This window comes from Streptomyces sp. NBC_00322 (assembly GCF_036147535.1).
In the GTDB taxonomy this organism is placed as follows: Bacteria; Actinomycetota; Actinomycetes; order Streptomycetales; family Streptomycetaceae; genus Streptomyces.
The window spans coordinates 6,190,101-6,420,786 of sequence record NZ_CP108019.1 but is presented as its reverse complement, the minus strand read 5'-3'; the positions used below and the strand labels follow the sequence as shown (position 1 = coordinate 6,420,786).

The following is a 230,686-nucleotide window of genomic DNA, read 5'->3' as shown; positions in this document are numbered from 1 at the left end:
CGATTGCCGAGAACATCGGATACCGCCAGCTCACCGCGTGGTGGCGACTGCGCGGCATGGTGCAAGGGCTGCGCGGCTCTCCGCAGGCGTGGGGGTCCATACCACGCAGCGGATTCGCCGAGACCGGGCAGGCGGGCGCGGGCGGAGGTGATCGTGTATGAGCGGACGCAAGGGACGGGGCGGCTACTCCGTCACGCGGCGGCTCGGCACCGCGTTCGGGGTGATGACCGGCCTCATCCTGCTGGTCGCGGCCGGAGTGCTGACCGCCGCGTTCATCGGACACCGGGCGAGTGACGAGATCATCGACCGGACGCAGCCGACCCTCGCCGACAATCTACGGCTGCACGGCGAGGCTTCCGACATGCAGCGCTCCATGCGCGGCTATCTGCTCACCGGCGATCAGAAGCAGCTGGCTGCCTACCGGACGGCGCGCCACGCATACCCGGCCATACTCGCCTCCGCCCTCGAGCATGGCGATCCGCAGGACGATCGGAATCTGAGGACACAAGGACAGCAGCTCCAGGTATATGTGCGCACCGCCGACCAACAAGCGGTAGCCACACCGAGAAGCGAGCGGGCGGCGCGGCTCACCCGGGAGGGCTCGGTCCTGTTCAGCGCGTTCGAGGCCACCAACCACGAACTCGAAGACCAGTTGAGCGCGGAAGTCGTGCGGATGGACGAGCGCGCCGACAGGGTCGTCCGCGTCAGTACCGTATGGGTCGCCGCCCTGCTGCTCGCCGCGCTGGCCGCCGCCGTGTACACGTCGCTGCGAACCACCCGTGCCCTGGTCCGGCCCCTCAAGGGCGTGGAGTGGACACTCGGCCGTCTCACCGCCGGGGAGAACTCGGCACGGGCCAGGGAGCAGGGGCCCGCCGAGATCCGCGCGGTGGCCCGGTCGGTGAACATGCTCGCCGACGAGGGCGACCGGCTGCGCGAGATCGAGGGCGAGCGGCGCCGGCTGTCGGGTATTGCGCGTGACGTCGGCATCCGGATCCGGGAGCGCCTCGATGTGGATGAGGTCCTGGACGCGGCCTGCACGGGGATCGGCGAGGGGCTGGAAGCCGACCATGTGTTCATCCTGCTCATCCAAGAGGACAGCCCGGTGGTCCCGGTGGCGCGGGCATGGAACGCAGAGCAAGGTCTGCTCACGGCCGAGGGGTTGCAGGCGCTCCCTCCCATCCCCGCAGAAGTGGTCCGCGACCACTACAGACAAGGAACGACCTGGTCCATCGACAATCTCCCCGACTATCTCTCCGCCGGCGTGCCACTGCCGGACGCCCCCGGCTCCTTCGGCAGGACGGGCCTGCCGGAGGAGAATCGCGACGCCGCGAAGGCCCTGGGCCTGTATTCCGTCGTGCTCACGCCGATCGGAGTGGGGGATGAACCGCTCGGAGCCGTATGCCTCTCCCGCAGTGGGCCGGAGCACGCCTGGCGCACTGTGGAGATCGACATCGCGGAGTCGATGGCCTCCGGTGTCGGCCGGGCCATGCACAACTCGATGCTCTACGGGCAAGAAGCGGCCCTGGTGGAGAAGTTGCGCGCGCTGGACCAGGCCAAGAGCGACTTTCTGTCGACCGTCTCCCACGAGTTGCGGACTCCGCTGACCAGCATCGTGGGATATGTCGAGCTGCTGAGAGACGACGAAACGGGCCCGCTCTCGGAGCCGCAGCATCGCATGCTGGACATCGTCGACCGCAACGCCAACCGGCTGCGCGCGCTGATCGAGGATCTGCTCACCCTGTCCAGGATCGAGGCCGGCACCTTCAGTTCGCAGAAGGTGGAGGTCGACCTGCGCCAACTGGTGGGCTCGGCCGTGGACACCATCAGGCCCGCCGCCGAGGCGGCCTCCGTCCACCTGGAGACCGACTGCCCCGAAGAGCCGCTCGTGCTGGAGGCGGACAGCGACCAGCTCGACCGGGTCCTGATGAACCTGCTGTCCAACGCCGTGAAATTCACTCCCAGCGGCGGGCACGTACGCGTCCAGGCTGCCGCAGACGACGGCGAGGTGGTCCTCAGCGTCAGCGACACCGGTATCGGCATCCCTCAGAAGGAGTGCGAGCAGCTCTTCAGCCGGTTCTTCCGGGCCTCGAACGCCGTGGACCAAGCCATCCCGGGCACGGGACTCGGGCTGACCATCGTCCACACGATCGTGGCGAACCACGGAGGCACGACGGAAGTCCGCTCCGAGGAGGGTGAGGGCACCACGGTGACCGCACGGCTGCCGCGGGTGGCCGCGCCCGAGACCGTGAACGCCCCCTGAACTGCCCCGGCAGAGTTGGCTCTTCATGGCCAGGCCAGGAGGTGCAACCCGATGAAGCTGCCGCTACGGAGCCGCCGCCCGTGGTCGGCGGTGGCGTCCGCGCTCGCCGTCCTCGCCGTGGGCTTCGGCCCGTCGGTTGCGCGTGCCACCCCGCCGTCCGCCGACAGGTGGGCCGTCGAGTGGACCGATGACTTCGACGGCAGAGCCGCAACTGCGCCGGACACCAAGAACTGGATCACCGACGTCGGGAGCGGATATCCCGGCGGTCCGCCCCGGTGGGGAACCGGTGAGGTCCAGCGGTATACGGCCGACCCGGCCAACCTGAGCCAGGACGGCCGAGGCAACCTGCGCATCACTCCGCTGCGGGACAACGCCGGACGATGGACTTCCGGCCGCATCGAGACGCGCCGCAATGACTTTCGGCCACCGGACGGCAAGAAGCTCCGCATTGAGGCCCGCATCCAGCTCCCCGGAATCACCGGCCCCGCGGCCGCGGGTTACTGGCCGGCCTTCTGGACCCTGGGCGAGCCCTTCCGTACCGGCGAGGGAGTGTCACCCACCGTCGGCGAGTTCGACGTGCTGGAGAACGCCAACGGCGTCAACCGGGTCTGGGGCGCCATGCATTGCGGGACGAGCGAGGGCGGCCCCTGCGAGGAGAGCACGGGCCTCGCTGCCGATACCACCTGCCCCGACTCGGACTGCACCGGCCGCTTCCACACCTACGCCGTCGAGTGGGACCGCAGTGTCGAGCCGGAGCGAGTGAGCTGGTACGTGGACGGCAGGCGCTACCACTCCGTCAGCTCGGCACAGATGAACGAGGCCACGTGGGACGCCGCCACGGGCCACGGGCACTTCATCCTCCTCGACCTGGCCATCGGCGGCGGCTTCCCCAAAGCCATCGCCGGGCACAGCACGCCCACTCCGGAGACCCGCCCCGGCAGTCCCATGCTCGTCGACTACGTCACGGTGTTCACCACGGGCGCGTCAGAGTGATGCGGGCTGGTCGATCTCGGAAATGGCGTACAGCAGTCACGGTCGGGTGATTTCTTGATTCCCGTCACTCAGCGTGGCCGCTCGCACCTACTCTGAACAGTAATGAAGTCGGTACGCAGCGTAACTGTCCGGGTGGCGCCCGGGTGCGTCCGGACAGTGCGGACGGGTGGAGGTCGGCGACATGGACGACGGTACGGAGCAGCAGAGTTGGGACGACGAGGGCGGGGCGGTCCTCAGGATTGTCGGCCGTCAGCTGAAGGCATGGCGGGAGGCGGCGGGGCTCCGGCAGGCGGAGCTGGGGACTGCGATCGGGTACAGCGAGGACCTGGTCTCCTCGGTGGAGCGCGGTCGACGTGCTCCGAAGGATGTGTATCTGCAGAGGGCGGATGACGTCCTGGGCGCGGGCGGCAAGATCATCTCGATGCAGAGGGACGTGGCGGAGGCTCGGTATCCGAAGAAGGTCCGGGACTTGGCGAAGCTGGAGGCGGAGGCGGTCGAGCTCGGCGCGTACAACAACCACACGATCCACGCGCTGTTGCAGACAGAGGATTACACACGGGCGATGTTCGGCATGAGGCGTCCACTCCTCACGGAGGACGTCATCGAGCGGGAGGTGGGGGCTCGCATGGCGCGGCAGGAGATCGTCGACAGGACAAAGACCATGCCTGTTTTCAGCTTCGTACAGGATGAAGTGACGCTGCGCCGCCCGCTCGGAGGCAAAATGGTGCACCGACGACAGCTCGAACGACTGTTGGAGGTAGGGCAGTTCCGAAACGTCGAGATCCAGGTGTTGCCTACTAGCCTGGAGGACCACGCTGGCCTGGCGGGCGGATTCCGCCTGTTCAAACTCCGCGGCGGCGCCACTCTCGGGTACACCGAGGTGCAGCACATCACTCGCCTGATCTCCGAGCCGAGGGAGGTGCAGTTCCTGGAGATGCAATATGGAAGCATCCGAGCGCAGGCTCTCACGCCACGGGAGTCGCTGGCCCTCATCGAGAAAGTGCGGGGAGAAACATGAGCATTGAGCCCGAGCTGGAGTGGTTCAAGAGCAGCTACAGCAGCAACGAGCCCGGCTCCGACTGCGTGGAAGTGGCGTGGTTCAAGAGCAGCTACAGCACCGGCGAAGCCGGCTCCGACTGCGTCGAGGTCGCGACCACCACCCGCGCCGTCCACGTACGCGACTCGAAGAACACCACCGGCCCACAGCTCGCCATCGCCCCCCACGTATGGGCAGACTTCATCACATACGCAGCCGACCACTGACCTCGGAGGCCCCGCATGGACTGGACGCTCGAAGTGATCGTGGTCCCCGTCTCGGACGTGGACCGGGCCAGGGACTTCTACCGTGACAAGGTCGGCTTCAAGGTCGACCTCGACACCCGCGTCACCGACACCATGCGCATCGTCCAGCTCACGCCTCCCGGCTCCGGCTGCTCGATCGTCATCGGCGAGGGCATCGGGGGCCCCGACGGCAAAGGCCCCGAGCCCGGCTCGTACTCCGGGCTGCAGTTGGTCGTCGCGGACATCAAGGCGGCCCATGCCGAGCTCGTCGAGCGTGGTGTGGAGGTCTCCGACCCGGTCGAGATCGGACCGGGCGACGGCGGGACCTTCATGCACTTCGCGGACCCGGACGGCAACGCCTGGGCGGTGCAGGAGTACCGCGTACGGGCCACGAAGCCGCTGTACGAGGTGCTGCGCCCCAGCACGGCCGACAGCGACTGAGGGACCACGCCCACGCCTCAGTGACCGACGTCGTGGTCGCCCGCTTCCACGAGTCCGCTCTCGTAGGCGAAGATCACGATCTGGGTGCGGTCACGCAGACCGAGTTTGGTGAGGATGCTCGACACGTGCGATTTGACGGTGGCGGGCCCGATGAAGAGCTGGGCGGCGATCTCCGAGTTGCTCGCGCCCCGCGCGGCGGCGACCACGATCTCGAGTTCGCGCTCGGTGAGTCGCTCCAGGCGGCCCGCCACGGTGGTGTTGACGACACGTCGCTCCGCGAACTGGTCGATGAGGCGCCGGGTGATCGAAGGGGCCAGCAGCGCCCCGCCCTCGGCCACGGTGCGCACGGCGGTGGCGAGCTGCTCGGGGGGAATGTCCTTGAGCACGAAGGCGCTGGCACCGGCACGCAGCGCCTTGTAGACGTACTCGTCCGGATCGAACGTGGTCAGGATCAGGACCCGCACGTCCCAGTCCGCCTCCCGCAGAATCCGGGAGGTTGCCTCGATGCCGTCCATGCCCGGCATGCGGATGTCCATGAGGATCACGTCCGGACGATGCCTGCGTGCCGCGTCGACGGCCTCAAGTCCGGTCCCGGCCTCGGCCATGACCTCAATGTCGTCATGGACCCTCAGAATCATGACGAAGCCCCGGCGGACCAGCGCCTGGTCATCCACGACAACGACACGGATGCTCACGCGGGCTCTCCTGAAGTGGGCAGATGGGCGGCCAGCCGGAATCCGCCGCCGGGACGCGGCCCCGCATCGAGGCTGCCGCCGAGGAGGAGTGCTCTCTCCCGCATGCCGACGATCCCATGGCCGGGCACACCGCCGTGGGCGCCGGCCGACACGGACGGGACGGCGGCTCCACGACCGTCGTCGAGCACCTCGATGGTGAGGCCGCCACTCTCGCAGCTCAGGCGCACCTCGGTCTGGGTCCGCGGTCCGCTGTGCTTGAGCACGTTGGTCAGTGCCTCCTGGACGATGCGGTACGCCGACAGCTCCACGCGGGCCGGGAGAGCAGCCTCGACACCGCCGGTGACCGAGATGTCCAGACCCGCCTCGCGGACCTGCTCGACGAGCTGGTGAAGGTCGGCCAGCCGGGGCTGGGGACCCAGCCGGTCGCGGTCGGCGTCCGGCCGCAGTACTCCCAGCAGGTGGCGCAGTTCGTCCAGCGCCTGGCGCCCGGCTTGTTCCACCGCCGCCATAGCTGCCAGGGCCTCCTGGGGATCGTCGGCGGCCACCATCCGGGCCGCACCCGCCTGCACCGTCATCATGCTCACCCGGTGGGCGACCACGTCGTGCAGTTCGCGGGCGATGTGGGTGCGCTCCTCGGCGACGATCCGGCGCGTCTCGGCGGCCTGCTCCTGGCGGAGTCGGGCGGCGCGCTGCGCACGCAGCCGCAGACGGCGACCGATGTACCAGGCCCCGAACATGACCACGGCGCCGAAGCCGATGTCCCCCCAGGGGACGGAATTCAGCAGGCCGTCGATCACGACCGCGGCGACGGCGGCAGCGATGGCCGCGGCGGTGCAGAGTCGGCTCCGCCGGGTGTCCGCGGCGTATCGCCCGACGCTGTACAGCGCCACGATCACGATCCCGCCCGAGGTGGAGTAGCTGCTCCCCAGCGTCGGCCCCCAGGCGACGAGCGCCACGGACACGACCGCGACAGGTTCGCGGCCCCGCCAGTAGAGCGCCGCGCCGGCCACGGCGTACAGCAGCAGGACCGGGACGGGCACGTCGGTGATCGGACGGATGCGGAGCGCATCGCCGGGAGCTTCCTCCACGAACACCGCGGCCAGGAGCATGGCGGCAGCGAGGACGGCGTCCGCGGTCCGCGGCCACCGGGCGAAGGGCCCGCGGAACCTGCCCGGCACGCCGCGGACCAGCGTCTCTGAGGGCAGCGCCGTGCGGTTCATCATCGCTCCGTCAAAAGGCTTTTCCGGCTCGCTGGCGTTGGCCATCAGGGTGCACCGGGCACGCCATCGTAGGTCCAGGTCGCAGGCGCAGTCACCCACCTGCGGGCGGACACCGGGCTCCCCCGCCAGGGGGTGGTGGTGCCGCGTTCTCCCCGTCCCGCGCGGGAGCCGCGAGCCCGTCCGGTGGCGGGGGACAGCCCCGGCGCCGGAACCCACGATGGAACCGCTCACAACTCCTGCCTCCAGCGCGCCACCGGCCGGCGGCGGACGGCGGCCATCTCACAGGAGCCCACACAGCCATGAACCGATTCACCCGTCGCATCGGCAGCGCGAGCGCCCGCCGACCATGGGTCACCATCGCCACCTGGGCGGTTGCCCTCCTCCTCGTGCTGCCCCTGGCCGGAACCGTCGGCGGCTCGTTCGTCGACGACCTGGTCGCTCCCGGCAGCCAGAGCGAGGAGGCTATGAAGCTGCTCGAAGAGCGCTTCCCTGAAGCGTCCGGTGGCAGTGCCATGGCGGTCTTCGCCGCGCCGGAAGGGGAGCGGCTGGAGCGCCACCGGCCTGCCGTCGACGCCGCCGTCGCCCGGATCGCCGGCGTGGAGCACGTCGCCACCACGGCCGGCCCCTTCACCGCCGGCACGCTCTCGCCCGACGGACGTATCGGCTTCGCCCGGATCACGTTCGACGTGTCCGCGATGGACGTGGACCCCGAGGAGATCGAGGCCCTGACCGACGCGATCGAGCCCGCACGCGGGGACGGCGTCGTCGTCGAGCTGGGCGGTGACGCAGTCTTCATCAACGCCGAGACGGAGACCTCGGGTGCGGAGGCGGCGGGCCTGCTGACCGGACTCGTCATCCTGGTGGTGGCGTTCGGCACGATCCTGGCCGCACTGGTGCCGATCGTGCTCGCCCTGGTGGCCGTCGCCGCGGGCCTGGGCAGCGTCATGCTGCTGGCCAACGCGATGGACGTCTCCACCGCCGCCCCCACGATCGGCGCGATGATCGGCCTGGGCATAGGCATCGACTACGCCCTGTTCATCGTGGCCCGTCACCGCGAGAACCGCGCAGCCGGCCAGGACAACACCACCGCACTGTCGAACGCCATGGGGTCCTCGGGCGCGGCCGTCCTGTTCGCCGGCGGCACCGTCATCGTGGCGATGGCCGCTCTCGGACTGACCGGCCTGGGCTTCCTGACGTCGATCGGCCTGAGTACCGCCCTGGTCGTTCTCTTCGCCGTGGCGACCGCCCTGACGTTGCTGCCTGCCCTGCTGTCGCTCCTGGGTGACCGAGTCCACAAACGGAGCCGCCTGGGCCGGGGGCGTCCTGTGAAGAAACCCGAGGACACGGCATGGTGGCGCTTCGCCCACCGTGTGTCCGGGCGGCCGTGGCGCTACCTGCTCGCCGCATCCGCGGTCCTGCTGGCGCTGGCCGCCCCCGCGCTGCGCATGGAGACCGGCTTCCCCGACGCCGGCGACGACTCCACGAGCACCACCCACCGCCGCGCCTACGACCTGCTGGCCGAGGGCTTCGGCCCGGGCTTCAACGCCCCCCTGCTGATCGTCGCCGACCTGACCCGCCCCGGCGCCGAGGCCGAGGACGTCCCCGCACTGTCCCGCCGCATCGCCGCCGACCCCGGCATCGCCACGGTCGGCGAGCCACAGACCTCCGCCGCCGGGGACACCGTCGTGCTGCCCGTGCTCCCCACCACCGCCCCTGCCGACGCCGAGACCTCCCGGACCCTTGAGCGCGTCCGTGACCTCGTCCCCGACAATGTCGCCGTATCCGGCCTGACCGCCATGACCGACGACCTCACCGAGCAACTCGCCGACACCCTGCCGGTCTTCATCGCCGCGATCCTGGCAGCGTCGTTCCTGCTGCTGATGGTGGTGTTCCGCTCCGTCGCACTGCCGCTGAAGGCCGCCGTGGTCAACCTGTTGTCCATCGGCGGGGCATACGGCGTGGTGGTCGCCGTCTTCCAATGGGGCTGGCTCGGGGCCCTGTTCAACCTGCAGGACACCTTCCTGATCGCCTCGCCCATGCCGACGATCTTCTTCGCGGTCCTGTTCGGTCTGTCCATGGACTACGAGGTGTTCCTGCTCTCGCGCGTCCGTGAGGAGTACGCCGCCACGGGCGACACCACCGAGTCGGTGGCACGCGGCATGGCGGCCACGGGCCGTGTGATCACCTCTGCCGCACTGATCATGGCGGTGGTGTTCCTCAGCTTCGTCGCCAACCCGTCGCCGCTCGTGAAGATGATGGGCCTTGGTCTGGCGACCGCGATCGTGCTCGACGCGACGATCGTCCGCATGGTGCTCGTGCCCGCGGCCATGGCGCTGATGGGGCGCGCGACCTGGTGGCTGCCCCGCTGGCTCGACGATCGGCTGCCCCGCATCGGCGTCGAGGACGCCGACCGGCAGCCTCAGCCCGAGCTGGTGCCGGCTCCCGCGCCCGCGAGCCGCTGAAGTCTGCCAAGAGCGGTACTGCTCACCCGCAGAGAGGGCTGACGGTCACAGGCCGTCGGCCCTCTCTGCCGCTCACGCTCCGCTTACAGCACCGGGAGGTTCTTGCGCAGCTCGAAGGCCGTGACCTCGCTGCGGTACTCCTCCCACTCCTGCTTCTTGTTGCGCAGGAAGAAGTCGAAGACATGCTCGCCCAGCGTCTCGGCGACCAGCTCGCTCCGCTCCATCAGCGCGATCGCCTCGCCCAGGTTCTGCGGCAGCGGCTCGATCCCCATCGCCCTGCGCTCCGCGTCCGACAGAGCCCACACGTCGTCGTCCGCCCCGGCCGGGAGTTCGTAGCCCTCCTCGATGCCCTTGAGGCCCGCGGCGAGCAGCACCGCGTACGTCAGATACGGGTTCGCGCCGGAGTCGATGGAGCGGACCTCCACGCGGGCCGAGCCCGTCTTGCCCGGCTTGTACATCGGGACGCGGATCAGCGCCGAGCGGTTGTTGTGGCCCCAGCAGATGTACGAGGGAGCCTCGCCGCCCGCGCCCGCGCTGCGGGCCGAGCCGCCCCAGATGCGCTTGTAGGAGTTGACCCACTGGTTCGTGACTGCCGAGATCTCCGCCGCGTGCTTGAGCAGGCCCGCGATGAAGGAGCGGCCGACCTTGGAGAGCTGGTATTCGGAGCCGGACTCGTAGAAGGCGTTCCGGTCTCCCTCGAAGAGGGAGAGGTGGGTGTGCATCCCGGAGCCGGGGAACTCACTGAACGGCTTCGGCATAAAGGTCGCCTGGACGCCCTGCTCCAGCGCGACCTGCTTCATGACCAGGCGGAAGGTCATGATGTTGTCGGCCGTGGAGAGCGCGTCCGCGTACCGCAGGTCGATCTCCTGCTGGCCCGGCGCGCCCTCGTGGTGGCTGAACTCCACCGAGATGCCCATGGATTCGAGCATGGTGATCGCCTGACGGCGGAAGTCCATGCCGACGTTCTGCGGGGTGTGGTCGAAATAGCCGGAGTTGTCGGCAGGGGTGGGCCGGGTGCCGTCCAGCGGCTTGCTCTTCAGCAGGAAGAACTCGATCTCCGGGTGGGTGTAGAAGGTGAAGCCCAGGTCGGAGGTCTTGGCGAGGATGCGCTTCAGCACATACCGCGGGTCCGCGAAGGACGGCGAGCCGTCCGGCATCAGGATGTCGCAGAACATCCGCGCCGTGCCCGGGGCCTCGGCCCGCCACGGCAGAATCTGGAAGGTGCTGGGATCCGGCTTGGCGATCATGTCGGACTCGTAGACCCGCGCGAAGCCCTCGATCGCGGAGCCGTCGAAGCCGATGCCCTCGTCGAAGGCCTGCTCCAGCTCGGCGGGGGCCACCGCGACCGACTTCAGAAAGCCGAGCACATCGGTGAACCACAGGCGCACGAAGCGGATGTCGCGCTCCTCGAGGGTACGGAGCACAAACTCCTGCTGCTTATCCATTTCCACCCATCCTTGCTGGTCAAGCCGCCTGCTCCGCACGAGCATGCCATCCGTGGGTTTCAGGCGCGTTGCGCGCCTCGCCCACGGCCATCTGTACCGGCTGAGCCCATTGTGGGTCAGAGCCCGCGGCGAGACGACCCTGAGGCCCCTCCCAACCCGTCCGGTACTGCGGGCGATGGCTGTTTGGCGGCCCCGTATGAGGTGCCGGAGGCTCCCGCACACTACGATCTGCGCCCATGGGGGGTCCGCGGCTCAGCCACATCGCGCGCACCGCGCGTCCCACGGCACTGCTCAGTGCCGTGGCGACGCTCCTCGGCGCGCTCTTCATCTGCCTGAGCCCGCCCGCCGAGCATCACGCCGCCGCCTCCGCGTCCGGCTCCACGTCCGCGTCCGGGGATGCGTCGGCCGAGTACACCTGTCCGTACGACAGGGGCGCCTGCGGCCTGATGCCGCTCGTCAAACCGGCCGTACTCACCGCGCCCCCGCTGGACACGCCGGCCGAGGCCGGGGCTCAGCCCCCGCACCTCGGCGCACCGCCCGCCGGGGCCTCGCTGCCCCGCTCGGGAGCGCAGCCGCGGGCTCCCAGCCTCCACGTCCTTCAAGTGCTGCGGACCTGAGCGGTCCCGCCTCCCCCACAGCCCCTTGATCACTTCATTGACGAAGGACGACACACCATGGCTACCCGCACCAACGACCGCAAGGCCCGAATAGAGCAGATGCGCCGCGCCGAGCAGGCCCGCGAGCGCCGCAGCCGCATCATCACGATCGCCGTCAGCGGTGTCGTCGTGGCCGGTCTCGTCGGCTTCGGCGTCTACGCGCTCAACAAGGAGTCGGACAAGAAGGACCAGGAGATCGCCGACGCCAAGGCTCCTGTCACCGGCGAGAAGAGCTGGGACGCGAAGAAGCTCGGCCGCACACACGTCACCAAGACGGTCACCTACCCGATGAAGCCGCCGGTCGGCGGCGACCACAACCAGGTGTGGATGAACTGCAACGGCGACGTCTACAAGGAGCCGATCCCCGACATGAACGCCGTGCATTCCCTGGAGCACGGCGCGGTCTGGGTCACGTACACCGACAAGGCTTCGGCGGGCGATGTGAGCAAGCTGAGCGAGAAGGTCAAGAAGACCCCGTACACGCTGATGAGCCCGTTCAAGAGCCAGGCCGGGACGATCATGCTGAGCGCGTGGGGCAAGCAGCTGACGGTCGACAGCGCGAGCGACCCGCGGGTGAGCCAGTTCTTCACCAAGTACGTGCAGGGCCCGCAGACTCCCGAGCCGGGCGCCGCGTGCACCAACGGACTGGGCGGCAAGTGATCGGCATGACGCGTACGCACTGGGGCGCGATCACGGCGGTCGTGCTCGCGCTGCTCTTCGCCGGGGCCGCGACGGTGGCCTCGGCGGGGGGCAGCGACGACACCAAGTCGCGTACGCCGTCCGCGGATTCGGCCGATGCGGGCTTCGCGCGGGACATGTCGGTCCATCACCAGCAGGCGGTGGAGATGTCCTTCATCGTCCGGGACCGTACGCAGGACGACGAGGTGCGCCGGCTCGCGTACGACATCGCCAACACCCAGGCCAACCAGCGGGGCATGATGCTGGGCTGGCTGGATCTGTGGGGGCTGCCGAAGCTGGCGGCGGACAGCGAGCCGATGGCCTGGATGGGCAAGGAGGGCGCGCACGGCGGGTCCGGACACGCCGGGCATGGCGGGCACGGCGGGCACGGCGGGTCGTCTCAGGCCGGGGACGGTGCGCTGATGCCGGGCATGGCGACCAGGGCGGACCTGGACCGGCTGGGCAAGGCCAGTGGCAAGCAGGCCGAGATCGAGTACCTCCAGCTGATGATCATCCACCACAACGGCGGGATCTCGATGGCGGAGGGCTGCGCGAAGCTCTGCACGGTCGGCCCTGAGAAGGCGCTGGCGGAGGGCATGGTGGCGGCGCAGCGCTCGGAGGTCGAGCTGATGGTGGACCTGCTGCACAAGCGGGGCGCGGAGGTTCGTACGTCGTAGGCCGCTGCCTTGACCGGGCTCTGCCCCGGACCCCGCGCCTCAATCGCCGGAGGGGCTGAATGTTCAGCCCGTCCGGCGTTTGAGGACATGCGGCCGAAGGTCGCATGTGGGGGTCTGGGGGCTTGCCCCCAGTTCGGGATGGGGGTACCTCCCACGGCCGCCAGGCCGTAGGGGGAGGGCGGGTCGGGGAACAAGCCCGCCGCAGGCGCCACCCCGCCTAGCTTCCGGCCCGCCACACGATCCGCGGCGGGCGGACCGCCGCGCACAACGGCATGCCCGCACCGTCCGTCAACCCCAGCCCCGCCTCGGCCGCGCCGCCCGAGACCGCCTCCTCCGGCACGTCCGCGAGAAAGAGCTTCGCCCGCCGGAACATCGCGAACGATCCGCCCGGCGGCAGCTCGCCCCACGTCAGGTAGACGAAGCGCTCACCGCGCCGCCCCTGGACGTACGGCCCGCGGAAGTCGGCCGTGCCGTCGGGCGCCGTGACGGTCTCGACGGGGATCTCGAAGACCGCCTCGGCCGCGTCGGCCGGCACCAGCTGGTCGGGCTCGCTGCCGCGCTGCGTACCGACGTGGACGTGGCGGTACTCGCCGCACGAGCTGCCGGGCAGTTCGCGGCCCGTGATCCGCAGGGTCAGCCGTGCCATGTCCGAGGGCTCCTTCCGCCCGCTCCACCTGCTGCGGTCGCGTACTCCGAACGGCCCAATGACAATGGGTTCGCTCGGGCCGTCAAGGCATGCCAGGAGGTACGAAGCCATGACCACAGCCAGAGACATCATGCACCCCGGAGCCCAGTGGATCCCCGCGCACGAGACCCTCGACCGGGCCGCGCAGTTGATGCGGCAGCTCAATGTGGGTGCGCTGCCGATAGCCGACTCCGACGAACGGCTCTGCGGCATCCTCACCGACCGTGACATCGTCGTCGGCTGTGTGGCCATGGGCCACGACCCCTCGCAGGTCACCGCGGGCGACATGGCCAAGGGCACCCCGCGCTGGATCGACGCGGGCTCCGACGTGGACGAGGTGCTGCAGGAGATGCAGGGCCACCAGATCCGCCGGCTGCCGGTGATCGAGAACAAGCGGCTCGTGGGGATGATCAGCGAGGCGGATCTGGCCCAGCATCTGTCGGACGAGCAGATCCACGCCTTTGTGGAGCGGGTCTACGCGAACGGCTGAGGCCATGTCGTGCGTACGGCCCGTCCGCCGCTCGCCACGGCCGGTCCGTCGAGGACCGCCCTGGCCACCGCGTCCGGGCGGTCCAGCATCACCAGATGCCCCGCCGGTGCGACCGTCTCGAAGCGGGCGCCGAGCAGCTGGGCGAGGGCGTGCTGGCGCTCCAGCCAGCGCTCGCCCGCGGCGTTCGCGGCGAGCACGGTGACCGGGACGTCGGGCAGGGCGTACCGCTCGCGCAGGCCGAGGAGTTCGGCGGCGACCGCGCGGTAGTGGGTGTTTTCCAGGAGGCCGCCCTGCAGGACACGTGAGGTGGCGTAGCAGCGGCGTACGAGCGCGGCCGGGGCCGGGTCGCCGCCGCCGGTGCGGGAGAGGCGGACCACGGCGCGGCGGGTGAGCGGGCCGAGGGCGGCGGGGACTCCGGCGGCGGACAGTGCCGTGCCGAGTGCCCGGGCCGCGGCGGTGCGCACCGCGGGCGCGGCGGGCACGCGCGCGTGCTCCTCGACGGACGAGTCGAGGAGCACGACGGAGGCGGTGTGGGCGGGGTGCAGCCGGGCGAAGGCCTCGGCGTGGAACCCGGCGATCGAGTGCCCGACGACGGTGGCGGGCCCGTCCAGACCGAGTGCGTCCAGTACGCCCGCGATGCGGTGAGCTTCTCCCGCCGCGGACGGCGGCACGGTGGCGGGGCCGCTCAGTCCGTGCCCGGGCCGGTCGAAGCGGACGACGGTGCGGTGCGGGGCGAGCAGCGGGACGACGAGGTCCCAGTCGAACCAGCTCATCGCGAGCCCGGCGCTCAGGACGCAGACCGGTCCGCTGCCCTCGACGACCACATGGTGCGGCACGTCTCCCACTCGTACGAACGTCAACGTCGCTCCTCCTCTCGCGCCAGGGACGGCGCGAGCACCCGGGGCAAGCCTGCCACGAACAGGAGGTGCCGGCGCCAACGGCTGCCCTGGCCCACCCGGCGGGGGGCGGGCCAGGGCAGCCGTTGGGCCCTGCCCCTCCGGGTGGGCCGCGGCCGGGCAGCTGTGCCGGGCCCCGGGGTGCGCCGCCCGGCCGGGTCACGGCAGCAGGATGATCTTTCCGTCATTGCGGCGGGCTTCGATGTCGGCGTGGGCCTGGACCGCCTCCGACAGCGGGTAGGTCCGCCAGATCGGCACGGTGAGCTTGCCGGAGGCGGCCAGCTCGGCCAGCTCGGGCAGGGACTCCGGGAAGCGGTCGGCCGGGTCCATGCCGGTGAAGCGCACCCCGTGCTGCGCGAACGACGGGTCGGCGATAGTGATGACACGGGCCGCGTCTCCGACCAGGGTGACGGAGTCGGCGAGCACCCCGGCACCGGAAGCGTCGAAGACGAAGTCCACCCCGCCCGGGGCGGCGGCCTTGACCCGCTCGACCCAGCCGTCGCCGTAGCGGACGGCCGTGGCACCGAGCGCGGTGACGCGCTCCAAGTCGTCCTCGGTGACTGTGCCGACGACAGTGACTCCCTGGGCGGAGGCCAGCTGTACGGCGATCGTGCCGACGCTGCCGCCGGCACCGTGGACGAGCAGCGTCCGGCCCGCCTGGACACCGAGGTGCTTCAGCGCGCGGAACGCGGCCTCGCCGACGGTGACCAGTGCGGCTGTGGTTTCCCACGACAGTGCCTCGGGCTTGGCCACCGGCCGGTCCAGCAGCGCGTACTCGCTGTAGCCGCCGACGGAGGCGACCCCGAAGACCTCGTCCCCCACGGCCACGCTCGCTCCGTCGCCGACGGAGTCGACGACGCCGGCCACGTCCCAGCCCGGGAGCATCGGGAACCGGACGGGAAAGACGCCGTCCATCGCACCGGCACGGATCCGCACGTCGATCGGGTTGACGCCTGCGGCCCGCACCCGGATCCGGACCTGCCCCGGCCCCGGCTGGGGGGTCTCGACCTGCGAGACGGTGAGCACGTCCGGGGCGCCGTAGGCCGAGAAGGTGATCGCTGTAGACATCGGGAACTCCCTGACGATAGAGACAGCACACGACCTGATTCATCCAGTCCGTATGATTGCCATTCCTGTGTATCACACATGGCGTATGATTACGAGAGTGTGGCGCATCACACGTCGCGTATGATTTACGTGGAATGATGAGCACATGCCCGAAGAAACGACGCCTGCCTGGGCGCGCCGCCCGTCGATCAGCAACCCCCGGGTCCAGCGCACCCGCGCCCGCATCCTGACCGTGGCCCGTGAGCTGCTGCCGGAGGTCGGGCCCACCGGGCTGACGTATGCGCTGCTGGCCGAACGGGCCTCCGTAACCCGGCAGACCCTCTACCGCCACTGGCCCACCCGCGCCGCCCTGCTCTTCGACCTGATCCTGGAAGGCCCCGACGTGGGCTACCCCGAGCCCGGCGACGACCTGCGCACGGTCGCCACCGCGTGGCTGACCAGCCTTCGGGCGGGCTTGACCGACCCGGCCACCCGCCCCGCGGTGCTGGCCGTCACCGCCCAGGCCGACTACGACGCCGACAGTGCCCAAGCCCTCGCACGCATCGGGACCGATCGACTCGGGGCCCTCAACAAGCTCCTGGAACCGTCAGGCCGCCAGATCACCGCCGACGAATACACCTTGCTCTTCGGACCGGTCATGTCCCGCCTCTTCTTCGACCGACGGGACGTCACCGACGAGTTCATCGACGCCGTCGTCACCCAATGGCTCACCACCATCGACCGCACACCCCCGCCCGGCCATGACACGGAGAAGACTCCGTCGTGACCACCATGGGCTGACCGCGACCCGACTTCGGCGGCTACGGACGCCGTTTCAAGCCTGCGCCGAATGCGGCTCATCGGGCGTGTGTGGCCCCGCGCCGACGCATACCGGGTGGGGGTAAGCTGCGGACCATGATGATCGGTCGGCCCGCGCGGTTCGGACAGCTGCTGCTGTTCATGGCGCTGCTGCTCGGCATCGCCACGATGCACACGCTCGGCCACCCGGTCGCGGATCACGGCGGGGACACGGCGAGGCACGTGGCCGCACCCTCGCACGAGGTCGACATGACGGGCGCCGTGAACCCCGTCGCCATGGCGAATCCCGGACTCCACCACGCCGCCGACCCGGCCGAGGCCCAACCGCCGTACGCCGGGCCGAAGGTGCCCGGCATGGGCATGGATCCGATGAGCGTCTGCCTCGCCGTGCTGCTGGACACCTTCACGTTCGTCCTGCTCGTCGCCGGACTGCTGCGCACCGACATCCGCGCCCTGCTCGCGGGCTGTCACGCCCGGATACTCCGCGCCCTGCGGCCCAACCCGCCTCCCCGTAAGACGCTCCTCGCCAGGCTGTCCGTGCTGCGGATCTAGAGGTGGGCCCGCTGCCTGGAAACCGCCGCGCCGCGAGCGGTGTACCAGAAGCAGCAGACGCGCCCATCCGCACGCATCACCACACACCACGAGGTGCTCAAAGTCATGCGCACTCACCCCACCGACCTCACCCGCCGCAGCGTCCTGGGAGCGGCAATCGCCGCCGCCGGCACGGGAGTTCTGGCCGCCTGTTCCGGATCGCCGGGCACGGACCATGGATCGATGAACCACGGCGCCGCCGGGGAGGAGAGCCCGAGGGGCTATGTCAGCCCCAACGGCCCCGAGGTCGCAGCCGCCGAGGCGAAGCGGGGCTCCGGCCCCGTACGCGCCGTGAAGCTGACGGCCACGCCCACCCCGCTGGACCTCGGGGGCGGGCTCACGGTCAAGTCCTGGGCGTACGGCGACCGGCTGCCCGGCCAGGAGGTCCGCGTCACGGCGGGCGACACCCTCGCGCTCACCCTCGCCAACCATCTGCCGCAGCCCACCTCACTGCACTGGCACGGCATCGCCCTGCGCAATGACATGGACGGCGTCCCCGGCCTCACCCAGGGCGCCGTCAGGCCGGGCGGCACCTTCGCCTACCGCTTCACGGTCCCGGACCCGGGGACGTACTGGATCCATCCGCACTCGGGCCTCCAGCAGGACCGCGGGCTGTACGCCCCGCTGATCGTGGAGGATCCGAGGGAACCCCTGGCGTACGACAAGGAGTGGGTCGTCGTCCTGGACGACTGGGTCGACGGCGTCGACGGCTCCACGCCCGAGGCGGTGCTGGCCGAACTGAGGCACGGGATGGCCGGACACTCCGGCGCGGACATGCCGATGGACACGCCGATGGACACGCCGTCCCCGACCGCGAGGGCAAAGAGCCCGTCCCGGATGATGATGGGCGCGACCAGCAGACTGCTCGGCGGCGACGCGGGCGATGTCGCGTATCCGTACTACCTGGTCAACGGGCGCACGGCCGAGGCTCCCTCGGTCTTCAGCGCCAAGCCGGGCGACCGGATCCGGCTGCGCATCATCAACGCCGGCGGGGACACCCCGTTCCGGGTGGCGCTCGGCGGCCATGAGCTCACGATCACGCACACCGACGGCTTCCCCGTCCAGCACGCCAAGGCCGACGCCCTGATCCTGGGCATGGGCGAGCGGTACGACGTGCTGGTGACCGCGGGCGACGGCGTCTTCCCGCTCACGGCGGTCGCGGAGGGCAAGGACGCACCGGGCAGGGAGGCGGCCGCGATGGCGCTGCTCCGCACCGGCAGCGGCAGCGCACCCACCGCCTCCGTACGCCCCGAGGAGCTGGCCGGCAGGCTGCTGACCCCCAACCGGCTCAGGGCGGCCGAGTCCGTCGCCCTTTCCGCGCAGGAGCCGGACCGCACGATCCGGCTGCGCCTGACGGGCGACATGACGAGGTACAACTGGGCCTTCAACGGCAAGCCGTACACCTCGGGCCGGCGCCATCCGGTCCGGGCGGGCGAGCGGGTCCGGCTGGTCTTCACCAACAGCACGAGGATGTGGCACCCGATCCACCTCCACGGCCACACCTTCGCCCTGGCGAGGGTCCCGGGCGGCCCCCGCAAGGACACCGCGGGCCTCCTGCCGAACAGAACGGTGGTGGTGGACTTCGACGCCGACAACCCGGGCCTGTGGATGACCCACTGCCACAACGTCTACCACTCGGAGTCGGGGATGATGACGGTGCTCGGTTACCGGAAGTAGCACCCGGGGCGCCCCGCGCAGCGGTACGTGGGGCGCCGCTCGGGTCGGAACGTAGGGGCGCGCGGCTCGGGTCGGTACGTGGGGCGTCCCACATCTCCCCGCCGGGACATCGCGTCAGAAAGACGATTACACTGAGCCGCGTGCCTCAACTACGCCTCGCTCTGAATCAGATCGACTCGACCGTCGGCGATCTCGCCGGCAACGCCGAGGCGATCGTGCACTGGACCCGGCACTCCGCCGAGCAGGGGGCGCATCTCGTCGCCTTCCCCGAGATGGTGCTGACCGGCTATCCCGTCGAGGATCTGGCCCTGCGGTCGTCCTTCGTGGAAGCGTCCCGGGCCGCCCTGCGCGCGCTCGCCGTGCGCCTCGACGAGGAGGGCTTCGGCGAGCTGCCGGTCATCGTCGGCTACCTCGACCGCTCCGAGCGCGCCCAGCCCCGCTACGGGCAGCCCGCGGGCGCACCCCAGAACGCCGGGGCCGTGCTGCACCGCGGCGAGGTGGTGCTGACCTTCGCCAAGCACCATCTGCCCAACTACGGCGTCTTCGACGAGTTCCGCTACTTCGTGCCGGGCGACACCATGCCGGTGATCCGCGTGCACGGGGTCGATGTGGCGCTCGCGATCTGCGAGGACCTCTGGCAGGACGGCGGCCGCGTCCCGGCCACCCGTTCCGCCGGGGCGGGGCTGCTGATCTCGATCAACGCCTCGCCGTACGAGCAGAACAAGGACGACACCCGCCTGGAGCTGGTGCGCAAACGCGCCCAGGAGGCGGGCTGCACCACCGCCTATCTGGCCATGATCGGCGGACAGGACGAGCTGGTCTTCGACGGCGACTCGATCGTCGTCGACGCGGCCGGCGAAGTCGTCGCGCGGGCCCCGCAGTTCGCCGAGGGCAGCGTCGTGCTGGATCTGGACCTGCCCGCGGCATCCGCCGAACCGCCCTCGGGCGTGGTCGACGACGGGCTGCGCATCGAGCGCGTCGTCCTCTCCGAGGAGCCCCTCGATGCGTACGAGGCCGAGCTGACCGGCGGCTACGCCGAGCGGCTCGACGACGACGAGGAGGTGTACTCCGCGCTGGTCGTGGGCCTGCGCGCGTACGCCGCCAAGAACGGCTTCCGTTCGGTGCTGATCGGGCTCTCCGGCGGCATCGACTCCGCGCTGGTCGCGGCGATCGCCTGCGACGCAGTCGGCGCGCAGAACGTGTACGGCATCTCGATGCCGTCGAAGTACTCCTCGGACCACTCCAAGGGCGACGCGGCCGAGCTGGCGCGCCGTACGGGGCTCAACTTCCGCACCGTGCCGATCGAGCCGATGTTCGACGCGTACATGGGCTCGCTCTCCCTGACCGGTCTGGCCGAGGAGAACCTCCAGTCACGGCTGCGCGGCACGATGCTGATGGCGGTCTCCAACCAGGAGGGCCACATCGTGCTCGCGCCGGGCAACAAGTCCGAGCTGGCGGTGGGCTATTCGACGCTCTACGGCGACTCGGTGGGCGCGTACGGACCGATCAAGGACGTCTACAAGACCTCGATCTTCCGGCTCGCGAAATGGCGCAACCGCGCCGCCGAGGAGCGCGGGCAGGTCCCGCCGATCCCCGAGGCCTCGATCACCAAGCCGCCGAGCGCGGAGCTGCGCCCGGGACAGGTCGACACCGACTCACTGCCCGACTACGACGTACTGGACCGGATCCTGGAGCTGTACGTCGACCGGGACCAGGGCAAGGACGCGATCGTGGCAGCCGGTTTCGATGAGGAGCTGGTGGCCAAGACGCTGCGGATGGTGGACACGGCGGAGTACAAGCGGCGCCAGTACCCGCCGGGCACCAAGATCTCGGCGAAGGGCTTCGGCAAGGACCGGCGGCTGCCGATCACGAACCGCTGGCGGGAGACGACGCACTGACCTGCTGGTCCGGGGTATGGGGGCTTCCCGCGGCGATGACGCGGGAGGCCCCCTTCGCCGGTTCCTTCGTCGTACGGTCCATCAGCCCGGCGGCCGCCGCGATCGCCAGGCCGATGACCGTGAGGACCGCGCCGACCAGCGTCGGGGAGGTCCAGCCCCAGCCCGCCGCGATCGCCGCGCCGCCGAGCCAGGCGCCGCCGGCGTTGGCGAGGTTGAAGGCCGAGTGGTTGGAGGCGGAGGCCAGGGTGGGGGCGTCCTTGGCCTTCTGCATGACCAGCATCTGCAGTGGTGTGGTGGTCATGAAGCCGACCGCGCCGAGCACGACGACGGTTGCCAGTGCCGCCCACTGGATGTGCACGGTGAAGCGGAAGGCCACCAGCACCAGCGCGAGGGCGGTGAGCGATCCGTACAGCGTGGGGCGCAGCGCCCGGTCGGTCAGCGGGCCCGCGGCGAGTGCGCCGAGCGTCATCCCGATGCCGAAGAGGGCGAGGACCAGGGTGACCGAGGATTCGCTGAAGCCCATCACCTCGGTGGTCATGGACGCCAGGTACGAGTAGACGGCGAAGACGCCCGCGAAGCCGAAGACCGCGGTGAGCAGGCCGAGCAGCACCTGGCGGCTGCCCAGCGCGCGCAGCTCGCGGCCGACGCTCTGGTGCGCGTCGAGAGGCACGTACGGAACGAGCCGGGCGAGCGCGGCCATCGCGATCAGGCCGATCACCGTGACGACGAGGAACGTGGCCCGCCAGCCGAGATGCTGGCCGAGCAGTGTCGCGGCCGGTACCCCCACGATGTTGGCGACGGTGAGCCCGAGGAACATCGTGGCCACGGCGCGCGCCTGCCGCCCGTCCGCGACGAGCCGCGCGGCGACGACCGCGCCGACCCCGAAGAACGCGCCGTGCGGCAGCCCGGCGAGCACCCGGCCCGCGACCAGCCACCCGAAGCCGGGCGCGAGGGCGGAGGCGAGGTTGCCGACGACGAACAGCGCCATCAGCAGCAGGAGCATCCGCTTGCGGGGGATGCGGGAGCCGAGGGCGGTGAGCAGCGGGGCACCGATGACGACGCCGATCGCGTAGGCGGAGACGAGGTGGCCGGCGGTGGGGACGGAGGTGTGCAGGTCGCCTGCGACATTGGGCAGGAGGCCCATCATCACGAACTCGGTGGTGCCGATACCGAAGGCGGAGACGGCGAGCGCGAGGAGCGCGAGCGGCATGGAGTGCCTTTCCGAAGTTAGTTCTCCTTCGAAACAAATCCTCGCACGCGGATTGCTCCGCCCGGTGAACAGGTGGTTGCCGTCACATAACCGGGGGCTCCGCCCCCTGGACCCCCGTATGCGACCTTCGGCCGCATGTCCTCGAACGCCGGACGGGCTGAAGAATTCAGCCCCGTGGGGGTCCCCCCGGACGAAGTCTGGGGGAGTTTGAGGCGCGGGGGTCCGGGGGCAGCGCCCCCGGTTACGGAAGCGCGCGGGGTGGGGGAAAGCTCAAAGCCTGATGCGCGCCGCGATCGGCAAATGGTCGCTGTCCGTCTGCGGCAGGGTCCAGGAGGACACCGGCTCCACGCCCTTCACCATGATCTGGTCGATCCGCGCCATCGGGAACGACGCCGGCCAGCTGAAGCCGAAGCCGTCGCCCGCCGCCCCCTGCGTGGAGCGCAGCTGGGAGGTGATGGACCTCAACGAGCGGTCGTTCATGGTGCCGTTGAGGTCACCGAGCAGCACGATCTTGCCCGTACGGTCGTGCGCGATCGCCTCGCCCAGCGCGTCCGCGCTGTTGTCGCGCTGGTTCGCGGTGAAGCCGGCGTTGAGCTTGACCCGTACCGACGGCATGTGCGCGACGTACACCGCGACCGCGCCCTCGGGCGTCCGCACCGTGGAGCGCATCGCGCGCGTCCAGCCCAGCCGGATGTCCACGGGCGCCGTGTCGGTCATCGGGTACTTGCTCCACAACCCCACCGTGCCCTGCACGGAGTGGTACTTGTACGTCCCGGCCAGCGCCTGTTCGTACGCGGTGACCTGACCCACCGGCAGTTCCTGCAGCGCGAGCAGGTCCGCGCCCGAGGCGGCGACCTTCTTGGCCGTGCCCTCGGGGTCGGGGTTGCCCGCGTTGACGTTGTGCGTGGCGACGGTCAGATCGCCGGTGCCGCCCGACTTGTCGGCGATCAGGCCGCCGAAGAGATTGAGCCAGACGATCGTCGGCAGCAACAGGGCGATCAACGCGGTGGCCGAACGCCGCACCACCGCGACGACCAGGATCACCGGGATGAACACGGCGAACCATGGCAGAAAGGTCTCGCTCAGGCTGCCCAGGTTGCCGATGCGGTTGGGGACTTGCGCATGCAGGATCATCAACAGGGCGATCAGTACGGCGAGTGCGGCGAGCACGAGGCCGCGCCGCCAGATGCCGGGGTCGCCGCGCCAGCCGTCGAGCAGGCTCCGGAACCGGGCTCCGGTGCGCCCGTTCTGGGGGCTGCCGTTACCGGTCTCCGTCTTGTACGCCTGCGCCATGGAGCTTTCCTCACTGCCTTGCCGTCACACCAACCTCGCCGTCGACACTAGGCGATGACGGGCGTTTCGCCGCCGTCGCCGGACGGCCGTTCTGCCTCGATGACGACAGGACGGCGTACCGGGTTCCTCGTATCGGGCCAGGTGAGGGCGCTGTGACAGAACCCGCACACTTCGGGCAGTGGCCCGAACGGCGGTTCAGGGCGCTTCAGCGTGGCGGGCGTACGCCCTGGAGCACCGCGTCCACGATCCGTTCCGCACCGCCCTCTTCGGGTGTGCCTTCGGGGCGCAGCACGGTGCGGACCAGCATCGGTCCCACGAACAGGTCGCCGAGGAGTTCGATGTCGATGTCGGAGCGGATCTCGCCGCTCTCGATGCCGCGGCGCAGGACGGCTTCCATGAGTTCACGGCGGGGGGCGACTGCGGTGCGGTGGTACAGCTCCCACAATTGGGGATAGTTCTGCATCTGCGCGAAGACGTTGTGCAGGAGCGTGGAGGACCGCTTGGCGAGACCGCGCCGGCGCAGCATCTCGACGAGCGCGACCAGGTCGTCCCGCACGGAGGTGCCGGGCAGGGGCGGAGCGACCGGTTCCATGGACCGTACGACGTCGAGAAGGAGGGCTTCCTTGCCTTCCCAGCGGCGGTAGATGGTGGCCTTGCCGACCCCGGCGGTGCGGGCGATGCGCTCGATGGACAGCTCGGATATGGGGACGCCTTCTTCGAGGAGCCGCACGACGGCTTCGACGATGGACCGCTCGGCCGCCTCGCTGCGGGGCCGCCCTCGCCTTGGGTTCTTTCGCTGCTCCGCCTGCTGCCGCTCCATCTGCTGCTGCTCCCTCAGGGGCACGTTCACTCCCTCCCCCACCTTGTCCGGCCCCCTCCGTGTCCCGCCCTCGCCTGTCCTTCCGATTCTCCCTCCGCCCGAAGCTCGGGTCGGCTCCGGGCGGAGCGTTCACGCACACCGGGCGCTCAGTCGCGCGCCGCCGTCTCCGGGACGCGTTCGGCGTCCGGGCGGTCCGGTCCCGCGCCCGGTCGGCCGGGGAGGAACGCCCCGACCACCACGGCACCGATGACGGCGATGGCCGCCGAGCAGAGTGACGTCAGATGCATGGCGTCGAGGAAGGCCTCGTTCGCCGGGCCGATCAGTTCCTTGCCCGCCGGGCCGAGCCTCTCCGCCGCGGCGAGGGTGGCCTCAATGGACTCGCCCGCGGCATCCCGTGCCCCGGCGGGCAGCGCGCCGAGGTGCTCCTCGATCCCGCTGCGGTAGTGCGTGGCCAGCAGCGAGCCGAGTACGGCCACCCCGAGCGCGCCGCCGATCTGGCGGAAGGTGTTGTTGACAGCGCTGCCCGAGCCGGCCTTCTCCCGCGGCAGCAGCTGCACCACCAGATAGGTCACCGGCGTGGAGACGTGTGCCATGCCCACGCCCTGGGCGAGGAAGGCGATCTCGATGGCCCATACCGGGGTCGAGGTGCCGAACAGCGCGAACGCCCCGAACCCGAGCGCGATCAGCAGCATGCCCGCCGCGCAGGTGACCCGGGTGCCGAACCGGGCCACGGCCAGCCGGGCCCGCGGCGCGAAGACCATCTGCGCCGCGGCCATCGGCAGGATGAGCAGCCCGGCCCGCAGTGCGCTGTAGCCGCGCACGCTCTGCAGATAGAACGCGGAGAAGAAGGTCAGACCCATGAGGGCGAAGAAGACGAGCGCGACCGCGGAGACGGCTGCCGAGAAGGCGGGCTTCTTGAAGTACCCCATGTCGAGGGCGGGATGCCTGCTGCGCTTCTCGTGGAGGACGAAGCAGGCGAGCACGGCGAGCCCCAGGACCACAGGGCCCACCACGGACCGGGCCGTGAAGTCGCCCAGCTCGCCGGCGTGGATGATCCCGTACACCAGCAGCAGCATGCCGACGATCGACAGCACGACGCCGAGGGGGTCGAGCCCGCCGGGGTTCGGGTCCTTGGAGTCCGGCACCAGAAGTGCGACGCAGACCAGGGCGATGATGACGACGGGCACGTTGATCAGGAAGATCGAGCCCCACCAGAAGTGGTCGAGGAGCAGTCCGCCGGTGACCGGGCCGACAGCGATCGCAACGCCGACGCTGCCCGCCCAGATCCCCATGGCCTTGGGCTGCTCGTCGCGCTCGAAGACGTGCACGAGCACGGCGAGCGTGGCGGGCATCACAAAGGCGGCGCCGAAGCCCATCAGCGCCCGGTAGGCGACGAGCTCGGATGGTGAGCCGGACAGCGCGGCGAGTCCCGAGCCGAAGCCGAAGAGGAAGGTGCCGAAGAGCAGGACCTTCTTCCGGCCTACACGGTCGCCCACCAGGCCGGCGGTGAACAGCATCCCGGCGAGGACGAGCGTGTAGGAGTTCATCGCCCATTCGAGCTCGCTCTGGGTGGCACCGAGGCCGTGCGGCGGTGGGCTGGCGATCGTTTTGACCGCCACATTCAGGATGGAGTTGTCCAGCACGACGATGATCAGGCTGAACATCAGGACCGTGAGGATCGCCCACCTGCGACTGTGCACTGCTTCGGGAATCCGCGGCGGGGCGGGTCTGCCGGACAGGGTCGTCATGGGGACAGCGTAGCTCAATTTCGATACGAGACCGTCTCGTATCGAAAGTTAGGAGGGAACGTGACGGATCCCCTTCCGCCCGGGCGGCACGAGGTGCCACCATGGACCTGATCCGGGGACGCCGTCAGGGCGCCTCGAGATGAAGAAGGAGCCGTTTAGCCATGACGCTTCAGGCTGCCCAGAAGCCCACCGACAGCAGCAAGGCGCTGTACGGCGGCAAGGGCACTCGCCGCATCACGGTCCACGACATCGCCACCGCCAAGGAGCGCGGCGAGAAGTGGCCGATGCTCACCGCTTACGACGCGATGACCGCGTCCGTCTTCGACGAGGCCGGCATCCCGGTCATTCTCGTCGGCGACTCCATGGGCAACTGTCACCTCGGTTACGAGACCACCGTGCCGGTCACGATGGACGAGATGACCATGCTCTCCGCCGCGGTCGTCCGGGGCACCAGGCGCGCCCTCGTCGTCGGCGACCTCCCCTTCGGCTCGTACCAGGAAGGCCCCGTCCAGGCGCTGCGCAACGCCACCCGGCTGGTCAAGGACGCGGGCGTCGGCGCGGTCAAGCTGGAGGGCGGCGAGCGCTCGCTGGGCCAGACCGAGCTGCTGGTGCAGGCCGGCATCCCGGTCATGTCGCATCTGGGCCTGACCCCGCAGTCCGTCAACACCATGGGCTACCGGGTACAGGGACGCGGCAACGAGGATGCGCACCGGCTGCTGCGCGACGCCAAGGCGGCACAGGACGCCGGCGCCTTCGCGGTCGTCCTGGAACTCGTACCGGCCGAGCTGGCCGCCGAGGTCACCCGCAGCCTGCACATCCCGACCATCGGCATCGGCGCGGGCCCCGACACGGACGCCCAGGTGCTCGTCTGGACCGACATGGCGGGCCTGACGGGCGGCAAGGTGCCGCGCTTCACCAAGCAGTACGCCAACCTCCGCCAGACGCTCGGCGACGCCGCGAAGGCCTTCGCCGACGACGTGGTCGGCGGCGCGTTCCCGCAGGAGGAGCACACCTTCCACTGAGCCACCTCCGGCACCATCGACAGCCCGCCGACATCCCCCATCGGCGGGCTGTCGTCCGCCGTGGGGCCCGAAGTCCCGGAAGGCCTCCAGGGGCCCCGGCGCGTAGCCTTGAAGGTGGACTCGGGGCTTCCCATCACCCGCCGGAAGGCGGTCGCCATGGCCGGAATCGTGCGAAAGACCTTCGACTCCCCGGAAGAGACCCGTCCCTTCGCGGAGGGAACCGGGAGGCTCGACCTCGTCACCACTGAAGGCGGTCCGCCGGTCGGCCGGGCCGTGTACGAGCCGGGCTGGAAGTGGTCCACGCACATCAAGCCCATCGTCGGCACCGACAGCTGCCAGTCGCACCATGTGGGCTATGTCCTCAGCGGCCGGATGAAGGTCGTCATGAACGACGGCGAGACCGACGAGATACGCCCCGGTGAGTTCATCGACATCCAGCCCGGCCATGACGCCTGGGTGGTCGGCGACGAGCGCGTCGTCGTGCTCGACTGGGCCGGTTTCATCGACTACGCCAAGCCGGCGAGCTCCTGACCTGCGTCGGGGGTCCGGGGGAGGCCCCCGGAAAAGCACAGCGAGGATGTCGGCAGGCTGTAGCCCGCCTGTCGGCAGCCTGTCGGCGGCTTGTCGGTGGCGCCCGTCATCGTTGACGGCATGACGCGAATCGACAAGAACGCCGTCGAGGTACGAGGCCTCGTCAAGCATTACGGCGAAACGAAGGCGCTGGACGGGGTGGACCTCGATGTCCGCGAGGGCACCGTCCTCGGTGTCCTCGGCCCCAACGGCGCCGGCAAGACCACCCTCGTCCGCTGCCTGTCCACCCTCATCACTCCGGACGCCGGCCATGCCGTCGTCGCGGGCTACGACGTCGTGAAGCAGCCGCGGCAGCTGCGCCGCACCATCGGACTCACCGGCCAGTACGCCTCGGTCGACGAGAAGCTGTCCGGCTGGGAGAACCTCTACATGATCGGGCGGCTGCTCGATCTGCCCCGCAAGGACGCCCGCCGCCGCGCCGACGAGATGCTGGAGCGCTTCTCGCTCACCGACTCGGCGAAGCGGCCCGCGATGCAGTACTCCGGCGGTATGCGGCGGCGGCTCGACCTGGCCGCCTCGATGATCGGCAGCCCGTCCGTGCTCTATCTCGACGAGCCCACGACCGGCCTCGACCCGAGGACCCGCAACGAGGTCTGGGACGAGGTGCAGCGGATGGTCGCGGAGGGGGCGACCGTCCTGCTCACCACCCAGTACATGGAAGAGGCCGAGCAGTTGGCGAGCGAGCTCACGGTCATCGACCGCGGGCGGGTCATCGCCAAGGGCCGCGTCGACGAGCTCAAGGCGAAGGTCGGCGGCCGCACCCTGCAGATCCGGCCCAGCGATCCGGCGCAGCTGTCCGCCATGGCCCGTGCGCTCGGCGAGTCCGGTCTCGACGGGATCGCCGGTGCGACGGTCGTCCCCGACGAGGGTCTGCTGTACGTACCGATCCTGAGCGATGCGCAACTGACCGCGGTCGTGGGCCTGTTGGGCACGCACGGTTTCGGCATCGCGCACATCGGAACCCATCTGCCCAGCCTGGACGAGGTGTTCCTGGCCATCACGGGCGAGAAGACGCCCGTGTCCGACGCGATTCCCGAGGAGGTCGCCGCATGAGTACGGCTACTGCCACCACCGCTCAGTCTTCTGCTCCCGCGCCCGCCCCGGTCAAGAAAGCGCCGAGCGGCGAGGGCCGGATCGGCCTGCGGGGCAATCTGCGGCACATCGGCGCGCTGGTGCGCCGCAACGCCCTGCAGATCAAGCAGGACCCGGAGTCGATGTTCGACGCCGTGCTGATGCCGGTCATCTTCATTCTGCTGTTCGTGTACGTCTTCGGCGGCGCGATCTCCGGCAAGGGCAACCAGCAGGAGTACGTCAACTACGTGGTCCCCGGCATGATGGCGATGATGGGCATGAACATCGCCATGGCTGTCGGAACCGGCGTCAACGACGACTTCAAGAAGGGCGTGATGGACCGCTTCCGGTCCATGCCGATCGCCCGCTCCTCGGTCCTCATCGCGAAGATCGTGGTCGAGGTCGGCAGGATGCTGATCGCCACGACCATCCTGCTCTCCATGGGCTTCCTGCTCGGCCTGCAGATCCACACCTCGGTGCTCGAACTCCTCGCCGCGGTCAGCCTCTCCATGGTCTTCGGCGCCTCGCTGATGTGGATCTTCATTCTGCTCGGTCTCACCATGAAGACGGCCCAGGCCGTCCAGGGAGTGGCCATGATGGTGCTGATGCCTCTGCAGTTCGGCTCGTCGATCTTCGCCCCGCCGGCCACGATGCCCGGCTGGCTGCAGACCTTCACCGACTACAACCCGCTGTCCAATCTGGCGGACGCGGCCCGGAACCTGATCAACGGCGGCCCGGTCGCCCACTCCGTGTGGATGACGCTCGGCTGGTCGGCAGCGATCACTCTGGTCACGGCGCCGCTCGCGGTCGCCAGGTTCCGCAAGAAGACCTGATCCTGACGTGGAGTCACACCAGGGCGGCGGCCTCCTCCAGGGTGAGGCCGCCGCCTTCGGCGTATGCGCTCTCGTACGCCGCGTCCCCGAGCTCCGCGCGGACCGCCGCCTCGGAATCGGCCCGGCCCTCGCGCTCGTAGCGGGGCGAGAAGTGGCCCGGCGGCAGCAGGGCGTCGGACGCCCCGAGTATCCGGGCCGCGTCCGCGGCTCGTTCCGGGTGCCTCAGGGCCAGCGCACCGGCCGCGGTCACCAGGTGCAGCGAGGGCATCTGCGGAGCGACCATCAGGGTGAGCGGGTCCCGCGCCTTCTCCAGCGCGTGGCGTGCCCTGCTCAGGGACAGCTCGTAGTCGGCGTCGACGAGGTCGAGCCGGGCGAGGAAGCCGGTGATCATGCCTTCGAAGATCGCCATGGTCGCGGACTGGAACGACGTCAGCAGCACTTCGACCTCGGCACGCGCCTCGGGGACGCGGCCGGTGCGTCCCAGCCACAGCGCGAGGTACAGCCGGGCGAAGACCGTCGAGTCCCGGCCCGCTCCCCTGCCATCGGCCAGCACGTCACGGATCAGGGCCTCGCCCCGCTCGCTCTCCCCCATCTCCAGCAGGACGCCGCCGAGACGGGAGCGCAGCACCGCTGTCTGGGCCTGGGCACCGACCTGCTCTGCGTATCCGATGGCGGACGTGAAGTCCTCGGCGGCGAGCGGGTATTCGCCGCGGTTCTCGCGCGCCTCGCCGCGCGCGGACAGGGCCTCTGCCGCACCGAAGGCATCGCCGATCCGGGTGAAGATCTCCAGGGCCTCCTCCGCGTCGCGAGCCGCGTCTCCGGCCCACTCGCCGCGGTTGGCGAGCACATTGGCCCGCGCCTGGAGCGAGGAGGCGAGCTCCCACTCGTATCCGAACGCGCGGCAGGCCTCGGTGGTCCTGTCGAGCAGGATCCTGAGCTGCTCGGCCTCTCCGGTCATCACGACGGCGAAGAACCAGAGCGAAGCCGGGGGGCGGCAGGTCTGCGGCAGGCCCGGCCGATAGGCCTGGGTGATCCTACGCAGCCGCTCCGTCTTCTCCGGCGACGTCCAATCGTCCACGTCGTAGTCCATGAAGACCATCCGGATCAGCGCGGCGCCGCGCCGGGCCTCCTGGAGCAACTCGGGCGACATGGGCGGCGGGGCGTCCGTGAACCGTTCGCTGATCGGCGGGGCGGGCTGGACGGGCGGCGCGAAGGGGTCCGGGCCGAGCTCGCCGGCGGCAGTGGCCCAGTGCCGGGCCTCGGTGCGCAGATCCCGCATCTGCCAGTACCAGGACAGGCAGACGACGAGGTAGAGCGCCTCCTGCTCGTCGCGGGCGGCGACGGCGCGGCGCAGCGCGGTGCGCAGATTCTCGTACTCGAGCTGCAGCAGGCCGACGGCCGCGCGCTGGCCGGAGCCGCGCAGCAGGGGGTCGGTGGCGCGTACCAGCTCCCGGTAGTGGACCAGGTGCCGCCGCTCCACGGCGGTGCGTTCGGCGGCCTGGTCGAGGCGTTCGGCGGCGTACTCTCCGACGGTTTCGAGCAGGCGGTAGCGCATCTGGCCGTCGGGGGTGGGTGCGGCGACGACGAGCGACTTGTCGATGAGGGATCCAAGGACGTCGGCGACATCGAGGTCCGCGTCCGGTTCCGCGCAGACCGCCTCCGCGGCGGCGAGGTCGCAGCCGCCCGCGAAGACCGACAGCCGCGGCAGTACGGCGCGTTCGGAGTCGTCGAGGAGGTCCCAGGACCAGTCAACGACGGCCCGCAGGGTCTGCTGGCGCGGCAGTACGGTGCGGCTGCCGCTGGTCAGCAGGCGGAAACGGTCGTCCAGCCGGTCGGCGATCTGGCGCGGGGTGAGCATCCGCAGGCGGGCCGCGGCGAGTTCGATGGCGAGCGGCAGCCCGTCGAGCCGGTGACAGATCTCGGCGGCGGCCTCCGGGTCGTCCTCGGTACGGAAGCCGGGCCTGGCCGCGGCGCCGCGCTCGGCGAGCAGGCGCAGCGCCATGGGGTCGGGCAGCGGGTCCACCGGGCGCACCAACTCCCCCGGCACACCCAGCGGTTCACGGCTGGTCGCCAGCACCGTGACGCCCGGGCAGCTTTCGAGCAGCCGCTCGGCGAGGGCGGCGGCGGCGCCGACGACATGCTCGCAGTTGTCGAGGAGCAGGAGCATACGGCGGCGCGCGCAGTGCTCGGTCAGCCGCAGCACCGCGTCGTCGCTGTGCCCCTCCGCGGCCCTCAACTCCTCGGCACCGGCGCCGCGCAGCACGGTCTCGCGCGCGCCGAGCGCGTTGAGGACGGCCTCCGGGACGGTCTCCGGGTCGTCCACGGGCGCGAGTTCGGCGAGCCAGACCCCGTCGGGCCACGGACTCTGTCCGGTCGCGGCGACCCGCTCGGCGGCCTCCTGCGACAACCGGGTCTTCCCGGCGCCGCCGGGCCCGAGAAGCGTGACGAGCCGGGCGGCGGCGAGGTCGCCGTGGATGGCCTCGATGTCGGCGTTGCGCCCGACGAAGGAGGTGAGGCGGGCGCGCAGGTTGCCGGGGGCGTACGGCCCCTGCGCGGAGCCTTTCCTCACCCCGCCCTCCCCCAGACTCCGCCCGGGGAGACCCCCAACCTCCCGCGCCTCAAACTCCGGCGGGGCTGAATTGGACAGCAACTCCCCGTGCAGCGCCCGCAGTTCATGACCCGGGTCCGCCCCCAGGCTGTCCGCCAGCAGCCGCCGTACCTCCTCGTACGCCGCCAGCGCCTGCGCCGCCCGCCCCGCGTCCCGCAGCGCCCGCAGGCGCAGCACCTGGAGGCGTTCGTCCAGCGGGTGCGCCTGGCACAGCGCGGCGAGCTCCGGCAGCGCCTCCTGCGCGCGGCCGAGCGCGAGCGCCGCCGCGAGCCGGGCCCGGCGGGCGTCCAGGCGGCGGGCCTCCCAGCGTGCCGTCTCGGACGTGCGGTCCGGGAGGTCGGCCAGCACCGGCCCCTGCCACAGCGCCAGCGCGTCGTCGAGCAGCGCCGCCGCCTTGACCGCGTCGCCCTCGTCCAGCGCCCGCACCCCCTCCCCCGCGAGCCGGTCGAACCGGTGCAGGTCCACGTCGTCGCCCGTTGCGCACAGCCGGTATCCGCCGCTGTCCGCGGAGGCGACCGCCGCGTGCCCCAGCGCGCGCCGCAGCCGCCCGACGAGGGCCTGGACCGCGCCCACCGCGTCCGCGGGCGGATCGCCGTCCCATACCTCGTCGACGAGTACGCCGACCGGGACCGTACGCCCGGCCCGCAGGGCCAGCACGGTCAGCAGCGCGCGCAGCCGCGCACCGCCGAGCGCGACGGGGGTGCCGTCGTCGTGAAGTGCCTGAGTGGTGCCGAGTACCCGATAGTGCACCCGCCCATTGTCACCCGGTGCCGAACCGGGCCCGCGCAGCAGGAACCCCCGCGCACCCCCGGGACGTTCTCCCCACGTCACCGGTACGGTCGATCCGCACGTCCCTCCCCCTAGGCCCTGGCGGGCGTGGGGGGACCCCCAGCCCTCAGGAGCCGCACCCATGACCACCGCCACCTCTCGCCACAGCGACCGGCGCATTAGTCCGGTGTTCCTCGGGATCGTCGCCGTGATGGCGGTCACCGGGTGGGCGGTGTGGACGGACTTCGCGGCGAGCCCCGGCGTGGCCGTGTTCCTGTTCGTCACGTCGGCATGGATCGTCTCGCTGTGTCTGCACGAGTACGCGCACGCCCGCACGGCGCTGCACAGCGGTGACATCACCATCGGCGCGAAGGGCTACCTCACCCTCAACCCGCTCAAGTACACGCACGCCGTGCTGTCGATCGTGCTGCCCGTCATCTTCCTGATCCTGGGCGGGATCGGCCTGCCCGGCGGCGCGGTGTTCATCGAGCGCGGCCGCATCAGGGGGCGCTGGAAGCACAGCCTGATCTCCGCGGCCGGGCCCCTGACGAACGTGCTGTTCGCCGTCGTCTGTACCGCGCCGTTCTGGCTGGACGCGCTCGACGGCGTGCCTACGGACTTCCGCCTCGCGCTCGCCTTCCTGGCATTCCTCCAGGTCACGGCCGCCATCCTGAACTTCTTGCCGGTCCCTGGCCTGGACGGCTACGGCGTCATCGAGCCCTGGCTCTCGTACAAGGTCCGCCGCCAGATCGAGCCCTTCGCACCGTTCGGGCTGCTCGCCATCATCGGACTGCTCTGGATCCCCGAGATCAACCATGTGTTCTTCGACGTGGTCGACGCGATCCTGAACGGGCTGAACGTCTCCGGGAACGAGGCGGCGGCAGGAGGGGACCTCTACCAGTTCTGGCCCGACCTCTCGCTCAATCTCCAGCGGTGAGGCGCCCCTTGCGCAGGTAGTACCAGGTCATGTTCGACGCGAGCCCGGCCAGCAGTACCCATACGATCCCGAGCCAGCTGCCCTGCGCGAAGGACACCACCGCTGCGGCGACGGCGAGGATGCAGACGGCGAGGGAGTACAGAGCGAGGCGGGGCATGGGGTACGGCTCCTGTCCGGGTACTGATGGCATACGCCGTCCAGTGTCCCCCATGCCCGCGCCCGCCCCTGTCACCGCCTACACGTCGGTGACGCGCAGCCCCGCGTGCGCCTTGTAGCGGCGGTTCACCGAGATCAGATTGGCGACCAGCGACTCGACCTGGTGGGCATTGCGCAACCGGCCCGCGAAGACTCCACGCATGCCCGGGATGCGGCCCGCCAGCGCCTGCACGATGTCGGTGTCCGCGCGTACCTCGCCCAGCACCATCACATCGGTGTCGATCTCCTCGATCGACTCGTCCTGCAGCAGTACGGCGGACAGATGGTGGAAGGCGGCCGTCACCCGCGAGTCCGGCAGCAGGGCTGCGGCCTGCTCGGCGGCGCTGCCCTCCTCCGGCTTGAGTGCGTACGCGCCCTTCTTGTCGAAGCCGAGCGGGTTGACGCAGTCGACGACGAGCTTTCCCACCAGCTCCTTCTGCAGCGCATCGAGGGTCTTGGCGTGCCCGTCCCACGGCACGGCCACGATCACCACATCGCTGCGCCGGGCGCACTCGGCGTTGTCGGCGCCCTCGATACCGAGGCCGAGCTCCGCGGCCGCGGTCTCGGCGCGCTCCACGGCGCGGGACCCGATGATCACCTTCTGGCCCGCCCTGGCCAGCCGATAGGCGAGCCCGCGGCCCTGGTCGCCGGTTCCGCCGAGAACGCCGACGATCAGACCGGATACGTCGGGAAGGTCCCAGGGATCCTGGGCCGGGGCCTTCGGCGCGGTGCCTGCACTGTCACGAGAAGTCATGCGCCCGACCTTACTTCCTGGTATCGGCACCCGATCGGGTGAGCCGGTGGCAAACCGGCCCGCCCGGTACGGCCGTCGTGCACGATGCGGGGCCATGGATGCTGTACGCGTAGCCCTCCTGCGGGAAGTCCTGGCCGGTACGGAGTGGCCGGCGGCGACCCGGCGCTTCGCCGGGACGCTGCGCTCGTCGGTGGTGCCCCAGGGCGGCGGGCTGCTGCTGGTCGGGACCGAGGAGTACGAGCCGTGGCATCTGGCCGCGCATCTCGTGGACGAGGCGGCCTGGTCGGGACAGCCGGAGCTGACGCCGACGCTCGTACGGCACCGGGTGCGGCCCGGGGACCCCGCCCAACTGGCCGTCGGGCTCGGCAGGCTGCAGGCCGCGCGACGCGGCGAGACCCTGCTGGTGGTGGCACCCACGCGGCCGGACGCGGGGCTTCTTGAACGGGTGCACGACGCACGGCGGGCCGGGGCGACGGTGCTGGCACTGGACGGCGGGGACGCGGAGGTGCACGGGCTGGCGCACGAGGCGCTGACGGTGAGCGACCGGGTGGACGAGGTCGACATCGACACGGTGCAGCATCTGGTCAGCGCGGCGGCGGGCGAGAACGTGGTGCCCGCGGCGCGCGGGCGGCGACGGCTCAGGGACCGGCTCTCGCGGCTCGCCGACCAGCTGACGTCGCCGCCGCCCGCGCGCTGGTAATTCGGTTGCCGGGGGCGACGAGAGGCGCGGACGATGACCCCTCGTGACCTCCAAGCTCTCCTCCGTACTGCCCGACCTGTCGCCGTGGCGGTCCTCCCGCGACTTCCGGCTGCTGTGGATCCAGGGCCTCGTCACGTACTTCGGCAGCTTCATGGCGATGATCGCCCTGCCCCTCCAGATCAAGGAGCTCACGGACTCACCGCTCGCGGTCGGTGCGATGGGCGCGGTGGAGCTGGTCCCGCTGGTGGTCTTCGGCCTGTACGGAGGGGCGCTGGCGGATGCGGCCGACCGCCGCAAACTGATCCTCGGCTCCGAGGCGGGCCTGGGCCTGCTGGCCGTGATCCTGCTGGTGAACGCGCTGCTGCCCGACCCGATGCTCTGGCCGCTGTACCTGGTCGCAGCAGGCGTCTCCGCGCTCGCCGGTCTGCAACGCCCGGCGCTGGACTCGCTGATGGCCCGCATCGTCCCCCACGACCAGCTGACGGCGGCGGCCGCGCTCAGTGCCCTGCGCTGGCAGCTCGGCGCGATCGCGGGTCCCGCGCTGGCGGGTCTGGTCGTGGCGTACGCCGGTCATGCACCGGCGTACGCGATCACGGTCCTCGGCTTCGTCGCGTCCGTACTGCTCTGTCTGCGCCTGGCCGCGGCGCCGCCCGCGCACGGCGCGGACAAGCCGTCGCTGCGGGGGATCGCCGAGGGGGCGCGCTACGCATGGTCGCGTCCGGTGCTGCTCGGGACATACGCGATCGACCTGGCCGCGATGTTCTTCGCCTTCCCCAACACGATCTTCCCGTTCCTCGCGGACGACCTGGACGCGCAGTGGGCGCTCGGCCTGATGTACGCGGCGGGCTCGGTCGGCTCGGTGGTGCTCAGCCTGACCAGCGGCTGGACGTCCCGGGTGCGACGGCACGGCCTCCTCGTGGTCTTCGGCGCGGCGGGCTGGGGCCTGGCGATCGCGGCGGCGGGCTGGTTCTCGAACGTCTGGCTCGTGCTGCTGTGCCTCACCTTCGCGGGCGCCGGCGACATGCTGAGCGGCCTGGGCCGCTCGACGATCTGGAACCAGACGATCCCGGAGGAGCTGCGCGGCCGGCTGGCAGGCATAGAGGTGCTCTCGTACAGCGTCGGCCCCCAACTGGGCCAGGTCCGCGCGGGCGCGATGGCGGGCTGGACGGGGACGCGCGCGGCGATCTGGAGCGGGGGCGTGGCGTGCGTGGCCTCGGTGGGACTGCTGGCGGGGGCGCTGCCGGGGCTGCTGAGGTACGACGCGGACACGGACGAGGACGCGGCGCGCAGGCGTGCGCAGCGGGAGGAGGCGGCGCGGGTCTGACCGCCTGCGGCGGGCCTGTTCCCCACCCCGCCCCTTCCCGAACTGGGGCTCCGCCCCAGACCCCGTACGCGCTTCGCGCGTGTCCTCAATCGCCGGACGGGCTGGAATGTGCGGCCCTGCCGCACATTTCAGCCTCGCCGGCGTTTGAGGCGCGGGGGTCCGGGGGCAGCGCCCCCGGTTACGGGAAGGGGCGGGGTGGGGTGAAGCCCCGCGCAGCGGCACCCGCACCCGCGCCCGCACCGCGGGCCCCCACCACACCTACGCCGAGTCGTCCTCGCCCCTGCCCGCCCCGTCATGCCACCGCGGATCCGTCTCCCACTCCAGATTCCGCTCCCGCGCCGTCTCCATCGCCTGCTCCGCCTCCCCGCGCGTCGCGTACGGGCCGAAGCGGTCCTTCGCCGGGCACTCCGGGCCCTCTTCGACCTTCTTGTGCTCCAGGCAGTAGTACCACTCGCCCGGTTTTCCGACCGTGCGCTTCTTGAACAGGGCCATCGTGGGCTCCTTCCTCTCCCGCCATGCTGCCCCACACGTTCCCCCGTAGCCCTTCGGGCACGGGAGGGACCCCCTCGTTAGACTCGCGGCATGTCTGGCCAGTCGCTGCTAGTACCAGGGGAGCTCTCTCCCATCCGATCCGTCCCCGGAAGCATCCGGCGCCCCGAGTACGTCGGGAAGCCCGCGCCGACGCCGTACACCGGGCCGGAGGTCCAGGACTCCGACACCGTCGAGCGCATGCGCATCGCCGGTCGTATCGCGGCGCAGGCGATGGAGGAGGCCGCCAAGCACATCTCGCCCGGCGTGACCACGGACGAACTGGACCGGGTCGCGCACGAGTTCATGTGCGACCACGGCGCGTACCCCTCCACGCTCGGCTACCGCGGCTTCCCCAAGTCCCTGTGCTCCTCGATCAACGAGGTCATCTGTCACGGGATTCCGGACTCGACCGTCCTGCGCGACGGCGACATCGTGAACCTCGACGTCACCGCGTACATCAACGGTGTGCACGGCGACAACAACGCCACCTACCTCTGCGGCGACGTCGACGAGGAGTCGCGCCTGCTCGTCGAGCGGACCCGGGAGTCCCTCAATCGCGCCATCAAGGCGGTCAAGCCCGGTCGCCAGGTCAATGTCATCGGCCGGGTCATCGAGTCGTACGCCAAGCGCTTCGGCTACGGCGTGGTCCGCGACTTCACCGGTCACGGGATCAACTCGTCGTTCCACTCCGGGCTGATCATCCCGCACTACGACGCCGCGCACGCGACCACCGTCATCCAGCCGGGCATGACCTTCACCATCGAGCCGATGCTCACGCTGGGCACGCACGAGTACGACATGTGGGACGACGGCTGGACCGTGGTGACCAAGGACCGGAAGCGGACGGCGCAGTTCGAGCACACGCTGGTGGTGACCGAAAACGGGGCCGAAATTCTCACCATGCCGTGATCGCTTCGAGGAGTAGGGTTTTTACCGACAGGACGTCGGGAACACATCGACTTAGGTAAGCCTAAGCAGGAAGACCGGTCGCGGCAAGCGCCAGCGCCGCCATCGCTTCCTTTCCCGTCACCATCGGTCCCTGGAGGCCCGCCTTGGACGCCACGACCACGTCCGGTACGCCCTTCTCGACGCTCATCCGTGTTGCCTCGCACGAACAGCACACCGAGGCGGAGACCTCGACCTTCATGAGCGACCTGCTCGGCGGCCGACTGGGCGTGAGGGCGTACGCGCGCTACACGGAGCAGCTGTGGTTCGTGTACCGGGCGCTGGAGGACGGCGCCGAGTCACTCAGGGACGATCCGGTCGCGGGGCCCTTCATCCGGCCGGAGCTGATGCGCACGGCCGAGCTGGAGCGCGATCTCGCGCATCTGCGGGGCGCGGACTGGCGCGAGGAGCTCGCACCGCTGCCCGCCACCGTCGCGTACGCCGAGCGGGTCGCGCAGTGTGCGCGCGACTGGCCCGCCGGTTATGTCGCGCACCACTACACCCGCTACCTCGGCGATCTCTCCGGCGGCCAGATCATCCGCGACAAGGCGGAGAGGACCTGGGGCTTCGCACGCAAGGGCGACGGGGTGCGGTTCTACGTCTTCGAGCAGATCCCCAACCCGGCGGCGTTCAAGCGGGGTTACCGCGACCTGCTGGACGCGGTGAACGCGGACGATCTGGAGAAGCAGCGGATCGTCGACGAGTGCAAGCGGGCGTTCGACTACAACGGCGCGGTGTTCCGGGAACTCGGAGCAGAGTTCCCGCTCAGCGCATAGCGGGAACGGGTGCCGCGAGGCGCACGCGGCCACCGATCTCGATCGTGCCGTCGGGGCCGGGGGCGGTGAGGATCTGCGAACCCCGGCCCTGCGTGATGTTCAGCGCCCGCCCCAGCCGGTCGGTGAGCAGCAGCGCGGCGGCGCCGGTCGCCTCGTCCTCGTCGATTCCGTCGCCCCGCCCGGGAAAGGCCCGCGCCCGGACCCGGCCGGCGGCCTCGTCCTCCCACGCCCACGCGTAGACCCACTCGCCCGTCGGCGGCACCTCCAGCGCCTCGACCTCGGCGGCCGAGGCGTACTGCCGGAGCGTGCGGGGCGGCGCCCACTCGGCGCGCGCCGTGATCCAGGTGAACTCACCGTCCTGGCAGACCCACACCTCGCCCGCGGGTGGGTTCACCACCTCCAGATCGAGCAGCCAGGCGGCGCCGACGAGGGGATGCCCGGCGAAGGGGAGCCGGAGGCCGGGGGTGTAGATGTCGACGACGCCGCGCTCGGGGTCGTCGACGAACACGGTCTCACTGAAGCCCAGCTCGGCGGCGAGGGCCTGCCGCGACGCCCGGTCGGGAAAGGCGCGGGGGTCGCGGACGACGCCGAGGGTGTTGCCGTGGCGGCCGTCCGCGCCGCAGAAGACCTGAAGTACGTCGAGCACGTCGCGTTGGTTCACCCCGACATTGAAGCAAGTCACTTCAAGCCAGTGACGGCGGATTGCGCGAAACGGCGATCGACGGCCTGGTTAATGAGGTAAGGCTAACCTAAACTGACGCCGACTCGGGCCGAAAGACCTCTCTTCACGCGAAGGCCAACTGGACAGCACGGCACCCCATGGCAGACTGCGCCCGACCGCTATTAGACAACGAACAAGAGGAAGGTGCATCGGTGCGCACAACTCGCCTTGCGGGTGCGGTGATTGCCGTGCTAGCCCTCGCCCTGACGGCCGGTGGATGCGGCAGTACGGACGACGCCGGACCGGCCACGAAGGGGAAGCCGGCCGGGGCCGCCGCCGCGCCCGACCGGGTCGAGCCACTGGCCGCGGCACCGAAGCCACAGGTGCCGGTCACCGTGACGTCGGCGGACGGGAAAAAGGTCACTGTCGCATCGACCGCGCGGATCGTGCCGCTGACACCGGCGCTGAGCGAGACCGTCTTCACCCTCGGCTTCGGAAAGCAGGTCGTCGCCCGCGACAACGCGACGTCCTTCGAACAGGCCAAGAAACTCCCCGTGGTGACACGCACTCACAACGTCTCGGCGGAGAGCGTGCTCTCGCTGAAGCCGACCGTCGTCCTCGCCGAGACCCTGACCGGCCCGGCCGAGGCCATCGGCCAGATACGCGACGCGGGCGTCCCGGTCGTGCTGGTCAAGCCGGGCAAGAGCCTGGCCGACGTGGGGCCGCGGATCGACGCGGTCGCGGCGGCGCTGGGCGTCAAGTCGGCGGGCGACGAGCTGAAGACGCGCACACAGACCCGCATCGACGCGGTTCAGAAGAAGATTCCGCAGCCGAAGGAAGGCAAGAAGCCGCGGGTCGCGTTCCTGTACCTGCGGGGCTCGGCGTCGGTCTACCTGATCGGCGGCGGTGAATCGGGAGCGACGTCGCTGCTGGAGGCTGCGGGCGCGGTGGACGCGGGCAAGGAGTCCGGCCTGACGAAGGACTTCACGCCGATCACCAGCGAGGCGCTGGCCAAGGCCGCGCCCGAGGCGCTTCTGGTGATGACGGACGGGCTGGAGTCGGTGGGCGGCGTGGACGGGCTGCTCAAGATTCCGGGCGTGGCGCAGACCCCGGCGGGCATGGACCGCAGGGTCGTCTCGGTCGACGACGGGGTGATCCTGAACTACGGGCCGCGGACGGATCAGGTGCTTCGGACGCTGGTCGACCAGCTTTACGCGAACGGAAGCTGAGGATGTCGTCCACGTCTGCGGAGGAGGCCCGGGCGGTGCCTGGGCCTCCGGCCTCCGAGCCGGGCGGTGCGGTGGCGGGCGATGCGATGCCGGGCCGACCCGAGCCGGGTAGCCCGGAGCCCAGTTCGCCCGCGCCGAACGCTACTTCCCGTACCGGTACGACGGCTCAGGCGGACGCGCCCGCGCCGGGCGCTCCCGCCCCGCCGGGCAACCCGGAGCCCAATGTGCCTGTGGTGAACGGGACTTCCCAGGCCGGGGCCGACGTCGCGTCGGCGTCCGCGCCTGCGGCGGGCCTGTTCCCCACCCCGCCCCTTCCCGAGCCGGGGGCTCCGCCCCCGAACCCCCGCTCCTCAAACGCCGACGGGGCAAGTCACCGGGTTCGTGGTGCGTGTGGGCCAGGGGGCGTTGGTGGTTGCTGTCCGGCTGACGGTTTCGCGGGCGAACCGCAGCGGGCGAATCCGGAACCCCCACCTCAGTCGCCAGCGGGTGCTCCGGTGGAGCCCGTCCCGCGGAGGACGTACCTGCTCACCGGGTCCCTCGTACTCTCCCTCCTCGTCCTCTCCCTCCTCTCCGCCGGGCTCGGCGCCTACGACATCCCCCTCAGCGACGTCGTCTCCTCCCTCCAGCACCGCATCGGGCTCGGCGGGCACGCCCTCGATCGTGTCGGCGAGAGCGTCCTGTGGAATGTCCGGCTGCCGCGCGTCGTGCTCGCCCTGCTCGTCGGGGCCTCCCTCGGGTGTGCCGGGGCCCTGATGCAGGGCGTCTTCGGCAATCCCCTCGCCGAGCCCGCCATCATCGGGATCGCCTCCGGCGCGGCCGTCGGCGCCGTCGGGGCCGTTGCGCTCGGGCTGAGTTTTCTCGGGAACTGGACCGTGACCGCCTGCGCGTTCGTCGCCGGGCTGGTGACCGTCCTTGTCGTGTACTCCCTGTCCCGTTCGGGCGGCAAGACCGAGGTCGTCACGCTCATCCTCACCGGCATCGCCGTGAACGCCTTCGCCGGCGCCCTGATCGGGATCTTCATCTTCTTCGCGGACAACGCCCAGATCACCCAGATCACCTTCTGGCAGCTCGGCTCGCTCTCGCAGTCGACCTGGCCGAGGGTGCTCGCCGTACTGCCGTGCGCGGTCGCCGGGCTCGCCGTCGCGCCTTTCTACGCACGCAAACTGGACCTGCTCGCCCTCGGCGAACGGCCCGCCCGGCACCTCGGTGTCGATGTCGAGCGGCTCCGTATCACCCTCGTGCTGGTCGTCGCGCTGCTCACCGCCGCCGCCGTCGCCGTGGCGGGGATCATCACCTTCGTCGGCCTGCTCGTGCCGCATCTGCTGCGGATGGCGCACGGCTCCGGTCACCGTTATCTCATTCCGGGCAGCGCGCTCGGCGGTGCGCTGATGCTGGTCGCGGGCGACCTCGCCGCGCGGACCGTCGCCGAGCCCGCGGAGCTTCCGCTCGGGGTGCTCACCGCGCTGTTCGGCAGCCCGTTCTTCTTCCTGCTGCTGCGCAGGACCCGTCGTAAGCAAGGGGGTTGGGCATGAGGGCCCTGAAGCGTCTCTTCGCCGCACACGGGCGCGAACTGCCCGCTCCCCCCACCCCGGGCATCCCGCTCGTCGAGGCGCGCGGCCTCCATGTGCGGCTCGGGCAGCGCGAGGTGCTCGGCGGTGTCGACCTCGCCGCCCACCCCGGCGAGGTGCTCGCGCTGGTTGGGCCCAACGGCGCAGGGAAGTCGACGATGCTCGCCGCCCTCGCCGCCGATCTGCCCCCGGCGCGGGGTGAGCTGCGGATCGCGGGCCGCCCGGCCGCAGAGCTGTCGGCGCCGGAACTCGCCCTGCGCCGCGCCGTGTTGCCCCAGTCGGCCACCCTGTCGTTCCCCTTCCCGGTGGAGGACGTCGTACGGATGGGACGCGCGCCCTGGGCCGGTACCGTCCTGGAGGAGCAGGACGACGCGGCCGTCGCCGAGGCGATGGCCGCCACCGAGGTGGCGGGGTTCGCGGCGCGGCCCTTCTCCGCGCTGTCCGGCGGCGAGCGCGCCCGCGTCGCCCTCGCCCGCGTACTCGCCCAGCGGGCCCCCCTGTTGCTGCTCGACGAGCCGACCGCGGCGCTCGATCTGCGCCACCAGGAGCTGGTGCTCCGCGTCTGCCGGGAGCGCGCCGCGGCCGGGGACGCGGTCGTCGTGGTGCTGCACGATCTCGGGCTCGCCGCCGCGTACGCGCACCGGGTCGCCGTGCTGCACGCCGGACGGATCGCGGCCGAGGGTCCTCCCGCGACGGTTCTGGACGACGAGATGCTGAGCCGGGTCTACCGGCAGCCGGTCGAGGTGCTGCCGCATCCGCGGACCGGTGCGCCGCTGGTCGTCCCGAGGAGGGGGATGTGACATTCGCTTGACCTTGTCGTGACGGTGCCGTGTCCGTACCCCTCATGTGAGAGCTACATCACTGGACGGGTGGGTATCGGTGAGGTAAGCCTCGGTTAAGTTAGGTCCGCCTCACCCTCGTACCCCGGTACTCGTCCTCTGTGGAGCCCGTATGCGACCCGTCCGTCTGTCCGTCGTCACCGCCGCCGCGACCGTGGCTGCTCTGACCGCCGTCACGGGATGCTCCGAGAAGAGCGACGCCAAGGCTTCCGACGGTGCCGTCTCCGTCACGGCGAAGGACGACTCCTGCGAGGTGTCGAAGAAGGAGTTCCCGGCCGGCCATGTCGAGCTGGCCATCGAGAACAAGGGCAGCAAGGTCACCGAGGTCTATCTCCTCTTCCCCGACGACCGCATCGTCTCCGAGCGCGAGAACATCGGCCCCGGCACCAAGCAGAAGCTCACCGCCGAGGTGAAGGCGGGCGACTACGAGATCGCCTGCAAGCCCGGCATGAAGGGCGACGGAATCCGCCAGAAGGTCACCGTCACCGGCGGCAAGGCCGCCAAGCGCAGCCCCGAGATGGACAAGGCCGTCGCCGATTACCGCACCTACGTGCAGGCCCAGGCCGACGAGACCCTGCCCAAGGTCAAGATCTTCACGGCCGCCGTGCAGGCGGGCGACATCGAGGCCGCGAAGAAGGCGTACGCCGACTCCCGTATCGGCTGGGAGCGCACCGAGCCCGTCGCCGAGTCCTTCGGTGACATCGACCCGAAGGTGGACCTCCGCGAGGACGGCCTGGAGAAGGGCCAGAAGTGGACCGGCTGGCACACGCTGGAGAAGGCGCTGTGGCAGGACAAGAAGATCGGCGCCGCGGAGAAGACCCTCGCCACCACCCTCATCACCGACCTGACCGCCTGGCAGAAGCGGGTCGGCAAGGCGGACATCTCGCCGACCTCCATGGCCAACGGCGCCAAGGAGCTGCTCGACGAGGTCGCCACCGGCAAGGTCACCGGTGAGGAGGAGCGCTACAGCCACACCGACCTGGTGGACTTCAAGGCGAACGTCGAGGGTGCGCAGAAGTCGTACGAGCTACTCAAGCCGGTCGCGTCGAAGAACGACCCGAAGCTCGTCGCCGAACTGGACAAGCAGTTCGCCGCGCTGAACAAGCTGCTCGACAAGTACCGCAAGAGCCCGGCCTCGTACGAGTTCACCTCGTACGACAAGGTCGGCAAGGCGGAGCGCAAGGAACTGTCGGACGGCGTCAACGCGCTGGCCGAGCCCCTGTCCAAGCTCGCCGCCGCCGTCGTGAAGTAAGGGGGGACCACACAATGTCCGAGGAGACCACCAACAGCCAGGCCCCGAGCCGTCGTTCGCTGATCGGCTGGGGCGGTGCGGGGCTCGCGCTCGGCGCCGCCGCGGCGGGCGGGGCCGCAGTCGCCCTGACCCGACAGGACACGCCGACCGAGCCCGCAGCCGAGAGTGGCGCGGCCGTGCCCTTCCACGGCGCGCACCAGGCGGGTATCGCCACCGCCGTACAGGACCGGCTGCACTTCGCGACGTTCGACGTGAAGACGAAGGACCGCGCCGAGCTGGTCCAGATGCTCAAGGACTGGACCCGGGCGGCGGAGCGGATGACGGCCGGACAGGCGGTCGGCGAGGGCGCGTTCGGCGGCCTCGCCGAGGCGCCGCCGGACGACACCGGCGAGGCCCTCGGTCTCAAGCCGTCCCGCCTCACGCTCACCATCGGCTTCGGCCCGTCCCTGTTCGCCAAGGGCCGCTTCGGTCTGGAGGGCAAGCGCCCGGCGGCCCTGGCGGAGCTGCCCGCGTTCCCCGGCGACAATCTCGACCCGGCGCGCAGCGACGGCGACATCTGTGTGCAGGCCTGCGCGGACGACCCGCAGGTCGCCGTGCACGCGATCCGCAACCTCGCCCGGATCGGCTTCGGCAAGGTCGCGGTCCGCTGGTCGCAGCTGGGCTTCGGCAAGACCTCGTCGACGACGCCCGAGGCGCAGACCCCGCGCAACATGATGGGCTTCAAGGACGGCACCCGGAACATCGCCGGTACGGACAAGGCCGCCCTCGACAAGCACGTCTGGGTCTCCGAGAAGGAGGGTTCGGGCTGGCTGACGGGCGGCTCGTATCTCGTCGCGCGCCGGATCCGGATGAACATCGAGACCTGGGACCGTACGCCGCTCAAGGAACAGGAAGACATCTTCGGCCGCGACAAGGGCGAGGGCGCGCCGGTCGGCAAGGCCAAGGAGCGCGACGAGCCGTTCCTGAAGGCGATGCTGCCGACCGCGCATGTGCGGCTCGCGCACCCGGACAGCAACGGCGGCGCGAGGATCCTGCGCCGCGGCTACTCCTTCACCGACGGTACGGACGGTCTGGGCCGCCTGGACGCCGGGCTGTTCTTCCTCGCCTACCAGCGCGACGTCCACAAGGGCTTCATCCCCGTGCAGCGCAGTCTCGCGGGGAGCGACGTCCTCAACGAGTACATCCAGCACGTGGGTTCGGCGCTGTTCGCCGTCCCGCCGGGCGTCCGCGACAAGGACGACTGGTGGGGCCGGGCGCTGTTCTCCTGACCTGAAGGGACCCGACGTGTTCGGCAACTATCTGATCGGCCTGCGCGAGGGCCTGGAGGCCAGCCTGGTCGTCTGCATCCTGATCGCGTATCTGGTGAAGACGGGGCGCCGCGATGCGCTCCGTCCGATCTGGATGGGCATCGGGGTCGCGATCGCCCTCTCGCTCGGCTTCGGCTTCGCGCTCGAATACGGCTCGCAGGAGCTGACGTTCGAGGCGCAGGAGCTGCTCGGCGGCTCGCTGTCGATCCTCGCGGTGTGCCTGGTGACCTGGATGGTCTTCTGGATGCGGCGCACCGCGCGGCATCTGAAGGCCGAGCTGCACGGCAAGCTGGACGCCGCGCTGCAGATGGGCACGGCCGCGCTGGTCGCCACCGCGTTCCTCGCGGTGGGCCGCGAGGGCCTGGAGACGGCGCTGTTCGTCTGGGCGTCGGTCAGGGCTGCCACCGACGGGGACGGTACGCAGGCGCCGCTGATCGGCGTGCTGCTCGGCATCGCCACCGCGGTCGTGCTGGGCTGGCTCTTCTACCGGGGCGCGCTGCGGATCAATCTCGCCAAGTTCTTCACCTGGACCGGCGGCATGCTGGTGATCGTGGCGGCCGGTGTCCTCGCGTACGGCGTCCACGACCTGCAGGAGGCCCGCTTCCTCGGCGGTCTGGCGGACAAGGCCTTCAACATCACGGCGACGATCCCGCCGGACAGTTGGTACGGCACGCTGCTGAAGGGCGTGTTCAACTTCCAGCCGGACCCGACCGTCCTCCAGGTCACGGTGTGGGTGCTCTATCTGATCCCGACGCTCGGCCTGTTCCTGGCCCCGGTAGGGTTCGGACGGTCAGTGGGGGTCAAGGAGCAGAAGGCAACCGATGAGAAGGCCGATTCGGGTGGGAAGGCTGCGTCTGGCGGCGACGGGTCTGACGGCGACGACAGTGCTGTCCCTGACGGCGAGCGGATGCGTGACGGTGCACGGGGAGCGGGAAGTCGTACCGTCGGCGACGAAGGCTGAGGCCGCGCAGGCACTCAAGGACTTCACCGACGCGTACAACAAGGCCGACAAGGCCTATGACCCTGCTCTGGACGCGGACCATGTCACCGGTGCGCTCGGCGCGATCAACCAGGCCGGTCTCAAGGCACGCGGCGTCAACTATCCCGACGGCAACCCCCAGCATGTGCCGCTGGAGCTGACCGACGCGAAGTTCACCATCCCGAAGAAGGCCGGCTGGCCGCGCTTCTTCCTCGCCGACGTCGACTCCAACCGCGACCAGGACCAGGGCAATCAGGACAACCGCTGGGTGCTGGTCTTTCTGCGCGACAGCCCGGACGACATCTGGCAGGCGGCGTATCTGACGATCCTGCGGCCCAACGCGATTCCGGCCCTGAAGACCGACGAGGACGGCTTTGCCGAGCCGGTCGCCCCGGACAGCGCGGCGCTCGCGGTCGCTCCCCGCGATCTGAGCGAGGAGTACTCCTCGTACATGCAGAACGGGAAGCCGGAGCACTTCAAGGACGGGCCGCACACCTCGGAGTGGCGCGCGTCCCGCAAGAAGGAAGAGAACCTGCCGGGGATACGGACGCTGTACATCGACCAGGCGCTGGACTCCGACGACTTCGGGCCCCTGGGGTTCGTCACGCGGGACGGCAGCGCGCTGGTCTTCTTCACCGTACGCAACTACGAGCGGCAGATCGCCGCGCAGGGTGTACGGCTGCAGGTCGTCCCGGATGTGAAGGCGCTGCTGACGGGCGAGGTGAAGTCCACGCTCACCAAGGAGCGGATCTCCAGCCAGGCGGTGACGGTTCCGGCGGGCGGCGGCGAGGTCGATGTGCTCGGACGCCTGACGGGCCTGACGGCGGCGAAGGGTTCGTAGCCCCCGCCCTGGTCCGTCGCGACCGAGCCGGCGGCCGAGCTAGGGCCTGTCGTTTGGATCAGGCCGGATCAGTGAGCGGGGTCTGGTGCGTGCGATCGCAAGGCGGAGGATGGGGGTCCCCCCGCCGAAGGCAGGGGGAGAGCCGACGCGGAGCGTCGGCGACTGACGACAACGCAGCATGGGGGCACCTCCCGTGCCCGAAGGGCTACGGGGGAGTGCGTGCCAGGGCACGCGAACCCGGCAAGATCCGAACGACAGGCCCTAGCGACCGAGCGGCCAGGCCACCGCGGACTGGTCCACCGACTCGTTCTCGCCCGCGTACTTCGCGCACGCGTCCGTCAGCGTCTCCAGCAGCGTCAGTGGGTCGGGCAGCGGATGTTCGAGGCCTCGTACCCACTTCATCTCAAGGCCACCGGGCAGCCGCGCGGGCGGTACGAGCACATAACTGCCGCGGCAGTGCCAGCGCAGCCCGGGGTGCTCGTCCATCGTCTCGGGATGGCAGTCCAGTTCGCAGGGCCACCACTCGTCCTCGTCCTCGGGGGTGCCGCGGGTGGCGGTGAAGAACAGCATCCGGTCCTCGCCGTCCTCGGCGACCGGGCCGACCTCGATGTTCAGGTCGAGGAGGCGTTCCAGGGCGCTGCGGCCCGCCTCCAGCGGTACGTCGAGCACGTCGTGGACCATGCCGGTCGCGGTGATGAAGTTCGCTTCCGGCTGGCCTTTCGCCCAGCGCTCGATCTGGCCGCGGTCGGTCGTGGACTGCGTCTGCCAGGCGAAGGAGACGGGATGCCTGCCCGGTGTGGGGCAGCCGATGCGTTCACAGGAACAGCGGTAGGAGACGGGGTGCGCGGCGGGCGCGAGCGGCAGTCCCGCTTCGGCGGCGGCCAGCAGCAGGGGCGCGCGGCGGGAGTCGTCGGTGTCGGTGTTCTTGGGGCGGCGGCGCAGCCACTGGGGCAGCCGGCTCTCCCTGGACAGCCTGTTCTCCGTGCCGCGGAAGCGGCCGATACCGTCGCCCATCTATCCCCTCACACCTCACGCTCGCCCTACGCGGACTCTGCCATGGTCCCACCATCCTGCTCCCCGGGTGGCCACGGTCCCCGACCGGGGTCCCTTCCGGCATATTCCGGGAGGGGAGCCGGGAGGGAATGAAGCACGGGCGTACGGCGACCGGCAGCTCGCGTACAAGACGATGAATCACCCGATCGGTGCACATCGCAGGGGCCCTACAGGCCTCACCATGGGCGGCAGTTGCCACACCCGACCGCGAGGAGCCCTCATTGCCCCGTGACGCCACACCCCGGCGCTACCTGATGTGCCCACCCGCGCACTTCAAGGTGACCTACTCCATCAACCCATGGATGGATCCGGCGAAGCCGGTCGACCTGCCGCTCGCCCTCGCCCAGTGGGAGGACCTGCGCGACCGCTACCGCTCACTCGGCCACACCGTCGAGCTGCTGGAGCCGCAGGAGGAACTGCCCGACATGGTCTACGCCGCGAACGGTGCGACCGTGATCGACGGGCGGGTGCTCGGTGCCCGCTTCGCGCACGCAGAGCGCGAGCCCGAGGCCGGCGCGCATCTCGACTGGTTCCGGGCGAATGGTTTCGCCGAGATCCACGAGCCCGCGCACATCAACGAGGGCGAGGGCGACTTCGCCGTCACCGCGTCCTATCTGCTCGCGGGCCGGGGCTTCCGTTCGAGCCCGCTCTCGCACGCCGAGGCACAGGAGTTCTTCGGCAGGCCGGTCATCGGGCTCGATCTGGTGGACCCGCGGTACTACCACCTGGACACGGCGCTGTGCGTCCTGGACGACGCGGGCGACGAGGTCATGTACTACCCGGACGCGTTCTCGGCCGGCAGCCGTTCGGCGCTGGCCCGGCTCTTCCCGGACGCCCTGATCGCGGATGAGCAGGCCGCGGCGGAGTTCGGTCTGAACGCCGTGAGCGACGGCCGTCATGTGCTGCTGCCCCAGTCGGCGGTGGGGCTGTTCGAGCCACTGCGGGACCGGGGGTTCGAGCCGATCGGCATGGACCTGAGCGAGCTGCTGAAGGGCGGCGGCAGCGTGAAGTGCTGTACGCAGGAGCTGCGCGGCCAGGAGCTACGGATGTGATGCTTGACGCTCACTCGCCGTGGGGCGGCCAGGGGTCGCCCCACGACGCGTCCCGCGCCGATTTGTACAGCGCGCCGTGGCGCTTGGCCACCGTGTCGCGGCGCAGCCCCTCCGTGTCCGTGCACAGGTCGAGAAGCACCAGGCCCTTGCGGATCTGGGGTTTGCGGGTGACGCGGGATGCGGCCGGGTTCGCCGGGAAGCGCACCGCGGCGACATAGCTGAACTTCTCGTCCTCGTACGGGAGTGAGCCGCCCTTGACCTGGCGGTGCAGCGAGGAACGGCTGACCCTCGCCGCGAAGTGGCACCAGTCCGTGCCCGGCTCGATAGGGCAGGCGGTGCTGTGCGGGCAGGGCGCCGCGACGGTGAGGCCGGCGGCGATCAGGCGGTCGCGGGCCTCGATGACGCGGGCGTAGCCGTCGGGGGTGCCGGGCTCGACGATCACCACGGCCTGGGCGGCGCGGGCCGCCTCGGTGACGACCGCGTCGCGGTCCTTCGCGGTGAGCTCCTTGAGGACGTACGAGACCGTGACGAGATCAGTGCTCTCTATACGGAGCGCTGCGCTGATCCGCGAGCGCTGCCACTCGGCGGCCCGCAGCGCGGGAACCCCCGAGGCGACGGCCAGTTCACGCCCCAGCGCCAGCGCGGGCTCGGCCCAGTCCAGGACCGTGGTGCGCGGGGCATCCTCCTCCCACGCCTCGGCGACCGCCCAGCTCGCGGCGCCCGTCCCGCCGCCGATGTCCGTGTGCGTCGCCGGAGTCCACTCGGGGGCCGCCGCCCGCAGCGCGGCGAGCGCGGACCGTACCGCCTCGAAGGTCGCGGGCATCCGGTACGCGGCGTACGCGGCGACGTCCGAGCGGTCTCGCAGCACCGGGGCGTCGGTCGGGGTGGTCCCCCGGTAGTTGGCGATCAGCCGGTCGACGGCCTGCGCGGCCTGCTTCGGCGGCAGCCCGTCCAGAAGCACGGCCAGGGCGGTGCGCAGGGCTTCCGCGGTGGGGAGTGTGGCGTTCACCGGGAAATTCTAAGCGGTGCCGGGGAAGCCCGGGTGGGAGAAGGTGGGGGTACCTCCCGTGCCCGAAGGGCTACGGGGGAGGGTCGGCCGAGTCTGGCAGGCGCAGGATGGGGGTCCCCCCGCCGAAGGCAGGGGGAGAGTCCACGCGGAGCGTCGACGACTGACGACAACGCGGCCAGGCGACAGCCATCGGCACGCGACGCCACCCGGGCTTCCCCGGCACCGCTTACACGCGCGCGGGGGATCCGGGCCCCGCGGCCCGAGCGGCACGGAACCGGGACGATACGGGGACAGAATCGAACTCCTGGGAGCCCGGCGGCAGTTGCTACGCTGACGGCCGTCGCCGCACACGGAACGTGCTGCACCGCTCACGGGGGGACCATGAGACAGCGGGTCGTGCGCCTGGCCCTGGTGGCCGGGGTGAGCGTACTGGCCCTGCTGCTCCTGCTGAGTATGTGCGGCACAGGCGAGGGCGACGCCGGCGGCGACAAGCCCCGCAAGCCGGTCCGGCACAGCGCGGCGCCACTGACCCGGCTCACCGTTCCCTCCGCTTACGACACCCGGCAGGGCTGGGAGATCACCAACGCCTCGCCCGAGTACGCGATCGCACAGGACAGCGGCCGCGTCGGCTATCTGGAGCGGGTCCAGGACGACAGCTTCCGGCTGCGCACCCTCGATGCCGCCACGGGCAGGCCCGGGTGGACGGGGCTGCCCTGGCATCCGCCCGCTTCGGACGAGCAGTTCCCGCGACTGCTGTCCGTCGCCAAGGACGGCCGCGAGTACTTCGTGACCTGGTCCTTCGGCAAGGCGGGCGAGGACGCGCTGACGCCGGCGGACACCTTTGTCGCGCTCGATGTGTACGACGTGGCCGACGGTGCCCGGCAGCGGATCGAGGTCCCCTGGCCCGCCGCGCCGACCGTCTCGGGCACCGGCCCCGGCATCCTGATCAGCGACGGCCGCACCCGGACCGCGGTGGTCGATCCGGTCTCGGGCGAGGTGTCCCGGGTGCCGGAGAGCGCGCTCGGCCACCCCAAGGGCTGTACGGGCTGCCGCCGGCTCACCGAGGTCCGCGCGCTGACCGCGAAGGGCCTGCTGCTGAGCGGGGATCCGGGGTTCTGGGTGCGCGGCGGTTTCTCCAGCCGCGATGTGGCCCCGGCCGGTAGCGACCCGGCCTCCGGCGTGCCGACCTCGATCGTCCCCGGCTACGTACTGGCCAAGTGGCAGCCCGCGAAGGGCGGCAGGGACTCAGGGGCGTACGACGTCTGGGCGGTGCACGACGCGGCGACCGGGAAGCCGCTGGTCCAGGCGCGGTGCCACAAGCCCGCGATCGAACCGGGCGAGTATCCGCAGGCCGTGCCCGCGCCGGGCGGCGGCTATCTGGTCGCCGGGAATCTGGCCTTCGATCTGGAGCGGCGTACGGCGCACTGCTTCGAGGAGTCGGACGGCTCCAAGCCGCTGACGCTCACGTCGGTGACGGACTCGGGCACGGCGTACGGAGCGACCAGCGCGCTCAGCGCGGCGGACGCGCTGGCCGGCGGCGGGAATCCGATCGAGCTCGATCTGGCCACCGCCGCGCCCCGGGCGCTGTCCCCCGATGTCCGGCTGCCCGCCGCGGAGGCCGCGGGCGTCGGGATCTTCAGCTGGACGGACGCGAAGGACCGGCTGCATCTGATCGGGTACCCGCGCCGCGAGAAGTGAGCCCGGGGTACGAGTGGGACAGCTTCGGCGGTCAGACTGCTTCGGCTCGGCGCTGCCAGGGGCGGCACAGCCCCAGGAAGCAGCCCAGCGCGCCCAGCGCGCAGGTCAGTTGGACCAACGCCATCGGAACGGCCGTCTGCTCGCCCGCGATCCCGACCAGCGGTGAGGCGATCGACCCGATGAGGAACGCGGACGTGCCGATCAGCGCGGACGCCGAGCCCGCGGCGTGCGGGGTGCGCAGCAGGGCCAGGGCGTTGGTGTTGGGCATCACGAGGCCCATCGCGGACATCAGGACGAACAGGCCCACCGCGACGGGCAGCAGGCCGACCCTGCCGAAGACCCCTGAGGTCATCAGCAGCAGCGCGGTGGCCGCGAGCATGACCACGCCCAGGCCGAGGCCCAGCGCCTTGTCCAGGCTGACCCGGCCCACGAGCACCTTGCCGTTGATCTGGCCGAGTGTGATCAGGCCGATGGAGTTGACGCCGAAGAGCAGGCTGAAGGTCTGCGGGGACGCGCCGTAGATCTCCTGGACCACGAACGGCGAGGCGGAGATGTACGCGAACAGCGTGGCGAAGGCGAGCCCGCCGGTGAGCGTGTAGCCGGTGAACACCCGGTCGGCGAGCAGCCCGCGCATGGTGCGCAGGGCCTGGCCGACGCCGCCGCCGTGCCGCCTGTGATGCGGCAGGGTCTCGTGCAGCCACTTCGCCACCACCAGCGTGAGCAGGACGCCCACGCCGGTCAGGACGACGAAGATGCCGCGCCAGTCGGTGATCCGCAGCACCTGGCCGCCGATCAGCGGCGCGATGATCGGGGCGACGCCGGAGATCAGCATCAGGGTGGAGAAGAAGCGCGCCATCTCCACGCCGTCGTACAGATCCCGGACCACGGCGCGGGCGATGACGATGCCCGCGGCGCCCGCGAGTCCTTGCAGCAGCCGGAAGCCGATCAGCATGTCGACGGTGGGGGCGAGCGCGCAGATCGCGGTGGCCGCGACGTACACGATCATGCCGACGAGCAGCGGGCGGCGTCGGCCCCACTTGTCGCTCATGGGGCCGACGACGAGCTGCCCGAGTGCCATGCCCGCGAGGCACGCGGTCAGCGTGAGCTGGACGGTGGCGGCGGGTGCGCCGAGCGAGCGGGTGACCGCGGGAAGCGCCGGGAGGTACATGTCCATGGAGAGCGGCGGCAGTGCGGTGAGACCGCCGAGGACGAGCGTGACCAGAAGACCGACGCGGCGCGCTGCCGTGACGGATGCGGGTCCCGTGGCGGATGCGGAAGCCGGGGCGGCGGCCGGTATGTGTCCTTCTGTACTTTCCTGGCCGCTGTCCGGCTTCGGCATCACATCTCCATGTCGTTGAATCCTTCCCTATGCTCTCAGCTCCGCCGCAGTGGTCGAGACCCTTTCGAGACGCCCCGGGCTATACGGGCTTGAGGCCCGGGTCGCCCGCCTCCGTCACGAAGGACGCGGCCGTGGTGATCGGCGCGCCCGGCGTGGTGACCGCGCCGACCGTCCTGAAGTCGGCGCGCGCCTGCTGCTCGCCGAGCGTGACGGTCACATAGCCTCGCCGGCCGTTGTAGAACTTCATGTGCGGATTGGCCTGGGTGAGGTTGTCCCAGTTGCCGGGCTTGTCGGCGCCGTCCTTTCCGCTGCTGATGGAGGTGGCGACGAGCTCGGTCCCGACGGTGCGGGACCCGGGGTCGTCGAAGTCCTTCTTCAGGTCGAAGCCGTAGCCGACGTGAACGTCACCGGTGAGGACCATCAGGTTCTCGATACCGGCCGCCTCCGCTCCCGCGAGGACCCGGTCGCGGGACGCTGGGTAGCCGTCCCAGGCGTCCATGCTCAACTTGAAGGTGCCGGTGGGGACATTGCGCCGCTGCGCGAAGGTGACCTGCTGCGGGACGACGTTCCAGAGGGCGCGGGAGCTCTTCCAGCCGTCGAGCAGCCAGCGTTCCTGGGCGGCGCCGGTGAGCGTGCGCGCCGGGTTCTCGGACTCCGGGCCCGGGACCTGCCAGCCGTCGCCGTACGCCTGGTCCGAGCGGTACTGGCGGGTGTCGAGGATGTCGAACTGCGCGAGCCGCCCGAAGTGCAGCCTGCGGTACAGCCGCATGTCGGGGCCCTCGGGCTGCTGGGGCCTGCGCAGCGGCTGGTTCTCCCAGTACGCGCGATAGGCGGCGGCCCTGCGCAGCAGGAACTCCTCCGGCGGGGCGCCGTCCTCGGGAATGTCGCCCGCGTAGTTGTTCTCGGTCTCGTGGTCGTCCCAGGTGACGACGAAGGGGTGGGCGGCGTGCGCGGCCTTGAGGTCGGGGTCCGACTTGTAGAGGCCGTAGCGCAGCCGGTAGTCCTCCAGGGTGACGGTCTCCCGGTTGAAGTGGGCCGGCAGGCGGCGGTCGGTGTAGTTGCGGGCGCCGCCGACGGCGTTGACGGCGTACTCGTAGAGGTAGTCGCCGAGGTGGAAGACGACGTCGAGTTCCTGTTCGGCGAGGTGCTTGTACGCGGTGAAGTAGCCGTCGTGGTACGCCTGGCAGGAGACGGCGGCGAGCTTCAGATCACCGATCCGCGCGGACCGGGCGGGCGCGGTGCGGGTGCGGCCGGTCGGGCTGATCCAGCTCCCCCCGCGGAAGCGGTAGTAGTACGGGCGGTCGTCGTCGAGGCCGGAGACCGCGACATGGACGCTGTGGTGGAACTCCGGGTGGGCGGTGACGGATCCGCGCCGGGCGACACGGGTGAAGCGGGAGTCGTGGGCGAGCTCCCAGCGCAGCGGGATCCTGGCGCGGGGCAGGCCGCTGTCGGGCTCGTACGGACGGGTCGCGAGCCGTGTCCACAGCAGTACGGAACCGGGCTGCGGGTCTCCGGAGGCGACGCCGAGGGTGAAGGGATCCTCGGTGATCTTCTTTGCGTCGAGTTCGGCGGCGTGGGCCGTGCCGGGCAGATTGACGGCGAACGCGAGTGCGGCGGCAGCACCGGTGACGGTGAGAAACCTGCGACGGCCGATGTGCCGGGCGGCGGCCCGGAACTCGGGAGCGTGCGGTGCGGGTGTCATGTGCCCCTCCCCTGACGTGTGTTGTCCTTTCGCATTGGAGTAGGGGCCGACGACGCCGTGTTGTCGAGTACACAACATCCGCATGTCGGTCGGATGAGTTCCACGTACAGGTACGCGACTACGCTGCGCGTGCATGAACGCTGTTGCGAAGATTGCGGTGGTGACGGGAGCGGGCTCGGGCATCGGCCGGAGCGTCGCGCTGGCTCTGGCGGAGGCGGGCTGGTCGGTGGTCCTGGCGGGCCGGCGGGCGGAGTCCTTGGAGGAAACGGCCTCGCTGGCGGGCGGGGATGTCCTGTGTGTCCCCACTGATGTGACGTCACCGGCGGATGTCACCACGCTGTTTGCGACTGCGCACGAACGCCACGGCCGTGTTGGCCTGCTGTTCAACAACGCAGGCACGTCCGGCCCACGGGTCCCCTTCGAGGACATCTCCTACGAGGACTGGCGCGCGGTGGTGGACGTCAACCTGACCGGCGCGTTCCTGTGCGCGCAGGCGGCGTTTCGCATGATGAAGGACCAGTCACCGCAGGGCGGCCGGATCATCAACAACGGCTCGATCTCGGCGCATGTGCCGCGCCCGTACTCGGCGCCGTACACGTCGACGAAGCACGCGATGACGGGCCTGACGAAGTCGCTTTCGCTGGACGGGAGGGCGTACTCAATCGCGTGCGGCCAGATCGACATCGGGAACGCGGCGACGGAGATGACGCAGCGGATGCGGGCGGGGATTCTGCAGGCGAACGGGGAGGTGGCGGTGGAGCCGGTGATGGACGTGGGGGATGTGGCGAGGACGGTGAGGCACATGGCGGAACTGCCGCTGGAGGCGAACGTCCAGTTCGCCACGGTGATGGCGACGACGATGCCGTACATCGGGCGGGGTTGAGACCTGGTCCGGGTGCGGGTTGCCCGGTGCGGCGGGCGGTGCGGCGTCCTGGGCTGCCCGGCGCCGCGGGGCAGCGGGTCCGCTCCGGGGTAGAGCCGGGACTGCATGATTTACGGCGCGTTTCCGGTCTGCCGTGGGGCGCGGGCGTCCCCGCGCCCCACATCACGCTCTACGTCCCGACTCCACCCGCTCCACGGCCCCCTTGTGAGGCGACGCTTGTCGGTCCCCCCCCGCGCCGCGAGGCGGGGCCTCGCGTCCCGCAAACGCAGGCGCCGCGAAGCGGGCGCTTCGGGGGTGCGGGGGGCGCCAGCCCGCACGTTCCCCTTCCCCTTGGGGGACGAGGCGTCTGCCCCGCGAAGCAGGCGCACCGGGGTGTGGGGGCGTCAGCCCCCGCCTCCCCCTCCCCCCTTGGGGTCTGGGGCGCAGCTCCAGTTTCGGGAAGGGGCGGGGTGGGGGAACAAACCCCGCGGGACCCTCAGGCCTGGCCCGTCTCGAAGCGGCCCACCTTCCCGCCCTCGATCTTGAACTTCCAGGCCGTCCGCATCTCCCCCCAGGCGTCGTTGCGGTAGCGGGCGACCAGCGCAAGACCGTCGCCGGACTGCGACTCGACCTCCATGTGACCGCGCGAGGAGAAGATCTCGCGGTCGGTCCAGTCGTCGAGGTCACGTTCGCTGCCGTCGTCGGACATGGTCGCGCCGGGCCTGAGGGCGGCCTTGAATTTCTCGCGGTCACCGGAGTTCAGCGCGGCGACGAAGGCGCGTACGGCGGGTTCGGTGAGCTTGTCCACGGCAATGGTCACGGGATCTCCTGCGGCGCTTCGGTACGGGCACGGGGATACGGGGCGGAGTCACCTCATCCCTACACCCGCGCGCCCGCCCTCACCCCTTGGCGTCCGCCACCCGCGCGAACCACCCATCGGAATGTGTCGGCTCCGAATATCATCCGGGAACCCTACACACGGCAGGCGGCCTCTATGAATCACACCCTGGACCCCATCTGGGACACGGTCGACGACCTCCACACCTGGCTGGAGACGGAGAGCGACCTGCCGCCCGAACAGGAGACGCTGCTGCGGATGTTGAAGCTCACCGAGGAGGTGGGCGAGGTGGCGCAGGCGGTCGTCGGTGCGACGGGCCAGAACCCCCGGAAGGGCATCACGCACAGCTGGCAGGACGTCGAGTCCGAGCTGTGCGACGTGATCATCACGGCGATGGTGGCGCTGAGGACGCTGACGCCGAAGGCGTCGGAGGTCTTCGCGGGACATCTGCGCCGCGTCGCGGAGCGTTCACTCAACGCCGCGTCATAGAACGCCGCGTCAGCGCGCCGGAGCTTCCCAGGGCAACGCCTCGACCGTGCCCAACGGCCAGCGGTGATCCCGTCTCCTCGATGGATCGAACTCTTCCGCCTCGCTCGCCTGCTGTTCCCGCCACCGCACCTGCTCGTAGTGCAGCGCGGGCCGCGACAGCCTGCCGACCGACGCGTGGCACGCGCCGATGACGTGCGCCAGCACGAGCGAGGCTGCCGCGTCACTGCCGGGGTCCCCGGGACGGTCATGGGGCACTCCGTACCACTCGGCGACCCTCTCCAGCGCCCGGCCACCGGACCGGTAGCGGTCGGCATGCCGGTCAAGGATCAGCGGATCGCAGACCGGAAACAGTCCTCCGGGGCCTCGGTCGGAGAGCGGTCGCTGTCCGTGGCGCAGCAATTCGGACTCGAGCAGGGTGAGTACGTACGGGGCGTGCCAGACGACCAGCAGCTCCTTCGCCACCAGCTGCCCGGCGAGATGCGCAGCCAGTTCGTCCAGCGCCCGGGACGCCGGAACGCCATGAGCACGTGCCTCGTCCAGGGTGATGCCATGCGTCGTGCGCGGGTCGACGGCGAGTCCCGGTCCGGGATCGATCAGCCAGTCCCGATCGCGCCCGTCGGTGGTGCGTACGGCCGCGGCGAGGATCCGGTCGACCCCGGTGCGACGGCCCGTCGCCGCGATGTCCACGGCCATGAGACGGCGCTTGTGCCATCCGGGGTGTTCGCCACGGGGCGGCGGACCGGGCTCGCGCGCGTGCTCGGGGTGGCAGACCTCCCAGCCTCCGTGCTTGCCGGGCAGCAGGACTCCCTCTCCGGCGGGGACAGTCCGCCCGCACACGACGCACGGGCCCTCGTACTGGTTGGTCCGAACTGGTGCGTTCACGGGAACGACTCCGGGCGAAGGCGCCGGGCGGGAGAGGCAGACGAGTCGGGCTGTACGCCGGGTTCTGTGCGCCCGGGACCTCGCGGTCGTCGGGGCGACGGCCATCCATCTAGGACCGGCGTTGCCACCGGTCTCGTGCGGTCTACCCGCGGACTCGGGCGGGCAGCCCTCGAACGTCCGCGCAGGGCCGCCTTTTACAGCGGCCCCTCTTGACCTTGCTCCAGGTGGGGTTTACCTAGCCGCCTGAGTCACCTCAGGCGCTGGTGGTCTCTTACACCACCGTTTCACCCTTACCGAGGACCGAGGTCCCCGGCGGTCTGTTTTCTGTGGCACTGTCCCGCGGGTCACCCCGGGTGGCCGTTAGCCACCACCTTGCCCTGTGGAGCCCGGACGTTCCTCGGGAAGATCCGAGGATCTCCACGCGGCCGTCCGCCCGGCTCGTCTGCCGTGACGACCATGCTACCTGGCGTGCGCGGGGCCGAATCCCGCAGCCGACGCCCCCGGCCTCATACGAGGGCGGCTGTCTCCAGGTCGAAGGCGAATGGCTCGGGAAGCGTCAGGGACTTGCCGAACGACAGGGAGCACCGCTGGCCGTAGTCATCGCCCTCCGGCTCGCTGAAGAGCGTGACCGAGGACTCGTCGCGATCGACCAACAGGTACCGAGGGATACCCCCTCGCGCATAGCAGCGCCGCTTGACCTCACGATCGATCTTCGCCCGTCTCGAGGTGACCTCGACGACGAGTTCGACACCGTCGCACGGCATCCAGGGGTCCGCACCCCTGTACAGCCGAAGCTCTAGGGGGGCGAAGGTGGCATCCGGGATCACATGGCTCTTGGGGCAGCTCCCCCCGCTCGGCAGCTTGAGGCCCTTGTTTCCGGCAAACTGCATGGGGGTCTGTGAGCGCCTGATCACCTGGTCCACGATCAGGCCAATGCAGTCTTCATGATCCCCGTCCGGCGGCGGCGTCACAACGATTTCCCCCTCGATCAGCTCCGCCCGGAAACCCTCCGGCGTGTCCAGCGCCAGGAAGCCCTCCAGCAGGATGTCCGCCTGCGTGAGCGGTTCATGCGGCATGGCACTCATGTCGCGCTCCTTCCTCGGTCGCTCGTCAGACTGGGACATCGCCGGGCCGCCCGTCGTGAGAAGGGGAGTCGTTCCCTCGATCGTGGCACACGATCACGGGAATCCGGAGGCGCTCACCACCGGCCGCGGGTCCGCCTTGCCCCTGCCGCAACGTCAGGGTTTCTACTGAGGCCATGAGGATCGGAGAGATCGCCGCACTCGCCGGCGTCACCCCCCGTACCGTCCGCCACTACCACCACCTCGGGCTCTTCCCCGAGCCCGAACGCCTCCCCAACGGCTACCGCGACTACCGCCTCCGGCACGCCGTCGCCCTCGCCCGTATCCGGCGGCTGACCGAGCTCGGCCTCGGTCTCGCCGAAGTGCGCGACGTACTCGCCGACGACGCCGGGCGCGAGCTCGCCGAGGTGCTTCAGGAGCTCGACGACGACCTCGCCCGGCAGGCCGCCGCGATCGCCGGACGTCGGGCTCGGCTCGGCGGTCTGATCGAGCAGGCGCGGGCCGGGCTACTGCCTGCCGAGGGACCCGTGTCCCCGGAGCTCGCCGGGCTCCTCGGGGCGCTCACACCGAGCGATTCGCCGATGGCCGCCAAGGACCGCTCGCATCTGGCTCTGCTCGACACGATGGTGGAGCCGGAGCAGCGCGACCGGCTGTTCGCGGCACTGCGCCCGCTCGCCGAGGATTCCGAATTCTCCGGGCGGGTGCAGGAGTTGTACGAGCGCCTCGACGACCTCGCCGACGCGGTCCCCGACGACGCCCGGGTGGGGCCCCTCGGCGACGAGCTGGCCGCGTGCATGCCCGGCGAACTGCTGGACCTGATGGTCGAGGGGGCCCAGAAGGACGGGGCCCAGAAGGCCGACAGCGCCTTCGGTGAGGCCTTCCTCGACGACTTCGCGCCCGCGCAGGCCGCTGCCGTACGACGGATGCTGGCGGCGCTCGCCGTACGCGCCGGGGAGCGGCGATGAGAGTTCCGCGCCGGCTGCTCGCGCACGAACTGCGGGCGATGCACAGCCTCGGACTCTGGGCGGCCCGACGGCGGCACGGAGTGGCGCCGGGGGCACACGCGGCCGCGTACACCGGGCCGCAGACCGCGATGATGTACGGGTTCATCTTCGTGTCGGTCGTCGAGACGGTGGCGCTGGCCGTCCTGGTCCCGTGGCCGCTGGTGCACGCGATCACGCTGGTCGTCGATGTGTACGGCGTGCTGCTGATGGTCGCCCTGCACGCGTCCTGTGTGACCCGGCCCCATGTGGTGGGACCGGACGGATCTCTGCGGATTCGCTACGGCGCGCTGTTCGACCTGCGGATACGGGCGGACGAGATCGTCGGCGCCCGCGTCGAACGGCGTTATCCCGAGGGGCGGTTGATCCAGCCGCGCGGGGACGGGTCGCTGGAGCTGATCGTCGCGAACCAGACGACGGTGGCGGTGGAGCTTGCGGCGCCTGTTCGCTACGTACGTCCGCTCGGGAGGGAGGGGCGGGCACGGACCGTGCGCTTCCACGCCGACGACCCGAAGGCGCTCGTCCTCGCGCTCACGCGGGCGCGAACTGCACCTTCGCCGAGCCCGGGTCCGCCTGTGTGAGCCTCACCCGCAGGCGCTCCCCCAGCGGAAGTTTCGCCTCGCCGCCCGCGATCCTCGCGATCACCGCCGGGTTCTCCAGGTGGACCGTGCCGACCGCGGGTTCGTCCTCCTTCACGTCCACCACGTACGCGTCGAAGATCTCGCCGATCCGTTCCTTGAGCAGCGCCGCCTCGACGATGTCGACGCACTCGCGCTCCACCGTGTTGGCGCGGCGGGAGCCGTCCGTCATCTCCTTGGGCAGTGCCTCCAGCGCGGCCGGGACCCACTCGGGCGGCTCCTGTCCGGCCACCGCCGCCACGCACAGTTCGCCCGCGTACCGGTCCACGAGCCGTCGCAGCGGGGCCGTGCAGTGTGTGTACTCGTCGGCGACCGCGGCGTGGACGGCGGGCGAGGGCAGTACGCCGCCCGTGAAGGAGCTGTAGCCCGCGCCGCGAAACAGGCTGGTGCACTCCTGCAGGAAGGCGGCGTGGCGGGCGTTGTCCGGGTCGAGGGAACGGACCACGTCCGCGTACGAGACATGGTGCGGCCAGTCGATGTGCAGGGCTTTGGCCGAGCGGCGAAGCCGTGCCACCGCGCCGTCCGGGGCGGTGGGCAGCGTGCGCAGGATGCCGGTGCCCGCCGCGATCATGAGGTCGGCCGCGGCCATGCCAGTGAGCAGCGAGATCTGGGCGTTCCAGGCGTCGGCGGGGAGTACGGCACGGTATTCGAGGACGTACGAGCCGTCCCGCACGACAACATCCTGCTCAGGGACGTTGAGTGAGATCCCGCCTCGTTCGCGCTCCAGGTTCTCGCGCAGCAGCCCGATGTCCCTGAGCAGCGCCAGCGGCTCCTCGGCGGTGCCCGCGTCGATCTGCCGCTGCACGCCCTCGTAGTCGAGCTTGGCCCGGCTGCGTACGAGCGCGCGCCGCACCTCGGTCGCGACGGTTCGGCCCTCGGCATCGAGGTCGATCTGCCAGAGCAGCGCGGGCGCGGGGTGGTCGGGCAGCAGGCTGGCCGCGCCTTCGCAGAGCACCGCCGGATGCAGCGGAACCTTCTCGTCCGGGAAGTAGAGGGTCTGGACGCGGCGATGGGCCTCGGCGTCGAGCACGCTGCCGGGTGCGACGAAGGCGGCGACGTCGGCGATCGCGTACTGCACACGGAAACCGCCGTCGCGGCGGGAGAGGTACATCGCCTGGTCGAGGTCGACGGAGTCCGGCGGGTCGATGGTGAAGAAGGGGATGTCGGTGGCGTCGTGGTCGGGCAGGCGTGGGGCCCGGGCGGCCGACTCCGCCTCGGCGAGGACCTCGGGCGGGAAGTCCTCCGGCACGTCGAGCGTCGTACGCAGCTCTTGCAGCGCGGCCCGCAGCGGAGCCTGGGCTGCGCCGGTCACAAGCATCTTGCGGCGGGGCATGGACCGAGCGTATGGCGGGGTGGGGACCTTGGCACCCCGTACGCTGGCGCGGGGGCCGCGGGCGTGTTTTGGAAGTAGCGCCGTCCGCCCGAAGGGCGGGCCCCGCGGCGTCTGGTGCGTGCAATCGCAAGGCGGAGGATCGTCCTCGTACTGGACGTACTTGGGCGACTCCGACAACATCGCGAGTGTGCGTGCCAGGCGTCGCGGGGTGGGGGTACCTCCCAGGCGAAGCTCTGGGGGAGCGACTTGCAAAACACGCCCGCGCCCCCCGCCCCCCGTACGTACGAAGGAGTTGTGCCGTGCTCGTGCTGTTGCCGCCGTCGGAAGGTAAGGCCGCTTCCGGGCGCGGGGCTCCGCTGAAGCCGGAGTCCTTGTCGCTGCCGGGTCTTGCCGGGGCACGCGCCGCGGTGCTGGACGAACTGGTCGAGCTGTGCGCCGCCGACAAGGACAAGGCGCGGGAGGTGCTCGGGCTGAGCGAGGGCCTGCGCGGCGAGATCGCCAAGAACGTGGAACTGCGGACTGCGGGGACCCGGCCGGCCGGGCAGGTCTACACGGGCGTCCTGTACGACGCGCTGGACCTCGCGACGCTCGAGCCGGATGCGCGACGCCGGGCGCGGCAGTCGCTGCTGGTCTTCTCGGGACTGTGGGGTGCGGTCCGGATCACCGACCGGATTCCTTCCTACCGCTGCTCGATGGGCGTGAAGCTGCCGGGGCTCGGCGCGCTGGGTGCCCACTGGCGGGAGCCGATGGCGTCCGTCCTGCCGGAGGCGGCCGGCGACGGGCTCGTCCTCGATCTGCGGTCCTCGGCGTATGCGGCGGCGTGGAAGCCGAAGGGGGAGGTGGCGGGGCGTACGGCGACGGTGCGGGTGCTGCATGCGCCGACCCGGAAGGTGGTCAGCCACTTCAACAAGGCGACGAAGGGGCGGCTGGTACGGGACCTGCTGACGGCGGGCGCGAAGCCGTCCCGGCCTGCGGAGCTGGTGAAGGTGCTGCGGGACCTGGGGTACGTCGTGGAGGCGGAGGCTCCGGGGCGTGCGGGACAGGCGTGGGCGCTGGACGTGCTGGTCACCCAGATCCACTGATTGCACCCTCTGCAACGCTCGTTGCGTCAGATGCAGGGTCCCGGCACGATGGGCGCATGCCCTCCGTCCTGGACCTCGCGCCCGTCGTTCCCGTCGTCGTCATCGAGGACGCCGCCGATGCCGTACCGCTCGCGCGGGCCCTGGTCGCGGGCGGCCTGCCCGCGATCGAGGTGACCCTGCGGACGCCCGCGGCGCTGGACGCGATCCGCGCGATCACCTGCGAGGTACCGGACGCGATCGTCGGCGCGGGCACGGTCATCGCCCCGGAGGGCGTGAACGCGGCGGTCGCGGCGGGGGCCCGGTTCCTGGTGAGCCCCGGCTGGACGTACCGGCTGCTGGACGCGATGCAGCAGTCGGGAGTGCCGTTCCTGCCCGGGGTCTCGACGACGTCGGAGGTCGTCGCACTGCTGGAGCGCGGGCTGAGCGAACTGAAGTTCTTCCCGGCACAGGCGGCGGGCGGCACGGCGTACCTCAAGTCCCTTGCCGGGCCGCTCCCCCAGGCCCGCTTCTGCCCGACGGGCGGCATCTCGCTGACGTCGGCGCCGTCGTATCTGGCACTGCCGAACGTGGGCTGCGTGGGCGGTACGTGGATGCTTCCGACGGACGCGCTCGCTTCGCGGGACTGGGCGCGGGTCGAGACGCTTGCCCGCGAGGCCGCCGCGCTCAGCTGAAGTCCACCTCGACGTAGTCCGCGAGCGGACGGTAACCGAGGCGCTGGTAGAGGGCGTTGCTCGTGGGATTGGCAACGTCCGTGAAGAGCAGCACCTGTTCGGCTCCCGCATCCAGCGCGGACCGGCTGACGGCGGCGGTCACCGCTCCCGCGTAGCCGCGGCCGCGCAGCTCGGGCGGGGTGTAGACGGGCGACAGGCGGGACTGCCCGGCGAGCACGGGCGAGCGAGCGGCCATGGAGACAGGCTGTCCGTCGCTCTCCCACAGGTACATGCATCCGTCGGCGACGCGGCGTGCGACTTTCTGGGTGTAGTCGGCGTCCTCGGCGTCGGACGTCTCGGCGATGTCGGCGGCGAACCCCTTCATCCAGGCGGCGGCCAGGGGCACATCGTCGGTGGTCGCCTGCCGGGCGGCGCCCGGGGGTGCGGGGTACCGGGGCGTGAGCTCGCCGAGCCGGAAGAGCCGCGTCCGCCTGGCGACGGTCCAGCCACCGCCCCCATTCCACTCCTCGGCGAAGGCCTCGGTGGAGCCCTCCCCACCGTTGACCCCACGGAGCCGGACTCCGGCGCCCCGCAGTGCCTTCACGAGCGCGCGGGCGAGGGGCTCCGCCATCGGGGCGAGCAGCGGTGGCCTGGGCAACGTCTGCACAAAGGCGGCACCCACGGGACCGCCGCCTGTCTCCCGCCACCAGCCGAACCGGGCGGGTTCGGCGGTCCCGTACGCATGCGGCCCGTGCCGTCGCACCGTCTCGCTGACGGTGAGCAGCGCGGTACGCCGTGCGGGGTCCCGCGCCAGGTAGTCGCCCGCCGCGCGGTGGAACTCCTCGACGTCCTCGGTCAGATGCCAGGTCATGCCAGATGTTCCTACGGGCGGAGCAGCGGGCGCACCTGCATTTGCCCCCAGCCAGGTGCCCCTCAGCGCAGGTGCGACGTGTCGTTCAGCAGGCGCACCGACGCGGTGCCGTCGCTGTAATACGCCACCGCCGAGATCGACGCCGCCGAGAGTTCCATCCGGTACAGCGACTCCGGCGGGGCGCCGAGCGCCAGGCGGACCAGGGTCTTGATCGGGGTCACATGCGTGACCAGCAGGACCGTACGGCCCGCGTAGCGCGCGATCAGTCCGTCCCGCGTCGCCGCGACCCGGCGGGCCACCGTCGCGAAGCTCTCGCCGCCGCCCGTCGGCGCCACCTTCCCGGAGGCCAGCCAGGCCGACAGGTCGTCGGCGTACCGCTCCTGGACCTCCGCGAACGTCAGGCCCTCCCACGCGCCGAAGTCCGCCTCGCGCAGGCCCTCCTCGATGCGGACGTCCAGACCCAGCCGGGTCGCGACCGCCTCCGCCGTCTCGCGGCAGCGCTTGAGCGGGGAACTGACGATCTCCTGGACCGTGCCCCTCGCCGCCAGGGCCGCGGCGACCGCCTCCGCCTGGCGCATGCCCGCGGGGGACAGGGACGGGTCGGTGCCGCCACTGCCCGAGAAGCGCTTCTCGGGGGTGAGCGGTGTCTCGCCGTGGCGCAGCAGTACGAAGGTCGCGGGCGTGCCCAGGTCGGCCGGCCCCCAGCCGACCGACGGCTCGGCGGCCTCCGGCTCCGCGAACGCTTCGTCGGCGGGGCCGCGGCCCGCGAGCGCGGCCCTTGCCTTCGCCGCGCCCGCCGCCGCGTCGCCGACCACCCGCGCCGCCTTCGCGTCGCGCGCGTCAAGGGCCGCTGTGGAGCGCGAGGGCTCCCACTGCTTGCCCTTCTTGCCCGCGTCCATCGCCTCGTTGGCCAGCCGGTCCGCGTGCTTGTTCTTCTCGCGCGGGATCCACTCGTACGTCACCTGCGAGGCGGGAAGGATGCGTGAGGCCTCGGCCGCCAGCGGCTTCATGTCCGGGTGCTTGATCTTCCAGCGGCCCGACATCTGCTCGACGACGAGCTTGGAGTCCATCCGGACCCGGACCGAGGCATTGGGGTCAAGGGACTTCGCGGCCTTGAGACCGGCGATCAGGCCCTTGTACTCGGCGACGTTGTTCGTCGCCACACCGATGTACTCGGCCGCCTCGGCCAGCGTCTCCCCCGTCTTCGGGTCGATGACCGCGGCGCCGTATCCCGCGGGGCCCGGATTCCCCCGGGAGCCGCCGTCCGCCTCGACGACGAACTCCCGCATTACAGACCCGACTCGGAGGTACGGACCAGGATGCGGCGACAGTTCTCGCAGCGCAGCACCGTGTCCGGGGACGCCGCCTTGACCTCGTTCACCTCGGTGATGTTGAGCTCCAACTGGCAGCCCTCGCACCGGCGCTGGTAGAGGCGGGCCGCGCCCACCCCGCCCTGCTGGACGCGCAGCTTCTCGTACAGCTTGAGCAGATCCGCGGGCACGGAGCCCGCCACGACCTCGCGCTCCTTGGTGGCCGAGGCGATCTCGCCGTCGATCTGTTCCTGCGCGGCGCCCCGGCGCGCGGTCGCGTCGTCGACCTTGGCCTGGACGGAGGAGACGCGCTCGGTCAGCTCGGTGGCACGCTCCTGCGCGGACTCGCGGCGCTCCATGACCTCGAGGACGACGTCCTCCAGGTCGCCCTGGCGCTTGGCGAGCGAGACGATCTCGTGCTGCAGGCTCTCCAGGTCCTTGGGCGAGGTGACGGCGCCCGAGTCGAGGCGCTGCTGGTCGCGCACGGCACGCTGGCGCACCTGGTCGACGTCCTGCTCCGCCTTGGTCTGCTCGCGGGCGGTGTCGCTCTCCTCGGTCTGCGCGGCGACCAGTAGATCGCGCAGCTGCGTGAGGTCCTTGGTGAGCGACTCGATCTCGGCGTGCTCGGGCAGCGTATTGCGCTTGTGGGTGAGCTGCGACAGCCGTACGTCCAGTGCCTGGACGTCGAGAAGTCGGATCTGGTCGGCGGGCGCGGCGTTCAGTTGGGGGCTCCAGGAGAAGAGTGGTGGGCGGACCAGGGGTCGGTGACCGTGTGCGAGACGTGGACCCGAAGGCCCCAGCCGTGCCGGTCGGAAATCGCGTCGAGCTGGGCGGCTGCCTGCTCGCACCAGGGCCACTCGGTGGCCCAGTGCGCGGCGTCGACCAGCCCCAGGGGTGAGTGCTGGGTGGCCTCGGAGGCCGGGTGGTGGCGCAGGTCCGCGGTGAGGAAGGCGTCCACTCCCGCGGCCCGTACGACATCGAAGAGGCTGTCGCCCGAGCCGCCGCTGACCGCGACGGTGCGCACCAGGGCCTCCGGGTCGCCCGCGATGCGGATGCCCTGCGCGGTGGCGGGCAGCCGCTTGGCGGCACGCTCGGCGAATTCGGCGAGGGTCTCGGGATGGTCGAGCTCGCAGATCCGGCCGAGGCCGCTCTCGGGTACGAGCGGGCCGGTGACCCGCAGGTCCAGCGCGCCCGCGAGGGCGTCGGACACGCCGGGATCGGAGGTGTCGGCGTTGGTGTGCGCGACGTGCAGGGCGATGTCGTGCTTGATCAGGGTGTGCACGACCCGGCCCTTGAAGTGGGAGGCGGCGACCGTCGTCGTACCGCGCAGATAGAGCGGGTGGTGCGTGACGATCAGCTGAGCCCCGAGCCCGATCGCCTCGTCGGCGATCTGCTGGACCGGGTCCACGGCGAACAGCACCCGGGTGACCTCGGAGTCGGGGTCGCCGCAGACGGTGCCGACGGCGTCCCACTGTTCGGCCCGCTCGGGGGGCCACAGGGCGTCGAGCGCGGCGATGACTTCAGACAGACGGGGCACGGACACAGGTTACCTGCGCTGCGTGCCCCGGTGGCCTGGGCTCCTTGCCCAGTTCTTCCAGGCTCCTGCCGGCTGTGGCGGCGCAGGGGGATGTGCGCTCCCGGCGCAGCACTCAAAGGTGCTCACCCGAAGCACCGCAACCCCGCTGAGCACACTCGTCCCCCGCCCCTCAGGCGAATCCGGGCTCGGCCACCCGTATGTGTGAAACGGCGGTCTCGTGCTGTTCGGCAGGAAGTGCGATATCTAGCTTCGTGACCGGAGGTGACGATCCCATGACAGCCTGTGCCATTGAGACCGCCGCGGAGGACGGAGCCGTGGTGAGTACGGGGTTCACGATCACCGCGGGCGGGAGCTACGCGGCCCGGCTGGCGGGGGACGGTGAGGCCCTGTTCGCCGAGCGGTGGACGCTCGACGGGCCCGAGCCCTATGCGGTGCCCCTGCCGCTCGGGCAGCCCGAGGAGCGGGACGCCGAGGTGCTGCCGCTGGCCGACGGGCGGGTGCTGATCCGGCGGCGGGTGGAGAGGCGGCATGCCTTCTCGCTGCTGTATCCGACCGGGCCGGGGACCGGTGAACTGCCCCTCGGCGGCATCGAGTCGGCGCGGCTGAGGCTCCTGCCGCCCGCGCCGGACGGCGTCTGCGCCTACGCCCTGGCGCCCGGCCCCAGGTCGACCGCGATCTGGCTGGTCGCGGGCGGGGCCTTCGGTCCCGAGTGTGTCGCCGAGGTGCCCGGGCGCTGCTCCGGCGGGGTGTGGCTCGACCGTACGGGCCGGATGCTCGCCCTGGACCGGCAGTTGGAGGGCGGCCCGGTGAAGGCGGTTGCGGTCGACCTGGAGCGGGGCGGGGAGGTGACACCGCTGCTCCAGATCACCGAGGACAGCGACGACCGGCTGCTGCTGGCCGCCCCGGACAGCGGCCTGCTCCTGATCCGCTCGAACGCGCCGGGCCACGACCGGATCGGCTGGGGCGTGCTGGGCAGCCTGCTGCCCGTACGCTTCCCGGAGTGCCTGCGGCTCGCGGACTGCGCGGTGACGCCGTTCGCCGTGCAGCCGGGTCAGGTCCTGACGCCGGAGAACTGCGCGGTCGCACTGCGGATCGACGGGGCGGCGGGAAGCTGGCTGGGCATCTGGTGCCCATCGGGACGGCGGCTGCACCAACTGGCGGCGCCGGAAGGGTGGTTGGCGGGGGCCGGGCTGTGGAGCCAGGAGTGCGTGCTGCAACTGCCGTACGCGACACGGGCGGTGCCGTGCGGGGTGGCGCGACTCGACGCGTCGGCGATCGCGGCGCACGAGGTGATCACGGAACCAGCACAAGCGGAATGCGCAGGTGGGGAACCGTACGGAGATGCGGGGACTCCTGGTGCGTGGAAGCCGGTCCCCTTGCGGGAGGCGCCTCTCAGCGGGGGTACGGCCGGTGGTTAAACTCTGCGGCCGGGCGGCCCGGTGCGGTGGTGGCCGGGGGCCTTGTGACATGAAGTCAGCGATAACAACGGGGTGAACGTTCCACATGTCTGAAGCCCAAACCGATACGGCTCAGAGGTCGTTTCCTCCCGGTGTTTCATCCCAGGATCTGCGGTTGGTGCGGCTTCGGAGAGGTCGTCACCACCTTCGGTGCACGGTGGCTTTGGTGCCGGTCACCAGGCTTGCCGGTGGAACGTCATCGGCCACGACCGCGCCAGCGGCGATCACGGCATCACGGCCAATGCTGACGCCGGGCAGGATCGTGGCACCGGCACCGATCCACACGTTCTCTGCAACGTCGATGGGCGCGCCGGTGAGGTACAGCCGCCGCTCCTCGGGATCGACCGGGTGGCCGCTGGTGATGAACGTGACCTTCGGGCCGACCATCACGCGCTCGCCGAGCCGGATACCGGCGTAGTCCAGGAACGTGCAGTTCTGGTTGACGAACACGCGCTCGGCGAGGTCGAGGTGGAGACCGTGGTCCGTGTAAAAGGGCGGATAGATCGTGACTCTCGGCGGCAGCGGCCTGCCGAGTATCTGTTCCAACAGTTCGGCCTTGCCCGCTTCGTCCTCGAAGGGCAGGACGTTCAGGCGGGAGGTGAGCTCAGTGACCCGCAGGACCCTCTCGGCCATGGCCTGGAACTCGGCGCTGCGGATGCGCATGAAGCGGTCGCTGGACATGCCACGATCCTGTCTCGTGTACGTGTAACTGGACAAGATCCATTCAGAGGTCTTTCCTCCCGGCGCTTCATCCCGGAACAAGATTTTTAGGCCGGAGCGTCGGGCCGCGCCAGGAGATGGTGTTTTCGCTAGTGAGGCGGCGGGCCATCAGGTCGGTCATGGCGAGGTGGATCATGGCTTCGGAGCGGGCGGGGAGGGTCTCGTAGTCGCGGGCGAGCCGGCGGTGAAACATGAGCCATCCGTAGGTCCGCTCCACCGCCCACCGCTTCGGTATGGGGGTGAAGCCCCTGGTCCCGGGGGTTGCGGGCGGTGATCTCCATGTCGATGCCGAGAGTGGCGGCGTGCTCGACGAGGTGCTGGCGGTAACCGCCTTCGACCCACACCTTGCGGATGCCGGGGTGTTCGGTGGCGACCTGATCGAGGAGCCGGGTGCCGGCCACGGAGTCCTGCACGCTCGCCGCGGTGACCAGCACCGCCAGCAGCAGACCTAACGTGTCGGTGACGATGCTCCGCTTCCGCCCAACAATCTTCTTCCCGGCGTCGATGCCCTGACTGGAGGCGTGGACGCTGGTGGAGGTCTTGACGCTCTGCGCGTCGATCACACAGGCCGAAGGTTCGGCGTCCCGCCCTTCCTTCTGCCGCAACAGTTGCCTGAGCAGGCCGTTGAGCTGAGCGAACACGCCTTCCTGATGCCACTTCGTGAAGTAGCCGCCGGTGGTGAGGGCGACACGCAGGCGGATGTTGCCGAGCGGGTACTCGCTTGCGCATGAAGGCTGAAGCTGCAACGGTCCCGGCGTGACCGTGGTTCTCGGAGATAAGCAGAGGTTCGCCGCCGAAGTTGGCGAATGGGACGGCGTGCTGTGCCAGGTGGATCTGTGGGTTGCTGGGAATCGGCTGACCTGCGACGACAACATGGCTTTCGCAAAGCAGTTCCGCCTCGCCGTGCTGGACACAGCCGCCCGGCTGCGCTCCGGCGAGGGCTCTTCTCTGCCGTTCGCCGGCTTGTCTCCGGAAGCCACACACCGGCGGCTCATGCTTCGTGCGGGAGATGACGATGAGACCGGGGCCGACTACGAGCTGCGTAGCCAGTTCCGGGTCCTGAGTTGGGGGCCCACGACCGACAACGTGACGGCCCACCTGTTCCGCAACGGGGACCGCTTGGTGATCACGCTGCAGTTCTGGCGTGAGGAACACCTGCTCAAGCATCCCGAGCATGCGGGCGAAGTCTTCGTGATGGAGATCCCGACAGCGGAGTTCGTTGGCATCCTTGAGGACCTTGTGGCCGTCCTCGACGGCGGCCAGAACCAGCAAGCGCTGGTACTCGGACGACAGTGAGTGGGGAAGCGTCGGCTTCTGTGCGCTGTCTCGACTGGCGGGCAGTTCGATTCCTTCGGTTCGCTCAGGCGCCTCCCGAAGTGGTGAACATCTGCTGTCCTTTCTCGTGAACAGAGCCAGCTACCCGCAGAGATCAGGCGTTCCACCACTCGTCAGTGCCGAAGCCGACTTCGAAATGCCACCAACCTTCCTCCTGCCCTTGAGTCATAAGGGCCTTGATCTCGGCGAAGTCCGAGCCGGGTGGCACGGTGAAGGCCACCATGGGGAAGTCATCACTGAAGACCTCGCCCCCGAGCCCGAATACCGCCAGGCGCTGATGCACCCCCTGGGCGCTGCGGCCCAGGGGGCCAGTCGGGACGGGCACTACGCGAATCGCGCAGTTGCCAGAGGAGCTGATCCGCTCGACAGCCCAGTGAAGGCCGTCGGAGTCGGTCCGGAACCGCACGACGTCGCCCTCGGCCACCCCGTCCTGAAGGAAGGGGGCGTTCTGCACGCAGGCCGTGTCGACGCCAAGCCTCGCCGCCCACAGGCCCTCCGTGTCCTGGGGGAACCATCCTTCCCGAGGAACGAAACGGAACCAGATCTTGATCTTCTCGATCGCGCTCTCCATGGCCGTCATCCTGCGCCAACCACCCCCAGCACTCTGCACCGGGCCTGAGCTGCTCGATCCGTGACCGACGGACGAGCCACGCAGCCGTCAAAAGCGGCTCCACGCCCGCGCGGTGTTCGGAGGACTCACCCTGAGAACTTGACGGCATAACCACGTGAGGTGTCTGTGGGCCTTCTCCGCCATCACCGCCTCACCCGGCGCCAAGGCCCACTACCGAAGGCGGCGCGACGACCGCGGAGATTGGCACGCCGCCGCACAGCGCAACCTGTTCAACCGCATGATCGGCCAGCTCTACCACTGCCTCCAGAACCACACCCTGTTCGATGAGATCACGGCCTTCCCCGCCGAACTCGCCGTCGCCGCTTGACGTGTTAACCGCCTGAGGTGTCTGATGCGGCTTCGCCGGCAGGTAATTGATACGGCGTGGTGTGTCGGCACCTGAGAACAGAACGCTCTCACACGCACCGAAGGGAACTGCTGTGGCCCGTGCCATCACCCTGATTCGTTCCAGCTCGCTGTCTGACGTCGCCGAGTACGCGTACGCGGCCACCGCGCCAGCCGAATCACGTTTGATCTTCCTCGCCGGGGCATGCCCGCTGAACGAAGACGGGTCCACGGCGGCTATCGGGGACTACGCGGGGCAGGCAGCGAAAGCCGTTGAGAACATGAGGATTGCGCTGACCGAGGCTGGTGCATCGGTCGAGAACGTCATCAGCACCCGAGTGCTCGTCGCGTCAACCAGCCGGGCAGATCTGGTGGCCGCCTGGGGGGAGTCCGGGACGCGTTCGGTGACCACGACGTCCCCAGCACCCTGATCGGAGTCACCGTGCTCGGCTACGACGACCAGCTCGTAGAGATCGAAGCCGTCGCCGCCGTGCTCGACTAGCCAAAACTTGGTGCGCTTCAGGCAACGTTCGCCCCCCCACGACAGGCATCGGGACCGGCTGAGGCGCCTCAGAAATGTGTGGCCCAAAAACGAGGGCAAGGCTAACGTCGCCGCCGTGGATATCAGAGAACTGGACCGCCGTGCCCTCGCCACCTTGGGAGCGGTGATCGCGCAGATTGGCCCGGACCAGCTTCGTCTTCCAACGCCGTGTGCCGACTGGACACTGCACGGCCTGCTCCGCCACCAAGTGAGCGAGAACCTCGGCTTCGCAGCCGCCGCAGCAGGCGTCACCGGTGACATCCGGGCCTGGGACCAGGGCAACCTGGGTGGGGATCCTTACCAGGCGTACCTCGACTCGGCCGACGCCATGACCAAGGCGTTCGCCGAGGATGTCCTGGACCATTCGCTCCAGATCAGGGAGTTCGGGTTCTTTCCCGGCCGGTTCGCGCTCGGTATGCATGTGCTCGACTGCGTAGTCCACGGTTGGGACGTCGCTCAGACCATCGGTGTTGCCTACGATCCGGGCGCCGACCTCGTCCGCTACTCACGCAAGGTCGCGGCGCTGATCCCGACCGGAGCACCGTCCGACGACCGGCCAAGGACTGCGTTCGCCCCGGCGGTCGAGATCTCCGCGGGCTCTCCTGCCCTGGAGCGGCTGCTCGGACTCGTCGGCCGTCGTCCAGCGGCAAGCTGAGCGACGGCTCACCAACCGGTTGTGCACTGACTTCTACACCGTGTAAACGCCGTCCGGTGTCGCCCGGTGCAGGAATCGACCGGCACGATGCCATGAGGCGAACGTTGCCTGCTGCGGCACTAGCTCAAACGGAGCGACCTCGGCCCAAGCTCAACTGAACGACAGGAACCGAGTCCGGGTGACGTCCGTCACAGCGGCATGAAGCCACAATTCACCCTTCTTCGCGCACTCGGTTCACTCGGAGCTCTGCCCGCGGTTCTCCTGGTCGCGGCGTGCGGTCAGACGACGACCCCAACCCGTAACGCCCCGGCGTCGGCGTCGAACGCCGCGGACGTCGATCAGCGACAGCGTTACGCGGTCACGGCGGCGGTCCTCGAGAACACCGCCCACGGCCCGCAGATGTGTCAAGCCATGTCGTTGATGAGGCCTCCGACGTGCAGTGGTCCCGAAGTCGTCGGCTGGGACTGGAGTGCGGTGAAATCGCAGTCCGAGCTTGGCACGAGGTGGGGCTCGTACCACCTCACGGGCACCTGGGACGGCACCCGCTTCACCCTCACCGAGCCCGCTGAGCCCGTTGGTCCCAAGGACAAGCCCGTCGGCCGTGATGAGGACACGGCCGACTTCAAGACTCCGTGCAGGACGCCGGCCGGCGGCTGGAAGCCGGTCGACCCGTCGAAGATGTCGGACGCCGCCGAGGAGCGCTTCAAGGCGCTCGCGGAGAAGGACCCCCAGTACGCGGGCAACTGGATCTCGTATCCGAAGGGGCTGGGCGGCGGTCAGACCGTCTACGTCCTGCGGTTCTCCCGCGACCTGCGCGGCCATGAGCGGGAGATCCGCAAGACGTGGGGCGGTCCCCTCTGTCTGCTGACCGCCAAGCACACCGGGCGCGAACTCGAGAAGGTACGGGCGGAGTTGGAGAGGCTCACGAAGGCTAAGACACCCGGCTACCTTGGTGTGGGCAGCGACCCCCAGAACAACAGGGTGCGCCTTTACGTCACGGTCGCGAGCGACCACATGCAGCGGGGCCTCGACCGCCGCTTCGGCAAGGGCGTGGTCGGGCTCGAGCCCTGGCTGGCGAAGGTGGTCGGCCTTGACGTCAGCCACAAGTAACGAGAAGGCCACCGCGGTGGCTACCAACTCACCGCGTGCCGAGTGGGACAGAATCTTCGCCGATCCCAGCCGCTGAGCGGCCATCGCTGACCGGATCACCTCCCGCTGCCGTCGGCCTCCAGGTGCAGCCGCGTGAGGTGGAACGCCCGCTGCCACGTCACCGGCCAGGTCGGGCACCAAGAGGCGTCGATCTCCTCCAACTGCTCGCGCCGCCCCTCCGACAGTGCCCCGGCCGACGACTCCACCGGCAGGACCTCGGCACGCCGCTGCAGATCCTGGACAACTACGCGACCCACAAGACGCCTGATGTGAAGAAGTGGCTGCTGGCGCACCCGCGCTTCCACCTGCACTTCACGCCCACGAGTGCGTCGTGGCCGAACCTGGTGGAGCGGTGGTTCGGCGAGCTCACGCAGAAGAAACTCAAGCGCGGAGTGCACCGCTCCGTCCAGGCCCTCGAACGCGACATCCGGGCCTGACTGGCCGACTGGAACGACCAACCACGACCCTTCGTCTGGACGAAGACCGCTGACGAGATCCTCGACAAGGTCGCCGCCTACTGCCACCGAATCTCTGACTCAGATCACTAGGTCCTGTCCGGTCGATCATGTGCGGAGGCGGAGCCTTCCCAGGCCGGGGCACGCAGATCTTCTCCAACACGGATCCAGTTGGGTGCAGTCGGCCCGCTGCCCGGGCGGGACGACCAGCCACCACGACTCTATGGCCCTGGCCTGATTCAGGGTACTTTCGCGCGGTGATCGAGATTCGCCTCGCGCCGGCCGATCTGGTCCGGATACGGTTCGCCCGCTCGCCGATCCAAGAACTGGTGGGCAGCCTGCACGTACTCAAGGATCCGAAGCGCCAGGCGATGCACCGGCCTTGGCTGGCCACGGCCCGGCCCCGCCTCGCCGGGTTGTCTCTCGAACTGCTGCCGGGTCTTGTCGGGAAGCGAAGCTACGCGGCGGACTTCCTCACTCCGCCGCCGGAACGCCTGGACACCGAGTTCGCCGAAGAGCTCGAACGGGTCCGTGCCACCACTCCCGATGCCGTCCGCGACAGCCTGGACCAAATGCAGGCCGACGGGCCGCTGCCGGATGCCATCCGGGCACTCTACGACAGTCCCGAGGGACAGCTCGGCCAGCTGGCCGACGAACTCAGGGCGTACTGGCAAGCAGCGGTCGAGCCAGCCTGGCCACGGCTACGCGCCATCGTCGACGCCGATCTGGGCCACCGGGCACAGGAGTTGACCAACGGCGGGGTCGCCAGGCTGCTTGCCGGCCTGGATCCTCAGATCGGTCACACGGCGGACCGCCTCCAGATCCGCACGCCCAACTGGGCCCTGCGCAAGCGCCTGCACGGCACCGGACTGCTTCTTGTGCCGTGCGTCTTCGCCTGGCCGCAGGTTGTCGTCCTGGTGTGCGGGCCCCAACAGCCAATGCTCACCTACTCTCCGCGCGGCATCGCCGCGGTCTGGGCCCACAGTCCCGGCGCGAATGCGGAGCCCCTGGGCCTGCTCGTCGGCCGCAGCCGAGCGGCGCTGCTCACTCACCTGGACCTCCCGCTCTCCACCACCCAGCTCGCCGCCGCCCACGGTCTGACCCCGGCCACAGTCAGCCAGCATCTGTCCGTACTGCAGCGATGCGGCCTGGTCGCCTCGCACCGAGCCGGCCGAGCCGTGCTGTACCAGCGCACCACCCTCGCCACCCGGCTGCTCGACGCGCAGCAGTAGCCGCAGATTAGGCCACCGCCGAATGTTTGTGCCTGCCCTCGTCGTGTCACACCCTGTTCGCGGCAGACCCGCATTCGGAAGCTGCGGTCGCACAACAACCTGTCGTCACCGGCGTGAAGGCGGAAGGGACAAAGACGTGCCAGGAGTCCACACAGGATTCGCCGACCGCCATTTCGGCGGCCTGGGCGAGGTGCCCAAGGAATATCACCACCGCAGGAAACTGGTTACGCCCGGCGAGGATCTCACTCTGCCGAACGCGTACCTCAAGTGGTACGACGTCCACCACACAGAACTGGCTGTCGCACCGGAAGTCCGGGAAGAGGCGCGCGGGTTCCTCCGCGCCGAAGCGGCCGCCGGGAGGCTGGACCTCCGCAACGAGCTGGGGTTTGTGATCCTGCATCGCTCCGGGGAGATTTTCTTCCTCATCGTCTGTGTCTGGCGCAGTACCAACGAAATGTGGCAGACGTTGCACTTCAAGGAGGAAGGAGGCTTCGAGCCGTATCCCCGGGAGGGGATACTCAAGCCGACGCAATGCGTGTGGGAACTCGGCCCTACCGCTCATGAGCAGCAGGCGTGGTCGCGCTACCTGTCGTCTCGTCGAGACGAAGACGCGAAGCGCGCCTACATCGAGGACCGCCTCACCGCACTCGTCTGACCCGTAGGTGCTGTGAACAGTCGCACTCAGCGGATGTTGGAGTCGGGGATCCGGCGCGTCATCCGGGCAAGTGGCAAACGGCCTCGATGTTGTTGCCGTCCGGGTCGAAGACGAACGCTCCGTAGTAGTGCTGGTGGTAGATCGGACGAGGGCCGGGTGCGCCGTTGTCCACCGCACCAGCCTCCAGCGCGGCCCTGTGGAAGGCATCGACCGTTGGCCGATCCGCCGCACTGAACGCGATGTGTACCCGCTGCGTTGGTTCCCGGGCTGCGACGAAGAACCATGGCATGCCCTGGTCCCCGAACCCGACGTAGCCCGGAAGGTCGAGCACGATGCCCACTCCGAGAGGGGCCAACGCACGCTCGTAGAACGCCCTGCTCGTCGCTACGTCCCCGACGCCGATCACCACGTGGTCGATCACAACATCCGCCTCACCTTGGCCGACCCGGCAGACCCGGGCCGCACTTAGCGGTCCTCAGACTGTCCCCGCATCCTGCCGTAATACCAGACCAATCCGCCGGGGCTGACCGGCTGCGTTCGATGCAGTGATGCGGCACCCGTGAGCCGGGCAGTTGAGACGACAGTGCCCAGGTTGTGGCCGTGGCTGCCACCATGGCGGCATGACCATCGACCTGCTTCCTGCGATGGGCGTGCGGCTGCCCGGCCGCTGCCCCGAACTGGTCTTCGGCATGTCCGAGCAGTACGCCCGTCGCGTCCTGGCGCCGCATGCGGCGCTGTCGGATGCTTTCGTCTGCGGGACCGATTGGGCGGTTGGTTTCGACTTGCCGGGATGTTCGATCACCCTGTCGGCCTCCGACGGAGGCGGCCTTTCGATCATTTCGCTGTCGCGGCGGCCGGTCGACGAGCGAGTGGCATGCCCGGTTGCGTTCCAGGGCGTCGACGTCTTCGGGTGGCCGGCAGCCGAGATCATCGAGGCGCTTCACGAGCAAGGCGAGACGGTACAGGAGCATCACTCCGGCACCGTGTGGATCGGCAACCTGCACCTCTCTTCTGCTCCCGGCCCCCGAACGACGGCTTCCACGAGGAAGAAGCCGCGCTCAGCGCCGCCGTACGTGTTCGACTTTGCCTGCCTATACGAGCCGGGCATGCTGTCACGAGACCGCCGACGGTAAGGGCACCTCAAAACGACTCCCTGGCCTGTTGCCGAGCTGGCTGGACCTATGCGACTCCTTGGTCCTGGCGGGCTGATACTGGTGGCGTGGACAACGCGCCGCGAGTGGACATCCGAGGGCCGTTCGCCGGCTCAGCGCCGCGCGGGCCGGTCGCCGCGGTCGCTACGGTCTCGCACCCCGAAGTGATCAACGAGTTCGTCCGCGTTCGCGCCGCCGCCGCGCTGCGGCCCTATGTGGCCTGGTACATCGGCTACCGGCAGGACGGCTTCCCGGCCACGCAGCACCGGGGGATGCCCTCGCCCTACCTGACGCTGATCTTCACGCTCGACGATGTGCTCACCATGGCCGGCCACCCTGATCCCCGACAGGCACCGGGAACTTACGACACCCTGCTCGGCGGCCTGCACACCTCGCCGGCGCTGATCACCCACCCAGGCCGGCAGTCGGGCATCCAGATCGCGCTCCACCCGCTCGGTGCGCGGGCGCTGCTCGGCCTGCCGGCCGGTGAGCTGGCCAACGCCGATCTTCCCGCAGACGCCGTCCTGGGCCGTATGTGCGGTGAGCTCCAGGCACGGCTGCAGGCGGCAGGTAGCTGGCCGGAGCGCTTCGCCGTGCTGGACAAGCTGCTGCTCCGGGCGACCTCCCCCTACGGAGGCGTTCCGCCCGAGGTCGCCCGCGCCTGGCAGCTGCTGATCCGCACCGGCGGTGCCGTGCCGATGTCGGCGCTGGCGGACGAGGTCGGCTGGAGCGGCCGCCATCTGGCGGACCGCTTCCGCCGGGAGATCGGGCTGACGCCCAAGGCCGCCGCGAGGGTGGTCCGATTCGACCGAGCCCGCAGGCGGCTGGCCGCCGCTGCCGGTCGGTCGCAGCTTCCCCGGCTCGCCGACGTGGCTGCAACGTGCGGCTACTTCGACCAGGCACACCTCGCGCGCGAGTTCCGCTCCCTGGCCGGCTGCGCCCCCAGCACGTGGCTCGCCGAGGAGTTCCGAAACGTCCAAGCCCCCAGCGGCGAACCAGCGGAAGGTTGGATGCAGTAAGAGCCCAACCACTGCTGAAGGACTGGCCGAGGAGGCCTGGTGGACATGGACGACACGACACCGGCACCGCAGGTGTGGCCCACCCTGCGGGCCCACGACGCCCGCGCGCTGATCCGGTTTCTGATCGACGCGTTCGGATTCGAGGAGACCGTGGTCCACGGGGAGGGTGACCGTGTCGACCATGCGCAGCTGTCCTGGCCGGAAGGCGGCGGGATCATGCTCGGCTCGGCGAAGCCGGACGACGAGGACGACGCCTGGCCGCTGCGCCCCGGAAGCTTCGGTGCCTATGCGGTCACCGCTGACCCCGACAGGTTGTACGCCCGCGCGAAGGCCGCCGGCGCCGAGATCACGTCCGAGCTGCGCGAAACCGACTACGGCTCCAGAGATTTCGCCGCCCGCGATCCCGAAGGCAACCGGTGGTCGTTCGGTACCTATCGCGGGGAGCCCCGCAAGGCTGCGGATCCGGGCTGATCCGGCCATGTCACTTTCAGCGCCGGCCCGGCTCCGGTCGATCTGCCTGGCACTCCCCGAGGCGGACGAGCGGCTCAGTCACGGGGAGCCCAGCTGGTTCGCCGGGAAGGGGATGTTCGTCACCGTCTCCGACCACCACCACGACGACCGGCTCGCTTTCTGGTGCGCTGCACCGGCCGGAGTCCAGGAGCACCTGGTCGCCTCAGACCCGGTGCACTTCTTCCGCCCGCCCTACGTCGGCCACCGGGGCTGGATCGGCGTCTACCTCGACGTCGCCGTCGACTGGACCGGCGTGAAGGACCTCGTTCTGGACGCCTACTGCCTGGTCGCCCCCGCGCGCCTGACCGCGGCACCAGCGGATGGCGCGCGGACCGGCTGCGAAATGACAGGACGTGGCCACGATCGGTCCGGGACTCTCGATACTCATGGCGCCGATTCGTGACGCCGAGGCTCCCGTCAGGTGGCCATTGCGCGCAGCGTGCGCTCGCGGACCGTGTCGAGGAAGGCGGGCACGTCATCCATGGGTGGTGGAACGGTCGTGGATCATGCAGGCCCGACGCCACTGCCGCGACCACGAACGCCTCCCCGAGATGAGCGAATCCCTGATCACGTGGGGCGGCGATCACACTCATGAGCCGCCGCCTCACCCGCCGCAAGGCCCAGCCCGCCGCCCGCCGCGACGTCACCCCGTACTACCTGGCACAAGCCGCCTGATCACCCAGCGGACTCGGGCCCGTCGCCTTTCCCGAACCGCTGGTGCCAGCGCAGGGCGCCGAGGTTCTGCCACAGGACCCCGAGCCCGATCTGGGCTGGGGTGAGCCCGGTCTCCGCCGCTTGCTGCCCCGGCCAGGCCAGCGAATTCAGGACCGCTGGTCAGACGAGGCGAGCACTGCAACCGAAACTGTGTCCGACGCATCACACCATCAGCACAGCACCACCACTCAGAGGGGGATGCATGCAAATTCTAAAGTGGATTGGCCAGCGCAAGGCACTGGCCACCGGAACGGCCTTAGCCGCGACGGTGCTGGCCGCCGGGCTGCTCAGCCCCACGGCGCAGGCTTCGTCCACTCAGGGCTACGTCGCCGGATCGGGCTCCGTCCTGGACGACTTCGGCGACGAGGGCACGCTGCGCCGTGGCGGCACGTATGCCAACAGCGGCGCCACCGGCCTGTGGCAGTCGATCCTGTACGCCGACGGATTCCTCAGCGTGTCCGACATCGACTGCCAGTTCGGGCCGACAACCGAGGCGGCAACCAAACGGTGGCAGCAGACCTATGGGCTCACCGCCGACGGTGTTGTCGGACCGGCGACCTTCGGCAGAGCGGACGTCAGTCTCTATGACGAGGGATACAGCGGCACCACCCTCAACGTGAAGTACGGGGGGAGCAAGCGCCCGGTGTATTTCCAACGGACCAGCCAATCCAAGTACCTCTTCCGCACCGACCCGTCGAGCTCGGTCTACTACATGCTGACGGCGTACTACACATCGACCCCATACGGCTGCTGACCGACCTGGGTCACAGTCCTAACGCGAGCCCCGGACCCGCTCGGGTCCGGGGCTCGTCGTCCTTCCGATGGCCCGCCGACTACTCGCTGCTGCCCGAACATCGACCGGGCTCGACGGTCACCAGCGCGCGCCGCCCTAGCTCTCTGAACAACGGCCCTACCAGTCCCAACCCCCGATGACGTACCGCCGTGAGCGATGACGTACCTGCCGAGCAGGCCGGGCCCGGCACCGGACACACCCGAAGGTCATGACGCCCGCCAAGGCGGCCGGAGGGGGCCGCATCCCCCCGCACCCGCTACCCCCGCTTCAGGCCCAAGACCTCCGCCGCAGCGAACGTCTCGGCCCCCGGCTGTTCCGCGTAATACGCGCCCAGCACTCCCTCCAGCTCCTCGAAGCTGAACGCCTCCTTCGACGTGTCGAACTTCGCCGCCACCTTCGGGCGTTCCACGATCGCCACCATCCCGCCGTGCACCACGAGCAGTTGCCCGTTGACGATTCCCGCCGCCGGGGAGGCGAGATAGCCCACCAGCGGGGCGACGTGCTCCGGTGCCAGCGGGTCGAGTTCGCCGGCCGCCGGTTCGGCGAAGCCCGCGAAGACGTCTTCCGTCATGCGCGTACGGGCCCTCGGGCAGATCACATTGGCTCTCACGCCGTACTTGGACAGTGCCAGGGCCGTCGACGTCGTCAGGCCGACGATGCCGCCCTTTGCCGCCGCGTAGTTGGGCTGACCCGCCGAGCCCGCCAGGAACGCCTCCGACGACGTGTTGACGATCCGGCCGTAGACCGGGCCGCCCGCCGCCTTGGAGCGCTCGCGCCAGTGGACGGATGCGAAGTGGGTCGTGTTGAAGTGGCCCTTGAGGTGGACGCGGACCACCGAGTCCCATTCGCTCTCGGTCATCGAGAAGATCATCCGGTCGCGCAGGATGCCCGCGTTGTTGACCAGGATGTCGAGCTTGCCGTACGTCGTGACGGCCAGGTCGACGAGGGCGCGTGCGGACTCGAAGTCGGACACGTCGCCGAGGTGCGCCACGGCCCGGCCGCCCGTCGCGCGGATCTCTTCGGCGACGTTCTCCGCGGGCGCGGCGGACGCCTCGCCCGAGCCGTCGCGGCCCGGGCGGCCGTAGTCGTTGACGACGACCGCCGCGCCGAGCCGGGCGAGTTCCAGGGCTTCCGCCCGGCCCAGGCCCCGCCCCGCGCCGGTGACGATCGCGCTCAGGCCCTCAAGTGGGAGTGACATCAGTGACATCAACGTCCTCTCAGATCTCGATGCAGGTCCGCAGCGCCTCGCCCGTGCGCATCTGGGCCAGCGCCTCGTTGATCTCCGCGAGCTTCACCCGGTGGGTGATGAGCCCTTCGAGGTCGATACGGCCCGCGCGCCACAGGGCGATGGTCCTCTCGTACGAGGTGAGCACGTCGCCGCCCCCGTACATGGACGGCAGGATCCGCTTCTCGTCGAAGAACAGCTCGAACATGTTGAGCTGGAGGTGGTCGTCCATGGCGCCCGCGCCGACGATGCACAGGGTGCCGCCGCGCCGGGTCGTCTCGTAGGCGGTGCGCGCGGTGGCGGATTTGCCGACGACCTCGAAGACGTAGTCGAAGCCCTCGCCCGCGGTGACGCGCTGCTTGGCGTCGGCGAGTTCGTCGGGCGAGACGGCTTCCGTGGCGCCGAACCTGAGGGCCGCCTCGCGCCGGGTGGCGACCGGGTCGACGGCGATGATCTGGGCGGCGCCCTTGAGCCGGGCGCCCTGGATCGCGGAGATGCCGACGCCGCCGCACCCGATGACCGCGACCGACGAACCGGCCGCCACATCCGCGGTGTTGATGGCCGCGCCGAGGCCGGTGGTCACCCCGCAGCCGATGAGCGCGGCGATGTCGAAGGGCACGTCGTCGGGGATCGGCACGGCGCAGCCCTCAGGGACGACGACTTCCTCGGTGAAGGTTCCGGTGCCGGCGAAGCCGAAGACGTCGCCGCCGGGGCGCTTGAAGTTGGGGGTGCCGGCGTTCATGAATCCGGCGAGGCACAGCTCGCTCTGGCCGCGCTTGCAGGCGGGACAGACACCGCACGCGGGCAGCCAGCACAGCAGCACCCGGTCGCCCTGCGAGAGACCGTTCACGCCGTCGCCGACGTCGATGATCTCGCCCGCCCCCTCGTGTCCGGGGACGAAGGGCGCGGGCTGCGGCAGTACACCGTTCATGGCCGAGATGTCGGAGTGGCACAGTCCGGTGGCCCGGACCCGGATCCTGACCTTGCCGGGGCCGAAGCCCACCGCCTCGACATCGTCGAGGACTTCGAGCTTGTCCTGCCCTGTCTCGTGCAGTACGGCTGCGCGCATGGCGCGGCTCCCTTCAGAACGTTTCCACGAGGGTGTCGACGAGGACCGGGGCGTCGTCCCGTTCCACGGCTGTCACCGACACCTGGACCTTGCCGTCTTGCTGCCACATCCGGATACGCAGGGTCTCGCCCGGGAAAACCACTCCGGCGAAGCGTGTGGTGTAGGAGCGGACGCGGCCGACGTCCCCGCCGAGGACGGTGTCGACGACGGCCTTGAGGGTCATCCCGTACGTGCAGAGCCCGTGCAGGATGGGCCGGTCGAAACCCGCGAGCGCGGCGAACTCGGGGTCGGCGTGCAGGGGATTGAAGTCGCCGGAGAGCCGGTAGAGCAGCGCCTGGTCCTCGCGAATGCTCCGTTCGACGGTCTTGTCGGGCTCGCGTTCCGGCTGCTCCAGGCGCACCGACGGCCCGCGCTCGCCGCCGAAGCCTCCTTCTCCGCGTACGAAGATCTGGGAATCGCTCGTCCACAGCGGCCCGTCGTCGTCGGCGGCATCGGTGCGCAGGACGAGGACCGCGGCCTTGCCCTTGTCGTAGACGGCGGCGACGCGCGAGGTCGAGACGGCCTTCCCCTCGACCGGGATGGGCCGGTACAGCCGGATGGTCTGTCCGCCGTGGAGTACGGATGTGAGGTCGATGTCGAGCCCGGGGCTGCCCAGTCCGGCGACGACACCAAGGCGCGCGCCCGCGACGGTGGCGAAGCTGGGCAGTACGTGCAGCTTCGATTCGAGCGTGTAGCGCAGTTCGGCGGGGTCGGTGGCGGGAACGCCCGCGCCGAGGCCGAGGTGGTAGAGCAGGACGTCCTTGCGGTCCCAGCGGATCTCGGCGCTGCGGGGTTCGGCTGCGACGGCCTTGGCGGCATCAATGGGCATGGGGTTGCTGCTCCTTGATGGGTGGAAGACCTCGGCGCGGCCGTCCGCACCGTCGGCCGCACCGAGGTCGCACGGGACCGGCCCGGGCGCCCGTTCTAGAACGCGTTCTAGGGTCGGTGGCCCCTATGTATAACGCAGCCCCCAGAACTTGTGAAGACTGCTGACTCCATGTCAGATACCGTGGGCGGCCCAGGACATTTGTCACTGCCGAGTGCGTACATGCGCATCTGCCGGGACCCGCCGCCCACTCCGTAGCGTGATCCACATGACGCAGACACCAGACACCGCGGTGGCGGTGAGCTTCGCCGGAGCGGCCAAGGTCTTCGGCGAGGTGCGCGCCGTCGACGGCATCGACCTCGGCATCCGGCGCGGCGAGACGGTTGCCCTGCTCGGCCGCAACGGGGCGGGCAAGTCCACCGCGATCAGCCTGATGCTCGGCCTGAACGAGCCCGACGCCGGCCGGGTCGAGGTCTTCGGCCACGCCCCCGCGCACGCCGTCGCGGCGGGCCGGGTCGGCGCGATGCTCCAGGACGGCCGCCCGATCCCCCGGGTGACCGTGCGCGAGGTGGTCACCTTCGTGGCCCGCACCTACCCGCGGCCGCTGCCGGTCGCCGAGGCGCTGGAGCTCGCCGGGCTCACCGAGCTGGCGGACCGCCGCGCCGACCGGCTCTCGGGCGGCCAGGTCCAGCGCGTCCGCTTCGCCCTTGCGCTGGCGGGCAATCCGGAGCTGATCGTCCTCGACGAGCCGACCGCGGCGCTCGACGTCGAGGCGCGGCACGCCTTCTGGAAGTCGATGCGCGGCTATGCCGCGCGCGGCAACACCGTGCTCTTCTCCACCCACTATCTGGAGGAGGCCGACGACAACGCCGACCGCATCGTCGTCGTCGACCGCGGCCGGATCGTCGCCGACGGGAGCAGCGATCAGCTCAAGCGCGCGAACGGCGGCAATCTCGTCTCCTTCGACCTCGCGGGCCGGGGCACCGAAGGGCTCACCCGGCTCCCCGGCGTCGTCTCCGTGGAGGTCCGGGGCGACCGTGCCCGGCTGCGTACGGAGGACTCGGACGCGACCGTCGTCGCACTCGCCGGGGTCGGTGCGATCCGCGGCCTCGAAGTCGCCCCGGTCTCGCTCGAAGACGCCTTCCTCGCTCTCACCTCGGCCTCTGACTCGCCCGAACTGGAGACAGCACGATGATCACCGCCTACCTCAAGCTGGAAGTGCGCCGCACGCTGCGTGACACCGGGTTCGTGATCTTCGGCATCGGGATGCCGGTGATGATGTATCTGCTCTTCACCAACCTCGGTGAGAACGACCCCGAGTGGAAGACCGCCTCCATGGTGGGCATGGCGGCGTACGGAGCGCTCGGCGCGGCCCTGTCCACCGGTGGAGGGGTCGCCGAGGACAAGGCCCTCGGCTGGCTGCGGCAGCTGCGGATCACCCCGATGAGCCCGCGCCAGGTCGTCACCGGCCGTGCACTCACCGGCTCGGTGACCGTACTGCCCGCGATCATCGCCGTGCTGGCGGCCGGCGGCCTGGTCAACGGCGTACGGCTGGCTGCCTGGCAGTGGGCGGCGCTCGCCGTACTGCTCTGGCTCGGCGCGCTTCCCTTCACCCTGCTCGGGCTCGGCAACGGCTACCGGCTCTCCGCGCAGACGACGGGCGTGGTGAACATGGCCTGCAATCTGGGGCTCTCGGTCGTCGGCGGACTGTGGTTCCCCTCCGTCCTGTTCCCCGGCTGGCTGCAGTCGCTGTCGCAGTACACCCCGGCCAACCGCTTCGCGGACCTGGGCTGGTCGACGACCCAGGGGCACGCGCCCGGGCCGACGACGGTGGCTGTGCTGGTCGCCTGGCTGCTGGCGTTCGGGTCGTACGCGGTGATCTCATACCGTCGGGCCGCGAGGACGGCGTGACAGGGGCAGGGGCACGGGCACGGGCGGGAGCGATCATGCGCTGGAGAAACGGGCGGTACGCCAGGCGGCGGGGCGCCGAGGAGATGGGTCCGCCCAACGGCTTCGCGTTGCTGCCCTGGCTGTTCATGGGGATGGGCGCCTTCTCCAACCTCCTCCAGGGCAAGACCCCCAACCCCTGGATCGGCGGCATCGGTCTGCTGGTCTTCAACTCCCTCTACATCTCCGTGGTGTTCCGCGCCTTCAAGAAGGAGGCGCGGGAGGCGCCCGCCACCCGGTGGCTGCTCGTGGCGATGACCGCGGTCACCTGCGGCCTCGCCATCGGGTACGGCGGCACGTGGCTGCTCTTCTTCCCCCTCCTCGGCCTGGCCGTCGGCTCGGTGGTACGAGGGCGGCGGCTCGGCCCCACCGTGCTCGGGCTCAGCGCCCTGGCCGGTGTGATCGCCGGAGTGCGGGACGGCTGGGGCGCGATCAACGTCGCGTACGGGACGTTCATCTCCGGCATGGTGACCGCGGCGATCCTCGCCCTGTCGGAGACCGTGCGGGAACTGCGGGAGACCCGGCAGGAACTGGCCCGTACCGCGGTCGAGAAGGAACGGCTGCGCTTCTCGCGCGACCTGCACGATCTGCTCGGCCACACCCTCTCGGTGATCGTGGTCAAGTCGGAGGCCGCGCGCCGCCTGGCCCCGCGGGACATGGACGCCGCGCTCGGCCAGATCACCGACATCGAGTCGGTGGGCCGCCAGGCGCTGACCGAGATCCGCGAGGCGGTGACCGGCTACCGCGAGGGCACTCTCGCCACCGAACTCGACCGGGCCCGCTCGGCGCTCACGGCCGCGGGCATCGAACCGGTGGTCCGCCAGTCGGGCCCGCCGCCGGAGCCCCAGACGGCGGCGCTGCTGGGCTGGGTGGTCCGCGAGGCGGTGACCAACGCGGTACGCCACAGCGGCGCGGCCCAGTGCGAGATCACCCTGGAGGGCACCCCCGAGCGCGTGCGCCTCACCGTCGCCGACGACGGGCGCGGGGGCGACGTGGTGCCCGCCACGTCCGGCGGCACCGGTCTGAAGGGGCTGAGCGAACGCCTCTCCGCCGCGGGCGGCTCCCTGGAGGCGGGCCCTTCTCCGAGGGGCGGCTTCCGGGTACGGGCCCAACTCCCCGTGGACGCACTCCAGTCGGCGCCGAGCTGCTGATCGTCCCGGCGCCGGGACCGCTTTGACCTGCTACGCATCACAGCCGAACGCCCCGATCCGCCCTACGCTTACGCCGTGGAAGAGATGCCCCAGGATCACCGGCCCGCCAAGTCCGTACGCGTACTCCTCGCCGAGGACCAGGGCATGATGCGCGGCGCGCTCGCGCTGCTCCTCGGGCTGGAGCCGGACATCGAAGTCGTCGCACAGGTCGCCCGGGGCGACGCCATCGTCGACGCAGCGCTCACCACGCGCCCCGACGTGGCTCTCCTCGACATCGAACTGCCCGGCCGCAGCGGCCTCGACGCGGCCGCCGACCTGCGGGACGAGGTCCCCGACTGCCGGGTACTGATCCTCACCACCTTCGGGCGCCCCGGCTATCTGCGCCGGGCAATGGAAGCCGGAGCCGCGGGCTTCCTGGTCAAGGACGGGCCCGTGGAGGAACTGGCCGGAGCGATCCGCAAGGTCCTTACCGGCGAGACGGTCATCGACCCGGCCCTGGCCGCGGCGGCCCTGAGCGCGGGCCCGAGCCCGCTCACCGCGCGCGAGCGGGATGTCCTGAACGCCTCGGTGGACGGGGCGACGGTGTCCGACATCGCGGGGACGCTGCATCTGTCCGAGTCGACGGTACGGAACTATCTGTCCTCCGCGATCGGCAAGACGGGCACGCGCAACCGCATGGAGGCGGTGCGGGCGGCGCGTCAGCAGGGCTGGCTGTAGGGCAGGGTTGGACTTCAGCCCGCCGGCGTTCGAGGACATGCGGCCGAAGGGCGCATACGGGGTCTGGAGGCTTGCCCCCAGTTCGGGAGACCAAGCGGTGCCGGCGAACGGGCAGCGTCTCAGCGTGTCGTTTTCTCTTGCAGCTCGACGGTGAACCAGGTGGTCTTGCCCTCGTCGGTGGGACGCACTCCCCAGCTGTCGGCAAGGGCGCGGACGAGGATCAGTCCCCTGCCGGACTCCTCGTCCTCGGCCGCCAGCCGGGGCTGGGGCAGATGGGGGCTGTGGTCGCTGACCTCAACCGTGAGATCGGTGGCGGTGCGGCGCAGGTGCAGGCCGATGGGTCCCTGCGCGTGCTGGACGGCGTTGGTCAGGACCTCGGAGAGCAGGAGCTGCGCCTCGTCCGCGGCCTCGGTGCAGTCCCATGAGGAGAGGGCCTTGCCGAGGAAGGCGCGGCCCTCGGGCACAGAGTCGGGGATGGCCGGCAGGTCCGTGGTGACGGCGGCCATGGGCGCGTCGGGCAGTCGTGTCAGCAGCAGGGTGACGTCGTCGTTGTGGCCCTCGACGTCGGGCAACAGGGTTGCCAGGACGTGATCGGCGGCGGCCTCCAGCTCGGGAGGGGTGGCGAAGAGGTCGCTCAGGGTGGTGGTGAGCTGGGTGAGTTGGTCCTCGATGTCGCTGCCGGGGGTTTCGATCAGGCCGTCGGTGTAGAGCACGAGGGTGGCGCCGGGCGGTATGACGGCGCTGGACTGCTGGTAAAGGACGTCGCCGACGCCAAGGGGCGCGTTCACGGGCGCCGGGAGCGCCCGGGCGCCGTCGCCGGGGGTGGCGACCAGGGTGGGCAGATGGCCGGCCGAGCAGATCGTGACCTCGCCCGCGTCGGCGGCGATGACCAGATAGCAGCAGGTGACCAATTGGTCGGGGACGTCCAGGTCGGCGACGCAGGTATCCAGGGCCTGCATGAGCTGGCGGGGTTGCATGCCGGTCTTGGCCAGGGCGTGCGCGGCGGAGCGCAACTGGCCCATGACGGCGGCGGCTTCCAGGCCACGGCCCATCACGTCGCCGATCAGAACGCCTACCCGGCCCGCCCCGAGTGGGATGAGGTCGAACCAGTCGCCGCCGACCCCGGCGCCCTGGGTGGCGGGCCGGTAGCGGCTGGCGGTGGTGAGGCCGGGGATGGCGGGCGGGGTGCCCATCAGGCTGCGCTGGAGGGTGAGGGCGATGTGTCGCTGCTGCTCGTAGAGGACGGTCAGTTCCGCCTCGGCCTGCTTGCGGTCGCTGATGTCGCGGACGATGGCGCACGCGCCGGTGACTGTGCCGTTCGCGGCGCGGGTGGGCCAGAGGGTGACGTCGACGTCCAGCAGGGCATCGGAGCGGGTGAGGCGCAGGGTCTCGAAGTGCTCGACCCTCTCTCCGTTGCGCAGCCGGTCCATGAGTACGGTGATCTCGTCCCGGCGTTCGGGCGGGGCGAGCAGGGACACGTGCCGGCCCATGACCTCGGCCCGGGTGTAGCCGTACAGCCGCTGGGCGGCGGCGTTCCAGTAGGTGATGTGACCGTCGAGGGTCTTGGCGAGGATCGCGTCCTGGGAGGACTCGACGAGCGCGGCGAGTTCGTTGATGCGTTCCTCGGCGGCTTTGCGGTCGCTGACGTCCCGGACCGCAGCGGACACAAGGAGACCGTCGGTGGTTTCCAGGGGACTGAGACTGATTTCGACGGGGAACTCGGTACCGTCCTTGCGCAGTCCGTGCAATTCCAACCCCGCACCCATGGGCCGCACTTGGCGATTGTTGGCATAACCGTCACGGTGATCGGCATGGTGGGCCCGGAAGCGGCCAGGGACCAGCAACTCGACAGGGTGGCCCAGGAGCTCTCCGCGTTGGTAACCGAAGAGAGCTTCCGTCTGGGCGTTGACGAGTTTGATGGTGCCGGTGTCGTCGACGATCACCATCGCGTCCGGCGCCGCCTCCAACAGCCCCCGAAACCGATCCTCGGCGGCTTTGCGGTCACTGACGTCCCGGACCGCAGCGGACACAAGCAGACCGTCGGCGGTTTCCAGAGGGCTCAGGCTGATTTCGACGGGAAACTCGGTACCGTCCTTGCGCAGTCCATGCAACTCCAACCCCGCACCCATGGGCCGCACTTGGCGATTGTTGGCATAACCGTCACGGTGATCGGCATGGTGGGCCCGGAAGCGGCCAGGGACCAGCAACTCGACAGGGTGGCCCAGGAGCTCTCCGCGTTGGTAACCGAAGAGAGCTTCCGTCTGGGCGTTGACGAGTTTGATGGTGCCGGTGTCGTCGACGATCACCATCGCGTCCGGCGCCGCCTCCAACAGCCCCCGAAACCGATCCTCGGCGGCTTTGCGGTCACTGACGTCCCGGACCGCAGCGGACACAAGCAGACCGTCGGTCGTTTCCAGAGGGCTCAGGCTGATTTCGACGGGAAACTCGGTACCGTCCTTGCGCAGTCCATGCAACTCCAACCCCGCACCCATGGGCCGCACTTGGCGATTGTTGGCATAACCGTCACGATGATCGGCATGGTGGCCGCGGAAGCGCCCGGGAACGAGCAACTCGACAGGGTGGCCCAGGAGCTCTCCGCGTTGATAGCCGAAGAGAGCTTCCGTCTGGGCGTTGACGAGTTTGATGGTGCCGGTGTCGTCGACGATGACCATCGCATCCGGCGCCGCCTCCAACAGCCCCCGAAACCGATCCTCGGCGGCTCCCGGCCCGCCTTCGTGAGCCTGGGCACCACCCGGACACTGCTTCCGGACCGCCGCATCCGCGGACCAAGCTGATGCCGGTCCAACAAAGTCACCCATGTCCGCCCCAGACGTGCCGCCTACCGGAATCGGGCCATTCCAGTACACCCGGACCGCGCCCGCTGCGACATGTCGCTTACTGGCTCCACAACGGCCGAACCTGTCCGCCGACAGCACCCCCGGTGACCGTCTGCCGACACAGTCACTCCACTGACCATCGGGAAGTTGGCCGACTTTCCGTGATCTTCAGCGGCGCATCGGCTCCATGATGCGCCGGCTTCGTTGAGGAGACAGGCCCCCATCGGGGTGTCGGGCCAGACAGGGGAAGGGAGTCGGCACCAAGGGACGAAGCCGCTCGTTCAGCGGTGGTCACCTGGAGGCGTTCAGCCTGGTGCGGATCTTTTCGGCGTCGGGGTGGTCAAGGTCGTCGAGGATGGTCAGGGCGTGCTGCCAGGTGTCGCGGGCCGCGTCCCTTTCGCCCGCGGCGTGGTGGCTCTCGGCGAGGTGGGTAAGCATTTCGGCTTCGTCCAAGCGGTTGCCGAGTCCCCGGAGCAGTTCCAGTGCGTGGTGGTAGCAGCTGATGGCCTGGCGGATATTTCCGAGGCGGTGGTGGGCGTAGCCGTAGGTGTCCCATGCGCTCGCCTCGCCCTCACGGTCTCCGCCGGCCTTGAACAGGTCCAGGGCCTGCTCGCAGTAGGTCAAGGCTTGGCGGTCGCCGCGCTCGGCCTGGTACCAGCCGAAGTTGTTCAGGACCTTGGCCTGTCCGACCTGGTGGCCGGCGGCTCGGAATAGCTCCAGCGCCTGCTTGAGGTGGTCTCCCGTTTCCTCGTAGCGGTCGTGCTTGGCCAGCACCCACGTGATCTTGATCCGGGTGAATGCCTGGCCGACGGGGTCGGCGAGCCGGCGGAACAGGTCGAGGGCCTGGTCAAGATGGGGGTGGGCGTCGTCCGGGCGGCCCAGTGCGCGGTAGGCGAGGGCGAGGCCGTAGTGGGCGTGGGCCTGCCCGGTTTCGTCGGGCAGCCGCCGGGCGGCATGCAGGGCGGTGTGCTGGGTGGTGAGGAGTTCGTGCCAGCGGCCGCAGCGGTGGAGGTAGGTGGTCAGGGCCCAGGCCAGCTGCCAGGCGTGGGCGTCCAGTCCGGTGTCGGCGGCCTGTCGTACGGCGGCGAGCAGGACCGGATGCTCGGCGGTGAACCAGGCAGTTGCCTGCGCGGGGTCCGCGGTCCGCTCGGGGTTTGCACCGGGGTGGGGCGGGTGCGGGGTGATGGAAGCGCGGTGCGGGTCGAGCAGGTGGTCGGCGGCGTGGGCGGTGTGCAGGTAGTGGTCGAGCATGCGGTGGGCGGCCGGGTGCTGTTCGGTGTCCGCATCGAGGGTGTGGGCCCTTTCGGCGGCGTAGGCGCGCAGCAGGTCGTGGAGGGTGTAGCGGCCGGGAGCGGGTTCGCCGATCAGGTGGGCGCGGGTCAGTTCGGCCAGCAGGGGCCGTACCTGATGAAGAGTGAGGCCGGTGAGACTGGCCGCCGCGGGGGCCGAGAACTCGGGGCCGGGGTGCAGGCCCAACAGTGCGAACAGCCGCACCGCGCCCGAGCTGAGGGCGTGGTGGGACCAGGAGAACACAGCGCGCGCATCGGTCATCGGGTCGTCGCCGGTGAAGGCTTCCAGGCCACCGTCGGCGGCGCGCAGTTCGCCGGCCAGGGTTGCGAGAGGGACGGCGGGCCGGGTGGCGGCGCGGGCGGCCGCGATGGCCAGAGCCAGCGGCAGCCGGGCGCACCGGGTGATGATCTCCTCCACCGCATCCGGTTCGGCTGCCACCCGGTGCGCGCCGAGTCGGTGGGCCAGCAGACCGCGGGCCTCGGCCGGTGAGAGCAGGTCCAGGGCGATCGGGTGGGCGCCCTCGGCGGCGACCAGTCCGGCCAGCCGGTTGCGGCTGGTCACCACGGCCAGGCAGCCGGCAGTACCGGGCAGCAGCGGGCGGACCTGTTCCGCGTCTCCGGCGTTGTCCAGCACGACCAGTATCCGCCGCCCGGCCAGCAAGCTGCGGTACAGCCCCACCCGCGCCTCCAGGTCCGCCGGGACGCGCTCGCCCGGTACGCCCAGCGCATCGAGGAAGCCCCGCACCGCCTGGTCCGGCGTCACCGCCACGCCCGAGGGGTCGAAGCCACGCAGGTTCACATACAGCCGGCCGTCCGGGAAGCGGTCGGCCACCCGGTGCGCCCAGTGCACCGCCAGCGCCGTCTTGCCCACCCCCGCCGTCCCCGACACCGCCGAGACCACCACGGCGGCCGGCCGTTCCGCAGCCGCGGCCAGGATCCCGTCCAGTTGGGCCAGTTCTTCCTCCCGCCCAGTGAACCCCCGTGCTTCCAGAGGGAGTTGCGCGGGGATGCCCCGGCGGGGCTCCGCGCCGGCGGGCGGCGGTGTGCTGCGGGCCGCAGGTGGGGCAGGTTCACCGCGCAGGATCGCCTGGTGCACGTGCTGCGCCTCGGCGCCCGGGTCCGTGCCGAGCTCCTGGGCCAGCCGCTTCTGCAGGACGCTGTAGCAGGCCAGGGCCTCCGGGCCGCGCCCGGCGACCTGTAGCGCCCGCATCAGTGCCACGGCGAGTGGCTCGACCAGTGGATGCTCGGCGACCAGACCGGTCAGGGCACCGATCACCTCCGCGTGACCGCCCACGCGCAACTCGGCATCGGCCCAGGCCATCACCGCGTCGATGCGCTGCTGCCGCAAGCCCTCTCTGGTGCGTGCCGCCCAATCACCGGGCAGCCCGGCCAGCGGCTCACCGCGCCACAACCCGAGCGCCTCCCGCAGCACGGCCACCCGCGCGCCGTCCGTAGGGCCCCCGTCACGGGCCTGCGCGACAAGGCTCCGGAACCGGTGAAGATCCACCCGGTCGGGCGGCACGTCCAGCAGATATCCCCCGGGGCCACGCCGAAGCAGCGGTCCGGTGGCACCGCTGTCCGCGCTGCCATCAAGGGGAGCAGCGGTGCCCGCCAAGGCCCGGCGGTTGCGGGCAATGTGGGCGTAGAGCGAGGTGCGTACCTGAGCCGGCGGGTCCTCGCCCCAGACCCGGTCGATCAGCGTCTCGGCCGCCACCCAGCGCCCCGTGTCCACCAGCAGCACCGCCAGGACCATGCGCTGTTTGACCGAACCCAGATCCACCGAGCGGCCCGCGACCCGTAACTCCACCGGCCCCAGCAGCAGAAACTCCACCAGCTCTCCCCCCGGCGCCGCTCTGCGTGGCCCGGGCGTCGGCTCCGGCCCCGCCACGCCCCTGCGCCCACCCAACCACCCACTGACCAGCGATGCAAGGTACTTGCAAGGTTGTTGGCAACCCTCCTACCGCACCGTGTGAACAGCGGCCGTGACACCGGGGAACCACGGGCAGCTGCGTCTCACGGCGAGTACGTCATCGCACCTTCCCCTCGCACAGGAGGAAAAATGATCACGAACTTCAGGTCCAGGCTGACGACGTACGGGCTTGTGTCTGCGGCCCTGGCCGCATTCGCTGTTCCAGTAGCCGTAGTCGGAACGGCCGCGCCCGCGTCCGCGGCGGCGTACTGCGGCCGGACTGCTCCCAACATCGACCTCAGTGCCAACGTGAGGCAGACGGCGGGCGTGGCCGCGAACATGCGCAGCGGCTCCAGTACAAGCTGCGCGATCAAGGGCTGGGCCGACAATCAGGACACCCTCGACTACTACTGCTACACGCGTAACTCCAGCGGGTCCACCTGGACGTACCTCAGGAATGTCACCGACAACACGTACGGGTGGGTGAGCGACTCCCTGCTGCCCGGCAACGGCTCCTTGGACCCCTGCGGCTTCTGACACGCAGGCCGCACCGGCCGCTGCCATCACTTGGCGTGTCGGCCGGCCCGGGCCTCCGGGCCGGCCGACTCGCTTGCACCCGGCCGCAGTCCAGGGCGGCGCCGACCCGACCGGTTGACCCTTCACCCGGTCCCTGCGCGCGCGGCCAGGTCCCCGCCGAGACGGGCCGTTCCCCCTGCCCGCGCCGGGGCCGGCCATCCCGACCAGCTCAGCCCGCGCGAAACCGGGCTCGCGGAACTCAAGACAGAGCTCGCGCTGGATCGCTCTAGCACTTCCGCAGCAGCGTCACCACCGCCGCCCCGCCCAGCCCGATGTTGTGCGCGAGCCCCACCCGCGCCCCCGCCACCTGCCGCGGGCCGGCCTCTCCCCTCAACTGCCGTACCAGTTCGGCCGCCTGGGCCAGACCGGTCGCGCCGAGCGGATGGCCCTTGGAGATCAGGCCGCCCGACGGGTTGACCACCCACCGGCCGCCGTACGTCGTCGCGCCGCTCTCCACGAGCTTGCCGGACTCGCCGTCCTCGCACATGCCGAGCGCCTCATAGGTGAGCAGCTCGTTGATGGAGAAGCAGTCGTGCAGCTCGATGACGTCGACGTCCTCGATGCCCAGCCCTGACGTCTCGTACACGCTCCGTGCGGCCTGCCGCGACATCGGCTTGCCGACGACGTCGATGCAGGAGCCGGAGGCGAAGGTCTCCTCGGTGTCGGTGGTCATGGCCTGGGCGGCGATCTCCACGGCCCTGTCGTGCAGCCCGTGCCGGACGACGAAGCGCTCGGACACGACGACGGCCGCGGCTGCGCCGTCCGATGTGGGCGAGCACTGGAGTTTGGTCAGCGGCCGGTGGATCGTCTTCGCGGCGAGGATCTCGTCCACCGAGTAGACGTCCTGGAACTGGGCCTCCGGGTTGTTCGCCGAGTGCCGGTGGTTCTTGGCGCCGACGGCGGCGAGCTGCGCCTCGGTGGTGCCGTACCGCTGCATGTGCTCGCGGGCGGCGTTGCCGAAGATCTGGGCGGTGGGGGGTGTCATCTCGAAGCCGTGGGCGGCCGCCATGACTCCGTAATGACGCGCGACCGGCGAGGTCTTGAAGTCCCCACCGTCCGCACCCGCCCCCAGCGCCCCGCGCGCCATCTTCTCGAAGCCGAGCGCCAGTACGCAGTCGCTGATGCCGCCCTCGACGAACTGCCGCGCCATCATCAGCGCCGTCGACCCGGTCGCGCAGTTGTTGTTGACGTTGTAGACGGGCACACCGGTCAGCCCGAGTTCGTACGCGGCCCGCTGGCCCGCCGTCGACGCCTGGAAGCAGTACCCCACGGGCACCTGCTCGACGAGGTCGTACGAGATCCCCGCATCGGCAAGCGCCTGCGTCCCCGCCTCCTTCGCCATGTCCCAGTACTGCCAGTCCCTCGACTCGGGCTTCTCGAACTTCGTCGTCCCGACCCCGACGATGTACGCCTTCATGTGTCCGGCCTCCCTGCCACTACCTGACGATGCGTCAGATAGTGGCAGGGGCGGGCGGCCGACGGAAGGCCCCGTGCCCCGTCAGCGCCGCAGCTCTCCGGACGAGCTCGGGGAGGCGGTGTGCTCACCGATGGCCTGAGCGACGTCTTCTGGATGCGTCAGCTGGGGATGGTGGCCCCCGCCGGCGACAACCGTCACGGTGGCGCGCGGAAGCGTGTCAAGCAGGGCCTGTCCCTCGGGGGTGAGCGGATCGTGGGAGCCCACGACGACGTGCACGCGCCCGGGGTACCGCTGCAGCTTGGCCCGAAGGTCTTCGCGCCACTGCGGCTTCGCGGTGGCGGCCAGCAGGCGGGCGGTGGTGACTGCGACGGTGCCGCGGCGAAGATCCGCCACACTTGATTGCAGCGCGGTCGCGTGCGCCGTGTTGCCGGTGAGCCGCTCGGCCAGCGCCTCGGGGGGTACTCGGCTCAGGTACCAGCGGGCCAGGGACGCCGAACGAACAGTGCGAGCCGGGTGCGCCTGCAGGAAGAACGGCGATACGAGCGTGAGCTGATCCACCGCGCCGGGATGGGCGGTTGCGGCCTCGACGGCGGCCGCGGCGCCGATGGAGTGGCCCACCAGGTGACGGGCGCCGGTCTCGGTCACCAGCGCGGTCAGCCAGGACGGCCAGTCGTCGCGGCGTCCGGCGCTCATCCCCAGCCCGGGCAGGTCGACGGCGCGGGCGTGGCCCAGTGCCGCGACGACCGGCGCCCAGGTGTCGGCGTTGACCGGCAGGCCCGGCAGCACCACCGTGGGTGCGCCCGGTTCGCCCAACTCGAACGTCCGCATCCCGCCCAGCCCGGTGAACCGCCTGTCGCCCGCGGGGGCGTCCCCGAAGCGGTGCGCTGCCAGGTGGTCGGCCCAGCGGCGGATCGTCGTGGCGGCGTCCGGCATGGTCAGCCCGTTTCGGGCGGCGAAGGTACGTGCCGAATCGGTGGGGTAGCGGTCGCTCGACAGGAACGTCAAGGTCTCCGGATCGGCCTTGGTGAGCCATCGGGGCAGGCGCTTGACCAGGGGCACCGGAATCCGCGCCCGGGGCGCCTTGATGCGGTAGTGCTCCGCGACGAGCTTGAGCAGACCGGGCAGCGCCGGTGTGTCGTCGTCCAGCAGCCAGTACGCGGTGCGCTCTGCGGCCTGGTCCACCGGAAGCAGGGTCATGAACCGGGCGAGGTAGTCGGCCGCGACCACGGGGACGAACGTCCGCGCGTTCCCCGGCACCGCCGCAAGAGAGCCCTGCCAGATGTCCTTCACACTGGAGGCGAGCCCCAGGTACTGGTCGGACTCGCCGGTGCCGCTGTCACCGATCACGCTGGCCGGGTTGACGATGCACCAGGGAAGACCCAACTGCTCCGCCTCAGCCTGGAAGACGGCGTCCGCCTCGGCCTTGGATGCCTCATATGCACCCAGAGCCCGGTAGCTCTCCCGCCTTTGCTCTTCGCTCCAGAGAGCGGGGCTCTGCCCGCCCACGCGGTACCCGGAGACGTGGACCAGGCGGCGCAGGCGCGGCAGTCGCGCCGCGAAGGCGACAACCGCGCGGACGCTGTCGACGTTGGCGCGACGAGCCTCGTCCTCCGGCATCCCGAAGCGGTAGGCACCCGCGCAGTTGTAGATCTCAGTGATGCCGTCGCACTCGCCCTCGATCAGCGACGGCTTGGTGAAATCGACCCGGAGGTCGGCCGGGGCCCTGACGTGCCCGTGCTCGGCCAGCCAACTGGCGAGCCGCCCGTAGGACTCGTGGCTCCGGCTGGCCGTACTCACCCGGACGCCGGCCCGGCCGAGCGCGAGAACCAGGTGGCGCCCGATCAAGCCGGTGGCGCCCAGTACCAGTGCGTGCCGGTCCTGCGCGCTCACGCCGAGGCCTCCGCACCCTGGTCCAGCAGTACGGCGAGCGCCTGGGCGGCGCAGTGCAGCGGCTCGGTGGACCGCTGGGCACGCGACACGATCACCGCTCCCTCCACCATGCTGACCACGGTTGTCGCCAGGGCCCGGGCGGCGGGACGAGGACGGCCGTGCGCGACGAGATGCTCGGTCACCGGCGCGATCCACGACTCGAAGGCGTTCGCGCAGGCGTCCCGCAGCCGCTCGCTCCGCGCACCCATCTCCAGCGTCACGACCGAGACCGGGCATCCCAGTTGGAAGTCGCTGTCGTTGAGCATCCCGGCCAGTACGTCGATCACGCGGCGCACCACCTCACCCGGCGTGGCCGATTCCACCGCCGAGTCGGCGACAAGAGCGCCGAACCGCGCGGCGGCGAGTTCGACGGCCCTCTCTCCGAGCGCCTCCTTCCCTTGGGGGAAGTGGAAGTAGAGCGACCCCTTGGGGGCACCCGCGTGCTCCACCACCGTGTTGAGTCCCGTACCGCTGTAGCCGCGCCGCTGGATCAGTTCGAGCATCGACTCCGCCAGCCGGGTACTGGTCCTGGCTCCCTTGGTTCCAACCATGAGATGAGAATAGACTGGTCTACATATTTTGCAAGCCGCGGCCGCTGCGGGGGTCCGGGGCGGAGCCTCGTACGGGGGCTGGAGGCTTGCCCCACTTACGGGAAAGGGCGGGTCACGTCGACCCGCGGGCGCTCTCAGTCGCGCGGCAATCCCAGGATGCGCTCGGCGACGACATTGAGCTGTACCTGCGTGGTGCCGCCCGCGATGGTCAGGCAGCGCGACATGAGAAAGCCGTGCACGGCCCGCGCGCCCGCGCCTTCGTTCAACGCGCCCTCGGGCCCGAGCAGTTCGAGTCCGAGCTCGGCGGTCTTCTGCTGGTGCACGGTCTGGACGAGTTTGCGTACGGACGCGCCCGCGCCCGGTTCGAGCCCGGACACCTGCCGCATCGTGGTCCGCAGCCCGATGCAGGCGAGGGCATGCGCCTCCGCGGCAAGCGCCCCGATCCGTACGCGGTCCGCGCCGTCCAGGCCGGGCGCCCGCGAGAGCAGCGCCTCAAGGCCCGTGTCGAAGGTCAGCTGGTCGGCCATGTGGACGCGTTCGTTGCCGAGCGTGTTGCGGGCGACCTTCCAGCCCTCGCCGATCTTCCCCACGACCGCGTCGTCCGGCAGCAGCGCTGCGTCGAAGTACACCTCGTTGAAGAGGGAGTCGCCGGTGATTTCCTTCAGTGGCCGGATGTCGATTCCGTCCGTCCGCCTCATGTCGACGAGGAAGTAGGTGAGCCCCTTGTGCTTGGGGGCTTCGGGATCGGTACGGGCGAGCAGGATGCCGTAGTCGGCCCGCCGGGCGGAGCTCGTCCACACCTTCTGGCCGCTGACGAGCCAGCCGTCCGGGGTCTTCTCGGCCCGGGTCCGCAGACTCGCCAGGTCCGATCCGGCGCCCGGCTCGGAGAACAGCTGGCACCAGCGCAGATCGCCACGCAGCGTCGGCCCGAGGAAGCGCTCCTGCTGCGCGGGCGTCCCGTACGCGATGAGCGAAGGCACCACCCAGGTCGCGATCCCGAGGTCGCTCACCTGCACCCCGGCGGCCCGCAACTCCTCCTGTACGACGAGCTGCTGGACCGCTCCCGCGCCAAGTCCGTACGGCTTCGGCAGATGCGGTGCGGCGTAGCCGGTGGGTGCGAGTCCCCTGCGTACGGCGGCGGGGTCGAGCCCTCGTACGCTCTCGGCCGCCGCCCGGGCCGGTCCCCGGCAGCTCGCGGCCTGTGCCGGCAGTTCCAGCCGCAGCTCCCGCCGCGCCCCGCCCGCCGCGAGGCGGACCGCCCGCAGCCGATGGCTGTCGCCGGAGCCCAGCAACTGCCGTGCGACAAGGGCCCGGCGCAGATACAGATGCGCGTCGTGCTCCCAGGTGAAGCCGATCCCGCCGAGCACCTGGATGCAGTCCTTGGCGCAGGAGTACGCGGCGTCCAGCGCGACACTCGCCGCCAGCGCTGCCGCGAGCCCCCGCACGTCTTCTGCCTCGTCCACCGCGCGTGCCGCGTCCCACGTCAGCGCGCGGGCCTGCTCGACGCGCACCAGCATGTCGGCGCACAGATGCTTGACCGCCTGAAACTGCCCGATGGGCCGCCCGAACTGCTCGCGCACCTTGGCGTATTCGGCCGCGGTGTGCAGCGCCCAGGCGGCGGTTCCGCACGCTTCGGCCGCGTACAGCACGCAGGCGAGGTCCCGTACGAGACCGGTGTCGATATCCAGCACGCAGTCCCGCGGCACGGTCACGCCGTGCGCGGTGACCTCGGCTGTGGGCCGGGTCGGGTCGGCGCTCTCGTGCACGAAGACGGTGAGCTGGTCCGCGTCCACCGCGAACCGGCCCGTGGGGGTTTCGAGTACGAGCAGATCCGCCTGCCCGCCGCCGAGCACGGGCGGGGCGGTGCCGTCGAGCCGGTAGCCCTCCGGCGTCTCGGTGGCGATGAGCGTCCCGGGGCCGAGGGCAACCGCCCCGATGCGCTCCCCGCCCGCGAGTGCGCCTGCCAGATCAACCTTGTTGGCGCGCGCCAACACTGCGGACGCGAGCACGCTGGGCAGATACGGCCCCGGCAGCGCGGCCCGGCCCGTCTCCTCCAGGACGACGGCGAGGTCGAGCACCGTCCCGCCCCCACCGCGGTACTCCTCGGCGAGGTGCGGGCCGAGGATGCCCTGCTCGGCGGCACCGTCCCAGTACCCGGGCCGCCCGGCCCCGTCGCCGGGCGCGTCGAGCAGCTTCCGTACGGCCTCGGGCGGCACGGCCCGCGCCAACCAGCCGCGCACCGACTCGGCCAACGCGCGCTGCTCCTGCGTGATTCCGATGCCCATGCCGGGCAGACTAGAACACGTTTCAATCTGACGGAAGGTCAGATACGAGTCGTAGCGGATGCGCCCAGTCCTCGAACGAACTCGGCGACCCGCCTCGCCACCGCTTCTGGAGTCTCCAGGTTCATGAGATGGGTGGCGTCAATCCGGTTGACGCTGATCGTCGGCCGGGTGCGGGAGAGCGCGGCCAGCTCCTCGGAGACCCCTTGTGCAAACCGGGCGCTGAATTCGCCGAACCACTCCATGCCAGGCGCAGGCGGTAGCTGTCGGCCGGCCTGTACCAGCAGCAGCGGGCAGTCGACCCCGTCCAGCCATGTCGTGACACCGAGCGCGAAGATCCTGTGGAGTTCGTCGAAGATCTCCAGCGCTTCCGCCCGTTCCGGCAACGTCTGCCACGTGCCGTCGGGCAACGGGCGTGCGGCCGCGCGTGCAGCGGCCTCCGCACGGTCGGCGGGAATCCCGAACCGGGCGGAGTTGATGACCTTCTCCTCGATGTACTCGGGTGGCGCGATGGTCCCGGCCGACGCCAGCAGCCCCTCACTCACCCGATCAGCGCCGGGGTACTCGCGTCCCCACCAGAAGCCGTCGAGATTCACGGCGGCACGGGCACGGCCCGGGTTCGCCCGGGCGTACTCGACCGCGACCAGTCCGCCGAGGGAATGGCCCACCACAACGGCCTCCGGCACGCTATGCGCGTCGAGCGTGTCCGCGATGTGCCGCACCACGGCGGGGATGGTCCAGGGGGAGATACCGGGAGAGCGGCCGTGCCCGGGAAGGTCGACGGCGAGGACACGGTGCCTGGCGGTGAGGAGGGCGGCCGAGGCGTCCCAGTCGGCGTGCGACCGTCCGTAACCGTGCAGTAGAACCAGTTGAGGGCCATCGCCCCCATAGTCATGAGCATGTAAGTGTGTCATTGGACGTCACTGTAGGGGGCACACAGTATTTCGAACACCGATTAAAGATCTCCGTCGAACGCGAAGTACGCACTTGCAGGCGCAACTTGAGCAAGGGCGTGCGAATGGTGGAGGAGGTGATCGGCAATGCCGGGACCGGTACCGAAGAGAAGTGACCAGAGGCGGACGGGTACCCCCACCTGCCTTCGTTCGCTATGAAGGAATGCCCTCTTGCGCCCCACGCCACCGCACGCGGTCAACCTCACGGTCGAAGGCGAGTACACGTTCGGTCCGCTGCGCTCGGACGGATTCGGGGACTTCTTCCCGGATGATCCCGCCGCCGCGCTTGACCTGTCCGACGACCTCGTCGCCGATCTGTACACGTGGGCGGGGAGCATCGACACCACGCTGAACCTGGACCTGCGGGACCGGGAGGAGGGCAAGTACGACGCCGAGTGGGAGCGGCTGTTCCACGAAGGGATGGAGCTGGCGAGACGCGTCGCGCACGAGCTCGGCCCTGCCCAGACAGTGACCTACAGAGGCGTGGCACATGGTGGTCTGGCGGCGCTGACGTCAATCACCTGGCAAGGGGACCGGCAGTTGTAGGCGCGAGCCGAATGTGGCCGGTGGAGCGGAGAGAAGAATCATGGACCTCCGCTCCATCGGCCGCAGTCGCTTGCAGCAGTTAGAGACCGCCCTCGGCGGCGGCCGTGACGAAGGCCGCGAAGGCGGCGGGGGTGACGGTGAAGGCGGGGCCGTCGGGGTTCTTGGAGTCGCGGACGGCGATACGGCAGGGTTGGGCGGCAACCTCGACGCACTCGCCGCCGGTGTCGCCGCTGTACGTCGACTTGCGCCAGGCGGTCGCACCGAGCGGCGTGCACTCGATGCACTCGCCGCCGGTGTCGGAGCTGTATGACGACTTACGCCACCGCGCGCCCGTCAGATCCTGGTTCGTGGCCATAACGCTCCTCCATTACGCGGGCGATCAGTGCCGCCGAATCCTCCACGGAGAGCGCGGCGGCCTGCAAGTGATCGTAACGGAGCGAACCTTCCCTGAGAGCTTGCGGATTGGCCGTCATATGGCCCTGGACGAAGTCCTCGGTATAGACGAGATCCGGGTCGTCCTCGAAGCGCAGGACGGTGAACGAGCCCATCTGCCCCGCATGGGCACCCGCCTCGAAGGGCAGGATCTGCACCTGCACCCACTCGCGCCCACGCAGGCCCAACAAGTGGGCGAGTTGGTTCCGCATGACGTCCCGGCCGCCGACCTCCTGGCGCAATACGGCCTCGCTCAGCACCACCCAGCTCAGTGGCGGGTTCTCGCGCTCCAGGATCCGCTGCCGCTCCATCCGCGCCGCGACCCGTGCATCGAGGTTCCCCTCGGTCCGGACGCCGAGGACCGCACGCGCATAGTCGGGCGTCTGCAGCAGGCCGTACACCAACTGCGCCTGATACGTGGAGATGTACGCGGCCCGCGCCTCCATCTCCGCGTACGCCTGGAACCAGCTCGGCAACTGACTCCGCAGCACCAGCCCCACCAGCCGCGAGAACACCCCGCCCGTCCCCAGCGCCGCGTCCACCCGTTCCGAGAAGTCCCGCGTCGGCACTTTCCTCGCCGTCTCGATCTGGCCGATCAGTGACGCCGTACAGAAGACGCTGACGCCCAGCTCGCCCTGCTTCAGCCCGGCGTCCTCTCTCAGGCGGCGCAATTCGGAGCCGTAGTAGTCCAGCGGCGATGCGCTGGGATCCAGGTCGCGGATGTTGACCACGCGGCGGTCACCCCCAAGCAAACGCCTCGCGGCGTACGTTTCCGGTCATAGCCGAGCGTAACCACGCCACTCCACCCTGGTGACATGAATCACGTAACTGACTGCCCACCAGCGACGATTGACGGCTGCTACCGCATGGGCTTCACGGTGGGTACTCACTCCGCGCGGCATCTGCGGCGCATCCTGCGGACCTTCCTGACCCGCTGGGAGATGCCCGGGCTGACCGACGCCGCCGAGCTGGCGCTGAACGAGCTGGTCGCCAACGTGGTGCGGCATGTGCCCGGCAGGCGGTGCACGCTGCTCATCCTGCGGCGGCCCGACGGGTTGCGGGTCGAGGTCGCCGACGAGGACCCGCGCTGCCCCCGCCCGGCGCGCCCCGAGTGCGCAGCCGACGAGCTCGACGAGGGCGGGCGCGGGCTGCTGCTCGTCGAGGCGGTCACCGACCGCTGGGGCGTGATGCCGATGCTCGGCGGCAAGACGATGTGGTTCGAGTGCGACGCGTGAGGCACGATGGGCGGCCGGACACCCCGTACGACCAGGAGGAACCATGGCCGCCGCCCCCAAGCCGGAGACCCTCGCCGCCTTCGAGGCCGCCAAGGGCTTCATGCCGGTACGGGAAGGGCTCGCCCTCTATGCCGCGGCCGCCGAGGCGGGCGGTCTTGGCCTGCCGCTGCTTGAGGTGGGCACGTACTGCGGGCGCTCGACGATCCTGCTCGCCGGTGCCGCCCGTGAGGCGGGCACGACGGCCGTCACGGTCGACCACCACCGCGGCAGCGAGGAGCAGCAGCCGGGCTGGGACTACCACGACGCGGAGACCGTGGACCCCGAGATCGGCCGTATGGACACGCTTCCCACCTTCCGTCGCACCCTGCACAGGGCCGGTCTGGAGGACCACGTCATCGCGGTCGTGGGCCGCTCCCCGCAGGTCGCGAAGATGTGGGGTACGCCACTGGGGCTGGTCTTCATCGACGGCGGCCACACCGACGAGCACGCGGCCGCGGACTACGAGGGCTGGGCGCCGCATGTCGCCGAGGGCGGCCTGCTGGTGATCCACGACGTCTTCCCCGACCCGGTCGACGAGTGGACGGGTCAGGCGCCGTACCGCGTGTACCTGCGGGCCCTCGCGTCCGGGGCGTTCACCGAGGTCTCGGCGACGGACTCCCTGCGCGTCCTGCGTCGCAGCGGGCCGGGGATCTGAGCAGCGGGCTAGCGGTGCCGGGGAAGTTCGGGTGGGAGAAGGAGCGGGTCGAGGGCCGAGCCTGGCAAGGCGGAGGAAGGAGCCCACGCGGAGCGTAGGCGACTGACGACAACGCAGCCAGGCGACAGCCATCGGCGCGCGACGCCGCCCGAACTTCCTCGGCACCGCTTAGCATCGCCAGGGTGTCGTACGACGAGAACCAGCCCCCTGCCCCGCCGCGCCGTGTCGGTCGGGGCAATCTCACCATCGCGATCGCCGCGCTGGTGCCGACCGCCCTGGCGGGGTGGCTGGTGTGGCAGACGATGAGCGGCCCGGAGGAGAACGAGCCGCCGAAGGTGCTGCCGCTGCCGAGCGGGCCGACGGGCGAGCCGGGCGGCCCGACGACCTCCCCGAGCCGCACCCCCGCCTCGCCCTCGAAGTCCCCCTCGAAGTCCTCGGACGGGAAGAAGGGCGGGACGGGGCCGCTGGCCGGGAAGGTCGTGGTCGTCGACCCCGGGCACAACCTCGGCAATTTCCAGCACTCGAGCGAGATCAACAGGCTCGTGGACATCGGAACCAATCGCAAGGAATGCGACACGACGGGCACCGCCACCGCCGACGGTTACACCGAGGCCGAATTCACCCGCGATGTTTCACAACGTCTTCGCAGGCTGCTGGAAAAGCAGGGCGCAACGGTTCAATTCACCCACGACAACAACCGGGCGTTCGGCCCCTGCGTCGACGAGCGCGCCCGGATCGGCAACAAGGCCAAGGCCGATGCCGTCATCTCCATCCACGCAGACGGCGCGTCCGTCGGCGACCGCGGCTTCCATGTCATCCTTCCCGCCCTGGTCAAGGCGGGTGCCGCGGACACCGCGAACATCGTCGGCCCCTCGCGTGAACTGGGCGAGAGGGTCGCCGGACGGTTCGTACGCGCGACCGGCAGCGCACCCTCCAACTACGTGGGCGACGGCACCGGGTTGGACGTGCGCAAGGATCTGGGCGGCCTCAATCTGTCCACCGTGCCCAAGGTATTCATCGAATGCGGCAATATGCGTGACCCACAGGATGCCGCCCTGCTGAAAGACTCGGCGTGGCGCCAACTGGCCGCACAGGGAATGGCGGACGGCATCGCCGGCTACCTCCAGGGGTAACTGCGATACCCGGCAGACGGCCGGATCGGGCAGACGATACATTCACCTCTACGATGGGGAGTCACCCCCGAGCTCCGCGCCGTGCACACCGCCGCACCGGCGGCAGCGACGACCGCCCCGATGAGACGACCGACGAAGGACTTTTACGTGAACATCCGCTCCCTCACTCGAGGCGATGGCGTGGTGATCGGAGCAGCGGTGTTGCTGTTCATCGCCTCGTTCCTCGACACGTTCGACTGCTCCGGTTCCAACTGCGACGACGTGCCGACCGCCTGGGACAACGGGTCCCTGCTCCTGGGTGTCTACTTGGCGGGCATCATCGGCGCGGCACTGATCGTCGTTTCGCGCGGGCTGCCGCAGCCGCCGAAGGTCATCGGTCTCGACCTCGGCCAGCTCGGTGTCGCCCTGACGGTCTTCACCGCGTGGAGCTCGCTCGGCGCGATCTTCGACCCGGCGGGCTCGCTCGACGTCGGCAGCAGCATCGACGCGGGCACCGGCCTCATCCTCGGCTTCATCGCGGCGCTCGCGCTCGCGGCCGGCGCGGTCTGCTCGCTGCTCGTCCCGGCCTTCAAGGCGCCGCTCATGGGCGCCCCGAAGCCCCCGGCGACCCCGTACGGCGCGCAGCCGGGCGTCCCCGGAGCCGGTTACGGCTACCCGGGCGGCGGCGGCCAGCCGCAGCCCTACGGCGCTCAGCCGGGTCAGCCCCAGCCCTACGGCGCCCAGCCGCAGCCCGGTCAGCAGCAGCCGGCTCCGGCCGCGCCGCAGCAGGCGGGTGCTCCGTCCGACTTCACGCCGTTCTGGTTCGCGGTGCCGGTGGCCCGTCCGCTGTTCGGCGAGGACGGTTCGCCGACCCCGATCGCCGAGCTCGCGCCCGGCACCTGGTACCTCGCGGTCGAGCAGCGCGGTCCGGGTCTGGTGGCTCAGACGCAGGACGGCCGCCGTGGTGTCCTCCAGGACACGAGCGGTATCCAGCGCGGCTGATCCCGCGCCCCGACCGACAACGGCCCCTCGCCCTTCCGGGCGAGGGGCCGTTGTCGTACAGTCTGCCCCGACCTGACGTACCGTCAGAAGGGATCGCCATGCGACTCGGCCTCGCACTCGGCTACTGGGGCCGCGGCCCCGACCCCGCCCACCTGGAGCTCGCCCGCGCGGCCGAACGCCTCGGCTACGACTCCGTGTGGACGGCCGAGGCCTGGGGCTCCGACGCCTTCACCCCGCTCACCTGGATCGCCGCGCACACCTCCCGGATCCGCCTCGGCACGGCGGTCGCGCAGATGGCCGCCCGCACGCCGACGGCCACCGCCATGCACGCGCTCACCCTCGACCACCTTTCCGGCGGCCGGATGATGCTCGGGCTCGGCCTGTCGGGCCCGCAGGTGGTGGAGGGCTGGTACGGGCGCCCGTTCCCCAAGAGCCCGCTGACGGCGACCCGCGAATACGTCGACGTCATCCGCCAAGTCCTTCGGCGCGAGGCCCCCGTTGAGCTGGCGGGCCGCTACCACTCCCACCCGTACCGCGGCGACGACGCCACCGGCATCGGCAAACCCCTCAAGCCCATCACGCATCCCCTGCGCGCCTCACTGCCGCTGCTGCTCGGCGCCGAGGGCCCGAAGAACATCGCCCAGACGACGCGCATCGCCGACGGCTGGCTCCCGTTGTACTGGTCCCCGCTGCGGACGGACGTGTACGAGGCCTCGCTCACCGACCTTCCGGAGGGCTTCCTGATCGCCCCCATGACCCGCGCCAAGGTCTGCGACGACGTCGCCGAAGGGCTGCTGCCGGTCAAGGCGATGCTCGGCTTCTACATCGGGGGTATGGGCCACGCGGCCCGTAACTTCCACGCCGACCTGATGGCGCGCATGGGATACGAGTCGGAGGCCCGGCACATCCAGCAACTCTTCGCCGAAGGCCGCCGCGAGGAGGCGGTGCTGGCGGTGCCCGACGCCTTCGCCGACGAGATCTCCCTGGTCGGACCGCGCGGCCGGATCGCGGAACGGCTTGAACTGTGGCGCAAGGGCCCGGTCACGGACCTGCTGGTGACCGCGCCGGACCCGCATACGCTGCGGGTGCTGGCCGAACTCAACTGAGGTTTCACAGGCTCACAAGCGGCAACCCGATGTGTATGAGCCTTAGTCGTCGGAACGGAACGCTGCAGGCCGCGAAGGTCATCACCATCGTGGCCGATGTCATGGCCGTCATCCTCGGCCTCTGGATCCTGATGTACCTACTGGCCGCCAACCGCGCCAACGACCTGGTGAGCTTCGTCCAGGACACGGCGCGGTGGCTGGCCGGCTGGTCCTACGACCTGTTCACCTTCGACGAGGCGTGGGCGAGGGTGGTGGCCGGGTATGGGCTGGCGGCGGTCGTGTACCTGGTGGTGGGGCACGGGGTGGCGGGTCGCCTGCGGAGGTAGCGGGGTCCGCGGTGCGGGTCCGCTGCGCGGGGCTTCACCCCACCCCGCCCCTTCCCGTAACCGGGGGCGCTGCCCCCGGACCCCCGCGCCTCAAACGCCGGCGGGGCTGAAGTGTGCGGCCGAGCTGCACACTTCAGCCCCGCCGGCGTTTGAGGACACGCCCGAAGGGCGTACTGGGGTCTGGGGCGGAGCCCCAGTTCGGGAAGGGGCGGGTAGGGGAAAGCGCCGCAGGCAACCCGCACCCCGCGCCCCGACCCGCTAGCAGCACTCCGGCGCGAGCCCCTTCGGCAGTCGCTCCCCGCCGAACACCGCCACCGTCGCCTCGTCGCCACCCAGCGCCGCCACCGCCAGCAGCAGCGCCCCCGCCGTCCACGACGTGACCTCCTCCGGCCACACCGCCCGGTTGCCCTCGAAGACGTAACCCGTCCAGTACATCCCGCCCTCGGTCCGCAGATGCTGCACGGACTGCAGGATCTCCAGCGCCCGGTCGGACTCCCCCATCACCCACAGCGCCAGCGCGAGTTCGCAGCTCTCGCCGCCTGTCACCCACGGGTTGGGCAGCACACACCGCACACCGAGGTCCGGCACGACGAAGTCGTCCCACGACTCCTCGATACGGGACTTGGCCTCCGCGCCGGTCAACGCGCCCCCGAGGACCGGGTAGTACCAGTCCATGGAGTAGTGACTCTTGTCGAGGAAGCGCTCGGGGTGCTTACGGATCGCGTGCGCGAGCGCGCCCGCCGCCAACTCCCAGTCCGGCTGCGGCTCCTCGCGTTCCTCGGCGATCGCCAGCGCGCACCGCAGCGCCTGGTGGACGGACGAACTGCCCGTCAGCAGCGCGTCGTTGACCGGCGTACCGTCCGCCTCGCGCTTCCAGCCGATCTGGCCGCCCGGCTGCTGCAGCTCCAGCACGAACTCGATCGCCGCGAACACGGCGGGCCACATCCGGTCGAGGAACGCCTCGTCCCCGGTGGCCAGATAGTGGTGCCAGACGCCGACGGCGATGTACGCGCAGAAGTTGCTCTCGCGGCCGCGGTCGGTGGGCCGGCCGGCCTCGCCGTCGTGGTAGGCCGCGTACCAGGACCCGTCCGGGTTCTGGTGCCGCAGCAGCCACTCGTACGCACGGGCCGCCGCCTCGTGCTCACCGGCCGCGTCCAGCGCCATGGCCGCCTCGGTGTGGTCCCACGGGTCGAGGTGGTGCCCCCTGAACCACGGGATCGCACCGTCCTCGCGCTGCATCGCGCGTATGCCCGCGACCGTCTCGCCGGCCTGCTCGGCGGTGAGCACCCCGGGCAGGACAAGGTGTTCCGTACGCCCGGGAGATGTCACTTGGCAGCCACCGCAGGAAGGTGCGGCTTGGTCGCGTACGCCACGAAGCTCTTGCCGACGACCGGGTTGAGCGCCTGCTCCGCGAGCCGGGTGACCAGGGGCTTCTTCATGATGTCCCAGACCAGCAGCTTGTGGTACGCGCGGACCGGCAGCGCCTTGTCGTTGTCGACGCCGAACGCGCACTTGAGCCACCAGTACGGCGAGTGCAGCGCGTGCGCGTGGTGCGTGCCGTACGGCTTCAGTCCGGCTTCCTTCATCTTGCCGAGCAGTTCGTCCGCCTTGTAGATGCGGATGTGGCCGCCCTCGACCTCGTGGTACGCGTCGCTGAGCGCCCAGCAGATCTTCTCGGGTCCGTAGCGGGGCACGGTGACGGCGATGCGGCCGCCGGGCTTGAGCACCCTGACCATCTCGGCGAGGACGCCCTTGTCGTCGGGGATGTGCTCCATGACCTCGGAGATGATCACGACGTCGAAGGACTCGTCGGGGAAGGGCAGGTTGAGGGCGTCGCCCTCCATGGCGGTGGCGGTGGCTCCCTCGGGGGCCTCACCGGCCTCCTTCATGGCGGCGAACCACTTGGCGACCTCGCGGATCTCCTCGCCGTTCTGGTCGAGGGCGACGACCTGGGCTCCGCGCCGGTAGCACTCGAACGCGTGCCGCCCGGCGCCACAGCCGAGATCGAGCACGCGGTCGCCTGCGGCGAGCGGGAAGCGGGAGAAGTCGACGGTCAGCACGTGGACCTGCTTTCGCGGTCGGAGGTGGTTCGAGTACGCGGAACGGTTCGCGATCCGGTTCGCGGTACGGCGGTACGGTCCCGGGTTGTGGCCCGGCGGCCCACATCTGTGGCCGCGGAGCGGACGGGAAGCCCGGCCGCGTAGCGGGGAAAGGCAACGGGCCGCCGGATCACCGTCACCGCGCAACCCTCGGCGCCGCGGCCCCCCGTGCCGCGCCGCCCCGTACCGCGATCGCCTCGCGGTACAGCTCCGCCGTCCCCTGCGCCGCCCTCGCCCAGGTGAAGCGCGCCAGCACCCGTTCCCGGCCCGCCCTCCCCAGCCGGGACCGCAGTTCGGGGTCGCCCAGCAGCCGGCCCAGCGCCGCGGCGAGCGCGCCCGCGTCGCCCGGCGGGACGGCCAGGCAGGTCTCCCCGTCCGGTCCGGAGACCTCCGGGATCGCTCCCCCGGTCGTGGCGACGAGCGGCGTCCCCGTCGCCATCGCCTCGGCCGCGGGCAGCGAGAAACCCTCGTACAGCGACGGCACACACGCGATCTGCGCGCTGCGTACGAGGTCGACGAGTTCCGCGTCGGTGATGCCCTTGACGAACCGGACCGCGTCCTGGAGCCCGTACCGCTCGATGAGCTGCGCGACCGGCCCGTCCTCGGCCCGCTTGCCGACGACGACGAGGTGCGCGGCCGGGTTCTCCGTACGGAGCTTCGCGAGCGCTTCGACCAGGTGCACGAGGCCCTTGAGCGGGACGTCCGCGCTGGAGGTGGTGACGATCCGGCCGGGGACCTCCGCGACCGCGGGGTTCGGCGACCAGAGGTCCGTGTCGGCCCCGATGTGGACGACCCGGACGCGCTCCGGCCGTACACCGAGGTGGTCGACGATCTCCTGCTGCGAGGAGCCGGAGACGGTCAGTACGGACGGCAGCCGCCGCGCGACCCGCTTCTGCATCCGCGTGAAGCCGTACCAACGCCGTACGGAGGCCCGCCGCTTCCAGCCCTCCGCGGCGTCCAGCTCCAGTTGGCGGTCCACGGTGATGGGGTGGTGGATCGTGGTGACCAGCGGCGCGCCGAGGTCGCCGAGCAGCCCGTAGCCAAGGGTCTGGTTGTCGTGGACGACGTCGAACTCGCCGCGCCGCGCGGCCAGATGACGCCGCGCGCGCAGCGAGAAGGTCAGCGGCTCGGGAAAGCCCCCGCTCCACATCGTCGCGACTTCGAGCGCGTCGATCCAGTCGCGGTACTCGCCGCGCTTCGGGGTGCGGAAGGGGTCCGGGCTGCGGTACAGATCGAGGCTGGCCAGCTCGGTGAGCGGCACGTCCTCGTCGAGTACGGGATAGGGCTGCGCGCCGATCACTTCGACGCTGTGACCGAGGCGGGCGAGTTCGCGCGAGAGGTGGCGTACGTAGACGCCCTGGCCGCCGCAGAAGGGATTGCCCTTGTAAGTGAGGAGCGCGATGCGCAACGGCTCGTCACCGCCGCCGGACCGACCCGTACGAGGGCCGGCCTCTATGGCCTCAGCGGTCACCCACGGCCCCCTTCTCACTGCGTTTTCGCCGGAGCGTAACCGCTCACGCTAATCTAGAACAAGTTTCAGACTTGATCGTTCAAGGAGCTTCGAATCTACCGGCAGGTAGCGCTGCTGTAAGGGCCGGATCAGGTGATTCGCGCCACGACGGGCACGCTGCCATGCTGTGCGATCCGGACTCGTGCGTGGAACGGGAAACATGACAGCGGAAGCCAAGTCGGCGGGGCCTGCGTCGCCGCCCCTGACAGAACGCCAGGAGGCGCGCCGCCGTCGCATCCTGCACGCGAGCGCACAGCTGGCAAGCCGCGGCGGCTTCGACGCGGTGCAGATGCGCGAGGTCGCCGAGGCCGCCGGGGTCGCGCTCGGCACGCTCTACCGTTACTTCCCTTCCAAGATCCATCTGCTGGTCGCGACCATGCAGGACCAGCTCCAGCACATGCACACGACGCTGCGTAAACGCCCCCCGGCCGGTGACAGCGCGGCGGAGCGGGTCTCCGAGACGCTGATGCGGGCCTTCCGCGCGCTGCAGCGCGAGCCGCACCTCGCGGACGCGATGGTGCGGGCGCTGACCTTCGCGGACCGCAGCGTGAGCCCCGAAGTGGACACGGTCTCCCGGCAGACGACGGCGATCATCCTGGACGCGATGGGCCTGGAGAACCCGACGCCGGAGCAGCTGTCCGCGGTCCGCGTGATCGAGCACACCTGGCACTCCGCGCTGATCACCTGGCTGTCGGGGCGCGCGTCGATCGCACAGGTGAAGATCGACATCGAGACCGTCTGCCGTCTGATCGACCTGACGACTCCGTCGGCGCCGTCGAGGCCGGCTGCGCCGGGGCGCGCCCGCTAGGGCCTGTCGTTTGGATCAGGCCGGATCAGTGAGCGGGGTCTGGTGCGTGCGATCGCAGGCCGGAGGATGGGGGTCCCCCCGCCGAAGGCAGGGGGAGAGCCGACGCGGAGCGTCGGCGACTGACGCAACGCAGCATGGGGGCACCTCCCGTGCCCGAAGGGCTACGGGGGAGTGCGTGCCGGGGCACGCGAGCCCGGCAAGATCGGCCGGACAGGGCCTAGGGCGTGTTTTAGAAGTCGCGCCTGCCCCGCGACGCCTGGCACGCACACTCGCGGTGTTGTCGGAGTCGCCCAAGTACGTCCAGTACGAGGGCGATCCTCCGCCTTGCGATTGCACGCACCAGACGCCGCGGGGCCCGCCCTGCGGGCGGACGGCGCTACTTCTAAAACACGCCCTAGGGGCCTGACCCTCGCACGCGGTCGTGCACGCCGGGCGTTCACGCCCGGCCCGTGCGCCCCTCTTGCCACCCCTTGGCCGGATCTACGTGCCCGTGGCGGTGCAACGCCGACCACAATGTTCGCGTGCTGCACGGAGCAAACCGGTGGGCGGGAGCTGAGGGGGCGAAACGTGATCCGGGTACTTCTCGTGCACGACGCGGGTCTGCTGCGCTCGGCGCTGGCGGACAGGCTCGCTGATGAGCCGGACCTGGAGGTCTCCCATGCGCCGTGGCGCACCGCGCCGGGGCTCGCGCGGTCGCTCGCGCCCGACGTCTGCGCCGTCGACCTGGAGTGCGCGGACTCGTACGGCATCGCGCCGCTCGGTGAGCTGCGCGGGCGGCGCAAAGGAGCCGCGAACGGCCGGCTGCTGGTACTCGCCAGCGCAAACCGGCCAGGTCCGCTCCGGCGCGCGGTCGAGGCACACGCCATCGGCTACGTCGACAAGGAGGGCACTCCCGAGCGCCTGATCGCGGCGATCCGGCAGGTGGCGCGGGGGGAGCGCTTCGTCGACTACTCCCTGGGCCTCAGCTTTCTCAAGGCGGCCGAGATGCCGCTGACGAGACGGGAGTTGAGTGTGCTGTCACTCGCGGCCGAGGGAGCCTCGATCGCCGACATCGCCAGCAGTCTCCATCTGTCCAACGGCACGGTGCGCAATTACATGGCGGCCATCACCCGCAAGACGGGGGCCCGCAACCGGGTCGACGCCATAAGGATCTCCCAGGGGGAGGGCTGGGTGTGAGGCTTCGGAGCCGGTGAGCTCGGAGCCGGTCAGCTCGCGGTAGAAGGAGGAGCGGGCAAGCAGTTCCTCGTGGGTGCCGCACTGCGTGCGCGTACCGTCCATGAGCAGGACGCAGCCGGCCCGCCGCGCCGAGCCGATCCGGTGCGCGACGACGATGAGCGTGCCGCCCGGGCGGGCGGCGAACGCCCGCTCCGCCAGGGCCTCGGCCGCGGGGTCGAGATGGCAGGTCGCCTCGTCGAGCAGGACGAGGGGCGCGGGCGCCGCATGGGCGCGGGCCAGCGCGAGCAGCTGACGCTCACCGGCCGACAGGACGCCGGGGTCGAGCTTCGCGTCGAGCCCGCCGAGCCGTTCGACGAGCCCCAGCGCGCCGACGGCCGTGCAGGAGGCGAGAAGCGCGGCGGGGGCGGGCGGCTCGGGGCACAGGTAGCCGAGGTTTTCGCGCACGGTGGCGGTGAAGACGTACGCCTCCTGCGGTACGAGAACCCGCTCGCCGCCGAGCGCGATCTCCCCGCGGTCGGGCCGCAGCACCCCGGCGATCAGCGCGGCGAGCGTGGACTTGCCGATGCCGCTCGGACCGGCGACGACGAGGTGGCCGCCGTGCGGGACGTCCAGATCGAGCCCGTCGACGACGGGGGCGGCACCCGGTCCGTAGGCGAAGGTCACCCCGCGCAGCCGGACCGCCTGCTCCGCTCCCGCCGCCGGGGATACCGCACCCGGCTGCCGCTCCCCCTCGGCGGCGAGCCGGCGCAGGACGACCGCGAGCCGCGCGCCCGAGGTCCCGAGGCCCTGCATCAGCGACTGCAGGGCGGGCAGGAGGGACTGGCTGAGATAGGCGAGGGCGCCGACCAGCGCGCCCGCACTGACCCCGTGTGTGAGCAGCCAGGGGGCGGTGACCAGCAGCAGCACGACAGGCAGACGGCCGCCGATGCCCACGGCGAGGACGCGCAGGGTGCCCCAGCGCGCCAGCGCGCGGGCGGCCCGGTACTCGTCGGCGAACCGTACGCGGGCGTCAGCGGTCACCCGCTCCTCCGCCCCGGCCGCGGTGATGTCCCTCAACCCCGAGGTCAGCGCGCCCAGTTCGGTGGCGATCGACTCGTCGGCGACGAGGAAAGCCTCCTGTCTGCGCGCCATCGGGCGCAGGGTCAGCGCGAAGAGCGTCAGCCCGGCGAGCAGGGGCGGCGTGACGACCAGGAGCAGTACGGGCGCCAGCGAGAACAGTCCGGCCAGGGCTCCGGCGGCCGTGAAGGCGAAGGTGCGCGAGACCAGGACCAGGCCCGCGAAGGTGTCCCGGGCGATCTCCACCTGGTGGGTCAGCCGGGACACGGCAGCGTCGTCCCCGTCGCACAGCGCCCGGTCGACCACCCGTCGTACGAGTGCGTCCCGCACGGGCTCCACGAGGTCGGCGACCACCCGGTGGACCCTGCCGGTGCCGTACGCCCCGAGGACGACGGCGAGCGCGGCGGCGGCCAGCCAGCGCAGACCGTGGACGGGGTCGTGGGCAAGGAAGCCGCCGTCGACGGCGCGGGCGAGGGCGTAGCCGAGGAGGAAGGTCTGCCCGGCCTCCAGCGCGGACCAGGCGGCGAGGCGTACGAGCACGGAGGGCCGGGCGCGCAGGAGCCGGAGCTCACTCATCGAACACCGCCCGGTACTCCGGCAGTTGCCAGAGCTCGGCGTGCGGGCCGACCGCGCGAATGCGCCCCTCGTCCAGCCACACCACGAGGTCCGCGCGGGCGGCGGTCGGGGCGCGGTGGGCGACGATCAGCCGGGTCCGACGGGCCCCTGCGAACAGGGCCTGGGACACCTTGCGCTCGGTGGCGGAGTCCAGGCTGGAGGTCGCGTCGTCCAGGATGAGCAGCCGCCCGGTGTGCGCGAACGCCCGTGCCAGACCGAGGCGTTGGGCCTCGCCACCGGACAGCGGCGCGGCGGTGCAGGGCGTGTCGTAGCCGAGGGGCAGACGGCGTACGAAGTCGTCGGCACAGGCGGCACGCGCGGCCTGACTCACGGCCTCGCCCGCGGGCAGGCGGGAGCCGAAGGCGATCGTGCCCGCGACGGTTTTGCCGAGCAGTGCCGGACGGGCGAAGGCATGACCGACCTCGCGGCGCAGCGCGTCTCGGGAGAGCGACGTCAGCGGGACGCCGTCGATGAGGACGGCGCCCGCGTCGGGGTCCGCCAGCCGTCCGGCAACGGCGGCCAGCGCGGACTTGCCGCTGCCCGAGCGCCCGACGACGGCGGTGACCGAGCCCCCCGGAACCACCAGATCGATGCCGCGCAGCCCGCGCCGATCCACGCCCTTGAGCTGCAACTCACCCTTGCCGGGCGGGAGCTGACGCGATCCGTACGTCATCGCGGGGGCTTCGAGGATCTCCGCGAGCCGTCCGGCGGCTGTCCGGCCGCGCACCAGGCCGTTCAGCTGCCCCACCAGTACGCCGGTGCCGGTGGCGAGCACCCCGTACCGCCAGGCGGCCAGCATCCCGCCGACGCTCAGAGCGCCGTCCGCGAGGCGCAGACCGGCGACGGCCAGCACGGTGAGCTGGAGCAGCGGCAGCAGGGCTGCGGCGCGGGCGGTCGAGCTGCCCAGGATCCGCCACATCAGCCGCCCCTGGCGCGTCAGTTCGGGCAGCGGCGCGAGAATGCGGGCCGCGTCGCGCTCCGGGACGCCGGCCGCGGTGATCGTGCGGATGCCTCGTAGCGCTTCCGCCAGGAGCCCCGCGATCTCGCCCTGGGCCGTGAGATAGCGGGCGCTGCTCTCGCCGGAGGCCCGGATGAACACCCTGAGCAGCAGCGCGAGCAGCGGCATTCCGGCGATGACCACGAGTGCTGTCCACCCGTCGGTGAGGGCGAGTGCGACGAGGCCGCCCACGGGCGTGAGTAAGGCGGCGAGCGCGGCGGCCAGCGCGGTCGGTACCGTTCCGGCCTGCGCGGCGTTGCCCGTGAGCCGGGCCACCAGCTCGCCGGAGGACAGGCGCTGCTCGGGTCCGGCGGCGAGGACATGCCCGAGGACCCGTGCCCGTATCCAGGCGGTGGTACGGGCGTTGGCGCCCCCGGTGACGAGCCCGTCGAGCGCGCCGAGCAGCACGGACAGGGCGGTGAGACCGGCGCAGAGGGCGAGCCATGGCCCGGCGTCCGCGCGAGCCCCGGCTCCGGTTGCGTCTCCGGTTCCGGTTCCGCTTCCGGCGAGCAGAAGGTCGAGGGCGTGGCCGAGCACCGCGGGCAGTGCGAGCCCGGCGGCGGCCGAGGCGCAGGTCAGCAGCAGGACGAGGACGGCACGCGGCGCGCCGTGCCGGACGATCTCCCGGAGGAACATGCAGGACTCCTACGTCGCTGCGATCGATGCGGCCCCAAGTGGCCGGTGAGCGGTGCCACCCGGGGCCGCGATCCTCACTCGATCAGAGGCAGAGCAAGTTGCTGTGCGAGCTGTGCTTGTCACAGAGCAGCAGGCTGACGCTGCTCTCGTCGCCGTGGCCGCCGCCGTCGGTCTCGGGGACGTCCATCGTCTGCAGGTCGAGAAGTGCCATCGTGATCTCCTTGTTCATGGGGACAGTTGAATACGTGGTGCGTGGTGCTCTTTGCTCGACCCCTCATGGGGTCGTTCGAGGAGCCGCCTTCGGTGGCGGCAGGAAGGGCAGCCGTGCGGGCCGTTCGTGCGGGCCCAGCGCGGCGCCGAGTGCGAGCAGGACGCCCGCGGTTCCGGTGGCGAGGTCCATGGAGAGCCGCATCATCTGGTCGCCGGGGAAGGCGAGTTCGCCCCTGTACGGCACGGCATACCAGTCGAGCGCGGCGATCTGGGCGTCCAGGTGCGGTCGCGGGGCGCGCGTCCGGGCCAGGTGAAGCACCATCCCGGCGCGCCCGTTGAACAGCCCGGGCTGCGCGTAGTACCGCAGTCGCGCGGCGGGCAGGATCGCCTCGCGGGCGCGGGCGAACTCCTCGTCGTGGCGATGGGCGAGAAAGTCGTCGAGGACCGCGCCGATGCCGATACTGCCCGCGCCGAGATACGGCATGGTGCGTGCACCCTCGTCCACCAGCAGTGTTCCGGTGCGGTCCCGTACGCAGGTGCCGAGATCCCGGCGCAGGGCCCGGGCGGCCTCGTCGAGAAGGGCCGGGTCGCCCGTCGACTCGTACAGCCGCAGAAAGAACAGGGCGGGCCCGCTCGCGCCGCGCAGCAGCCCCGCGCGCCTGCCGCGCCCGGGCGGCTCCGGCCGGTCGATGAGGACGGACGCGGCCTCCAGCGCCTGCGCGCGCAGCCCGAGCCGGTCGAGTACGAGACCGATACCGGCCAGTCCTCCGTGCAGGTCGGGGGCGAGGCGCTGCCATTTCTCGTCCATCACTCGGCCGACGAGTTCGACGGCGCGCTCACGGTGGCCGAGCCGGTCGAGGACGTCGGCGACGCCGGCCAGCCCGTCGTAGAGCCCGAAGGGGGTACCGGACGGCGGCGGGTCCGTATGGCTCAGCAGCCACCCCTCACCCGCCTCGTAGCGCTCGGCGCCGCTCTCGGCGAGGGCGTACAGCACCCCGGCGGCGCCGTGCGCCAGGCCGAGTCCGCCTCCGTCGCCGAACTGCGCGATGTCGCCCGGAAAGAGCCGGTCCTCGCGCTCGGGTGTGGCGGAGGCGAGGATCGCGCGCACCATGGAGTCGCGGCCAGCGGGCCAGTCCTGTACGGGCGCGGGCAGGTAGCGGTCCCGCGGCGCCGATGCGCAAGCGCCGCCCCCGGCGACGGGCTGCCCTTGTCGCTGCCCTCCCCGTACGACCTCAACCGCCTCCGCCAGGAAGCCGTCCGGCAGGTCCGGGAACAGCTCCCCCGCGACCTCCGCCAGGTGCGCCGCCTTGTGCCGGTCCACCACCAGCAGCGTCGTCATCGGCACGAAGAGGGCGAGCCGCAGACAGGCGAGCGCGTAACGGTCCACCTCGAAGCCGACGCGGTCGCCCGGCGCGACGAATCCCGGGTGGGCCATGGCCTGGCCACGATGCTCCTCGACCGGTGTCGCCGCCTCGAAGTCGAGCAGCCGTACGGAGTCGTCGTCCGGGTCGACCATGATGTTGAACATGTGCAGGTCGTTGAAGACGAGACCGCGACCGTGCACGGCCGCTACGGCCTCCTCCACCGCGTGCAGCACCCCCAGCGCCCAGCGGGTGTAGTCGGCGACCGCCGCCGGGTCCGGCTCGACGGCCAGCAGCGGATGGCGCTCGGCGAAGAAGGAGTTGAGCGTCCGGCCGGGCAGGAAGTCCATGACGAGGAAGCGGTGGTCGCCGAGGGTGAACCAGTCCCGCGCCTCGGGAGCCACGCCCAGCCCGCCGAGCCGCTCCAGCGCGGCCCGCTCGCGCTCCAGCCGCGTGACGGCGTCCGCCCCGTCCGCGGCGAGCCCGGCATGGGGCCGCGCCTCCTTGAGCACCACCTGCTCGCCGGTCCGCAGATCGGTACCCGCGTACACGCCCCCGCCGTTGGAGAAGTGCAGGGCACGCTCGATGCGGTACGGCAGATCCTGGGTGGTGGTCGCGTTGCGCGCCGCGAGCTGGGGTTCGAGGAAGGCGGGCAGCGTCACCCACTCGGGCAGCTGGAAGACCGGATCCCTGCGGTCGGGCACCAGCACACCCTCGGGGTTCTCGATCGCGGGCACGAGCGCGCCCGAGCCGGCTTCGTCGACGCAGTGCCGCTTGGCGAAGCCTCCGTACCGCACATAGAGCGGGCCTTCCATCCAGCGGAGATCCGTGAGGATGTACGGGCCCGGCTCGCCCGCGAGTTCCTGGCCCAACTCGTCGAGAATCAGCCGGAGTTCGGACTCGTCCGCCGGATAGATCGTGGCGAACTTCCCGCTGGAGCCGCGGCCCGCGTACTTGGAGTTGCGCAGGTGCAGCGGCTGCCGTCCGGGGACGAACTTGAAGGGGACGGAGCGCGGGACGCAGTAGTCCCACACTCTGGCCGCCGTCTTCTCGGCGCTGTCCAGAGTGGCCGAGACATGGATCTTCCAGCCCTGGCGCGGGCGGGCCGTGCCCGCCGGGCTGATGTGGAGCCAGTCCCCGGAGAGGAAACGCCGCCACCCTTCGGGGACCGGGCGCCGCGCCGCCTCGAAGAGGGGGACGCTCTCCCCCGCATCCCCCTGCTCCGCTCTGCGGGACGGCCCGCGCACGGAGGACAAGCGGTCAGGGGTCTCGTAGAAATTCCTGTCCGCAAGACAGAAGACCTCATACCGCTTGTCCATCGTGCTTCCCCCCGTCGGCGACGTGGCAACGAGATTTCCACGGCGTCCGGGGGCCGGACAGTCACGCATGTCACGAGATCACCGTGCGATACGCACGAGTCAACCTCTGTTCGAGCGGCGGGAGTTCGACTACGTGGACCCTATGGGCGCTCGAGGTCTTCTCGGTCACTCCTCCGGCGGGAAGACCGGCTCCCCGCTCTCCAGCAAGGTGATCGCGATCGCCTCGACCGGGCAGTTCTCCGCGGCCGCGAGGATCCGCTCGTTGGCGTCGGCGTCCTCCGCCCGAGGATGGGACTGCCGCCCCGAATCCAGCCAGAAACCGTCCGGGGCGTGCCCCACGCACATGCCGGAGCCGATGCACACGCTCCGGTCGACCTCGACGTGCCAGCGGTCCCCCATCAGTTCTCTCCACCCGCCGCGTCAGCGGCTGATGTATACGTGGCAGGCAGATGGATCATCTTGTGCTCCAGGTACTCGCCGTACCCCTCGGGCCCGAACTCCCGCCCCAGACCGGAGTTCTTGTAGCCGCCGAACGGACCGAGCATGTCGAGACTGAAGGTATTGATGTTGTACGTCCCCGTCCTGACCTGCCGCGCGAAGTCGATGCCGCGCTCGACGTCGGCCGTCCAGACGCTGCCGCTGAGCCCGTAGTCGGAGTCGTTCGCGATCTTCGCGGCCTCGCTCTCGTCGCCGTACGGCAGCAGGCAGATGACCGGCCCGAAGATCTCCTCGCGGGCGATACGCATGGAGTTGTCGACCCCGCCGAAGAGGGTCGGCTCGACGTACCAGCCCTGTTCGAGACCGGCCGGCCGGCCGCCGCCGGTGAGGATCTTGGCGCCCTCCTCCTGACCGATCCGGATGAAGTCGAGCGAGCGCTGCTGCTGACGGCGGGCCACGAGCGGCCCGACCTGGGTCGCGGGGTCGAGCGGGTCACCGACGACCAGCGCGGTGGCGGCAGCGGCGAACGCCTCGGCGAACTCGTCGTAGCGACTGCGCGGCGCGAGGATACGGGTCTGGGCCACGCACGCCTGCCCGTTGTTCATCCAGGCCGCGGGCACGATCCCGGCGACCGCCGACTCCAGATCCGCGTCCGGCAGGATCACGGCGGCCGACTTGCCACCGAGTTCCAGGGTGACGCGGGTCAGATTGCGCGAGGCGACCTCCATGACCCGCTTGCCCGCGGCGACGGACCCGGTGAAGGACACCTTGTCGATCCCGGGGTGCCCGACCAGATACTCACTCACCTCACGGTCCGCGGGCAGGATCGACAGAACGCCCTCCGGAAGCCCGGCCTCCGTGGCGATCTCGCCGAGGATGTACGAGTCGAGGGGCGACTCGGGCGACGGCTTGAGCACGACCGTACAACCGGCGAGCAGCGCGGGCCCGAGCTTGGCGGCGGCGGTGAACTGCGGCACGTTCCACGGCACAACCGCCGCGACAACCCCAACGGGCTCCCGCCGCACCAGAATCGGCCCGAGCACCCCGTCCCGCCGCTCCTCGTGCGCGTAACCCCGCGCGACGGTGATGGCCGCGTCCCACACCATCATCGCGCCGAGCGCCTGCGCGAGCACGCTCCAGGAGTACGGGGAGCCGTTCTGCGAACTGATGGACCGGGCGATCTCCTCGTGCCGTACGGCGATCGCGTCCTTGATCCGCGAAACGACCCCGATCCGCTCCTCCAGGCTCATGCGCGGCCACGGCCCCTGGTCGAATGCCTCCCGCGCGACGGCCACGGCCCGGTCGACATCCGCCCGGGAGGCATGTGGCACACGCCCGATGACCTGCTCGGTGTGCGGCGAGACGACCTCGATGGCCTCGCCGCCGAGGGGATCGGTCAACTCCCCGCCGATGAACAGCTTTCCGTGTTCCACAAGCTCGGTCATGGCTGCTGCCTCCCGGGGCCCCGGCGTTTCTGACACTGTTTCAGAACTGATACCAGTTCTAGTTCAAGTAGTCCACGGCAGGAACGAAAGTGCCCCCGACCAGTGGTTTCCCACAGGGCGGGGGTACGTGACCGCGCTCAGCCCGGTGCCTCGATGCCGTCGGTGAAGAAGCGCGGCAGATGCTGTATCAGTAGCGCCGGGCCGCCGAGCGCGCGAATACGCCGCAGGCCCGGCCCGTGCCCCGGGCGGGCGCCTCAGCTCACCGCCTGCTTCACGAGCGCACCGATCCGCGCCTCCACCTCGGCCGTCACCTCGGTCAGGGCGAAACCGGCCGCCCACATCGTGCCCTCGTCCAGCTTCGCCTGGTCGCTGAACCCGAGCGTCGCGTAGCGCGCCTTGAACTTCTCCGCGCTCTGGAAGAAGCAGACGACCTTGCCGTCCAGCGCGTATGCGGGCATCCCGTACCAGAGCTTCGGCGCGAGGACCGGGGCGCTGGCCGTGATGACGGCATGGACCCGCTCGGCCATGATCCGGTCCGAGTCCTGCATCTCGGCGATCTTCGCGAGCACCTCCCGCTCCGCCTCCGCCGCCTTGTCCGCGCGCGAGCTGCGGCGCGCTGCCGTCTTCAGCTCCTGGGCGTGGTCCTTCATCGCGGCCCGCTCCTCGGCCGTGAATCCCTCGTGCTTACCGCTTCCGGTGCTGCTCATGGCAGATCTCCCTTTGTTGATCTGATGTGGCGGGATCTTGGGCGCGTGTGTGGCGACACGTATCACTCCAGCATCGGCACACACCGTGCCGATCGAGACTGAATCCTGCGCGCAGCCCGCGGGATTGTCAACGGCACGCTACGTGCCGATAGGGTGGGGGCATGACCGACACGCCCGCCACGCCGAGGCGCCGAGGCGCCGCGCGCACCGAAGAGCTGCTGCAGGTAACCCTCGATCTGGCTGCGGAGGTCGGTTACGGGGGCCTGAGTATCGAGGCGGTTGCCAGACGGGCCGGGGTCGGAAAGCACACGATCTACCGGCGCTGGCCGTCCAAGGCGGCGCTGTTGCTCGACGCGCTCAGCCGCGTGTGGACCAGCGACTTGGACTACCGCGACACCGGAGACGTCCGCGCGGACTTGCGCGAACAGTTTCTCCGTTCGGGCTTCGCCCTCTCCAGCCCGCCGATCGGCCCCGTCTACCGCGCAATCATCGGCGAAGCGCAGGGTGATTCCACGCTACGGGCGACCCTTCACGAACGCTTCCTGGTCACCGTCGAACAGAGCACCCTCGATCGGATCACCCGCGCCCAGCACACCGGTGAACTGGCCGCGGAAGCGAACCTGGAATTCGCCGCCGAGGTGTTGTGCGGCACTCTGTACTACCGCAGCCTGCTGTCAACCCGCCCCATCGACGAGGACGCGGTCGACGGACTGCTGGACATGTTCATGGCCGCTTACGGAACCACCGGCCAGGGCCTGTCCGATGATTGATCTTGTGGTGGTTCGCCACGGGGCCGCCCACGCGGACCGATAGTCAGGACAGCCAACTCCCAGGAGCTGGAGCTCACTTGGACGACGCGGCGCAAGCTGCCCATCCGGCATGGCGCCTTTCGACGAACCTGGATCCGTGCGCCGCTGGGAGGCGGTGGTCATCATTCGTGGCGGTCTGCGGCTGCGCACCCTCAACCTGCGGCTGATACCGAGCCGGCATCGAGGTCGCGGCGCTCCAGTTCCTGACGCAGGCGGGTGAGTGCCCGGTGCAGCGTGCTCTTGACAGTGCCGATCGACATGCCGAGGGCGGCGGCCGTCTCTTGCGTGGATATCTGCTCCCAGTGGCGCAACAGGACGACACTGCGCTGCCTCGGGGCGAGCACTTTGAGGGCGTCCATCAGCAGGGCGCGGTCGGCGTGCTGTCCGGTGAAGTCCTCGACGGATGCGTCCGGGAGCTGCTCCGTGGGGACCTCCTCCAGCTTGCGGGCCCGCCACCACTCGGTTCGCGTGTTGATCATCACGCGGCGCAGGTAGGCGTCCGTCAGGCGCTTGTCCGTGATGGCGTCCCAGCGGCCGTACGTGCGCACGAGCGCGGTCTGCAGCAGATCCTGCGCGTCGAGCGGGTCGGCGACCAGACGCCGGGCGCTGCGCAGCAGCGCGTCCTGCCGTGTACGTACGTACTCCTCGAATTCCAGCACCTTGTCCTGGTGCTTGCGGAGGTTCACGTGTCGGGTTCCTTACGTTGCCAATGGGTTGATTGCGGTGGCCCATGCCTCGAAAGCCCAGGCAGGGCTGCGAGCTGGGCGCGGATGGCGGGGCCGGCGTCGTCAGTCCAGGGCCTTGCGGACGGCGCTCAGGATGGCTTCGGTGTCGGCGCCCAGAGCGCGGGCGGCTGCGGTGAAGTCCCCGGCCAGCGTGGCGAGTTGAGCCGGATCAGGATGCTTCGGTGCGGGCGGGAGTGCTGCGACCCGGGTGCCTGCCCCACGGCGGGTGCGGATCAGCTTGGCCGCCTCCAGCTCACGGTATGCGCGGGCCACGGTGCCCGGCGCCAGGCCCAGGTCGGTGGCGAGCTGGCGCACGGTCGGCAGGCGTTCGTCCTCGGTCAGTCGGCCTGTGGCGATCAGCGCGGCGAGCTGGGCGCGGATCTGCTCGTACGGCGGCACCGGGCTCGTGGTGTCGACGCGGACGGCGAGTGCGCTCATCGCCGGGCCGCCCGGGGCGCCACCACGGTGAACAGGGACCATGCCAGGGTGAACGGGGCCAGCAGGCCCAGGGGGTAGATCGCCAAGGAGGTGACGGGGCCCAGCATGCCGGCGCAGTTACTGTCCGTCAGCCAGGTGGCGATCATCAAAACGACGAGCAACAGCAGGGCCGAGACCAGCACCCCCCAGGCTGCGACGATCGCCCACGAGCGGTCGCGGCGCTGCTGGTCGTCGCCCGCACGACGGGCGACACGGCGCAGGGCCCAGGCGCAGGCGACTGTGCCGATGGCGAGAGAGCCGAGGATCTGGCGGCTGTGGAAGATGCCGGGCCAGAGGATGACAGGTGGTTCGGTCCCGTCACAGCCGCCGTCGGCCATGGCCCCGATCGCCCGCTCCATGCCGCCTTGGGTGGCCGTGGCATCCCCGATGCCCACCAGCACGACGAGGAATACCGCCTGGAGGAGAAGGAGACGGGTGATACGGGGCGGCACGTGGTCCCGGACCCGGCGCGGGGTGAGGCTGGCGGTGCGTACCGCCTCCCGAGCGCGGGGGGTGAGGGCGTCGCCGAGCAGGACGCCGCCCACCGCGCACAGGCCGAAAGCGGTGGCGAAGCTCACCCAGGGCACGCCGATGTCGAAGAAGGGGTAATTGGTGATGTCTACGGTGGCCCACAACGGTGCGGCCACGACGCCCACGGCCAGACCCGCCCAGCGGGCGTAGCGGTCGGCGCGGACACGGAGGCGGGATTCGGGCCGATCAGTGTCGAGCATATGGGGACCCCAGTGAGTGGTGACGGCTGCGCGGCTTGCGCCCGGCGGTAGCGGGCACTGCTTGCCGCAAGCCCTGTTTGTATCGAGTGGTTAGTACAAGATGCACCGGGACGGAATCTTGTGTCAACAGCTCGATACAAGTTGAGGCGAGTGGCCATGCTCAGCACTGCACAGCACACCCCTGGGGTGCGTACCGAAAGTGAACCTTGGGCGTAAAATGATCTTGATCCGACGGCCGGGCAGCGCGGGGACTCCCCGCGGTTCGAGCCCGTACGCAATCCACCCGTCAGCCACCGGTGCTGGGGACCACAACCACACCACAGGCGGGGAGACATGAGGTATCACTGGCCAGGTGAGCGACAAGACGGACCAGCACACCGAAGCCTTGCTGCGCCTGCTGCGTGAGGGCGCGGACGAGGACGCGTTCCTCGGCCTGGGCGCACCGGCCCCGCAGGTCGAGGACGCCCTGGAGGTACGGGCCCGGCTGGTCGCCCAGTCACGGCGCGAGGCCGCGCTGGCCGCGCTGTACGAGACGGCCGGCGACCTCGCCTCGCTGCATGACCTCGAGGAGGTCCTCCAGGCCATCGTGCGCCGCGCCCGCACACTCATCGGCACCGATGTCGCGTATCTGCTGCTGTACGACCCCGAGCGCGGCGACACCTATGTGCGGGTCACCGACGGCATCCACACTGAGGCCTTCAAGAACGGGCGGCTCGCGGTCGGCGCATGTCTCGCCGGCCTGATCGCCGAAACCGCCCGGCCGTACCACACCGCCGACTATCCGAACGACGCACGCTTCGCGCACTCCGACTATGTCGACGGCGTCATCGGGGCCGAGGGACTCGTCGCCATCCAAGGGGTGCCGCTGAAGTCCGGCGATCAGGTCTACGGGGTGTTGTTCGCCGCCAACCGGCGTGTGCGACCGTTCGCCCCCGAAGAGGTCGACCTGCTCATCTCGCTGGCCAACCACGCCGCCCTCGCGATCGAGAACGCCACCCTCTTCGAAGAGGTGCAGCGGGCCGCGACCGTCCACCAGCGGCTGACCGCCGTGGCGCTGGAGGGCGGCGGCACGGCGGGGCTCGCCGGCACGCTGGCCGAGGTGCTCGGCGGCAGCGTCTTCGTCCTGGACGCTCATGGCCGCCGGGTCGCCGCGGCGGGCGAGGCTCCCCTGCCCGATCCCGTTCCGCGCTGCAAGGGCAACGGCAGCAGACGTCTGGCTCTCGACGACGACGCGGCGTGTGTCACCCCGATCGTGGGGGGCGGCGAGCAGTTCGGCACCCTGCTGCTCGTACGGCACCGGCTCGACGCATCCGACGTCCAGGCCCTGGAGCGGGCCGCCCAGATCGCCGCACTGATGCTGCTGAGCGAACGCACGGTCGCCCAGGCCGAGCAGCGGCTGCGCGGCGAAATCCTCGACGACCTCCTCGGCGCCCCGCACCGCGACCCGGAGGGCCTGCGCCGCAGGGCTGCACTCGTCGGCCTCGATCTTGACCGCGGCCATGTGGTGCTCGCGGCACGTTGCCGCGACGGCGACCGCCGTCGCCAGGTCACGGACGCCGCGGGCCGTTACGCCCTGCGGCTCGGCGGGCTGGCGGGAGAGTACGGCGGCAACACAGTCGTCGTCCTGCCGGGCGGCCCCGGTGCGGGCGAGGCGGCGCGTGCGCTGACTGCCGCTCTGACCCAGGGCGCAGGCCGGCCGGTGACAGTCGGCGGCGAGAGCGCGGGCCCCGGCGCGGCCGCCCTGGTCGAGGCACACCGGGATGCCGCACGCTGCCTGGATGTGCTCTTCGCCCTCGACCGGGACGGCGAGGGCGCCTGCCGCGACGAACTCGGTATTTACGGGCTGCTGTTGAGCCACGCGGGACGGGCCGAACTGAACCGCTTCGTGGAACGCACGGTGGGTCCGCTGCTCGCGCACGACGAGGCGCGCGGCAGTGAACTGGCCCGTACCGTACTGACGTACTTCGGCTGCGACGGGTCTCTCGCGCGCACCGCCGGGGCCCTCTACGTCCACGTCAACACGCTCTACCAGCGCATCGACAAGGTGGGCGCGCTACTGGGCGCCGACTGGCGCCACGGCGACCGCGCCCTGCAGGTGCATCTGGCGCTCAAGCTGCACCTCACGGGAAGCTGACACCGACCAGCCGCTCGGCGACGGTCTTGGCGTGGGAGCCCATGAGAATCGTGTAGTGGTTGGAGCCTTCGACGAACTCGGCATGCAGGCCAGGCACTTCACCCACCCAGTGCTCGACGAGCGGCGCGGGCAACATCGCAGGCTCCTGCCCGAGCAGACCGAGTGGGGAGTGCAGCAGCAGAGTGGGTACGGCCAGTCGGCCGAGGTCCGCGGCGAAGGCGTCGGCGGAGCCGAGCAGATCCCGTCCGTCCTGCCGCACGGCATCCTCCCGGGCCTTGGAACGGCGCGCGCCCTGCGGTCCGGTGAGGTCGTAGCGCACGTATGCCTCGATGTCCGGGCTCCAGTCCGGGCCGAGCGCCGGATGCGCCCGGAAGAAGTCCACGTACGCCTGATCGCTCTCGTAGGTCCGGGAGAGCCGGGCGATGGCCGGGCCGAGCGTGAGGTCGAGGATCGCGTCCGGGTCGACGCCCTCGGGCGCGGGCAGCGGCAGACCGCCGTCGACGAGCAGCAGCCGGTCGAAGAGTTCGGGCCGGCGGGCGGCCGCGCGCAGCGCGATGTACGCGCCCATCGAGTGCCCGGTCAGCGCGACCGGCCCGCCGTCCCCCAACTCCTCGGCGGCGCGGCAGAGATCCGCGGCATGCCAGTCGATGCCGTACGGGCCCGGCGTGCCGGAGCTGCCGCCGCGGCCCCGCAGATCCAGTGCGTACAGGCTCCACTCGGCAGGCAGCTGCCGAGCCACCGCCCGGAACGCCATACCGGAGGCGCTGATGCCGTGCGCGGCAACGGCGGTGCGCGATCCGCTGCCGAAGCGCAGCACTCGCAGCGTGCCGCCCTGGACGGGCAGGTCGATCGCGGTCGGCTCAGTCATCATTTCTCCCGGTCGTGTTCGGCGGCGCCGACGAGCGCCAGTACGTAGCCGCTGAAGGTGTCGGCGATCTGCTCGGGGGTGTACGGCTGGTGCGGGCCGTACCAATGGGCCACCTCACAGGCTCCCCCGCACCAACAGGCCTACTCTGCAACCACATTCGGCGCCGGCCAGGCTAGCAACGGTCGCGCGGGCTCGGTGAGCAATGGGACGTCGGATCAGTTGACCCTTCTCGGTCAGATCCTTGGCGCGCGGCCAATCGGGGATCACCCCAGGTCTGCCAACTTACCGAGACGACAGTCGACTTGGGCGACCATTGGAACGAGTTCTAGTTATAGTGGGCGATGGCCGTGCCGCCGAAGAGAGATGAGAGCCTCATGACTCAGGTGATCGACCACGGCGGTGGTGTCTGGTCCATCGAGGTGCCCATCCCCGACAACCCCCTCGGCCATACCCTCGTCCACCTCCTCGACACCGACCGCGGCCCCGTCCTCGTCGACACCGGCTGGGACGATCCCGCCTCCTGGGACACGCTTGCCGCCGGGCTCGGGTCGCTCGGGGTCGGCGTCGGCGACGTTCATGGTGTGGTCATCACCCATCACCATCCCGATCACCACGGCCTTTCGGGTCAGGTCCGTGAGGCGTCCGGGGCGTGGATCGCGATGCACGCCGCCGACAGTGCCGTCGTGCGGCGCACGCGCGAGGCCGAACCCGGGCTCTGGCTCGACTACTTGGCCGACAAGCTCACCAGAGCCGGTGCGCCCGACGAGCACACCGCCCCGCTGCGTGAGGCCCGCGCGTCGGGGCGGATGCGTACGCTGCCCGGGTTGCGGGCCGCGCTGCCCGACCGGGAGATCGTGCCCGGTGAGCTCCTCGACCTGGCGGGGCGGCGGCTGCGTGCGATCTGGACGCCCGGGCACACGCCCGGGCACGTCTGCCTGCATCTGGAGGAGGACCACCCGGCGAAGCGGCCCGGGAACGGCAGGCTGTTCTCCGGCGACCATCTGCTGCCCGAGATCACCCCGCACATCGGCTTGTACGAGGACCCGGATGACGCCACCGTCACGGACCCGCTCGGTGACTATCTGGATTCGCTGGAGCGCATCGGCCGCCTCGCCCCCGCCGAGGTGCTGCCGGCGCACCAGTACGCCTTCCCCGACGCGGCCTCCCGCGTACGGGAGTTGCTCGGCCACCACGAGGAGCGCCTGGCCGGCCTCCTCGCGCTCCTGGCCGAGCCGCTCACGCCGTGGCAGGTCGCCGAGCGGATGGAGTGGAACCGGCCCTGGGACCAGATTCCGTACGGATCACGGAACATCGCGGTCTCGGAGGCGGAGGCGCACCTGCGCAGACTGGTGAAGCTGGGGAAGGCGGAGGTACGGATGGGGTGCGGCCCAACGGTGTACGCGGCGACGATTCAACAAGCCCACCGGACGCCCTGATGACCAGGGGCATCGGCTCCTGGGCATGCCGTGATGCTCGCGCTGACGACGCGCTGCTCGACCTTCCGGTCCCCCGCGCCGGGGCGAGCACGGGCGATCAGCCGGCGTCCGGCTCGTCGATGACCTTGCCGTCCTTGTCGAGCGTGTGGGTATTCCAGTACACGTCCCACTTGTCGTCGACCTGCTTCGGCACCTTGCCCTCGGGGTATCGCGTGTAGCCCTTCGGAGGCTGCTCGTCGTCCGGAACGCATGCGGACCCGGTGCCTCCGACCGTCAGGACGGGGTACTCGCCGCTGCTGCAGATGTCCTCCTCGTACGCGAAGGAGCATCCGGTGAGTGCCATGGCCGCTGCCGCACCCGCGAGTGCGGCAGCAGCTGCGGCACGGACCCTGCCGCGCCGGGAGGCGGTGGCGGGTCGGCTGATCCGGCGGGACACGGGCACGGCGGTCTCCTGTCGTTTCGGTGTGCGCACCACTCTCGCCGACACTGACCGCCGCGCCTTGAGTACGCGTACTCAGAAGCACACCCGTACTTCACAACGCGCGGCATTCCGCACCCGCTTGACGAGCCGAACGACTCCCGGTGGCGGTCCGGCCGTGGTGTCGGGCCGAGGACCACGGGCGTCGCCCCGGGGGCCGACGGCCAAGGCCGGCCGGAGACAAATGACCGCGCGGCCGGGCGCCGCGGATACGCCCCGCCGGGTGCAGGTGACCGGCCGGTAGAGTGAGCGCGTCGTCATCACACCCGTACGGGGGGAAGCCGGTGCAAATCCGGCACTGACCCGCAACCGTGAGCCGCCGTCGCAGGCGGTGAGTCGGAATGCCCCGTACACAGGTGTGACCGGCTCGCGCCACCGGCACCCCGCCGGTGGCCGGCACCGTCGAGGAATACGGAGCCGGAGCCCTGGTGCCTGAGTGCGCCCGTGCCCGGCTCCCCAGTGGAGAGGCACCGCCCGCCATGACCGTTCGCCGCAGCGCAGCCGCGCTCGCCGCATCCGCCGTGCTCTGCGTGGCCGCCGGCCACGCTGCCGTCGCGGCGCCGAGCCCGACGCCGGCGCCCGCGATCCCCTCCGGCCTGTACGGGACGGGCGACCCGACCTACGACGGCGTCTGGCGGCAGTCGCTCGCCCTGCTCGCGCAGGACACCGTGGGCGTGAAGCCCGCGGCCAAGGCGGTCGACTGGCTGACCGGGCAGCAGTGCGACGGCGGAGCCTTCCCCTCGTATCGGGCGGACACGGCCAAGCCGTGCGACGTCAAGCTGCCGCTGGACTCCAACGCCACCGCGGCCGCGGTGCAGGCGCTCGCCGCGCTCGGCGGGCAGGACGCCGCCGTGAAGAAGTCGGTGGGCTGGCTGAAGTCCGTACAGAACGCGGACGGCGGCTGGAGCTACAACCCCGGCGGGGCCAGCGACGCGAACTCCACGTCGATCGTGATCGGCGCGCTCGCCGCGGCGGGCGAGAAGCCGGACGGCGTGAAGTCGAAGGGCGGCAAGACGCCGTACGACGCGCTGCTGACGTTCGCGCAGCCGTGCGGCGGGAAGAACGGCGGGGCGTTCGTCTACCAGCCGAAGCAGCCGGGGATCGTCGCGGACTCGACCTCGGCGGCGGTGCTCGGGGCGCACGGCATGGGATTTGTCGCCACCATAGGCGCGAAGGACGCGAAGGGGACGGTCTGCGAGAAGTCGACGGCGGTCGAGGGCGCGGCCCACAACGGCGCGGCGTACCTGTCGACCGCGCTCGCCAAGACCGGCCACCTCAACACGGCCCCGATGCCGGGCTCCGAGGACCCGACCGAGAAGCCGGACTTCGGGAACACGGCGGACGCGGTCGTGGCGCTCGGCGCACAGGGTCTCGGCGACCAGGCGAAGAAGCCGCTGGCGTGGCTGGAGCAGAACTCCGCGGCCTGGGCGAAGGGCGCGGGTCCCGCGGCGTACGCCCAGCTGATCTTCGCGGCCCACGCGACCGGTACGGACCCGAAGAGCTTCGGGGGTACGGACCTGGTGGCGGGCCTGAACGCGACGGGCCCCGCGCCGGAGAAGGCCGCGGCGGCCGAGAATTCCGAGAAGAAAGACTCGGACTCCGACTCGGGCATCGGGGTGTGGTGGATCATCGGCGTCTTCTTCATCGCGAGCGTCGGCGTCGGCTTCCTGATCAGCGGCCGCCGGAAGAACCAGCAGCGCTGATGCGTACGCGACTTCTCTCCCTGGTCCTCGCGCTCGGCGCCGCGCTGACGGTGCTGGGCGCGGGGCCGGCGCAGGCGGCCGGGTACCGCTACTGGTCGTTCTGGCAGAGCAGTGGCGATACCTGGACGTACGCCACGGAGGGCCCGGCGACGGCTCGGCCCGAGGACGGGGCGGTGAACGGCTTCCGCTTCTCGGTGAGCCAGGACAGCGCGGACTCGGCTCAGCCGCGCAGGGCGCCGGACTTCAAGGTGATCTGCGCCGGTACGCCCGCGAAGGCGGACACCAAGCGGATCGCCCTGGTCATCGACTCGGGCACTCCGGCGGACGCCCCGTCGGGCGAGACACCGCCCGCGCTGCGGGCGGCGTGCGCGCAAGTGCCGAAGGACGCGACGAGCGCGGAGGCACTGGCGTCGGTGGCGAAGCCACTGCGCTACAACAGCGAGGCGCTGCTGTGCGCGATCTCCGGCTACCCGAAGTCGGACTGCGGCGAACAGGTCGCGGCACCCAACCCGAAGTCGTCCGCCTCACCGAAGCCTTCAGCGGGCGGCGGGGACGGTGGCGGCCCGTCGGTCGGCGTCATCGCGGGCATCGCGGCGGTGGCGGCGCTGGGGACGGCGGCGGTGTGGCAGTCCCGTCGCCGCAGGTCCCCCGGTCCGCGGTGAGCGTGGGCCAGGGGGCGTTGGTGGTTGCTGCCCGGTGGGTGGCCTCACGGGCGAACTGCGGCCGCGCCGCGCCCACGCCGTCCCCGTGGGGAGGGCCCGTGCAGGGTCCTCCCCGCAGGCGATCGGCGGCCGACACCGGATCACTGCACGGACGCCTGTATGCCGCCGACGCCGAGGAGTCGAGCCCGGAGGGGGCCCGGAGCCCGCACGACACGAACCCCCGCACCGCGGACGCCCTTCCCCGCCACCCCCGCCGGCTCAGGCTGCGCGCGCCCGAGGCCAGTCGTAGCAACGCCCTGCACGCCGGGGCCTGGTGGCTCTGGGCCCTCGGGCTGGCCGTCGCCGCGTCGCGGACCACCAATCCGCTGCTCCTCGGGCTCATCGTCGGCGTCGCCGGATACGTCGTCGCCGCACGCCGCACCAACGCGCCCTGGGCCCGGTCCTACGGCGCCTTCGTCAAGCTCGGACTTGTCGTCATCGCCATCCGCGTCCTGTTCTCCGTCGTCCTCGGATCGCCCATCCCCGGCACGCACACCCTCCTCACCCTCCCCGAAGTCCCGCTCCCCGACTGGGCGAAGGGCATCCGCGTCGGCGGCCGGGTCTCGGCCGAGCAACTGGTCTTCGCGCTGTACGACGGCGCGAAGCTCGCCACCCTCCTCATCTGCGTCGGCGCGGCCAACGCCCTCGCCAACCCCGCACGTCTCCTCAAGTCCCTTCCGGGCGCGCTGTACGAGGCCGGTGTCGCCGTCGTCGTCGCCATGACCTTCGCGCCGAACATGGTCGCCGACGTCGTGCGCCTGCGTACCGCCCGCCGACTGCGCGGACGCCCCACCGGCGGCATCAAGGCACTCGTCCAGATCGGACTGCCCGTCCTGGAAGGCGCGCTGGAGCGTTCCGTCGCCGTCGCCGCGTCGATGGACGCGCGCGGATACGGGCGTACCGCCCAGGTGCCGCCCGCCGTACGGCACACCACCACCGCCCTCACGCTCGGCGGACTCCTCGGCGTCTGTGTCGGTTCGTACGGGTTGCTCGACCCGACGAGCCTCGCCTACGGGGTGCCTCTGCTGGTCGCGGGGCTCGCGTCGGCGGCGGGCGGCCTCTGGCTCGGCGGCCGCCGCTCCGTACGCACCCGCTACCGCCCCGACCGCTGGGGCCCGAGGGCCTGGCTGGTCGCGGGCTCCGGCGCAGCGGTCGCGACCCTGATGATCCGGGCGAGCGCGTACGACCCCGAGGCTCTGCACCCCGGCGTCGTACCGCTGACGGCGCCCACGCTTCCCCTCTGGCCCGCGGCGAGCATCCTCATCGGGTTGCTGCCGGCTTTCGTCGCCCCCGCCCCCGCGCAGCCTTCGCAGGAGAAACCGTGATCCGCTTCGAAGACGTGTCGGTGACCTACGGCGACGCGGACGCGCCCGCGATCCGCGGCGTCGATCTGACCGTCCCCGAGGGCGAGTTGGTGCTGCTCGTCGGACCCTCCGGCGTCGGCAAGTCGACCCTGCTCAGCGCCGTGTCCGGACTCGTCCCGCACTTCACCGGCGGCACGCTGCGCGGGCGCGTCACCGTCGGCGGCCGCGACACCCGCACCCACAGGCCCCGCGAACTCGCCGACCTCGTCGGCACGGTGGGCCAGGACCCGCTCGCCCACTTCGTCACCGACACGGTCGAGGACGAGCTGGCGTACGGAATGGAGTCGCTCGGCCTCGCCCCGGACGTGATGCGCCGCCGCGTCGAGGAGACGCTGGACCTCCTCGGACTGGCCGAGCTCCGCGACCGGCCGATCGCGACGCTGTCCGGCGGCCAGCAGCAGCGGGTCGCGATCGGCTCGGTGCTGACCCCGCACCCCGGGGTGCTGGTCCTCGACGAGCCGACGTCGGCGCTGGACCCGGCGGCGGCGGAGGAGGTGCTGGCGGTGCTGCAGCGGCTCGTCCACGACCTCGGCACGACCGTGCTGATGGCCGAGCACCGGCTCGAGCGGGTGGTGCAGTACGCGGACCAGGTCATCCTGCTGCCCGCGCCGGGTGCGGCGCCGGTCATGGGAACAGGGGCCGACATCATGGCCGTCTCCCCCGTCCACCCGCCGGTCGTGGGCCTGGGCCGCCTGGCGGGCTGGGATCCGCTGCCGCTGTCGGTACGGGACGCGAGGCGCAGGGCCGGTGCGCTGCGGGAGCGCCTGGCGGGGCTTTCCCCCAGCCCGCCCTCCCCCAGACTCCGTCCGGGGGGACCCCCGACCTCCTACGCCGACGAGGCTGAAGTCGGCCCCGTCCACCCCGGGGCTCCGCCCCGGACCCCGCGCCTCAACCGCCGGAGGGGCTGGATTTCCCGACCGGCGACTGAGGACACACGCACCGGCCCGCTCGCCCGGGCCACCGCCCTCACCGTCCGCCGTGACCGCGTCGAAGCTCTCCGTGATGTCGGCCTCACCGTCGCCCCCGGTGAGGCGATCGCCCTCATGGGACGCAACGGCGCCGGGAAGTCCACCCTCCTCGCCGCCCTCGTCGGCATGATCGAGCCCACCTCCGGCACCGTCCTGGTCGGCGGACAGACGCCCCACCGCACCCACCCGCGTGAGATGGTCCGCCGGGTCGGTCTCGTACCGCAGGAGCCGCGCGATCTGCTGTACGCGGACACTGTGGGGGCCGAGTGCGCGGCCGCCGACACCGACGCGGGCGCAGCACCCGGCACCTGCCGTGACCTGGTCGGCGAGCTGCTTCCCGGTGTGGCGGACGCCACTCACCCCCGCGATCTGTCCGAGGGGCAGCGCCTCGCGCTCGCGCTCGCCGTCGTGCTGACCGGCCGGCCCCCGCTGCTGCTGCTCGACGAGCCGACCCGTGGCCTGGACTACGCCGCGAAGGCGCGTCTGGTCGCCGTCCTGAAGGGCCTCGCCTCCGAGGGCCACGCCATCGTCCTGGCCACCCACGACGTGGAACTGGCCGCCGAGCTCGCGCACCGCGTGGTGATCCTGGCCGACGGCGAGATCGTCGCGGACGGCCCGACGGCCGAGGTCGTCGTGTCGTCCCCCGCCTTCGCACCGCAGGTCGCCAAGATCCTGGCTCCTCAGCCGTGGCTGACCGTCGCCCAGGTCGAGGAGGCCCTGTGAGCGCCCGCGCGATCAGGCTCGGCCCGCGTTCCATCGCCGCCCTCGCCCTCATCAGCGGTATCGGTGTGATCGCCTTCGGCTGGCCGCTGCTCGCCGACGCCGATTCCGGGCTGGCCCACTCCGCCGACGCCCCCTGGCTCTTCGCCGCGCTGCTGCCGCTGCTCGTCGCCGTCGTCGTCGCGACGATCGCCGACACCGGAATGGACGCCAAAGCGGTGGCGATGCTCGGCGTGCTTGCGGCGGTCGGCGCGGCGCTGCGGCCGCTCGGCGCGGGCACGGCGGGCCTGGAGCCCATGTTCTTCCTGATGGTGCTGAGCGGCCGGGTCCTCGGTCCGGGCTTCGGCTTCGTACTGGGCTCGGTCACGATGTTCGCGTCCGCCCTGCTCACGGGCGGTGTGGGCCCCTGGATGCCGTTCCAGATGCTGTCGATGGGCTGGTTCACGATGGGCGCCGGGCTCCTGCCCGGCCCGGGCCGGCTGCGAGGGCGCGCCGAGCTGGTGATGCTCGGGGTCTACGGCGCGGTCGCGGCGTTCGCGTACGGCACGGTCATGAACCTCCAGGGCTGGACGTACATCGGTGGTCTCTCCTCCGGGATCTCCTTTCATCCCGGCGATCCGGTCCACGAGAACCTGGTCCGGTTCCTCGCCTACTGCGCTGCGACCTCCTTCGGCTGGGACCTGGGCCGCGCCGCGCTCACCGTCGTCCTGACCCTCACCATCGGCTCCACCGTCCTCAAGGCGCTGCGCCGGGCCACGCGACGCGCCAACTTCGAGGCGCAGGTCACATTCGAGGCCCCCGGAAGGGTCCCTCCGGGGTGAGCCGCCCCACACGACCTCGGTCCCGTACTAGGCGGAATAGGAGCCTCCCAACACTCCGGACAAACCACCTCATTGCCGCGGCGACCTGTGGGAACACGGCCCGTCAAGCCCCCCGGGCATTTCGCCCCGGGTGCGACCTCCACTAGTAACAGCGGTCGTTGCGAGGGGCTGATCCGCTCGCTAGAACTGTTCAGGTCGCAAGGCGCCAACGGGCTCGCCACAGAGCCGCAGCGCCACTCGGGCGGCCGGAATCCCTCGTACGTACGAGAGTCCGGCATGCCCGTGCGACCGCCCTGTTCCCGACGTGAGGTCTCTCTGTGTCCCGCTCGATCATCCGCCGCATCGCCGACCGTCCGAAGACCGCTCTGGTCGGCTCCGCTCTCGTACTGAGCTCCGCCGCCATGGTGCTGGGCGCCAACCCGGCCTCGGCCGCCGCCGCTCCCTCGCAGACGGGGTCGGCGAAGGCGATCGCCCAGCAGATGATCAAGGACGACGCGCAGTTCCAGTGCTTCAGCAACATCGTGTCGCACGAGAGCGGCTGGGACTCCGGCGCCTCCAACCCGTCCTCCGGTGCGTACGGCCTGGTCCAGGCGCTGCCCGGCAGCAAGATGGCCTCCGCCGGCGCGGACTGGAAGACCAACCCCAAGACGCAGATCAAGTGGGGCCTGGACTACATGAACGACCGCTACGGCAGCCCGTGCGGCGCGTGGTCCGCGTGGCAGTCCCAGGGCTGGTACTGAGCCGTTTCCCCCAGGGCAGAGCCCCTACAGGCGCTGGATGATCGTGCCGGTCGCCAGCGCACCCCCCGCGCACATGGTCACCAGCGCGAACTCCTTGTCCCTGCGCTCCAGTTCGTGCAGCGCCGTCGTGATCAGCCGCGCCCCGGTCGCCCCCACGGGGTGCCCGATCGCGATCCCGCCGCCGTTGACGTTGACCTTCTCCAGGTCCTGTTCGAAGACCTGCGCCCAGCTCAGCACCACTGACGCGAAGGCCTCGTTGACCTCCACCAGGTCGATGTCCCTGAGCGACATCCCCGCCTTGCCGAGCACCGCCCGCGTCGCGTCGATCGGACCGTCCAGGTGGTAGTGCGGGTCCGCCCCGACCAGTGCCTGGGCGACGATCCGCGCGCGCGGCTTCAGCTTCAGCGCGCGTGCCATCCGCTTCGACGCCCACATGATCGCCGCCGCGCCGTCCGAGATCTGCGAGGAGTTGCCCGCCGTGTGCACGGCGGTCGGCATGACCGGCTTCAGCCCGGCCAGTGCCTCCATACTGGTGTCCCGCAGTCCCTCGTCGCGGTCGACGAGGCGCCACATGCCCTGCCCGGCGGCCTGTTCCTCCTCCGTCGTCGGCACCTGCACGGCGAACGTCTCCCGCTTGAAACGCTCCTCGGACCAGGCGACGGCCGCCCGTTCCTGTGACAACAGCCCCAGGGAGTCCACCCGTTCGCGCGTGAGTCCGCGATGGCGCGCGATGCGCTCGGCGGCCTCGAACTGGTTGGGCAGGTCGACGTTCCACTCGTCGGGGAAGGGCTTTCCGGGCCCGTGCTTGGACCCGCTCCCCAGCGGCACCCGCGACATCGCCTCGACGCCGCAGCTGATGCCGACGTCGATGACACCGGCCGAGATCATGTTGGCGACCATGTGGCTGGCCTGCTGCGAGGATCCGCACTGGCAGTCCACGGTCGTCGCCGCAGTCTCGTACGGAAGCCCCATCGCCAGCCAGGCGTTGCGCGCGGGGTTCATGGACTGTTCGCCGGCGTGGGTGACGGTGCCGCCCACCACCTGCTCGACGCAGTCGGCGTGGATGCCGGTGCGGCCGAGGAGTTCGCGGTAGGTCTCGCCCAGGAGGTAGGCGGGATGGAGGTTGGCGAGCGCACCTTGGCGCTTGCCGATCGGAGTGCGTACTGCTTCGACGATGACGGGTTCCGCGGCCATGAGCTCGTCCTCTCCTCACACAGCCGCTGGGCGTCCCGGCGCCTCGCAGCTGGAACTAGTACGCGTTCTAGTTCTCCGTGCAGTCTGATGAGAGTTACCCCCGGTACGCAAGACTCTTGCACGCCTCCGCTGCGAGCAACGGAGGCAACAGAACCCGCCGCGGCTCTTGCTACTTGTAGAACTCGTTACTACCTTTCGGTCAACTTCTGATGGGTCGTCAGACAAATCCGTGTCACTGACACCGCCGCCAGACCTGGAGTTGCCGATGCCCTGCCCCCATCTGCCCGAAGGGTTCGACCTCACCGATCCCGATCTGCTCCAAGCCCGCATCCCCCACCCGGAGTTCGCCGAGTTGCGGCAGACCGCCCCGGTCTGGTGGTGCGCGCAGCCGGCCGGCATCTCCGGCTTCCAGGACGAGGGCTACTGGGTCGTTACCCGGCACGCCGACGTCAAGCACGTCTCCACACATCCCGAACTGTTCTCTTCCAACACCAACACGGCCGTCATCCGCTTCAACGAGTCCATCAGCCGCGACCAGATCGAGGTCCAGAAGCTGATCATGCTCAACATGGACCCGCCGGAGCACACCCGCGTACGCCAGATCGTCCAGCGCGGCTTCACCCCGCGGGCGGTCCGCTCCCTGGAACAGGCCCTGCGCAGTCGCGCCCGCACCATCGTCGAGACCGCGCTGGCGGGTGCGAAGGACGACGGCAGCTTCGACTTCGTCACCAACATCGCCGTCGAACTCCCGCTCCAGGCGATCGCCGAGCTCATCGGCGTACCGCAGGAGGACCGCACCAAGATCTTCGACTGGTCCAACAAGATGGCGGCCTACGACGATCCCGAGTACGCGATCACCGAGGAGATCGGCGCCGAGGCGGCGATGGAGATCGTCTCGTACTCGATGAACCTCGCCGCGGCCCGCAAGGAGTGTCCGGCCAAGGACATCGTCAGCCAGTTGGTCGCCGCGGAGGACGAAGGCAACCTCTCCAACGACGAGTTCGGCTTCTTCGTGATCCTGCTGGCGGTGGCGGGCAACGAGACGACGCGCAATGCCATCAGCCACGGCATGCACGCCTTCCTCACCCATCCCGGGCAGTGGGAGCTCTACAAGCGCGAGCGCCCGGAGACCGCCGCCGAGGAGATCGTGCGCTGGGCGACGCCCGTGGTCTCCTTCCAGCGAACCGCCACACAGGATCTCGAACTGGGCGGCCGGCAGATCAAGAAGGGCGACCGGGTCGGACTCTTCTACTCGTCTGCCAACAACGACCCCGAAGTCTTCGATGCGCCCGAGCAGTTCGACATCACCCGCGACCCGAACCCGCACCTCGGCTTCGGCGGCGGAGGCCCGCACTTCTGCCTCGGCAAGTCCCTCGCCGTCATGGAGATCAACCTGATCTTCAACGCGATAGCGGACGTTCTGCCCGACCTCCGCCTGGCGGGCGACCCCCGCCGACTGCGCTCGGCCTGGCTCAACGGCATCAAGGAGCTCCAGGTCAGCCACGGCTGACGAGCCGAGCCGTGGGAGGCAGGGGCTCCGAACCCCACGCCCCGCCCCTGCCTCCCGCCGGAAACGCACGACCTGGGTCCCCGAGTGCCGGAACCGGCGCCGTGGGCGGATCCTGGCAGGACGCGACGATCCACCCCAGGGGGTACGGGACTTCCCGTACCCCCTGGGGCCACGCATGTTCGCGTACTACTTCGGTGCGGCCGCGACCGGCGATTGCGCCTGCGCGGCGGCGTCCGCCCTCGCGTGCGGCAGCGCGCCTCCCGGCAGCCTCAGCTGCCGCCGCCCGGCCAGCAGATAGGTCAGGCCGAAGCCCGCGCCGACGACCGCGGCGCCGCCCGCCGCGTCCAGAACCCAGTGGTTCGCCGTGGCGACGATCGCACAGACCGTGAACAGAGGGTGCAGCAGGCCGAGCAGCTTCATCCACAGCTTGGGCGCGAGGACGAGGATGACGAGCCCGCACCACAGGGACCAGCCGAAGTGCAGCGAGGGCATCGCCGCGTACTGGTTGGTGACCGCGGTCATCGCTCCGTAGTCCGGGTTGGCGAGGTCCTGCGGCCCGTGGACCGTGTCGATGAAGTCCATGCCGGGCATCAGGCGCGGCGGGGCCAGCGGGTAGAACCAGAAGCCGATCAGCGCGAGGAGCGTGGCGAAGGCGAGTGAGGCGCGCGCCCAGCGGTAGTCGGCGGGGCGGCGGGCGTACAGGACGCCGAGGATGGTCAGCGGCACCACGAAGTGGAAGGACGTGTAGTAGAAGTCGAAGAAGGCCTCGGCCCACTTCGCCTTCACCACCGCGTGGTTGATCCAGTGCTCGATGTCGATGCCGAGCGCCTTCTCGATGTCGACGATCTGGCGGCCGTGCTCCTCGGCTGCGGCGACGCCGCCGGTCGCGGCGGCGCGGATGTGCGAGTAGGCGGAGTAGCCGACCCGGATCACCAGGAGTTCGAGCAGCAGGTTGGGGCGGCTGATCACGCGGCGCCAGTAAGGCAGCAGCGGCACCCGGCTCCAGCGGGCGGGGGCCGGGATCGCGTACCGGGTCGGGACGGGCCGGCGGAAGTACGGCGAGGTGCGCGGCAGGAAGGGCACGGCGCAGGCCGCGGCGAGGGCCGCTATCAGCAGGACGTTGTCGCGTACGGGATAGAGCACCACCATGTCGGGCAGCAGCATCTTCCCCGGCAGGGTCATCGCCAGGATGATCAGGACCGGCCACAGCATGCGGTCGGACGCGCGCTTGCCGACGCGGCCGACGACGGCCAGCAGCACCCACAGGAGCTGGTGCTGCCAGGCGGTTGGCGAGACGGCGACGGCCACGCAGCCCGTCAGGGCGACGGCGAGAAGCAGCTGGCCGTCCTCGGCGTAGCGGACGGCGCGGCGCAGCCCGACGAAGCAGACGGCGGCGGCGAGCGCGACGTAGACGGAGATTTCGAGGGGACCCGCCAGGCCGAAGCGGAGGAGGGCTCCGTGGAGGGACTGGTTGGCGAGGCTGTCCGGGCTGGCGCCGAGCCCCGCGCCCGCTACGTGGTGCACCCAGTACGTCCAGGAGTCGCTGGGCAGCGTGGCCCAGGCGAGCCCCGAGCACAGCGCGAAGGTGCCGGCCGAGGTGACGGCGGCGCGTCTGCGTCCGGTGAACCAGAACAGCGGCGCGAAGAGCAGGACGGTGGGCTGCAGGGCGGCGCCGACACCGATCAGTACGCCGGAGGATCTCTCGCCGCGGGCGGCGAAGCAGCCAAGGAGGACCAGCAGGACCGGGATGATGCTGGTCTGCCCGAGGTAGAAGCTGTTGCGCACGGGCAGCGACAGCATCAGCAGGCTGATGGCGATGGGCGCGGCGAGCACGGTGCTGCGGCGCGACACGGGGCCCGGCAGGGCGCGGGCCACGACCAGGCCGATGCCGACGACGAGCAGGAGCGTGCCGAAGGTCCAGGCGACGCCGAGGCTCTGCTCGGCGGAGTGCGCGAGTGGTTTGAGCACGAGCCCGGCGAAGGGCGTACCGGTGAACTTGTCCGCGTCGTAGAGCGAGCCCTTCAGATGCAGGACACCGTTCTCGCCGATCCAGGTCTCCAGGTCGGTGAGCCGCTCACCCGGCGGCTGCCGGAGCACCGCTGCCGTCTGCCGTATCGCGAGTACGGCGGCTACGAGCCACAGCGCGGCCCTGGCCGCACCCATCCTCGAGTCCGTCGTCGCACTCCCGTGCACACTGTGCTCCGCGTTCGCCACGTCGCGCCGAGCCTCCCCTGCGTTGTGTAGTCCGTCCCGGATTTGCGGTCCATAGAGGGTCGCACTGCCCCATGAGGGAGACTCAGGCAACCCCCTCTTCGCCTGAGTGTCACTCCGTTTTGACTGATTATCTCGCTGAACGGCACCGGAACCATGTGGTCCGCGGCGTCGTCACAGGAGGCATGCGGGGGAAGATACAAGACTTCAGGCCTGGCCACATGCCGGGTCGCAGGCGACAGAAAGCGCTGTTCGTGGTGCTGGCGCTGCTCGTGCTGCAGCTCGGCTCACTGATCAGCCCGGCGTACGCCTGCGGCTGCGGCGCGATGGTCCCGGGCCGCGGGTCCCATATGGCGGTCGACCGGGAAACCTCGGTGGTCGGCTGGGACGGCCGTACGGAGCAGATCGTCATGCGCTTCACGGTTGACGGGGACGCCCCGAAGGCCGCGTGGATCATGCCGGTGCCCAGCCGGGCAACGGTCGAGCTCGGTGACGCGGCCCTCTTCGAGGAGCTGGACATGCTCACCGCGCCCGCACACCGCAAGCGGTACCACTTCTGGCCGCGGGGCAGTGACTGGCCCCTCTCGGGCCGGGACAGGGACAGCGCGGGCGCTGCTGCGCCGAGGGCCGGGGCCCCGGTGGGCGTGGTGGGGCGCGAGCGCCTCGGCGACTTCGATGTCGCACGGCTGACGGCGACGGATCCCGGGGCGCTGCGAAGCTGGCTGGAAAAGAACGGCTTCGAGCTGCCGGACGGGCTGGCACGCGAGCTGAAGCCGTACGTCGAGCAGCAATGGGAGTACGTCGCCGTGCGGCTGGCGCCCCAAGCCGAGGGCGCGGTGCTGCGCGGCACCCTCGATCCACTGCGGCTTCGCTTCGCCAGCGGGAAGCTGATCTATCCGATGCGGCTGTCGCGGCTCGCGAAGACCGCGCAGTCGCTGGGCCTGTACGTGCTCGCGCCGCACCGGATGGAGCCGCGGAGCTCGATCGGCGGGAACCGGCCGGAGGTCACGTACGCGGGGAAGGTCGAGCCGGACGGGCCGCTCGCCGGGTTCACCGGCGGCCGGGAGACCTTTCTGACGGCCCTGGACCAGAGCTTCCCCGAGCCCCAGCGGATCGACGACGACCACGAGCTGCGGGCGGCGGGGGCGGACACCCCGTTCCGGCGGGTGGTGTACGAGGACGAACTGCTGACGGCGGGCGGTGTGCCGGTGTGGCTGCTGACGGTGGGCGGGGGCCTGGTGGTGCTGGTGGGCGCCTGGGTGTGGCGGACGACGGCACGGCGGAGGAGGCCGGTGCTGCCGCCACCGCCCGTCCATGCACCGCCGCCGTTGCCCTGAAAACGCCCGCCCGCCTGAAATAGGTTGGGCGTATGACCCAGGAGCAGTGGAACGCAGTCGACCGCTATGTCACCGACCTCCTCGTACCCGCCGACGAAGCCCTGACCGCGGCCCTCGCGGCGAGCGACGCGGCCGGGCTGCCCGCCATCAATGTCGCCCCGAACCAGGGCAAGATGCTGCATCTGCTGGCCAGGATCCAGGGGGCGCGGACCGTCCTGGAGATCGGCACGCTCGGCGGCTACAGCACGATCTGGCTGGCCAGGGCGCTGCCGGAGGAGGGCAGGCTGATCTCCCTGGAGTACAGCCCCGACCACGCGGAGGTCGCCCGCGCGAACCTCGCTCACGCGGGCCTCGACAAGATCGCGGAAGTCCGGGTGGGCCCGGCCCTGGAGACCCTGCCGAAGCTGGTGAAGGAGCCGGGGGCGGGGCCGTTCGACCTGGTCTTCATCGACGCGGACAAGCAGAACAACGCCCACTACGTGGAGTGGGCGCTGAAGCTTACGCGCCCCGGCAGCCTGATCATCGTCGACAACGCGATCCGCGGCGGCGGGGTGGTGGACGCGGACCGGGCGGACCCGGCGATTGCGGGTACGCGGGCGATGTATGAGCTGGTGGGACGGGAGCAGCGGCTGGAGGCGACGGCGGTGCAGACGGTGGGGACGAAGGGGTGGGACGGGTTCTTGCTGGCGCGGGTGGTCGCCTGAGGGTGCGCCTGCGGCGGGCCTTTCCCCACCCCGCCCTCCCCCAGACTCCGTCCGGGGGGACCCCCAAGGGGCTGAAGTAAGTGACCCGGCCCGGGGACGGGGGCGACCCCGGGCCGGGAGTTCAGGTGGCGCGGTTCGCGTCCGCGCGGGCCTGCTCGTCGATGCGGCGCTTCGCGTCCTTCCAGGAGATCGGCAGCTCCTCCACCGGCACCTCCCAGAACGTGAACGTCGATCCGCTCATCGTGGACCGCAGGCCGGTCATCACGCTCTTGTGGGGCTCGGTGCGCGCGTACGTGTACAGCGCGTCCCTGTCCTCCCAGGCCGAGAGGGTGAAGAAGACCCCCTTGATCAGCTGGGCCTCGAGGGACGCCCCGAGCGCTCCGGGCGCGGACCGTACCTGGCGCCAGGCGGAGAGGGACTTCAGGAAGAAGCGCGGCACGTCCTTCTTGGACTTCACCTCGAGACGCGAGGCCATGACGAAGGCGCGGGTGTCGGGTCGGGCAGGGTTCGGCGTCGTCCACGGAAGAGTCGGCACGGTATCCTCGCATCCACAGTTGGTGAGTGGCAGTATCTATATTAGACAGTAGAGCTGCCCAATTGCCAGTGGGAAGCGGGACCAGGTGCGAATTTCCGAGTTGAGCCGCCGCAGCGGGGTAGCCACCGCGACGATCAAGTACTACCTGCGCGAAGGGCTGCTGCCGCCCGGCCGCGCCACCGCCGCGACCCAGGCGGAGTACGGGGAGTCGCATGTGCAGCGCCTCCGGCTGATCCGCGCCCTGATCGGGGTGCGGGGTCTGACCGTCAGTGCCGCCAAGGACGTACTCGACGCCCTCTCCGAGGTCGAGACGGACACCCATGAACTGCTCGGGCTCGTCTTCGGTGTCTGGCCCACCTCCGGTGCCAAGGACTCCACCACCAAGGACTCCGCTGCCAAGGACTCCGCCGCGAAGGACGAGGACCCCGACTCGGACACCTCCGAAGTGAACGCGCTGCTGGCGGAGATGGGCTGGAAGGTCACGGAGCACAACCCCGCCCGGCACGTCATAACCCAGACACTGGACACCCTCAGATCGCTCGGAATGGACTACGACTGGCAGTCCCTCGTTCCCTACGCACAGCTCGCCGAAAAGACCGCCGCCCTGGATCTCGATCAGCTCCAGGATCCGGCCGAGCCGATCGAAAAGGCCGAGCGTGCCGTCCTGTTGACGTTTCTCCTCGAACCGGCGCTGCTGGCCCTGCGCCGGCTCGCGCAGGAAGCCGAGTCAACCGTCAGGTACCGCAGCTGACAGCGCTTGTGGCGCTTCGCCTACTTCACCACGCGGCGCCCGCCCCTACGTGAGTGATCAGTACTCACATGGCTGGAAAGTCACGTGCCCCCCGGGGCACGGCGCACCCGGCTCGCGGCGGCGAAGGTGAGTACCCATGACTCAGGCCCAGCGTGCCGCCGGGTGGTCTGCTCGTGAGCTGAACGCAACACGGCGAACGCCGTGGACGGCGCACGGGGAGGCAAGAGCATGCAGTTCCGGATTCTGGGCTCGCCCGAGTTGTACGACGAGAAGCGGCACCGGCGCATACCGCTGACCAGCCCCAAGCAGAGACTGCTTCTCGGCACTCTGCTCGCCCGTCCCAACTCCCCCGTCCCGAGGGAGCGGTTGATCCGGGAACTGTGGGGCGCGCTGCCCCCGCGAAAGGCGCGCAACACGCTCAACGCCCATGTCTCCGGGCTCCGCAAGGTCCTCCTCGAAGTGGAGCCCGAGCGTGCCAACACACCGCGCATCGTCGCCCGGGCGGCGGGATATCTGCTGGAGGCCCGCCCGACGGAGACCGACAGCGGCCGATTCTGCCTGGCCGTGGCACAGGCCCAGCGCATGGCGCCGGACGATCCGGGCGGCGCGTACGACTCGCTGCGCAGGGCGCTCGGGCTCTGGCGCGGCAGCGCACTGGAGGGCGGCTCCCACGGTCCTGTCTGCGCGGCGCTGGTCACCCAGCTGGAGGAGGAGCGGCAGCAGGCTCTGGAAATCCTCTTCGACTGCGCGCTGCGCACCGGGGAGCACCGTGGCATCATCCCGGAGTTGGAGGAACTGACCGCCGCGCACCCGCTGCGCGAGCGTTTCCACGACCAGTTGATGCTGGCCCTGTGCCGCTGCGGGCGCGGGGCGGACGCGATCCGTGTCTATACGCGGGCCCGTCAGCGGCTGACCGCGGCGCACGGCGGAACTCCCCTGCTGACCGCCCGCCTTGAGCAGATCAGCGTGCAGGCGCCCGCGTTGTTCGCGCACGAGACGGAACGTCCTGAGGCCAGGAAGCGCGCCCGGGTGACGGCGCCTGCGGCCGGTCGGCGCGAAATCGACCGGCTGCGGCAGGAGATGAACCAGATCGAGGCGGAACAGCAGACGGCCCGGTCGGTCGTCGGCTATCTGACGAACATCCTCAGCGGGCAGGCTCTGCGTACCGGCGGTGCATGATCCGTACAACACGAGCGCCCCTGCGTACCGGACGCGGTACGCAGGGGCGCTTGTGTATTGAGGGGTTCAGAGTTCGCGGATGAGCTGGGCCGCGATCTCCATTCCGGAGGAGTAGCCGGCCTCGTGGGAGCCGATCTGGTCCACGCCGTGCCGCTTGGCGTGGAAGTAGGAGCCGCACAGCTTCACGCGGGTTCCCTCATTGACGTTGTAGATGTCGTTCTGCATTTCGCGCACATCGACATTGATGATCGGGTGCGTGTACGGGAATTCCGCGATCACCGTCGCCGGGTCGACCTCTCCCGGATAGTCGAGGGTGACGAAGTAGTCCTTCTCGGCGGTGAATCCGTGCAGCTTGTTCATGTAGTACGCGACATACGTCTTGGGCTGTCCGCCGACCTCGACCTTGCCGTAGTTCCAGGCCTCCCAGCGGCTCTTGTCCTCGGGCACCACCGAGGGGTCGGTGTGCAGGATGACCTTGGAGGAGTTGTACTCCACCTTGGAGAGCACCTCGTGCTGGCGCTCGGTGGGGTTGTCGAGCATCGCGAGCGCCTCGTCCGCGTGGGCGCCGACCACCACGTAGTCGAACTTCTCGCTGCCCTTGTCCGTGGTCACCGTGACGCCGTCGGCCTCCTGGTGGATGCGGCTGACAGCCTCGCCCAGGCGGACCTCGGGGCCGATCGCGGCGATCGCCTTGCGTACATAGGAGATCGAACCGCCGCCGACGGTCCGCCAGTCCACGTGCTGGCCGCCCAGGCCACCCTCGTCGTGGCCCATGAAGAAGGCGATCGCGGTGCTCGCGGGCATCTCCCAGATCAGCTCGGCGGGAATCGACCAGACGGCCGAGCAGAGCAGGATCACATAGGAGTGACGGAAGGCCTGGCTGTACCCGCCGCGGTCGAGGTATTCACCGAGCGGAATGTCGGCACGCTTGCGGACGAAGTCCTTGCGGCCCTCGGTGTGGAAGCGCCTGGCCTCCTGCCAGATGGTCAGGAACTCCTCGGAGTAGCGCCCGGCCACCTCCTCCTCGCTGAGGCCGAGCTCCTTCGTGCCGTACTCGAGACCGGAGTCCAGGTCGAAGAAGTTGAAGGCCCCGCGGTGCTCGACGGCCTCGACGCCCAGCTCCTCGAAGAACTCGCAGAGGTTGGTGTAGGCGGGACGGTTGAAGACGACGAAGGCCGTGTCGATGCCGAGGATCCTCCCGTTCTCCTCGACCTCGACGGTGTTGGCGTGCCCGCCGAGGCGGTCCTCCCGCTCGAAGACGGTGATCCGGGCGCGGTCGCGCAGGTGATAGGCGGCGGAGATGCCGGCGATGCCGGCACCGACGACGGCGACTCGTGGGGTGGTGGGCTGCGGCATGAGCTTGTCCTTCATGGTCGGTCTCATACGTACGAGAGGTCGGAGAGCGAGAGGTCGGAGAGGTCTGTGCGGCGCAGGGCTCCTGGCCGCCCGTTCTCTGTGGCGACGGCCAGGACGTGCCCCGGGCCGGGGTGGAGCAGGTCGAACCACCAGCGGGCATCGGTCCCCGCCGGCTGCTCCGGGTCGTGCACGGCGATCCGGTCCGCCGTCCGTGGCACGAAGGAGAAGCCGCCGAGGCCCCGGGACAACCCGGTGCCCAGGGCCTTGAGATACGCCTCCTTCAGCACCCAGAACTCACTGACCAGGGCCGCCCGGACGCCGGGAGCTGCGGCGGCGAGCTCCGCGCGTTCGGCGGGGGCGAGCCGGTGGGCGAGATGGGTCATCAGCCGGCCCGTGGAGGGCGTGGGGCCCACGTCGACCCCGCAGCCGCGCCCCTGGGTGACGACGCACGCGATGAGGCCTTCGGCGTGGGAGAGGTTGAAGCGCACGCCCTCCTCGTCGGGCTCCGGTTCGGGGCGCCCGAACTCACCGGTGCGAAAGCGCCACCTGTCCGGCGGCCGGCCGGTGCGGGCGCTGAGCGCGTAACGGCACAGCAGCCGCGCACCGAGGTACCGGCGCCGCGCACCCGCAGTGAGCCGCCTTTCCATACCGGCGCGTTCTGGCGCCGTGAGCAGCCGCGTCCCGCCGAGCGCCGTGGCGAAGCGGTCCACGGCGTGCTCGGGCAGCAGCCACAGGAACGTCGGGTCGGGATGCATGGCGTCGGTCCCGGCCGGTCAGAGGCGGGTGGCGGCGGCGTCGACGGTGCGCTCGGCGAGCGGGAACTGCCAGTGCGAGAAGAGCAGGTTCTCGCGGTGCAGATGGCGCAGTACGCGCATCACCTCGTCGATGACCACCTGGTCGGTGACGGACTCGTACGGGTACAGATGCTTGCGCAGCCGCTCCATCTGGAGCAGCAGCAGAGCCCCGCTGGGCAGCGGGTCCTCCAGCGCGTCGTGCGAGTGGACGAAGGTGAGCACGCAGGCCGCGGTGGCGTGGAGCAGGCAGTACTCCTTGGACAGTTCGAAGAGTTCCGTCGACTGCGCATAGTCCCGGCCCAGTTCGGCCTTGAGCGCCGCGGACCGCTCGCTCATCGAGGCGACCCGGCCGAGCAGTTCGTCGGCCACGTCGGCCGCCTTCAGCAGCCAGTCGCGCTCATTGCCCTTGGCGTCTTCGGCCAGGACGCGCAGCCGGCGTACTGCGTCGGGTCCGGCGAGCACCGCGTCGTCGAGCCCGCGGCTGAACATCTCCTGCTTCACCGGCTCGTACGGCGGCAGGTCGCTGTCCATGCCGAAGAGGGTGGCGGCGCGTTCGGCCGAGGCCTCAAGTACCTCCGGGGCGGCGCCGCCCGCGGTGGTCAGCAGACCGCCCAGCTGCTGGCCGATGTTGCGCAGGTTCACCACGGTGTTGCCGTCGGCGAAGTTGGCGACCATGAGGTCCCGCAGCATCTTCTGGTGCATGCCGTAGTGCGGGTGGTCCCGCAGGAAGAAGCGCGCCCCGAGGACCACGTTCAGCTGCGACATGGTCTTCTCGAGCAGCGTCGGCACCAGGTACTTGACCACCGACGACCACACACTGATCTGCTCCGGCGCCGCCTGCAGCGCGCGGACCGCGCCCAGGCTCACGGCGTCCGCCAGCATCAGGTCGGCGAAGGACTCGGTCAACTGGCGTCGGCTGTAGGGGACATCGCTGACCGTTCCGCCCATCAAGACCCGGACCTCGGTGAAGTCGAGGACGAGCCGCAGCGCCGTGTCGGTGGCCGACATCGCGAAGCTGCTGATCACGGCGCGCGCCAGCTGGCCGGACTTGAGCGCGAGCTCCAGGCCCTGGCCCTCGGCTCCGATCCGCGCGGACTCGGGGACGAACGCCCCCTTGAAGCGCAGCCCGCTGAGGTCGAGGGCCCGCAGTCCGTGCAGCTTCTCGACCGGCAGTTCCTCGACGGTGTCGGCGTCGAGGAGCCACTTGTCCACCATGAGGATGGAGTGGGCGGCCGGGCCGCCGCGCTTGCCGGTGCGGGCGTGGACGGCCACCTTGTCGCAGACGGTGGCGTTGCCGATCAGCCACTTCTCGCCGGTCAGCCGATAGCCGCCGTCGACCTTCTCGGCGACCACCTCGTTGGCGAGCAGATCACTGCCGTGCTCGCGTTCGGTCAGTCCCCAGGACAGTCCGCGGCCGCGCTGCATCTCCTCGATCAAAGAGCGCTTCTGCTCGTCCGTTCCGCCCATCCACGCGGGCAGGAAGCCGAGGACGTTGATGACCAGGGCGGTGGCGGTCGTCACGTCACGGCGGGCGACGAGCCGCATCAGGTTGAAGCCGGTCTCGATGTCGTCGGCCCGGGCTCCGTGTGCGGCGGGCAGGGTGTGGTCGAGCACGCCCCAGCGGCGGAGCTGGTTGACGAAGGCGTGCGGGTACTCCTGGTTCTCGTCGTGGTCCAGCACCCGGGTGAAGGGAATCCGGCTGCCCGGGTCGTGCGGGTCGCCGAGGTGCTCTTCCAACTGCGCGGCCAGCGCGGTCAGGTCGGCCTTGGACATGAAGAACTCCTATCGGGTGGTGGCCAGTCGGACGGGCAGGGCGGAGAACAGCCGGCCGGTCTCCCGCAGCGCGACGACGGCGTCGAGCGCGGGCGTCAGTACATCCCCGTGGTGGCGGGGGTCGACGCCGTCGGCCCGGGCGAGCAGATAGCCGAGCGTCGCGCCCAGCCAGCCGGCGGAGCCGGGCGGCGTGCCGTACAGCGACCGGTCCCGGTTGGCCCACCACAGGTGGACGCAGGAGGCGGCGGCGTGCAGCCAGGCGTACCGCTCGGCGGCGTCCACCAGCGCGTTCGGGTCGGCGCCGCGCTCCCGGGCGGCCCGGGTCAGATCACCGAGCCCGGCCACGGCCTGTGCGAGCTGCCCGACCAGTTCGACGACGGGAGCCGCGTTTTCGTCGGCGCCCAGGGCGCCGGCCACGTCACTGGCGGCGTCCGGGAGTCCGGCGAGCACCGGGTCGACGCCGCGGGCGAACATGTCGAGCCTGGCGGGTTCGTACGCGGGCAGATCGGCGTCGAGCCCGTAGACGGCGGCCACGGCCGCCGGGTCCGGCTCCGCCGCGCCCTCCGTCAGCGTGGGCAACTGGCCCGCAAAGGAGCGGAGGTTGGCCAGGGTGCTCGCGTCGATCACCCGGACGACCGCCGAGTCCCGCTGGAGTTTTTGGAACAGGCCCGCCCCCCGCTCGCCCTCACGCAGGACCGAGCGGGTGGCGAGCACTGTGCCGCAGCGGCGGATGAGCTCGTCGGTAGCCTCCGCCACTACGTGTTTGGCGGCCAGTGCCCAGACGCTGAACGCCTCGGGCACCACATGGACGCCGCGTGCCGCGGTCAGCGCCACCACGTCGGCGGCCAGCAACGCCGCGGCGGCGACGGCCAGTTCACGCCGGGGGTGCGGCGATTCGGTGAGGACGGTGCGGCCGATCCTGCGGGTCGTGGCGAAGTCCAGCGCGAGCCGCAGCGCGGTGTCCGCGATGCCCAGGCTGCCCGCCATGCTCATCAGCCGCACGGCCTGCTGGGCCTTGACGGCCGCTTCGAGCCCCTCGCCCTCCTTGCCGACCAGTGCCTTCTCGGGCACCTTCAGGCCGTTGAAACGCAGCCGGGCCATGTCGATGCCACGCATTCCGCCCGTACGGACCGCGGGAGTGCGCTCCAGCTGTCCCTCGGGGATGTCCGCCAGATCGAGCAGGACCGCGGAGAAGGCGCCGGGGCCGCGCTCGCCGGTGCGGGCGATCACGTACACCGCCTCGCAGCTCATGCCGAGGCCGACCATCCACTTCTCGCCGGTCAGCTCGCCTTCCGGGCTCAGCCGGACCTCGTTGGTGAGCAGATCGCTGCCGTGCTCCGCCTCGGTGAGCGCGAAGGCCACCGCCCCGCCGCCGGTCAGGATCCCGGCGGCCCGGCGCTGCTGCTCCGGTGTCCCGTGCAGTTGCAGACAGGTCGCGGCGATGATGCTGAACATGGTGCCGGGCATGATGTTGACGTCCCGGCGTGCCGCCGACCGTACGAGGGTCAGACTGCGGTCGAAGGACTGCAGCTCGCCGCCCCACGACTTGGGCAGGTAGTTGAGGTGGAACCCGGCCCGGCGCAGCTCGTCGCAGAGCGCGGTGGGGAACTCGTCGCGCTCGTCACGCTCGACGGCGGCGGCGAAGCCGTACGGATTGGTGTTGTCGCCGGGGTCGCCGAGCAGCGCCTCCAGCTCGTCCGGCGTGAGCAGGGTCATCGCATGCCCGCCGGGGAGCCGTGGGCCGGGGACTCCAGTGGCACCGGACGGTAGTCGCCCGCCGTGGAGGGGATGTGCACACCGGTGCTGCGCAGCTGCGCGAGCCGGGTGTGGAAGGCGGCGCCGAGCATCAGGTGGTGGGCCACGTCGGCGACCCGCCGGTTGCCCGGGGTCTTCAGATAGCTGCCGGTCACCCAGTCGTTGAAGCTGCCCATCGCCGGGCCGCACCAGATCTGGTAGTCCATGGCGCGGTCCTTGTCGCCGATGACCGCCCAGCGCGAGGACATGCCGAGGTACCAGCGGAAGATCAGCGCCATCTTGCGCTTGGGGTTGCCGGCGGCGCGGGTGAGCTGCTCCGGGTCACGGCGCTGGAAGTAGCCGACGCATTCCTGCCAGACGTCCTCCAGCGGCCGCCGGAAGACCTGCTGCTCCAGCTTGGCCCGGTCGGGCGCGGGGATCGCATCGATACCGTCGTAGGCCTGGTAGATCTGGTACAGCCGACGGGCCCGCATCGGGAAGAGGGTGCCCTTCTTGAGGACCTGGAGGTCCACCCCCATCTCGAACATGTCGGCGGCGGGGGCCATGTCGACATCGGCGATGCCCGCCTCGGCGAGCATCGCCTTGGACTCGGTGGACGCCCCGGACTCCAGGCAGGACTGGTTGACGGAGCCGGTGACGACGTAGGCGGCGCCCATCGCGAAGGTCGCGGCCACCGCGACCGGTGTGCCGAGGCCGCCGCCGGCTCCGACCCTGATCGGCACGGCGTAGCGGTGCTCGCGCTGGACGGTGTCGCGCAGCCGCAGGATCGTCGGCAGCAGCGCGGGCAGCGGGCGCCGGTCGGTGTGGCCGCCCGAGTCCGCCTCGACGGTGATGTCGTCGGCCAGCGGCACATGGTGGGCAAGTGCCGCCTGGTCGTGGGTGATCAGGCCCTGCTCGAGCAGGGAGCTGACCAGGGTGGCCGGGGCGGGGCGCATGAAGCGCTCGGCGGTCTCGGAGCGGGAGATCTTGGCGATCAGCCGGTTCTCGGCGACCACCCGGCCGTCCTGGTCCGTGCGCAGTCCGGCCAGCCGGTAGCGCACGACATGCGGGGTGAGGTCCATGAAGGCGGACGCCTCCACGCACCGCACGCCGTGCCGCAGGAACAGTTCCACCGCCTCCCGCTCAAGTCGGTCCTCGCTGGGGCTGTGGATCAGATTGACGGCGTACGGAAGTCCCGGGATCTCGGCGGCGAACCGGCCGAGTGCCTTCTCGATGGTCTCCGGCAGCAGCCCGGCCGCGCCGTAGGAGGCGAGGAAGCCCTCACGGGCGAGGGCGATCACCATGTCGGCCGAGGCGATCCCGCCGGCCATGGCGCCCGCCATGTACGGCTGGCGCACCCGGTGGGCGGCGAGGAAGGCGGCCGAACCCAGCCGCTGCGGGGGCAGCGGCTGAGCGGCGGCGAGCAGCGGCAGTCCGGTCGAGGTGGTGTCGCCGGTCACCGAGCCGCCGGAGACGGCACCGATCCCGTCCGGGGTGACGACGATGAAGCAGGGGTGGTCCAGGTCGGCCAGCGCGTTGTAGATCCCGGCCGGGTCGGTGCTGGGGTACCGCTCTCCGGTCCACCGGAGAGGGGTGTCGCGAATATCCATGGGGAAACGAAGCTCCTTGGGCTGAGCGTCAGGCGCCGGCGGTACGGACCTCGATGGCCACGTCGGTGAGTTCGTAGATGCGCAGGCCCGGCTTCGACAGATCCGCGTCGGCGATGATCAGCAGGCGGTCCGCCTCGCGCCGGACCTCCTTGATGTGCACGTCGAACTGCAGCTCGCGGTCGTGGCGCAGGATCTGGCCGCGGTACTTCCAGGACATCTCCACATCGGTCGCCATCGCGAAGCGGGGCTGCTCCATGCCGTCGGCGAGGTTCTGGTCGATCACGAACAGGCGCATCGCCTGGAGGATCGCCTCGACGCCGAGCGAGCCGGGCATCACCGGGTCGCGGTGGAAGTGGCAGTCGAAGTACCACTCGTCGGGGCGGATCTCGCGGCACCCGTGCAGATAGCCGTGTCCGTGCCGGCCGCCCTCATCGACGACGTCGACCCGGTCCACGAGCGCGAACTGGCCGCCGGGAAGGTGCAGATGGCCGCCGGCCGGGTCGGTGAAGGCCGGTGCGCCTTCGGGGAGTTCGATCCGGCGGATCCTGTCGGCGGAGATCTGCTCGGTCTCGATCCACGGGGCGACGTACTTGCCGTTGTCGAGGCCCACCTGGTTGGCGAGCGCCGCGTCGCTGAAGTAGCCGAACAGCGATTCGCCGGTGTAGAAGACCTCGCCGTCGGCGGAGAGTTCGTAACTGAAGTTCTGCAGGACCGCACCGGAGACGGCGCTGGTCATCAGCAGCTTGGAGTGGTGGCGGATGGTCTTGCCGCGCAGGTCGATGTCCTTGACCAGGGTGGCCCGGCCGTCCAGGTTGCGGATCGCGTACTGCTCCTCGGGCCGGGTGAGGGTGGCGCCGAGGTAGTAGCCGAGGAAGATCGCTGCCTGGAGCGAACTCTCCATGTAGACCGCGTTCGGCATGTGCGGGTGGGAGTTCTGCTCGTAGTACCAGGCGTCGGCCGGGGAGTCGTACTCCGTGACCATCTCCGAGCCGGGGCTCAGATCGCCGCGGGTGCCCTTGAGGGACATGACGCGGTCGACGAACTGGAAGGCCCCGTTGGGGATGTAGGGGGCACGGCTGTTGCGGTAGACCTCGAACTCCGGTCCCATCGCCATGTCCAGCTGCCCCTTGGCGGCGTGCGCCAGGTGCAGCTCGTTGATCATCGCAGCCTCCCCGTCGCGGTTGCGGCGGCCCAGGAACTGCGGCACACCACCGGTCTCGGGGCGGTAGGCCGAGCCCTCCTTCTCGCGGACCTGGAGGCCGAGGCCCTTCATCTTGATGACCGGCTTGTCGCCCAGGTAGATCAGCACGTCGGCGATCACCGTGGCGCGCGGCAGGAGCGTGAGCTCCATGACCTCGACCTCGTAGCGGATCTCCTCGTGCTGCTGGGTGATCTGGCCGCGGACCTGGACCTCGATCGGGACGTCGGTCACGCACTGGAAGGCCGCGTCCGGCAGCGTCAGATGCATGCCCTGGTGCATCAGGTAGATCTGCAGCAGCTGCACCGCGCCCTCGGCGACCAGCGAGCCGGCCAGCACGTGGTCGTCCGGGAAGTGGCAGGTGAAGTACCAGGCGTCGGGCGTCAGCTTCTTGATCGCGCTGAGTGTGCCGAGGCCGCGCGGACCGGCCTTGCGGTCGATGGTGACCTCGTCGACCATCCGCAGCTTGGCGTCGGGCAGCCGGATCGCCGGGTTGATGCCCGGGTCCTGGGCGTGGTCGGGGCCGAAGACCTCGCCGATGCGACCCTGGGCGAGCAGCTCCAGGTCGTCGGAGGTCAGGTGGTTCTTCTCGGTGTACGCGAGCGGCTTGAACCAGCCCTTGGTGAGCTTGGCTCGCTCGGCCTTCTCCTTCTCGGTGATGACGACACCGAGCGGGGTGTCGAGCTCCGCCTGGCTGAAGAACCCGGCGCAGGCGTCGTGGAGTTCGAGGATCAGCTCACCGTCGGCGTAGCACTTGTAGCTGAAGAAGAAGAGCGTGGTGTCGCCCTGGTGGACGAAGCGGTCGATGGAGATGTCGTAGCGCAGGGTCTGGCCGACCCGGGGCAGATTGCCGCGGAAGATCAGCGTGCTGTCGAGCAGCCGGTAGACGCGCTCGCCCTTGTTGCGGAAGTCGATACCGAGGTAGCTGACGAGCAGCAGGTCGCACTGTCCGGCCTCGACGGTGACGGCCGGGGGCACGCCGCCGTCCACGGCGTACCAGGCGTCCTCGGGGACGTCGTACTCGGTGGTGATGGTGGCGGGCTTGAACTCGCCCGTCTTACCGCTGAGTTCGGTGACGCGGGTGACGAAGTGGTACGGGGGTGCGGGCAGCCGGACGCGCTTGGCGTACCCGTCGATGACGCCGAACTCCGGGCCGAAGACCTTGGCGACGGAACCGACGGCGAACTCCAGCAGATCCGCCTCGTCCCAGATCACACCCTCCTTGATCACGCCCTCCTTGACCTCGCGGTCTGCGGGCGGGGGCGGAGGCGTGGCGGGGCCGGACGCGGTGGGCGCAGCGGCGCGGGCGGAAGCCGCCGGGGGCAGGGCCGGGCGTACGGCCTGGTCGGACACGGCCGCCGTCAGGGCCGGCTGCTGTGCGAGGTCCGCGGTGCGCGGGGCGGGTGCGGGTGCCGGGGCGGTGGCTCCGTCGAGGAGCGCCTCCATCCGGCTGAGCGTGGCGCCCTGGAGGATGCGCTGGGTCTCCATCACCACCGAGTGGGTGGCGACCATCTGCTGACGGATCTCCCGGACCAGATCGGCGGCGGGGTCCGCGGAGGCGGCTGATGCGGGGGCAGGGGCGGGCTCGGCGGGTGCTGCCGCGGGGGCAGTCGACGGCGCGACCGGTACGGCGACCGGTGCCGCGGGCACCGGTCCTGAGGCAGCGGGCTCGGGTGCCCCGGGCGCGGGCGGCGCCCACGGCAGGAAGGAGATCGGGGTGCCGTCGAAGGCGATGACCTCCGCGTCAGCGAGAGTCGGGTCGGCAGGCATGACGGAGTCCTCCGGCGGTACGGACGGGACGGGCACGGGCGGTACGGGCACAGGGGTAGGGGCTGGCGTGGGAGCAGAGGCGGGCTTGGCGGGTGCCGCCGCGGCGGCCACGGGCTGCGGTGCCCGATCCGGCTCGGCTTCGGGACGGGTCGCCGCGATCCCCCGGGCGACTCGCGCCGGTACGGGGTCACCGCCGCCGACCCGGAACCGGGAGGCCCGGGCGGACCTGGCCGGGACCTGGTCCGCCGCGGTACCCAGCAGCGGCCTCAGATCGAGTTCCAGACCGTGGCTGACCAGGCGGGCCACCAGCTGCGCGACGGACTTCGTGGCCGGCGCCCCGCGCCGGTCCACCGGCAGCGCGACATGGGCCGCGTCGCCGAGCGTGTCGTGGATCCAGCGCGAGCAGGTCGCGCTGGGGCCGACCTCCAGGAAGTAGCGGAATCCGCGGTCGTGCGCGCCCTGTACGAGGCGCGGGAAGTCGATCGGGGAGCGCAGGGTGTGGGCGATGCGCCGGGCGATCTCCTTGCGGGCCAGGCCGGGCAGCGCCTCGTAGTCGTAGGCGCTGAACAGCTCCAGATCGCCGAACGAGCCGGTGGGGTAGTCGTTCAGACCGGCCAGGCCGCCGACTTCGGCGTCGACGACCGGGCAGTGCATGACCGCGTTGACGGGAGAGCGCGCCGCGGGGCAGCCCAGTTCCTTGACGAGGGCCTTGCACTGGGCCGGGTCTCCGGCGATCACCAGCTCGTTGGGGGTGTTGATGTGCGTGAGGTGGACCCGGTCGTAGCGGGTCAGCGCGTCCCGGACGGTGTCCGCGTCGGTGAGCAGCACATGGCTGGCCCACACCTGCCCGTCGGGGACGGACTCGGGCAGGTCCCAGTGCTCGCGCACCGTACGCTTCGGTCCGCACAGCCGGTCCTTGAAGATCGGCGTATCGCTGATCAGTTCGTCGCGGCGGCTTTCGGGGAGCCAGCCCCGGGTGGCGAAGAGCATGCTCGACTCGCCGAGGCTGTAGCCGAATCCGCCGTGCGCCCGGACGCCGAGCACGTCCCGGACCAGGTCCGTGTAGAGGATCGCGAAGCTGGTGCCGGTGGCGAGCATGAACGGGATGTCCTCGCCCAGTTCGGCCTCCAGGCCCATCAGTTCGCGCCGCCCCGGGGTGACCTGGGTGCGCGGGTAGAGGGCGCGGGAACGAAGGTGCAGCACGGGCTCGTCCGCCTGGCTCTCGAACCGGTCGAGCAGCCCCGGGAAGGCCCGGAAGAAGTCCTGGCCGAGTCCCGGATAGGAGTTGAACGCGCCCGGGTAGACCAGGGCGACCTTGCCGTCGGGGCCGATGGGCCGGGCGGTGAAGAAGCTCCCGGCCGGGGTGGCCCATTCGCCGCCCTCGGCGTTCACGCCGGGCAGATCCCTTGCGGCGAGCTCCAGTTGGGCCCGCAGTTCGCCGCGGCCACGGCCGACGAAGACCGCGCGCAGCTTCCTGCCCGCGAGCTCCTTTGCCGCCTCGCGGGCAAGGGCGTACGGGTCGGCGACTTCGAGCAGTTCCAGATGCTGCTCGATCGAGGCGTGCAGGGCCTCGAAGGAGTCGGCGGCCAGGGGCAGTACGACGGGGCCGCCCGCGCGCTGCCAGTCGCTCGGCGTGACCGCGCCGCGGGTGGCTTCGGCGGAGAGCACGAGGTGGCCGTGGGCTCCGGAGGCGCCGATGAAGCTGAGCGCCGCGTAACGGCGGGCGCCCTTGGTCTCGCGCAGCCACGGGCGGGAGTTGTCCGGGACGTAGAGCGCGGAGGCGGCGAAGTCGTCGGCCAGCTCACCGGCGGGGCGGCTCCAGCCGCTGGTGCCGGGCAGATAGCCGTGGTGCAGGCAGAGCACGGACCGGATGAGTCCGGCCATGGTCGCGGCACAACCGGCGTCGCCGATCTGCGCCTTGGCGCTGCCGAGGGCCACACTGCCGCCGTCCGCCGGGTAGACCCGGGCCAGTCCGGCGATCTCGGCCCGGTCCTGGATGTCGGTGCCGCCGGCGTGGGCCTCCAGATAGCCGATGTCCGCGGCCGTGACGCCCGCGGCGGTCAGTGCCGCTTCGGCCGCCGAAGCGAGGGTCGCCGCGTCGGCCTCGAGCACCGCGCCGTCGACCGGTGCGGCATGCCGGATGGCGACCGAGTCCAGGCGCGCGTACACCGTCGACTCCCACTCGCCGGGGCGGGTGACGACGATCGCGCCCGCGCCCTCGCCGATACGGCGGCCACGGCTGCCCTCGCCGAAGGTCAGCCCGGCCTCGGCGACCACATCGGGCCGCAGCAGCAGGTTCTCCGCCGAGCCCGCCAGGTCGACCGCTCCGACGAGGACCGCCTCGATGCTGGGGTCGAGCAGCAGCAGCCGTGCGACCTCCAGGGCCTCGGCGGTGCCCGAACCGTCGGAGGAGACGGTGAAGGACGGTCCGGTCAGGTTCCACAGCGAGGAGATACGGCTCGCCATCACGTTGCCGATGAAGCTGAGGACCTCGTTGGCGACGATCGGGTCGACCACCGCGTCGCGGCCGACCGCCGTCACGGCGGCCAGCTGCTCCTCGTCGATCGCGACTCCGGCCCGCTCGAACTCCTCGCGTACGAAGGCCCCGAGCGTGCGGCGGGTGAGCCGCAGATGCGTCATGGGCTCGATCTCCATGGCCACCACGACCGCGACCCGGCGCGGTGCGGGAGCGGTCTGGCCCTGAGCCACGGCGCGGCTGAAGCCGGCGTCGTGCAGGGCCTCGTCGGCCACCTTGGCGGCGAGCGCGTGCTGGAGGTTGTACGTCCGCAGGTCCGACGGCGGGATCTTGAGGTCTACGGGGTCGATGCCGAGCCCGTCCACGAAGGCGCCGTGCGGGAGCGCGTCGGGCGAGACGCCGGCGCCGTGCTCCAGGGAGCCGCCGCGGGTCTGGTCGAGGCCGCGCCAGCGGCGTTCGGGCAGCGGGCCCAGAGCGTCGCTGCCCGCGTGGACGGCACGCTCGAAGGCGTCGAGGGAGTCGAAGGAGCCGAAGTGCGCGCCCAGGCCCACCACATCGAGGGCGGGCACGGTGGCCGCGGCCGCCTCGGTGACGGCGTCGGTAACGGCCTCGGCGACCGGCTCGGAGAGCACCACATGCGCGTTGGTGCCGCCGAAGCCGAAGGCGGAGACCGCTCCCCGGCGCGGGTCCTCACCGCGCGGCCACTCCCGGCCCGTGCGGACCAGCGTGTCCTCGCCGACGCGTCCGTCCTTGGAGGCGACCGGCCGCTCCACGCCGATGGTCGGCGGGATGTGGCCGTTGCCCATGGCCAGGATGACCTTGAGCATGCTGCTGAGCCCGGCCACGGTGAGGAGGTGGCCGATGTTGCCCTTGACCGAGCCGATCAGCGGGACCTTGCCCGCGTCGCCGAAGAACGCTGCCACCGAATCGGCCTCGGTCGAGTCGCCGATGGGGGTGCCGGTGGCGTGGCACTCCAGGTAGTCGATGGTGGTCGGGTCGATGCCCGCCTGCTCGTACGCCAGCTCGTACGACTGGAGTTGGCCGCCGCCCTGCGGGACCAGCAGATGGCGTCCGCTGCCGTCGTTCGTCAGGCCGATGCCGTCGACGACGGCGTGGATCCGGTCGCCGTCGCGCACCGCGTCGGCCAGCCGCTTGACGGCGACCATGCCCGCGCCCTGTCCGGTGAGGATGCCGCCGGACCTGTCGTCGAAGGGCTGGCTGAATCCGTCGCGGGGGTAGGCCTGCAGGTCCGAGAACGACAGGTGGATCAGCGTCGGGTCGGGCGCGCAGACACCGCCGGCCAGCACCAGGTCGGCCTGGCCCGCGGCGAGATGGTCGCAGGCCAGCTTGAGCGCGTAGAGCGCGGAGGAGCAGGCGGCGTCGAGCGCGTAGCGGGGGCCGCCGAGGCCGAGGGCGGTGGCGGCGAGGGACGACGGGGAGCCGCTGACCCGCAGGTCCTCGGGCTTCAGCGCGTCGCGGTCGATGCGGCGGTCCTGCTCGGCGAGCGCGCCGAGCGCCGGGTGTCCGCCCCGGCGCAGCCCCTCCAGCACCGCTTCCTGGACCAGCGGCACGCTGACCTCGGCGGAAGTCGGCGTGGGGAAGGAGTAGTTGCCGAGGATCAGCCCGGTACGGGCGAGGATCTCGGGGCGGTCGGCGTGTCCGCTGTCGCGCAGCGCCTCCCTGGCGACATGCAGTGACCAGTGGAAGATGCGGTCGAGCCCCGCGAGATGGCCGGGGTCGAGGAGATAGCCGGACGGGTCGAAGTCGAAGTCTGTGATGAAGCCGCCCCGGCTGCAGTAGATGCCGTGCTGGGGGTCGGTGTCCCGGGCGTCGAGGGCGGGGCCGAAGACCTCTTCGCCCCCTTCCTTGCGGCTGTCCGCCCCGGTACGGAGGTTCTGCCAGAACTCGGCAGGTGTCTCCGCTCCTGGAAACAGGCAGGAGAGGCCAACGATGGCGTACTTGCTCATGAGAGCTCTGGGGTCCCTTCTGAGGGGCGGCCGGCCCGGACGGCTGGGGCACGGTGAGCACCGTCCGGGCCGACCCGATCGCTTGCGTCAGCTACGAAGCGTCAATCAGCTGCTGATGAACTTGGCCGCCAACTGCGGGGCCGAGACCACGGATACGCCGTCGAAGCGGGTGAGCACCCGTCCGTCGGGGGCGCAGGCGGTGATGGTGAGCGAGGCGCCGATGCTGCTGCCCGACGGTGCGGGCTCCACCACGATCAGGAACGGCTCACCGTCCGGCAGCGGGTGGTGCAGATCGGCCCGGCCCACGGAGAGGGGCAGCCCCGCGGTGCCGCGGAACAGCCTCACCCACACAAGGCCCGCCTGGAGCAGCAGGTCAGCCGTGCCCGGCGCGAAGCGGGAGCCGCCGAAGGCGCCCCCGGCAGGCCGGAGTTCGGGCAGTTCGCACTCGAGGACCAGCCGGGACTCCTCCTCGGCCAGCACCCGGCGCACACCGCGCAGGGCAGGTCCGTGGAAGAGCGTTCCGTCGCTGTAGAAGCCGGCGGCGTCCCGGCCCGAGCCGAGCGCCGGCAGTCCGCCGACGGTGGCATCGGCGAGCGTGGTCCCCGGGGCGACGACGGCCGCGTAGCGCGGTCGTGCGACTCCCTCGGCGTCGGTCGCGCGGATGGCCACCTTGACGGTGTCCCCGGCCGGGGTCATCGCCAGGCTGACCTGCTCGGGCTGCGTACCGTCGAAGACGATGCCCTTGTGGACCGAGAAGTCACTGACCTGGCGCACCTCGGTGGCACCGGCCCGCTCGACCGCGCCGATCGCCCAGCCGAGCGCGACGGCCGCCGGCAGCACCGGCGAGTCGCCGATGACGTGGTCGGTGAGGATCGGGTCGCCCGCCAGCTCGCCGAGGCTTCGCTCGACGGTGACGGTGGCCGTGGGAACGGTCCGCTCCGGTTCCGAGAGGGGCGTCGTCGGACCGAGTACGGTCACCACGTCCCCGGCGTGCTCGGGGGCGAACTGCTCGGTGAACATCTGCGCTCCGGTGTCCGCCGGGATCAGCGTGATGCCGCGCTCCTGGAAGACGGCCTTGACCTCCGGGGAGACCATCCCGCTGTCCCAGGCACCCCAGTTGAGCGAGGTGACGCGGGCGGCCGGGTGGCGCTGCTTCCAGGAGGACGCCCAGGCGTTGAGGACCTCGTTGGCCATGGCGTAGTCCGACTGGCCGCGGTTGCCGAAGAATCCGGCGACCGAGGAGAAGAGCACCACGTGGCGCAGTGCGTCGGCGGGCAGCGCGGCGGTCACGGCGCGCAGGCCGGCCAGCTTGGGAGCGAAGACCCGCTCGATCTCGGAGGCCTTCTTGTTGGCGATCAGCTGGTCGGCCAGGACACCCGCACCGTGCACCAGACCGCTGATGCGCTCCTTGTGCGGGGCGAGGGCGGTGGCGACGGCGGCCGGGTCGGTGATGTCGACCGCCAGGTACTCGACGTGGCTTCCAGCAGCCCGTACGTCCTCGATGGTCTTACGGATCTCACGGGCGCCCACGACGGCCCGGTAGAGCTGCTCGACCCGCTTGGGGGTGGGCTTCTCGCCCGCGGCCTTCAACCGGCCCGCTGCCGCGGCCTTGAGAGCGGCGGGCTCGACGCCCTGCGCCCACTGCGGCTCCTCGTCCAGCGGGGTGCGGCCGAGCAGCAGCAGCCCCGGCCTGTACTGCTTGGCCAGCTCGATCACGCAGTCGGCGGTGATGCCGCGTCCGCCGCCGGTGACCACCAGTACGTCGTCGGAGGTGAGCGGTGCGATGTCGGCGCCCGTGCCGGTCAGCGGCCGCTCGGCGAGGGTGAGGCCGACCCGGCGCGTACCGTCGTGGCCCACCTGCACCGTGTCGGTGACGGCGTCGTGGACCTCGTTCAGGACGAGGTCGGCGCCGGCCTCGGGGGTGAGGGCGGAGGCGAGGTCGAGAGCCCGGGTGAACAGCTGGGGCGCTTCCACCGCCAGGGTCTTGACCAGGCCGGCCACACCGCCGGCGGGGGCGAGCTCCTCGTCGACTCCGCCGAGGCCGAAGGCCCCGTCGAGGCGCGTGACGGTGACGAAGGCGGCCCGGCCGGCGGCGGCCGCGGTGCTCAGCGGCTCGACCGCGTGCTTGGCGACGAGCAGCGTGTGGGCGAGGCGGCGTACTGATTCGGTCCACTCGCCGCCGTGCGCGGCGGAGAGGTCGATGACCAGGCTGATCCGGTCGGCGAGGATCTCTTCCATCCGGTCGGCGAGTTCGGTCACTCCCCATCCGGACAGGGAGTGGTCCTTGACGCCGCTGACGCGCTGGGCCACACCCGGCAGCCGCAGTACGTGCACGTGGCGGCCCGACTCGATGAGACGGTTCACGACGACCGGCGCGAGGTCCGCACCGTCGTCCACGACCAGCGCGCCCGAGCCCTCCGGGTAGGCGCCGACCAGCAGGTCGGGGGTGGCAAGGGTGACGAGCGCGGCCTGGGCCCGGCCGATACCGGCGCGGGAGTTGTCGGCGGCGGGCTCGGGGGCGGTCGCGTCGGCGGCCGGGGTCGCGGAGGTCTGGGCGGCGACTGACGCGTCAGCGCCGCCCGCCATGAAATCCACGATGTGGCGGAGCGTACGCAGTTCACCGAGCTGCTCGGGACCGGCGGCGACCAGCTCGCCGAACCGCTCCTGCATCACGCCCATGATCTCGACCCGCTTGATCGAGTCGATACCGAGGTCCGCCTCGATGTCCATGTCCAGCTCAAGCATGTCCGCCGGGTAACCGGTCTTCTGACCGACGACCTCAAGGAGCGCGGCCTCCAGACCGGCGGCGTCCGGGCCGGCCGGCGCCTCGGCCGGAGCGGGGGCGGCTGGCTGCGGGGCAGCGGGGGCGGCAGCGGAACCCGCGGCCTCAGCCATGAAGTCGACTATGTGGCGCAGGGTGCGGAGTTCACCCAGCTGCTCGGGTCCGGCGGAGACCGTCTCGCCCAGGCGCTCCTGCATCACGCCCATGATCTCGACCCGCTTGATCGAGTCGATACCGAGATCGGCCTCGATGTCCATGTCCAGCTCAAGCATGTCCGCCGGGTAACCGGTCTTCTCACCGACCACCTCAAGCAGCACAGCCTCGACATCCACCGCGGGCTTCGCGGCAACTGCCGCCGCCGGAGCGGGAGCAGCGGCGGGAGCAGAGCCCGCGGCCTCGGCCATGAAGTCGACTATGTGACGCAGCGTACGCAGTTCACCCAGCTGCTCCGGACCGGCAGCAACCGTCTCGCCCAGGCGCTCCTGCAACACGCCCATGATCTCGACCCGCTTGATCGAGTCGATACCGAGGTCCGCCTCGATGTCCATGTCCAGCTCAAGCATGTCCGCCGGGTAACCGGTCTTCTCACCGACCACCTCAAGCAGCACAGCCTCGACATCCACCGCGGGCTGTGCGACCACGACCGCCGCCGGAGCGGGAGCCGGGGTGGCCGGGACCGGAGCGGCGACGGCAGGCGCAGCGGCCGGCAGAGCCTGCGGCGCGGCGGCAGCCGGGGCTGCGGAGACCGGAGCCGCCGTCAGCGCGGCCGGGACCTGGGCGGGAGTCACGGCCTGCGGGGCCGTCGCGAGGGCGGCCGGTGCGATCTGCTGAGGGGCAGCCGCGCGAGTCGGGGCCGGGGCGTTGCCCAGCTCCAGGCCGGCCAGGTCCCGCAGGATCTCGTTGGCCCGCAGGTGGCTGCGGCCGATGTCCAGGCCGTGCTCCTTGACGGCGTTGACCCCGGCCAGCACCTGGCCGAGCTGCCCCTGGTCGGCGGCGCGCTCCAGCAGACCGGTGAGGCGTTCGGCGCTCTGCAGCTGGCCGTTGAGGTACTCGTCGTGCAGGGAAAGATGGTCGGCCACAAGATCGGCCAGGCGGTCACTGTCCACGTGGGCTGTCTCCATGACGGTGGGAGTGGGGGCGGGGGCGGGCGCCGCCTGAACCGGAGCGGGCGCGGGTGCCGGTGCGGTGGCCAGGGCGGTGGCGGTGGCGACGCCGGTCGCGGCGGAGGCGGTCGCCGGTGCCGCAATCGCAGCGGGCCGGGCCGCCGGGGCGGGGGCCGGAATCGCTGCGACCGCCGGTTCACCGGGGCTCCGCCCCGGACCCGGGTCCGGGGTCGCCGGACGGGCTGAATGTGCCGGGACCGCGATGCGGTAGCCGTTGTCGATCGCGTCGCGGTACGCCGCCTTGCGCTGGGGCGAGACGTAGTTGATGCCGTTCAGGAGGATCGACATCCCCTTGGTCGGCGCGTTCTCCACCGGCGCCGCCACGTAGCGGTCGGCGGTGGCCAGCGGCAGTCCGAGGACGGCGAGCTGGGCGACGGCCTGCTTGAGCGCGACGTCCGCGTCGCGTCCGGGGCCGGCGTCGAGGTTGACGACCGTGTGCTCGCGGTCGCCGAGGATCCTGCGTACCAGCTGGGTGAGCACGCTCTTGGGGCCGAACTCCACGAAGACCCGGAACCCGGCCGCGTACATCTCCTCGACGCGGGCGGCGAAGTCGACCGGGTTGATGAGCTGCTCGGCCAGGACCGTGCGGTTGGCGGCGATGTCGTCGCCGTAGAGCGCGCCCTTGGTGTTGGCGAAGACGGTGCCGTTCGGCCGACGGACCTCGAAGCGCTCCACGTCGCCGCGGAAGGCGTCGACCGCGTGGCCGACGAACGGGGTGTGGAAGGCGGCCGAGACCGGCAGGCGGCTGGCGCGCAGGCCCGCGGTCTTGGCGGCCGCGACCAGGCGCTCCACTTCCTCGGTGCCGCCGCCGATCACGATCTGGTCGGCCGCGTTGCGGTTGCAGACGACCAGACCCGCACGGTCGGCGAGCAGTTCGGCCACGCGCTCCTCGGGGGCGGAGACCGCGGCCATCGCACCGGCGTCGAAGCCGGTCTCCGGCGGCGGGGCCATCGCCTTGCCGCGGGCGCGGGCCAGCGCGAAGAAGGCATCGTCGTCGAGTGCGCCCGCGGCCCACAGGGCGGTCAGCTCACCGAAGCTGTGGCCGAGGAACCCCTCGGCGGCGAAGCCGAGTTCGGAAAGGTAGCGGAACTGTCCGGCCGACAGCGCGCCGATGGCGGGCTGGGCGTAGGCGGTCGCCTGGAGCGCGGTTTCCTGTGCCGTGCGTACGGCGTCGCCGAAGAGCGGCGGCGGGAAGGCGACACGGGACAGCGGCTCGGAGCCCTCGAAGTGCAGGTTGGCCCGGTCGAAGGCGGCGCGCAGCGGCGGCAGCGCCATGACGGCGCTCTGGCCGAGGTTGACGTACTGGCTGCCCTGACCGGCGAAGAGGGCCCCGACCTTGCCGGCCGGTGCGGCGCTCTTGCGGAAGTGGACACCCTTGGGGTGCGACCAGGCGTCCGCCTCGGGCCGGGAACGCAGTTCGCCGAGGGCCAGCTCGCGCAGCGTCTTCAGCTCGTCATCGGTGCGGGCGACCAGCGCGACGCGGGCGTGGCCCTCGGGGGCCGGGCCTCCGGTCGCGGGCGTACCGGCGGCGAGGGCCTCGATGAGGGCGGCGGTGTCCGGGGCGTGCCACAGGTGCACGGCCGCGACCGGGTAGCTGACGCGCAGGTCGTCGCCGTCGCCGTGCTCCTCGAGCACCATGTGGAAGTTGGTGCCGCCGAAGCCGAACGAGGAGATCGCGGCGCGGCGCTTGGGGCGCTCGGGGTCGCGGATCCAGGGCCGGGCCTCGGTGTTGACGTAGAACGGTCCGGAGTCGAAGTCGATGGCGGGGTTGGGCTCGTCCACGTTGATGGTGGGCGGCAGCACCTTGTGGTGCAGCGCGAGCGCCAGCTTGATCAGGCCGGCCGCGCCTGCGGCCGCCTTGGTGTGACCGATCTGCGACTTCACACTGCCGACGGCCGCGTACTGACGGCCTTCGTTGCCGTCGGAGACGACGGCGGAGAGGGCGCTCAGCTCGGTGGCGTCGCCGACGGCGGTGCCGGTGCCGTGCGCCTCGAAGAGCTCGATGCTCGCGGGCGAGCAGTCGGCGTCCTCGTACGCGCGGCGCAGCGCGACCATCTGCCCTTCCTTGCGGGGGGCGTAGATGGACTTGAACCGGCCGTCGCTGGAGGTGCCCATGCCGCGCAGCACCGCGTAGATCTGGTTGCCGTCGCGCTCGGCGTCGGCGAGGCGGCGCAGCGCGAGCATGCCGATGCCCTCGCCGATCAGCGTGCCGTCGGCGTCCTTGTCGAACGGCCGGATGCGCCCGGACTTGGACAGCGCGGGCGTCTTGCTGAAGCACAGGTACATGAAGATGGTGTTCTCGGCGTCGCAGCCGCCCACCAGCATCGTGTCGGAGCGGCCTTCGAGCAGTTCGCTGGCCGCGGTGCGGACGGCGCCGAGCGAGCTGGCGCAGGCGGCGTCGATCGTCATGTTGATGCCGCCGAGGTCGAGCCGGTTGGCGACCCGTCCGGCGACGACGTTGCCGAGCATGCCCGGGAAGGAGTTCTCCTCCCACGGCGCGTACGCGAGGCGGAACTTGGCGACGATCTCCTCGGCATCCCGGTCGGTCAGTCCGCAGCTGCGGACGACCTCCTTGAGCACTCCGCTCTGGAGTCGTGCGGTCAGCGGCTGGGTCAGCTGGTTGGCGCCGGTGATGCCGAGGACGACGCCGGTGCGCGAGGCGTCGTACCACGACTGACCGGCCTGGTCGGCTCCGGCGTCCTTGAGCAGATCGCGGGCGACGACCAGGCTCAGCAGCTGGAGTACGTCCGTGACCTCCAGCGTGTTCGGCGGAAGGCCGAACTCCAGGGGGTTGAACGGCACGTCGGGGATGAACCCGCCGCGCGTGGAGTACGTCTTGTCCGGCACCGTGGGGTCGGGGTCGTAGTGCTCGTCGACGTCCCAGTGGTCCGCGGGCACATCGTCGATGCAGTCGGCGGCCGAGACGACGTTCGCCCAGAATTCCTGCAGGTTGCTGGACTTGGGGTAGAGCGCGGAGAGGCCGACGATGGCGATGGGGTCCCGGGCGAGCCGACGGTCGAGGTCGGATTCCTGCGATGAGTTCACGGCAAGTCTCTCTGGATCTGGGCGAACAGGGACTTCGGTCTCGGCGCCCTCCGACACTCGGGCCGGCGGCCCGAGGCGGGCGGCGCGCGCCCTCGCGGGCGGCGGACCAGGTCGGCGACGGTTGCTGCAGCGGGCGGGTCCGCATCGTGGAGGGTCGCCTGGTGCGGTGTGCGCGGCAGGTCCGTCTCGACGCGTTCGGCACGGCCGGGTGTCTCGTCCCACGGGATGGCGGACGGGGCTGTGGTCGCCTCTCCCGTGGGACGAGGCTCTGGGGGCCGTACCGGCAAGCGGCTGTACGGACGTGGTCGCTGACGTACGGACGGGGCCGGCCGCGCTGTCGAGCGGCGCCGGCCAGTGCGACCGGACCGGCGCCTGAGGCGCTACGCCGCGGCGGAACGCGCCGCGCACTCCTCGGCGATGTGCGCCGCAAGGGCCTCGATGGTCGGGTGGTACCACAGCGCCGTCGTACCGAGCTCGAAGCCGAGCCAGCTCTCCATCTCACCGGCGATGATGAGCGCCTGGGTGCTGTCCAGGTCGAGCTCGTCGAAGTACTGGTCGGCCGGGACCTCCGTCGGCTCCACACCCAGGCGCTGTGCGATCTCGTCGATCAGCCACTTCTGGGCTTCTTCGGCCGTAACGTTCGCCATTTCCCATCCTCTCCCACGGCTTATTGCACGCCTTCGGGGACTTTCACATTCCCCGGAAGGGCGCCTCGCACATGGAGGCGCAAACATTCATCAGCAATGGCCGAAAACCCGGCCATTATTCGGGACTTGCCCGCGAGCCTGACCATAGGTCTGAGCCCCTGTCCGGGCAACCGAACTCCGCACCAGCAAAGGCCGATTTACCTCATAGCAATCATTCGTTCGGCCTGTGCTGGGCGGAATTCCCGTGCTGAGCTGCGGTGATTGAGTGGAAGAAGACGGGAGAAGACGTGCTGTCAGCCTCGCGCAAGGCTGTCAGCGGTCATGTCAGCCGGTGCCACCGGCCGTGCCCGCATTGCGTGTCCTGCTGGAAGTCACCGACTGCTTCGAGCGCAGCGCATAGGAGTGGTCGACCGCCCTTCGCGCGAGCTCGGCGACAAGTGCGTGGATCGACAGGTGCGGTGTCGCCGCGAGCCTGGCGACGGCCATGCGCAGCTCCAGCGGATACTGTCCGCAGACGGCTGCCAGTTCGGCCGTGGCGTCGGGCTCCGCCTGCGTGCGCTCCGGACCGAGATGGGTCTCGATCAGGGCGTACGACTCCGCCGCGGACAGGACGTCCAGGGCGATGGACTGGGCGCCCTCGCGGGTCACCAGATCCATCAGCGGCGACCTGCTGGTGACGACCACCAGGTTTCCCGGAGTGCCCGGCAGCAGTGCGCGGACCTGCGCCGCGTCCGCCGCGTCGTCGAGCAGCACCAGGAAGTGGCGGCCGGCGAGGAGGCTGCGGAACAGGGCGGACGCCTCTTCCCGGGTGTCCGGGATCCAGGTGTACGGCACTCCGAGGGACCGCAGGAAGCGGGTGAGCACCGTGCGGGGGTCGACCGGCCGTCCCGTGGATTCGGCGCTGCCCTGCAGATCGGCGTAGAGCTGCCCGTCGGGGAACTCCTCGTGACGGTGATGAGCCCATCGCACGGCCAATGCCGTCTTTCCGATCTCGGGCGGTCCGTGGATGGCGGCGATACCCACGGAGGGGTGCGCCTTGCGCTGGTGCGCCAAGAGACCGTCCAGAATCCCCAGTTGCTCCTGCCGGCCGATGAAAGGCGTGATGACCGGCGGAAGCTGCGCCGGTGGAGCAAGGCTTCTGGGGCGGGCCGCCTCCGCCATGAAGGGCGACGGGGTCGACGCGGGCCAGGTGTCGCGGGCCGTGCCGTACGCATGGGTCGTCGCCGAGCCGGGCGGCCCAGCGGCCGCCTGATCGGTGCGCCCGTCGGGGCCTTCGTGCATCAGGATGGCGTTGCGCGCCTGCCAGATCTCTTCGCTCGGCTCGACGCCCAGTTCCTTCTTCAGCCGCATCCGCAGATCGGCGAAGAGGCGCAGCGCGGCCGCCCGCCGCCCGGAGCCGGCGAGCGCGAGCATGATCCGTGCCTGGAGTGCCTCGTGCAGAGGCTCCTCGTACGACGCGACCCTGAGATGTTCGACCGCAAAGGCGGAGCGGTTCAGTCTGATTGCCAGATCCGCGAATTCGATGGCCACATCGATGTGCCGCTGAGCCACCCTGACGACGGCGGGATGCTGCCACAGCTGCGACAGATCCTGTAGGAGCCGCCCCTGCCATCCGCGCAGGGCCTGGCCGAACAATTCGAGCGCGGCCATCGGATCGGCCGCCGCCGTCTGCTTGGCCTGTGCGCTGCGCTCCTCGAACTGACGGAGGTCCAGCTCAACGCCTCTACTGTTGAAGACGTATCCGCCGCGCACCGTGCTGATACGGCGGGCTCCTCTTCCGTGCCTGCCCTGCCCCGGCTCGATGAGGCGGCGCAATCGTGCCACATAGGTGTGCACCAATTTCTGGTAGGCGGGCGGCGCTTCTCCGCTCCAGAGCACATCCGCTATTTCTTCGTGGCTCACGGTCTGGTCCGGCTGTACGGCGAGCAGCCCGAGCAGCGCCCGCTGCTTCAGCGGCATGGCCACGGGCAGCCCCGTGCACAGGACCGTCAGCGGCCCCAACAGGCGTATCTCATAGCGGAATCCGGGCTGGTCGGGCTGCGGATCCGTGTCGGGCTCACTCCCCGCTCCCACGGCCTCGTAGTCGTACCCGACCACCTCGGCCATCCGTGCCAAGGTCTCGTGGCGCGGATTCTTCACCTGGCCACGTTCAATATGACGGACGGTTCTGACGCTGATTTCGGCCCTTCGCGCCACTTCGTCCTGCGTTAATCCTGCCTTGATGCGTGCGGCCCGCAGACCGTCCCCCCTGGCAATCCTCAACCATCCCCCCACCCTTCAAGCGCATTTGGCGACGCCAGTTCGAATAGGACTGACATACGTCTCGCCACCGGTCACTCTATTGTGAAGATTCTGCGGAAGTGAAGACTCCGACTTTGTCATTGCCAACAGTCCTACGAAACACGGTCCCAGGGTGTTGACACCAAGTGACCATGGACTGTGGTCTTGTGGGAATCCAGTCGAACCCTCAACCACATTCCCTGGGTCCGCCGGCCGACGGCCGACGGACCCACGCACCACTCTCAGGCGGTCCGCAGCGGACTTTCCGCTGCCGGCGACTGCCCGTCGTACTCGGGAATATCGGCGTCCGGCTGTTCGGCGGACCGGCGCACCAGCACCAGGACGAGCACCCCGGCGAGCACGGCCGCGACACCGCTGATCAGGAACACCTGGTCGAGACCCGACGCCCAGGCGTCCTCGATCGCGGTGGTCGCCGCGGCCCGCGACTGCTCCGGGAGAGAGGCGACCACGCCGGCGGCCTGACCGCTGGTGACCTGCTCGGCCACCTCGTTCGCCCCGGCGAACGCCTTGCTGTCGTCGAGGCTGCGGCCGACCACACCCGACAGGATGGCGCCGACGACCGGAATGCCGACCGCGAAACCGAGCTGACGGAACGTGTTCGCCGCACCGCCCGCCATGCCCGCCCTGCTCGCCGGTGCCGCGGCCAGCGCGGCCGACGCGAGGGTCGGCGAGGCGATACCGACACCGATACCGGTGACGATCATGCCCGGGAGCAGGGCCGTCCAGCCCGAGTCGCCGGTGACGAGCATCTCCAGGAGGGTGCCCGCGCCGATCAGCAGAAGACCGATACCGATCGGCCACTGCGGAGCGACGCTCGCCAGGAACCGGCCCGCAAGTCCGGCGGCCAGGAAGGACATTCCGCTCAGCGGCGTAAGGATCAGACCCGCCTTGACCGGGCTGAGGTCGAGCACCGACTGCGCCCACACCGAGACGAACACCAGGTTGGCGAAGGCCGCGGCGCTGAACACCACGGCTCCGGCCATCAGCCCGCCGAAGGACGGAGTACGCAGCAGGGCCAGGTCCAGCATCGGATCCCGCTTGCTGCGCTCGACCAGAACGAAGGCCACCAGCGCGAGCGCCGCACCGCCGAACAGGGCAAGGGTGGTGTTCGCGCCCCAGCCGTCGTCGCCCGCGCGGATCAGCGCGAAGATCAGCAGCGTGGCCATCAGGGTGAAGCCGATCGTGCCGGGCAGGTCGACACGGCGGTCGGTGCGGGTGGCCGAACCCTCCAGGTGCTTGCGGCCGACGATCAGCGCGAGCGCCGCGACGGGCAGGTTGACCAGGAAGATCCACCGCCAGTTCAGATGCTCGGTGAGCAGTCCGCCCAGGATCGGTCCGGCCGCCGCGGCGGCGCCGTTGACCGCGCCCCACAGGCCGAACGCGATTCCGCGGTCGCGACCGCGGTAATTGCTGGCCAGCAGGGCGGTGTTGGTGGCGAACATCGCGGCGGCGCCGAGGCCCTGCACGCCGCGCGCCGCGATCAGCGAGCCGCTGTTGCCCGCGAGGCCGCAGGCCAGCGAGGCCAGGGCGAAGACGGCGAGGCCGACGAGATAGACCCGCCGGGCGCCCTTGAGGTCGGACAGCGAGCCGATCGCCATCAGCAGGGCCGCCAGGACCAGCACATAGACGTCGACCACCCACTGCAGATCGGAGAACGACGCGTCGAGCGAGTCGGTCATCTGCGGCAGGGCGACGCTGACGATGGTCACGTCGATCAACAGCATGAAGGTGCCAAGGCAAACCGCCAGCAGCGGCATCCATTTGCGCATGACGCGGAGCCTCTCAGATTGCGTGACGAAAAGGGACAAATACATACGGCCGGTCGGTCGGGTCGCCCGGCGGCCGGGTCGTGCACTGCTGCGTAACAACCGGTGCCGCAGGACGCGGCGCCGGTGACGGGCGGTCTGTGCGGGCACCTCTTAGACAGTGACTAATAGGTTAGGCTGACTCTATGCCCTGCGGGTCGCCGGGCGTCAAGTCGCTTCGGTCACACCCCCTCCAGCGTTAGGTTTTTAGTCATGTCTGGGTCAGCGCCCCGCCGCCGTTCACGGGCCTCGGCAGGCCTGCCGCCCATCACGGCGGACAAAATCATCGATGCCGCGGTCGAGTTGACCGCCGAGCACGGACTCGACGGCTGGTCGATCCGGCAGATCGCCACGAAGCTGGACGTATGGCCAGGTGTGGTCGCGCATCACGTCGGCGACCGCGAGGCGGTGGTCATGGCGGTCACCGACCGGGTGATCGCACGCATTCCGGTGCCCGACGCGGACGTGCCGTGGCGCGACTGGTTCAGCGCGCTGATGCTCGAAGGGCGCGCCGTCCTGCGGCAGTACCCGGGCGTGGCACGCCGCCTGGTCCTGGTCGGCCCGAACGTGCCGGCCGCTCTGCCGACGATCGACGTCGGCATCAAGGTGCTGCTGGGGGCGGGCTTCGGCAAGCACGCGACCGAGATCTACCGCTATCTGCTCAACAGCGCGTTCATGCTGGTGGCGGTGGAGGACGACCGCGACAACTACTTCCCGGCGGCACGCGCGGAAATGGGCCGCGCCATGGCCGCGTTCGCGAAGGACGAGACGCGGCCCGGCCTGGCGGCGGCGGGCGCGCAGGCGGTCGCGAGCGACGACCCGGCGGATCTGGCGGCGCAGGACCTGGCGTTCTTCAAACTGACGGTGGAACGATCCCTGGACGGCGCGGAGGCACTGCTGAAGGACTGACGCGACCGCGGAGGCGCCGCAGCGCCGGACCCGCTACGCGGCGGCGACCAGCTCGCGGGCCCGTTCGTTGAAGTCGGCGACGAGGCGGTGGGTACCGAACGGCCGCATCTGGCGTTGCACGTCCTGCACGGCCTCGATGCATCGCGAACTGCTGACCTGCCGGGACAGCGTCAGCGTCCGCAGGCCCGCAGCGTGAGCCGCTTCGAGGTCGCGCCGCTGGAGGTACGAGACAGCGAGAGCAGCCTGCGACATCGCGCCGCGGCGGGCCCTCCGCTGTTTACGGGCGTGGGCGATGGACTGCCGGGCATGCTGCTCGGCAGTCGCCGCCTCACCAAGGTCCCGGAAGGTGTTCGCGTGCTCGCCGTGAAGGTAGGCGGGGTCGATGAAGACCGCCCACTCCTGCTCGTCCTCCAGCCGCACCCGGCTGTACGCCGCCTCGGACTTCGCCACGGCCCGCGCCGCATCGGCCTTCTCCCCCAGCCTGGCGTGGGCCCGCGCCTCAAGCGCCCACAGGTCGGCCAGGCAGGCCGGTGACGTGATCTTGCCGAGCCCGGCACGGCCGGCCTGCGCCAGCCGCCTTCCCTCTGCCGGATTACCGAGCAGCGTCGCCTGGTCGGCCATGCCCGCGAGGACGTGAGCGCCGAGCGCTGCGTTCCTCGATTCCTCGGCAAGGCGGAGCGACTGGATCAAGTACCTCTGGGCGGTCCCATGCGCCCCGTTGTCATAACTCATCCACCCGAGCAGATACGTCTGCTCGGCAGCGGCTTCGCACAGCGCGCGCCGGCATTCAGCTGTGTGCGTGCGGCGCAGGAGGGGGTAGACGTGCTGGTTCATGTACGCCGCCAGGACGAGCCGACCGGAGCCTCCTCCCTGGAGAACATCCATCTTCTGGAACTCGCCGAACATGTTCCTGACGGCAGTCACATCTTCGAGACGCACACGCGGCCCCGGTTCGGGCTGCTGGTCAATTGTGTTGAGCAGCCAGTCGCGCGACGGGCCGACGGCTGCAACGGCGGCGAAAGGTGCCGCGGCCAAGAACGTACGACGGTCCACGTCGGCCCTCCCCAAGTCGGCAACGGCTTCCACGGTAACGGCGAACGAGGAGTTGTAGGCCAGCGATCGGTCCGCCGTTCCGGACTCCGAGAAGCCGAGTCGTGACCCGAAATCCGACCTTGTCCGAGAGGACGTCGGCGATGATCTCGGGCACTGGCGTCCGCGGCTGGAGCCCGTTCAACCAGCGCCGCACCGCCGTCGCGTCAGGCTGGATGTTGGGCTGGCCCCACAGCTGAGCTGCGGATTTGATCTGGCGGGCCAACTGCTTATTGCTCATGCCGGACCGTTCGAGCCAGCGCGCAAAGTCCGTGTTCGGCGACGTCATGTTGAATCCCTACCCCTTTACCACGCTCGGTAGTTCATGTGCCACCCTTTGCCACCACCTCCGACGGTCCCCGTAGACCCGCCGCAGCGGTTGCCTGGTTATGCGAACCAACCGTGCAGGTAAGGGAGTTGCACCTATGCCGAGATCGGTGGGGCAACGGTTCCCAGGAGCCGACGCTTCGGTGCCCGAGGCGCGTTCCTTCTTACGCCACGTGCTGAGCGAGTGGGAGGTCACCGATCGCGCCGACGACATGCTGACCGGCGTCTCCGAACTCGCCACGAATGCGGTCCGGCACGGCTTGCCGCCGGGAGGCCGCTTCGCTGTGGAGGTCTCCCTGGACGACGGCTGTCTGCGTATCGAGGTACACGACGCCACGTGGCGCCATCCCCGGATGAGCCGGCCGACCGCAGAGGCCACTGCCGGGCGGGGCCTGCTACTTGTGAACGCACTTGCGGACGTATGGGGGGTGAAGCCGCACGCAGTGAGCGGCAAGACCGTATGGACGGAATTCAAGGTCAAGACCCGGCAGGAATTACCGAGTGGTGCGACCCGATGCTGACTTGAGCCACCACCGCCCCCTCCAGGGCTGACCTCCTGGCCTCGTCACGGAAACGCTCGACGAGGTGGAGCAGCACAGCCGCGAGATCTGCGGCTACTCCGACATCGACTACGAGCGCAACGAGGCCAGTTGGCTCGGCACCCAGCCAGAGCAGAAGCTCGACCCGGAGACCACGCTCCGCCAACTCGACCAGTTCGAGGCCGAAGCCCGCTCCCGCGGCATCACCCACACCACGTTCCGCCGCCTCACCGAAACCCTCGACCTCAACGGCAAACAGCGCCAGGACCTCCGAATCTTGGGATACCTTCCCATCGTTGCTCCGCGCTTCTTTGAGTTCGTCGCCAGCCAGGGAGTCCGTATGGCCATTGATGTCCCCACCGCGGGGCAGTGACGTGCCGCCCTACGTATACCGGGTCACCAAATACAACCCGGCGGATCGCGACGAGCACAGCCACTACATAGGCCCCGAGGACACCCTCAGCGACCACGGCCCCGTCGAGGCTGCCTACTTGGCGACCGTTGCCGCCTTCGCCGAAGACAGCAGGGTGCAGCACCTGGCGATCCGTGAGCCAGAGATCTCCGGCCCGATCCACTTCGGACAGAATGAGGCAGTCGACCAATACGGCTTGGCCGCCCTCTTCCCGCCCGACTTGACCGGATATCACGACGGGGCGGAGGTCCCCCTGGCTGTGGCGTTGGAACTGCTGCGGGCCATGCTGCGCGACAACGGCGCCTGGTGCCGCCTCGAAGTGCAGGACAAGTTCTTCGTACACGTCGGATTCGACCAGTACGTCTATGTCGGCAGCAGCAAGCCTTGCGAACGTGCGGTGGCCCATGCCTGTGGGCTCGGCCTGTTCGCGGAGCGACTCGACGTCTCTCCCTATGACCCGTCGTTCAACGAAGAGCCTGGCGAGCAGCGCCCCGCCGACGACGCGTTCTGGGACCGACTGTCCTGGTACGTCTCCACAGGCGAAGCAGCCATCTTGGAGGAGGGCTACGTTCAAAACGCCTCCCGATGGCATCGCCTCACCCAAGCAAATCTCGACGCGGTCCGCGGCCGGCTCGCGCCTCGTGCACAGTTGACCGTGTGGCCGGACCTGTCCACCGACATCGACGCCGTACGAGACGCCCTCCCGGAGGAAGGCACCATCGAGCTGGTCTGGGAGGACCAGGCCGGGCAGATCACAAGCACCTTCGCCGACGAGGAGTCGTTCGAGGAACTGAACGCCCCCCTCACCGACGCCCGCGCAGCGGCAGTGCTGCCTCTGACCCTCGATGAGCGACACCCACTGTTCACTGCCGTCCTACCCGATAGCGACGGCGTCCTGAGAGCGCGGTGGAGAACTCAACAGACACCGAGCGACGTCCGGTGGTCCCAGATCAAGGCCTTGCAGCGCGGTCAGGTCTGCTCGGGCGTCGTAACTTCGATCGCCGACTTCGGCGCGCTTGTCGACATCAGCGGTCTCGAAGGAGTGGTGACCGTCCCAGAGCGCTCCGGGAATCAGCCGGTCAAGCACCAGAGCGAGATCATCGAAGTCGGTCAGAAGGTCACCGTCGAAATCGTCGACGCCGACATGGTGCGTGAACGGGTCGCGCTGTCGCTGAAGGCGACGCAAGACGCTCCTCGCCAGCAACCTTCAACAGCACCCGATCAGCCTCTCGCATGACCGGCCTGTCCAGGAGGCACCTCCAGGACGGACCCACGCGCCGACCATGGAGACTCTCAGCCGCTCATCGAAGGCCGAGGCACCTCGGTCGAGATAAGCGGCGTCAAGCATCAACCGAGCGGACACATCCCGGCCGACGCCTGAGTAACAACTTTCTCTACGGGTTCAAGGCGCCGCGCAAGCGCGGCGCGCGCCGCAGCCCCCGGCCGCGGGCCTGCAACTGTCTTCGCCCGGCTGCCCCCGGCCGGGCGGCGGCGCACCGAGCGCGGACACCAAGCCGTCAGAGAGAGGCCGGCGGGGGCTGGGGGCGGTCGGCTCCACGGCTTTACGCAGCCACCATGGGACGAGCCTCCAAGATCATGGCCCCGATCGGGCAATTGCGGCAGGCTAGGAGCCAGCCCGATTCGCGGCCAGCGTAAGGGGCCATGATCTCTCGCCCCATGGCAGCTCCCGCCCAAAGCCGCTCCGCCGACCTTGATCGACTGGCTTACGGCGTTGTCGGCTATTGAAGATCGGGGCCAGAACCGTGCGGCTGAGGCCCGAAATGCTGGCTGGGGATGGTGGTTCGGCCGCTGGCGAACGCCGATCCTCCGGCAGGACCCGTCCGCATATCCTCCGGACATGGTTGATCAACGCTCGGTCGACGTTGGCGGGGTCAGGCTGGCCTATCAGATGTCGGGTCCGCCGGATGCTCCGCCGCTCGTCCTGTTGCACGCGCTGGGCGAGGATGCCACCGACTGGGAGGCGGTTGTGCCCGCCCTCGCCCGGCGTCGACGGGTGTATGCCCTCGATCTTCGCGGTCACGGCCGAAGCGACTGGCCGGGGGACTACTCGCTCGAACTCATGCAGGCCGATGTGCTCCGGTTCCTGGACGCACTGGGACTTGGCCCAGTGGATCTGATCGGGCACTCCATGGGCGGGATCGTGGCCTACCTGCTCGCGGAGGACCATCCGCAGCGGGTGAGCCGGCTCATCCTGGAGGACGTTCCAATCCCGCGTCCCCGGGATCAGACCACCCCGACCAGGCCGGACGGCGCCCTGACCTTCGACTGGGAGATGGTGCTGGCCGTCAGGCGGCAGATCGATGTGCCTGACCCCAGGTGGCTGGAGCGACTCAGCCAGATCACCGCCAAGACCCTCGTGCTCGCTGGCGGCCCACACAGCCATATTCCCCAGGACGGCGTCGCCGAGCTGGCCCGCCGCATCCCCGGCGGGCGAGTGGTCACCATCCCGGTTGGACACCTGATCCACCACGCAGCGCCGAAGGCGTTCACCGAGGCGGTTTCGGCGTTCCTGTAGGAGCCCTTCCGTCCTGCCCGCCAACCATGAGCACGGTCACAGGCCGTGACATGTGGACGACCGCACGGGTTCTTCGAGTGTGACCAAGAAGTGGGCCCGTGCGGCCTTGTCCCATCCTGCCTTCACCGGCGTCTCGCGTGCACATCTCGGCGGTTTGATCGAGGAGTTGGCCGGGCCGTGGCAGGCCCGGCGGGAATCAACATTGCATCAGCGGCGGGGAGGGAAGCGTCACCGTGCCGCCGGGGCGGGCCGCAAGCACGAGCTGGTGTTCACCGACCGGGTGTTGGTCGCGCTGGTCCACCTGCGCACTCAGCTCCCGCACGCCGCGCTCGCCGAGCTGTACGGGGTCGGCCGCTCCACCGTCACCGAGGCCATCGGTGAGATCCGCCCGCTGCTCGCCGACCGCGGCTTCGCCGTCCCCGACCAGCCCGGACTGCGCCTGCGAACGTTGGCCGACGTGTTCGCCTACGCCGATGCGGAGGGCGTGACCTTGCGGATCGACGGGACCGAGACCCAGGTCCGCCGCCCGAAGGCCCACCGCCCGGGCCGCTGCGCGTTCGTCTCCGGCAAGAAGAAGCAGAACACCATGAAGACCACCACGATCAGCGATGGCCAGGGCCGCACCCTGTGGTCCGGGGCCGACCGGCCCGGAAGAATGCACGATCAGACTGCGATGCGCACCGAGGGCATCGCCGAGCAGTTCCGCCTCCACCCAGACGTGAGAGCCGAGGTGGATGAGGGCTACCGGGGTCTGGCGAACGAGTTCCCCGAACAGGTCAGTGCGCCGCCGAAGAAGCCAAAGGAAGACGCCCCGCTCGGTGACCGGTACGCCTGGCGTGAGCAACGGCACCGCCAGTCCTCGGCGCGGATCTGCGTCGAACACGCCAACGCTGAGCACAAGCAGTGGCGCCCGCTGCAGCGCTTCCTCGGCCGCCGCGAGCACTACCCGGCCACGCACCGGGCCGTCGCCGGCCTGGTCTCCGACCGAGCCTCCCAGCGGCCCACCCGCCGCAAACCGAGCACCGAACTCGTGCCCGTCAGCCCGATGACCTGCTAAATCGCCCACCGAACTCTCAGGTCATCACGCCTCAACATCAATAGCCGACAACGTCGTTAGGGTTCCTGCATGGCGACCACACTCTGTCTGCGGGAGATCACCCCGGCCAACTTCGACGTCGCGATCGGTCTGCGGGTTCGTCCGGATCAGGAGCACTTGGTCGCGCCGGTCTTGAAGTCTCTTGCCGAGGCATATGTCTATCCCGGCATAGCTTGGCCCCGCCTCATCCTTGACGGTGACCGGCCCGTCGGTTTCCTCATGGCCTTCTTCGACATCGACTGGAGGGGCGACGGCACAGGCACCGACATTCGTTCCGGCCTCTGGCGGCTCAACATCGCAGATGGCGAGCAGGGTCGAGGTTACGGTCGCTTCGCGGTCGAGTCCGTTGCTGGTGAAATCCGCGGTCGCGGCGGCACCCGCCTGACCACCACTTGGCATCCGGGTACGGGCGGCCCCGAGGGTTTCTACCTCGGGCTCGGCTTCCGTCTGACGGGTGAGACCAGCGGAAGCCAAACAGTCGGCGAGCTGGACTTGCGCTAAGACTCGAGCAATCGGACAGGCCCAAGAGCTACGGATCAGACGTGCCCTTCCCGTGCCCGTTCGGTCGGGAAACAGCGGGGAACAGCGGTCGCTGACAGACAACGCTCACGTGAATAGCCCCTGACCGAGTTTCCTGGTCAGGGGCCATTCACCTGCGGTGGGTGTGGGATTTGAACCCACGGTGACATCGCTGCCACGACGGTTTTCAAGACCGTGTGCGGCTTGACTCACCCATTGAGACTCCACCGACCTTGATGTCCGTCGGGTAGGTGCTTCCGGTCGTGTCACCTGGATGGGTACGCGTGAGTCGCGGAGTCGTGCGATGCACATGAGGCTGACCTGGGAATCGGTTATCTCACATGACACATGGTCAGTGAACCGTCCCCTTGGCCTCACAGGAGCACAGTGTGCGTCACTTCAAGCATGTCAGTCTGAGCACGGCCGCCGGATTGGCTGCCCTCCTTCTCTGCTCTCACCCAGCGTCGGCGGCAGCGAGCAGTTCTGGGGGGAAGGAGGAGGTCTTCGAGCTGGTCGCGAAGCAGACTCAGGGCAGCGGTTTCATCGATGTGGACGGGTCGTCCGGTCCCAGTCAAGGGGACGAAATCGTCACCACTGGAGACCTTTTCGTCGGCGCCACCGCAGTCGGCAGCTACGGCCAGGTTTGCACGCTGACCCGGACCGCCCCTGATGATGAGTTCGACTTGCAGTGTGTGGGCTCCTTTGCCCTCGCTCCTGGGCAGATCACCGTGCAAGGACGGTTTACCGTCACCAGCGCTGGTCCGGGCGACATCAACTTGGCGATCACCGGAGGCACGGGGAGCTACCGCACAGCCCACGGCTTCATCCACTCTGTCTACGTCAGTGACACGGAGACGCAGCTCACCGTCCACCTCATCCGCTGACAGGGCAGAAGAGGGCAAGACGCAGGCAACCGCATCCGACCGGCATCGGCCCCCGGTACCCCGCCTGGCCAGTCGAGCGGACCTCAGCGACCGCCCCGCCGGTAGTTCGCATCGAGGGGCAGCTGACATCCACAGTTGACTGTGAGGATGTCGATGTTGCCGCCCGAGGGGTCTGACCCTCCATCTGACCGACGCAAGCTGTCCTGTTGATGATTTGTCGGCCGCCTCGGGTGGTGCCGCAGTGCGCGTGGCCGGTCGGGCGTTTGTGACCTCATAGGAGCCCGGCCAAAGGTCCCATCACAGTCTTGTCCTCCCGCCCGACCGGCGCGCGCCATCCCCTCATGCGTCGCACGGAAGGACAGCCCAACCAGCATGGCAGACGAGATAGCGGTGATCGGCGGCGTCGACACCCATACCGACTTCCACCAGGCAGCAGTGATCGACTCCATCGGTCGGCACCTGGCCACCGAGGCCTTTCCCACTACTCCGGACGGCTATCGCCGACTCCTGGACTGGCTGCGCTCGCACGGGGAGGTCATCGCCGTCGGTGTCGAGGGCACGGGGGCCTACGGCGCCGAACTCGCCCGGTCCCTGCGGGCGAACCAGGTCACCGTGATCGAGGTGGACCGGCCCGACCGACGGACCCGCAGGGCGAACGGCAAGTCCGACCCTGTCGACGCCTTCGCCGCCGCGACAGCCGTACTCTCCGGCCGGGCCGGCGGGGCGCCCAAGGCCCGCAACGGCATCGTGGAAGCCATCCGCACCCTGCGCGTGGTCCGCCGCTCGGCCGTCAAAGACCGCACCCAGACCATCAACCAGATCCGCACCCTCATCATCACCGCGCCGGGCGAGGTCCGCGAGAGGCTGCGAGCACTGGCCCCCGCCGAGCTGATCAAGCACCTGGCCCGCTCCCGGCCCGGCGCGAAGACCAGCGATCCGGCCTGCGCGGTCAAGGTGGCCCTGCGGCGTCTTGCCCGCCGATACCAGTACCTCACCGCGGAGATCAGCGATGCCGATGCCGAGCTGAAGGCACTGATGACCGAAGCCGCACCCGAGCTGGTCGCGTTACCCGGTGTGGGTGTCGAGACCGCCGCGCAGCTCCTGATCACCGCGGGTGATAACCCCGAACGACTCACCTCGGAGGCGTCGTTCGCCCATCTGTGCGCGGTGGCACCCGTCCCGGCCAGCTCGGGCCGCACCAACAGGCACCGCCTCAACCGCGGCGGCGACCGCCGAGCCAACCACGCACTCCACATGATCGCGCTGGTCCGCATGCGCTACGACAAGCGGACCCAGGACTACGTCGCCCGCCGCACCGCCGAAGGCATGTCCAAGAAGGACATCCTGCGCTGCCTCAAACGCTTCATCGCCCGCGAGGTCTACAAGTACCTCACCCGCCCACACACCACACGGAAGCCGCTCTTGCATACCGCTTGACGGTCTATAGGAGCTTCTGTGAGGACGGCGAACAGCAGCAACATCGAGCGGCCGTCAGTAGCGCCGCTGCCCGTGATGCGGCCCATTGCGACGGCGGTTCGGGCGAACTTACAAAGCAGATGTCGGCGGTTCGAAACCGTCCGCGCCCACCAGTGCACAGCACGACGAAGGCCCAGGTCACCGGCAGCAAACCGGGAGCCTGGGCCTTGTTCGTTCCTCGGCCGCGGGGGCAGGGAAGAGGCGTCGTACCAGTTACGTGCCAGAAGCCTGGCCGGACTCAGCTGGTCGGACCTTCATGATCTGCTCGTCGACCCTGAGCGGCGATCGCGTGGTCCCGTCCGTTTACCAAGTGCTGGTAGATCAGCGCGGCCCGAACCGGGGCGGCGGAAGCCGAATGACCCTGCTGCTCGGTCGGCAGCCGTAGTCGATGGACAGCGCGCCCAAGGTCCGCCATGCTGCCGTGGCGATCACGCGCCGACGGTGGCTGCATTCTGTGAAGGGTGGGTATTGGTGGAGCAATTGCAGGTCGAGGCTGTGCCGCCGGAGCGCATCCGTTACCGGTGTACGCGTCTCCAATGCGTACTGCCTGTTCTGCTTCTTCTTGTCGTCGTCGGGGGCACGACGGTCGTGGATTGGATGACCTTGAATCGCACCGGGGCTGAGATAGCAGAGTCGTTGGGTACGTGGGCCGCCTTGCCGCTCGTGCTGCTGATCCTCGGGCAGTACTTCGGCGTCACTCTCACGGAGTCGGCGGCCATCGTGCACAGCCTCCGCCGCCGGACCATCCAGTGGTCGAACGTCCAGGCCATCCGAATCGAACACTTCCAGGGGGCCCAAGTCGTTGTGATCTACGAAGCGGGTGGCCGTCGTACTCGCCTTCGGGCACCGATCACCGGGTTCCTCTGCTGGGATCGCGAGTTCGACGAGAAGTTCCGCACCATCGGCAGGTGGTGGCTGGACCACCGCGGCCCGGAGTGGACGCCTGTCCTGCTTCCGGGGGAGCAGTGGAGCGGCCCACCGGTTCCCGACGGGAACACTTTCGCCTCTCCCATGTAGTCAGCGGCTGGTTCACGCACCCTCGGCCGGTGGAGCGCCTGATGGCCGGCGCTGGTGGTTCTGGCTGGAGCTACGGATCAGAAGTGCCCCGTGCCACTACCGCGCCAGATCGGGCGGGGACTCAAGGGGAACTGCGGCTGCTGGCGGAGGCCACAGCCAGCTGACGCCGAAGTCGGTATCCCGCAGGTCAGGCCACAACTCGCCCCACCTCGCTCCTAAAGCGGTGATACTCAACCGCCCGCCGTACGCCAGTGCAGCCACCAGTGCGCCGCCGGCTTCGGAGGATGCAATCCACTACCGGCAGCAGGCAGGTCATCGGAGGCCATGGGCTGCCGCAAGGTGGGGCTTCTGTGCGAGCAAGGTCTCCAAACGGCTGTCGGGCCACAACTCTATGTATGGAGCGGAGCCGCTCTCGTTGTGTTGTTCCGCCCAGGCGACTGCGTCGGCGGTGAAGCGTCCGGAGGTCGCCATGACGAGTCCGCGCACAACGGGCGGCTCCCACAACTTTACGGCTGCGACGGTCGCCGCTAGAGCGGCCACATCCACCGATCGCTTCAACCAGTGCTTGGCTTGGACGATGACCCGCTCGCTTCGCACACCACCAGTGCCATCTCTGATAACACGGTCGAGAGAGAGGTCACGTCCGCGATCAGGTGCGCGCGTGTGCATCAACCACTGGACATTCTCATGTTCGGAGAAGTCGCGGAGGAGGTCGTATAGAAGTCTCTCGAACTTGTCATCATCCAAACGGTCCCAGGGTAGAGCAATCGTAGCTACGCCCGTTAGGCTTCCGGCTGCTGCGCTTCCAAGGTCGAGGTCCGGCACAGGGAGCGGATCGGAATCGGACAAGGCACCGCTGTCGATATCGGGCTGGATACTGGGCCAATCGAACTCCGCGATATCGTGCCAGTCGTGCCCCTCTCCGAAGGAGATGTGTCGGTGAAGGTCGCCCCAGCGCCCCTTCCTTTCCGCAGTATCACCCAGCAGCCTCTCAATCTCGCTGACCGCGGAGGTGACGATGCTGACCGAAGGATTAACGAGCCGTTCGCGAGATGCGCGTGGAACATCTTGAAGAATGCTCGGCAGAGCTATTTCCACCTGCGCCTGAAGTTGTTGCAATCGCCCTGCGACTGCTCTTCGCCGGGCCCGATGTAGACGATACCGGTAGTCGGCAAGGTCTTTGGCTGGCTTCTCGCCGGCTTCCCAAACATCTACCGGCAGCTCGCCAATATCGGCATAGTCGATAAAGCTCTGACCCATTTCATCAATGTCGGGTAGCTGGTCGGTAATTGTCCAACCATCAATCAGTGGAAGACCCGGGAGAAGGTCGGCCCAGGCTCGGCGGTGATCATCGTATTCGGGGTTGGATCCCCGCGCAGGGCTATCGGGGATGAAGGCCGACGCGCGCACCCAGACGGCTTCTAGCTTGGCCAAATTGGCGGCAGCACGGTCCATGACGCTCAGCAGCGCTTCGAGGTCCACGCTTCAGACTGGCACAGGTCTCCACATCAGGGGGTGCAGAGCCGCGAACAGGGGCCACGTACGGCGCAGCCGACGCTCCGGGCCCAACAGCCCAAGGGGCGGCTACTCGTCTAAAGCAGTACTACACGCCCGCAAGAACCTGCTCACTGCCCGCGACGCCTCGTTTCTCGCTTCGACGACCTTCGCATCCGACCACTCCCGGGTCTTGGCCACCTGCCGATATTCAGCCACCAGAGACATCACAGGACGGGCGGCGTCATAGACGGCCTCCGGGCCCTCGATGCTCAACGGACCGATCGCGACCACAAGGTCATGCTGTGAGGCACGGGCCACGGATCTCTCCTCGGCTCGGTCATCCAACGGCGCGTACAGCATTCGACTAATGTCCCGCACCGCCAGCAGAGCGGCCGTGGAGTACGCCGCATACACGTCTCGTCGAGCCGTGCGGCGCTGGGCTCTCCGCTCTTCCTCCCGGTCCGACTCCGCCTGCCTCGCGGTGTGCTCCAGCGTGTTCCGGGTGTTCCGCGCAGAGATCCACGCCGCAATGACCGCCCCAGCGAGCGTCGTGAACGCGGTGATGGCCGTGACGGCGATGAGTACGGCGGGAGAGACACCACTACGCATTGGGGCCCTTTCATCTCGGGTGGGCGCCCAGTGTCCGCTGCCGGTGTTGGTGGGCGGGGGCGACTTGAGGAATCCCAGAGCATCTCGGCTGGACATGGGCTCCGGGCTGTTTGCTGCCGAGATGGCTCGCCTGCGTTGGGCTGGCCACCTCCTCATGCTCGCCAAGAACGGCGTTCCCGATGGGAGCCATCTGCACCTGGAGGAGAGCAACGGGCTGGCAGGCGGGTCCGTTGGGTTGGTTCTGGAACGAAGTGAAGAGGAAGGATTGTATGTCGAATACGTGTCGAAGCAAGCCGGGTCAGCGGTTCCTTTGGCGTGATCGTGCAGGTCACACAGGCTGGCTGACTTGAGCATCCAGGCGCCTTCTAAGCACATCGCTGGTAGCGACTGGCAGCGATCAACCACCAGGCTCCATGACAGCTCGAACGAACAGCCGTTGCAGTACAACAGCGAAGTACAGCAACCAGCTCGACGCATCCGAGCGGCATCGGCCTCAGGCCCCCGGCTGAGCAGTCAAGCAGACCTGAGCGACCGCCCTGCCGGTAGTTCGCATCGACGTGCTCCCTGCAAACCTCATCAGCGGCCGGCGCATCCTCAGGAATAGAAGCCAACCCAGTACTCGGCATGACTGCACGCGAAGTCATCCGGACGCTCTACCCGCAGCACCTCGTACCGGGCAGCAAAAACGTCCAGGGCCTCATGGAGCGAGCAGCCGAGGTGCTCACGGAGCGTCTTGAGGCCGCGGATGATCTGCTTGGCGAGGATCTGGTCGTCGGCCACGTCGACTGCGGCACCATCGGTCATGGTGGTGATCGAAGCCGATCACCACCTCGTCTGCAACAAGGTTTGCTGCCGTGGACTACTCGACAGGAGGCCAGCCCGATCCGCTGACAACTCAGCGCCGTTCACGGCCGTTCAGTCCGGACCCCGGGCCCAGCGCGACGCGAAGCCCGGCCGCCCATGAACGCAGGTGAACGCCCCTGCACACCGCCCAGCGCCCCACCAACAGACTTGGAAAGTGTGCGTGCCAGCGGTCATGTCAGTGGACAGCTGTAGCGTCCGCCCATGGCAATCAGACCTTCCGCGACGTGGCGGGACGAGGTGGCGCAGAACGCTGACGCCGCAGAGCTTTACGCCCCGTTGATGCTGGAGGCGACCGACGCCGCCCTGGCCGCGTTCGAAGATGAGGCTCGTTCTCTCGGCGAAGCATCGGACGAGCGCATACTCGCGGCTGTCGAGCAAGTGGTGGAACAGCTCAACACCATCGATGGCGAGCACGGTGCGTTCTGCACCATCGAACGCGAGGACCTGTGCGAGTACATAGACCAGGTTGTCACCGAGCAGGGCATCGACGTCTCAGGTCTCCTCGCCCGCCAGGATATGGAGGAGCTCACCGAGCGGTGGCGCGACTGGTAAGCCTGTCCGCGACGTGCCAGAAGCGTGCCAGATAGAGCAGGTATCAGCGGTCAACCACGGTCACAGCGCCACCCCCCACGCACCCCGCCATCCTCAGCTGTCGCAGGTCAGAAGACATTCCAACGCCAAGCAGCCCGTGATTCCCAAGCTCAAAGCGCGGGTTCGATTCCCGTCACCCGCTCCATATCCATATGAAACGCCCCAGGCCAATAGCCCGGGGCTTCCTTGTTGTCTAAACCGCTCAGCGCTGTGCACCAGACGCAACGGCGCGTCAGCTGCCGCTCCGGCAGGAACGCCAGTGCCACCGGGTCAGGCTGCTCCCTATTTTCCGTCCTGCGGCGGTGCTGCCGCTGGCGGTGCTTCAGTGGTGTAGAGGGCCACGTCAGACAGTGCGAAAACCTCCCCCTTCTCAACCAGGACCTTCAGCTCTCCGTTGTCCTTCCTCAAGCCGATCACTCTGCGGTGATCTTGCCCTTTCCTAGCCACACGCAGAGCATCGGGATAGGCAGCGTGCTGCTACCTTCACCGCCACCTGGTCACTCGATGTGGCAAACGCATCCCAGGCCGAACACCGGTGCACGCGACCAGCGTGCTGCAGTCCTCATCGAGAAGAGCACGAAGACCCACGATCCGTCGGCAGTCCTGATCTGGCCCAGTCGAACCGGTCTGCCGTGTAGGTCGAGGCGCTGCACGGACCGCGCCAAGCCGGAGGTCTCGATGACCCTCCGAAGCGTGTGACGGAGTCGGTGCCCGTAGACCGTCGCGAGCGACTCCGGCCGTAAGGGCTTTGCGTAGTGTGCGTACCCGTACGGCGCAGACTGGCATGCGGTGGACTTGCGAGGATGGTCGACTGGACGGGCGCAGCAAGCCTTTCCGTGAAGGAGTGCGCTATGGCAGTCCTAGTCATTTTCGAAGTCCCCGGTATGACCAAAGCCACCTACGAGCACGGCTCGGACAAGTTGACCGGCGGCCGCGGCCCCGTCAGGAGTCCGGCGGACTGGCCCGTACCCGGCCTCATCTCGCACACTGCCGCGCCTACTCCCAATGGCTGGATTGCCATCGACATCTGGGAGTCCGAGGAAGCATTTCAGCAGTTCGGCCAGATCATCATGCCGATTCTCCAAGAGATCGGCGCCCCGGACGTACAGCCCCAGATCTACCCGGTGTTCAACCACGTGAGCGCCTGATCCTTTCCCACGTTCCGCTGCCTCGACCCTCCTGACCGAAAGGGACATGCCCAACCGGAGGGCGGCGTGGCTCTCTCGACGTGCGAAGTGAATTCCGCTACAGCAATTCCGATCCGGACTGCGAGGGCAGATGCGGGCCAGTCAGGTCCGCAAGACGGGGACAGGCACGGCAGCGTGCCGACCACACGCCAGTCAGCCAGTGGAGTTCGGACCATGACCACACCGCCCTCCTCGATTTCATCCCCACCTTCATGGGCCCATTGCGGGCACGGCGCAGGCCCCGCGAACAACCAAATCGGCTGCCCGGGCGTGCACCTCCCCGGTCATGCCGCATGCCTGACCCATGTGTCTGAGAACGACCGACGCGCATACCTGGCTTCCCTGGCTCCCGGGGCTGACATCGACCATCGCGGCACCCGCTTTACCGAACCTCTCCTCCACGCTCTACTCCAAGCCCTCCTCGATCCTGTCACCGGGCAGCCGAGCATTGGCATTGCAGCGTTCGACGAGGCCACCTTCACCGGGACTGCCAGGTTCGACAAGGTGACGCTCGGCCAGGCCAAGTTCCGCCTGGCGACGTTCACCGGGCATGCCGGGTTCGGCGGGGCGACGTTGGCCGGCATCGCGGGCTTCGGAGAGGCGACGTTTAGCAGCACTGCCTTCTTCGGCGGGGCCACGTTCGGCGGTGACGCCTGGTTCGGCGGCGCGGCTTTCGGCGGTCATGCCTGGTTCGGTGATGCGACGTTCACAGGCAACTCTGGGTTCGGCGAGGCGATGTTCAGAGGCACTGCCGGGTTCGGCAGGGCCATGTTCACCGGTGCGGCCGGGTTCACCAGGACGCTCTTCACCGGGCATGCCGGGTTCGGCGAGGCCACATTCACCGGCCCAGCCGAGTTCGGCGAAGCGCGGTTTGCCGGCGACGCCGGGTTCGCGAGGACGACTTTCACCGGACATGCCTGGTTCGGCGGTGCGACAGTCGCTGGCACCGCCACGTTCGCCGGGGCGATCTTCACAACAGTTCAGCTGTTTGGTCCGCTCGTGTGCGGAGAGACGGTTGATGTGTCCGGCACGCTGTTCGAGGCGCCAGTGACCATGGAGGTCGCGGCCCGGAGGTTGAGCTGCGCGCGGACACGATGGCAGTCGACAGCAACCCTGCGGCTGCGCTACGCGACCGTTGACCTCACTGACGCGGTGCTGTCGTCCCCGGTTGCCGTTACGGCCCTCCCGGCTCCGTTTTCCACCGCAGCCGGTACAGCGTCAGACGAGGGTATGCTGCGCGCCCATGACCCCGGCGTGCGGGTGGCGTCCCTGCGAGGCGTGGACGCCGCGTATTTGGTCCTGACTGGTACCGATCTGTCGACCTGCCTCTTTGTCGGCGCCTTCCACCTCGATCAGCTCCGTCTGGAAGGCCGTTGCGCCTTCGCCTGCGCTCCGAGCGGTATCCACTGGCGTCACAAGATCTGGCCGTACCGGTGGGCCCACCGACGTACCCTGGCCGAGGAGCATCACTGGCGCGCGCTGGCAGCCGACAACCCGGCCCCGCCGCATGGTTGGCAGATCGGTCCAAACCATCACGATCCTGGTCTCGCCCCAGGATTGGACGATGTGGCGGCGACCTACCGGCAGCTGCGCAAGGCATTCGAGGATGGCAAGAACGAGCCCGGTGCAGCGGATTTCTACTACGGCGAGATGGAGATGCGCCGCCATGATCGAGCTGGGATCCCCGCCGGGGAACGAGGCCTGCTGTGGGCATACTGGCTGATCTCCGGCTACGGTCTGCGCGCTTCCCGTGCCCTGGCCTGTCTAGGGGCCGCCATGGCCGTCACTGTACTGACACTCGTCCTGTGGGGACTACCCACAAATGTCCCCAAGTCTCACAGTGTCGGCAGTCTCACTGGCACCACCATCGCCCTGACCACCGAGAGCCCCGATCCCGTACTCACCAGCTCCATGCGCCAGCGCTTGACTGCCCAGCGGGTAGAGAGCGCTACCCGCGTCGTCGTGAACTCTGTGGTCTTCCGTTCCGCGGGCCAGAACCTCACCACCACAGGCACCTTCATCGAGATGGCCTCCCGGATCCTCGAACCAGTCCTTCTTGCCCTCGCTGTTCTCGCGGTCCGGAGCCGCGTCAAGCGCTAGTGTCTCGTGATCCCATTTGCGTTACTTCGCATAGTTGCTGACGAGTTTCTTCACCGTAGGTCTGGACGAGGCGGACCTTTGCGAGCATCTCGTCCGCGGTCGCGGTCCAGGTGAAGAGTTTTGAGTTCTCGTTCCAGGAGCTGATGTAGTCACGGATCCCCGACACCGTCACCGCCCGGAACAATCTCGCCAACTCCTACGACGTCGCTTCAACAGCGGTACAGCAACCAAATACAGCAACCCCAACAACCGACACCGACCTTCCGCCCTCCTCAGCCCCTCCCACGCAACCGCTATTGCCCCTACCGACTGATCCCTATAGAACTGCGGATCAGCAGGCCGACGTGCCCGAACCGTGCCCGATAGGGCGAGGAATCACGGTCAATGAGGGTTAGTGACACAGGCTTCCGGGTTTGCTTCAAGCGGCCGTTGCACCTGGCCAGAGGCACAATCGAGCCGTCGAGGCTCGGCGATTGCCAAGCTCAGGACGTGGACCACAGCGCCGGCCAGCCGCGCTGAAGAGAGAGACGCTCCACACGGTCGGACAAGTTGTCCGGTACCTCCACGCCCATGCGGCGAGCAGTTTCGATGCGGTGCCTCACATGCCCGAGAATGTTGTCCAACCCCTCGTCGCTACGCATGGCGAAGTCGTCGAGCGTCTGCTTCATGAGCCGGTTTCGGTCTGCGTCGGAATAAGGCACCCCATCGAAATTACACGCCTAGTACTCCAGCTGTAGATCATGATCTTGCTCGGCTGGGCGGGTGCGGGCTGTCGGACGGCTCTGAAGATTTCAGTACCGCAAGTTTCATTTCGGTGGAGTTTTCAGTGGCTGCTGGACGAGCACACCGCGGTACGCAGGCCCGGAATGGGCTGGGACCTCCATGACTACCGGCATTCGAGCCTGTCTCATCTCGGCGAAGCGGGAGCGAGTCTGCCGACGCTGATGACCCAGTCACGGCACAAGAAGCCGGGAGCTCCGCCACTACTTCAAGCCCCCTCACAAAGCGATCGCTGAGATCACCAGCCTGCTCGCACCCGGCGACAGAGGGCGCCGACCGGGACGGACGTCAAGCGGCCCCGGCCTCCTGGCCCAGGTGCGGCCGGGCTACTTGCTGCCCGGACTCGACTCATCGGTGAATTCGGCGAGGCGGGCCAGGGCCTCCTCGATCCTGTGGGTGTCGCCCGTGATGAGGAAGTCTTGAGTAAGCCCGGAGAGGGCCGCGGAGATCAGGGTGGCATCGATGCGTGCGGCCCGGGCTCCCCGGCCGTATGCCATGAGCTGGTGAGCGATGAAGTCGATCCAGTCCTCGATCATGCGCGGGTGATGGCCGCTGATGCGTCGACTCGACAGCAGCCCGAAGATCTCGTAGTTGAGGCGGAGGAGCGGGAGTGCCTCCGGCCTGGTCTGCCAGTGCCAGAACGCGAGGATCCCCGCGCCCGGCGAGCCCGGCGGCGCCTGGGACGCCCACTTCTGCAGCGCCTCGCGGTCCTGTTGGTCGAGGTGGTCGAGGACGGCGGCGAGCAGGCCGCTCTTGTCTTTGAAGTGGTAGGTGAGCACGTAGGTGCTCTGCCCCAGGGCCTTGGCCAGCGGGCGCAAGGAGAGGCCGGCGATGCCGTGCTCGGTCAGGTGGGCGACGACGGCGTCAAGGAGTTCCGTACGGCGGTTGTCAGGGGCCTGGGGCATCGGGGTCTTCTCTCTTCGGTTGCTCGGCTACCCATCATAGATTACAGTCGTCATCCATAACGACTGTTATCAATTACGACTGTCATTCACCTCAGGAGATTCCCATGGCCCCCTCTTCGCCCCTGCGTGCATTCCTCCGCCGGAACCGGCGGGCCGCCATCGCCGTACCGACGGCTCTGACCGCTCTCGTCGCCGGTCCCTGGGCGGCGACGGCAGCGCTCAGCCTTCCGTCCCCCCTCTCCCTCATCCGTCTGTCGGACACCCCGCCCTCGCAGCAAGGCGCCCTCTTCCCGGCCCGTACAGTGCCCGCGTCCACCAAACCGGTACCGCTGCAGCAAGCCCTGCGGGCCCTGCCGGCCACCGTGGCGTGGAAGGACGGGCGCAAGAACACCCGGCAATTCCTGAAAGACACCCACACCAACGCCTTCCTGGTCCTGCGCGACGGTCAGCTGATCCACGAGTGGTACCGCGACGGCGTCGGCGCCCAGACCCGTCACGCCTCCTGGTCCACTGCAAAGTCCGTGGTCTCCCTGCTGGTCGGACAGTCCATCGCCGAAGGACACCTGCGCGAGGACGACCTTCTGGTGGACTTGCTGCCCGAACTCAAAAAGGGCGACGCCTACGACCGCATTACCGTGCGGCACCTGCTGGACATGAGCAGCGGCATCGACGTGAGCGAGGACTACAGCCGCATACCTCTGTCCGGCACCCCGCGGATGTACCTCACCACCGACCTGCCGAACTTCATCAAGGACAACCGCACCCTGCGCTTCACCCCGGGCAGCACGAGCGACTACCGCAGCGTGGACACCCAGCTCCTGGGCCAGATCCTGCACCGTGTGGAGGGCAAATCCGTGGCGGCGCTACTCCAGGAGCGCATCTGGCAGCCGATGGGCGCCGAAGCCGATGCCACCTGGAACCTGGACAGTGAGGGAGGCATGGAGAAGTCCTTCTGCTGCCTGAACGCCACCGCCCGTGACTTCGCCAAGATAGGACAGCTCGTCCTTGACAACGGCCGGGCCGGCGACCGCCAGATCGTCCCCCAGGCCTGGGTCGACCGCCTGAGCACCCCCGTGGCGACCATGGCCGACGGATGGGGCTACTCCGCTCAGTGGTGGCATCCCAGCGGCGCCACGGGCGACTTCAGCGCGGTAGGCATCTACGGCCAGTACATCTACGTCAATCCGGCCAAGCGCACCGTGATCGTGAAACTCAGCGACCACGGCACAGAGCAAGACGAGCAGGAAACCATCGACGCCATGCGGGACCTCTCCCAGAACCTGCATCACTGAAAAAGAGATGGTGGCCGCGGGCCACAGCGTGGATCCCGCCCATTGGCGGGGTGAGTTCGAGGCCATCATGGGCCGGATCGCGGGCCGCTTCGCACGGGTTGAACCCGGCGCCGGGCCGGGCGGCTGGTGCTCGGTCTGCTGTCAATGCCGGTCTCCAGGCATCGCCCTCCATCGCCGGTAATGCGGTGGTCCAGGCAGGTCATCGGCACGGTCCCCCCGACAGCTCCCGTGTTTCCCAAGCTGATGGCTGCCATCGCTCTGGGTCTCGGAACGAATCGGCCGTGGCGGATGCCGACCGCCGGCCGGGTGTGTCAGTGCCGGGAGCTACAGTCCGGGCATGCTGCTGTCACGCCCCGTCGCGGAAGCCGAAGGCCCGTACGACGCCGGATATCTCCCCCGGTTGCAGATGTCGTTCCAACCCGCCGAGGAGCCCATCACCCAGCCCGTCGCCAAACTGGGCGGTGACCCGGCGTAGGACCGTAATCGCCCGGCAGCCCGCCGAACAGGCTCCGCCCCGAACCGCGCCTCCAACTCCCCCGGACGTCGTCCGGGAGACCCACGAGGCCGGATTCGGGGCGGAGCCCCCCGTCAGGCGGAGGTCCGGTTCGAGGCGTCAGCACTCTCCCCCAGCACACCCGCCAGGAAGCCCGCGATCTCGCTCACCGTCGGGTAGTTCCACAGCAGCGTCGCCGGCAGCGCCACGCCCAGGTCCCGTTCCAGCGCGACCCGTACCGCCGTCGCCAGCAGCGAGTCGACGCCCGCCTCGGTGAGCGGGCGGTGGACGCCGACCGCCGCCGGCTGGACGCCGAGGACGACGGCGACCCGCTGGCGTACGTCGTCGAGCAGATACGCGGCCAGTTCGTCCCCGGTGAGGCCGACCCAGTCGGGTACCTCGGCCGGCTGGGACGTGTCGTCCTGGGCCAGTTCCGCCAGCAGGGCGGGCCGCGGGCCGGTGTGGCCGCGCAGCAGGCTCAGGACGGTGACCAGGCCGCTCGGCGCGCGGCCGACGGTCTGGTCGAAGGCGCGCAGCGCCTGGTCGGGGGCGATGTCCGCGGTGCCGCGGGCGGCCAGTTCGGCGTCGGTGGCCGAGGCCGCCGTCGCCATGCCCATTCCGCGCCAGCTGGTCCAGGCGATGCTCACCGTCTCCTCGTGACCGGCGGCCCGCCGGTGGGCGGCCAGTGCGTCGAGGAAGGCGTTGGCCGCCGCGTACGCGCCCTGGCCGGGCAGACCGAGCAGCGGTCCGCACGAGGAGAACAGGACGAAGAAGTCCGTCGACCCGGGCGGGAACAGCTCGTGGAGCACCATCGCGCCGTCGACCTTGGGCCGCATGACGTCCCGCAGATGCCCGGCGTCCAGCCGGTGCAGGAGCGCGCTGTGCACGGTGCCCGCCGCGTGGACCACGCCCCGGATCGGCGGCAGTTGGAGCGCGTCGAGCGCCGCCCGGGTGGCGCCGAGGTCGGTGATGTCGGCGGCCACGGTGGTGACGGTGACCCCTGCGGCCTCCAGTCGGCGCAGCGCGGCGACCCGGGGGTCGTCGTCGGACCACTGTGTCCGCGGGGGCACCGCGGTGCGGCCGAGGAGCACGATGCGGCGGGCGCCGCGCCGGGCGAGGTGCTCGGCGAGCACCAGGCCGAGCACTCCGAGACCGCCGGTGATCAGATACGTTCCGTCGGCCCGGCAGGTGAACGGCTCGCCGTCCTCGGCGAGTTCGGCCGGTACGAGCCGGGGCACCCGCACCTCGCCGTCGGTGACGGCGAGCACCGGCTCGGCCGGGCGCAGGTGCAGCAGGCTCAGCAGCAGCCCGGCGGGCAGTTCCTCCAGCGGCCCGGCCGGCAGGTCGACCACGCCGCCCCAGAATTCGGGGTGTTCGCTCGCGGCGACCCGGCCCATGCCCCACAGCGGGGCGTGGTTGAGCTCGTCGGCCGATGCGGCCTCACGTACTCCCGTGGTCAGGCACCACAGCGTGGGCTTGCGGCCCGGCAGCGCGGCGATGGCGCCGACGAGTTCGGCGAAGGCCACCGCGACATCGGCGGCCGGTATCGCGTGCGGCGCGAACAGCACATGGTCGGCGTCGTCCAGGTCGGCCCGGTCGACGCTGACCGTCGCACCGTGCTCGGCGCATGCGGGAACGAGCGCGCGGGCCAGGTCGTCAGGGCCGAGCACCAGCACGGTGCGGTCGGGGAGGGCGGTGTGCGCGCCGGTGTCCACCGGGAAGGGCTGCCAGTCCAGTTCGAAGCGGCCGCTGGTGCTCTGCTCCTCTCCGGACAGGTCGCCTTCGAGCTCGCTGTAGCGCAGCCCGCGCAGGGTGAGGACGGACTCGTCGCCGTCGGCCTCGCCGCGGATGTCGACGTGCACGGTCGTGGGGTGCTCCTCGTCGAGCCTGACCGAGATCGTCGCGGTCCGCGGCGGCTGCCCGGTCCGGGTCACCTGGTCCACGTACGAAGGCATCCGCAGCACGCCGGGGCCGGGGAAGATGACCGAGGCCATCGAGAGGGCGGCGTCGAGGACGGCGGCCCAGCTGCGGTCCAGTTCGGCGCTCGCGGTGGCGGTCAAGGTGCCCTCGCCGCGGCGCAGTTCCTCGATCCGCCAGGGGTATCCCATGTCGGCGACGCCCAGTTCGGCGAGCCGCTCGATGACATAGCCCGGGTCGAGGGTCTCGGGGGTCTGTCCGATGGGTACGGGCTCGGGCGCCGCTCCCCCGCCGACGGTGGCGAGTGTGTGGGTGGACCAGGCCGAGTCGGGTGCGCCGAGCCGGCGGGAGACCAGGGTCAGAGCGGTGTCGTCGCGGACGATCTGCAGTTCCCGCGTCTCCTGCTCGGGAACCACGACCGGCTGCCGCAGCCGCAGATCGGTGAGCACGTCGGTACGGCCCGCGGTGAGGAAGGTGTTGACCAGCACGGCGGCCGGGACGATCTCCGTGTTCAGTACGGGGTGGCGGCGCGGGTAGGGCCGGGTGCGCAGGTCGAGTGTGGTCTGCCAGACCCGCAGCCGGGAGCCGTGCACCCCGGTCTCGGTGCCGAGCAGCGTGTCGACCGGCGACTCGCTGCGGTCGCGTGCGTCGACCCAGTGCCGGGCGTGCTGCCAGGCGGTGGTGGGCAGGTCGGTGCGGTTCCCGATGGGCTGCAGGACCGACCAGTCGACCGGGACGCCCTGGCAGTGCAGTGCGGCGAGCGAGGTGAGCAGGGTGGTCCGCTCCGGGCGGTGGCGGCGAAGGCTGGGTGTGACCAGGGTGTCTCCGGCGCCCGAGACGGTCTCGTTGATCGAGTGGCCGACGACGGGGTGCGCGGAGATCTCCAGGAAGAGCCGGTGGCCGTCCTCGAACGCCGCCTCGACCGCCTGCTGGAAGCGCACCGGATTACGCAGATTGAGCGCCCAGTAGCCGGCGTCCTGGCGTCGCGTCGACCTGGGGTCGTCGAGCGCGGTGAGGTAGAGCGGCACCTGCGCGGGCCCTGCCTGGAGATCGGCGACGGCGGCGGCGAGGTCGGCGCTGATCGTGTCCATGTGCGCGCTGTGGAAGGCGACGTCGGAGTCGACCCTGCGTACGGTCCAGCCCAGTTCGGCCCATTGCTCGGCGGCTTCGTCGACGGCCGGTATGTCTCCGGCGACGACGGTGGACGAGGGGGCGGCGGCGATTGCGGCGCAGAGGGTGTCGGTGGCGCCGATGGCGTCCTGTACCTCGTCGAAGGGCCGGTCGACCATGATCATCGCACCTCGGCCCGCCACCTTGCGCAGCAGTCCCGAGCGGCGGCAGACCAGCCGCGCGCCGTCCTGTTCGGACAGCACTCCCGCGACGACCGCCGCGGCGATCTCGCCGACGGAGTGCCCGATCACCGCGCCGGGCGTGACGCCGTAGCGGCGCCAGACCTCGGCGAGGCCGATCTGCATGGCGAACAGCATCGACTGGATGATGTCGACCGAGCCGAGGTCACCGCTGCTGAGCACCTCGCGCGGGGTGACTCCGAGTTCCTCGGAGTAGATGGGGCCGAGCCGGTCGATGGCCGCGGCGAACACCGGCTCCTGGGCGAGCAGGTCCTGGCCCATGCCCGACCACTGTGCGCCGTGTCCGGAGAACACCCAGACCGGCGAGCGCGGCGGTCCGGACGTCTCGCCGGTGACGACGGTGGGAAGGACCGCTCCCTCGGCCAAGGCGCCGAGACCGTCGGCGAGTTCGGCCCGGTCAGCCGCGACCACGACGGCGCGGGCGGACAGGTGCGCCCTGTGGTGCGCGAGGGTGTGCCCGACATCGGGGAGCGCGTGCGCGTGCAGCGCCTCGCCCAGCCGGGCGGCCTGTGCGGCGAGCCCGGGCGCCGTCGCCGATGACAGTGGGTAGACGGTGAGCCCTGTGGGGTCCGCCGGCTCGGCCTTCTCGGTCTCATCGGTGAGAAGTGCCTCATCGGTGACCGGGGCCTGCTCCAGTACCGCGTGCGCGATGGTGCCGCCGTACCCGTAACTGGCGACTCCTGCGAGCCGCGGCCGGCCGGAGTCGGGCCACGGCGTGGCCTCACTGACCAGGCTGAGCCCGGAATCCGCCCACGGGATGTCCTTGCGGGGACCGTCCACGGTCAGGGTCGGCGGGATGATCCCGTGCTGCATGGCGAGCGCCGTCTTGATCAGCCCGGCGATGCCCGCCGCCGCCTCGCAGTGCCCGATGTTCGTCTTCACCGAGCCGATGAGGCACGGACGTTGTCCCGCGGCGCGGGCGCCGACGACTTCGGCGAGCGCGGCGGCCTCGATCGGGTCGCCGACCTTGGTGCCGGTGCCGTGCGCCTCGACGTAGTCGACCTCGGACGGCGCGACGCCCGCCGACTCGTACGCCTTGCGCAGCAGATGCGCCTGCGCCGAGGAGCTGGGCGCCATGATGCCGTCGGTGCGGCCGTCCTGGTGCACGGCGCTGCCGCGGACCAGGGCGATGATCCGGTCGCCGTCGCGCCGGGCGTCGGCGAGCCGCTTGAGTACGACGATGCCGCAGCCCTCGCCGCGGCCGTAGCCGTTGGCGGCCTCGTCGAAGGCCTTGGACCGGCCGTCGGGCGAGATGGCGCCGGCGATGTCGAGCACGGTGGTCAGCCCCGGGCCGGCCATCAGCATGATGCCGCCCGCGAGTGCGACCGGTACCTCACCGCGCTGGAGGCTGGCGCACGCCTGGTGCAGTGCGACCAGCGAGGACGAGCAGGCGGTGTCCACGGCGACGCTCGGACCGCGCAGATCGAGGGTGTACGAGATCCGGTTGGGCACACCGCACAGCGAGGAGCCGATTCCGGTCCAGGCCTCGACTCCCGGCAGGTCTTCGAGGAGACGGCGGCCGTAGTCGTCGGTGCCGACGCCGACGAACACGCCGGTGTCGCTGCCCGCGAGGGTGGAGGCGGGGATGCCCGCGTGCTCCAGTGCCTCCCAGGCCACCTCCAGCGCCATGCGCTGCTGCGGGTCGAGCTGGCGGGCCTCGGTGGCCGAGATGCCGAAGAAGGAGGCGTCGAATCCGCTGATGTCGCCCAGGAAAGCGCCGTTGGAGGTCACCCGCGACAGGACGGCGGCGTTCTCGCGCGACTGGGCGCGCTGCGGCGCCCAGCGGTCCTCGGGAATCGGGCCGGACGCGTCGACCGCGCCCATCAGCAACTCCCACAGCGCTTGTGGCGAGTTGGCGCCACCGGGGAAGCGGCAGCCGATGCCGACGATGGCGATCCGGTCTTCGGGGGTCGGCGGCAGGGGGGACAACTCACTCACCATGGGGGTCACCGCTTACGGGTCGGGCATCGTCCACAGCGGACGACGACGGGACAAGAAGAAGTCGGCCGGAATCGGCGGAACACGCTCGCAGGGCGGGCAGCGGGAGGCGGCTCATGCGTACATGACCGCCTTGTCCCAGTCCTCGCCCTCGCCGAACAGATAGCGGGCCTTGAGGATGTCGCGCTGCGCCGTGAGCGCTTCGCGGGGCACGAGCGTGCCCAACGGCAGTGCGGTGATGCGGTGCGGTACGCCGAGCTCGCGGTCGATCAGTCCGGCCAGCTCCTTGACCGCCTGGTCGCGGCTCTCGTCGGGTGCCTCGAACTCCAGGCGCAGCACGTCCGGGTGGGCCATTGCCCGCCAGAACATCACCTCGTAGCTGCCGGGGAGGCTGAACACCAGCTCCTCGAGCCGCTGTTGGGTGACCGTCGACGCGCCGACCGGATAGCCGGTCCCGGATCGCCCGAGCACGCGGACCGTCGGCAGCAGCCAGCCGCAGGAGCACTCCGCGTCGGACACCTCGACGTCGTCGGCGAGGTTGTAGCGCAGCAGCGGCATGGCCTCGCGGTAGAGCGGGGTCACGACCAGCTGGCCGCGGCCGGACGGGGACAGTTCACCGGTCTCGGGGTCGAAGACCTCGAAGATCGCGCGGTCCGCCCACAGGTGCAGGGCGCCGTTCGGGCACTGGCCGGCGATGGTGCCGGTCTCGGTCGAGCCGTACTCCTCGACGATCGGGATGCCGCCCCAGATCTCGCTGAGCCGGCGCCGTCGCACCTCGGTCAGCGGTTCCGCCGCGGTGAACATGGCCCGCAGTGCGGGGAAGTCCTGGTCCGGGCGCAACCCTGCGGCCTTGGCCGCGGCGGCGAGCATCATGATCTCGGTCGGGTTGCACCAGGTCAGCGAGACGTCCAGGGCCCGCATGACGCGGACCATCCGGGGCAGCGGGGTGGCGAGCGAACGGGCGTCGCCCGGCACGATCGTGGCGCCGCGCAGCCGTCCGGCGGCCTGCGCCAGATGCGCGGTGATCACCAGGCCGTACGGTGTGCGCACCAGGAAGGTGTCCGAGGGGGTGATGCCGACCCACTTGCGTGCGTAGCGTTCGGCGAGGTCGGCCCAGTCGTCGTCGGTGTAGTACGAGGCGGTGGGATCCCCGGCCGTGCCGCTCGACTCGTGGTAGGTGGCCAGCTTCTGGCGGTCCACCGCGAGCATTCCGAAGGGGTACTGGTCGCGCAGATCCTGCTTGGTGGTCAGCTCGATGCCGGCGAAGTCCTCCGCGTCGCGCGGCACGGCGCGGCCGTCATGGCGGGCGGCGTAGAACGGCGAGCGCATCGCCTGGGCGATCACCCGCGGCAGCTCCGCCCGCTGCAGCTGCGTGAGTTCGGCGGGACTTGACCAGTCGCCCAGTTCCGGACGCGACCACGACATCGGATCTCCTCGTCTGTGCCGGGGGCCGCGAGCGGACGGCACGCGGCGGATACCCGCCCAGCACACACCGCGGTCCGGGCCCGGGCCCGAGTAGTCGCTACTCAAATCAGCCAACGGGGGCACAGGCCGGCAGGGGCCGGATCACCTGCGTAGGGGACCCTTAGTAGGGTCCCGTCTTAGACGGTGTCTAAGACGGGACCTTGAGTAGCGCCTACTCATGAGGCCCGTCAGCCCCCGTGTTGTGCTTGCCGCGAAACGCATCCACCCCACGAAGGAGTCGGCGCGATGAGGACCGAGAACCTGTATCTCGCCGGGATCGGCAGCCATCTGCCGCCCCTGTACCCGGCCGAGCGCGCGGTCGAGGAAGGCCTGTACGACGAGGAGAGCAGGCAGGCCTCCGGCATGCGTTCCGCGGCCGTCAGCGAGTCGACACCCGCGCCCGACATGGCGATCGACGCGGCCAGGGCCGCACTGTCCGCATCCGGCCACGGGCCCGACGACATCGGCATCCTGCTGCACAGCTACACCCACCACCAGGGTCCCGACGGCTGGTCGGCGGTGCACTACATCCTCAACAACACCGTCGACCGCCCGGTGCCCGCCGTGGAGATCAAGCAGGGCTGCCTCGGCATGCTCGCCTCCGTGGAAGTGGCAGCCAACCGGCTGATCGCCAACCCCACGCACGACGCCGCGCTGATCACCACGGGCGACAACTACTCAACTCCGGGTGTGGAGCGCTGGCGTTCCTCCAGTCTCTTCGTGCTCGCCGACGCCGGCTCCGCCGTGGTGCTCTCGCGGCGCGGCGGCTTCGCCGAGCTGCTCGCGGTCGGTTCGCTGTCCGACTCCTCGATGGAGATCCTCCACCGGGCGGGCGAGGAGCTCTTCCCGCCGGGCGTCACCCGGGGCCGCGGCCTGAACTTCGGCGAGCGGGCCCAGAAGGTCCGTGAGCAGTGGGCGGCCGGCCAGGCCCCGCCGATCAAGAACTTCGGCGACAAGGTCGCCGAGATCGCCGAGCGCACGCTCAAGGAGGCGGACCTGACCTTCGATCAGGTCGCCAGGGTCTGCCACGTCGGCTTCGGCCGGCCCGCGCTGGAGGCCATGTTCCTGCTGCCGCTCGACGTCGACGAGGACAAGGCCCTGTGGGAGTACGTCAACACCATCGGGCACACGGGCGCGGCCGACCTGTTCCTTGGCCTTGAGCACGTCTGGCGCACCGGCCAGGTGGGGCCCGGCGACCACGTCCTGCTGATCGGCGCGAGCACCGGCATGGAGGCGGGCGCCGCCGTCGTACGCATCACCGAATCCGCACCCGAAGCCGAGTAGGAGTTCGAAGATGCTTGCCGGATGCACTCCTTGGCCGTCCGATGTCGCCCAGCGCTACCGCGAGCAGGGCATCTGGCGCGGTGAGACGCTCGGCGCGCTGCTGCGAGGCGCCGCGCGCCGGTACGGCTCCGCCACCGCGCTGGTGCACGGCGGCCGCCGGATCAGCTACGTCGAACTCGACCAGTGGGCCGACCGGCTGGCCGCCGGGTTCGCCGCGCACGGGGTGCGCGAGAACGACCGGCTCGTGGTGCAGCTGCCCAACGTCCCGGAGTTCGTGGCGATCGCCTTCGCCCTGATGCGTATCGGCGCGAAGCTGGTCTTCTCGCTGCCCGCGCACCGCTCGACGGAGATCTCCCACCTTGTGGAGCTCAGCGGGGCCACCGGCTACGTACTGCCCGAGACGCACCGCGGGTTCGACCACCGCGAGATGGCGCTGGAGATCCAGGCCGGCGCCCCCGAGCTGCGCACGCTGTTCGTGCTCGGCGAGAAGAGCGAGGGCTTCGTCTCGGTGTCCGAGCTGGAGCTCGCCTCCACCGCGCCCGAGTCCGAGTCCGAGTCCGGGCCGCTGGCCGAGCCCGACGCGGCAGATGTGGCGTTCTTCCTGCTCTCGGGCGGGACCACGGCGCTGCCCAAGCTGATCCCGCGCACCCACGACGACTACGTCTACCAGTCCAGGCGCGCGGCCCAGGTGTGCGAGCTGACCAGCGATGACACCTATCTCGCCGTGCTGCCGGTCGAGTTCAACTTCGCCTACGGCTGCCCCGGAGTGATCGGCACCTTCCAGACCGGCGGAACCGTCGTCCTGGCCGACACCCCCAACCCCCTGGACTGCTTCCCGCTGATCGAGCAGCACAGCGTCACCGTCACCTCGATGGTGCCCTCGATCATGCAGCTGTGGCTGGAGGCCGCCGAGTGGAGCGAGGACGATCTGAGCAGCCTTCGGCTGGTGCAGGTCGGCGGGGCGCGGATGACGCGCGAGTTCACCGAGCGCATCGCGCCGACGCTGGGCTGCTCGCTCCAGCAGGTGTTCGGCATGGCCGAGGGGCTGCTGACCTTCAGCAGGCCGGACGACCCGGCCGAGTCGGTGCTCACCACCCAGGGCAAGCCGATCTCGGACGCCGACGAACTGCGCATCGTCGACGAGGACGGCAACGTACTGCCCGCCGGCTCCGTCGGCGAGCTGATCACCCGCGGCCCGTACACCCTGCGGGGCTACTACGGGGTGCCCGAGTACAACAGGCGCGCCTTCACCGAGGACGGCTTCTACCGCACCGGTGACCTCGCCCGGCTCACCGAGGACGGTGACCTGGTGATCGAGGGCCGCATCAAGGACATGATCATCCGCGGTGGCGACAAGATCTCCGCGGGCGAGGTCGAGGACCATCTGCTGGCGCTGCCGTCGATCGCCCAGGCCGCCGTGATCGGCGTGCCCGACGAGTTCCTCGGCGAGCGGATCTGCGCGTATCTCGTCCCGGACGGCGAGCAGTTGGCGCCGGCCGAGCTCAAGAAGGCCATTCACTCCCGCGGCGTCGCGGACTACAAGCTGCCCGACGTGGTGCGTTACGTGCTCGAGCTCCCCCTGACGCCGCTGGGCAAAGTCGACAAGAAGGCGCTGGCCGTCATAGCCGCGTCCGAGCAGGAAGGCTGACGTGGACATCACTCCGACCCCTACTGAGCTCGATCTGCGCGCAACGGTCGCGCCGCTGCTGGGCCTTGAGCCCGAGGCGATCGAGCCGGACGCCAACCTGGTGGTTCTCGGCCTGAGTTCGCTGGAGATCATGCGGCTGGTCAGCCGCTGGCGCAAGAACAAGATCCCGGTCCAGTTCGACGAGCTGGTCGCCGCTCCCACGCTGAACGGCTGGCTCGCGCACTTCGCCTCCATCGCCGTGCCCGCGTCGACCGAGCCCGGGGTGGCGTGATGAGCGTCCAGCTGATCACCGGCGGCACCGTCTACACGGCGGACGCCGAGGAGAGCGTGCACGCCCGCGGCGCGGTGCTGATCGTGGACGGCACGATCGCCGCGGTCGGCAGCGCGGCCGAGGTCGAGGAGGCGGCCGCCGCCCTCGACCCGGCGCAGAAGGCCGCGATGAAGAGGACCGACGCCGGCCGCATGATGGTGCTGCCGGGCTTCGTCAACGCGCACTGGCACGAGATGTTCGCCATGCGCTTCCCGATGCGCGGCGCCCTGCGTCCGGTCTCCGACCGTGAGGACCAGGTCGCGTTCATGGGCGGCGGCGGCGACATGCACCAGATCTCCGCCACCTTCGACCGCTTCGACGACCTCATCGACGGCATGACCCCGGACGAGGCACAGGCCATCGCCGAGTACTCGATGTGGACCCAGCTGCGCGGCGGGGTGACCACCCTCGGCGACATGGGCTCGCTCAACCGCCCGCACTCGATGGTCGCCGCGGCGCAGCGTCTGGGCATCCGGTTCTCCGCGAGCACCTGGGCGAGCGACGCGATCTGCCCGCCCGACCAGGACACGTATCTGCGCACCAGGGACGCCGACGGGGTGCTCGCGAACTTCGAGTCGCTGCTGCAGCTCGTCGGCAAGGACACCTCGGGGCGCATCAGGTGCCGTCCGAGCATCGCCTACGTCACGAACATGACCGACGAACTCGCGCGCGGCATGGCCGACCTGGTCGCCGCGCACGACCTCGGGTTCGCGACGCACGTCGGTGCGCTGCGCAACGAGGTCGAGCTGATGCGGACCTACTACGGCGAGACGGGCGTGCGCCGGCTGGCCGAACTCGGTCTCGTGGACGAGCGGTTGATGGCCGGGCACTGTGCGTTCCTCGACGAGCAGGAGCAGAAGCTCCTGCTTCAGGCCCGGGCCCACATCAGCCACTCCCCCGGCAAGTACGGGCCGTCCGGCGAGTCGTCGCTGACCGAGACCGGCGCCGTCCCGGCGCTGCGCAGGGCGGGCCTGGACGTGTCGCTGTCGACGGACGGCTCGTCGATGCCGAGCGCGGGGATCGCCGAGACGATGCGCGCCGCCTGGCAGATGTACAACGAGATGAGCGCCGACCAGACCGAGGTGCTGCCCAGCGACGCGCTGGCGATGGGCACCCGGATCGCGGCGAAGGGGCTGCGCTGGGACGACGCGGTGGGCAGCCTGGAGGTCGGCAAGCAGGCCGATCTGGTGCTCGTACGGGCCGACGACTGGCGCTATCTGCTCAACCCCCGGCCGCTGGAGAGCTTCCTGTGGCTGGCCGGTTCGGCCGATGTGGACACCGTGATCGTCGGCGGCCGCACGCTGCTGTCCGGCGGCAAGGGCGTCGAGGTCGACGAGGCTGGTCTGCAGGAGCGCTATCTCGAGGCGCTCGGCGCGTTCACGACGCGCACGCTGCGGGTGCCGTCAGAGGTGGTCGGGCGCATACTCGGCGAGGTGACACGGTGACCGGCGGGCTGTCCGGCGTCGCCGTCGTCACGGGGGCGGCCGGGGGGATCGGTGCCGAGATCGCCAGGTCTCTGGTGGCCGCCGAGACACCGGTCGCGCTGCTCGACCGCGACGTACTGGCGCTGTGGGAGCTGGCGGCCGAGCTGGACTCGACCGGCGTACGCGTCCTCGCGGTGGCCACCGACGTCACCGACAGCGGCGACGTGGACAGCGCGGTGGCCAAGGTCGAGGTCGAACTCGGCCCGATCGAGTACCTCGTCAACGCCGCCGGGGTGCTGCGCAGCGGGCAGGCCGCCCAGCTCACCGACGAGGAGTGGGACACCACCTTCGCCGTCAACGCGGGCGGGGTCTTCCACACCAGCCGCGCGGTGGCCCGGGTGATGGTGCCGCGCGGCAGCGGCTCGATCGTCACGGTCGCGTCGAATGCCGCGGCCACCCCGCGGATGTCGATGTCCGCCTACGCGGCGTCCAAGGCCGCCTCGGCGATGTTCACCAAGTGCCTCGGCCTGGAACTGGCCGCGCACGGCATCCGCTGCAACGTGGTCGCCCCGGGCTCGACCAGGACCCCGATGCTGACCGCACTCCAGGGCGACGCCGCCGAGCGCGCCTCGATCGAGGGTGTGCCCGATGCCTACCGGGTCGGCATCCCATTGCGGCGTATCGCCGAGCCGTCGCACATCGCCGACGCCGTGCTGTTCCTGCTCTCGGAGCGGGCGTCCCACATCACCATGCACGACCTGACCGTGGACGGCGGCGCCGCGCTCGGAGCCTGACCGACCGATGAGAAGAGGACACGACCAGTGGCGATTGCGCCGATCGACTCCTATCCGATGCCGCGGCCCGTCGACCTACCGGCCAACACCGCAACATGGACCGTCGACACCCGCAGGGCCGTGCTGCTCGTGCACGACATGCAGCACTACTTCCTCGCCCCGTTCGCCGGCGGCAGGCAGCCGCTGACCGATCTGATCGCCCACACCAGCGCTCTGCGCGAAAGCTGCGAGGAGCACGGCGTCCCGGTCGTGTACACGGCCCAGCCGGGCGGAATGACCCCCAAAGAGCGCGGTCTGCTCCAGGACTTCTGGGGACCGGGCATGTCGGCCGCGCCCGAGGACAGAGGCATTCCCGACGCCGTCGCGCCCGGTGAGCACGACACCGTACTCACCAAGTGGCGGGCCAGTGCCTTCCACAACACCGGGCTGCTCGACCTGATGTCCGCGCAGGGCCGCGACCAGCTGATCATCTGTGGGATCTACGCGCATGTCGGCATCCTGCTCACCGCCTGCGACGCCTTCGCCCACAACATCCAGCCCTTCGTGGTGGCCGACGCGATCGCCGACTTCACGCCCGAGTTCCACCGGATGGCGTTGCAGTACACGGCGACCCGGTGCGCCATGACCCTTCCGACCGCGACGGTGCTCCAGGCGCTCGCGACGGTGACCACCGCGTCCGTAGGAGACTCATGATGACCCCCCTCGACGAACTGGCCGGGGGCGGAAGGCCGTTCGCGGTGCTGCACCGTCCCGAGAGCGGCCGGGAGCAGATGGTCGACCTGCTGCTCGGCGAGTTCACCGAGGTCGCGGGCACCGCCGAGCTGCCGGTCCCCGACCTCGGCGAGCCCGACACGCACGAGACGCTCGTCCTGCTGCCGTACCGGGTGATCGGCGAGCGCGGTTACGACCACCACGACGACGGCGAGCCGGTGCTGGCGATGCCCGTCGAAGAGCAGTCTCTGCTGCCCGTGGACGAGGTGCTCGACCTGGTGCTGCGCTGGCCGATCGAGATGGGCGAGGGCACCTTCGACCTGGACGACGAGGAGTACGGCGATCTGGTGCGCCGGGTGCTCGCCGAGGAGATCGGCCATGGCGCGGGCGCCAACTTCGTGCTCAAGCGCACCTTCGTCACCGAGATACCCCACTGGTCGGTGCGTACCGCGCTGGCGTTCTGGGGCCGGCTGCTGCGCGCCGAGCCCGGCGCGTACTGGACGTTCCTGATCCACACCGGCGAGCGCACCTTCATCGGCGCCAGCCCGGAGCGCCATGTCAGCCTCGACGACGGCGTCGCCGTGATGAACCCGATCAGTGGCACCTACCGCTACCCGGCCGGCGGCCCGGACCCGGACGGCGTGCTCGACTTCCTCGCCGACAGCAAGGAGACCAACGAGCTGTACATGGTGCTCGACGAGGAACTGAAGATGATGAGCCGGGTCTGCGACGACGTGCGCGTGGTCGGACCGCAGCTCAAGGAGATGGCGCACCTCGCCCACACCGAGTACCGCATCGTCGGGCACAGCAGTCGTGACGTACGGGAGATCCTGCACGAGACCCTGCTCGCGCCCACGGTGACCGGCAGCCCGGTGCAGAGCGCGTGCGAGGTGATCGCCAAGTTCGAACCGGCCGGGCGCGGTTACTACTCCGGGGTCGCCGCACTCATCGGCCGGGACGCCTCGAACCGGCGGCGCATGGACTCCGCGATCATGATCAGGACGGCGGACGTCGGCCTGAAGGGACGGATGCGGATCGGCGTCGGCGCGACGCTGGTGCGCGACTCCGACCCCGCGAAGGAGGCCGCGGAGACCGCGGCGAAGGCGGCCGGGCTGCTCGACGCGCTGGGCCGCGTCGCCGAACACGCCCGCCCCGCGGGCCTCGACGGACATCCGCGGATCAGAGCCGCCCTCACCGACCGCAACAGAGCGCTGTCGGACTTCTGGCTCGCACCCGCCGTGCCCCGGATCGCCACCCGCGGCAAGCTGCTGATCATCGACGCCGAGGACAACTTCACCGCGATGGGCGCACTGCAGCTGCGGGCGCTCGGCTTCGAGGTGACGGTGCGCCGCTTCGACGAGCCCTACCGGCTGACCGGCTACGACTGCGTCGTACTCGGCCCGGGTCCCGGTGATCCGCGCGACGAGAACCATCCCAAGATCGCGTATCTGCGGGCGGTGACCCGCAGCCTGCTCAACCTCCGCGTGCCGTTCGTATCGGTGTGCCTGAGCCACCAGATCCTCAGCGGACTGCTCGGCCTGCCCCTGCACAAGCTGGACTTCCCGAACCAGGGCGTGCGGCGCACGATCGACTTCTTCGGCAGCCCGGAACCGGTCTACTTCTACAACGCGTTCACCGCACGCTCCGGCAGCGAACTGCTGGAGAGCCCCCTGTGCCGGGACTTCGTGGAGGTCTCGCGCGATCCGGTCACGGGTGAGGTGCACGGCCTGCGCGGTCCCGGCTTCACCTCCGTGCAGTTCCACCCCGAGTCGGTGATGACCCGTCACGGATCGGCAATCCTCGACAGCCTGGTCACCGGTGCTCTCGCGCCGGTGCCTCACAGAGTGGAGCTCACGGCGTGACCCCCATGGTCGACGTCCCTTCCGTACGCGCCGGGCAGACCTGGCGGTCGCTGCCGGCCAAGCAGCAGCCGCAGTGGCCGGACCCCGCCGCGCTCGACGCCGCGGTCGACGCCCTCACCGGCAGCCTTCCCCTGGTCGTTCCGCGCGAGTGCGACCTCCTCAAGAAGCGGCTCGCCGCCGTCGCCCAGGGCGAGGCCTTCCTCGTCCAGGGCGGCGACTGCGCCGAATCCCTCGACGCGGTCAACGCCACGTCGATCAGCCGCAGTGCGAGCACCCTGCAGCAACTGGCCACGGTCTTCGGATACATGATGTCCCTGCCGGTGGTCACGGTGGGGCGCATGGCCGGGCAGTACGCCAAGCCGCGCTCGGCGACGACCGAGACCCGTGACGGCATCGAGCTGCCCGCGTACCGGGGCGACGCCGTGAACGGATTCGCCTTCACCACCGCGGCCCGTACCCCCGACCCGCATCGCATGGTGCGCGTCTACAACGCGTCCGCCGCAACCCTGAATCTGGTCAGAGCCTTCGGCACGGACGAGTCGGCCAGTGCAGGACAAGCCCTGGAGAGCATCAAGAAGTTCGCCGTGGACTCGCCGGACCGGGCCCGCCACGAGAGGCTCATCGCCGAGATCGAGGAGGCCGGAGGCTTCACCGGAACCGACGGCTGGCACACGCCCGGCGAGCTGTTCATGTCGCACGAAGGACTGCTCCTCGACTACGAAGCGGCGCTGACCCGGAACGACTCCGACACCGGGAAGCCCTACGCCACCTCCGGGCATCTGCTGTGGATCGGTGAACGCACCCGGCAGCTCGACGGCGCGCACGTGGAGTACTTCTCCGGCATCAGCAACCCGATCGCCGTCAAGATCGGACCGACCGTCGACCAGGACGAACTGCTGCGTCTGATCGACCGGCTCGACCCGAGGCGCGAGCCGGGCAGGCTCACCCTCGTCGCCAGAATGGGCGCCGGAAAGGTACGCGCCGTACTGCCCGGCCTGGTCGAGCGGGTCACGGCCGAGGGGCTGCCCGTCGCGTGGGTGTCCGATCCCATGCACGGCAACACGATCAGCGCACCGTGCGGGCGCAAGACCCGCAGGTTCGACGACATCCTCGACGAACTGTCCGGGTTCTTCGAGGTGGTCGGCGGACTCGGCGCGCACCCCGGCGGCGTACACCTGGAGCTGACCGGTGACGATGTGGCCGAGTGCGTCGGCGGCGGTGCGGGGCTCGGGTTCGAGGATCTGCCCGCGGGCTACCGGTCGGTCTGCGACCCCCGGCTGAACCGGGAGCAGTCGCTCGACCTCGCGTTCCGGCTCGCCGACCTCGTCCGTGCCAGGACGTTCGGGTGACCGGTACGGCCGATGTCAGCACCGTGGCGGAGCAGGTGGCCGCCACGGGGCTGACGCATGTCTGGCTGCTGCCCGAGCATGCCGTGGACTCCTTCGCCGCGGATCTCGGCCGCACCCGGCTCCTCACCGAGGACGAACGGGCCCGCATGGACCGGCTGTTGACGGCCCCGCTGCGACGGCGCTTCCTCGCCCGGCGGCTGCTGTGCCGGTACGCGCTCAGCGACCGCACCGGCCGCCCGCTGGACCACTGGCGCTTCCGGGCCGGCCCGCACGGGCGGCCCGAGGCCGAACCGGACGACGACGGTATGCGGTTCAGCCTCTCCCACACCGAGGGGCTCATCGTCTGCGCCGTCACACCGGGGCGGGTCTGCGGAGCCGATGTGGAGCGGCTGCCCGCCACCTGTGAAACCACCGACTATGTGAGCCGCTACTTCGCCGCCGACGAGCGCGCGGAGCTGGCTGCCCTCACCCCCGCCGGGCGGATCGCCCGCGGCAGCGAGCTGTGGGTGCTCAAAGAGGCGTACCTCAAAGCTCTCGGCACCGGTCTGCACCGGAGTCTCGACGGATTCTCCTTCGCCGCGCAGCCGGCGGGCAGAGCGGGACGCATCACCGTCAACGACCCCGAGCAGCGCGAGAGACCCGGCGACGGCTGGTCGTTCGAGCTGCTCCACCCCGGCCCCGAGCACATCCTCGCCATCGCCGTCGAGGGAACGCACTCCGGTGCGCTGCAACGGACCGACTTATCCGGCATATAGCGCGCTGGCAGCGCAGAGATTGGAATCCCCCATGAACCGAGAACTGCACATGAGCGTTGCCCTCTTCCCCGGGCAGGGCGCCTACCGGCCGGGGACCCTCGCGGGACTCTGGGAGCGCGGCGACGACACCGTACGCGACACCTACGAAGAGATCGACGCGGTCGCCAAGGAAAAACTCGGCCGCAATGTGTCCTCGACCGTCTTCCGGCCCTCGCCGCCGAGCCCGGCCACCCTGCTGGCGTCCGCCCCGGACACCCTGCAACTGGCCGTCTTCACCACCTCCGTCGCCACCCACCGCCTGCTCGCCGAGCGCGGCGCGCAGGCCTCGGTGCACCTCGGACACAGCCTGGGCGAGCTGGCCGCGCTGACCTGCGCGGGCGCGTACGACCTGGCGGACGCGGCGGCCGTGCTCTGCGAGCGGATCTCCGTACTGCGCGAGCACGACACCAGCGGCGGCGCGATGCTCGCGCTCGGCTGCGGACGTGAGCGGGCCGAGCGCGTAGTGGCGCTGATCGACCACCCCGCCCTGGTCCTCGCCGTCGACAACAGCGCCGGCCAGACCGTCGTCTCCGGCCCGGCGGACGCCATCGCCACGGCCGCGGGGATCGCCGCGCAGCTCGGCATCACGTCCACTCAGCTGCGCTCCCCGCACCCCTTCCACAACCCGCTGCTCGCCGAGGCACGGCGTCAGCTCGCCGCCCGTATCGCACCGCTTCGGACCCGGCCGCTCACCGTTCCGGTGTACTCGCCGATCCTGGGCCGCTTCTACCGCGACGGGGACGACCTCGCCGAGCTGCTGGCGCTGCACCTGGTGACGCCCGTCGACTTCCGTACGTCGGTGTCGGCGCTGCATGCCGCCGGTGCGCGGGAGTTCGTGGAGATCGGCGCGGGGCGGGTGCTGACCGCGCTGGTCACAGAGGCGCTGCCCGGGGTGCACGCGGTGGCCCCGCTGGCGGGCCGCGACGACGAGGCGGGCCTGGCGACGGCGGCGGAGGGGCTGCGGGACCCGCTGGGCGGGGACGCGGTGGCGCGACCGGCGGCCGCGGCTCCTGCTGCGGCTCCCGCGCAGATCGCTCCGGTTGAGGTGGACCGGGATGAACTCACCGGCCAGGTACGGGCGTTGTACGCCGAAGCCATGGAGTACCCCGACGAGGTCTTCACCGACGACGTGCTGCTTGAGGCGGACCTCGGGATCGACTCCGTCAAGCAGACCGAGCTGCTGAGCAGGCTCGGCGACCGCTTCGGGCTCGGCGTCCCGCCGGCCGGGCTGCGGGTGGCCGACTACGACACCTTCGGCAAGGTCGTCGACTTCGTCGCCGCCGGGATCGCCCCGTGAGCCCGCACCACCCCACGGCAGGTGGGGACTTGGAGTTCTCCGGACGGATCGCACTGGTCACCGGCGGCGCGGGAAGCGTCGGCCGGGTGGTCGTCGATCGGCTCGCCGAGCGCGGCGCCACGGTCCTGCTCAACTGCTTCCACTCGTACGACTCCGCCAAGGAACAGGCCCGCGGCCTGGTCGAACGCGGCCTGGACGTCCGGGTGGTGCGCGCTTCGGTGGCCCGCCCGGCCCAGGTCGAGCGAATGTTCGCGGAGATCGGCGAGGAGCACGGCCGCCTCGACATTCTGGTCAACAACGCGGCGGCGGGGTCGTTCGTCCCCTTCGACGAGATCACCGAGGAACTCCTCGACCGCACCTACGCCACGAACGTCAAGGGCCCCCTGTGGTGTGCCCGTTACGCCCGCCCCTTGCTCGCCGCGGCGCGGGGGCGCGGTGGCTCGGTGGTCAACGTCTCCTCGCTGGGGGCGGTCACCACACCGGCGAACTACCTGCCGGTCGGCGTGTCGAAGGCGGCCCTGGAGGCACTGACCCGCTATCTGGCGGCGGAACTCGCCGAGGACCAGATCCGGGTGAACGCCGCGTCGTGCGGCCTGATCGACAACCCGGTCGGCCAGATGTTCCCGGACTTCGCGGGCGTGAGCGCGAACACGGTCGCGGCCACACCGCTGTCCCGCCTGGGCCGCCCCGAGGACCTGGCGGAGGTCGTGCTGTTCCTGGCCTCGGAACGCTCGGGCTGGGTCACGGGTCAGACGGTCCTGGCGGACGGCGGCCTGACACTGCTCAGGTCGGCGATGTCGCCACCGCGGGAGGTGGTGGCTGCCCTCGACGGGGCTGAGCCCCAGGCGGTGCTCGCGGCCGACACCCGACCGGGCGTCCCGGCGGACCTTATGGCCGTGACGCGGCCGGGCGCGGTGGCACAACCCCCGGCTGGGAACGCGGCCAAGGCCCGGCCGGGCGTCATGACCGGGGCCCGGCCCGGCGTTGCGGCGGAAGCCCGGGATGACGCCGTGGCCGAGCCTCGGATCGAAAGCCGGGCCGACCTCGTGGCTCAGACCCTGACCGAGCCCCCGCCGGGCGAAGTGGCACAGCCCCGGGCCGATTTCGTCGCCGGGACTCGCCTGGGCCATGAGGCCCAGACTCCAAGCGGCGCCTCGCCGGGCGCGGGGGCACAGCCCCCGGCCAGTGCCCGGCCGGACGCTGCGGCCGACCTCGTGGCCGGGACCGGGCAGGGCGCCGCGGCCGACAGTCCGGTCGGGACCCGGCGCGGCGCCGCGGCCGAGACCCCGGCCGAGGGATCGATCAAGACCCGGGCCGACCTCGTGGGCCGCGCCTCCGGCGGGGCCTGGGCCGAGGCCGTGGCGGATGCCGTCGTCGAGACCGAGGCCGCGCCCGCCGATGTGCCCGAGGCCGAGTCGGACGCGCCCGAGGACGACCCCATCGCCGTCGTCGGCATGGGCATGGCCGTCCCCGGTGCCTCGTCCCCCGAGGAGTTCTGGCGGCTCCTCATCGACGGGGCCGAGCTCTTCGTCGACGCTCCCGCCGACCGCTGGGACATCGCACGCTTCCACGCCACCGACCGCGGCGCCCCCGACAAGACGTACCAGCGCCGCTCCGGCTTCATCACCGACTTCCGCCCGCACGAGAAGCTGCGCGCCGAGGGCCTGGCCGAGGCCGGTCTCGATCAGACCGCGCTCTGGCTCCGGCACAGCCTCCACCAGGCGCTCGACGGCGTACGACGAAACGCGCAGGACCGGTTCTCCTTCTGCGTCGGTTACACCCCCGACGGCAGCCAGCACCTGGAGGAGGCGTTCGTCCTGCGCTCCTCGCTGGACACCCTCGCCGAGGACGGCGACGACGCCGTCGACGGACCGATCGGCGACGCGCTGCGGCGGCGGTTCAGCCGCGGCGACGACCCGTCGGCCTCGTATCTGCCGCACCGCATCGGCCAGGACGCGATGGCGGGCATCCTGCCGCCCGCCACCCGGGTGCACATGGTGGACACCGCCTGCTCCTCCTCGCTCTACGCGATGGATCTCGGAGTGCGCGATCTGCTGTCCGGGCGCAGCGACATCGCCGTGTGCGGCGGCTCGTTCGCGCTGGCGCCCAGCGGCTCGATCCTGTTCGCCAAGCTCAACGGCCTCTCCGCGGGCGGTGCCGTACGCGCCCTGGACGCCGGCGCGGACGGTGCGCTGTTCTCCGACGGTGCCGGTCTCGTGGTGCTCAAGCGGCTCTCGCGCGCCCGCGCCGACGGCGACCGGGTGCTCGGCATCGTCTCGGCGATCGGGCTTTCGGCCGACGGCCGCGGCAAGGCGATCTACGCTCCCGCCCGCGCCGGTCAGGAGCTCGCCATCGAGCGGGCCTTCGACCGCAGCGGGCTCGGCCCGGACGACGTGGACTGGATCGTCGCGCATGCCACCGGCACCCCGGCGGGCGACGAGGCGGAGTTCACGAGCCTCGGCCAGCGGTACGCCGGTGCCCGCAAGACCTTGGTGACCTCCAACAAGTCGCTGGTGGGGCACTGCGGTTGGGCCGCCGGCGTGGTCTCGGTCATCCACACCCTGCTCGCCCTGCGGCACGGCACGATCCCCGCGCAGTACCGCTTCGAGCGGCTGCCGGACGCTCTGGCCGACGAGGCGGACGGGCTCACGGTGCCGGAGCAGCCGGTGCCCTGGCCCGCCAGTGCGGCGCGTCCCCGGCGCGCCGCGGTCTCCGGCTTCGGTTTCGGCGGCACCAACGCTCACATGATCATCTCCGAGGACCACCGGGGAACGCGGTCCGGCCATCCCGCCGCGCTGCCCGCCCCGGTCGGCGAGGACCTGGTGCTGGTCGGCTGGTCCTCGCACCAGCCCGGCGGCCCCGACGCGGACGCGGTCGCCGCATGGGCGGCCGGTACGGGTGGGGACCCCGAGCCCTCGTTCGGGACGACCTATCCGGTGCCGCCGTTCCAGCAGTTGCGTATGCCGCCGCCCACCGCGCGCGCCACGGACCGTACGCAGCTGATGATGGTGCGCTGCATGCAGGAACTGGACGAAGCGGTACGCCAGTTGTGCCTGGACCACCACAAGACCACCGGAGTCGTCGTCGGGCACACCGGCGCCACCCGTAATGCCCTCCTCTACAAGACCCGTGCCTATCTCGACGAGATCGGCCATGCGGTGGCCGGTGCGGACGAGCGGGCCACGACGGCGAAGTTCCTCCAGCGGCTCGAAGAGCGGGCCACCGGCCTGATCGCCGCGCCGACCGAGGACTCGTTCCCGGGCGAGATGCCCAATGTCATCGCCGCCAGGCTGTCGAACTACTTCGACCTCCGCGGCCTCAACATCACGGTCGACGCGGGCGAGGCCTCGCTGCTTGAGGCGTTCGACGTGGCGGGTTCCTACCTCGACTTCAGGGAGATCGATGTCGCCCTGGTGGCCGGGGTCAACGGAACGGCGCTGCCCGGCTGGAACGACACGGCGGGACGGAACGCCACGGAAGGCGCCTTCCTGTTCGTCGTGACCCGCAGGTCGCTCGCCGAAGAGGCCGGTCTGCCCGTGCTGGCCGTCATGGAAAGGAGCGTGGGAGTGTGAGTGCCCCGCGTCAGGGTTCCACCACCCTGCTGGGCGCCGAGGGCGCCCGTGAACTGATCGCGTTCCTCACGGCCCCCGCGCCGTCGCGGACCGCGGTGATCGAACGCGCCGTACAGGAAGGCGGCCCGGTCCACCGGCTGCGGCTGCGCCACCCTCAGGCTGCTCCGGCGGCCGGGGCGCAGGAAACCGAGGCAACGGAAACCGAGGCGAAGGAACCCGCTGCCCCGGCCCGACCCACCGAGCCTCACCTCCTCGACCGGCACGTTCTGCGGCTGGCGCCCGCGCCCCGTCCGGCTCGCGCCGAGGGGCCGCCGCCGCTCTTCCCGCCCGGCACCGCCGTCCTGACCAACCTCGACGCCTCCCAACTGCCCGGCGACAGCACGGTTCTCCAGGACGACGAGGCGATCGAGGCCGAGGTCCTTCGTGCACGCCCGCGCCATGTGCGGGTGCTGGTCGACCTGTCCTGCGAGGACAAGGACACCGGCCCCTCGGAGCGGCTGCTGCGCCTGCACGACAGCCTCTTCCGTACCGCCAAGGCCTGCACCGAACTCCCCGAGCGGCCCGAGTCGTTCGTCGTGCTCGTCCTCGGCGGCATCGACGCCGCGCGGGTGCCACACCCGTGCAGCGGCCTGTTCACCGGCTTCGCGAAGAGCCTCGCGCTCGAATGGCCGGACTCGTCCGTCGTCGCCGTCGTCCACGAAGCCGCGGACCTCGCGTCCGCCGAGGCGGACACCGCGGCCGAGGCCGTGGCCGAACAGCTGCTGCCCGTCGTCTCCTTCGCGGGCGGCACCCGGCTGCTGTGGCAGGCGGCGCCGGAGCCGGGCGAGAGCAGGCCCCAGCAGTCCAGCACCGCGGAGCACACGGTCGTCGCGGCCGGCGGCGGACGCGGCATCGGCGCCGAGCTCCTGATCGCGCTGGCCCGCCGCGAGCGCCCCCGACTCCATGTCATCGGCTCCACGCGCCTCGACACGGTGACCGAGGCCGATGTCCTGCTGACCCGCAAGGACTTCATCCGCACCCGTACGACCGCGACCGGCTCCGGCCGGCTCACCGTGCGGGAGGCGAACGCCGCCTTCGACCGGCTGTCCGCCGCCCGCGAGGTCAAGGCCAATCTGACGGCCCTGGAGGAGATCTGCGGCGCGGGCCGGGTCACGTACCACGCCTGCGATCTGCGGGATCGTGCCGCCGTCGACGCGGTCGTCGGACAGATCACCGACGCGCAGGGCGGCAACCGCGTCGACCTGCTGCTCAATATCGCCGGGACCAACCGGGCCGCCTCGGTGGACCAGAAGAGCCTCGGGGACTTCCGTACGGTCCGCGACCTGAAGGTGCGTACGTACGCCAATCTCAAGGCGGCCTTCGGCAGCGGGCAGCCGAGCCGCTGGTGCAACTTCGGGTCCTTCGTCGGCTTCACCGGACAGACCGGCGAGACCGACTACGGCGCGGCGAACGACTACTTCAACACCGCGGCCCTGTACAGCAGTTCTCGCGGTGCACGGGAGTTCACGATCGGCTGGACGCTGTGGCGGGACGTCGGTCTCGGTGCGACGCCGATCATGCGGACGTTCCTCGCGAAGAGCGCGCAGTTCACCGCGATGCCCACGGCCGAGGGGATCGACCACTTCCTGCACGAGCTGGACCAGGCTGAGCACACGCCGGTCACCGTCCTGTTCGGTGACCCGGAACGAGCCGCGATCGAGGCGGCCGTCCCCGGCTATCTCGACTTCTGCCGCACAACACCTGAGCCACGGGTGCCCGCACCCGCGCACGCCCTGCCGGACTTCTTCGTCGACGACATCGTCGACCGCGGCCCGGACCGGCTCACCGTCGTCCGCACCTTCAACCAGGACCGGGACGCCTACCTCCATGAGCACGTGGTCAACGGTTTCCCGACCCTGCCCGGCACCTTTGTGCCCGAACTCGCCGCGCAGGCCGCCATGCACCTCGTACCCGGCCGTGTCCCGGTCGTCTTCGAGGACATCCGGCTCGACTCCTTCCTGCGCGTCTACAAGCAGGGCCGCGACGAGACCAAACGCATCAAGGCCCACCTCGTCAGCCATGGACCGCAGGAGTCGGTCGTCGACATCGAGGTGACCGGTGACGTGCTGGCCCCGGGCGGGCGGCTGCTCGTGAAGGACCGCCGCCACTTCTCCGCCCGCGTACGGCTGCGCGACGAGCACGTCGCACCGCCACGCTGGGATCACTGGGACGACCAGGGCGCCGAGCGCATGGCCGACCCGTACCACGTGCCCAATCCGGCGGTGCTGCTCAGCGGTGTCTTCGTCTCCACCGCCGACACCCGTACGCATCCCAACGGCCGACGCGCCCGCTACGTACCCGACCGGCCCGGCATCGAGCGGTGGTTCTCCTCCCTCGTCGTCCCCTCGGTCCTCCTGGACGGCCTGGCCCGTGTCTCGGTCCTGGACCGCAGCGAGGGCGACTGGACCCCGCTGGCCGTGCCGCGCACGATCCGCCGCATCGATCTGTACGGCGGCCACACCGACGCCTCACTCGCCGCCGCGGGCACCGGGGTCGAGCTCTACTCCCTGCCCTCCCGTCTCGATCTCGAGAGCGAGGAGGACAACCGGGCCCTCGCGGTCACCGCGGCCGGGGACGTCGTACTGCAGATCAAGGACATGACCGGCGTCGTACTCGGCCATGTGAACCAGTCGACCGGCGAGTACCGCGAGCGCCGGCGCCCCGCCGAGGAGGCAGCAGCATGACCGAGGAAAACGTGGCCAAGGGCGTCTGCCCGGTGACCGGTGCCGGGCTCAAACAGGTCGAGGGGCCGACGGGCTTCCCGATGTCCTCGCCGATCATCTCCACCGTGCGGTACGCCGCCGATCCGCCGGGCTTCTCGCTGCGGGCCCAGAAGGAACACGGCACCGTCGTCAAGATCCCGATCCTGCCCCACAATCCGACGGTCCAGCTCTCCTCGCCCGAGGCGATCCGGCGGGTCCTGCAGGGCAATGCCGACAACTACTCGCGCGGCGCCTACTACGAGGCGTTCGAGCTGTTCATGGGCCGGGGTCTGCTCACCCTGGACGACGGCGACTGGCGCGGCCACCGCAAGGTCGTCAACCCCGCCTTCACGCCGAACGCCATCGCCGCGCGCGCGGCGGAGTCCGACGCGGCCGTCGCCGACCTGCTCGACCGCTGGGCCGAACACGCCAGGGCGGGCCGCTCGTTCGACCTGTTCACCGAGTCGATGAAGCTGACCTGCCGGGTGATGGGACATGCCCTGGTCGGCAAGGATCTGTCCCAGGACGGCGGCGAGTTCGCCGAGGCGGTGTCCGTCGCGCTGGAGGCGATCTTCAAGAACGTCGGCTCGGTGGACAAGGCGATCCCCTCCTTCATCCCGACCCCGTACCGCCGCAAGGTGACCAGGGCACGGCGCACGCTGGAGCGCGTCATCGCGGAGGCCGCACGGAACGTCGACCTCGGTGTGGGCGGCGAAGTGGCCACCCTCGTCCGGGAGTCGGACCTGCCCGAGGACGCCCTGTGGGCCGACCTGGTGACCCTCTTCCTCGCCGGTGTCGAGACCACGGCGCTGGCTCTGTCCTGGACGCTGTACGAAGTCGCCCGCGACCCGGTGGCCCGTGATCGTCTGGAGGAGGAGACGGACCGCGTGCTGGGCGGCCGGATGCCCACCACGAAGGACCTGGCCGAACTCCCGTACGCAGGCATGGTCGTGGACGAGGGGCTGCGGATGCACCCGCCGGTCTGGCAGTTCACGCGCGAGGCGATCGAGGACGACGTACTGGCAGAGCACCACATTCCGGCGGGCACACCGCTGCTCGTGTCCGTGTACGGCGCCCACTACAACCCCGAGCAGTGGGAGGACCCGGAGCGGTTCGACCCGGAGAGGTTCCGGCCGGGCAGTGCGCCCAGCCAGGACCGTTCTGCCTATCTGCCCTTCGGCGGCGGCCGACGCCAGTGCATCGGCAAGAAGATGGGGCTCGCGCTGCTCCAGCAGGCGGTCGCCGCGGCATCCGGCCGCTTCCGGCTCACGCTCGCGCGCGAGGACACCCGCTCCGGCGCGTTCATCACGCTGTTCCCCAAAGGCGGTATCCATGTCACGGCCGAGGAGCGGCACCGATGACGACCACTGATCTGCCGGCCGCCGCTGGGTGGCCGGCGATCCGCCCGCACCTGTCCTCCTTCGACCCGGACGCCTTCGTCCGGCCGGTCGACCGGTTCGTCTGGGAGCCCGTCCACGTCCCGCACACCGGGCCGCGGGAGGCCCGCCCGCTCGCCGGACGCAGGCTGCTGCTCGTCGGTGAGTCGGCGGACCTGGTCGGCGCCGTCGCCGGGGAGCTGGGCGAGCGCGGCGCGCTGGTCGTACGCTCCGATCCCGATACGCCGCTGAGCGCGGGCGGATGGGACGGCATCGTCGACCTCAACGTCATGGGCGAGAGATACGAACTGGGCGACACCACCTGGCGCTCGGCACTCGCCCGCACCACGGATGCCGTCCGCAGCGCCTATCAGCAGTGGGCCGCCGAGCCGCGCTTCGGCCGCCATGTCTATCTCGCCGTGACTCATCTCGGCGGGCACGCGGGGCACGGCGAGGGGCAGGTGCCGCAGCCGCTGGGCGGCATCTGGGCCGGTCTCGCCAAGTGCCTGCCGCGCGAACTGCCCGCCGCCGGAATCGTCGTCGTGGACCTCGACTGTGCGGAGCCCGCGGCGATCGCGGACGCGGTGGAGCGTGAGTACGTACGCCCCGGCCACTTCGAGGTCGGCTACCGGGACGGCCGCCGCCACGTGCTGGTGGGCCGTCCCGCGCCTCTCGGACCGCCCGGCTCGCGGCCGCCGGGCCCCGAGGACACCGTCCTGATCACCGGCGGCGCGCGCGGGGTCGGCTTCGCGGCGGCCCGCGCGTTCGCCGAGTCGTTCGGCTGCCGCGTCGTCGTCACGGGCCGGGGAGAACGTCCCGCGGCGAACGAGGTGAGCTCCCTGGACGACGAGGAGTTCGCCGCCTGGCGCCGCCGACGGCTCTCCGGTGCCCGTACCCCGCAGGACCTCGCCACAGCCCGAGGCGAGATCCGCCGCGCGGACGAGGACCGCACCGTCCACCACAACCTCACCGCGGCCGCGGCGGACGGGCTGCGTATCGAGTATCTGCGCTGCGACTGCACCGACATGGAGCAGGTCGAGCGGGCCTTCGCCGCACTCGGTGACGGCCCGCAGTTCGTCGTCCACAACGCCGGGATCGACGACCCGGCTCGTTTCGACCGCAAATCCGCGGACGGTGTGGTGCGTACGGTCGACGTCAAGGTGACCGGCTTCGCGAACCTGGTCGCCGCGATCCTGGCCCGGCCCGAACGCCGGGATGCGCTGCGCCTGTTGAGCAATGTCGGATCGCTCGCGGGCCGCATGGGCGGGATGGTCGGCCAGATCGACTACGCGGCGGGCAACGAGGCCCTCGCCCGGCTCGGCTTCTGGGCCCGCGACAACCTCGCCCTGCCGGTGCAGACCCTGTGCTGGCCGACCTGGGAACGGCTCGGCGTGATCGCGAACTACTCCGCCGCCGTCCGCTACGTCTCCACGCTCGACCCGGTGGAGGGCGCACGCCGCTGGACCGAGGAACTCGCCTCCGGTCACACCGACGAGGCCGTGTTCCTGGGCAGGATCGGCGCGGTGCTCGCCCCCGGCCAGCTCCGCGGCTTCGGAATGCTCACCGGCCACCCCGATCTGCCCCGGCTCCACGCGCTGGACCATCATCTCGGTGAGGTCGAGGAGTACGAGATCTTCCGGTCGCTGCGCACCACCCTGCGCCTGAACGCCGGGCAGCATCCCTGCCTGTCGGACGTACGCGTCGGCGCGGCCCCCGCCGTCCCCGTCAGCGTCGTGCTGGAGCACGCGGTGGCAGCGGGCGACTGGGTGGTGCCGGAAGGCTGGCCCCTGCTGCATCTGCGCGAGTTGCGCGAGCTGAAGGTCCGGCTCGACGGGCTGCGGTTCGGCGGCGGCCATCTCGATCTGCGCCGCGAGGCGCGCGGCGGTTATGCCGAGGGTGAGTGGTGCGTCGATGTGACCATTCACGACCGGGAAGGCGCGGACATCGCGTCGGTGACGCTCGTCTACGGTGCCGAGCCCGCCGAGCGGACCGCGGTGCCGGACGAGGAGGACAGCGGCAACTGGCCGACCGCGCAGGCGGGTTGGCTGAGCTGGGCCGGTGTGGTCTTCCCGGAAGGGGAGGGGGGCCGGGGGGCGAGGCTCGACGTCACGCCCGTACTGCCCGCCGATCTGTGGACGGTCCCCTTCCCGCCCGACCCGACCGTCGCGCCCGCAGCCGTCGAGGCCATCGTCCGCGAGACGGACCGCCACACGGCACGGGACGCGGCGGGGACGCTGACGGTCCGCCGACTGGTACTCAGCCCGGGAGCGCAGCACGTCGGGCGCCTGTACGCGACGGACGGCCTCAGCCGCTGGACCGGGACGCGCGAGGGAGTTGGCGTACTTCTCGCTGAGGGCGTCGGCCTGACGGTGTGAGCTGGGGCTCCGCCCCGGACCCCGCTCCTCAAACGCCGGAGGGGCTGGATTTTCAGCCCGTCCGGCGTTTGAGGACACGGCCGAAGGCCGTACGAGGTCTGGGGGCTTGCCCCCAGTTCGGGAAGGGGCGGGTAGGGGAACAGCGCCGCAGGGCACAGGGGCCCCCACCGCTCACTCGGGGTCCGGCCGCCACCCGGAGACGACCGCGCGCAGCGTGGCCTCGTAGCAGTCACCGATGTCCAGACCCGGCGGCTCGTTCCCGGACAGCTCCAGCGATACGAGCCCGTGCGCGGAGCCCCAGCAGGACAGCGCGATCACCTCGGGCGGGGCGTCGGCCTTGAACCGGCCGGCCTTCTGTCCCCGGACCACGGCGTCCACGAGCGGCTGGATGGTGTCTCCGACCTCGCTCTTGCGCTCGTCCGTCGGCTCGTACTCGACGGTGCGGTCAGCGAACAGGATCGCGTACAAGTGTGGATTTGCGAGTGCGTACTCGCGATAGGCGACGCCGAGCCGGATCACATCGTTGGCGGGATCGTCGCTCGAATCGACCGTGGCCAGACGCGCGACAAAGAGCCGGGCCGCCTCCCGGTACAGACTGTCGAGCAAACCCGCCTTGTTTCCGAACAGCGAATAGACCGCCGTGGTCGAGGTCTTCACATCGGCTGCGAGCCGCCGCAGGCTCAGCGCCGCGGTGCCCCGGTCGAAGACCGTGGCGGCGGCGCGGTTGATCAGCCTGAGTCGGAGTGCTTCGTCGTAAGTCTTGAGCCTGGCCATACGTTAAATGTACCGCAACAGTGTTTTACAAGCTGGGTCGCTCTGCGTAGACACTTCCGGCCTGCGCTCATCACCGAAAATTCGGTCGGGCATTCACGCAGGTCAGAGCACGTTTACTCGTGCTCACCCCTCGACCGCGACGCCCGGCTCCTCCCTGAAGGCGATTGATAACGGTGTTACTGTTGCCGTACCGTCGAGGTCAGGCAAGGCAACCTGCGCTCGCTGACGATCTAGGGAGAGACGTGATGTTCGAGGGGTTGGGGCGGTTCATTCACCGGGGGCGCAAGCCTCTGCTGATCTTCACGCTGTTGTTCGCCGTACTGTCCGGGGTCTATGGCGTCGGCGTCTTCGGCGACATGAAACCGGGCGGCTTCGAAGACCCGAAGTCGGAGAGCCGCCACGCGGCCCTCCTCGCCGAGAAGGCATTTCCTCAGCGGGCACCCGACGCGGTCGTGGTCTATCGCAACGACGACCTGACCGTGGACGATCCGGCCTTCCAGAAGGCGGTCACCGACAAGGTGAACTCGCTGCCGCGCTCGGTGGTCACCGGGTCGGCCCACTTCTGGATGACCAAGATGCCGGAGCAGGTGAGCCGGGACCGGCACGCGACCTATGTCGCGATGAACCTGCACGGCAGCGACGACAACATCAAGGAAGAGTCCTACAAGGCGATCAAGGACAAGCTGGATCTGCAGGGCTTCAAGACCCTGCGCGGCGGCCCGGTCCCGACGGGCCATCAGGCCGGTGAGGAGATCGGCGAGGACCTCGGAGCGGCCGAGGGCTTCTCCTTCCCCGTGCTCTTCCTGTTCCTGGTGCTCGTGTTCGGCGGACTCGCCGCGGCCAGCCTTCCGCTCCTCGTCGGCGGTCTGTCCATCCTGGGGTCCATGGCGGTCCTGCGGGTCATCGCGCAGTTCACCGACGTCTCGGTGTTCGCGATGAGCCTGGTCACCGTCCTCGGTCTCGCGGTCGCCATCGACTACGGCCTGCTGATCGTGAGCCGCTACCGGGAGGAACTGGACCGCGGGCGCACCGGAGCCGACGCTCTCTCGCGCACCGTCGCCACCGCCGGACGCACGGTGGTGGTCTCCGGAATCACCGTCGCGGTCGCCCTGTTCGGAATGACCTTCTTCCCGTTCGCCTTCCTGAAGTCCATGGCGTACGGCGGTGTGGCTGCGGTCGTCCTGTCCGTCTTCTTCTCGATCATCGCGCTGCCGGCGGCCCTGGCGGTCATGGGCCCGAAGGTCAACGCCCTGTCGCTGCGCCGCAAGAAGCCTGCCGCACAGGCACAGGCACCGGCGGCTCAGGCCCAGGGCGAAGGCGCCTGGTACAAGCTGGCCCACGTGCTGATGCGGCGCCCGGTGACCATCACGGTCGTGACGCTGGGCGTGCTGATCGCCCTCGCGTCGCCGTTCCTGCGGATCGATTTCGGCGCCAACGACGCCCGGCAGCTGCCCAACACCGCGGAGGGCCGCCAGGTTCACAACATGCTGGAGAAGGACTTCGACGGCGACGGCGTGAAGTCCATCGACTCGCTGCTGACCCTGGCGGGCGAGGCCACGTCCAAGGAGCAGGGCGCCGCGCTCCAGGCGTACGCCGACAAGCTCGGCAAGGTGCCCGGCGCGAAGGGCGCGCAGATCACCGGAGCCGAGGGCACAACCGCGCGGGTCTCGGTGAAGTTCGACGGGGTCGCCGTCTCCAGCCCGGCCCGGGACCTGGTGAACGATCTGCGCGAGGTCGCACCGCCGCCCGGCGCCAAGGCGTACTTCGGCGGTGAGACCGCGGTGTTCGACGACACCCTGGACGCGCTCGCCGACACGCTGCCGATGATGCTGCTCTACATCGCCGTCGCGACGTACATCCTGCTGTTCCTCGCCTTCGGTTCGGTGCTGCTGCCGCTCAAGGCGATCGCGATGAACCTGCTGTCGCTCTCGGCGACCTTCGGCATCCTGGTGTGGATCTTCCAGGACGGACACCTCGCCGATGTGATCGGCTTCGATCCCACGGGCAACATCGAGCCCAATATGCCGATCATGCTGTTCGCGCTGATCTTCGGACTCTCCATGGACTACGAGGTGTTCCTGGTGTCCAGGATCCGGGAGCAGTACGACCTGCTGGGCGAGCCCACCGCCGCGGTGGCCACCGGACTGCAGAGCATCGGGAAGCTGATCGCCAGCGCCGCGCTGCTGATGTGTGTGCCGCTCGCGGCCATGGCGACCAGCGGTGTACTGACCATGACGCTGTTCGGTGTGGGCATGGTCATCGCGATCCTGCTGGATGTGTTCGTGGTGCGGATCCTGCTGGTGCCCGCGGTCATGAAGCTGATGGGCCGGGCCAGTTGGTGGGCTCCGGGCCCCCTGCAGAAGCTGTACTCCAAGTACGGCATCAAGGAGGGCGACGGGGTCGAGGCCCCGGAGTCCACCGAGCGTGTTCCCGTCCCGAGCTGACCGGTCTCCGGCTCGCTCCCGGGTCGAAGTGCCGTGCTTCTCACGGCACTTCGACCCGGGCTCGGCCATCGGCCGTTCTCGCCGGTCATCGGTGATGTCCGGCACTACGTAACACCCGTCAACGCTTGACGCACCAAGTCGCGCGTCGGGTACAGTCATTCCATCTATTAGACACCGTCTAACGTCTAACTGAGCCTCTGGAGGACCGGATGGCCGCGGAAAAGGCCGCACTTGGCGAGATCCTTCGCCCGATCAAGGGACGGCTACGACTGGCCGTCGCCGCCCAGGCCGTTTCGGCGGTCGCCGGCGTCGTTCCCTTCATCGCCATCGCCGAACTCGGCCGGGTACTGCTCGACAACGAGCCCGACCGCAACAGCGATGCCTGGACCATCACCGCGATCGGCGCGGGCGCCCTCCTGGTGCGGCTGATCTTTCTGCTGGCATCGGGCGCCATCTCCCACTTCGCGGACAACGAACTGCAGTTGCACATCCGGCGAAGCCTCGTGGACCGGCTCGGCCGCGTCCCGCTGGGCTGGTTCTCCGCCCGTAACTCCGGCTCGGTGAAGAAGGCCGTGCAGGACGACGTGGACGCGATGCACCACATGATCGCCCACTCGGTGCTCGACATGACGGCTGCGACGGTCGTGCCCGTCACCTCGCTGGCGTATCTGTTCTGGGTCGACTGGCAGATGACCCTGGTGACGATCGCCCCGCTGGTCATCGGGCTCGGTCTGTACAGCATCACGATGGCCGGGATGGCGAGCCACCTTCCCGAGTACGACAAGGCGATGGAGCGGATCAACGGCAGCGCCGTCGAATTCGTCCAGGGCATCGCGGTCGTCAAGACCTTCGGACAGACCCGCCGGGCCCACCAGCAGTTCGGTGCGGCGGCCGACGACTTCTCCTCGTTCTTCCTCAACTGGGTGCGCTCCACGCTCAACTCCAAGGCCGCGGCCGAGATCGTGCTGTCCCCGATCGCCGTCCTGGTGGCGGTGCTGACCGGCGGCGCGGTGTTCGTGACGAACGACTGGATCGCCGCCGTGGATCTGCTGCCGTTCGCCCTGCTGGGGATCGGCCTGACCGCGCCGGTGCTCGCCCTGTTCTACGCGAGCTACGAACTGCGGTTCGCCAAGGGCGCGGCCGAGCGCGTCAGCGAGATCCTCGCCACCGAGGAGCTCGCGGTCTCCGACGCGCCCCGCACGCCGTCCGGGAACCACGTCAGCTACAAGGACGTGCACTTCTCCTACGACGGCAAGAAGGAAGCCGTGGCCGGTGTCGATCTGGAGCTCGCCCCGGGCACGGTCACCGCTCTGGTCGGCCCCTCGGGTTCGGGCAAGAGCACCCTGGCCACCCTGCTTCCGCGGTTCGGCGACGTGACCGGCGGCTCGATCACCATCGGCGGCGTCGACATCAGGGAACTGGCCCTGGAGGATCTGTACAGCCGGGTCGCCTTCGTCTTCCAGGACGTCAGACTGACCCAGGACACGGTCGCCGAGAACATCCGGATGGCACGGCCGGACGCCGATCTGTCCGAGGTGCAGGCCGCCGCCCGCGCCGCCTGCGTCCACGATGTGATCGAGTCGCTGCCGCGCGGCTACGACTCGGTGATCGGCGAGGACGCACGCTTCTCTGGCGGCCAGGCGCAGCGCGTCTCGATCGCCCGGGCGCTGCTGGCCGACACCCCGATCATCGTCCTCGACGAGGCGGCGGCCTTCGCCGACCCGCAGTCCGAGGCCAAGGTGCAGGACGCGCTCTCCGAGCTGACCCGCGGCAAGATCGTGCTGCTGATCGCCCACCGATTGTCGACGGTGGTCGACGCGGATCTGATCGCGGTGCTCGACGACGGAAAGATCGTCGAGCGGGGCACGCACTCCGAACTGGTCGCCCGGGGCGGCAAGTTCGCGCGGATGTGGCACGCCCATGAGAAGACGGCTCAGTGGCAACCCCACCAGCCCACGTTGATCACGACCGTGAGCGCCGCTCCGGTGGGAGGGAACAGCTGATGATCCGCCAACTGCTCAATGTGGTGGGCCCCGAGCAGGGAGCTCCCGTACGCAGGATGCTCGTCGCCCTGGCGGTGGGCGCGGTGCTCCAGGGCATCGCCTTCGCACTCCTGGTCCCGATTCTGGAGGCGTTGTTCGGCTCCGATCCCGACTCGGTCTGGCCGTGGATCTGGTCGCTGCTCGGCGTGTCCTTCCTCTACTGCGCGGTCTATTACGACAGCCTGCGCACCGGATTCCAGGCGGGCGCGACGCTCTCCAGGACCCTGCACCACCGGATCGGTGACCAGGTGGCCTCGTTGCCGCTGGGCTGGTTCGCGCCGGAGCGGGTCGGGCAGCTCGGCCAGCTCGCCACGAAGAGCGTCATGGACATCATGGGCGTGCCGGCGCATCTGCTGCGGCCCCTGGTGACCAGCTTCCTCACCCCCGCCACCGTCGTGCTGGTGATGTACGCCTTCGACTGGCGCCTCGCGCTGGCGGCCACGCTCACCGTGCCGGTGATCGTCGTGGTCTACCGGTGGAGCGCCGGTCTCAACCAGAAGGCCGACGAGGCACGGACCGCCGCGCATGCCGTGACCGGCGGCCGGGTCGTCGAGTTCGCCCAGCTCCAGCCCGTTCTGCGGGTCTTCGGCCGAGGCGGCCGGGGCGGCTGGGGCGCCGGAACGCGCGGGCTCGACGACGCGCTGCACACCCAGTACGAGGCGTCCCGCAAGGTCCTCGTCACCGGCGTGCCCGGTCTGATCAGCTTCGCCCTCGTGGTCCAGGGCGCGTTCACCGTCATCCTGGTGACCGGCACGTATCTGGCCCTCGACGGGGGCCTGGACGTGGCCAAGCTGCTGGCGATCCTGGTCCTGTCGGCCCGGTTCACCGAACCGATCGCCGAGACCGCGGTGCTGGGCTCGACCCTGCGTACGGCACGCTCCGCGCTCGACCGGGTCTCCGATCTCCTCGAGCAGCCCCAGCTCCCGCAGCAGGACGACCCGCGGGTCCCGCTCGGCAACGCGATCGAGTTCGAGAACGTGTCCTTCAGCTACGACGGGACTCCGGTGCTCTCCGGAGTGTCGCTGGTCATGGAGGAGGGCACGATGACCGCGCTTGTCGGCCCCTCCGGTTCCGGCAAGACCACGGTCAGCAAGCTGATTCCGCGGTTCTGGGACGTGGACTCCGGTGTGGTGCGGGTCGGCGGCGTCGACGTGCGCGACATCGATCCGGAGGTGCTGATGTCCCGTATCTCCGTGGTGTTCCAGGATGTCTACCTCTTCGAGGGCACCATCATGGAGAACATCCGGGTGGGCCGCCCCTCTGCCACCGAGAGCGAGATCCACGAGGTCGCCCGGCTGGCCCGGGTGGAGGAGATCGTGCAGCGGCTGCCCGACGGCTGGGACACCAAGGTCGGCGAGGGCGGCGCCCTGTTGTCGGGCGGTGAGCGCCAGCGGGTGTCGATCGCCCGCGCGATCCTCAAGGACGCTCCGATCGTGCTGCTCGACGAGGCGACCGCCTCGCTCGACCCGGAGAACCAGCAGGCGGTCCAGGAGGCACTGAGCCATCTCACCGCCGGCCGGACGCTCCTGGTCATCGCGCACAGGCTGCAGACCGTGGCCGCCGCCGACCAGATCCTGCTGCTCGACGGCGGAAGGATCGCCGAGCGCGGCAGGCACGAGCAGCTGATCGCCGCGGATGGCCGGTACGCCGACTTCTGGGCGGAGCGGAGCCGTGCTCAGCGCTGGCGGCTGACCCGTCAGTACTCCTGACGGATATTCAATTCAGCCACCCTGCACGGTCACTTGTCCCCGGTCCAGGACCGGGGACAAGTGGTATCCGGACCCGGACGCGAAGGAGGCACCTCCCCCTCAGCACGGCAAACGGAACCCGCTAGCAGAATGCATGGCCTGAAGTCCCCTCAACCGGAACGGCGTCTTGCAGGATGTCAGAATTGCCGGTCCATCTTGCCGCTCCCCTGCCGCGCCGGACCTGAATGCCGGAACCACCAGGCAATTCAACGTCTGCCGCCCCCGCCATAATCATTCAAGTCCCGCTTGCAACATGCCGGTCTATACTCGTAATCGTCCTGATGACCCACCAGGTTCGAGTGACGAAAAAGCAGCGCTGATTTTCGGCCGACCGGGGAGCAGAGTAGTTGAAGACGCACGTTTCTCCCTGGTTACGGGCTCATTAATCAGCCAACACACCAAGACATCTGAGGGTTCCAGGACATTCATCGAAGGGTGCTGACATTCTTCCTGCGGGGGCTTGAGAACATATGTCAACAGATGTTGTTTTCCACTGGCCAATAACTGCACGAGATACCGAACTCGACGCCGTCGAAAGCGCCCTGGGGCGAGGCAGCGGGGCGATTCTGGTCGGCGGCTCCGGTGTGGGCAAAAGTCTGCTCCTGTCCACCGCACTGGAGCGAGCCGCCGACGAAGGCCGGACAGTCCTGTCCGTCGGCGGAGCGAGCTGGAACAGCGGCACGCGGGCCAAGGGGTTCGGATCGCTCGCCGAATGCCTGGAGTCCGTCGAACCGTCCACCCTGGACGGCGCCGCGGCCGAGCGCCCGGTCGTCGGCATCGACGA

Annotated in this window: 190 protein-coding genes, 1 tRNA gene, 1 other RNA gene, 8 pseudogenes and 1 riboswitch (2 of these 201 only partly in view); of the genes and pseudogenes, 117 read left to right on the top strand and 83 right to left on the bottom strand. The window is 70.3% G+C overall.

From position 1 onward, the window contains the following. The 6 genes from OG905_RS29310 to OG905_RS29285 form a co-directional block, all read left to right on the top strand. Nucleotides 1–161: the end of a glycosyltransferase family 2 protein gene (locus OG905_RS29310; RefSeq protein ID WP_328678576.1), read on the top strand. It extends 1,381 nt beyond the left edge of the window; 161 of the gene's 1,542 nt are visible here — the last part of the coding sequence; the start codon falls outside the window, past its left edge; its stop codon occupies nt 159–161. Next, a complete protein-coding gene (locus OG905_RS29305; RefSeq protein ID WP_328678575.1) occupies nt 158–2,260 on the top strand; it encodes an ATP-binding protein in 2,103 nt (700 codons plus the stop codon). Before OG905_RS29310 ends, OG905_RS29305 begins: the two co-directional genes overlap by 4 nt. Before the next feature lie 51 nt (nt 2,261–2,311). Continuing rightward, nucleotides 2,312–3,253, top strand: coding sequence for a glycoside hydrolase family 16 protein (locus tag OG905_RS29300; RefSeq protein WP_328678574.1), 942 nt, complete (start codon nt 2,312–2,314; stop codon nt 3,251–3,253). Nucleotides 3,254–3,434: 181 nt separating this feature from the next. Continuing rightward, the gene (locus OG905_RS29295; protein ID WP_328678573.1) at nt 3,435–4,271 is read left to right on the top strand and encodes a helix-turn-helix domain-containing protein; all 837 of its coding nucleotides are present in this window, start codon (nt 3,435–3,437) and stop codon (nt 4,269–4,271) included. After that, nucleotides 4,268–4,516: a DUF397 domain-containing protein gene (locus OG905_RS29290; RefSeq protein ID WP_328678572.1), complete on the top strand. Its 249-nt coding sequence runs from the start codon at nt 4,268–4,270 to the stop codon at nt 4,514–4,516. Before OG905_RS29295 ends, OG905_RS29290 begins: the two co-directional genes overlap by 4 nt. Before the next feature lie 15 nt (nt 4,517–4,531). Continuing rightward, the gene (locus OG905_RS29285) at nt 4,532–4,975 is read left to right on the top strand and encodes a VOC family protein (RefSeq protein WP_328678571.1); all 444 of its coding nucleotides are present in this window, start codon (nt 4,532–4,534) and stop codon (nt 4,973–4,975) included. A gap of 17 nt (nt 4,976–4,992) precedes the next feature. Here OG905_RS29285 and OG905_RS29280 read toward each other — a convergent pair whose 3' ends face one another. Continuing rightward, on the bottom strand, nt 4,993–5,670 hold the full coding sequence (locus tag OG905_RS29280; RefSeq protein ID WP_328678570.1) for a response regulator transcription factor: 678 nt from the start codon (nt 5,668–5,670) through the stop codon (nt 4,993–4,995). Then, nucleotides 5,667–6,935, bottom strand: coding sequence for a sensor histidine kinase (locus OG905_RS29275; protein WP_328678569.1), 1,269 nt, complete (start codon nt 6,933–6,935; stop codon nt 5,667–5,669). Before OG905_RS29275 ends, OG905_RS29280 begins: the two co-directional genes overlap by 4 nt. Nucleotides 6,936–7,189: 254 nt before the next feature. On the opposite strand from OG905_RS29275, the gene OG905_RS29270 reads away from it, so the two are divergent. Beyond that, nucleotides 7,190–9,352 (top strand): MMPL family transporter, encoded by a 2,163-nt coding sequence (locus OG905_RS29270; RefSeq protein ID WP_328678568.1) that lies wholly within the window; start codon nt 7,190–7,192, stop codon nt 9,350–9,352. Nucleotides 9,353–9,435: 83 nt separating this feature from the next. On the opposite strand, the gene OG905_RS29265 is transcribed toward OG905_RS29270, so the two are convergent. Further along, complete coding sequence (locus tag OG905_RS29265; protein WP_328678567.1) at nt 9,436–10,797, bottom strand: glutamine synthetase family protein; 1,362 nt, start codon at nt 10,795–10,797, stop codon at nt 9,436–9,438. Nucleotides 10,798–11,033: 236 nt separating this feature from the next. Between OG905_RS29265 and OG905_RS29260 the strand changes: the two genes are divergently transcribed. Genes OG905_RS29260 through OG905_RS29250 form a run of 3 tightly spaced genes read left to right on the top strand, consistent with a single transcriptional unit; the run spans nt 11,034 to nt 12,808 of the window. Continuing rightward, complete coding sequence (locus OG905_RS29260) at nt 11,034–11,414, top strand: hypothetical protein (RefSeq protein WP_328678566.1); 381 nt, start codon at nt 11,034–11,036, stop codon at nt 11,412–11,414. A 57-nt stretch (nt 11,415–11,471) separates the two neighbouring features. Then, nucleotides 11,472–12,113: a DUF3105 domain-containing protein gene (locus tag OG905_RS29255; RefSeq protein WP_328678565.1), complete on the top strand. Its 642-nt coding sequence runs from the start codon at nt 11,472–11,474 to the stop codon at nt 12,111–12,113. A 5-nt stretch (nt 12,114–12,118) separates the two neighbouring features. Beyond that, nucleotides 12,119–12,808 carry a DUF305 domain-containing protein gene (locus OG905_RS29250; protein WP_328678564.1) on the top strand — a complete coding sequence of 230 codons (690 nt, stop codon included), beginning with the start codon at nt 12,119–12,121 and terminating at the stop codon, nt 12,806–12,808. A gap of 217 nt (nt 12,809–13,025) precedes the next feature. Here the strand turns inward: OG905_RS29250 and OG905_RS29245 are convergent, their stop codons facing one another. Continuing rightward, the gene (locus tag OG905_RS29245; protein ID WP_328678563.1) at nt 13,026–13,454 is read right to left on the bottom strand and encodes a DUF5990 family protein; all 429 of its coding nucleotides are present in this window, start codon (nt 13,452–13,454) and stop codon (nt 13,026–13,028) included. 109 nt (nt 13,455–13,563) lie between these two features. Between OG905_RS29245 and OG905_RS29240 the strand changes: the two genes are divergently transcribed. Beyond that, entirely contained in the window at nt 13,564–13,983 is a 420-nt protein-coding gene (locus OG905_RS29240; protein ID WP_328678562.1) for a CBS domain-containing protein, read from the top strand. On the opposite strand, the gene OG905_RS29235 is transcribed toward OG905_RS29240, so the two are convergent. Together OG905_RS29235 and OG905_RS29230 are read right to left on the bottom strand one after the other, a co-directional pair. Next, entirely contained in the window at nt 13,968–14,843 is an 876-nt protein-coding gene (locus OG905_RS29235; protein WP_328678561.1) for an alpha/beta fold hydrolase, read from the bottom strand. The two genes, OG905_RS29240 and OG905_RS29235, sit on opposite strands and share 16 nt — an antisense overlap. A gap of 195 nt (nt 14,844–15,038) precedes the next feature. Continuing rightward, a complete protein-coding gene (locus tag OG905_RS29230; protein ID WP_328678560.1) occupies nt 15,039–15,947 on the bottom strand; it encodes an NADP-dependent oxidoreductase in 909 nt (302 codons plus the stop codon). 145 nt (nt 15,948–16,092) lie between these two features. On the opposite strand from OG905_RS29230, the gene OG905_RS29225 reads away from it, so the two are divergent. The 4 genes from OG905_RS29225 (at nt 16,093) to OG905_RS29210 (ending at nt 20,911) form a co-directional block, all read left to right on the top strand. Then, nucleotides 16,093–16,713, top strand: a complete 621-nt coding sequence (locus OG905_RS29225; protein WP_328678559.1) for a TetR/AcrR family transcriptional regulator — start codon at nt 16,093–16,095, stop codon at nt 16,711–16,713. A gap of 128 nt (nt 16,714–16,841) precedes the next feature. Continuing rightward, nucleotides 16,842–17,297, top strand: coding sequence for a hypothetical protein (locus OG905_RS29220; protein WP_328678558.1), 456 nt, complete (start codon nt 16,842–16,844; stop codon nt 17,295–17,297). A 105-nt stretch (nt 17,298–17,402) separates the two neighbouring features. Beyond that, on the top strand, nt 17,403–19,013 hold the full coding sequence (locus tag OG905_RS29215) for a multicopper oxidase family protein (RefSeq protein WP_328678557.1): 1,611 nt from the start codon (nt 17,403–17,405) through the stop codon (nt 19,011–19,013). 140 nt (nt 19,014–19,153) lie between these two features. Then, nucleotides 19,154–20,911, top strand: a complete 1,758-nt coding sequence (locus OG905_RS29210) for an NAD+ synthase (protein ID WP_328678556.1) — start codon at nt 19,154–19,156, stop codon at nt 20,909–20,911. On the opposite strand, the gene OG905_RS29205 is transcribed toward OG905_RS29210, so the two are convergent. The 4 genes from OG905_RS29205 to OG905_RS29190 all read right to left on the bottom strand — a co-directional run bounded on the left by OG905_RS29205 (nt 20,880) and on the right by OG905_RS29190 (nt 25,982). Continuing rightward, nucleotides 20,880–22,121 carry an MFS transporter gene (locus OG905_RS29205; protein ID WP_328678555.1) on the bottom strand — a complete coding sequence of 414 codons (1,242 nt, stop codon included), beginning with the start codon at nt 22,119–22,121 and terminating at the stop codon, nt 20,880–20,882. The two genes, OG905_RS29210 and OG905_RS29205, sit on opposite strands and share 32 nt — an antisense overlap. Before the next feature lie 270 nt (nt 22,122–22,391). Beyond that, nucleotides 22,392–23,414, bottom strand: coding sequence for an endonuclease/exonuclease/phosphatase family protein (locus OG905_RS29200; protein WP_328678554.1), 1,023 nt, complete (start codon nt 23,412–23,414; stop codon nt 22,392–22,394). Nucleotides 23,415–23,619: 205 nt separating this feature from the next. After that, nucleotides 23,620–24,234, bottom strand: coding sequence for a TetR/AcrR family transcriptional regulator (locus OG905_RS29195; RefSeq protein WP_328682664.1), 615 nt, complete (start codon nt 24,232–24,234; stop codon nt 23,620–23,622). A gap of 146 nt (nt 24,235–24,380) precedes the next feature. After that, nucleotides 24,381–25,982: an MFS transporter gene (locus tag OG905_RS29190; RefSeq protein ID WP_328678553.1), complete on the bottom strand. Its 1,602-nt coding sequence runs from the start codon at nt 25,980–25,982 to the stop codon at nt 24,381–24,383. A gap of 161 nt (nt 25,983–26,143) precedes the next feature. On the opposite strand from OG905_RS29190, the gene panB reads away from it, so the two are divergent. From panB to OG905_RS29170, 4 genes are all read left to right on the top strand, one after another. After that, a complete protein-coding gene (gene panB / locus OG905_RS29185) occupies nt 26,144–27,004 on the top strand; it encodes a 3-methyl-2-oxobutanoate hydroxymethyltransferase (RefSeq protein ID WP_328678552.1) in 861 nt (286 codons plus the stop codon). Between the two features lie 156 nt (nt 27,005–27,160). Next, nucleotides 27,161–27,535, top strand: a complete 375-nt coding sequence (locus tag OG905_RS29180; RefSeq protein WP_328678551.1) for a cupin domain-containing protein — start codon at nt 27,161–27,163, stop codon at nt 27,533–27,535. A gap of 120 nt (nt 27,536–27,655) precedes the next feature. After that, on the top strand, nt 27,656–28,648 hold the full coding sequence (locus OG905_RS29175) for an ATP-binding cassette domain-containing protein (protein ID WP_328678550.1): 993 nt from the start codon (nt 27,656–27,658) through the stop codon (nt 28,646–28,648). Further along, the gene (locus tag OG905_RS29170; RefSeq protein WP_328678549.1) at nt 28,645–29,499 is read left to right on the top strand and encodes an ABC transporter permease; all 855 of its coding nucleotides are present in this window, start codon (nt 28,645–28,647) and stop codon (nt 29,497–29,499) included. Before OG905_RS29175 ends, OG905_RS29170 begins: the two co-directional genes overlap by 4 nt. 13 nt (nt 29,500–29,512) lie before the next feature. Here the strand turns inward: OG905_RS29170 and OG905_RS29165 are convergent, their stop codons facing one another. Further along, nucleotides 29,513–32,857 (bottom strand): AfsR/SARP family transcriptional regulator, encoded by a 3,345-nt coding sequence (locus OG905_RS29165; protein WP_328678548.1) that lies wholly within the window; start codon nt 32,855–32,857, stop codon nt 29,513–29,515. A gap of 160 nt (nt 32,858–33,017) precedes the next feature. On the opposite strand from OG905_RS29165, the gene OG905_RS29160 reads away from it, so the two are divergent. Continuing rightward, complete coding sequence (locus OG905_RS29160; RefSeq protein WP_328678547.1) at nt 33,018–33,812, top strand: site-2 protease family protein; 795 nt, start codon at nt 33,018–33,020, stop codon at nt 33,810–33,812. Here OG905_RS29160 and OG905_RS29155 read toward each other — a convergent pair. Continuing rightward, nucleotides 33,796–34,023 carry a hypothetical protein gene (locus OG905_RS29155; protein ID WP_328678546.1) on the bottom strand — a complete coding sequence of 76 codons (228 nt, stop codon included), beginning with the start codon at nt 34,021–34,023 and terminating at the stop codon, nt 33,796–33,798. The genes OG905_RS29160 and OG905_RS29155 overlap by 17 nt on opposite strands. 24 nt (nt 34,024–34,047) lie before the next feature. Next, on the bottom strand, nt 34,048–34,761 hold the full coding sequence (gene npdG / locus OG905_RS29150) for an NADPH-dependent F420 reductase (RefSeq protein ID WP_328678545.1): 714 nt from the start codon (nt 34,759–34,761) through the stop codon (nt 34,048–34,050). A 94-nt stretch (nt 34,762–34,855) separates the two neighbouring features. Here npdG and OG905_RS29145 point away from each other — a divergent pair, with 94 nt between their 5' ends. Together OG905_RS29145 and OG905_RS29140 are read left to right on the top strand one after the other, a co-directional pair. Next, the gene (locus OG905_RS29145) at nt 34,856–35,461 is read left to right on the top strand and encodes a hypothetical protein (protein WP_328678544.1); all 606 of its coding nucleotides are present in this window, start codon (nt 34,856–34,858) and stop codon (nt 35,459–35,461) included. Nucleotides 35,462–35,504: 43 nt separating this feature from the next. Further along, on the top strand, nt 35,505–36,785 hold the full coding sequence (locus OG905_RS29140; RefSeq protein WP_328678543.1) for an MFS transporter: 1,281 nt from the start codon (nt 35,505–35,507) through the stop codon (nt 36,783–36,785). 258 nt (nt 36,786–37,043) lie between these two features. Here the strand turns inward: OG905_RS29140 and OG905_RS29135 are convergent, their stop codons facing one another. Further along, nucleotides 37,044–37,277: a hypothetical protein gene (locus tag OG905_RS29135; protein ID WP_328678542.1), complete on the bottom strand. Its 234-nt coding sequence runs from the start codon at nt 37,275–37,277 to the stop codon at nt 37,044–37,046. A 90-nt stretch (nt 37,278–37,367) separates the two neighbouring features. Here OG905_RS29135 and map point away from each other — a divergent pair, with 90 nt between their 5' ends. Both map and OG905_RS29125 read left to right on the top strand, forming a co-directional pair. Beyond that, nucleotides 37,368–38,225, top strand: a complete 858-nt coding sequence (map, locus tag OG905_RS29130; protein WP_328678541.1) for a type I methionyl aminopeptidase — start codon at nt 37,368–37,370, stop codon at nt 38,223–38,225. A gap of 143 nt (nt 38,226–38,368) precedes the next feature. Next, on the top strand, nt 38,369–39,037 hold the full coding sequence (locus OG905_RS29125; RefSeq protein ID WP_328678540.1) for a biliverdin-producing heme oxygenase: 669 nt from the start codon (nt 38,369–38,371) through the stop codon (nt 39,035–39,037). On the opposite strand, the gene OG905_RS29120 is transcribed toward OG905_RS29125, so the two are convergent. Continuing rightward, nucleotides 39,027–39,698 carry a PhzF family phenazine biosynthesis protein gene (locus OG905_RS29120; RefSeq protein WP_328678539.1) on the bottom strand — a complete coding sequence of 224 codons (672 nt, stop codon included), beginning with the start codon at nt 39,696–39,698 and terminating at the stop codon, nt 39,027–39,029. The genes OG905_RS29125 and OG905_RS29120 overlap by 11 nt on opposite strands. 158 nt (nt 39,699–39,856) lie before the next feature. On the opposite strand from OG905_RS29120, the gene OG905_RS29115 reads away from it, so the two are divergent. The 7 genes from OG905_RS29115 to OG905_RS29085 all read left to right on the top strand — a co-directional run bounded on the left by OG905_RS29115 (nt 39,857) and on the right by OG905_RS29085 (nt 47,713). Further along, a complete protein-coding gene (locus OG905_RS29115; RefSeq protein WP_443044007.1) occupies nt 39,857–40,927 on the top strand; it encodes a heme/hemin ABC transporter substrate-binding protein in 1,071 nt (356 codons plus the stop codon). A 494-nt stretch (nt 40,928–41,421) separates the two neighbouring features. Continuing rightward, a complete protein-coding gene (locus tag OG905_RS29110) occupies nt 41,422–42,459 on the top strand; it encodes a FecCD family ABC transporter permease (protein ID WP_328678537.1) in 1,038 nt (345 codons plus the stop codon). Next, a complete protein-coding gene (locus OG905_RS29105) occupies nt 42,456–43,295 on the top strand; it encodes a heme ABC transporter ATP-binding protein (RefSeq protein WP_328678536.1) in 840 nt (279 codons plus the stop codon). The genes OG905_RS29110 and OG905_RS29105 overlap by 4 nt, the downstream gene beginning before the upstream one ends. A 151-nt stretch (nt 43,296–43,446) precedes the next feature. Continuing rightward, the gene (efeO, locus tag OG905_RS29100; protein WP_328678535.1) at nt 43,447–44,586 is read left to right on the top strand and encodes an iron uptake system protein EfeO; all 1,140 of its coding nucleotides are present in this window, start codon (nt 43,447–43,449) and stop codon (nt 44,584–44,586) included. A 14-nt stretch (nt 44,587–44,600) separates the two neighbouring features. Continuing rightward, nucleotides 44,601–45,854 carry an iron uptake transporter deferrochelatase/peroxidase subunit gene (gene efeB / locus OG905_RS29095; protein WP_328678534.1) on the top strand — a complete coding sequence of 418 codons (1,254 nt, stop codon included), beginning with the start codon at nt 44,601–44,603 and terminating at the stop codon, nt 45,852–45,854. Between the two features lie 16 nt (nt 45,855–45,870). Next, nucleotides 45,871–46,854 carry an iron uptake transporter permease EfeU gene (gene efeU, locus OG905_RS29090; RefSeq protein ID WP_328678533.1) on the top strand — a complete coding sequence of 328 codons (984 nt, stop codon included), beginning with the start codon at nt 45,871–45,873 and terminating at the stop codon, nt 46,852–46,854. Then, on the top strand, nt 46,805–47,713 hold the full coding sequence (locus OG905_RS29085; protein WP_328678532.1) for a hypothetical protein: 909 nt from the start codon (nt 46,805–46,807) through the stop codon (nt 47,711–47,713). Before efeU ends, OG905_RS29085 begins: the two co-directional genes overlap by 50 nt. A 261-nt stretch (nt 47,714–47,974) precedes the next feature. On the opposite strand, the gene OG905_RS29080 is transcribed toward OG905_RS29085, so the two are convergent. Continuing rightward, nucleotides 47,975–48,727, bottom strand: coding sequence for a bifunctional DNA primase/polymerase (locus OG905_RS29080; RefSeq protein ID WP_328678531.1), 753 nt, complete (start codon nt 48,725–48,727; stop codon nt 47,975–47,977). A 260-nt stretch (nt 48,728–48,987) separates the two neighbouring features. Between OG905_RS29080 and ddaH the strand changes: the two genes are divergently transcribed. Further along, nucleotides 48,988–49,818 (top strand): dimethylargininase, encoded by an 831-nt coding sequence (gene ddaH / locus OG905_RS29075; protein ID WP_328678530.1) that lies wholly within the window; start codon nt 48,988–48,990, stop codon nt 49,816–49,818. Between the two features lie 10 nt (nt 49,819–49,828). On the opposite strand, the gene OG905_RS29070 is transcribed toward ddaH, so the two are convergent. Continuing rightward, nucleotides 49,829–50,827 (bottom strand): small ribosomal subunit Rsm22 family protein, encoded by a 999-nt coding sequence (locus OG905_RS29070; RefSeq protein ID WP_328678529.1) that lies wholly within the window; start codon nt 50,825–50,827, stop codon nt 49,829–49,831. A 381-nt stretch (nt 50,828–51,208) separates the two neighbouring features. On the opposite strand from OG905_RS29070, the gene OG905_RS29065 reads away from it, so the two are divergent. Beyond that, the gene (locus tag OG905_RS29065; protein WP_328678528.1) at nt 51,209–52,525 is read left to right on the top strand and encodes a hypothetical protein; all 1,317 of its coding nucleotides are present in this window, start codon (nt 51,209–51,211) and stop codon (nt 52,523–52,525) included. A 31-nt stretch (nt 52,526–52,556) separates the two neighbouring features. On the opposite strand, the gene OG905_RS29060 is transcribed toward OG905_RS29065, so the two are convergent. Together OG905_RS29060 and OG905_RS29055 are read right to left on the bottom strand one after the other, a co-directional pair. Further along, on the bottom strand, nt 52,557–53,864 hold the full coding sequence (locus OG905_RS29060) for a Bcr/CflA family multidrug efflux MFS transporter (protein ID WP_328678527.1): 1,308 nt from the start codon (nt 53,862–53,864) through the stop codon (nt 52,557–52,559). A 79-nt stretch (nt 53,865–53,943) separates the two neighbouring features. Next, nucleotides 53,944–55,566 (bottom strand): alkaline phosphatase D family protein, encoded by a 1,623-nt coding sequence (locus OG905_RS29055; protein ID WP_328678525.1) that lies wholly within the window; start codon nt 55,564–55,566, stop codon nt 53,944–53,946. A gap of 133 nt (nt 55,567–55,699) precedes the next feature. Between OG905_RS29055 and OG905_RS29050 the strand changes: the two genes are divergently transcribed. Next, the gene (locus OG905_RS29050; protein WP_328678523.1) at nt 55,700–56,449 is read left to right on the top strand and encodes an SDR family oxidoreductase; all 750 of its coding nucleotides are present in this window, start codon (nt 55,700–55,702) and stop codon (nt 56,447–56,449) included. Between the two features lie 475 nt (nt 56,450–56,924). On the opposite strand, the gene OG905_RS29045 is transcribed toward OG905_RS29050, so the two are convergent. Beyond that, nucleotides 56,925–57,248, bottom strand: coding sequence for a nuclear transport factor 2 family protein (locus OG905_RS29045; protein ID WP_328678521.1), 324 nt, complete (start codon nt 57,246–57,248; stop codon nt 56,925–56,927). 174 nt (nt 57,249–57,422) lie between these two features. Here OG905_RS29045 and OG905_RS29040 point away from each other — a divergent pair, with 174 nt between their 5' ends. Beyond that, nucleotides 57,423–57,755, top strand: coding sequence for a MazG-like family protein (locus tag OG905_RS29040; RefSeq protein WP_328678519.1), 333 nt, complete (start codon nt 57,423–57,425; stop codon nt 57,753–57,755). A gap of 9 nt (nt 57,756–57,764) precedes the next feature. Here OG905_RS29040 and OG905_RS29035 read toward each other — a convergent pair whose 3' ends face one another. From OG905_RS29035 to OG905_RS29025, 3 genes are all read right to left on the bottom strand, one after another. Beyond that, on the bottom strand, nt 57,765–58,637 hold the full coding sequence (locus OG905_RS29035; RefSeq protein ID WP_328678517.1) for a 3'-5' exonuclease: 873 nt from the start codon (nt 58,635–58,637) through the stop codon (nt 57,765–57,767). 37 nt (nt 58,638–58,674) lie between these two features. Then, nucleotides 58,675–59,078, bottom strand: an RNA gene (rnpB, locus tag OG905_RS29030) — RNase P RNA component class A. 65 nt (nt 59,079–59,143) lie between these two features. Next, nucleotides 59,144–59,722, bottom strand: a complete 579-nt coding sequence (locus tag OG905_RS29025; RefSeq protein WP_328678516.1) for a Uma2 family endonuclease — start codon at nt 59,720–59,722, stop codon at nt 59,144–59,146. A 173-nt stretch (nt 59,723–59,895) separates the two neighbouring features. On the opposite strand from OG905_RS29025, the gene OG905_RS29020 reads away from it, so the two are divergent. Further along, nucleotides 59,896–60,684, top strand: a complete 789-nt coding sequence (locus tag OG905_RS29020) for a MerR family transcriptional regulator (RefSeq protein ID WP_328678515.1) — start codon at nt 59,896–59,898, stop codon at nt 60,682–60,684. After that, on the top strand, nt 60,681–61,301 hold the full coding sequence (locus tag OG905_RS29015; RefSeq protein ID WP_328678512.1) for a hypothetical protein: 621 nt from the start codon (nt 60,681–60,683) through the stop codon (nt 61,299–61,301). The genes OG905_RS29020 and OG905_RS29015 overlap by 4 nt, the downstream gene beginning before the upstream one ends. Here OG905_RS29015 and OG905_RS29010 read toward each other — a convergent pair. Next, nucleotides 61,252–62,691: an RNB domain-containing ribonuclease gene (locus OG905_RS29010; RefSeq protein ID WP_328678510.1), complete on the bottom strand. Its 1,440-nt coding sequence runs from the start codon at nt 62,689–62,691 to the stop codon at nt 61,252–61,254. The two genes, OG905_RS29015 and OG905_RS29010, sit on opposite strands and share 50 nt — an antisense overlap. 299 nt (nt 62,692–62,990) lie before the next feature. Here OG905_RS29010 and yaaA point away from each other — a divergent pair, with 299 nt between their 5' ends. After that, a complete protein-coding gene (gene yaaA / locus OG905_RS29005; protein WP_328678509.1) occupies nt 62,991–63,773 on the top strand; it encodes a peroxide stress protein YaaA in 783 nt (260 codons plus the stop codon). Between the two features lie 56 nt (nt 63,774–63,829). Continuing rightward, nucleotides 63,830–64,444 (top strand): bifunctional 4-hydroxy-2-oxoglutarate aldolase/2-dehydro-3-deoxy-phosphogluconate aldolase, encoded by a 615-nt coding sequence (eda, locus tag OG905_RS29000; RefSeq protein ID WP_328678508.1) that lies wholly within the window; start codon nt 63,830–63,832, stop codon nt 64,442–64,444. Here eda and OG905_RS28995 read toward each other — a convergent pair. From OG905_RS28995 to OG905_RS28980, 4 genes are all read right to left on the bottom strand, one after another. Then, entirely contained in the window at nt 64,437–65,294 is an 858-nt protein-coding gene (locus OG905_RS28995; protein ID WP_328678507.1) for a GNAT family N-acetyltransferase, read from the bottom strand. The genes eda and OG905_RS28995 overlap by 8 nt on opposite strands. A gap of 62 nt (nt 65,295–65,356) precedes the next feature. Then, nucleotides 65,357–66,583: a bifunctional RNase H/acid phosphatase gene (locus OG905_RS28990; protein ID WP_328678505.1), complete on the bottom strand. Its 1,227-nt coding sequence runs from the start codon at nt 66,581–66,583 to the stop codon at nt 65,357–65,359. Then, on the bottom strand, nt 66,583–67,326 hold the full coding sequence (locus OG905_RS28985; protein WP_328682662.1) for a zinc ribbon domain-containing protein: 744 nt from the start codon (nt 67,324–67,326) through the stop codon (nt 66,583–66,585). The genes OG905_RS28990 and OG905_RS28985 overlap by 1 nt, the downstream gene beginning before the upstream one ends. After that, nucleotides 67,323–68,141, bottom strand: coding sequence for a Nif3-like dinuclear metal center hexameric protein (locus OG905_RS28980; protein ID WP_328678501.1), 819 nt, complete (start codon nt 68,139–68,141; stop codon nt 67,323–67,325). Before OG905_RS28980 ends, OG905_RS28985 begins: the two co-directional genes overlap by 4 nt. A gap of 272 nt (nt 68,142–68,413) precedes the next feature. Between OG905_RS28980 and OG905_RS28975 the strand changes: the two genes are divergently transcribed. Further along, nucleotides 68,414–69,559, top strand: a complete 1,146-nt coding sequence (locus tag OG905_RS28975) for a hypothetical protein (protein WP_328678499.1) — start codon at nt 68,414–68,416, stop codon at nt 69,557–69,559. A gap of 177 nt (nt 69,560–69,736) precedes the next feature. Here OG905_RS28975 and OG905_RS28970 read toward each other — a convergent pair whose 3' ends face one another. Together OG905_RS28970 and OG905_RS28965 are read right to left on the bottom strand one after the other, a co-directional pair. Continuing rightward, nucleotides 69,737–70,279, bottom strand: coding sequence for a DapH/DapD/GlmU-related protein (locus OG905_RS28970; RefSeq protein WP_328678497.1), 543 nt, complete (start codon nt 70,277–70,279; stop codon nt 69,737–69,739). Nucleotides 70,280–70,346: 67 nt separating this feature from the next. Next, a pseudogene (locus OG905_RS28965) lies at nt 70,347–70,998 on the bottom strand (IS5 family transposase); the annotation flags it as partial. 76 nt (nt 70,999–71,074) lie between these two features. Between OG905_RS28965 and OG905_RS28960 the strand changes: the two are divergent. Further along, the gene (locus OG905_RS28960) at nt 71,075–71,614 is read left to right on the top strand and encodes a hypothetical protein (protein WP_328678495.1); all 540 of its coding nucleotides are present in this window, start codon (nt 71,075–71,077) and stop codon (nt 71,612–71,614) included. Between the two features lie 133 nt (nt 71,615–71,747). Here OG905_RS28960 and OG905_RS28955 read toward each other — a convergent pair whose 3' ends face one another. Then, entirely contained in the window at nt 71,748–72,233 is a 486-nt protein-coding gene (locus OG905_RS28955; protein WP_443044006.1) for a DUF4265 domain-containing protein, read from the bottom strand. A gap of 154 nt (nt 72,234–72,387) precedes the next feature. Between OG905_RS28955 and OG905_RS28950 the strand changes: the two are divergent. The 4 genes and pseudogenes from OG905_RS28950 to OG905_RS28935 all read left to right on the top strand — a co-directional run. Further along, nucleotides 72,388–72,591, top strand: a pseudogene (locus tag OG905_RS28950) (IS110 family transposase); the annotation flags it as partial. Nucleotides 72,592–72,703: 112 nt separating this feature from the next. Then, nucleotides 72,704–73,110, top strand: a pseudogene (locus tag OG905_RS28945) (RidA family protein). A 115-nt stretch (nt 73,111–73,225) separates the two neighbouring features. Further along, complete coding sequence (locus tag OG905_RS28940; protein ID WP_328678491.1) at nt 73,226–73,804, top strand: TIGR03086 family metal-binding protein; 579 nt, start codon at nt 73,226–73,228, stop codon at nt 73,802–73,804. 474 nt (nt 73,805–74,278) lie between these two features. Then, the gene (locus OG905_RS28935; protein WP_328678489.1) at nt 74,279–74,914 is read left to right on the top strand and encodes a hypothetical protein; all 636 of its coding nucleotides are present in this window, start codon (nt 74,279–74,281) and stop codon (nt 74,912–74,914) included. Nucleotides 74,915–75,009: 95 nt separating this feature from the next. On the opposite strand, the gene OG905_RS28930 is transcribed toward OG905_RS28935, so the two are convergent. Continuing rightward, nucleotides 75,010–75,210, bottom strand: coding sequence for a hypothetical protein (locus OG905_RS28930; RefSeq protein WP_443044118.1), 201 nt, complete (start codon nt 75,208–75,210; stop codon nt 75,010–75,012). Here OG905_RS28930 and OG905_RS28925 point away from each other — a divergent pair. The 3 genes and pseudogenes from OG905_RS28925 to OG905_RS28915 form a co-directional block, all read left to right on the top strand. Continuing rightward, nucleotides 75,187–75,501, top strand: a pseudogene (locus OG905_RS28925) (transposase); the annotation flags it as partial. The gene OG905_RS28930 and the pseudogene OG905_RS28925 overlap by 24 nt on opposite strands. Before the next feature lie 164 nt (nt 75,502–75,665). Further along, nucleotides 75,666–76,640: an ArsR/SmtB family transcription factor gene (locus tag OG905_RS28920; protein ID WP_328678488.1), complete on the top strand. Its 975-nt coding sequence runs from the start codon at nt 75,666–75,668 to the stop codon at nt 76,638–76,640. Nucleotides 76,641–76,776: 136 nt separating this feature from the next. Then, a complete protein-coding gene (locus OG905_RS28915; RefSeq protein ID WP_328678486.1) occupies nt 76,777–77,295 on the top strand; it encodes a hypothetical protein in 519 nt (172 codons plus the stop codon). Between the two features lie 58 nt (nt 77,296–77,353). On the opposite strand, the gene OG905_RS28910 is transcribed toward OG905_RS28915, so the two are convergent. Then, the gene (locus OG905_RS28910; RefSeq protein WP_328678484.1) at nt 77,354–77,716 is read right to left on the bottom strand and encodes a VOC family protein; all 363 of its coding nucleotides are present in this window, start codon (nt 77,714–77,716) and stop codon (nt 77,354–77,356) included. Between the two features lie 199 nt (nt 77,717–77,915). On the opposite strand from OG905_RS28910, the gene OG905_RS28905 reads away from it, so the two are divergent. The 5 genes from OG905_RS28905 (at nt 77,916) to OG905_RS28885 (ending at nt 81,443) form a co-directional block, all read left to right on the top strand. Then, on the top strand, nt 77,916–78,428 hold the full coding sequence (locus OG905_RS28905; RefSeq protein WP_328678482.1) for a hypothetical protein: 513 nt from the start codon (nt 77,916–77,918) through the stop codon (nt 78,426–78,428). 86 nt (nt 78,429–78,514) lie between these two features. Further along, entirely contained in the window at nt 78,515–79,465 is a 951-nt protein-coding gene (locus OG905_RS28900; protein WP_328678480.1) for a helix-turn-helix domain-containing protein, read from the top strand. A 45-nt stretch (nt 79,466–79,510) separates the two neighbouring features. Beyond that, nucleotides 79,511–79,936, top strand: coding sequence for a VOC family protein (locus OG905_RS28895; protein WP_328678478.1), 426 nt, complete (start codon nt 79,511–79,513; stop codon nt 79,934–79,936). A 7-nt stretch (nt 79,937–79,943) separates the two neighbouring features. Then, complete coding sequence (locus OG905_RS28890) at nt 79,944–80,378, top strand: MmcQ/YjbR family DNA-binding protein (protein WP_328678477.1); 435 nt, start codon at nt 79,944–79,946, stop codon at nt 80,376–80,378. A 513-nt stretch (nt 80,379–80,891) separates the two neighbouring features. Continuing rightward, nucleotides 80,892–81,443 (top strand): peptidoglycan-binding domain-containing protein, encoded by a 552-nt coding sequence (locus OG905_RS28885; RefSeq protein WP_328678476.1) that lies wholly within the window; start codon nt 80,892–80,894, stop codon nt 81,441–81,443. A 295-nt stretch (nt 81,444–81,738) separates the two neighbouring features. Here the strand turns inward: OG905_RS28885 and OG905_RS28880 are convergent, their stop codons facing one another. Genes OG905_RS28880 through OG905_RS28870 form a run of 3 tightly spaced genes read right to left on the bottom strand, consistent with a single transcriptional unit; the run spans nt 81,739 to nt 84,644 of the window. Continuing rightward, nucleotides 81,739–82,680, bottom strand: coding sequence for a 3-oxoacyl-ACP reductase (locus OG905_RS28880; protein WP_443044005.1), 942 nt, complete (start codon nt 82,678–82,680; stop codon nt 81,739–81,741). Between the two features lie 19 nt (nt 82,681–82,699). Continuing rightward, nucleotides 82,700–83,776, bottom strand: coding sequence for a Zn-dependent alcohol dehydrogenase (locus OG905_RS28875; protein WP_328678470.1), 1,077 nt, complete (start codon nt 83,774–83,776; stop codon nt 82,700–82,702). 13 nt (nt 83,777–83,789) lie between these two features. Beyond that, nucleotides 83,790–84,644, bottom strand: a complete 855-nt coding sequence (locus OG905_RS28870) for a MaoC/PaaZ C-terminal domain-containing protein (RefSeq protein ID WP_328678469.1) — start codon at nt 84,642–84,644, stop codon at nt 83,790–83,792. 265 nt (nt 84,645–84,909) lie between these two features. On the opposite strand from OG905_RS28870, the gene OG905_RS28865 reads away from it, so the two are divergent. The 4 genes from OG905_RS28865 (at nt 84,910) to OG905_RS28850 (ending at nt 88,456) form a co-directional block, all read left to right on the top strand. Next, on the top strand, nt 84,910–85,836 hold the full coding sequence (locus tag OG905_RS28865) for an ABC transporter ATP-binding protein (RefSeq protein ID WP_328678467.1): 927 nt from the start codon (nt 84,910–84,912) through the stop codon (nt 85,834–85,836). Beyond that, the gene (locus OG905_RS28860) at nt 85,833–86,552 is read left to right on the top strand and encodes an ABC transporter permease (protein WP_443044004.1); all 720 of its coding nucleotides are present in this window, start codon (nt 85,833–85,835) and stop codon (nt 86,550–86,552) included. Before OG905_RS28865 ends, OG905_RS28860 begins: the two co-directional genes overlap by 4 nt. A 35-nt stretch (nt 86,553–86,587) precedes the next feature. Then, a complete protein-coding gene (locus OG905_RS28855; protein WP_328678466.1) occupies nt 86,588–87,739 on the top strand; it encodes a sensor histidine kinase in 1,152 nt (383 codons plus the stop codon). 84 nt (nt 87,740–87,823) lie between these two features. Continuing rightward, the gene (locus OG905_RS28850; RefSeq protein WP_328682658.1) at nt 87,824–88,456 is read left to right on the top strand and encodes a response regulator transcription factor; all 633 of its coding nucleotides are present in this window, start codon (nt 87,824–87,826) and stop codon (nt 88,454–88,456) included. A gap of 119 nt (nt 88,457–88,575) precedes the next feature. Here the strand turns inward: OG905_RS28850 and OG905_RS28845 are convergent, their stop codons facing one another. Next, a complete protein-coding gene (locus tag OG905_RS28845) occupies nt 88,576–91,275 on the bottom strand; it encodes a PAS domain S-box protein (RefSeq protein ID WP_443044003.1) in 2,700 nt (899 codons plus the stop codon). 309 nt (nt 91,276–91,584) lie between these two features. Beyond that, a complete protein-coding gene (locus tag OG905_RS28840) occupies nt 91,585–94,413 on the bottom strand; it encodes an AfsR/SARP family transcriptional regulator (protein ID WP_328678464.1) in 2,829 nt (942 codons plus the stop codon). 228 nt (nt 94,414–94,641) lie between these two features. On the opposite strand from OG905_RS28840, the gene OG905_RS28835 reads away from it, so the two are divergent. After that, the gene (locus OG905_RS28835) at nt 94,642–95,028 is read left to right on the top strand and encodes an SH3 domain-containing protein (protein WP_328678463.1); all 387 of its coding nucleotides are present in this window, start codon (nt 94,642–94,644) and stop codon (nt 95,026–95,028) included. Between the two features lie 265 nt (nt 95,029–95,293). Here OG905_RS28835 and OG905_RS28830 read toward each other — a convergent pair whose 3' ends face one another. The 5 genes from OG905_RS28830 to OG905_RS28810 all read right to left on the bottom strand — a co-directional run bounded on the left by OG905_RS28830 (nt 95,294) and on the right by OG905_RS28810 (nt 102,160). After that, nucleotides 95,294–96,484 (bottom strand): lipid-transfer protein, encoded by a 1,191-nt coding sequence (locus tag OG905_RS28830; protein WP_328678461.1) that lies wholly within the window; start codon nt 96,482–96,484, stop codon nt 95,294–95,296. Nucleotides 96,485–96,565: 81 nt separating this feature from the next. Beyond that, the gene (locus OG905_RS28825; protein WP_328678460.1) at nt 96,566–98,374 is read right to left on the bottom strand and encodes an alpha/beta fold hydrolase; all 1,809 of its coding nucleotides are present in this window, start codon (nt 98,372–98,374) and stop codon (nt 96,566–96,568) included. Further along, nucleotides 98,371–98,964: a TetR/AcrR family transcriptional regulator gene (locus OG905_RS28820; RefSeq protein ID WP_328678458.1), complete on the bottom strand. Its 594-nt coding sequence runs from the start codon at nt 98,962–98,964 to the stop codon at nt 98,371–98,373. The genes OG905_RS28825 and OG905_RS28820 overlap by 4 nt, the downstream gene beginning before the upstream one ends. 134 nt (nt 98,965–99,098) lie before the next feature. Further along, the gene (locus OG905_RS28815) at nt 99,099–101,249 is read right to left on the bottom strand and encodes an acyl-CoA dehydrogenase (protein ID WP_328678456.1); all 2,151 of its coding nucleotides are present in this window, start codon (nt 101,247–101,249) and stop codon (nt 99,099–99,101) included. Between the two features lie 38 nt (nt 101,250–101,287). After that, nucleotides 101,288–102,160, bottom strand: a complete 873-nt coding sequence (locus OG905_RS28810) for an alpha/beta fold hydrolase (RefSeq protein WP_328678454.1) — start codon at nt 102,158–102,160, stop codon at nt 101,288–101,290. 210 nt (nt 102,161–102,370) lie between these two features. Here OG905_RS28810 and OG905_RS28805 point away from each other — a divergent pair, with 210 nt between their 5' ends. After that, complete coding sequence (locus OG905_RS28805; protein WP_328678453.1) at nt 102,371–102,745, top strand: hypothetical protein; 375 nt, start codon at nt 102,371–102,373, stop codon at nt 102,743–102,745. Between the two features lie 79 nt (nt 102,746–102,824). On the opposite strand, the gene OG905_RS28800 is transcribed toward OG905_RS28805, so the two are convergent. Together OG905_RS28800 and OG905_RS28795 are read right to left on the bottom strand one after the other, a co-directional pair. Continuing rightward, nucleotides 102,825–103,100, bottom strand: a complete 276-nt coding sequence (locus OG905_RS28800) for a DUF397 domain-containing protein (protein ID WP_328678451.1) — start codon at nt 103,098–103,100, stop codon at nt 102,825–102,827. After that, complete coding sequence (locus tag OG905_RS28795) at nt 103,060–103,908, bottom strand: helix-turn-helix domain-containing protein (protein WP_328678449.1); 849 nt, start codon at nt 103,906–103,908, stop codon at nt 103,060–103,062. The genes OG905_RS28800 and OG905_RS28795 overlap by 41 nt, the downstream gene beginning before the upstream one ends. A gap of 84 nt (nt 103,909–103,992) precedes the next feature. Between OG905_RS28795 and OG905_RS28790 the strand changes: the two genes are divergently transcribed. The 6 genes from OG905_RS28790 to OG905_RS28765 all read left to right on the top strand — a co-directional run bounded on the left by OG905_RS28790 (nt 103,993) and on the right by OG905_RS28765 (nt 108,652). Then, nucleotides 103,993–104,412 (top strand): ATP-binding protein, encoded by a 420-nt coding sequence (locus OG905_RS28790; RefSeq protein WP_328678447.1) that lies wholly within the window; start codon nt 103,993–103,995, stop codon nt 104,410–104,412. 43 nt (nt 104,413–104,455) lie between these two features. Further along, nucleotides 104,456–105,106 carry a class I SAM-dependent methyltransferase gene (locus OG905_RS28785; protein ID WP_328678445.1) on the top strand — a complete coding sequence of 217 codons (651 nt, stop codon included), beginning with the start codon at nt 104,456–104,458 and terminating at the stop codon, nt 105,104–105,106. Between the two features lie 182 nt (nt 105,107–105,288). Beyond that, nucleotides 105,289–106,239 (top strand): N-acetylmuramoyl-L-alanine amidase, encoded by a 951-nt coding sequence (locus OG905_RS28780; protein WP_328678443.1) that lies wholly within the window; start codon nt 105,289–105,291, stop codon nt 106,237–106,239. 147 nt (nt 106,240–106,386) lie between these two features. Further along, nucleotides 106,387–107,220, top strand: a complete 834-nt coding sequence (locus OG905_RS28775) for a hypothetical protein (RefSeq protein ID WP_328678441.1) — start codon at nt 106,387–106,389, stop codon at nt 107,218–107,220. Between the two features lie 98 nt (nt 107,221–107,318). After that, nucleotides 107,319–108,326, top strand: a complete 1,008-nt coding sequence (locus tag OG905_RS28770; RefSeq protein ID WP_328678439.1) for an LLM class F420-dependent oxidoreductase — start codon at nt 107,319–107,321, stop codon at nt 108,324–108,326. 35 nt (nt 108,327–108,361) lie between these two features. Continuing rightward, nucleotides 108,362–108,652 carry a hypothetical protein gene (locus tag OG905_RS28765; RefSeq protein WP_328678436.1) on the top strand — a complete coding sequence of 97 codons (291 nt, stop codon included), beginning with the start codon at nt 108,362–108,364 and terminating at the stop codon, nt 108,650–108,652. Nucleotides 108,653–108,910: 258 nt separating this feature from the next. Here OG905_RS28765 and OG905_RS28760 read toward each other — a convergent pair whose 3' ends face one another. The 3 genes from OG905_RS28760 to OG905_RS28750 form a co-directional block, all read right to left on the bottom strand. After that, nucleotides 108,911–109,981 (bottom strand): prenyltransferase, encoded by a 1,071-nt coding sequence (locus tag OG905_RS28760; RefSeq protein ID WP_328678434.1) that lies wholly within the window; start codon nt 109,979–109,981, stop codon nt 108,911–108,913. Then, nucleotides 109,978–110,712, bottom strand: coding sequence for a class I SAM-dependent methyltransferase (locus OG905_RS28755; RefSeq protein WP_328678432.1), 735 nt, complete (start codon nt 110,710–110,712; stop codon nt 109,978–109,980). Before OG905_RS28755 ends, OG905_RS28760 begins: the two co-directional genes overlap by 4 nt. A gap of 175 nt (nt 110,713–110,887) precedes the next feature. After that, nucleotides 110,888–112,222: a glycosyltransferase family 4 protein gene (locus OG905_RS28750; protein ID WP_328678430.1), complete on the bottom strand. Its 1,335-nt coding sequence runs from the start codon at nt 112,220–112,222 to the stop codon at nt 110,888–110,890. A gap of 199 nt (nt 112,223–112,421) precedes the next feature. On the opposite strand from OG905_RS28750, the gene OG905_RS28745 reads away from it, so the two are divergent. After that, complete coding sequence (locus tag OG905_RS28745) at nt 112,422–113,069, top strand: TetR family transcriptional regulator (protein WP_266476974.1); 648 nt, start codon at nt 112,422–112,424, stop codon at nt 113,067–113,069. Between the two features lie 567 nt (nt 113,070–113,636). Next, a complete protein-coding gene (locus tag OG905_RS28740) occupies nt 113,637–114,245 on the top strand; it encodes a response regulator transcription factor (protein WP_328678427.1) in 609 nt (202 codons plus the stop codon). A gap of 285 nt (nt 114,246–114,530) precedes the next feature. Here OG905_RS28740 and OG905_RS28735 read toward each other — a convergent pair. The 7 genes and pseudogenes from OG905_RS28735 to OG905_RS28705 all read right to left on the bottom strand — a co-directional run. Then, nucleotides 114,531–115,037, bottom strand: a pseudogene (locus OG905_RS28735) (ATP-binding cassette domain-containing protein); the annotation flags it as partial. Nucleotides 115,038–115,869: 832 nt separating this feature from the next. After that, a complete protein-coding gene (locus tag OG905_RS28730) occupies nt 115,870–117,549 on the bottom strand; it encodes an ABC transporter ATP-binding protein (RefSeq protein WP_328678425.1) in 1,680 nt (559 codons plus the stop codon). 82 nt (nt 117,550–117,631) lie between these two features. After that, entirely contained in the window at nt 117,632–117,778 is a 147-nt protein-coding gene (locus tag OG905_RS28725) for a SapB/AmfS family lanthipeptide (protein WP_443044002.1), read from the bottom strand. A gap of 45 nt (nt 117,779–117,823) precedes the next feature. Further along, nucleotides 117,824–120,439: a class III lanthionine synthetase LanKC gene (gene lanKC / locus OG905_RS28720; protein WP_328678423.1), complete on the bottom strand. Its 2,616-nt coding sequence runs from the start codon at nt 120,437–120,439 to the stop codon at nt 117,824–117,826. A 165-nt stretch (nt 120,440–120,604) separates the two neighbouring features. Then, nucleotides 120,605–120,838, bottom strand: coding sequence for a ferredoxin (locus OG905_RS28715; RefSeq protein WP_328678421.1), 234 nt, complete (start codon nt 120,836–120,838; stop codon nt 120,605–120,607). Beyond that, nucleotides 120,838–122,322, bottom strand: a complete 1,485-nt coding sequence (locus tag OG905_RS28710) for an aldehyde dehydrogenase (RefSeq protein WP_328678419.1) — start codon at nt 122,320–122,322, stop codon at nt 120,838–120,840. The genes OG905_RS28715 and OG905_RS28710 overlap by 1 nt, the downstream gene beginning before the upstream one ends. A gap of 254 nt (nt 122,323–122,576) precedes the next feature. Then, nucleotides 122,577–123,029, bottom strand: coding sequence for an iron chaperone (locus OG905_RS28705; protein ID WP_328678416.1), 453 nt, complete (start codon nt 123,027–123,029; stop codon nt 122,577–122,579). Nucleotides 123,030–123,190: 161 nt separating this feature from the next. Here OG905_RS28705 and OG905_RS28700 point away from each other — a divergent pair, with 161 nt between their 5' ends. Beyond that, nucleotides 123,191–123,799 carry a TetR/AcrR family transcriptional regulator gene (locus OG905_RS28700; RefSeq protein ID WP_328678414.1) on the top strand — a complete coding sequence of 203 codons (609 nt, stop codon included), beginning with the start codon at nt 123,191–123,193 and terminating at the stop codon, nt 123,797–123,799. Between the two features lie 191 nt (nt 123,800–123,990). On the opposite strand, the gene OG905_RS28695 is transcribed toward OG905_RS28700, so the two are convergent. From OG905_RS28695 to OG905_RS28685, 3 genes are all read right to left on the bottom strand, one after another. Beyond that, on the bottom strand, nt 123,991–124,524 hold the full coding sequence (locus tag OG905_RS28695) for a SigE family RNA polymerase sigma factor (RefSeq protein ID WP_328678412.1): 534 nt from the start codon (nt 124,522–124,524) through the stop codon (nt 123,991–123,993). Between the two features lie 102 nt (nt 124,525–124,626). Further along, entirely contained in the window at nt 124,627–125,001 is a 375-nt protein-coding gene (locus OG905_RS28690) for a GntR family transcriptional regulator (RefSeq protein ID WP_328678410.1), read from the bottom strand. Next, nucleotides 124,998–125,771 (bottom strand): hypothetical protein, encoded by a 774-nt coding sequence (locus OG905_RS28685; protein ID WP_328678409.1) that lies wholly within the window; start codon nt 125,769–125,771, stop codon nt 124,998–125,000. The genes OG905_RS28690 and OG905_RS28685 overlap by 4 nt, the downstream gene beginning before the upstream one ends. Before the next feature lie 352 nt (nt 125,772–126,123). Here OG905_RS28685 and OG905_RS28680 point away from each other — a divergent pair, with 352 nt between their 5' ends. Then, nucleotides 126,124–127,905: a helix-turn-helix domain-containing protein gene (locus OG905_RS28680; protein ID WP_328678407.1), complete on the top strand. Its 1,782-nt coding sequence runs from the start codon at nt 126,124–126,126 to the stop codon at nt 127,903–127,905. Here OG905_RS28680 and OG905_RS28675 read toward each other — a convergent pair. Continuing rightward, nucleotides 127,892–128,773, bottom strand: coding sequence for an alpha/beta fold hydrolase (locus OG905_RS28675; RefSeq protein ID WP_328678405.1), 882 nt, complete (start codon nt 128,771–128,773; stop codon nt 127,892–127,894). The two genes, OG905_RS28680 and OG905_RS28675, sit on opposite strands and share 14 nt — an antisense overlap. A gap of 374 nt (nt 128,774–129,147) precedes the next feature. On the opposite strand from OG905_RS28675, the gene OG905_RS28670 reads away from it, so the two are divergent. Further along, complete coding sequence (locus OG905_RS28670; RefSeq protein WP_328678404.1) at nt 129,148–130,209, top strand: MBL fold metallo-hydrolase; 1,062 nt, start codon at nt 129,148–129,150, stop codon at nt 130,207–130,209. 97 nt (nt 130,210–130,306) lie between these two features. On the opposite strand, the gene OG905_RS28665 is transcribed toward OG905_RS28670, so the two are convergent. Beyond that, nucleotides 130,307–130,645: an SCO0607 family lipoprotein gene (locus OG905_RS28665; protein WP_328682656.1), complete on the bottom strand. Its 339-nt coding sequence runs from the start codon at nt 130,643–130,645 to the stop codon at nt 130,307–130,309. Between the two features lie 316 nt (nt 130,646–130,961). Beyond that, nucleotides 130,962–131,034, top strand: a riboswitch (cobalamin riboswitch). Between the two features lie 132 nt (nt 131,035–131,166). Between OG905_RS28665 and OG905_RS28660 the strand changes: the two genes are divergently transcribed. The 6 genes from OG905_RS28660 to OG905_RS28635 all read left to right on the top strand — a co-directional run bounded on the left by OG905_RS28660 (nt 131,167) and on the right by OG905_RS28635 (nt 137,704). Next, nucleotides 131,167–132,390 carry a prenyltransferase/squalene oxidase repeat-containing protein gene (locus tag OG905_RS28660; protein ID WP_328678402.1) on the top strand — a complete coding sequence of 408 codons (1,224 nt, stop codon included), beginning with the start codon at nt 131,167–131,169 and terminating at the stop codon, nt 132,388–132,390. Then, a complete protein-coding gene (locus OG905_RS28655) occupies nt 132,390–133,052 on the top strand; it encodes an SCO2322 family protein (protein WP_328678400.1) in 663 nt (220 codons plus the stop codon). The genes OG905_RS28660 and OG905_RS28655 overlap by 1 nt, the downstream gene beginning before the upstream one ends. Nucleotides 133,053–133,315: 263 nt before the next feature. Further along, on the top strand, nt 133,316–134,416 hold the full coding sequence (locus OG905_RS28650) for an energy-coupling factor transporter transmembrane component T (RefSeq protein WP_328682655.1): 1,101 nt from the start codon (nt 133,316–133,318) through the stop codon (nt 134,414–134,416). Then, nucleotides 134,413–136,146, top strand: coding sequence for an ABC transporter ATP-binding protein (locus OG905_RS28645; RefSeq protein WP_328678398.1), 1,734 nt, complete (start codon nt 134,413–134,415; stop codon nt 136,144–136,146). The genes OG905_RS28650 and OG905_RS28645 overlap by 4 nt, the downstream gene beginning before the upstream one ends. Beyond that, entirely contained in the window at nt 136,110–136,964 is an 855-nt protein-coding gene (locus OG905_RS28640; RefSeq protein WP_328678397.1) for an ECF transporter S component, read from the top strand. The genes OG905_RS28645 and OG905_RS28640 overlap by 37 nt, the downstream gene beginning before the upstream one ends. 317 nt (nt 136,965–137,281) lie before the next feature. Continuing rightward, complete coding sequence (locus OG905_RS28635; protein WP_328678396.1) at nt 137,282–137,704, top strand: transglycosylase SLT domain-containing protein; 423 nt, start codon at nt 137,282–137,284, stop codon at nt 137,702–137,704. A 24-nt stretch (nt 137,705–137,728) separates the two neighbouring features. Here OG905_RS28635 and OG905_RS28630 read toward each other — a convergent pair whose 3' ends face one another. Further along, nucleotides 137,729–138,898, bottom strand: coding sequence for a steroid 3-ketoacyl-CoA thiolase (locus OG905_RS28630; RefSeq protein WP_328678394.1), 1,170 nt, complete (start codon nt 138,896–138,898; stop codon nt 137,729–137,731). Nucleotides 138,899–139,163: 265 nt separating this feature from the next. Here OG905_RS28630 and OG905_RS28625 point away from each other — a divergent pair, with 265 nt between their 5' ends. Then, on the top strand, nt 139,164–140,408 hold the full coding sequence (locus tag OG905_RS28625; protein ID WP_328678392.1) for a cytochrome P450: 1,245 nt from the start codon (nt 139,164–139,166) through the stop codon (nt 140,406–140,408). A 186-nt stretch (nt 140,409–140,594) separates the two neighbouring features. On the opposite strand, the gene OG905_RS28620 is transcribed toward OG905_RS28625, so the two are convergent. Further along, nucleotides 140,595–142,571 (bottom strand): bifunctional glycosyltransferase 87/phosphatase PAP2 family protein, encoded by a 1,977-nt coding sequence (locus OG905_RS28620; protein WP_328678390.1) that lies wholly within the window; start codon nt 142,569–142,571, stop codon nt 140,595–140,597. Nucleotides 142,572–142,840: 269 nt separating this feature from the next. On the opposite strand from OG905_RS28620, the gene OG905_RS28615 reads away from it, so the two are divergent. Further along, nucleotides 142,841–143,956 carry a DUF2330 domain-containing protein gene (locus OG905_RS28615; protein WP_328678388.1) on the top strand — a complete coding sequence of 372 codons (1,116 nt, stop codon included), beginning with the start codon at nt 142,841–142,843 and terminating at the stop codon, nt 143,954–143,956. A gap of 32 nt (nt 143,957–143,988) precedes the next feature. Further along, nucleotides 143,989–144,660, top strand: a complete 672-nt coding sequence (locus OG905_RS28610; RefSeq protein ID WP_328678386.1) for an O-methyltransferase — start codon at nt 143,989–143,991, stop codon at nt 144,658–144,660. 121 nt (nt 144,661–144,781) lie between these two features. Here OG905_RS28610 and OG905_RS28605 read toward each other — a convergent pair whose 3' ends face one another. Further along, the gene (locus OG905_RS28605; protein ID WP_328678385.1) at nt 144,782–145,195 is read right to left on the bottom strand and encodes a DUF3291 domain-containing protein; all 414 of its coding nucleotides are present in this window, start codon (nt 145,193–145,195) and stop codon (nt 144,782–144,784) included. 85 nt (nt 145,196–145,280) lie between these two features. Between OG905_RS28605 and OG905_RS28600 the strand changes: the two genes are divergently transcribed. Then, entirely contained in the window at nt 145,281–145,946 is a 666-nt protein-coding gene (locus OG905_RS28600; RefSeq protein ID WP_328678384.1) for a MerR family transcriptional regulator, read from the top strand. Between the two features lie 228 nt (nt 145,947–146,174). Then, complete coding sequence (locus OG905_RS28595) at nt 146,175–147,125, top strand: AfsR/SARP family transcriptional regulator (protein WP_328678382.1); 951 nt, start codon at nt 146,175–146,177, stop codon at nt 147,123–147,125. A 66-nt stretch (nt 147,126–147,191) separates the two neighbouring features. Here OG905_RS28595 and OG905_RS28590 read toward each other — a convergent pair whose 3' ends face one another. The 10 genes from OG905_RS28590 to OG905_RS28545 all read right to left on the bottom strand — a co-directional run bounded on the left by OG905_RS28590 (nt 147,192) and on the right by OG905_RS28545 (nt 173,510). Next, complete coding sequence (locus OG905_RS28590; protein WP_328678380.1) at nt 147,192–148,496, bottom strand: NAD(P)/FAD-dependent oxidoreductase; 1,305 nt, start codon at nt 148,494–148,496, stop codon at nt 147,192–147,194. Nucleotides 148,497–148,504: 8 nt separating this feature from the next. Further along, nucleotides 148,505–149,236 (bottom strand): 4'-phosphopantetheinyl transferase superfamily protein, encoded by a 732-nt coding sequence (locus tag OG905_RS28585; protein ID WP_328678378.1) that lies wholly within the window; start codon nt 149,234–149,236, stop codon nt 148,505–148,507. Between the two features lie 18 nt (nt 149,237–149,254). After that, complete coding sequence (locus OG905_RS28580; RefSeq protein WP_328678377.1) at nt 149,255–151,048, bottom strand: acyl-CoA dehydrogenase family protein; 1,794 nt, start codon at nt 151,046–151,048, stop codon at nt 149,255–149,257. A 9-nt stretch (nt 151,049–151,057) separates the two neighbouring features. After that, nucleotides 151,058–152,764 carry an acyl-CoA dehydrogenase family protein gene (locus OG905_RS28575; protein WP_328678376.1) on the bottom strand — a complete coding sequence of 569 codons (1,707 nt, stop codon included), beginning with the start codon at nt 152,762–152,764 and terminating at the stop codon, nt 151,058–151,060. Next, the gene (locus tag OG905_RS28570; RefSeq protein WP_328678375.1) at nt 152,761–154,392 is read right to left on the bottom strand and encodes a PfaD family polyunsaturated fatty acid/polyketide biosynthesis protein; all 1,632 of its coding nucleotides are present in this window, start codon (nt 154,390–154,392) and stop codon (nt 152,761–152,763) included. Before OG905_RS28570 ends, OG905_RS28575 begins: the two co-directional genes overlap by 4 nt. 28 nt (nt 154,393–154,420) lie before the next feature. Continuing rightward, nucleotides 154,421–161,803 (bottom strand): beta-ketoacyl synthase N-terminal-like domain-containing protein, encoded by a 7,383-nt coding sequence (locus tag OG905_RS28565; protein ID WP_328678374.1) that lies wholly within the window; start codon nt 161,801–161,803, stop codon nt 154,421–154,423. Between the two features lie 105 nt (nt 161,804–161,908). Continuing rightward, on the bottom strand, nt 161,909–168,793 hold the full coding sequence (locus OG905_RS28560) for an SDR family NAD(P)-dependent oxidoreductase (RefSeq protein ID WP_328678372.1): 6,885 nt from the start codon (nt 168,791–168,793) through the stop codon (nt 161,909–161,911). 380 nt (nt 168,794–169,173) lie between these two features. After that, complete coding sequence (locus tag OG905_RS28555; protein WP_266476925.1) at nt 169,174–169,440, bottom strand: acyl carrier protein; 267 nt, start codon at nt 169,438–169,440, stop codon at nt 169,174–169,176. 324 nt (nt 169,441–169,764) lie between these two features. Then, nucleotides 169,765–171,714, bottom strand: coding sequence for a BTAD domain-containing putative transcriptional regulator (locus OG905_RS28550; protein WP_328678366.1), 1,950 nt, complete (start codon nt 171,712–171,714; stop codon nt 169,765–169,767). Nucleotides 171,715–171,962: 248 nt separating this feature from the next. Next, the gene (locus OG905_RS28545) at nt 171,963–173,510 is read right to left on the bottom strand and encodes an MFS transporter (protein WP_328678364.1); all 1,548 of its coding nucleotides are present in this window, start codon (nt 173,508–173,510) and stop codon (nt 171,963–171,965) included. Between the two features lie 249 nt (nt 173,511–173,759). On the opposite strand from OG905_RS28545, the gene OG905_RS28540 reads away from it, so the two are divergent. Beyond that, nucleotides 173,760–174,455, top strand: a complete 696-nt coding sequence (locus tag OG905_RS28540; RefSeq protein ID WP_328678362.1) for a TetR/AcrR family transcriptional regulator — start codon at nt 173,760–173,762, stop codon at nt 174,453–174,455. Between the two features lie 33 nt (nt 174,456–174,488). On the opposite strand, the gene OG905_RS28535 is transcribed toward OG905_RS28540, so the two are convergent. Beyond that, the gene (locus tag OG905_RS28535) at nt 174,489–175,508 is read right to left on the bottom strand and encodes a transcriptional regulator (RefSeq protein ID WP_443044001.1); all 1,020 of its coding nucleotides are present in this window, start codon (nt 175,506–175,508) and stop codon (nt 174,489–174,491) included. A gap of 425 nt (nt 175,509–175,933) precedes the next feature. Between OG905_RS28535 and OG905_RS28530 the strand changes: the two genes are divergently transcribed. The 6 genes and pseudogenes from OG905_RS28530 (at nt 175,934) to OG905_RS28505 (ending at nt 180,955) form a co-directional block, all read left to right on the top strand. Further along, the gene (locus OG905_RS28530) at nt 175,934–176,392 is read left to right on the top strand and encodes an ATP-binding protein (protein ID WP_328678359.1); all 459 of its coding nucleotides are present in this window, start codon (nt 175,934–175,936) and stop codon (nt 176,390–176,392) included. 40 nt (nt 176,393–176,432) lie between these two features. Further along, a pseudogene (locus OG905_RS28525) lies at nt 176,433–176,783 on the top strand (hypothetical protein); the annotation flags it as partial. Nucleotides 176,784–176,901: 118 nt separating this feature from the next. Continuing rightward, nucleotides 176,902–178,059 carry a S1 RNA-binding domain-containing protein gene (locus OG905_RS28520; protein WP_328678358.1) on the top strand — a complete coding sequence of 386 codons (1,158 nt, stop codon included), beginning with the start codon at nt 176,902–176,904 and terminating at the stop codon, nt 178,057–178,059. Nucleotides 178,060–178,680: 621 nt separating this feature from the next. Then, nucleotides 178,681–179,358: an alpha/beta fold hydrolase gene (locus OG905_RS28515; protein WP_328678357.1), complete on the top strand. Its 678-nt coding sequence runs from the start codon at nt 178,681–178,683 to the stop codon at nt 179,356–179,358. 79 nt (nt 179,359–179,437) lie between these two features. Beyond that, on the top strand, nt 179,438–180,415 hold the full coding sequence (locus OG905_RS28510; protein WP_328678356.1) for a transposase family protein: 978 nt from the start codon (nt 179,438–179,440) through the stop codon (nt 180,413–180,415). Between the two features lie 69 nt (nt 180,416–180,484). Beyond that, a complete protein-coding gene (locus tag OG905_RS28505; RefSeq protein ID WP_328678354.1) occupies nt 180,485–180,955 on the top strand; it encodes a GNAT family N-acetyltransferase in 471 nt (156 codons plus the stop codon). A gap of 155 nt (nt 180,956–181,110) precedes the next feature. On the opposite strand, the gene OG905_RS28500 is transcribed toward OG905_RS28505, so the two are convergent. Then, nucleotides 181,111–181,202: transfer RNA gene (locus OG905_RS28500), tRNA-Ser, on the bottom strand. A 160-nt stretch (nt 181,203–181,362) separates the two neighbouring features. On the opposite strand from OG905_RS28500, the gene OG905_RS28495 reads away from it, so the two are divergent. The 3 genes from OG905_RS28495 to OG905_RS28485 all read left to right on the top strand — a co-directional run bounded on the left by OG905_RS28495 (nt 181,363) and on the right by OG905_RS28485 (nt 184,350). Then, nucleotides 181,363–181,857 (top strand): allene oxide cyclase barrel-like domain-containing protein, encoded by a 495-nt coding sequence (locus OG905_RS28495; RefSeq protein ID WP_328678351.1) that lies wholly within the window; start codon nt 181,363–181,365, stop codon nt 181,855–181,857. A gap of 372 nt (nt 181,858–182,229) precedes the next feature. After that, nucleotides 182,230–183,294: an IS110 family transposase gene (locus tag OG905_RS28490; protein WP_328678350.1), complete on the top strand. Its 1,065-nt coding sequence runs from the start codon at nt 182,230–182,232 to the stop codon at nt 183,292–183,294. A 693-nt stretch (nt 183,295–183,987) separates the two neighbouring features. Next, entirely contained in the window at nt 183,988–184,350 is a 363-nt protein-coding gene (locus OG905_RS28485) for a hypothetical protein (RefSeq protein WP_328678348.1), read from the top strand. A gap of 312 nt (nt 184,351–184,662) precedes the next feature. Here OG905_RS28485 and OG905_RS28480 read toward each other — a convergent pair whose 3' ends face one another. Beyond that, the gene (locus OG905_RS28480; protein WP_328678346.1) at nt 184,663–185,832 is read right to left on the bottom strand and encodes a restriction endonuclease; all 1,170 of its coding nucleotides are present in this window, start codon (nt 185,830–185,832) and stop codon (nt 184,663–184,665) included. A gap of 102 nt (nt 185,833–185,934) precedes the next feature. Further along, nucleotides 185,935–186,456 carry a hypothetical protein gene (locus tag OG905_RS28475; protein ID WP_328678344.1) on the bottom strand — a complete coding sequence of 174 codons (522 nt, stop codon included), beginning with the start codon at nt 186,454–186,456 and terminating at the stop codon, nt 185,935–185,937. Between OG905_RS28475 and OG905_RS39225 the strand changes: the two genes are divergently transcribed. After that, nucleotides 186,377–186,775, top strand: a complete 399-nt coding sequence (locus OG905_RS39225; RefSeq protein ID WP_443044090.1) for an Imm32 family immunity protein — start codon at nt 186,377–186,379, stop codon at nt 186,773–186,775. The two genes, OG905_RS28475 and OG905_RS39225, sit on opposite strands and share 80 nt — an antisense overlap. Before the next feature lie 275 nt (nt 186,776–187,050). Here OG905_RS39225 and OG905_RS28470 read toward each other — a convergent pair whose 3' ends face one another. Beyond that, entirely contained in the window at nt 187,051–187,260 is a 210-nt protein-coding gene (locus OG905_RS28470; RefSeq protein ID WP_328678342.1) for a hypothetical protein, read from the bottom strand. A 261-nt stretch (nt 187,261–187,521) separates the two neighbouring features. On the opposite strand from OG905_RS28470, the gene OG905_RS28465 reads away from it, so the two are divergent. The 3 genes from OG905_RS28465 to OG905_RS28455 all read left to right on the top strand — a co-directional run bounded on the left by OG905_RS28465 (nt 187,522) and on the right by OG905_RS28455 (nt 191,198). After that, complete coding sequence (locus OG905_RS28465) at nt 187,522–187,872, top strand: hypothetical protein (RefSeq protein ID WP_328678340.1); 351 nt, start codon at nt 187,522–187,524, stop codon at nt 187,870–187,872. Between the two features lie 890 nt (nt 187,873–188,762). Beyond that, nucleotides 188,763–189,059, top strand: a complete 297-nt coding sequence (locus OG905_RS28460; protein WP_328678338.1) for a hypothetical protein — start codon at nt 188,763–188,765, stop codon at nt 189,057–189,059. Nucleotides 189,060–189,272: 213 nt separating this feature from the next. Continuing rightward, nucleotides 189,273–191,198: a pentapeptide repeat-containing protein gene (locus tag OG905_RS28455; RefSeq protein ID WP_328678336.1), complete on the top strand. Its 1,926-nt coding sequence runs from the start codon at nt 189,273–189,275 to the stop codon at nt 191,196–191,198. 482 nt (nt 191,199–191,680) lie between these two features. Here the strand turns inward: OG905_RS28455 and OG905_RS28450 are convergent, their stop codons facing one another. After that, complete coding sequence (locus OG905_RS28450; RefSeq protein ID WP_328678334.1) at nt 191,681–191,866, bottom strand: hypothetical protein; 186 nt, start codon at nt 191,864–191,866, stop codon at nt 191,681–191,683. A gap of 162 nt (nt 191,867–192,028) precedes the next feature. On the opposite strand from OG905_RS28450, the pseudogene OG905_RS28445 reads away from it, so the two are divergent. After that, a pseudogene (locus OG905_RS28445) lies at nt 192,029–192,251 on the top strand (site-specific integrase); the annotation flags it as partial. A gap of 53 nt (nt 192,252–192,304) precedes the next feature. Here the strand turns inward: OG905_RS28445 and OG905_RS28440 are convergent. Then, nucleotides 192,305–192,883 carry a TetR/AcrR family transcriptional regulator gene (locus tag OG905_RS28440; RefSeq protein ID WP_328678333.1) on the bottom strand — a complete coding sequence of 193 codons (579 nt, stop codon included), beginning with the start codon at nt 192,881–192,883 and terminating at the stop codon, nt 192,305–192,307. 104 nt (nt 192,884–192,987) lie between these two features. Here OG905_RS28440 and OG905_RS28435 point away from each other — a divergent pair, with 104 nt between their 5' ends. The 3 genes and pseudogenes from OG905_RS28435 to OG905_RS28430 all read left to right on the top strand — a co-directional run bounded on the left by OG905_RS28435 (nt 192,988) and on the right by OG905_RS28430 (nt 194,650). Continuing rightward, the gene (locus OG905_RS28435; protein WP_328678331.1) at nt 192,988–194,175 is read left to right on the top strand and encodes a serine hydrolase domain-containing protein; all 1,188 of its coding nucleotides are present in this window, start codon (nt 192,988–192,990) and stop codon (nt 194,173–194,175) included. A gap of 10 nt (nt 194,176–194,185) precedes the next feature. Beyond that, a pseudogene (locus OG905_RS39220) lies at nt 194,186–194,319 on the top strand (IS701 family transposase); the annotation flags it as partial. A 193-nt stretch (nt 194,320–194,512) separates the two neighbouring features. Further along, nucleotides 194,513–194,650, top strand: coding sequence for a hypothetical protein (locus OG905_RS28430; protein ID WP_328678329.1), 138 nt, complete (start codon nt 194,513–194,515; stop codon nt 194,648–194,650). A 113-nt stretch (nt 194,651–194,763) separates the two neighbouring features. On the opposite strand, the gene OG905_RS28425 is transcribed toward OG905_RS28430, so the two are convergent. Continuing rightward, a complete protein-coding gene (locus OG905_RS28425; protein ID WP_328678327.1) occupies nt 194,764–199,896 on the bottom strand; it encodes a type I polyketide synthase in 5,133 nt (1,710 codons plus the stop codon). Nucleotides 199,897–200,007: 111 nt separating this feature from the next. Continuing rightward, nucleotides 200,008–201,318 carry a phenylacetate--CoA ligase family protein gene (locus tag OG905_RS28420; protein WP_328678325.1) on the bottom strand — a complete coding sequence of 437 codons (1,311 nt, stop codon included), beginning with the start codon at nt 201,316–201,318 and terminating at the stop codon, nt 200,008–200,010. Nucleotides 201,319–201,603: 285 nt separating this feature from the next. Between OG905_RS28420 and OG905_RS28415 the strand changes: the two genes are divergently transcribed. Genes OG905_RS28415 through OG905_RS28350 form a run of 14 tightly spaced genes read left to right on the top strand, consistent with a single transcriptional unit; the run spans nt 201,604 to nt 222,894 of the window. Next, nucleotides 201,604–202,641: a ketoacyl-ACP synthase III family protein gene (locus tag OG905_RS28415; RefSeq protein WP_328678323.1), complete on the top strand. Its 1,038-nt coding sequence runs from the start codon at nt 201,604–201,606 to the stop codon at nt 202,639–202,641. 10 nt (nt 202,642–202,651) lie between these two features. Next, nucleotides 202,652–204,289, top strand: a complete 1,638-nt coding sequence (locus OG905_RS28410; RefSeq protein WP_328678321.1) for a (2,3-dihydroxybenzoyl)adenylate synthase — start codon at nt 202,652–202,654, stop codon at nt 204,287–204,289. A gap of 1 nt (nt 204,290) precedes the next feature. Then, on the top strand, nt 204,291–204,560 hold the full coding sequence (locus OG905_RS28405) for a phosphopantetheine-binding protein (protein ID WP_328678318.1): 270 nt from the start codon (nt 204,291–204,293) through the stop codon (nt 204,558–204,560). Continuing rightward, nucleotides 204,560–206,044 carry an amidohydrolase family protein gene (locus OG905_RS28400; RefSeq protein WP_328678317.1) on the top strand — a complete coding sequence of 495 codons (1,485 nt, stop codon included), beginning with the start codon at nt 204,560–204,562 and terminating at the stop codon, nt 206,042–206,044. The genes OG905_RS28405 and OG905_RS28400 overlap by 1 nt, the downstream gene beginning before the upstream one ends. Then, a complete protein-coding gene (locus tag OG905_RS28395; protein ID WP_328678314.1) occupies nt 206,041–206,817 on the top strand; it encodes a 2,3-dihydro-2,3-dihydroxybenzoate dehydrogenase in 777 nt (258 codons plus the stop codon). Before OG905_RS28400 ends, OG905_RS28395 begins: the two co-directional genes overlap by 4 nt. Nucleotides 206,818–206,844: 27 nt before the next feature. After that, nucleotides 206,845–207,510, top strand: coding sequence for an isochorismatase family protein (locus tag OG905_RS28390; RefSeq protein WP_328678313.1), 666 nt, complete (start codon nt 206,845–206,847; stop codon nt 207,508–207,510). Next, entirely contained in the window at nt 207,507–209,390 is a 1,884-nt protein-coding gene (locus tag OG905_RS28385; RefSeq protein WP_328678311.1) for an anthranilate synthase family protein, read from the top strand. The genes OG905_RS28390 and OG905_RS28385 overlap by 4 nt, the downstream gene beginning before the upstream one ends. Nucleotides 209,391–209,395: 5 nt before the next feature. Further along, nucleotides 209,396–210,739 carry a 3-deoxy-7-phosphoheptulonate synthase class II gene (locus tag OG905_RS28380; protein ID WP_328682653.1) on the top strand — a complete coding sequence of 448 codons (1,344 nt, stop codon included), beginning with the start codon at nt 209,396–209,398 and terminating at the stop codon, nt 210,737–210,739. After that, on the top strand, nt 210,736–211,494 hold the full coding sequence (locus OG905_RS28375) for a 4'-phosphopantetheinyl transferase family protein (protein WP_328678309.1): 759 nt from the start codon (nt 210,736–210,738) through the stop codon (nt 211,492–211,494). Before OG905_RS28380 ends, OG905_RS28375 begins: the two co-directional genes overlap by 4 nt. A 31-nt stretch (nt 211,495–211,525) precedes the next feature. Beyond that, a complete protein-coding gene (locus OG905_RS28370) occupies nt 211,526–212,830 on the top strand; it encodes an acyltransferase domain-containing protein (protein ID WP_328678307.1) in 1,305 nt (434 codons plus the stop codon). Nucleotides 212,831–212,859: 29 nt separating this feature from the next. Next, nucleotides 212,860–216,402 carry an SDR family oxidoreductase gene (locus OG905_RS28365; protein ID WP_328678304.1) on the top strand — a complete coding sequence of 1,181 codons (3,543 nt, stop codon included), beginning with the start codon at nt 212,860–212,862 and terminating at the stop codon, nt 216,400–216,402. Further along, nucleotides 216,399–219,125 carry a KR domain-containing protein gene (locus tag OG905_RS28360; protein ID WP_328678302.1) on the top strand — a complete coding sequence of 909 codons (2,727 nt, stop codon included), beginning with the start codon at nt 216,399–216,401 and terminating at the stop codon, nt 219,123–219,125. The genes OG905_RS28365 and OG905_RS28360 overlap by 4 nt, the downstream gene beginning before the upstream one ends. Further along, nucleotides 219,122–220,504: a cytochrome P450 gene (locus OG905_RS28355; RefSeq protein WP_328678300.1), complete on the top strand. Its 1,383-nt coding sequence runs from the start codon at nt 219,122–219,124 to the stop codon at nt 220,502–220,504. Before OG905_RS28360 ends, OG905_RS28355 begins: the two co-directional genes overlap by 4 nt. Beyond that, nucleotides 220,501–222,894, top strand: a complete 2,394-nt coding sequence (locus OG905_RS28350) for an SDR family NAD(P)-dependent oxidoreductase (protein WP_328678299.1) — start codon at nt 220,501–220,503, stop codon at nt 222,892–222,894. Before OG905_RS28355 ends, OG905_RS28350 begins: the two co-directional genes overlap by 4 nt. A gap of 171 nt (nt 222,895–223,065) precedes the next feature. Here OG905_RS28350 and OG905_RS28345 read toward each other — a convergent pair whose 3' ends face one another. Beyond that, nucleotides 223,066–223,668 carry a TetR/AcrR family transcriptional regulator gene (locus OG905_RS28345; protein ID WP_324979306.1) on the bottom strand — a complete coding sequence of 201 codons (603 nt, stop codon included), beginning with the start codon at nt 223,666–223,668 and terminating at the stop codon, nt 223,066–223,068. Between the two features lie 245 nt (nt 223,669–223,913). Here OG905_RS28345 and OG905_RS28340 point away from each other — a divergent pair, with 245 nt between their 5' ends. The 4 genes from OG905_RS28340 to OG905_RS28325 all read left to right on the top strand — a co-directional run. Further along, a complete protein-coding gene (locus OG905_RS28340; protein ID WP_328678298.1) occupies nt 223,914–226,112 on the top strand; it encodes an MMPL family transporter in 2,199 nt (732 codons plus the stop codon). A gap of 209 nt (nt 226,113–226,321) precedes the next feature. Further along, the gene (locus OG905_RS28335) at nt 226,322–228,115 is read left to right on the top strand and encodes an ABC transporter ATP-binding protein (protein WP_328678296.1); all 1,794 of its coding nucleotides are present in this window, start codon (nt 226,322–226,324) and stop codon (nt 228,113–228,115) included. Further along, complete coding sequence (locus tag OG905_RS28330; protein ID WP_328678295.1) at nt 228,115–229,863, top strand: ABC transporter ATP-binding protein; 1,749 nt, start codon at nt 228,115–228,117, stop codon at nt 229,861–229,863. Before OG905_RS28335 ends, OG905_RS28330 begins: the two co-directional genes overlap by 1 nt. Nucleotides 229,864–230,486: 623 nt before the next feature. Continuing rightward, on the top strand, nt 230,487–230,686 hold the 5' end (the start) of the coding sequence (locus OG905_RS28325) for a helix-turn-helix transcriptional regulator (RefSeq protein WP_328678292.1). It continues 2,566 nt past the right edge of the window; 200 of the gene's 2,766 nt are visible here — the first part of the coding sequence; its start codon is at nt 230,487–230,489; its stop codon lies beyond the right edge, outside the window.

Excerpts from the sequence above, each read along its gene's own strand:
- OG905_RS28955 (WP_443044006.1), bottom strand. The coding sequence starts at position 72,233 with ATGACGGCCATGGAGAGCGCGATCGAGAAGATCAAGATCTGGTTCCGT.
- OG905_RS28705 (WP_328678416.1), bottom strand. The coding sequence starts at position 123,029 with ATGAGCAGCACCGGAAGCGGTAAGCACGAGGGATTCACGGCCGAGGAG.
- OG905_RS28595 (WP_328678382.1), top strand. The coding sequence starts at position 146,175 with ATGCAGTTCCGGATTCTGGGCTCGCCCGAGTTGTACGACGAGAAGCGG.
- OG905_RS29055 (WP_328678525.1), bottom strand. The coding sequence starts at position 55,566 with ATGACACCCGCACCGCACGCTCCCGAGTTCCGGGCCGCCGCCCGGCAC.
- OG905_RS28615 (WP_328678388.1), top strand. The coding sequence starts at position 142,841 with ATGCCGGGTCGCAGGCGACAGAAAGCGCTGTTCGTGGTGCTGGCGCTG.
- OG905_RS28455 (WP_328678336.1), top strand. The coding sequence starts at position 189,273 with ATGACCACACCGCCCTCCTCGATTTCATCCCCACCTTCATGGGCCCAT.
- OG905_RS29295 (WP_328678573.1), top strand. The coding sequence starts at position 3,435 with ATGGACGACGGTACGGAGCAGCAGAGTTGGGACGACGAGGGCGGGGCG.
- OG905_RS28490 (WP_328678350.1), top strand. The coding sequence starts at position 182,230 with ATGGCAGACGAGATAGCGGTGATCGGCGGCGTCGACACCCATACCGAC.
- OG905_RS28555 (WP_266476925.1), bottom strand. The coding sequence starts at position 169,440 with ATGGCGAACGTTACGGCCGAAGAAGCCCAGAAGTGGCTGATCGACGAG.
- OG905_RS28610 (WP_328678386.1), top strand. The coding sequence starts at position 143,989 with ATGACCCAGGAGCAGTGGAACGCAGTCGACCGCTATGTCACCGACCTC.
- OG905_RS29230 (WP_328678560.1), bottom strand. The coding sequence starts at position 15,947 with ATGTCTACAGCGATCACCTTCTCGGCCTACGGCGCCCCGGACGTGCTC.
- OG905_RS28990 (WP_328678505.1), bottom strand. The coding sequence starts at position 66,583 with ATGCGGGAGTTCGTCGTCGAGGCGGACGGCGGCTCCCGGGGGAATCCG.
- panB (WP_328678552.1), top strand. The coding sequence starts at position 26,144 with ATGACGCTTCAGGCTGCCCAGAAGCCCACCGACAGCAGCAAGGCGCTG.
- OG905_RS28670 (WP_328678404.1), top strand. The coding sequence starts at position 129,148 with ATGACTCAGGTGATCGACCACGGCGGTGGTGTCTGGTCCATCGAGGTG.
- OG905_RS29220 (WP_328678558.1), top strand. The coding sequence starts at position 16,842 with ATGATGATCGGTCGGCCCGCGCGGTTCGGACAGCTGCTGCTGTTCATG.
- OG905_RS29180 (WP_328678551.1), top strand. The coding sequence starts at position 27,161 with ATGGCCGGAATCGTGCGAAAGACCTTCGACTCCCCGGAAGAGACCCGT.
- OG905_RS29025 (WP_328678516.1), bottom strand. The coding sequence starts at position 59,722 with ATGAGTGCCATGCCGCATGAACCGCTCACGCAGGCGGACATCCTGCTG.
- OG905_RS28675 (WP_328678405.1), bottom strand. The coding sequence starts at position 128,773 with ATGACTGAGCCGACCGCGATCGACCTGCCCGTCCAGGGCGGCACGCTG.
- lanKC (WP_328678423.1), bottom strand. The coding sequence starts at position 120,439 with ATGGACAAGCGGTATGAGGTCTTCTGTCTTGCGGACAGGAATTTCTAC.
- OG905_RS28380 (WP_328682653.1), top strand. The coding sequence starts at position 209,396 with ATGGTCGACGTCCCTTCCGTACGCGCCGGGCAGACCTGGCGGTCGCTG.
- OG905_RS28855 (WP_328678466.1), top strand. The coding sequence starts at position 86,588 with ATGCGCTGGAGAAACGGGCGGTACGCCAGGCGGCGGGGCGCCGAGGAG.
- OG905_RS28715 (WP_328678421.1), bottom strand. The coding sequence starts at position 120,838 with ATGGGGGACCGCTGGCACGTCGAGGTCGACCGGAGCGTGTGCATCGGC.
- OG905_RS29065 (WP_328678528.1), top strand. The coding sequence starts at position 51,209 with ATGAGACAGCGGGTCGTGCGCCTGGCCCTGGTGGCCGGGGTGAGCGTA.
- OG905_RS28425 (WP_328678327.1), bottom strand. The coding sequence starts at position 199,896 with ATGGTGAGTGAGTTGTCCCCCCTGCCGCCGACCCCCGAAGACCGGATC.
- OG905_RS28335 (WP_328678296.1), top strand. The coding sequence starts at position 226,322 with ATGGCCGCGGAAAAGGCCGCACTTGGCGAGATCCTTCGCCCGATCAAG.
- OG905_RS28890 (WP_328678477.1), top strand. The coding sequence starts at position 79,944 with ATGTCACTTTCAGCGCCGGCCCGGCTCCGGTCGATCTGCCTGGCACTC.
- OG905_RS28330 (WP_328678295.1), top strand. The coding sequence starts at position 228,115 with ATGATCCGCCAACTGCTCAATGTGGTGGGCCCCGAGCAGGGAGCTCCC.
- OG905_RS29155 (WP_328678546.1), bottom strand. The coding sequence starts at position 34,023 with ATGGGGGACACTGGACGGCGTATGCCATCAGTACCCGGACAGGAGCCG.
- OG905_RS29175 (WP_328678550.1), top strand. The coding sequence starts at position 27,656 with ATGACGCGAATCGACAAGAACGCCGTCGAGGTACGAGGCCTCGTCAAG.
- OG905_RS29300 (WP_328678574.1), top strand. The coding sequence starts at position 2,312 with ATGAAGCTGCCGCTACGGAGCCGCCGCCCGTGGTCGGCGGTGGCGTCC.
- OG905_RS29305 (WP_328678575.1), top strand. The coding sequence starts at position 158 with ATGAGCGGACGCAAGGGACGGGGCGGCTACTCCGTCACGCGGCGGCTC.
- OG905_RS28790 (WP_328678447.1), top strand. The coding sequence starts at position 103,993 with ATGAATCACGTAACTGACTGCCCACCAGCGACGATTGACGGCTGCTAC.
- OG905_RS28355 (WP_328678300.1), top strand. The coding sequence starts at position 219,122 with ATGACCGAGGAAAACGTGGCCAAGGGCGTCTGCCCGGTGACCGGTGCC.
- OG905_RS29265 (WP_328678567.1), bottom strand. The coding sequence starts at position 10,797 with ATGGATAAGCAGCAGGAGTTTGTGCTCCGTACCCTCGAGGAGCGCGAC.
- OG905_RS29270 (WP_328678568.1), top strand. The coding sequence starts at position 7,190 with ATGAACCGATTCACCCGTCGCATCGGCAGCGCGAGCGCCCGCCGACCA.
- OG905_RS29200 (WP_328678554.1), bottom strand. The coding sequence starts at position 23,414 with ATGGCGCAGGCGTACAAGACGGAGACCGGTAACGGCAGCCCCCAGAAC.
- efeB (WP_328678534.1), top strand. The coding sequence starts at position 44,601 with ATGTCCGAGGAGACCACCAACAGCCAGGCCCCGAGCCGTCGTTCGCTG.
- OG905_RS29135 (WP_328678542.1), bottom strand. The coding sequence starts at position 37,277 with ATGGCCCTGTTCAAGAAGCGCACGGTCGGAAAACCGGGCGAGTGGTAC.
- OG905_RS28820 (WP_328678458.1), bottom strand. The coding sequence starts at position 98,964 with ATGGTTGGAACCAAGGGAGCCAGGACCAGTACCCGGCTGGCGGAGTCG.
- OG905_RS28895 (WP_328678478.1), top strand. The coding sequence starts at position 79,511 with ATGGACGACACGACACCGGCACCGCAGGTGTGGCCCACCCTGCGGGCC.
- OG905_RS29205 (WP_328678555.1), bottom strand. The coding sequence starts at position 22,121 with ATGCCGCTCGCGCTCCTCGCGCTCGCCGTCTCCGCCTTCGGTATCGGC.
- OG905_RS28450 (WP_328678334.1), bottom strand. The coding sequence starts at position 191,866 with ATGAAGCAGACGCTCGACGACTTCGCCATGCGTAGCGACGAGGGGTTG.
- OG905_RS28835 (WP_328678463.1), top strand. The coding sequence starts at position 94,642 with ATGATCACGAACTTCAGGTCCAGGCTGACGACGTACGGGCTTGTGTCT.
- OG905_RS28870 (WP_328678469.1), bottom strand. The coding sequence starts at position 84,644 with ATGCCCATTGATGCCGCCAAGGCCGTCGCAGCCGAACCCCGCAGCGCC.
- OG905_RS29170 (WP_328678549.1), top strand. The coding sequence starts at position 28,645 with ATGAGTACGGCTACTGCCACCACCGCTCAGTCTTCTGCTCCCGCGCCC.
- OG905_RS28440 (WP_328678333.1), bottom strand. The coding sequence starts at position 192,883 with ATGCCCCAGGCCCCTGACAACCGCCGTACGGAACTCCTTGACGCCGTC.
- OG905_RS28575 (WP_328678376.1), bottom strand. The coding sequence starts at position 152,764 with ATGACCCTGCTCACGCCGGACGAGCTGGAGGCGCTGCTCGGCGACCCC.
- OG905_RS28540 (WP_328678362.1), top strand. The coding sequence starts at position 173,760 with ATGTCTGGGTCAGCGCCCCGCCGCCGTTCACGGGCCTCGGCAGGCCTG.
- OG905_RS28400 (WP_328678317.1), top strand. The coding sequence starts at position 204,560 with ATGAGCGTCCAGCTGATCACCGGCGGCACCGTCTACACGGCGGACGCC.
- OG905_RS28340 (WP_328678298.1), top strand. The coding sequence starts at position 223,914 with ATGTTCGAGGGGTTGGGGCGGTTCATTCACCGGGGGCGCAAGCCTCTG.
- OG905_RS29190 (WP_328678553.1), bottom strand. The coding sequence starts at position 25,982 with ATGACGACCCTGTCCGGCAGACCCGCCCCGCCGCGGATTCCCGAAGCA.
- OG905_RS29115 (WP_443044007.1), top strand. The coding sequence starts at position 39,857 with ATGGCAGACTGCGCCCGACCGCTATTAGACAACGAACAAGAGGAAGGT.
- npdG (WP_328678545.1), bottom strand. The coding sequence starts at position 34,761 with ATGACTTCTCGTGACAGTGCAGGCACCGCGCCGAAGGCCCCGGCCCAG.
- OG905_RS28465 (WP_328678340.1), top strand. The coding sequence starts at position 187,522 with ATGGCAATCAGACCTTCCGCGACGTGGCGGGACGAGGTGGCGCAGAAC.
- OG905_RS29080 (WP_328678531.1), bottom strand. The coding sequence starts at position 48,727 with ATGGGCGACGGTATCGGCCGCTTCCGCGGCACGGAGAACAGGCTGTCC.
- OG905_RS28570 (WP_328678375.1), bottom strand. The coding sequence starts at position 154,392 with ATGGATATTCGCGACACCCCTCTCCGGTGGACCGGAGAGCGGTACCCC.
- OG905_RS29245 (WP_328678563.1), bottom strand. The coding sequence starts at position 13,454 with ATGGCACGGCTGACCCTGCGGATCACGGGCCGCGAACTGCCCGGCAGC.
- OG905_RS28505 (WP_328678354.1), top strand. The coding sequence starts at position 180,485 with ATGGCGACCACACTCTGTCTGCGGGAGATCACCCCGGCCAACTTCGAC.
- OG905_RS29195 (WP_328682664.1), bottom strand. The coding sequence starts at position 24,234 with ATGGAGCGGCAGCAGGCGGAGCAGCGAAAGAACCCAAGGCGAGGGCGG.
- OG905_RS28800 (WP_328678451.1), bottom strand. The coding sequence starts at position 103,100 with ATGGCCACGAACCAGGATCTGACGGGCGCGCGGTGGCGTAAGTCGTCA.
- OG905_RS28515 (WP_328678357.1), top strand. The coding sequence starts at position 178,681 with ATGGTTGATCAACGCTCGGTCGACGTTGGCGGGGTCAGGCTGGCCTAT.
- OG905_RS28770 (WP_328678439.1), top strand. The coding sequence starts at position 107,319 with ATGCGACTCGGCCTCGCACTCGGCTACTGGGGCCGCGGCCCCGACCCC.
- OG905_RS28975 (WP_328678499.1), top strand. The coding sequence starts at position 68,414 with ATGACAGCCTGTGCCATTGAGACCGCCGCGGAGGACGGAGCCGTGGTG.
- OG905_RS28690 (WP_328678410.1), bottom strand. The coding sequence starts at position 125,001 with ATGAGCGCACTCGCCGTCCGCGTCGACACCACGAGCCCGGTGCCGCCG.
- OG905_RS28435 (WP_328678331.1), top strand. The coding sequence starts at position 192,988 with ATGGCCCCCTCTTCGCCCCTGCGTGCATTCCTCCGCCGGAACCGGCGG.
- OG905_RS28685 (WP_328678409.1), bottom strand. The coding sequence starts at position 125,771 with ATGCTCGACACTGATCGGCCCGAATCCCGCCTCCGTGTCCGCGCCGAC.
- OG905_RS29290 (WP_328678572.1), top strand. The coding sequence starts at position 4,268 with ATGAGCATTGAGCCCGAGCTGGAGTGGTTCAAGAGCAGCTACAGCAGC.
- OG905_RS39225 (WP_443044090.1), top strand. The coding sequence starts at position 186,377 with ATGACCGCCCCAGCGAGCGTCGTGAACGCGGTGATGGCCGTGACGGCG.
- OG905_RS28875 (WP_328678470.1), bottom strand. The coding sequence starts at position 83,776 with ATGCGCGCAGCCGTACTGCACGAGACAGGGCAGGACAAGCTCGAAGTC.
- OG905_RS28415 (WP_328678323.1), top strand. The coding sequence starts at position 201,604 with ATGAGGACCGAGAACCTGTATCTCGCCGGGATCGGCAGCCATCTGCCG.
- OG905_RS29020 (WP_328678515.1), top strand. The coding sequence starts at position 59,896 with ATGAGGATCGGAGAGATCGCCGCACTCGCCGGCGTCACCCCCCGTACC.
- eda (WP_328678508.1), top strand. The coding sequence starts at position 63,830 with ATGCCCTCCGTCCTGGACCTCGCGCCCGTCGTTCCCGTCGTCGTCATC.
- OG905_RS29285 (WP_328678571.1), top strand. The coding sequence starts at position 4,532 with ATGGACTGGACGCTCGAAGTGATCGTGGTCCCCGTCTCGGACGTGGAC.
- OG905_RS29040 (WP_328678519.1), top strand. The coding sequence starts at position 57,423 with ATGAATCACACCCTGGACCCCATCTGGGACACGGTCGACGACCTCCAC.
- OG905_RS28850 (WP_328682658.1), top strand. The coding sequence starts at position 87,824 with ATGCCCCAGGATCACCGGCCCGCCAAGTCCGTACGCGTACTCCTCGCC.
- OG905_RS28710 (WP_328678419.1), bottom strand. The coding sequence starts at position 122,322 with ATGACCGAGCTTGTGGAACACGGAAAGCTGTTCATCGGCGGGGAGTTG.
- OG905_RS28865 (WP_328678467.1), top strand. The coding sequence starts at position 84,910 with ATGACGCAGACACCAGACACCGCGGTGGCGGTGAGCTTCGCCGGAGCG.
- OG905_RS28860 (WP_443044004.1), top strand. The coding sequence starts at position 85,833 with ATGATCACCGCCTACCTCAAGCTGGAAGTGCGCCGCACGCTGCGTGAC.
- OG905_RS28970 (WP_328678497.1), bottom strand. The coding sequence starts at position 70,279 with ATGTCCAGCGACCGCTTCATGCGCATCCGCAGCGCCGAGTTCCAGGCC.
- OG905_RS28530 (WP_328678359.1), top strand. The coding sequence starts at position 175,934 with ATGCGAACCAACCGTGCAGGTAAGGGAGTTGCACCTATGCCGAGATCG.
- OG905_RS29010 (WP_328678510.1), bottom strand. The coding sequence starts at position 62,691 with ATGCCCCGCCGCAAGATGCTTGTGACCGGCGCAGCCCAGGCTCCGCTG.
- OG905_RS28830 (WP_328678461.1), bottom strand. The coding sequence starts at position 96,484 with ATGAAGGCGTACATCGTCGGGGTCGGGACGACGAAGTTCGAGAAGCCC.
- OG905_RS28475 (WP_328678344.1), bottom strand. The coding sequence starts at position 186,456 with ATGCGTAGTGGTGTCTCTCCCGCCGTACTCATCGCCGTCACGGCCATC.
- OG905_RS29105 (WP_328678536.1), top strand. The coding sequence starts at position 42,456 with ATGAGGGCCCTGAAGCGTCTCTTCGCCGCACACGGGCGCGAACTGCCC.
- OG905_RS28660 (WP_328678402.1), top strand. The coding sequence starts at position 131,167 with ATGACCGTTCGCCGCAGCGCAGCCGCGCTCGCCGCATCCGCCGTGCTC.
- OG905_RS28655 (WP_328678400.1), top strand. The coding sequence starts at position 132,390 with ATGCGTACGCGACTTCTCTCCCTGGTCCTCGCGCTCGGCGCCGCGCTG.
- OG905_RS28565 (WP_328678374.1), bottom strand. The coding sequence starts at position 161,803 with ATGAGCAAGTACGCCATCGTTGGCCTCTCCTGCCTGTTTCCAGGAGCG.
- OG905_RS28630 (WP_328678394.1), bottom strand. The coding sequence starts at position 138,898 with ATGGCCGCGGAACCCGTCATCGTCGAAGCAGTACGCACTCCGATCGGC.
- OG905_RS28700 (WP_328678414.1), top strand. The coding sequence starts at position 123,191 with ATGACCGACACGCCCGCCACGCCGAGGCGCCGAGGCGCCGCGCGCACC.
- OG905_RS29275 (WP_328678569.1), bottom strand. The coding sequence starts at position 6,935 with ATGGCCAACGCCAGCGAGCCGGAAAAGCCTTTTGACGGAGCGATGATG.
- OG905_RS28845 (WP_443044003.1), bottom strand. The coding sequence starts at position 91,275 with ATGGGTGACTTTGTTGGACCGGCATCAGCTTGGTCCGCGGATGCGGCG.
- OG905_RS29255 (WP_328678565.1), top strand. The coding sequence starts at position 11,472 with ATGGCTACCCGCACCAACGACCGCAAGGCCCGAATAGAGCAGATGCGC.
- OG905_RS28385 (WP_328678311.1), top strand. The coding sequence starts at position 207,507 with ATGATGACCCCCCTCGACGAACTGGCCGGGGGCGGAAGGCCGTTCGCG.
- OG905_RS28545 (WP_328678364.1), bottom strand. The coding sequence starts at position 173,510 with ATGCGCAAATGGATGCCGCTGCTGGCGGTTTGCCTTGGCACCTTCATG.
- OG905_RS28420 (WP_328678325.1), bottom strand. The coding sequence starts at position 201,318 with ATGTCGTGGTCGCGTCCGGAACTGGGCGACTGGTCAAGTCCCGCCGAA.
- OG905_RS28725 (WP_443044002.1), bottom strand. The coding sequence starts at position 117,778 with ATGAACAAGGAGATCACGATGGCACTTCTCGACCTGCAGACGATGGAC.
- OG905_RS29060 (WP_328678527.1), bottom strand. The coding sequence starts at position 53,864 with ATGCCGAAGCCGGACAGCGGCCAGGAAAGTACAGAAGGACACATACCG.
- efeO (WP_328678535.1), top strand. The coding sequence starts at position 43,447 with ATGCGACCCGTCCGTCTGTCCGTCGTCACCGCCGCCGCGACCGTGGCT.
- OG905_RS28620 (WP_328678390.1), bottom strand. The coding sequence starts at position 142,571 with ATGGGTGCGGCCAGGGCCGCGCTGTGGCTCGTAGCCGCCGTACTCGCG.
- OG905_RS29160 (WP_328678547.1), top strand. The coding sequence starts at position 33,018 with ATGACCACCGCCACCTCTCGCCACAGCGACCGGCGCATTAGTCCGGTG.
- OG905_RS28345 (WP_324979306.1), bottom strand. The coding sequence starts at position 223,668 with ATGGCCAGGCTCAAGACTTACGACGAAGCACTCCGACTCAGGCTGATC.
- OG905_RS28460 (WP_328678338.1), top strand. The coding sequence starts at position 188,763 with ATGGCAGTCCTAGTCATTTTCGAAGTCCCCGGTATGACCAAAGCCACC.
- OG905_RS28470 (WP_328678342.1), bottom strand. The coding sequence starts at position 187,260 with ATGACCGATGGTGCCGCAGTCGACGTGGCCGACGACCAGATCCTCGCC.
- OG905_RS28995 (WP_328678507.1), bottom strand. The coding sequence starts at position 65,294 with ATGACCTGGCATCTGACCGAGGACGTCGAGGAGTTCCACCGCGCGGCG.
- OG905_RS29225 (WP_328678559.1), top strand. The coding sequence starts at position 16,093 with ATGCCCGAAGAAACGACGCCTGCCTGGGCGCGCCGCCCGTCGATCAGC.
- OG905_RS28370 (WP_328678307.1), top strand. The coding sequence starts at position 211,526 with ATGAACCGAGAACTGCACATGAGCGTTGCCCTCTTCCCCGGGCAGGGC.
- OG905_RS28430 (WP_328678329.1), top strand. The coding sequence starts at position 194,513 with ATGCTGCTGTCACGCCCCGTCGCGGAAGCCGAAGGCCCGTACGACGCC.
- OG905_RS28585 (WP_328678378.1), bottom strand. The coding sequence starts at position 149,236 with ATGCATCCCGACCCGACGTTCCTGTGGCTGCTGCCCGAGCACGCCGTG.
- OG905_RS28880 (WP_443044005.1), bottom strand. The coding sequence starts at position 82,680 with ATGTCACTCCCACTTGAGGGCCTGAGCGCGATCGTCACCGGCGCGGGG.
- OG905_RS28625 (WP_328678392.1), top strand. The coding sequence starts at position 139,164 with ATGCCCTGCCCCCATCTGCCCGAAGGGTTCGACCTCACCGATCCCGAT.
- OG905_RS28730 (WP_328678425.1), bottom strand. The coding sequence starts at position 117,549 with ATGTTCCTCCGGGAGATCGTCCGGCACGGCGCGCCGCGTGCCGTCCTC.
- OG905_RS28590 (WP_328678380.1), bottom strand. The coding sequence starts at position 148,496 with ATGAAGGACAAGCTCATGCCGCAGCCCACCACCCCACGAGTCGCCGTC.
- OG905_RS28810 (WP_328678454.1), bottom strand. The coding sequence starts at position 102,160 with ATGACACACTTACATGCTCATGACTATGGGGGCGATGGCCCTCAACTG.
- OG905_RS29250 (WP_328678564.1), top strand. The coding sequence starts at position 12,119 with ATGACGCGTACGCACTGGGGCGCGATCACGGCGGTCGTGCTCGCGCTG.
- OG905_RS28905 (WP_328678482.1), top strand. The coding sequence starts at position 77,916 with ATGACCATCGACCTGCTTCCTGCGATGGGCGTGCGGCTGCCCGGCCGC.
- OG905_RS28765 (WP_328678436.1), top strand. The coding sequence starts at position 108,362 with ATGAGCCTTAGTCGTCGGAACGGAACGCTGCAGGCCGCGAAGGTCATC.
- OG905_RS28410 (WP_328678321.1), top strand. The coding sequence starts at position 202,652 with ATGCTTGCCGGATGCACTCCTTGGCCGTCCGATGTCGCCCAGCGCTAC.
- OG905_RS28815 (WP_328678456.1), bottom strand. The coding sequence starts at position 101,249 with ATGGGCATCGGAATCACGCAGGAGCAGCGCGCGTTGGCCGAGTCGGTG.
- map (WP_328678541.1), top strand. The coding sequence starts at position 37,368 with ATGTCTGGCCAGTCGCTGCTAGTACCAGGGGAGCTCTCTCCCATCCGA.
- OG905_RS28745 (WP_266476974.1), top strand. The coding sequence starts at position 112,422 with ATGACAGCGGAAGCCAAGTCGGCGGGGCCTGCGTCGCCGCCCCTGACA.
- OG905_RS29050 (WP_328678523.1), top strand. The coding sequence starts at position 55,700 with ATGAACGCTGTTGCGAAGATTGCGGTGGTGACGGGAGCGGGCTCGGGC.
- OG905_RS28785 (WP_328678445.1), top strand. The coding sequence starts at position 104,456 with ATGGCCGCCGCCCCCAAGCCGGAGACCCTCGCCGCCTTCGAGGCCGCC.
- OG905_RS29215 (WP_328678557.1), top strand. The coding sequence starts at position 17,403 with ATGCGCACTCACCCCACCGACCTCACCCGCCGCAGCGTCCTGGGAGCG.
- OG905_RS28580 (WP_328678377.1), bottom strand. The coding sequence starts at position 151,048 with ATGTCCAAGGCCGACCTGACCGCGCTGGCCGCGCAGTTGGAAGAGCAC.
- OG905_RS29240 (WP_328678562.1), top strand. The coding sequence starts at position 13,564 with ATGACCACAGCCAGAGACATCATGCACCCCGGAGCCCAGTGGATCCCC.
- OG905_RS29260 (WP_328678566.1), top strand. The coding sequence starts at position 11,034 with ATGGGGGGTCCGCGGCTCAGCCACATCGCGCGCACCGCGCGTCCCACG.
- OG905_RS29145 (WP_328678544.1), top strand. The coding sequence starts at position 34,856 with ATGGATGCTGTACGCGTAGCCCTCCTGCGGGAAGTCCTGGCCGGTACG.
- OG905_RS28885 (WP_328678476.1), top strand. The coding sequence starts at position 80,892 with ATGCAAATTCTAAAGTGGATTGGCCAGCGCAAGGCACTGGCCACCGGA.
- OG905_RS28350 (WP_328678299.1), top strand. The coding sequence starts at position 220,501 with ATGACGACCACTGATCTGCCGGCCGCCGCTGGGTGGCCGGCGATCCGC.
- OG905_RS29015 (WP_328678512.1), top strand. The coding sequence starts at position 60,681 with ATGAGAGTTCCGCGCCGGCTGCTCGCGCACGAACTGCGGGCGATGCAC.